General features: G+C 68.7%; 220 protein-coding genes, 1 tRNA gene and 1 riboswitch (1 of these 222 cut by a window edge). Of the genes, 128 read left to right on the forward strand and 93 right to left on the reverse strand.

Going from position 1 to position 222112, the window contains the following annotated elements:
- On the forward strand, window positions 1–234 hold a 234-nt coding region (locus G369_RS39225; RefSeq protein ID WP_208604386.1), incomplete at its 5' end, for a hypothetical protein.
- Window positions 235–418: 184 nt separating this feature from the next.
- Here G369_RS39225 and G369_RS0107995 read toward each other — a convergent pair.
- Window positions 419–961 carry a hypothetical protein gene (locus G369_RS0107995; RefSeq protein WP_020722991.1) on the reverse strand — a complete coding sequence of 181 codons (543 nt, stop codon included), beginning with the start codon at window positions 959–961 and terminating at the stop codon, window positions 419–421.
- Between the two features lie 121 nt (window positions 962–1082).
- Here G369_RS0107995 and G369_RS0108000 point away from each other — a divergent pair, with 121 nt between their 5' ends.
- Window positions 1083–2063 (forward strand): LysR family transcriptional regulator, encoded by a 981-nt coding sequence (locus tag G369_RS0108000; RefSeq protein ID WP_019653465.1) that lies wholly within the window; start codon window positions 1083–1085, stop codon window positions 2061–2063.
- Between the two features lie 21 nt (window positions 2064–2084).
- Here the strand turns inward: G369_RS0108000 and G369_RS35525 are convergent, their stop codons facing one another.
- On the reverse strand, window positions 2085–2258 hold the full coding sequence (locus tag G369_RS35525; RefSeq protein WP_019653466.1) for a hypothetical protein: 174 nt from the start codon (window positions 2256–2258) through the stop codon (window positions 2085–2087).
- Between the two features lie 125 nt (window positions 2259–2383).
- On the opposite strand from G369_RS35525, the gene G369_RS0108010 reads away from it, so the two are divergent.
- Complete coding sequence (locus G369_RS0108010; protein ID WP_019653467.1) at window positions 2384–3211, forward strand: metallophosphoesterase; 828 nt, start codon at window positions 2384–2386, stop codon at window positions 3209–3211.
- A gap of 73 nt (window positions 3212–3284) precedes the next feature.
- On the forward strand, window positions 3285–4793 hold the full coding sequence (locus tag G369_RS0108015; protein ID WP_019653468.1) for an amidase: 1509 nt from the start codon (window positions 3285–3287) through the stop codon (window positions 4791–4793).
- 36 nt (window positions 4794–4829) lie between these two features.
- Here the strand turns inward: G369_RS0108015 and G369_RS0108020 are convergent, their stop codons facing one another.
- On the reverse strand, window positions 4830–5567 hold the full coding sequence (locus G369_RS0108020; RefSeq protein ID WP_019653469.1) for a GntR family transcriptional regulator: 738 nt from the start codon (window positions 5565–5567) through the stop codon (window positions 4830–4832).
- Window positions 5568–5829: 262 nt separating this feature from the next.
- Here G369_RS0108020 and G369_RS0108025 point away from each other — a divergent pair, with 262 nt between their 5' ends.
- The 8 genes from G369_RS0108025 (at window position 5830) to G369_RS0108060 (ending at window position 13621) form a co-directional block, all read left to right on the forward strand.
- Window positions 5830–7167 (forward strand): aromatic ring-hydroxylating dioxygenase subunit alpha, encoded by a 1338-nt coding sequence (locus G369_RS0108025; protein ID WP_019653470.1) that lies wholly within the window; start codon window positions 5830–5832, stop codon window positions 7165–7167.
- A 25-nt stretch (window positions 7168–7192) separates the two neighbouring features.
- Window positions 7193–8641, forward strand: a complete 1449-nt coding sequence (locus G369_RS0108030; RefSeq protein ID WP_019653471.1) for a glutamine synthetase family protein — start codon at window positions 7193–7195, stop codon at window positions 8639–8641.
- Between the two features lie 5 nt (window positions 8642–8646).
- On the forward strand, window positions 8647–8970 hold the full coding sequence (locus tag G369_RS0108035) for a 2Fe-2S iron-sulfur cluster-binding protein (RefSeq protein ID WP_019653472.1): 324 nt from the start codon (window positions 8647–8649) through the stop codon (window positions 8968–8970).
- A 98-nt stretch (window positions 8971–9068) separates the two neighbouring features.
- On the forward strand, window positions 9069–10268 hold the full coding sequence (locus tag G369_RS0108040; protein WP_019653473.1) for an ABC transporter substrate-binding protein: 1200 nt from the start codon (window positions 9069–9071) through the stop codon (window positions 10266–10268).
- A gap of 57 nt (window positions 10269–10325) precedes the next feature.
- Window positions 10326–11186, forward strand: coding sequence for a branched-chain amino acid ABC transporter permease (locus tag G369_RS0108045; RefSeq protein ID WP_019653474.1), 861 nt, complete (start codon window positions 10326–10328; stop codon window positions 11184–11186).
- Window positions 11183–12145, forward strand: coding sequence for a branched-chain amino acid ABC transporter permease (locus G369_RS0108050; RefSeq protein WP_019653475.1), 963 nt, complete (start codon window positions 11183–11185; stop codon window positions 12143–12145). Before G369_RS0108045 ends, G369_RS0108050 begins: the two co-directional genes overlap by 4 nt.
- Window positions 12142–12924 (forward strand): ABC transporter ATP-binding protein, encoded by a 783-nt coding sequence (locus G369_RS0108055; protein WP_019653476.1) that lies wholly within the window; start codon window positions 12142–12144, stop codon window positions 12922–12924. The genes G369_RS0108050 and G369_RS0108055 overlap by 4 nt, the downstream gene beginning before the upstream one ends.
- Window positions 12917–13621 (forward strand): ABC transporter ATP-binding protein, encoded by a 705-nt coding sequence (locus G369_RS0108060; RefSeq protein ID WP_019653477.1) that lies wholly within the window; start codon window positions 12917–12919, stop codon window positions 13619–13621. Before G369_RS0108055 ends, G369_RS0108060 begins: the two co-directional genes overlap by 8 nt.
- Before the next feature lie 105 nt (window positions 13622–13726).
- Here G369_RS0108060 and G369_RS0108065 read toward each other — a convergent pair whose 3' ends face one another.
- The 4 genes from G369_RS0108065 to G369_RS0108080 all read right to left on the reverse strand — a co-directional run bounded on the left by G369_RS0108065 (window position 13727) and on the right by G369_RS0108080 (window position 19583).
- On the reverse strand, window positions 13727–14887 hold the full coding sequence (locus tag G369_RS0108065) for an ABC transporter substrate-binding protein (protein ID WP_019653478.1): 1161 nt from the start codon (window positions 14885–14887) through the stop codon (window positions 13727–13729).
- Between the two features lie 96 nt (window positions 14888–14983).
- Entirely contained in the window at window positions 14984–16303 is a 1320-nt protein-coding gene (locus G369_RS0108070; protein WP_019653479.1) for a cytochrome-c peroxidase, read from the reverse strand.
- A gap of 2 nt (window positions 16304–16305) precedes the next feature.
- Window positions 16306–17883 (reverse strand): metallophosphoesterase, encoded by a 1578-nt coding sequence (locus G369_RS0108075; protein ID WP_019653480.1) that lies wholly within the window; start codon window positions 17881–17883, stop codon window positions 16306–16308.
- 122 nt (window positions 17884–18005) lie between these two features.
- Entirely contained in the window at window positions 18006–19583 is a 1578-nt protein-coding gene (locus G369_RS0108080) for a phospholipase D family protein (RefSeq protein ID WP_019653481.1), read from the reverse strand.
- Between the two features lie 72 nt (window positions 19584–19655).
- Here G369_RS0108080 and G369_RS0108085 point away from each other — a divergent pair, with 72 nt between their 5' ends.
- Window positions 19656–20885 (forward strand): nucleoside recognition domain-containing protein, encoded by a 1230-nt coding sequence (locus G369_RS0108085; RefSeq protein WP_019653482.1) that lies wholly within the window; start codon window positions 19656–19658, stop codon window positions 20883–20885.
- Here the strand turns inward: G369_RS0108085 and G369_RS0108090 are convergent.
- The gene (locus G369_RS0108090) at window positions 20867–22888 is read right to left on the reverse strand and encodes an alkyl/aryl-sulfatase (protein ID WP_020722993.1); all 2022 of its coding nucleotides are present in this window, start codon (window positions 22886–22888) and stop codon (window positions 20867–20869) included. The genes G369_RS0108085 and G369_RS0108090 overlap by 19 nt on opposite strands.
- 73 nt (window positions 22889–22961) lie before the next feature.
- On the opposite strand from G369_RS0108090, the gene G369_RS0108095 reads away from it, so the two are divergent.
- From G369_RS0108095 to G369_RS0108105, 3 genes are read left to right on the forward strand one after another with little or no spacing between them, the layout of a single operon-like run.
- Window positions 22962–23891 (forward strand): LysR family transcriptional regulator, encoded by a 930-nt coding sequence (locus G369_RS0108095; RefSeq protein WP_019653484.1) that lies wholly within the window; start codon window positions 22962–22964, stop codon window positions 23889–23891.
- 6 nt (window positions 23892–23897) lie between these two features.
- Window positions 23898–24443 carry a flavin reductase family protein gene (locus tag G369_RS0108100; RefSeq protein WP_020722994.1) on the forward strand — a complete coding sequence of 182 codons (546 nt, stop codon included), beginning with the start codon at window positions 23898–23900 and terminating at the stop codon, window positions 24441–24443.
- Window positions 24440–24943, forward strand: coding sequence for a BON domain-containing protein (locus G369_RS0108105; RefSeq protein WP_019653486.1), 504 nt, complete (start codon window positions 24440–24442; stop codon window positions 24941–24943). Before G369_RS0108100 ends, G369_RS0108105 begins: the two co-directional genes overlap by 4 nt.
- Before the next feature lie 25 nt (window positions 24944–24968).
- On the opposite strand, the gene G369_RS0108110 is transcribed toward G369_RS0108105, so the two are convergent.
- From G369_RS0108110 to G369_RS0108125, 4 genes are read right to left on the reverse strand one after another with little or no spacing between them, the layout of a single operon-like run.
- Window positions 24969–25784, reverse strand: a complete 816-nt coding sequence (locus tag G369_RS0108110; protein WP_019653487.1) for an ABC transporter permease — start codon at window positions 25782–25784, stop codon at window positions 24969–24971.
- A 10-nt stretch (window positions 25785–25794) separates the two neighbouring features.
- Complete coding sequence (locus G369_RS0108115; protein ID WP_019653488.1) at window positions 25795–26562, reverse strand: ABC transporter ATP-binding protein; 768 nt, start codon at window positions 26560–26562, stop codon at window positions 25795–25797.
- Window positions 26559–27530: an ABC transporter substrate-binding protein gene (locus G369_RS0108120; protein ID WP_019653489.1), complete on the reverse strand. Its 972-nt coding sequence runs from the start codon at window positions 27528–27530 to the stop codon at window positions 26559–26561. The genes G369_RS0108115 and G369_RS0108120 overlap by 4 nt, the downstream gene beginning before the upstream one ends.
- Window positions 27527–28651, reverse strand: a complete 1125-nt coding sequence (locus tag G369_RS0108125) for an aryl-sulfate sulfotransferase (protein ID WP_019653490.1) — start codon at window positions 28649–28651, stop codon at window positions 27527–27529. Before G369_RS0108125 ends, G369_RS0108120 begins: the two co-directional genes overlap by 4 nt.
- 113 nt (window positions 28652–28764) lie before the next feature.
- Here G369_RS0108125 and G369_RS35530 point away from each other — a divergent pair, with 113 nt between their 5' ends.
- The 3 genes from G369_RS35530 (at window position 28765) to G369_RS0108140 (ending at window position 31661) form a co-directional block, all read left to right on the forward strand.
- Window positions 28765–29718, forward strand: a complete 954-nt coding sequence (locus tag G369_RS35530) for a LysR family transcriptional regulator (protein ID WP_019653491.1) — start codon at window positions 28765–28767, stop codon at window positions 29716–29718.
- 87 nt (window positions 29719–29805) lie between these two features.
- Complete coding sequence (locus tag G369_RS0108135; protein WP_019653492.1) at window positions 29806–30714, forward strand: DMT family transporter; 909 nt, start codon at window positions 29806–29808, stop codon at window positions 30712–30714.
- Complete coding sequence (locus G369_RS0108140; protein WP_019653493.1) at window positions 30711–31661, forward strand: glutaminase; 951 nt, start codon at window positions 30711–30713, stop codon at window positions 31659–31661. The genes G369_RS0108135 and G369_RS0108140 overlap by 4 nt, the downstream gene beginning before the upstream one ends.
- A gap of 17 nt (window positions 31662–31678) precedes the next feature.
- Here G369_RS0108140 and G369_RS0108145 read toward each other — a convergent pair whose 3' ends face one another.
- Window positions 31679–32662 (reverse strand): SDR family oxidoreductase, encoded by a 984-nt coding sequence (locus tag G369_RS0108145; RefSeq protein WP_019653494.1) that lies wholly within the window; start codon window positions 32660–32662, stop codon window positions 31679–31681.
- Between the two features lie 96 nt (window positions 32663–32758).
- On the opposite strand from G369_RS0108145, the gene G369_RS35535 reads away from it, so the two are divergent.
- The 5 genes from G369_RS35535 to G369_RS35540 all read left to right on the forward strand — a co-directional run bounded on the left by G369_RS35535 (window position 32759) and on the right by G369_RS35540 (window position 37843).
- Entirely contained in the window at window positions 32759–33697 is a 939-nt protein-coding gene (locus G369_RS35535) for a LysR family transcriptional regulator (protein WP_019653495.1), read from the forward strand.
- The gene (locus tag G369_RS0108155) at window positions 33694–34188 is read left to right on the forward strand and encodes a hypothetical protein (RefSeq protein ID WP_019653496.1); all 495 of its coding nucleotides are present in this window, start codon (window positions 33694–33696) and stop codon (window positions 34186–34188) included. The genes G369_RS35535 and G369_RS0108155 overlap by 4 nt, the downstream gene beginning before the upstream one ends.
- A 171-nt stretch (window positions 34189–34359) precedes the next feature.
- Entirely contained in the window at window positions 34360–35397 is a 1038-nt protein-coding gene (locus G369_RS0108160) for an aliphatic amidase (protein ID WP_026346272.1), read from the forward strand.
- A complete protein-coding gene (locus tag G369_RS0108165; RefSeq protein WP_019653498.1) occupies window positions 35394–36212 on the forward strand; it encodes a CbbQ/NirQ/NorQ/GpvN family protein in 819 nt (272 codons plus the stop codon). The genes G369_RS0108160 and G369_RS0108165 overlap by 4 nt, the downstream gene beginning before the upstream one ends.
- Window positions 36209–37843: a nitric oxide reductase activation protein NorD gene (locus G369_RS35540; RefSeq protein ID WP_019653499.1), complete on the forward strand. Its 1635-nt coding sequence runs from the start codon at window positions 36209–36211 to the stop codon at window positions 37841–37843. Before G369_RS0108165 ends, G369_RS35540 begins: the two co-directional genes overlap by 4 nt.
- Here the strand turns inward: G369_RS35540 and G369_RS0108175 are convergent.
- On the reverse strand, window positions 37830–38723 hold the full coding sequence (locus G369_RS0108175) for a LysR family transcriptional regulator (protein WP_019653500.1): 894 nt from the start codon (window positions 38721–38723) through the stop codon (window positions 37830–37832). The two genes, G369_RS35540 and G369_RS0108175, sit on opposite strands and share 14 nt — an antisense overlap.
- Window positions 38724–38829: 106 nt before the next feature.
- Between G369_RS0108175 and G369_RS0108180 the strand changes: the two genes are divergently transcribed.
- The 3 genes from G369_RS0108180 to G369_RS0108190 all read left to right on the forward strand — a co-directional run bounded on the left by G369_RS0108180 (window position 38830) and on the right by G369_RS0108190 (window position 41136).
- On the forward strand, window positions 38830–39024 hold the full coding sequence (locus G369_RS0108180) for a YjiS-like domain-containing protein (protein WP_026346273.1): 195 nt from the start codon (window positions 38830–38832) through the stop codon (window positions 39022–39024).
- Between the two features lie 62 nt (window positions 39025–39086).
- A complete protein-coding gene (locus G369_RS0108185) occupies window positions 39087–40778 on the forward strand; it encodes a hypothetical protein (protein WP_019653502.1) in 1692 nt (563 codons plus the stop codon).
- Between the two features lie 25 nt (window positions 40779–40803).
- A complete protein-coding gene (locus G369_RS0108190) occupies window positions 40804–41136 on the forward strand; it encodes a hypothetical protein (RefSeq protein WP_019653503.1) in 333 nt (110 codons plus the stop codon).
- Window positions 41137–41155: 19 nt separating this feature from the next.
- Here G369_RS0108190 and G369_RS0108195 read toward each other — a convergent pair whose 3' ends face one another.
- On the reverse strand, window positions 41156–42196 hold the full coding sequence (locus G369_RS0108195) for a LacI family DNA-binding transcriptional regulator (protein ID WP_019653504.1): 1041 nt from the start codon (window positions 42194–42196) through the stop codon (window positions 41156–41158).
- Between the two features lie 130 nt (window positions 42197–42326).
- Here G369_RS0108195 and G369_RS0108200 point away from each other — a divergent pair, with 130 nt between their 5' ends.
- The 7 genes from G369_RS0108200 (at window position 42327) to G369_RS0108230 (ending at window position 49117) form a co-directional block, all read left to right on the forward strand.
- Window positions 42327–43193, forward strand: a complete 867-nt coding sequence (locus G369_RS0108200; RefSeq protein ID WP_019653505.1) for a dioxygenase family protein — start codon at window positions 42327–42329, stop codon at window positions 43191–43193.
- A gap of 136 nt (window positions 43194–43329) precedes the next feature.
- Window positions 43330–44094: an SDR family NAD(P)-dependent oxidoreductase gene (locus G369_RS0108205; RefSeq protein ID WP_019653506.1), complete on the forward strand. Its 765-nt coding sequence runs from the start codon at window positions 43330–43332 to the stop codon at window positions 44092–44094.
- On the forward strand, window positions 44091–44981 hold the full coding sequence (locus G369_RS0108210; protein WP_019653507.1) for a beta-keto acid cleavage family enzyme: 891 nt from the start codon (window positions 44091–44093) through the stop codon (window positions 44979–44981). The genes G369_RS0108205 and G369_RS0108210 overlap by 4 nt, the downstream gene beginning before the upstream one ends.
- A gap of 3 nt (window positions 44982–44984) precedes the next feature.
- Window positions 44985–45992 carry a quinone oxidoreductase family protein gene (locus tag G369_RS0108215; RefSeq protein ID WP_019653508.1) on the forward strand — a complete coding sequence of 336 codons (1008 nt, stop codon included), beginning with the start codon at window positions 44985–44987 and terminating at the stop codon, window positions 45990–45992.
- Between the two features lie 29 nt (window positions 45993–46021).
- Window positions 46022–46378, forward strand: coding sequence for a cupin domain-containing protein (locus G369_RS0108220; RefSeq protein ID WP_019653509.1), 357 nt, complete (start codon window positions 46022–46024; stop codon window positions 46376–46378).
- A gap of 65 nt (window positions 46379–46443) precedes the next feature.
- Entirely contained in the window at window positions 46444–47433 is a 990-nt protein-coding gene (locus G369_RS0108225) for a tripartite tricarboxylate transporter substrate binding protein (protein ID WP_019653510.1), read from the forward strand.
- 1 nt (window position 47434) lies between these two features.
- Entirely contained in the window at window positions 47435–49117 is a 1683-nt protein-coding gene (locus G369_RS0108230) for an amidohydrolase (protein WP_019653511.1), read from the forward strand.
- A 13-nt stretch (window positions 49118–49130) separates the two neighbouring features.
- Here the strand turns inward: G369_RS0108230 and G369_RS0108235 are convergent, their stop codons facing one another.
- From G369_RS0108235 to G369_RS0108245, 3 genes are read right to left on the reverse strand one after another with little or no spacing between them, the layout of a single operon-like run.
- Window positions 49131–49754: a uracil-DNA glycosylase family protein gene (locus tag G369_RS0108235; protein ID WP_051127556.1), complete on the reverse strand. Its 624-nt coding sequence runs from the start codon at window positions 49752–49754 to the stop codon at window positions 49131–49133.
- On the reverse strand, window positions 49726–50553 hold the full coding sequence (locus tag G369_RS0108240; RefSeq protein ID WP_019653513.1) for an isocitrate lyase/PEP mutase family protein: 828 nt from the start codon (window positions 50551–50553) through the stop codon (window positions 49726–49728). Before G369_RS0108240 ends, G369_RS0108235 begins: the two co-directional genes overlap by 29 nt.
- Before the next feature lie 56 nt (window positions 50554–50609).
- Window positions 50610–51527 carry a LysR substrate-binding domain-containing protein gene (locus G369_RS0108245; RefSeq protein WP_019653514.1) on the reverse strand — a complete coding sequence of 306 codons (918 nt, stop codon included), beginning with the start codon at window positions 51525–51527 and terminating at the stop codon, window positions 50610–50612.
- A 137-nt stretch (window positions 51528–51664) separates the two neighbouring features.
- Here G369_RS0108245 and G369_RS0108250 point away from each other — a divergent pair, with 137 nt between their 5' ends.
- Both G369_RS0108250 and G369_RS0108255 read left to right on the forward strand, forming a co-directional pair.
- Window positions 51665–52537: a fumarylacetoacetate hydrolase family protein gene (locus G369_RS0108250; RefSeq protein ID WP_019653515.1), complete on the forward strand. Its 873-nt coding sequence runs from the start codon at window positions 51665–51667 to the stop codon at window positions 52535–52537.
- 35 nt (window positions 52538–52572) lie between these two features.
- Window positions 52573–53187, forward strand: coding sequence for a VOC family protein (locus G369_RS0108255; RefSeq protein ID WP_019653516.1), 615 nt, complete (start codon window positions 52573–52575; stop codon window positions 53185–53187).
- A gap of 12 nt (window positions 53188–53199) precedes the next feature.
- Here the strand turns inward: G369_RS0108255 and G369_RS0108260 are convergent, their stop codons facing one another.
- From G369_RS0108260 to G369_RS0108270, 3 genes are read right to left on the reverse strand one after another with little or no spacing between them, the layout of a single operon-like run.
- Window positions 53200–54585 carry an L-serine ammonia-lyase gene (locus G369_RS0108260; protein WP_026346274.1) on the reverse strand — a complete coding sequence of 462 codons (1386 nt, stop codon included), beginning with the start codon at window positions 54583–54585 and terminating at the stop codon, window positions 53200–53202.
- Entirely contained in the window at window positions 54582–55772 is a 1191-nt protein-coding gene (locus G369_RS0108265) for a M20 aminoacylase family protein (protein ID WP_019653518.1), read from the reverse strand. Before G369_RS0108265 ends, G369_RS0108260 begins: the two co-directional genes overlap by 4 nt.
- Before the next feature lie 25 nt (window positions 55773–55797).
- Entirely contained in the window at window positions 55798–57144 is a 1347-nt protein-coding gene (locus G369_RS0108270) for a DUF3100 domain-containing protein (protein WP_026346275.1), read from the reverse strand.
- Between the two features lie 131 nt (window positions 57145–57275).
- Here G369_RS0108270 and G369_RS0108275 point away from each other — a divergent pair, with 131 nt between their 5' ends.
- Together G369_RS0108275 and G369_RS0108280 are read left to right on the forward strand one after the other, a co-directional pair.
- Window positions 57276–58205, forward strand: a complete 930-nt coding sequence (locus tag G369_RS0108275; protein ID WP_019653520.1) for a LysR family transcriptional regulator — start codon at window positions 57276–57278, stop codon at window positions 58203–58205.
- Window positions 58202–58723: a CopD family protein gene (locus G369_RS0108280; protein ID WP_019653521.1), complete on the forward strand. Its 522-nt coding sequence runs from the start codon at window positions 58202–58204 to the stop codon at window positions 58721–58723. Before G369_RS0108275 ends, G369_RS0108280 begins: the two co-directional genes overlap by 4 nt.
- Here the strand turns inward: G369_RS0108280 and G369_RS35545 are convergent.
- The 5 genes from G369_RS35545 to G369_RS0108305 form a co-directional block, all read right to left on the reverse strand.
- On the reverse strand, window positions 58720–59127 hold the full coding sequence (locus G369_RS35545) for a hypothetical protein (protein WP_019653522.1): 408 nt from the start codon (window positions 59125–59127) through the stop codon (window positions 58720–58722). The genes G369_RS0108280 and G369_RS35545 overlap by 4 nt on opposite strands.
- Before the next feature lie 226 nt (window positions 59128–59353).
- On the reverse strand, window positions 59354–59767 hold the full coding sequence (locus G369_RS0108290) for an organic hydroperoxide resistance protein (RefSeq protein ID WP_019653523.1): 414 nt from the start codon (window positions 59765–59767) through the stop codon (window positions 59354–59356).
- A 222-nt stretch (window positions 59768–59989) separates the two neighbouring features.
- Window positions 59990–60421 (reverse strand): VOC family protein, encoded by a 432-nt coding sequence (locus tag G369_RS0108295; RefSeq protein ID WP_020722997.1) that lies wholly within the window; start codon window positions 60419–60421, stop codon window positions 59990–59992.
- 28 nt (window positions 60422–60449) lie between these two features.
- On the reverse strand, window positions 60450–61685 hold the full coding sequence (locus G369_RS0108300) for a CaiB/BaiF CoA transferase family protein (protein ID WP_019653525.1): 1236 nt from the start codon (window positions 61683–61685) through the stop codon (window positions 60450–60452).
- Window positions 61686–61690: 5 nt separating this feature from the next.
- The gene (locus G369_RS0108305) at window positions 61691–62890 is read right to left on the reverse strand and encodes an acyl-CoA dehydrogenase (protein WP_019653526.1); all 1200 of its coding nucleotides are present in this window, start codon (window positions 62888–62890) and stop codon (window positions 61691–61693) included.
- Window positions 62891–63076: 186 nt separating this feature from the next.
- Between G369_RS0108305 and G369_RS0108310 the strand changes: the two genes are divergently transcribed.
- Window positions 63077–64018, forward strand: coding sequence for a LysR substrate-binding domain-containing protein (locus tag G369_RS0108310; protein ID WP_019653527.1), 942 nt, complete (start codon window positions 63077–63079; stop codon window positions 64016–64018).
- Here the strand turns inward: G369_RS0108310 and G369_RS0108315 are convergent.
- Entirely contained in the window at window positions 63942–64760 is an 819-nt protein-coding gene (locus G369_RS0108315; RefSeq protein ID WP_019653528.1) for a zeta toxin family protein, read from the reverse strand. The genes G369_RS0108310 and G369_RS0108315 overlap by 77 nt on opposite strands.
- Window positions 64757–65104: a hypothetical protein gene (locus G369_RS0108320; RefSeq protein ID WP_019653529.1), complete on the reverse strand. Its 348-nt coding sequence runs from the start codon at window positions 65102–65104 to the stop codon at window positions 64757–64759. Before G369_RS0108320 ends, G369_RS0108315 begins: the two co-directional genes overlap by 4 nt.
- A gap of 129 nt (window positions 65105–65233) precedes the next feature.
- Here G369_RS0108320 and G369_RS0108325 point away from each other — a divergent pair, with 129 nt between their 5' ends.
- Window positions 65234–65950 carry a 2OG-Fe(II) oxygenase gene (locus G369_RS0108325; protein ID WP_026346277.1) on the forward strand — a complete coding sequence of 239 codons (717 nt, stop codon included), beginning with the start codon at window positions 65234–65236 and terminating at the stop codon, window positions 65948–65950.
- Window positions 65951–66178: 228 nt separating this feature from the next.
- A complete protein-coding gene (locus tag G369_RS0108330; RefSeq protein WP_019653531.1) occupies window positions 66179–68134 on the forward strand; it encodes an adenylate/guanylate cyclase domain-containing protein in 1956 nt (651 codons plus the stop codon).
- A 5-nt stretch (window positions 68135–68139) separates the two neighbouring features.
- Here the strand turns inward: G369_RS0108330 and G369_RS0108335 are convergent, their stop codons facing one another.
- Entirely contained in the window at window positions 68140–68583 is a 444-nt protein-coding gene (locus tag G369_RS0108335) for a YbaY family lipoprotein (protein WP_019653532.1), read from the reverse strand.
- 8 nt (window positions 68584–68591) lie between these two features.
- On the reverse strand, window positions 68592–70586 hold the full coding sequence (locus G369_RS0108340) for an acetoacetate--CoA ligase (protein ID WP_019653533.1): 1995 nt from the start codon (window positions 70584–70586) through the stop codon (window positions 68592–68594).
- Window positions 70587–70687: 101 nt separating this feature from the next.
- Between G369_RS0108340 and G369_RS0108345 the strand changes: the two genes are divergently transcribed.
- From G369_RS0108345 to G369_RS0108385, 9 genes are all read left to right on the forward strand, one after another.
- Complete coding sequence (locus G369_RS0108345; RefSeq protein WP_019653534.1) at window positions 70688–71440, forward strand: TetR/AcrR family transcriptional regulator; 753 nt, start codon at window positions 70688–70690, stop codon at window positions 71438–71440.
- Window positions 71437–72381, forward strand: coding sequence for an ABC transporter substrate-binding protein (locus G369_RS0108350; protein WP_019653535.1), 945 nt, complete (start codon window positions 71437–71439; stop codon window positions 72379–72381). Before G369_RS0108345 ends, G369_RS0108350 begins: the two co-directional genes overlap by 4 nt.
- Window positions 72378–73235, forward strand: a complete 858-nt coding sequence (locus G369_RS0108355; RefSeq protein WP_019653536.1) for an ABC transporter ATP-binding protein — start codon at window positions 72378–72380, stop codon at window positions 73233–73235. Before G369_RS0108350 ends, G369_RS0108355 begins: the two co-directional genes overlap by 4 nt.
- Entirely contained in the window at window positions 73228–73998 is a 771-nt protein-coding gene (locus G369_RS0108360) for an ABC transporter permease (protein WP_019653537.1), read from the forward strand. The genes G369_RS0108355 and G369_RS0108360 overlap by 8 nt, the downstream gene beginning before the upstream one ends.
- Window positions 73995–74780, forward strand: coding sequence for an ABC transporter permease (locus tag G369_RS0108365; protein ID WP_019653538.1), 786 nt, complete (start codon window positions 73995–73997; stop codon window positions 74778–74780). The genes G369_RS0108360 and G369_RS0108365 overlap by 4 nt, the downstream gene beginning before the upstream one ends.
- Before the next feature lie 153 nt (window positions 74781–74933).
- On the forward strand, window positions 74934–75740 hold the full coding sequence (locus tag G369_RS0108370) for a cyclase family protein (RefSeq protein ID WP_019653539.1): 807 nt from the start codon (window positions 74934–74936) through the stop codon (window positions 75738–75740).
- Between the two features lie 10 nt (window positions 75741–75750).
- Complete coding sequence (gene fahA, locus G369_RS0108375) at window positions 75751–77076, forward strand: fumarylacetoacetase (RefSeq protein WP_019653540.1); 1326 nt, start codon at window positions 75751–75753, stop codon at window positions 77074–77076.
- 101 nt (window positions 77077–77177) lie between these two features.
- The gene (locus G369_RS38485) at window positions 77178–77321 is read left to right on the forward strand and encodes a hypothetical protein (protein ID WP_019653541.1); all 144 of its coding nucleotides are present in this window, start codon (window positions 77178–77180) and stop codon (window positions 77319–77321) included.
- A 104-nt stretch (window positions 77322–77425) separates the two neighbouring features.
- Window positions 77426–78466, forward strand: coding sequence for an RNA ligase (ATP) (locus G369_RS0108385; RefSeq protein ID WP_019653542.1), 1041 nt, complete (start codon window positions 77426–77428; stop codon window positions 78464–78466).
- Window positions 78467–78518: 52 nt separating this feature from the next.
- Here G369_RS0108385 and G369_RS0108390 read toward each other — a convergent pair.
- The 3 genes from G369_RS0108390 to G369_RS0108400 form a co-directional block, all read right to left on the reverse strand.
- Window positions 78519–78594: transfer RNA gene (locus tag G369_RS0108390), tRNA-Gly, on the reverse strand.
- Between the two features lie 105 nt (window positions 78595–78699).
- Window positions 78700–79605 carry an NAD(P)/FAD-dependent oxidoreductase gene (locus G369_RS0108395; protein WP_019653543.1) on the reverse strand — a complete coding sequence of 302 codons (906 nt, stop codon included), beginning with the start codon at window positions 79603–79605 and terminating at the stop codon, window positions 78700–78702.
- A complete protein-coding gene (locus G369_RS0108400; protein WP_019653544.1) occupies window positions 79595–80056 on the reverse strand; it encodes an RrF2 family transcriptional regulator in 462 nt (153 codons plus the stop codon). The genes G369_RS0108395 and G369_RS0108400 overlap by 11 nt, the downstream gene beginning before the upstream one ends.
- Before the next feature lie 104 nt (window positions 80057–80160).
- On the opposite strand from G369_RS0108400, the gene G369_RS0108405 reads away from it, so the two are divergent.
- The 3 genes from G369_RS0108405 (at window position 80161) to G369_RS0108415 (ending at window position 83079) form a co-directional block, all read left to right on the forward strand.
- On the forward strand, window positions 80161–81306 hold the full coding sequence (locus G369_RS0108405) for an AraC family transcriptional regulator (protein WP_019653545.1): 1146 nt from the start codon (window positions 80161–80163) through the stop codon (window positions 81304–81306).
- A 93-nt stretch (window positions 81307–81399) separates the two neighbouring features.
- Window positions 81400–82437 (forward strand): alpha/beta hydrolase family protein, encoded by a 1038-nt coding sequence (locus G369_RS0108410; RefSeq protein ID WP_020723001.1) that lies wholly within the window; start codon window positions 81400–81402, stop codon window positions 82435–82437.
- Window positions 82438–82623: 186 nt separating this feature from the next.
- Window positions 82624–83079, forward strand: coding sequence for a hypothetical protein (locus tag G369_RS0108415; RefSeq protein ID WP_019653547.1), 456 nt, complete (start codon window positions 82624–82626; stop codon window positions 83077–83079).
- 70 nt (window positions 83080–83149) lie between these two features.
- Here G369_RS0108415 and G369_RS0108420 read toward each other — a convergent pair whose 3' ends face one another.
- The 5 genes from G369_RS0108420 to G369_RS0108440 all read right to left on the reverse strand — a co-directional run bounded on the left by G369_RS0108420 (window position 83150) and on the right by G369_RS0108440 (window position 89365).
- The gene (locus G369_RS0108420) at window positions 83150–83593 is read right to left on the reverse strand and encodes a MaoC family dehydratase (protein ID WP_019653548.1); all 444 of its coding nucleotides are present in this window, start codon (window positions 83591–83593) and stop codon (window positions 83150–83152) included.
- Window positions 83594–83603: 10 nt separating this feature from the next.
- Window positions 83604–84890, reverse strand: coding sequence for a benzoyl-CoA 2,3-epoxidase subunit BoxA (boxA, locus tag G369_RS0108425; protein ID WP_019653549.1), 1287 nt, complete (start codon window positions 84888–84890; stop codon window positions 83604–83606).
- 128 nt (window positions 84891–85018) lie between these two features.
- A complete protein-coding gene (gene boxB, locus G369_RS0108430; RefSeq protein ID WP_019653550.1) occupies window positions 85019–86446 on the reverse strand; it encodes a benzoyl-CoA 2,3-epoxidase subunit BoxB in 1428 nt (475 codons plus the stop codon).
- 135 nt (window positions 86447–86581) lie between these two features.
- A complete protein-coding gene (gene boxC / locus G369_RS0108435; protein ID WP_019653551.1) occupies window positions 86582–88258 on the reverse strand; it encodes a 2,3-epoxybenzoyl-CoA dihydrolase in 1677 nt (558 codons plus the stop codon).
- Window positions 88259–88420: 162 nt separating this feature from the next.
- Entirely contained in the window at window positions 88421–89365 is a 945-nt protein-coding gene (locus G369_RS0108440; protein ID WP_019653552.1) for a helix-turn-helix transcriptional regulator, read from the reverse strand.
- 163 nt (window positions 89366–89528) lie between these two features.
- Between G369_RS0108440 and G369_RS0108445 the strand changes: the two genes are divergently transcribed.
- The 9 genes from G369_RS0108445 (at window position 89529) to G369_RS0108485 (ending at window position 98928) form a co-directional block, all read left to right on the forward strand.
- On the forward strand, window positions 89529–90023 hold the full coding sequence (locus tag G369_RS0108445) for a 4-hydroxylaminobenzoate lyase (protein WP_019653553.1): 495 nt from the start codon (window positions 89529–89531) through the stop codon (window positions 90021–90023).
- Window positions 90020–91570 (forward strand): 3,4-dehydroadipyl-CoA semialdehyde dehydrogenase, encoded by a 1551-nt coding sequence (locus tag G369_RS0108450; protein WP_019653554.1) that lies wholly within the window; start codon window positions 90020–90022, stop codon window positions 91568–91570. The genes G369_RS0108445 and G369_RS0108450 overlap by 4 nt, the downstream gene beginning before the upstream one ends.
- 45 nt (window positions 91571–91615) lie before the next feature.
- A complete protein-coding gene (locus tag G369_RS0108455) occupies window positions 91616–93163 on the forward strand; it encodes a benzoate-CoA ligase family protein (protein ID WP_019653555.1) in 1548 nt (515 codons plus the stop codon).
- 154 nt (window positions 93164–93317) lie between these two features.
- Entirely contained in the window at window positions 93318–94121 is an 804-nt protein-coding gene (locus G369_RS0108460; protein ID WP_019653556.1) for an alpha/beta fold hydrolase, read from the forward strand.
- Entirely contained in the window at window positions 94118–95290 is a 1173-nt protein-coding gene (locus G369_RS0108465) for an ABC transporter substrate-binding protein (RefSeq protein ID WP_019653557.1), read from the forward strand. The genes G369_RS0108460 and G369_RS0108465 overlap by 4 nt, the downstream gene beginning before the upstream one ends.
- A gap of 149 nt (window positions 95291–95439) precedes the next feature.
- Complete coding sequence (locus G369_RS0108470) at window positions 95440–96312, forward strand: branched-chain amino acid ABC transporter permease (protein ID WP_019653558.1); 873 nt, start codon at window positions 95440–95442, stop codon at window positions 96310–96312.
- Window positions 96309–97268, forward strand: a complete 960-nt coding sequence (locus G369_RS0108475; protein ID WP_020723002.1) for a branched-chain amino acid ABC transporter permease — start codon at window positions 96309–96311, stop codon at window positions 97266–97268. Before G369_RS0108470 ends, G369_RS0108475 begins: the two co-directional genes overlap by 4 nt.
- Before the next feature lie 124 nt (window positions 97269–97392).
- Complete coding sequence (locus G369_RS0108480) at window positions 97393–98139, forward strand: ABC transporter ATP-binding protein (protein WP_019653560.1); 747 nt, start codon at window positions 97393–97395, stop codon at window positions 98137–98139.
- 87 nt (window positions 98140–98226) lie between these two features.
- Window positions 98227–98928 carry an ABC transporter ATP-binding protein gene (locus G369_RS0108485; protein WP_019653561.1) on the forward strand — a complete coding sequence of 234 codons (702 nt, stop codon included), beginning with the start codon at window positions 98227–98229 and terminating at the stop codon, window positions 98926–98928.
- A gap of 25 nt (window positions 98929–98953) precedes the next feature.
- On the opposite strand, the gene G369_RS0108490 is transcribed toward G369_RS0108485, so the two are convergent.
- On the reverse strand, window positions 98954–99349 hold the full coding sequence (locus tag G369_RS0108490) for a hypothetical protein (RefSeq protein WP_038114283.1): 396 nt from the start codon (window positions 99347–99349) through the stop codon (window positions 98954–98956).
- Between the two features lie 13 nt (window positions 99350–99362).
- Complete coding sequence (locus G369_RS37495) at window positions 99363–99776, reverse strand: hypothetical protein (RefSeq protein WP_080647822.1); 414 nt, start codon at window positions 99774–99776, stop codon at window positions 99363–99365.
- Between the two features lie 170 nt (window positions 99777–99946).
- Here G369_RS37495 and G369_RS0108500 point away from each other — a divergent pair, with 170 nt between their 5' ends.
- Window positions 99947–101929: a sigma-54-dependent Fis family transcriptional regulator gene (locus G369_RS0108500; RefSeq protein ID WP_019653564.1), complete on the forward strand. Its 1983-nt coding sequence runs from the start codon at window positions 99947–99949 to the stop codon at window positions 101927–101929.
- A gap of 186 nt (window positions 101930–102115) precedes the next feature.
- Window positions 102116–103918, forward strand: coding sequence for an NAD(P)/FAD-dependent oxidoreductase (locus G369_RS0108505; RefSeq protein WP_019653565.1), 1803 nt, complete (start codon window positions 102116–102118; stop codon window positions 103916–103918).
- 5 nt (window positions 103919–103923) lie between these two features.
- Here the strand turns inward: G369_RS0108505 and G369_RS0108510 are convergent, their stop codons facing one another.
- The gene (locus G369_RS0108510; RefSeq protein ID WP_019653566.1) at window positions 103924–104820 is read right to left on the reverse strand and encodes an alpha/beta hydrolase fold domain-containing protein; all 897 of its coding nucleotides are present in this window, start codon (window positions 104818–104820) and stop codon (window positions 103924–103926) included.
- 25 nt (window positions 104821–104845) lie between these two features.
- Complete coding sequence (locus G369_RS0108515; protein ID WP_019653567.1) at window positions 104846–105553, reverse strand: Crp/Fnr family transcriptional regulator; 708 nt, start codon at window positions 105551–105553, stop codon at window positions 104846–104848.
- Window positions 105554–105698: 145 nt separating this feature from the next.
- Between G369_RS0108515 and G369_RS0108520 the strand changes: the two genes are divergently transcribed.
- The 4 genes from G369_RS0108520 to G369_RS0108535 all read left to right on the forward strand — a co-directional run bounded on the left by G369_RS0108520 (window position 105699) and on the right by G369_RS0108535 (window position 110948).
- Complete coding sequence (locus G369_RS0108520) at window positions 105699–106619, forward strand: beta-keto acid cleavage family enzyme (protein WP_019653568.1); 921 nt, start codon at window positions 105699–105701, stop codon at window positions 106617–106619.
- 38 nt (window positions 106620–106657) lie between these two features.
- On the forward strand, window positions 106658–107872 hold the full coding sequence (locus tag G369_RS0108525; RefSeq protein WP_019653569.1) for an ABC transporter substrate-binding protein: 1215 nt from the start codon (window positions 106658–106660) through the stop codon (window positions 107870–107872).
- Complete coding sequence (locus tag G369_RS0108530) at window positions 107869–108816, forward strand: 3-hydroxyacyl-CoA dehydrogenase NAD-binding domain-containing protein (protein WP_038114285.1); 948 nt, start codon at window positions 107869–107871, stop codon at window positions 108814–108816. The genes G369_RS0108525 and G369_RS0108530 overlap by 4 nt, the downstream gene beginning before the upstream one ends.
- Window positions 108817–109136: 320 nt before the next feature.
- Window positions 109137–110948, forward strand: coding sequence for a feruloyl-CoA synthase (locus tag G369_RS0108535; protein WP_019653571.1), 1812 nt, complete (start codon window positions 109137–109139; stop codon window positions 110946–110948).
- A 13-nt stretch (window positions 110949–110961) separates the two neighbouring features.
- Here G369_RS0108535 and G369_RS0108540 read toward each other — a convergent pair whose 3' ends face one another.
- Window positions 110962–111768, reverse strand: a complete 807-nt coding sequence (locus tag G369_RS0108540; RefSeq protein ID WP_038114244.1) for a PaaX family transcriptional regulator — start codon at window positions 111766–111768, stop codon at window positions 110962–110964.
- A 78-nt stretch (window positions 111769–111846) separates the two neighbouring features.
- On the opposite strand from G369_RS0108540, the gene G369_RS0108545 reads away from it, so the two are divergent.
- Entirely contained in the window at window positions 111847–112632 is a 786-nt protein-coding gene (locus tag G369_RS0108545) for a crotonase/enoyl-CoA hydratase family protein (RefSeq protein WP_019653573.1), read from the forward strand.
- 18 nt (window positions 112633–112650) lie between these two features.
- Here G369_RS0108545 and G369_RS0108550 read toward each other — a convergent pair whose 3' ends face one another.
- Entirely contained in the window at window positions 112651–114021 is a 1371-nt protein-coding gene (locus G369_RS0108550) for an AsmA family protein (protein WP_019653574.1), read from the reverse strand.
- A gap of 97 nt (window positions 114022–114118) precedes the next feature.
- Here G369_RS0108550 and G369_RS0108555 point away from each other — a divergent pair, with 97 nt between their 5' ends.
- The 5 genes from G369_RS0108555 to minE all read left to right on the forward strand — a co-directional run bounded on the left by G369_RS0108555 (window position 114119) and on the right by minE (window position 118144).
- The gene (locus G369_RS0108555; RefSeq protein ID WP_019653575.1) at window positions 114119–114541 is read left to right on the forward strand and encodes a hotdog fold thioesterase; all 423 of its coding nucleotides are present in this window, start codon (window positions 114119–114121) and stop codon (window positions 114539–114541) included.
- Window positions 114542–114703: 162 nt separating this feature from the next.
- Window positions 114704–115987 carry a solute carrier family 23 protein gene (locus G369_RS0108560; protein WP_019653576.1) on the forward strand — a complete coding sequence of 428 codons (1284 nt, stop codon included), beginning with the start codon at window positions 114704–114706 and terminating at the stop codon, window positions 115985–115987.
- A 228-nt stretch (window positions 115988–116215) separates the two neighbouring features.
- A complete protein-coding gene (gene minC, locus G369_RS0108565; protein ID WP_019653577.1) occupies window positions 116216–116974 on the forward strand; it encodes a septum site-determining protein MinC in 759 nt (252 codons plus the stop codon).
- Between the two features lie 72 nt (window positions 116975–117046).
- Window positions 117047–117862 carry a septum site-determining protein MinD gene (gene minD / locus G369_RS0108570; protein WP_020723003.1) on the forward strand — a complete coding sequence of 272 codons (816 nt, stop codon included), beginning with the start codon at window positions 117047–117049 and terminating at the stop codon, window positions 117860–117862.
- Window positions 117863–117865: 3 nt separating this feature from the next.
- Entirely contained in the window at window positions 117866–118144 is a 279-nt protein-coding gene (minE, locus tag G369_RS0108575) for a cell division topological specificity factor MinE (protein ID WP_019653579.1), read from the forward strand.
- Here minE and G369_RS0108580 read toward each other — a convergent pair.
- Window positions 118101–119768 carry a rhodanese-like domain-containing protein gene (locus tag G369_RS0108580; RefSeq protein ID WP_019653580.1) on the reverse strand — a complete coding sequence of 556 codons (1668 nt, stop codon included), beginning with the start codon at window positions 119766–119768 and terminating at the stop codon, window positions 118101–118103. The two genes, minE and G369_RS0108580, sit on opposite strands and share 44 nt — an antisense overlap.
- 28 nt (window positions 119769–119796) lie before the next feature.
- Complete coding sequence (locus G369_RS0108585; RefSeq protein WP_019653581.1) at window positions 119797–120777, reverse strand: Bug family tripartite tricarboxylate transporter substrate binding protein; 981 nt, start codon at window positions 120775–120777, stop codon at window positions 119797–119799.
- A 183-nt stretch (window positions 120778–120960) separates the two neighbouring features.
- Between G369_RS0108585 and G369_RS0108590 the strand changes: the two genes are divergently transcribed.
- Entirely contained in the window at window positions 120961–121896 is a 936-nt protein-coding gene (locus G369_RS0108590) for a fatty acid desaturase (RefSeq protein WP_019653582.1), read from the forward strand.
- Window positions 121897–121916: 20 nt separating this feature from the next.
- On the opposite strand, the gene G369_RS0108595 is transcribed toward G369_RS0108590, so the two are convergent.
- Window positions 121917–122831, reverse strand: coding sequence for an alpha/beta fold hydrolase (locus G369_RS0108595; RefSeq protein ID WP_019653583.1), 915 nt, complete (start codon window positions 122829–122831; stop codon window positions 121917–121919).
- A gap of 224 nt (window positions 122832–123055) precedes the next feature.
- Window positions 123056–123658, reverse strand: coding sequence for a TetR/AcrR family transcriptional regulator (locus tag G369_RS0108605; protein WP_019653585.1), 603 nt, complete (start codon window positions 123656–123658; stop codon window positions 123056–123058).
- 180 nt (window positions 123659–123838) lie between these two features.
- Here G369_RS0108605 and G369_RS0108610 point away from each other — a divergent pair, with 180 nt between their 5' ends.
- Entirely contained in the window at window positions 123839–124783 is a 945-nt protein-coding gene (locus G369_RS0108610; RefSeq protein ID WP_019653586.1) for a CysB family HTH-type transcriptional regulator, read from the forward strand.
- A 235-nt stretch (window positions 124784–125018) separates the two neighbouring features.
- The gene (locus G369_RS39360; protein WP_244164295.1) at window positions 125019–125177 is read left to right on the forward strand and encodes a hypothetical protein; all 159 of its coding nucleotides are present in this window, start codon (window positions 125019–125021) and stop codon (window positions 125175–125177) included.
- Between the two features lie 73 nt (window positions 125178–125250).
- On the opposite strand, the gene G369_RS0108625 is transcribed toward G369_RS39360, so the two are convergent.
- Together G369_RS0108625 and G369_RS0108630 are read right to left on the reverse strand one after the other, a co-directional pair.
- Window positions 125251–125676, reverse strand: coding sequence for an RcnB family protein (locus tag G369_RS0108625; RefSeq protein WP_019653588.1), 426 nt, complete (start codon window positions 125674–125676; stop codon window positions 125251–125253).
- A 123-nt stretch (window positions 125677–125799) separates the two neighbouring features.
- Entirely contained in the window at window positions 125800–126396 is a 597-nt protein-coding gene (locus G369_RS0108630) for a dihydrofolate reductase family protein (RefSeq protein ID WP_080647823.1), read from the reverse strand.
- 141 nt (window positions 126397–126537) lie between these two features.
- On the opposite strand from G369_RS0108630, the gene G369_RS35550 reads away from it, so the two are divergent.
- Window positions 126538–126960, forward strand: a complete 423-nt coding sequence (locus G369_RS35550; RefSeq protein ID WP_019653590.1) for a winged helix-turn-helix transcriptional regulator — start codon at window positions 126538–126540, stop codon at window positions 126958–126960.
- Between the two features lie 58 nt (window positions 126961–127018).
- Here the strand turns inward: G369_RS35550 and G369_RS35555 are convergent, their stop codons facing one another.
- From G369_RS35555 to G369_RS0108665, 6 genes are all read right to left on the reverse strand, one after another.
- Complete coding sequence (locus G369_RS35555; RefSeq protein WP_080647828.1) at window positions 127019–127900, reverse strand: VOC family protein; 882 nt, start codon at window positions 127898–127900, stop codon at window positions 127019–127021.
- 28 nt (window positions 127901–127928) lie between these two features.
- Complete coding sequence (locus G369_RS0108645) at window positions 127929–128792, reverse strand: ABC transporter ATP-binding protein (protein WP_019653592.1); 864 nt, start codon at window positions 128790–128792, stop codon at window positions 127929–127931.
- Window positions 128789–129652, reverse strand: a complete 864-nt coding sequence (locus G369_RS0108650; RefSeq protein WP_019653593.1) for an ABC transporter ATP-binding protein — start codon at window positions 129650–129652, stop codon at window positions 128789–128791. The genes G369_RS0108645 and G369_RS0108650 overlap by 4 nt, the downstream gene beginning before the upstream one ends.
- Window positions 129636–130214, reverse strand: coding sequence for an OsmC family protein (locus tag G369_RS0108655; protein WP_019653594.1), 579 nt, complete (start codon window positions 130212–130214; stop codon window positions 129636–129638). The genes G369_RS0108650 and G369_RS0108655 overlap by 17 nt, the downstream gene beginning before the upstream one ends.
- Before the next feature lie 156 nt (window positions 130215–130370).
- Window positions 130371–132200 (reverse strand): ABC transporter permease, encoded by a 1830-nt coding sequence (locus G369_RS0108660; RefSeq protein WP_019653595.1) that lies wholly within the window; start codon window positions 132198–132200, stop codon window positions 130371–130373.
- Window positions 132201–132351: 151 nt separating this feature from the next.
- Complete coding sequence (locus G369_RS0108665) at window positions 132352–133536, reverse strand: ABC transporter substrate-binding protein (protein WP_019653596.1); 1185 nt, start codon at window positions 133534–133536, stop codon at window positions 132352–132354.
- Between the two features lie 164 nt (window positions 133537–133700).
- Here G369_RS0108665 and G369_RS0108670 point away from each other — a divergent pair, with 164 nt between their 5' ends.
- Complete coding sequence (locus G369_RS0108670; RefSeq protein ID WP_019653597.1) at window positions 133701–134339, forward strand: GDSL-type esterase/lipase family protein; 639 nt, start codon at window positions 133701–133703, stop codon at window positions 134337–134339.
- Here G369_RS0108670 and G369_RS0108675 read toward each other — a convergent pair.
- The 4 genes from G369_RS0108675 to G369_RS0108690 form a co-directional block, all read right to left on the reverse strand.
- On the reverse strand, window positions 134317–134844 hold the full coding sequence (locus G369_RS0108675) for a class IV adenylate cyclase (protein WP_019653598.1): 528 nt from the start codon (window positions 134842–134844) through the stop codon (window positions 134317–134319). The genes G369_RS0108670 and G369_RS0108675 overlap by 23 nt on opposite strands.
- Before the next feature lie 213 nt (window positions 134845–135057).
- Complete coding sequence (locus G369_RS0108680) at window positions 135058–135417, reverse strand: hypothetical protein (RefSeq protein WP_026346282.1); 360 nt, start codon at window positions 135415–135417, stop codon at window positions 135058–135060.
- Window positions 135414–136013 carry a cob(I)yrinic acid a,c-diamide adenosyltransferase gene (locus G369_RS0108685; protein WP_019653600.1) on the reverse strand — a complete coding sequence of 200 codons (600 nt, stop codon included), beginning with the start codon at window positions 136011–136013 and terminating at the stop codon, window positions 135414–135416. The genes G369_RS0108680 and G369_RS0108685 overlap by 4 nt, the downstream gene beginning before the upstream one ends.
- A 15-nt stretch (window positions 136014–136028) precedes the next feature.
- Window positions 136029–136529: a DinB family protein gene (locus G369_RS0108690; protein ID WP_019653601.1), complete on the reverse strand. Its 501-nt coding sequence runs from the start codon at window positions 136527–136529 to the stop codon at window positions 136029–136031.
- 72 nt (window positions 136530–136601) lie between these two features.
- On the opposite strand from G369_RS0108690, the gene G369_RS0108695 reads away from it, so the two are divergent.
- Window positions 136602–138026: an FAD-binding oxidoreductase gene (locus G369_RS0108695; protein WP_019653602.1), complete on the forward strand. Its 1425-nt coding sequence runs from the start codon at window positions 136602–136604 to the stop codon at window positions 138024–138026.
- Window positions 138027–138102: 76 nt separating this feature from the next.
- On the opposite strand, the gene G369_RS0108700 is transcribed toward G369_RS0108695, so the two are convergent.
- From G369_RS0108700 to G369_RS0108740, 9 genes are all read right to left on the reverse strand, one after another.
- Window positions 138103–139002 (reverse strand): CsgG/HfaB family protein, encoded by a 900-nt coding sequence (locus tag G369_RS0108700; RefSeq protein ID WP_019653603.1) that lies wholly within the window; start codon window positions 139000–139002, stop codon window positions 138103–138105.
- Window positions 139003–139119: 117 nt separating this feature from the next.
- Window positions 139120–140094, reverse strand: coding sequence for a ParB/RepB/Spo0J family partition protein (locus G369_RS0108705; protein ID WP_019653604.1), 975 nt, complete (start codon window positions 140092–140094; stop codon window positions 139120–139122).
- Window positions 140094–140639, reverse strand: coding sequence for an RBBP9/YdeN family alpha/beta hydrolase (locus tag G369_RS0108710; RefSeq protein ID WP_019653605.1), 546 nt, complete (start codon window positions 140637–140639; stop codon window positions 140094–140096). The genes G369_RS0108705 and G369_RS0108710 overlap by 1 nt, the downstream gene beginning before the upstream one ends.
- Window positions 140640–140685: 46 nt before the next feature.
- Complete coding sequence (locus G369_RS0108715) at window positions 140686–141606, reverse strand: ParA family protein (RefSeq protein WP_019653606.1); 921 nt, start codon at window positions 141604–141606, stop codon at window positions 140686–140688.
- Window positions 141607–141627: 21 nt separating this feature from the next.
- Window positions 141628–142242 carry a LysE family transporter gene (locus tag G369_RS0108720; RefSeq protein ID WP_019653607.1) on the reverse strand — a complete coding sequence of 205 codons (615 nt, stop codon included), beginning with the start codon at window positions 142240–142242 and terminating at the stop codon, window positions 141628–141630.
- A 148-nt stretch (window positions 142243–142390) separates the two neighbouring features.
- Window positions 142391–143032: a 16S rRNA (guanine(527)-N(7))-methyltransferase RsmG gene (gene rsmG / locus G369_RS0108725; RefSeq protein ID WP_019653608.1), complete on the reverse strand. Its 642-nt coding sequence runs from the start codon at window positions 143030–143032 to the stop codon at window positions 142391–142393.
- Window positions 143029–144984 carry a tRNA uridine-5-carboxymethylaminomethyl(34) synthesis enzyme MnmG gene (mnmG, locus tag G369_RS0108730; protein WP_019653609.1) on the reverse strand — a complete coding sequence of 652 codons (1956 nt, stop codon included), beginning with the start codon at window positions 144982–144984 and terminating at the stop codon, window positions 143029–143031. The genes rsmG and mnmG overlap by 4 nt, the downstream gene beginning before the upstream one ends.
- A gap of 172 nt (window positions 144985–145156) precedes the next feature.
- The gene (locus G369_RS0108735) at window positions 145157–146044 is read right to left on the reverse strand and encodes a transglutaminase-like domain-containing protein (RefSeq protein WP_019653610.1); all 888 of its coding nucleotides are present in this window, start codon (window positions 146042–146044) and stop codon (window positions 145157–145159) included.
- Window positions 146044–146229 (reverse strand): DUF1328 family protein, encoded by a 186-nt coding sequence (locus G369_RS0108740; protein ID WP_019653611.1) that lies wholly within the window; start codon window positions 146227–146229, stop codon window positions 146044–146046. Before G369_RS0108740 ends, G369_RS0108735 begins: the two co-directional genes overlap by 1 nt.
- A gap of 185 nt (window positions 146230–146414) precedes the next feature.
- Here G369_RS0108740 and gstA point away from each other — a divergent pair, with 185 nt between their 5' ends.
- The 7 genes from gstA to gloA2 all read left to right on the forward strand — a co-directional run bounded on the left by gstA (window position 146415) and on the right by gloA2 (window position 153063).
- Window positions 146415–147023, forward strand: a complete 609-nt coding sequence (gene gstA / locus G369_RS0108745; RefSeq protein ID WP_019653612.1) for a glutathione transferase GstA — start codon at window positions 146415–146417, stop codon at window positions 147021–147023.
- A 167-nt stretch (window positions 147024–147190) separates the two neighbouring features.
- Entirely contained in the window at window positions 147191–147973 is a 783-nt protein-coding gene (locus G369_RS0108750; RefSeq protein WP_019653613.1) for an enoyl-CoA hydratase/isomerase family protein, read from the forward strand.
- A complete protein-coding gene (locus G369_RS0108755) occupies window positions 147970–149826 on the forward strand; it encodes an acyclic terpene utilization AtuA family protein (RefSeq protein ID WP_019653614.1) in 1857 nt (618 codons plus the stop codon). The genes G369_RS0108750 and G369_RS0108755 overlap by 4 nt, the downstream gene beginning before the upstream one ends.
- A 352-nt stretch (window positions 149827–150178) precedes the next feature.
- A complete protein-coding gene (locus G369_RS0108760) occupies window positions 150179–151282 on the forward strand; it encodes an alkene reductase (RefSeq protein WP_019653615.1) in 1104 nt (367 codons plus the stop codon).
- A gap of 73 nt (window positions 151283–151355) precedes the next feature.
- Entirely contained in the window at window positions 151356–151841 is a 486-nt protein-coding gene (locus tag G369_RS0108765; protein ID WP_019653616.1) for a RidA family protein, read from the forward strand.
- On the forward strand, window positions 151838–152305 hold the full coding sequence (locus G369_RS0108770; RefSeq protein ID WP_019653617.1) for a GNAT family N-acetyltransferase: 468 nt from the start codon (window positions 151838–151840) through the stop codon (window positions 152303–152305). The genes G369_RS0108765 and G369_RS0108770 overlap by 4 nt, the downstream gene beginning before the upstream one ends.
- Complete coding sequence (gloA2, locus tag G369_RS0108775) at window positions 152302–153063, forward strand: SMU1112c/YaeR family gloxylase I-like metalloprotein (protein WP_019653618.1); 762 nt, start codon at window positions 152302–152304, stop codon at window positions 153061–153063. Before G369_RS0108770 ends, gloA2 begins: the two co-directional genes overlap by 4 nt.
- A 10-nt stretch (window positions 153064–153073) precedes the next feature.
- Here the strand turns inward: gloA2 and G369_RS0108780 are convergent, their stop codons facing one another.
- Together G369_RS0108780 and G369_RS0108785 are read right to left on the reverse strand one after the other, a co-directional pair.
- Window positions 153074–154456 carry a sensor histidine kinase gene (locus G369_RS0108780; RefSeq protein ID WP_026346283.1) on the reverse strand — a complete coding sequence of 461 codons (1383 nt, stop codon included), beginning with the start codon at window positions 154454–154456 and terminating at the stop codon, window positions 153074–153076.
- Between the two features lie 41 nt (window positions 154457–154497).
- Window positions 154498–155187 carry a response regulator transcription factor gene (locus tag G369_RS0108785; RefSeq protein WP_019653620.1) on the reverse strand — a complete coding sequence of 230 codons (690 nt, stop codon included), beginning with the start codon at window positions 155185–155187 and terminating at the stop codon, window positions 154498–154500.
- A gap of 137 nt (window positions 155188–155324) precedes the next feature.
- On the opposite strand from G369_RS0108785, the gene G369_RS0108790 reads away from it, so the two are divergent.
- The 5 genes from G369_RS0108790 to G369_RS0108810 are packed head-to-tail and all read left to right on the forward strand — an operon-like array spanning window position 155325 to window position 159502.
- Complete coding sequence (locus G369_RS0108790) at window positions 155325–156185, forward strand: alpha/beta hydrolase (protein WP_019653621.1); 861 nt, start codon at window positions 155325–155327, stop codon at window positions 156183–156185.
- A gap of 34 nt (window positions 156186–156219) precedes the next feature.
- Window positions 156220–156516, forward strand: coding sequence for an acyl carrier protein (locus tag G369_RS35560; RefSeq protein ID WP_019653622.1), 297 nt, complete (start codon window positions 156220–156222; stop codon window positions 156514–156516).
- A complete protein-coding gene (locus G369_RS0108800; RefSeq protein ID WP_019653623.1) occupies window positions 156513–157796 on the forward strand; it encodes a beta-ketoacyl-[acyl-carrier-protein] synthase family protein in 1284 nt (427 codons plus the stop codon). The genes G369_RS35560 and G369_RS0108800 overlap by 4 nt, the downstream gene beginning before the upstream one ends.
- A gap of 33 nt (window positions 157797–157829) precedes the next feature.
- A complete protein-coding gene (locus G369_RS0108805; protein ID WP_019653624.1) occupies window positions 157830–158960 on the forward strand; it encodes a sterol desaturase family protein in 1131 nt (376 codons plus the stop codon).
- A gap of 23 nt (window positions 158961–158983) precedes the next feature.
- A complete protein-coding gene (locus G369_RS0108810) occupies window positions 158984–159502 on the forward strand; it encodes a GNAT family N-acetyltransferase (RefSeq protein ID WP_020723006.1) in 519 nt (172 codons plus the stop codon).
- A 24-nt stretch (window positions 159503–159526) separates the two neighbouring features.
- On the opposite strand, the gene G369_RS0108815 is transcribed toward G369_RS0108810, so the two are convergent.
- Window positions 159527–161779, reverse strand: coding sequence for a heavy metal translocating P-type ATPase (locus G369_RS0108815; protein ID WP_019653626.1), 2253 nt, complete (start codon window positions 161777–161779; stop codon window positions 159527–159529).
- Between the two features lie 174 nt (window positions 161780–161953).
- On the opposite strand from G369_RS0108815, the gene G369_RS0108820 reads away from it, so the two are divergent.
- Window positions 161954–162148 (forward strand): heavy-metal-associated domain-containing protein, encoded by a 195-nt coding sequence (locus G369_RS0108820; protein ID WP_019653627.1) that lies wholly within the window; start codon window positions 161954–161956, stop codon window positions 162146–162148.
- Window positions 162145–162546 (forward strand): Cu(I)-responsive transcriptional regulator, encoded by a 402-nt coding sequence (cueR, locus tag G369_RS0108825; RefSeq protein WP_019653628.1) that lies wholly within the window; start codon window positions 162145–162147, stop codon window positions 162544–162546. Before G369_RS0108820 ends, cueR begins: the two co-directional genes overlap by 4 nt.
- A 300-nt stretch (window positions 162547–162846) precedes the next feature.
- Here the strand turns inward: cueR and G369_RS0108830 are convergent, their stop codons facing one another.
- A complete protein-coding gene (locus G369_RS0108830; RefSeq protein WP_019653629.1) occupies window positions 162847–163806 on the reverse strand; it encodes a YcjF family protein in 960 nt (319 codons plus the stop codon).
- Window positions 163807–164372: 566 nt separating this feature from the next.
- Here G369_RS0108830 and creB point away from each other — a divergent pair.
- Window positions 164373–165164 (forward strand): two-component system response regulator CreB, encoded by a 792-nt coding sequence (gene creB, locus G369_RS0108835; protein WP_019653630.1) that lies wholly within the window; start codon window positions 164373–164375, stop codon window positions 165162–165164.
- 112 nt (window positions 165165–165276) lie between these two features.
- Window positions 165277–166716: a two-component system sensor histidine kinase CreC gene (gene creC / locus G369_RS0108840; RefSeq protein WP_019653631.1), complete on the forward strand. Its 1440-nt coding sequence runs from the start codon at window positions 165277–165279 to the stop codon at window positions 166714–166716.
- Here creC and G369_RS0108845 read toward each other — a convergent pair.
- The 5 genes from G369_RS0108845 to creD form a co-directional block, all read right to left on the reverse strand.
- Complete coding sequence (locus G369_RS0108845; protein WP_244164296.1) at window positions 166710–167669, reverse strand: acyl-CoA desaturase; 960 nt, start codon at window positions 167667–167669, stop codon at window positions 166710–166712. The two genes, creC and G369_RS0108845, sit on opposite strands and share 7 nt — an antisense overlap.
- A complete protein-coding gene (locus G369_RS0108850) occupies window positions 167638–168243 on the reverse strand; it encodes a hypothetical protein (protein WP_019653633.1) in 606 nt (201 codons plus the stop codon). Before G369_RS0108850 ends, G369_RS0108845 begins: the two co-directional genes overlap by 32 nt.
- Window positions 168244–168340: 97 nt before the next feature.
- A complete protein-coding gene (locus tag G369_RS0108855) occupies window positions 168341–170743 on the reverse strand; it encodes a penicillin-binding protein 1A (protein WP_019653634.1) in 2403 nt (800 codons plus the stop codon).
- Between the two features lie 17 nt (window positions 170744–170760).
- Window positions 170761–172053 (reverse strand): glycoside hydrolase family 3 N-terminal domain-containing protein, encoded by a 1293-nt coding sequence (locus G369_RS0108860; protein ID WP_019653635.1) that lies wholly within the window; start codon window positions 172051–172053, stop codon window positions 170761–170763.
- Window positions 172050–173549 carry a cell envelope integrity protein CreD gene (gene creD / locus G369_RS0108865; RefSeq protein ID WP_019653636.1) on the reverse strand — a complete coding sequence of 500 codons (1500 nt, stop codon included), beginning with the start codon at window positions 173547–173549 and terminating at the stop codon, window positions 172050–172052. Before creD ends, G369_RS0108860 begins: the two co-directional genes overlap by 4 nt.
- A gap of 205 nt (window positions 173550–173754) precedes the next feature.
- On the opposite strand from creD, the gene G369_RS0108870 reads away from it, so the two are divergent.
- The 8 genes from G369_RS0108870 (at window position 173755) to G369_RS0108905 (ending at window position 182243) form a co-directional block, all read left to right on the forward strand.
- On the forward strand, window positions 173755–175815 hold the full coding sequence (locus G369_RS0108870) for a VIT and vWA domain-containing protein (protein ID WP_019653637.1): 2061 nt from the start codon (window positions 173755–173757) through the stop codon (window positions 175813–175815).
- Between the two features lie 22 nt (window positions 175816–175837).
- Complete coding sequence (xrtQa, locus tag G369_RS0108875) at window positions 175838–176767, forward strand: exosortase Q (protein WP_019653638.1); 930 nt, start codon at window positions 175838–175840, stop codon at window positions 176765–176767.
- Window positions 176748–177320, forward strand: coding sequence for an exosortase Q subunit 2 (xrtQb, locus tag G369_RS0108880; protein WP_019653639.1), 573 nt, complete (start codon window positions 176748–176750; stop codon window positions 177318–177320). Before xrtQa ends, xrtQb begins: the two co-directional genes overlap by 20 nt.
- An 11-nt stretch (window positions 177321–177331) precedes the next feature.
- Window positions 177332–178600 carry a biosynthetic peptidoglycan transglycosylase gene (locus tag G369_RS0108885; RefSeq protein WP_019653640.1) on the forward strand — a complete coding sequence of 423 codons (1269 nt, stop codon included), beginning with the start codon at window positions 177332–177334 and terminating at the stop codon, window positions 178598–178600.
- Window positions 178597–179367 (forward strand): GNAT family N-acetyltransferase, encoded by a 771-nt coding sequence (locus G369_RS0108890; protein ID WP_019653641.1) that lies wholly within the window; start codon window positions 178597–178599, stop codon window positions 179365–179367. Before G369_RS0108885 ends, G369_RS0108890 begins: the two co-directional genes overlap by 4 nt.
- 77 nt (window positions 179368–179444) lie before the next feature.
- On the forward strand, window positions 179445–180341 hold the full coding sequence (locus G369_RS0108895) for a pirin family protein (protein ID WP_019653642.1): 897 nt from the start codon (window positions 179445–179447) through the stop codon (window positions 180339–180341).
- Between the two features lie 96 nt (window positions 180342–180437).
- Window positions 180438–181511, forward strand: a complete 1074-nt coding sequence (locus G369_RS0108900; protein ID WP_019653643.1) for a flavodoxin family protein — start codon at window positions 180438–180440, stop codon at window positions 181509–181511.
- A gap of 165 nt (window positions 181512–181676) precedes the next feature.
- The gene (locus G369_RS0108905; protein ID WP_019653644.1) at window positions 181677–182243 is read left to right on the forward strand and encodes a Spy/CpxP family protein refolding chaperone; all 567 of its coding nucleotides are present in this window, start codon (window positions 181677–181679) and stop codon (window positions 182241–182243) included.
- A 101-nt stretch (window positions 182244–182344) separates the two neighbouring features.
- Here G369_RS0108905 and G369_RS0108910 read toward each other — a convergent pair whose 3' ends face one another.
- A complete protein-coding gene (locus G369_RS0108910; RefSeq protein ID WP_019653645.1) occupies window positions 182345–182779 on the reverse strand; it encodes a hypothetical protein in 435 nt (144 codons plus the stop codon).
- A 258-nt stretch (window positions 182780–183037) separates the two neighbouring features.
- On the opposite strand from G369_RS0108910, the gene G369_RS0108915 reads away from it, so the two are divergent.
- The 3 genes from G369_RS0108915 to G369_RS0108925 are packed head-to-tail and all read left to right on the forward strand — an operon-like array spanning window position 183038 to window position 186140.
- Window positions 183038–183868, forward strand: a complete 831-nt coding sequence (locus tag G369_RS0108915) for an endonuclease/exonuclease/phosphatase family protein (RefSeq protein ID WP_019653646.1) — start codon at window positions 183038–183040, stop codon at window positions 183866–183868.
- Window positions 183869–183879: 11 nt separating this feature from the next.
- A complete protein-coding gene (gene clsB / locus G369_RS0108920) occupies window positions 183880–185163 on the forward strand; it encodes a cardiolipin synthase ClsB (protein ID WP_019653647.1) in 1284 nt (427 codons plus the stop codon).
- A 23-nt stretch (window positions 185164–185186) separates the two neighbouring features.
- A complete protein-coding gene (locus G369_RS0108925) occupies window positions 185187–186140 on the forward strand; it encodes a lysylphosphatidylglycerol synthase domain-containing protein (protein WP_019653648.1) in 954 nt (317 codons plus the stop codon).
- Window positions 186141–186146: 6 nt separating this feature from the next.
- Here the strand turns inward: G369_RS0108925 and G369_RS0108930 are convergent, their stop codons facing one another.
- Complete coding sequence (locus tag G369_RS0108930) at window positions 186147–186725, reverse strand: acyloxyacyl hydrolase (RefSeq protein WP_019653649.1); 579 nt, start codon at window positions 186723–186725, stop codon at window positions 186147–186149.
- A gap of 204 nt (window positions 186726–186929) precedes the next feature.
- Between G369_RS0108930 and G369_RS0108935 the strand changes: the two genes are divergently transcribed.
- On the forward strand, window positions 186930–187439 hold the full coding sequence (locus G369_RS0108935) for a polyhydroxyalkanoate granule-associated phasin (protein WP_019653650.1): 510 nt from the start codon (window positions 186930–186932) through the stop codon (window positions 187437–187439).
- 6 nt (window positions 187440–187445) lie between these two features.
- Here G369_RS0108935 and G369_RS0108940 read toward each other — a convergent pair whose 3' ends face one another.
- From G369_RS0108940 to G369_RS0108950, 3 genes are all read right to left on the reverse strand, one after another.
- Entirely contained in the window at window positions 187446–188696 is a 1251-nt protein-coding gene (locus tag G369_RS0108940) for a metallophosphoesterase (protein WP_019653651.1), read from the reverse strand.
- Window positions 188697–188830: 134 nt separating this feature from the next.
- Complete coding sequence (locus tag G369_RS0108945) at window positions 188831–189325, reverse strand: peptidase associated/transthyretin-like domain-containing protein (protein WP_020723008.1); 495 nt, start codon at window positions 189323–189325, stop codon at window positions 188831–188833.
- A gap of 118 nt (window positions 189326–189443) precedes the next feature.
- Window positions 189444–189965 carry a hypothetical protein gene (locus G369_RS0108950; protein WP_019653653.1) on the reverse strand — a complete coding sequence of 174 codons (522 nt, stop codon included), beginning with the start codon at window positions 189963–189965 and terminating at the stop codon, window positions 189444–189446.
- 304 nt (window positions 189966–190269) lie between these two features.
- Here G369_RS0108950 and G369_RS35565 point away from each other — a divergent pair, with 304 nt between their 5' ends.
- Window positions 190270–190575 (forward strand): hypothetical protein, encoded by a 306-nt coding sequence (locus G369_RS35565; RefSeq protein WP_019653654.1) that lies wholly within the window; start codon window positions 190270–190272, stop codon window positions 190573–190575.
- A gap of 190 nt (window positions 190576–190765) precedes the next feature.
- Window positions 190766–191659 (forward strand): DMT family transporter, encoded by an 894-nt coding sequence (locus tag G369_RS0108960; RefSeq protein WP_019653655.1) that lies wholly within the window; start codon window positions 190766–190768, stop codon window positions 191657–191659.
- Window positions 191660–191663: 4 nt separating this feature from the next.
- Here the strand turns inward: G369_RS0108960 and G369_RS0108965 are convergent, their stop codons facing one another.
- From G369_RS0108965 to G369_RS0108985, 5 genes are all read right to left on the reverse strand, one after another.
- Window positions 191664–192350 carry a GntR family transcriptional regulator gene (locus tag G369_RS0108965; RefSeq protein ID WP_019653656.1) on the reverse strand — a complete coding sequence of 229 codons (687 nt, stop codon included), beginning with the start codon at window positions 192348–192350 and terminating at the stop codon, window positions 191664–191666.
- Window positions 192351–192422: 72 nt separating this feature from the next.
- Window positions 192423–193877 (reverse strand): dihydropyrimidinase, encoded by a 1455-nt coding sequence (hydA, locus tag G369_RS0108970; RefSeq protein ID WP_019653657.1) that lies wholly within the window; start codon window positions 193875–193877, stop codon window positions 192423–192425.
- Between the two features lie 36 nt (window positions 193878–193913).
- Window positions 193914–194636 carry an amino acid ABC transporter permease gene (locus G369_RS0108975; protein ID WP_019653658.1) on the reverse strand — a complete coding sequence of 241 codons (723 nt, stop codon included), beginning with the start codon at window positions 194634–194636 and terminating at the stop codon, window positions 193914–193916.
- Between the two features lie 52 nt (window positions 194637–194688).
- On the reverse strand, window positions 194689–195522 hold the full coding sequence (locus tag G369_RS0108980; protein ID WP_019653659.1) for an ABC transporter substrate-binding protein: 834 nt from the start codon (window positions 195520–195522) through the stop codon (window positions 194689–194691).
- A 76-nt stretch (window positions 195523–195598) separates the two neighbouring features.
- The gene (locus G369_RS0108985; protein ID WP_019653660.1) at window positions 195599–196495 is read right to left on the reverse strand and encodes a dihydrodipicolinate synthase family protein; all 897 of its coding nucleotides are present in this window, start codon (window positions 196493–196495) and stop codon (window positions 195599–195601) included.
- Between the two features lie 108 nt (window positions 196496–196603).
- Here G369_RS0108985 and G369_RS0108990 point away from each other — a divergent pair, with 108 nt between their 5' ends.
- From G369_RS0108990 to G369_RS0109000, 3 genes are read left to right on the forward strand one after another with little or no spacing between them, the layout of a single operon-like run.
- Complete coding sequence (locus G369_RS0108990; RefSeq protein WP_019653661.1) at window positions 196604–199552, forward strand: FAD-dependent oxidoreductase; 2949 nt, start codon at window positions 196604–196606, stop codon at window positions 199550–199552.
- A 5-nt stretch (window positions 199553–199557) separates the two neighbouring features.
- Window positions 199558–200805 (forward strand): M20/M25/M40 family metallo-hydrolase, encoded by a 1248-nt coding sequence (locus G369_RS0108995; RefSeq protein WP_019653662.1) that lies wholly within the window; start codon window positions 199558–199560, stop codon window positions 200803–200805.
- Between the two features lie 23 nt (window positions 200806–200828).
- Window positions 200829–201563 carry an amino acid ABC transporter ATP-binding protein gene (locus G369_RS0109000; RefSeq protein WP_019653663.1) on the forward strand — a complete coding sequence of 245 codons (735 nt, stop codon included), beginning with the start codon at window positions 200829–200831 and terminating at the stop codon, window positions 201561–201563.
- Window positions 201564–201608: 45 nt separating this feature from the next.
- Here G369_RS0109000 and gyrB read toward each other — a convergent pair whose 3' ends face one another.
- From gyrB to dnaA, 3 genes are all read right to left on the reverse strand, one after another.
- Window positions 201609–204215, reverse strand: a complete 2607-nt coding sequence (gene gyrB, locus G369_RS0109005; protein ID WP_019653664.1) for a DNA topoisomerase (ATP-hydrolyzing) subunit B — start codon at window positions 204213–204215, stop codon at window positions 201609–201611.
- Window positions 204216–204350: 135 nt separating this feature from the next.
- The gene (gene dnaN, locus G369_RS0109010; RefSeq protein WP_019653665.1) at window positions 204351–205457 is read right to left on the reverse strand and encodes a DNA polymerase III subunit beta; all 1107 of its coding nucleotides are present in this window, start codon (window positions 205455–205457) and stop codon (window positions 204351–204353) included.
- 96 nt (window positions 205458–205553) lie between these two features.
- Window positions 205554–206933 (reverse strand): chromosomal replication initiator protein DnaA, encoded by a 1380-nt coding sequence (dnaA, locus tag G369_RS0109015; RefSeq protein ID WP_019653666.1) that lies wholly within the window; start codon window positions 206931–206933, stop codon window positions 205554–205556.
- Window positions 206934–207250: 317 nt separating this feature from the next.
- Between dnaA and rpmH the strand changes: the two genes are divergently transcribed.
- From rpmH to G369_RS0109050, 7 genes are all read left to right on the forward strand, one after another.
- A complete protein-coding gene (gene rpmH / locus G369_RS0109020) occupies window positions 207251–207385 on the forward strand; it encodes a 50S ribosomal protein L34 (RefSeq protein ID WP_019653667.1) in 135 nt (44 codons plus the stop codon).
- Between the two features lie 101 nt (window positions 207386–207486).
- Window positions 207487–207915 (forward strand): ribonuclease P protein component, encoded by a 429-nt coding sequence (locus tag G369_RS0109025; protein ID WP_019653668.1) that lies wholly within the window; start codon window positions 207487–207489, stop codon window positions 207913–207915.
- Window positions 207912–208199, forward strand: coding sequence for a membrane protein insertion efficiency factor YidD (gene yidD, locus G369_RS0109030; RefSeq protein WP_019653669.1), 288 nt, complete (start codon window positions 207912–207914; stop codon window positions 208197–208199). The genes G369_RS0109025 and yidD overlap by 4 nt, the downstream gene beginning before the upstream one ends.
- Complete coding sequence (yidC, locus tag G369_RS0109035; RefSeq protein WP_019653670.1) at window positions 208196–209893, forward strand: membrane protein insertase YidC; 1698 nt, start codon at window positions 208196–208198, stop codon at window positions 209891–209893. The genes yidD and yidC overlap by 4 nt, the downstream gene beginning before the upstream one ends.
- Window positions 209894–209977: 84 nt before the next feature.
- Window positions 209978–211384 (forward strand): tRNA uridine-5-carboxymethylaminomethyl(34) synthesis GTPase MnmE, encoded by a 1407-nt coding sequence (mnmE, locus tag G369_RS0109040; protein ID WP_019653671.1) that lies wholly within the window; start codon window positions 209978–209980, stop codon window positions 211382–211384.
- A gap of 102 nt (window positions 211385–211486) precedes the next feature.
- The gene (locus tag G369_RS0109045; RefSeq protein ID WP_019653672.1) at window positions 211487–211948 is read left to right on the forward strand and encodes a Crp/Fnr family transcriptional regulator; all 462 of its coding nucleotides are present in this window, start codon (window positions 211487–211489) and stop codon (window positions 211946–211948) included.
- Between the two features lie 106 nt (window positions 211949–212054).
- On the forward strand, window positions 212055–213038 hold the full coding sequence (locus tag G369_RS0109050) for a zinc ribbon domain-containing protein (protein WP_026346285.1): 984 nt from the start codon (window positions 212055–212057) through the stop codon (window positions 213036–213038).
- A 37-nt stretch (window positions 213039–213075) separates the two neighbouring features.
- Here the strand turns inward: G369_RS0109050 and G369_RS0109055 are convergent, their stop codons facing one another.
- Window positions 213076–215061, reverse strand: coding sequence for a monovalent cation:proton antiporter family protein (locus tag G369_RS0109055; protein WP_019653673.1), 1986 nt, complete (start codon window positions 215059–215061; stop codon window positions 213076–213078).
- Between the two features lie 142 nt (window positions 215062–215203).
- Here G369_RS0109055 and G369_RS0109060 point away from each other — a divergent pair, with 142 nt between their 5' ends.
- The 4 genes from G369_RS0109060 to G369_RS0109075 are packed head-to-tail and all read left to right on the forward strand — an operon-like array spanning window position 215204 to window position 218218.
- Window positions 215204–216205, forward strand: a complete 1002-nt coding sequence (locus G369_RS0109060) for a KpsF/GutQ family sugar-phosphate isomerase (RefSeq protein ID WP_019653674.1) — start codon at window positions 215204–215206, stop codon at window positions 216203–216205.
- Window positions 216205–216753, forward strand: coding sequence for a KdsC family phosphatase (locus G369_RS0109065; RefSeq protein ID WP_019653675.1), 549 nt, complete (start codon window positions 216205–216207; stop codon window positions 216751–216753). The genes G369_RS0109060 and G369_RS0109065 overlap by 1 nt, the downstream gene beginning before the upstream one ends.
- The gene (lptC, locus tag G369_RS0109070; RefSeq protein WP_019653676.1) at window positions 216750–217415 is read left to right on the forward strand and encodes an LPS export ABC transporter periplasmic protein LptC; all 666 of its coding nucleotides are present in this window, start codon (window positions 216750–216752) and stop codon (window positions 217413–217415) included. Before G369_RS0109065 ends, lptC begins: the two co-directional genes overlap by 4 nt.
- Window positions 217416–217429: 14 nt before the next feature.
- The gene (locus G369_RS0109075; protein WP_019653677.1) at window positions 217430–218218 is read left to right on the forward strand and encodes an SDR family oxidoreductase; all 789 of its coding nucleotides are present in this window, start codon (window positions 217430–217432) and stop codon (window positions 218216–218218) included.
- Between the two features lie 143 nt (window positions 218219–218361).
- Here G369_RS0109075 and rbp read toward each other — a convergent pair whose 3' ends face one another.
- Window positions 218362–218877 (reverse strand): RNA-binding regulator, encoded by a 516-nt coding sequence (rbp, locus tag G369_RS0109080; RefSeq protein ID WP_019653678.1) that lies wholly within the window; start codon window positions 218875–218877, stop codon window positions 218362–218364.
- Between the two features lie 272 nt (window positions 218878–219149).
- Window positions 219150–219328: riboswitch (yybP-ykoY riboswitch) on the forward strand.
- Window positions 219329–219345: 17 nt separating this feature from the next.
- Here rbp and G369_RS0109085 point away from each other — a divergent pair.
- The 4 genes from G369_RS0109085 to G369_RS0109100 all read left to right on the forward strand — a co-directional run.
- Window positions 219346–219909 carry a TMEM165/GDT1 family protein gene (locus G369_RS0109085; RefSeq protein WP_019653679.1) on the forward strand — a complete coding sequence of 188 codons (564 nt, stop codon included), beginning with the start codon at window positions 219346–219348 and terminating at the stop codon, window positions 219907–219909.
- A 229-nt stretch (window positions 219910–220138) separates the two neighbouring features.
- Window positions 220139–221302, forward strand: coding sequence for a homoserine O-succinyltransferase MetX (gene metX, locus G369_RS0109090; protein ID WP_019653680.1), 1164 nt, complete (start codon window positions 220139–220141; stop codon window positions 221300–221302).
- Window positions 221299–221889, forward strand: coding sequence for a methionine biosynthesis protein MetW (gene metW / locus G369_RS0109095; RefSeq protein ID WP_019653681.1), 591 nt, complete (start codon window positions 221299–221301; stop codon window positions 221887–221889). Before metX ends, metW begins: the two co-directional genes overlap by 4 nt.
- Window positions 221890–221896: 7 nt before the next feature.
- Window positions 221897–222112, forward strand: partial view of an IMPACT family protein gene (locus G369_RS0109100; RefSeq protein ID WP_019653682.1) — the start only. It continues 372 nt past the right edge of the window; 216 of the gene's 588 nt are visible here — the first part of the coding sequence; the start codon lies at window positions 221897–221899; its stop codon lies beyond the right edge, outside the window.

Consider the following 222112-nt stretch of genomic DNA (forward strand, 5'->3'; position numbering starts at 1 on the left):
GTCATTTCAGCGGAGCCTTGTAGTCTAGCACGATTTTTTCAAATCAACCAAACTATTTTGGCTTTTCGCATCTGCCAACCTCTTCTTTCGCAACCCGCAGTCTTCACCGCAAGCCGCCGAATCAGTCGTTTCAGCGAAGCCTTCGATTATGCACCGTTTTTTAAGAAGCGGTCAACTTTTTCGAAGACTTTCTTCACCACACACAACCAGCATCCCAGGACACCAGCCGCTTAAACAACACAAGGCCGTCAGTAGCGAAGCCCTCGAGTATATGACAGATTTCCTCGGTCCGTCAACTTCTGCACGATTCTTTTTGATCGGTCCTTACGCCAGACCAAGACAAGCCTTAGAAGTGGGCCAAAAAAGAAAGCCGCCCCTAGGGCGGCTTTCTTCATCCAGCGCTTCGCTTCTCTACTTATTAGTAGTAGCGCGAGCTGTTCATACGGCGCATCGCTTCGTACAGCGTGGGCATGCGCACTTCCTGCGAACGGACATTCATGCGGGCCAGCGCATCGATCTTTGCTGCCTCGGTTGCCGACACGGTGCCTTCCGACTGCTGGCGCCACATGGCGGCCTGCAGCTCCTGCATCACGCGCGGGTCGCTCTGCGCAGTGGCGAGGAAGCGGGCATCCGCATGCGCGGCGGCACGGCGTTGAGCAGCGGAGCGCCATGCCGAGGCAAGGCGGCCCTGGCGGATCGAGCCTGCGAACAGTGCGAACAAGGCGATGGCTGCAATGCAGAACACCGCCCAGGCAGCGAGCAGGCCGCCTTCGTTCCAGTTGGAAACGAGCGACTCGGTCACCACCAGCACCGCCGCCGCGATCGCGACGATCAGCAGTGCGATGAGCGGGCGGGCGCCGTTGGCACCGGCGCGGGCGGCCTGGATCTGGCCGAACAGGACTTCGGCGCGACGCACGCCGGGGTGGACAGTAGGTTGGTCAACGTGAACGAAGCTGGTCATGATGCATCCCTCCTGGGACATTGGTAATCAGTGGTGGCGAACAAGGCCGATGGGGTGATATTAGGGATTACCCCAGTGTTTATCCACTTTATCTTTCTGATGTTTATCATTCACACCACTGATGGACGTCAACTTTCGCACGCTCGACCTCAACCTCCTCCGCGTCTTCGACGAGGTGATGGCAGAGCGCAACCTCACGCGCGCGGCCCGGAACCTGTCCATCACCCAGCCGGCGGTGAGCAACGCGCTCCGGCGCCTGCGGGAAGTGCTGGGGGACGAGCTGGTGCGCCGCTCCGGCGCAGGCGTCGAACCCACCCCTCGTGCGCTCGCCCTGTGGCCGACCGTGCGCGATGCCCTTCGCCAGCTGCAGCACACGCTCGCGCCCGGGGAGTTCGACGCGGGCACGGCCGACACCACCTTCCTGCTGGCCATGGCGGACGCAACCGCGGCCGAGCTCATACCAGGCCTGGTGCAGATTGCGGAAAAGGAAGCCCCGGCCATTTCGCTGCGCGTGCTGCCGCTGACCACGCGCGACCCGCGCCGCATGCTCGAGCAGGAAGAAGTGGACATGGCCGTCGGCTACTTCCCGGCGGTGATCGCCAGCCTCGCTGCGCGCGGCCAGTCGGGCGTGGGAGTCCCGTTCGAGACCCAGCGGCTCTACCTGGGCCAATATGTATGTGTGATGCGGCGCGGCCATCCGCTGGCGAAAGCGCCGCTGACGCTCGATGACTACTGCGCGGCGCGGCATCTGCTGGTGAGTTTTTCCGGCCGTCCCTACGGTTTCATCGACCAGACGCTGGGCGCGATGGGGCGTGAGCGGCGCATCGTGGTGACGGTGAACCAGTTCTTCACCGCGGGCCGGGTGGTGGCCAATTCCGATCTGCTGACCGTGCTGCCCCGTCACTTCGTGACCGTGACCGGCATCGACGACCAGCTCGTGCTGCGCGACCTGCCCTTCGACCAGCCGCCGGTGCACGTGGACGCCATCTGGCACCGGCGCGCCCAGCACGGGCACTCTCACGAGTGGCTGCGTAATGCGCTGCTGCGCTCTGCAGCCGCGGCTTTCGCCGGGTCGGTCCTCGGACAGAAGGTGCCCGACTGACCTTGCTTGTCAGTTGGTGGATCAGCGGACGACGCTGAGCCAGGCGCTGGCGGCGGCGCGCAGTTCCTGGGCGTGGCGGGCGCCACGGCCGGCGCGGATGTCGGCGCTTTCCATCAGGGCGGCGGCGTGGCTGGCCGGCGCATTGGCGCTTGAAGAACGGAAGAAACGGGCCACTTGGGCGAGAAGGCTGAACATGATGGTGCGCGGCTTGTGGCTGCGCTGGAGTGGTTGATGTTTCAAGAATAAGGGTTAACCCTATAAATTCAAGCCAAACCTTATGCGCGTCATGCATGGGGCAATTCACCTAGACTGGCCCGACGATGAAGCTGCAACTGCTTTCCGACCTGCACCTGGAGTCCCACCCGCACTTCCGGGCCGAGCCGCTTCCCGGTGCCGACATGCTGGTCCTGGCGGGTGATATCGGGTCCTATCAGCAGGACTCCCGCCTGATCGACCCCGATTTCGGCCTGGGCCGCTTCTCGCCCCGCAACGGATGGCCGGTGCCGGTGATCTACGTGCCGGGCAACCACGAATACGACAACGTCGACTTCGACGAGACCCACGAGCGCCTGCGCGCGCTCTGCGACGAGCTCGAGATCATCTGGCTGGAGCGCGAATCCCGCGTGATCGAAGGCGTCCGCTTCGTCGGCACCACGCTCTGGGCCGATTTCGACGCGCTCGCCGAGCCGACCGACAGCCTCGCCGAAGCGCTCAAGAAGCGGGGCAAGGCGATGCGCGCGGCCGATTTCTATCTTGAAAAAGCGGCCACCATGCGTAACGGCGAACTCTTCCTCGCCGCGCAGCTGCGGGAGCAGGCGCTCGCCTGCCAGGAGTGGCTCACGCAGGCGCTGGCCGAGCCTTTCGACGGCACCACGGTGGTCGTCACGCACTTCGCGCCCAGCCTGGAGAGCGGAGACCCGCGCTACGGCCTGACACCCGGCACCGCGGGTTTCTGCAACGCGCTCGACGCGCTGCTGCCCCACGCGCAGCTCTGGCTGCACGGCCATCTGCACTGTCCGTCCGACTACGTGAAGAACGGCTGCCGCGTGGTCGCCAATCCGCTGGGCTACGCGCGCAACGGCGAGCAGGAAGGCTACAGGCCGCAACTGCTGATCGAGGTGCCCGACACCCGGCAACCGCAGCGGTAACGGCCGGCAACGCCTCCGCAGCCTCGGCTGTGTAGACTGGCCCGATTCCATCCGAACGACGGGGGAGCGCGCCATGACGCAGCAGCAGAAACAACAAGGACGTCGCCACTTCCTGCAGCAGGCCGCCGGCGCCGCCGCGACCACCGGCGTGCTCTCGTTCTGGCCGCAAGCCTTCGCCCAGAAACCGCCTGAGGCGACCACCGGCCGAGCCCTGGGACAGCTCTCGATGGCGGAGATGTCGCGCCGCCTCGCCGCCGGAAGCCTCAGCAGCAGCCAGCTGGTGGAAGAAGCGCTGGCCGCCATCCAGAACCCCGCCGGCGAAGGCGCCCGCACCTTCATCCGCGTGCATGCCGATTCGGCCCGTGCCACCGCCGCGCGGCTCGACGCCGAGCGCAAGAGCGGCCGACCCGCCGCGTCGCCCATCGCAGGCATCCCGATCTCGCTGAAGGACCTGTTCGACGAAGCCGGCGTCACCACGCTGGGGGGCTCCACGGTGCTGGCCGGCCAGCCACCGGCCGCGCGCGATGCCATCGTGGTCGAGCGGCTGCGGCGTGCCGGCGCGATCATCATAGGGCGCTCCAACACGGTCGAGTTCGCCTACACCGGCCTGGGCATCAACCCGCACTACGGCACGCCGAAGAACGCCTACGACCGCGCGACGGGCCGCATCCCCGGAGGCTCGACTTCGGGCGGCGCGATCTCGCTGACCGACGGCATGGCGGCCGGCGCGATCGGCACCGACACCGGCGGATCGCTGCGCATCCCGGCGGCCCTCAACGGACTGGTGGGCTTCAAGCCGACGCAGCGGCGCGTTCCGCTCGACGGCGTGCTGCCGCTGTCGACCTCCTTCGACTCCGCCGGGCCCATGGCCTGGACGGTGGAAGACTGCGCCCTGCTCGATGCCGTGCTCGCCGCCGAGCTGCCGCGTCCGCTGCGGGTGCTGCCGATGCGCGGCCTGCGCTTCGCGGTGCCCGGGACCTTCTTCCTCGACGAGCTCTCGCCGCCGGTGGCCGCGGCCTTCGCGTCGGCACTGGCCAAGCTCTCTGCCGCGGGCGCGACGGTCACCGAGCTGCCGATGGCCGAGTTCGCGAGGGCGCCGAACATCAACCCGCGCGGCATGATCACCGCCGCCGAGGCCTTCACCTGGCACCGCGAGTTCATCAAGACCGGCGCCGCCAGGTACGACCCTCGCGTGCTGGCCCGCATCAGGACCGGCGAGACGATCACCGCGCCCGACTACCTGCAGCTCCAGGCGCTGCGCCGCCAGTTCATCCGCTCGATCAACACCGCGGCCGCAAGCTACGACGCGATGCTGATGCCCACCACGCCCGACATCGCTCCGCCCATCGCCGAGGTGCTGAAGGACGACGAAACCTACTACCGGATCAACGGCCGCATGCTGCGCAACCCCTCGGTGGTGAACCTGTTCGACGGCTGTGCGCTCTCGGTGCCCTGCCATGACGCGGGCACCGCGCCGGTGGGGCTGATGGTGGCCGGCATCGGCAACACCGATCACCGGCTGCTGGCGGTCGGCGCGGCGGTGGAGGCGGTGGTGACGCCGCGGCGCGCCCTCAGCAGCTGAGCGCCGCACCGCCAGGCGGCCGCCGGCGCCCGGGATTCAGGCGCCGCCGCGACCCTTCGCCACCAGCTTGATGCCCGGCATGAGCTCGGCCGCGAGTTCGGGCCGCTCCAGCGCGTAGTCGAGGTTCATGCGCGCGATCTCGACGTGCTCCTCGCCCAGCGCCTGCGCGCGCGAGCCCTGCCCGCGCTCGATGGCCTGCACCATCGCATGGTGGGTGCGGTGCGCCTGGCGCATCCACTGCTGGCCCTCTTCCATCGACGACTGCATCGGCAGCATCGCGCTCGGGGCGGCGAAGGGCTGGCCGCCGAGCATGTCCATCACCCGCTTGAGCGCGAGGTTGCCGCAGCCTTCGATGATCAGCTTGTGGAAGCGGTCGTTCATCTCGACGTAGGCGGCGTAGTCGTCGAGCTCCATGCTGGGCTTGTTCACGGCGCGGTCGCCGTCTTCCAGGCAGTCCTTCAGGTCGCGCAGCAGCTGGCGCGAGGCGCCGTCCTCGGCCAGCAGGCGCGCGGCGAAGCCTTCGATCACGCCGCGCACGCGGATGGCGTCGGCCACCTCCTGCGAGGTGAAGCGGCGCATCTGGTAGCCGCCACTGGGCGACTGCTCGATCAGCCCTTCGTGCTCCAGGCTGGCCAGCGCCAGCCGCACCGGGGTGCGCGAAGCCTCGAGCTTCTCGGCCAGCGGGATCTCGGCCAGCCGCTCTCCGGGCACGAATTCGCCCTTGAGGATCATGTCGCGCAGTTGCACGAGCACGCGGGATTGTTGGGAGTCCATGGACGAATTCTAGGAGACGGGCCCCGCATTGCACGCAGCGTATTTACTCTGGCTCGGTTGTTGCATGCATTGCTTCACAAGCAGTGTCAAAAACTGACGATACGCTCAGCGTTTACCCTGATTTTGGCGTTCGAAGGCCCCAGATTGGGGCAATTTTGCAGATGAAAGTTTGACCGGGATCGAGGATCACCAAGACAATGCATACAGTTGCATGCAATGGCTGCAAGCCTCTTTCCACAGTCCCCACGATGGAGCCCGCACGATGATCAGCGCAGAGCAGAACGATTTCATCACCCGCGTCGGACCCGGCGCCCCCGCCGGCAAGCTGCTGCGCCGCTACTGGCAGCCGGTGGCCCTGGCCGACGAACTGGCGGGTCCGCGCCCGGTCAAGCCGGTGAAGCTCATGGGGCAGGACTTCGTCCTGTTTCGCGACGAGAGCGGCCAGCTCGGCATGCTCGACCGCGACTGCCCGCACCGCGGCGCCGACCTCGCCTTCGGCCGGCTCGAGAACGGCGGCCTGCGCTGCGCCTTCCACGGCTGGCTGTTCGACGCCAAGGGCAACTGCCTCGAGACCCCGGCCGAGCCCGCCACCAGCAAGCTGTGCACCCGCATCAAGCAGTCGGCCTATCCGGTGGTCGAGAAGAGCGGCGTGGTCTTCGCCTACATCGGCGAGGGCGAGCCCCCGGCCTTCCCCGAGTTCGACTGCTTCGTCGCGCCCGACAGCCACACCTTCGCGTTCAAGGGCCTGTTCGAGTGCAACTGGCTGCAGGCGCTCGAGGTGGGCATCGACCCGGCACATGCCTCGTACCTGCACCGCTTCTTCGAGGACGAGGACACCTCCGAGAGCTACGGCAAGCAGTTCCGCGGCGCCTCGGCCGACTCCGACATGCCGATCACCAAGGTGCTGCGCGAGTACGACAGGCCCGACATCAGCGTCGAGCCCACCGACTACGGCTTCCGACTGAAGGCGCTGCGCAAGCTGTCGGAAGACACCACCCACGTGCGCGTGACCAACCTCGTGTTCCCGCAGGCCTTCGTGATCCCGATGAGCTCCGAGATGACCATCTCGCAGTGGCACGTGCCGGTGGACGACACGCACTGCTACTGGTACGCCATCTTCACGAGCTTCACCGGCCCGGTCGACAAGCAGCAGATGCGCGAACAGCGCCTGAAGCTCTACGAGCTGCCCGACTACACCTCGCGCAAGAACAAGCGCAACAACTACGGCTACAGCGTCGAGGAACAGCTCACCGAGACCTACACCGGCATGGGCGACGACATCAACGTGCACGACCAGTGGGCGGTGGAGTCGCAGGGCCCGATTCAAGACCGCACGCGTGAGCACCTGGGCAGCACCGACAAGGGGATCATTGCCTACCGCCGCGTGCTGGTGAAGGCGATCGAGGCCACGCTCGCCGGCGAAGGCGCACCGATGGTCATCGACGCCGCGCAGGCCAGCGCCATGACCGGGCCGCCCTCCATCGACGGCATCGGCCGCAACGTCGCCGACGAGGCCGCCACCGAGGCCTACTGGCAGGACGCCGACCGCGCCCGGCGACTGAAGTCGGACTGGGCCTCCGCACGCCTGGCCGCCGCCTGAGCCCCGCTCACAGGACACAAGCGCCATGAGCAGCCACACATTCGTCGACCGCTTCGGCCTCTGGAGCGAAGACCAGCACGCGCAGGCCAGGGAACTGGTGCGCCGCATCGACGGCGGCGAGGTCGACCTCGTCCGCTTCGCCTGGCCGGACCAGCACGGCATCCTGCGCGGCAAGACGCTGGTCGCGGCCGAGGCGCGCTCGGCCCTCTGGGAGGGCGTCAACCTCACCTCGACCCTGCTGGCCAAGGACACGTCGCACAAGACCGTGTTCCCGGTATTCACCCAGGGCGGCGGCTTCGCGGTCGAGGGCCTGCAGGGCGGTGCCGACTTCACCATCGTGGCCGACCCCGCCACCTTCAAGGTCCTGCCGTGGTCGCCGCGCACCGGCTGGGTGATGTGCGACGCCTACATGGCCGACGGCAAGCCCTGCCCCTTCGCCACGCGGCAGATCCTGCAGCGCGCGGTGCGCCAGCTCGACGAGCTGGGGCTGGACCTCATCGCCGGCCTCGAGGTGGAGTTCCATGTCTTCAAGCTCGACGACGCGCGCATGGGGCTGGCCGACTCGGGCCAGCCCGGCGAGCCGCCGCGCGTGTCGCTGCTCTCGCACGGCCACCAGTACCTCACCGAGCTGCGCTACGACCGCGTCGACGGGCTGATGGAGCTGCTGCGCTCGCAGCTCATGGCGCTGGGCCTTCCGCTGCGCTCGCTCGAGATCGAATTCGGCCCCAGCCAGTTCGAGCTGACCTTCGGTCCCACGGCCGGCGTCATGCCCGCCGACACCATGGTGCTGCTGCGCAGCGCCATCAAGCAGGTCTGCCAGCGAAACGGACTGCATGCCACCTTCATGTGCCGGCCGAAGATCCCGAACGTGATGTCCAGCGGCTGGCACCTGCACCAGTCGCTGCGCCGCAAAGGCGACGGGGTCAATGCCTTCATGCCGGAAGCCGCGGGCGGGCAGCCGCTGAGCGAGACCGGCATGCACTACCTCGGCGGCCTCAAGGCGCACGCCTGCGGCGCCGCGGCGCTGGCGAGCCCCACCATCAACGGCTACCGGCGCTACCGCCCCTTCTCGCTCGCGCCCGACCGCGCGATCTGGGCCAAGGACAACCGCGGCGCGATGCTGCGCGTGCTCGGCGGCCCGGGCCAGTCGGCCACCCGCATCGAGAACCGCGTGGGCGAGCCGACGGCCAACCCGTACCTGTACCTGGCGTCGCAGCTGTTCTCGGGCCTCGACGGCATCCGCAACCGGATCGACCCCGGCCCCTCCGCCGACGCGCCCTACGAGACGCCGGCCGAGCAGCTGCCCCGTTCACTGGGCGACGCCCTCGCCTGCCTGCGCCGCGACGAGATGCTCAACGCGCAGATGGGCAAGACCTTCGTCGACTACCTCTGCCACATCAAGGAAGCGGAGATCGCCCGCTTCAACCTCGAAGTCAGCGAGTGGGAACACCGCGAGTACTTCGACATGTTCTAAACCCCATGCCCACGATCCACTACATCCTCAAGGACGGCACCACGCGCGAGGTCGACGCCAAGGTCGGCGCCAGCGTGATGGAGACCGCCATCCGCGGCAACGTGCGCGGCATCGATGCCGAGTGCGGCGGCTGCTGCTCCTGCGCCACCTGCCACGTCTACGTGGACGACGCCTTCATCGACCTGCTGCCGCCGCCCGACGACATGGAGAGCGCGCTGCTCGACGTCGTGGCGTCGGAGCGCCGGCCCGGTTCGCGGCTGAGCTGCCAGCTCAGCATCACCGCGGCCTTCGATGGCCTCACTGTGCGCGTGCCCGATACGCAGGTCTGACGCCTGGCTCGGGCATCATCGCGCGCTTCGCTTGCACCCGGTTACACGAAAGCAGCGCCCCGTCGGGCGCATCCACTCCACCTGAAAGGTCCTTTTCCATGACGATGACCAAGAGAACCCTCCTCTCGACCCTGCTTCTGGCCGGCCTCGGCCTTGCGGGCGCCACGGCGCATGCGGCCGACGAGCCGCTGCGCATCGGCCTCATCGCCACCTACTCGGGCCCGTACGCCGACTACGGCCGCCAGTTCGACGCCGGCATCGCGCTCTACCTGAAGGAGCACGGCGGCAAGGTGGGCGGCCGCACCGTCGAGATCATCAAGAAGGACACTGCCGGCCCCGCGCCCGACGCCGCCAAGCGCATCGCGCAGGAGCTCATCGTGCGCGACAAGGTGAACGTGCTCACCGGCCTGGACTTCAGCCCCAACGCCTACGCCGTGGGCGCCATCGCCACGCAGGCGAAGATCCCGACCATCGTGATGAACGCGGCCTCGTCGGCCATCACCACCAGCTCGCCCTACGTGGCGCGCCTGTCGTTCACCGTGCAGCAGGTCACCGACCCGATGGCGCGCTACATGCTCAAGGAAGGCATCAAGGACGCCTACACCGTGGTCGCCGACTACGCCTCGGGCGTCGACGCGGAAACCGCCTTCAAGAAGACCTTCACCGCCGGCGGCGGCAAGGTCTCGGGCGAGGTGCGCACGCCGATGAACAACCCCGACTTCTCCGCCTACGTGCAGCGCATCAAGGACGCCAAGCCCCAGGCCGTGTTCTTCTTCTTCCCCTCGGGCGTGATGCCGCCGGCCTTCCTGAAGGTCTGGAAGGAGCGCGGCATGGAGCAGGCCGGCATCAAGCTCTTCGCGACCGGCGAAGCCACCGACGACAGCTACCTCGACGCCACCGGCGACGTGGCGCTGGGCCTGGTCACCAGCCACCACTACTCCTTCGCGCACCCGTCGCCGAAGAACCAGAAGTTCGTGAAGGACTTCGCCGCCGACAACGGCACCAAGCTGCGCCCGAGCTACTTCGCCGTGACTGCCTACGACGCCATGGCCGCCATCGACCTCGCGCTGGCCAAGACCAAGGGCGACACCTCCGGCGACAAGTTCATGGACGCGCTCAAGGGCCTGAGCTTCGAGAGCCCGCGCGGCCCGGTGGAGATCGACCCGGTCACGCGCGACATCGTGCAGACCGTCTACATCCGCAAGACCGAGCGCGTGAACGGCCAGCTGGTGAACGTGGAGTTCGACAAGTTCGAGCGCGTGAAGGACCCGGCGAAGGAAGGCACGGCCGCCAAGTAGGCGCGCTGCATCCGATCGTTCAGTCAATCAGCCAGCGAGTCAGCCAGCGGGAAATTCATGGGCATCGTGATCTTCGACGGAGTGGCCTACGGCATGCTCCTCTTCCTCATCGGCGTGGGCCTGTCCATCACGATGGGGCTCATGAATTTCGTCAACCTCGCGCACGGCAGCTTCGCGATGGTGGGCGGCTATGCCGCGAGCGTGCTGATGAGCCGGTTCGGCGTGGGCTTCGGCCTCTCGCTCGCCGCCGCCTTCGTGGCGGCGGCCGTGCTGGGCGCGGTGCTGGAGTTCGTGTTCTACCGGCGCCTGTACCGCGCGCATCCGCTGGACCAGGTGCTGCTGTCGATCGGCGTGGTGTTCGTGTCGATCGCAGCCTTCACCTACTTCTTCGGCCCGACGATGCAGCCCTTCGCGCTGCCGCCGGCGCTCGATGGGCAGGTGTCGCTGGCGGGCCTGGAAGTGGGCCGCTACCGGCTCTTCCTGATCGTCTGCGGCGTGGTCGTGCTGGCCGCGCTGCTGCTGGGCCTGGGCAAGACGCGCTACGGCGCGATGGTGCGCGCGGCGGTCGACAACCAGCGCGTGGCCGGCGGCACCGGCATCCACGTGCAGCGGCTCTTCTTCCTGACCTTCTCGCTGGGCTGCGGCCTCGCGGGCCTGGGCGGCGCGCTGAGCCTGGGGATGCTGGGGCTGGAGCCCTCGTTTCCGCTCAAGTACCTCGTCTACTTCCTGATGGTGGTCTGCGTCGGCGGCGCGGGCACCGTCACGGGGCCCTTCATCGCGGCGCTGCTGGTCGGCATCGTCGACGTGGCGGGCAAGTACTACCTGCCGGAGACCGGCGCATTCCTCATCTACGTCTTCATGATCGTCATGCTGCTGGTGCGGCCGAATGGCATCGTCGCGAAGAAGGGGCTCGCATGAAAGCCCTGAACCTTTCCCCCGCGCAGCTGCGCATCGCCGAAGCGGCCTTCTGGCTCGCGCTGGCGTCGAGTTTCTTCCTGCTGCCCGACAAGCTCACGCTGATGAGCCAGGTGCTGATCTTCGGCCTGTTCGCGGTGTCGCTCGACATGGCGCTGGGCTACGCGGGCATCCTCACCGTGGGCCATGCGGCCTTCTTCGGCGCCGGCGCCTATGCGGCGGGCCTGCTGGCCAGGTACGGCTGGAGCGAGCCCTTCAGCGGACTCGTGTTCGCGCTCGCTGTGTGCGGCGCGCTGGGCTATGCGCTGAGCTACCTGGTGGTGCGCGGCGCCGATCTCACGCGGCTGATGATCACCATCGGCGTGTGCGTGCTGCTCTACGAACTGGCCAACCGGCTCTCGGGCATCACCGGCGGCACCGACGGGCTGCAGGGCGTGGTCATCGCGCCGGTGCTCGGCTTCTTCGAATTCGACCTCTACGGCAAGACGGCGTTCGGCTACGCCTTCGGCGTGGTGCTCGCGATGTTCCTGCTGGTGCGGCTGGTGCTGCGCTCGCCCTTCGGGCTGGCGCTGCGCGGCATCCACGACAGCCGCAAGCGCATGACGGCCATCGGCTCGCCGGTGGAGGCGCGGCTGCGCATGGCCTACGCCTTTTCGGCGGCGGTGGCCGGCGTGGCGGGCGCGCTGCTGGCGCAGACCACGCAGTTCGTCGGCATCGAATCGATCGGCTTCAACCGCTCGGCCGAAGTGCTCATCATCCTGGTGCTCGGCGGCACGGGGCGGCTCTATGGCGGGATGATCGGCGCCATCGTCTACATGCTGGTGCACGACTGGTTCGCCGACATGAACCCGCAGTACTGGATGTTCTGGCTCGGCGTCTTCCTGATCGCCGCCGTCATGCTGGGACGCGGCGGCATCATGGGCGCGCTCTCGCGCCTCGTTCGCACGGGGAAGGCGCGATGACGAACGCCACGCACACCCTGCGCACGCAGGACCTCGGCGTGCGCTTCGGCGCCTTCCAGGCCGTGGCCGAGGTGAACCTCTCGCTCGAACCCGGCGCGCGGCAGGCGCTGATCGGCCCCAACGGCGCCGGCAAGACCACGCTCATCAACCTGCTGACCGGCGTGCTCAGGCCCACCAGCGGCAGCATCCACATGGGCGCGGCGAATATCACGCGACTCTCCGGCGACAAACGTGCGCGAATGGGTCTGGCGCGCACCTTCCAGATCAACACGCTCTTTCCCAGCCTCACGCCGCTGTTGTCGGTGGTGCTGGCGATCAGCGAGCGCGAAGGGCTGGGCGCCACCTGGTGGCGGCCGCTGAAGGGCTGCACCGCGGTGTTCGACGAAGCCCATGCGCTGCTTCGCACGCTGAAGCTCGACAGCCTCGCCGACGTGCCCGTGGCCGAGCTGGCCTACGGCAAGCAGCGGCTGCTCGAGATCGCGCTCGCGCTGGCGGCGAAGCCCCGCATCCTGCTGCTCGACGAGCCGGCCGCCGGCGTGCCGGAGGACGAGAGCGGCGAGCTGTTCGAGGCCATCGCGGCGCTGCCCGCGGACATCAGCGTGCTCTTCATCGAGCACGACATGAAGCTGGTCTTCCGCTTCGCCCGCCGCATCTCGGTGCTGGTGGGTGGACGCATCCTCACCGAGGGCACGCCTTCGGAAATCGGCGCCGACCCGCGCGTGCGCGAGGTCTACCTGGGCAGCTCGCACCTCCACCACCACCCACACCCACATGCCTGAAGCACTCGCCTTCGACAACGTCACCGCCGGCTATGGCAACGCCGTGGTGCTCGACCGGCTCGACTTCTCCCTGCAGCAGGGCGAGAGCCTCGCCATCCTCGGGCGCAACGGCGTGGGCAAGACCACGCTGCTCGAGACGCTGATGGGCAACACCCGCGTGATGCAGGGCGCGATCCGCTGGCAGGGCACGGACATCGTGCGCTGGCCCTCGCACCAGCGCGTGCGCGCGGGGCTGGGCTGGGTGCCGCAGGAACGCGAGGTGTTCCCCTCGCTCACCGTCGAGGAGAACCTCACCGTGATCTCGCGCCTGGGCGGCTGGAACCTCAAGCGCGTCTACGACTTCTTCCCGCGCCTGCGCGAGCGGCGCAGCAACTACGGCAACCAGCTCTCGGGCGGCGAGCAGCAGATGCTCGCCATCGGCCGCGCCCTCATGACCAACCCGAAGCTGCTGCTGCTCGACGAGCCCATGGAAGGCCTCGCGCCGATCATCGTGGAGGAACTGGCGGCGGCGATCCGCCGGCTGTGCGAATCGGAGGGGCTCGCGTCGATCGTGGTGGAGCAGCACCCGGTGCTGGCGCTGGAGATGACGCACAAGGCCATCGTGCTGGAGCGCGGCACGGTGGTGCATGCGGGGCCCAGCGCGGAACTGGCGGCCGACCAGGAGCTGCTGGAAGGCTTGCTGGGCGTCGGGGTTTGATTGCAGCCCCCCGCGGAACCGGCTTTGCCGGGCCGCAGGCGTCGCCCCCGGTAAGGAGGCTGGCGAAGCTATACGAAGCGCGCGAAGCCTGGGGCAGTACCTGGCCTAGCTCAGCATCTGTCCGCGGCTGCCGATGACGGCCACGTCCACGAACTGGCCGCCTTCGCGGTTGGTGCGTCCGTAGTTGATCTTCACGCCGCCGAGGTCGAAGTTCTCGATGCTGGCGAGGCCCGACATCACCGAGGCGCGCGTGAGCGTGCCGCCCGCGCGGCGCATGCCTTCGGCGAGCACGGCCGCGTTCAGATAGCCCTCCAGGCTGGTGAGCGAGAAATCCTTGACGCCGTTGGCCACCATGTCGGCCTGGTAGCGGCGCACGACCTCGAACCTGGTCGCGTATGGCGAGGGCACGACGATCACGAAGCCCAGGCCCTTGGCCAGGTCGCCCATGGCCGACAGCGCGCTGGCCGTGATGGACAGGCCGTAGGCCGAGCTGCTGTTGCCCGCCTCGCGCAGCGCCTTCAGGAACACCGGCGCCGTGCCGGCCAGCCCGACCACCACCACCTGCGGCTTGGCCTTGGCGATGGCTGCTGCGGCGGGGCCCACTTCCATGCTGGTGGTGTTGGGCGTGGTCGCGATGACCGCGGGCTCCAGCTTGGCCTTGGCCAGCGCGCTCTTGAAGGCCGCCAGCACCGACTGGCCCAGCGGGTCTTCCGAATGCACGAGGCCGATACGGCTCTGGCCCAGCACGGCGGCGGTGCTCACCAGTTTCTCGACCTCCTGGTCGTAGTTGGCGCGCACCCAGAAGGTGTTGGGCGCATTCTTCTTGCGCAGCGAGATCGTGCCGGTGATGGGCCCCACCACGGCCATGCCGGGCACCGCATCCATCACCTCGGCCGTCTGGCGCGTGCCCAGGGGGTGCACCAGCGCGAGCACCGAGCTGTCCTTCTCGAAGGCCAGGGCATTGGCCTTGGCCACGTCGGGCTTGAAGGTGTCGTCGGCCATCACGAGCTCGACCTTGGTGCCGTTGATGCCGCCGGCCTTGTTCAGCGCGTTGAAGAAGGCGCTGGAGCCCTGGTAGAGGCCCTGGCCGTTGGCCTTCTCGACGCTGCTGTTGTCGAAGGTCGTTCCCACGCGCACCGGCCGGTTCTGCGCGAGCGCCGGAAAGCCGAGGCCGGCGGCGGCAGTGGCGGCGGCCAGGCCGGTCAGCGCACGCCGACGGCTGGAGGAAAGCGGCGCAATCGACTCGCGCGGCATGGGAACGGTCATGGTCGAAGTCTCCGGAAGTGAATGCGTCTGTGACAAAAGTTCACACTCTTTCGAGGAATGTAACGCACCTTCCCGCCCGAAAGATGACCTTGGCGGCTACTTCTTGGCCGGCTTCGGCATGGCCGCCACATAAGGGGCGTCGGTCAGCGTGCCGAGGAAGGCGCTGATCTCGTCGATCTCCTCCTCCGTCAGTGCGGGTGTTGTGCCGGGGCGACGGTTCATCGGGGTGGAGTTGACGTTGATGTTGCCCCGGTAGGCGGCGGGCACGTCGTCGAATGTCGGCTTGCCGTGGTACCACTTGGCGGGATCGGTGGAACGTGTGGCGTAGAACGCGACCGCCTCGCGCAGGGTGGTGAACACGCCGTTGTGCATGAAGCTCTGGCGCACCGCCACGTTGCGCAGTCCCGGCGTGCGGAAGTAGCCGCACCACTGGTTCGGCTCCGGCCAGCGCAGCCGGGCCGCCGTGCGGCACAGGCCGTTGTCGAAGCGGCGCGCATCGCGGTTGGCCGGCAGCGCGAGGTTGCGCGGCACGGCGATGGCGTCGTAGCCGAAGTCGGTGAAGAGCGAGCGCTCCGGCCGGCTCGCCGTGTCCGACAGCGTGTGGCACGACATGCAGTTGCCCTTGTCGGGGTTCTTGAACAGCGCGAGGCCGCGCATCTCCTGCAGGCTCAGCGGCGCTCGCTTGCGCAGGTAGTCGTCGAAGCGGGAGCTGAAGGGCGCCATCTCGTCGCTCTGCAGGTATGCCTGCAGCGCCTGGCCGATGCCCTTCACCGCCTGTTCGGGGTCGCGCAGCACGCGCGGCCCGAAGGCCAGCGACATCGCGGGAGCCAGGTCGGTGCCGCGCAGCTTGCGCAGCAGGCTCTGCGGCGAGGCGTTGTTCATCTCGTCGGGGTCGAACAGCGGGCCGCGCGCCTGCTCGGCAAGCGTGTCGGCGCGGCCGTCGGCGAAGAGGCCGCCGAAGGGCGAGGCGAAGGGCGCGTCGTCGTCCTGGTAGAAGTGCCGCCGCGGCACGTAGCGCACGTACAGCAGCGAGGGCGCCGTGCGTGCGCTGAAACGGCCCGGCCGGCTGCCCTGCGGCGTGCGCGGGCCCGACAGCGAGGCCGCGTTGAGCGTCGAGGTGAAGGCGCGCAGCGGATCGTGGCAGCTCGCGCACGAGGTGCCCTGCGGCTGCGAGAGGCGCGTGTCGAAGAAGATGCGCCTGCCCAGCGCGGCGAGCGCCGGGTCGGGCCTGAACGTGGCCTCGGTGGGATCGATGCGCGCGGAGACCTTGGGCGTGGCGCCGATGCGTTCGACGACCACGCTCGGCGGGCCGCCCGGGTTGATCTCCACGGTAGTGGTCGCGGCAAGGGCGACGGCGGCCGCACCCGCCCAGACTACGCAGGCAGCCGCCATCGCCATCGCCGGCGCGGCGCGCATCGTCACGGCGTCAGGAAGCCGGTCTTGTCGCAGGCCAGCGTGCGGCCGGTCTGCTGGCAGGTGGCGAGCAGCTTGCCCGCCACCGTGTAGGCCTTGAAAGTCCAGCCCACGGCGGGCGAAGCCTTGCGCTCCATCAGCATGAAGCCGAAGCTGCTGTGGTGCGTGATGCGGTCGACCGTCACGTCGGGCGCGGGCGCCGTGCCGGCGGGCAGCGGATCGGGCAGCGCCACGTCGAGGTTGTCCCCGCCGTTGCCGGACACCACCGTAGCGGGATGGTCGGTGGCGAAGTTCAGCGCCTGGAAGTCGTGCACGTGGCCGTGCAGCGCGATGTGCACGCCGCTCGGGTAGTAGGCCTTGGGGTTGAGGTTGCCCATCACAGACTGCAGCGCGAGGTTGCCCGAGGCCGGGGTCTGGCCCGCGACCGGCGCGAAGGCCAGGATGGGATGGTGGTTGGTGAACATCGTGGTCGTGATGCCGGGCTTGGCGGCCAGCGTCGCGACGGTCTGGAACTGCTTCTGGTAGGCGATGAACTGCGGATCATTGGTCGCCAGCGCCGCCTTGCCGGCCTTGGCCGAGTCGAACACGATGACCTGCGACCCCGTGCCCAGCTGCACCGCGTAGGGCTCGGAGTAGTTGCCGGTGCTGTCGTTGGCCGGGTCGTTGCACGAGCGCTTGTCGGCATACGGGCGCGGATCGAGGAAGCGCATCCAGCCCTGGCCGCCGCGTGCGCATTCCTCGTGGTTGCCGCGCACCACGATCCACGGTGCCTTGGCCAGCAGCGGAGCAGCCGGCTTGAAGAAGTCGGCCTGCCAGGTGTCCCAGCCGTAGCCCCAGGGGCTGTCCTTGCAGCCGGCGATGTCGTCGGGGCAGACGTTCTCGCGGTAGTGGTAGTCGCCGATGTGCAGCACCAGGTCGGGGTTGAATCCGGCGCCGGTGGCTGCGATCGGCGCGAAGGGCCATACCGTGCTGTCGTTGCAGGGCTGGTAGGCCTTGTCGGCCTTCTTCAGGCGGCAGCCGGTGTCGGCGAGCACCAGCACGCGCTGCGGCTCGGCCTTGGGCAGTGGCAGGGTGCGGGTGCCGATGGCGGCCTGCTTCGCGTCGGCCGGCAGCGTGGTCTCGCAGGCCGACACGGGAAAGGCGGAGGGTTTGGAATCGGCCGGGTCGCTGGCGGTGGTGCGCAGCGCCATCGTGCCGGCGGCCACGCGCAGGGTCATGCGCGTCGTCTTGCCGTCCACCGTGATCTGCGGGCACACGGCATTGGCGTCGGCCGTGGTGGCCGAGGCCGGCGCGGTGTAGCTTGTGATGGCGCGCGCAATGGCGGCGTTGTTGTCGCCGATCTCCACCCACGTGGCCTGCAGGTTGGCGTCGGCCGAGGCGGCGTCGGACTGCGGGGCGGGCGCGGGAGCCGGCGCAGGCGCCGGAGCGGGCGCTGGGGCCGCCGGCGGCCCCAGGACGATCGACTGGCCGTTGTCGCCGCCGTTGCAGCCCTGCAGCAGGATGGCGGTGCAGGCCAGGCCGGCAAGCCAGCGCAGGTCGGGCATGGCGCGCGGCGCGGGGGCCGCGGTGGGGGTGGTGCGCATCGGGGAATCCCTCTGGTTGTTGTGTCGTGGGACGCCGCAATCTAGAGGGCCAGTGTGCAATCCGTATTACACGGCCACGGTGCGCCAGGGGGGCGCGGAGAGCGCAGGAGGCAAAAGAACGGCTACAGCAGCTCTTCGCCCACGATGGGCAGAAGCAGCCAGTTCTTGAAGCGCAGCCAGAGGAACTCGCCCGGTTCGTCCTCGTGGACGATGTCGCCGCCGGCGTCGTCGTACTCCAGCCACTGGACGCGCCGGCCGTCGGGGCCCAGGCGCAGGCGGTAGCCGAGGTTCACGCGCTCGCCGCTCATGAGCCGGTCGTAGTCCTTCACCAGTTCGGGGCTGTCGATGACCAGCCCGATCTCGGTGTTGACCGCGGCCGAGCGGTGGTCGAGGTTCATCGAGCCGATGAAGAAGCGCTCGTCGTCGACGATCGCCAGCTTGGCGTGCAGCCGGCTGATCGACTTGCCGAAGTCGCCGAAGCGCCCCGAGCGCCCGGTGAGCGTGGGCGCGATCTCGTAGATAGTGACGCCGATCTTCAGCATGTCGGCGCGGTAGCGCTCGTAGCCCGCATAGGCCAGCGGCTCGTCGGTGGCGCCCAGCGAGTTCGTCACCACCGTGATGCGGCCGCCGCGGTCGATGGCCTTCTTCATCATCGCCATGCCGCGCGCGCCCGGAATGAAGTACGGCGAGCCGATCTTCACCTCGCGCTCGGCCGAATTGATGACGCTGAGCGCGCCCTCCGTCACGCTGCCGGCGTAGGCGGCGTCGGCCTTGCGCGTGATCTTCTCGGGGTCGTCCACGAACAGCGTCGACGGCGCCCAGTAGCGCTCCACGTTGCCCGCGATGAGCTGCTGCCCCACGGGCGACTTGTCGAGCACGTCGCGCTGGTGCATGGCCACGTCGGGCACCGCGGTGCGCGCGATCTCGTCGAAGCGCTTCTGCGCCTGCTCCGCGGGCATGCGCAGCGGCGCGATCTGCTCGATGGGGCGCACGTGCTCGCTGTTCCAGTAGCGGTCGAAGCCCTCGGACATCTGGCGCACCACCGGGCCGCTGGAGAGCACGTCCATGTCGATGAAGTTCGCCGCCGTGCTGCGCATGAAGTATTCGTTGGCGATGTTGCGCCCGCCCGAGACCGCGAAGCTGTTGTCGGCCACAAGCAGCTTGTTGTGCATGCGGTGGTTGATGCGGCCGAAGTCGCTCAGCGAGAACAGCAGCCGCGTCGCTAGCGAATCGGCGCGCGAGGGCAGCGGGTTGAACAGCCGCACCTCGATGTTCGGGAAGGCCGACAGCGTGCTGAACACCTCGTCCTCGCCGCCGGTGTAGAGGTCGTCCACCAGCAGCCGCACGCGCACGCCGCGCGCTGCGGCCTCGCGCAGCTCCTTGAGGAACAGCAGGCCGACGTCGTCCTTCTGGATCAGGTAGTACTGCACGTCGAGCGACTTCTCGGCGTGCCGCGCGAGCGAGATGCGCGCGTCGAACGCGAAGGCTGCCTCCGGCAGCAGCCTGAAGCCCGAGAGCGAGGTCGACCCGCCGGGCGTCCCCTTGGCGGCGAGCTGTCCGAGCTCGGTCTGCGCCACGTCGGTGAAGGCCGTGACCACCGGGCGCGGCTGCGGCGGCGGCAGGCTCGCGCAGCCCGCCAGCCAGAGGGCGGCGGCGCCTAGGGCGAAGGCGGCGAATCGGCGGACGGTGGAGGCGCGCATGGGCCGAACTGTAGCTCGCGGCGGCCCCCGATGGCGGGCCTATCATCGAAGCGAAACAAAAGGAAAAGAAGCGTGCTCAACGGCTTGTGGCTGGGTTTCTTCGGGGTGGCGACGCTGGCGGCGCTGGGCCGGTGGCTCGTGGGCGGCGACCCGACGGTGTTCGCGGCGCTGGTCGAGGCGCTGTTCGCGATGGCGCGCCTGGCGGTCGAGGTGATGGTGCTGCTGTTCGGCACGCTGACGCTGTGGCTGGGCTTCCTGCGCATCGCCGAGGCGGCGGGGCTGGTCGGCTGGCTCGCGCGGCTGCTGGGGCCGCTCTTCCGGAGGCTCATGCCGGGCGTGCCCGCGGGGCACCCGGCGCTGGGGCTCATCACCATGAACTTCGCGGCCAACGCGCTCGGGCTGGACAACGCGGCCACGCCCATCGGCCTGAAGGCGATGCGCGAGCTGCAGCGGCTGAACCCCGACCCTGTGACGGCCACCAACGCGCAGATCCTCTTTCTCGTGCTCAATGCCTCGTCGCTGACGCTGCTGCCGGTCACCATCTTCATGTACCGGGCCCAGCAGGGCGCGGGCGACCCGACGCTGGTGTTTCTGCCGATCCTGCTGGCCACCAGCGCCTCCACGCTGGTCGGGCTGCTGTCGGTGGCGGTGGCGCAGCGGCTGCGGCTGTGGGACCCGGTGGTGCTGGCCTACCTGTTGCCGGGCGCGCTGCTGCTGGGCGGCTTCATGACCCTGCTGGGCACGCTCTCGGCGGCGGCCATCGCCTCGCTGTCGTCGCTGCTGGGCAACCTCACGCTGTTCGGCGTGATCGTCGTGTTCCTGCTGGCGGGCGCCATCCGCCGCATCAAGGTGTACGAATGCTTCATCGAGGGCGCGAAGGAAGGATTCGACATCGCAAAGAACCTGCTGCCCTACCTGGTGGCGATGCTGTGCGCCATCGGCGTGCTGCGCGCCTCGGGCGCGCTCGACTTCGCGCTCGGCGGCCTGCGCTGGCTGGTGACGGCGGCGGGGCTCGACGCACGCTTCGTCGACGCCATGCCCACCGCGCTGGTCAAGCCCTTCTCGGGCAGCGCGGCGCGCGCGATGCTGATCGAGACCATGAAGAGCCACGGCGTCGACAGCTTCCCTGCCCTGGTGGCCGCCACCATCCAGGGCAGCACCGAGACCACCTTCTACGTGCTGGCGGTGTACTTCGGCGCGGTCGGCATCCAGCGCACGCGGCACGCGGTGTCGTGCGCGCTGCTGGCCGAGCTGGCGGGCGTGGTGGCTGCCGTCGCGGTCTGCTACTGGTTCTTCGGCTGAGCCTTCGGCTCGACGATCGGGAACATCGGCTCGAAGGTATCGAGCATCGACATCAGCTCCGCCAGCTTCGCGCGGTCGCCGTCGATCTTCACCTTGCCCGCAAGCACCGCCGCCGGGAAGCTCGTTTCCTTCAGCGTGATCGCGTCGAGCGTGGCGCGGTTCAGCGTCACCGTGGCGTCGGCGTCGGCGTCGGCGTCGGGCTGGCGGCCGGCGATGTGCGTGAGCGCGGAGTTCTCCAGCGTCAGCACGAACTGCTCGTTGGAATCGGTGAAGTTCCAGTTGATGGCCATCTTCCTTCCCTCGGCCTTGGCGGCATTCAGCCGCACGCCCAGGAAGTCGAAGAACAGGTCGTTGCTCACGGCCTTGAGCGAATCGGCATTGGCGCTGTTGCCGCCCGCGATCTTCGGCACGCCGTTGCGCAGCTCCATCGCGCCCACCAGGTAGGCGCTGCGCCAGGTACCGGCTTCCGACTGGTAGCCCATCTGCTCGAGCGCATCGGCGCCCAGCTCGCGGGCCGCGCGGTTGGTCGGGTCGGCGTACACGACCTGGCTCATCGCGCTGGCCACCCAGCGGAACTCGCCCTTGCCGAAGTCTTCACGGGCGCGCGCCAGCACCGCATCGGCGCCGCCCATGTACTCGACGGTCTTCTTCGCATAGGCCACCGGCGGCAGCGGGTTCAGGTTGGCGGGGTTGGCGTCGTACCAGCCCAGGTACTTTTGGTAGACGGCCCTGGCGTTGTGCCGCAGCGTGCCGTAGTAGCCGCGCGCGGACCACTCCTGCTCCAGGCTCGCTGGCATGCGCAGCGTCTCGGCGATGTCGGCCGCGGTGTAGCCCTGGTTGAGCAGGCGCAGCGACTGGTCGTTGATGAACTTGTACATGTCGCGCTGCTTCTTCAGCAGGTCGACGATCCGGTCCTGCCCGAAGGTCGGCCAGTGGTGCTGGGCGATCAGCACTTCGGCCTTGCCGCCGAAGGCCACGCGGGCCTCGTCGATGTACTTCGACCACAGGTTGCCGTCGCGCACCTCCGCGCCGCGGATGGTGTAGAGGTTGTGCATGTTGTGCGTCACGTCCTCCGCCATGTTGAGCACGCGGAACTGCGGCAGGTACATGAGCATTTCCGAAGGCGCCTCGGAGCCCGGCACCAGCCTGAAGACGAACTGCACGCCGTCGATGGTGCGCTCCTCCGTCGGCTTGTCGATGGTGGAGGTGGGCGCGATCAGCGACATGGTGCCGCGCGCCAGCGCCTTGCCCAGGCCGGTGTCGACCTGCCCGCGCGGACCCGGCGGCAGCAGCGTGCCGAACTGGTACTGCGAGCGCCGGCTCATCGCGTTGCCTGCGAGGATGTTCTCGGCCACGGCCGTTTCCATGAAGCCCGAGGGCGCGAGCACCTGCACCTTGCCTGCCTTCACGTCGGCCTCGTCGACGACGCCCTTCACGCCGCCGAAGTGGTCGGCGTGGCCGTGCGTGTAGATCACCGTGCCCACGGGCTTGCGCGGGCGGTGCTGGTAGTAGAGCTCGAGCGCGGCGCGCGCGGTCTCGGCGGCCAGCAGCGGATCGATGACGATCAGCGCGCTGTCGCCTTCCACGATGGTCATGTTGGCGATGTCGAAGCCGCGCACCTGGTAGACGCGCTCGGTCACCTTGAACAGGCCGTGGATCGCATTGAGCTGCGCCTGCCGCCACAGGCTGGGGTTGACGGTGTCGGCCGGCGCGTCCGCCTTGAGGAAGTCGTAGGGCTTCATGCTCCAGACGGGGCGCACGCCGGCGCCCGGCACCAGCGCGTCGGGCACGGTGCCGACGAAGCCGTGCATCGCGTCCTCGAAGTCCTGCCGGTTGGCGAACGGCAGCGTCTTCGCCATCTCGGCATTGGCCTTGAGCGTGGAGGGCTCGGGCGCCTTGGGCGCGGCCTGCGCGAAGGTGGCGGACGGTGCGGCCAGCGCGCATGCAAGGGCGACGAGCGCGGCGGAGAAGGACGAAGGAGAAGCTGGCAAGGAAGAAGTCATCCGGCGATTCTGCGAAGCGACCGAATCACTGGCAAATGCAAAATATGCGCGTTCTTTTTAAGTAAAACGCAAAATGCAGCTACGCCAGCTCCAGCATCTCGTCGCCCTCGCCGACCAGGGCAGCTTCGGCCGCGCGGCCCAGGCGGTGCATCTTTCGCAGCCCGCCCTCTCGCGCAGCATCGAGAGCCTGGAGGAAAGCCTGCAGGCCCGCCTGGTCGACCGCGCCTACGGCAGTGTGCGCTTCACCCAGGCCGGCGAGCTGGTGCTGGCACGCGCGCGCGAGCTGCTGGCCGACGCGCAGCAGATCGCGCGCGACGTGCTGCAGCTCGAAGGGTTGGCCATCGGCAGCCTCGCGGTCGGCTTCGGCCCCTTTGCCGCCGGCACGCTGGGCCGCGCCGCGCTGTCGCTCATGACGCAGCGCCATCCACAGCTGCAGATGCGCATGGAGGTGGCCGACACCGCCACGCTGTGCGAGCGCCTGCACCGCCGCGAACTCGACCTGTTCGTGGCCGACACGCGCGACCTGACGAAGCAGCAGCCCGGCCTGAAGCTCGCGCGGCTGCCCAACCTGCCGGTGTCCTTCTTCGTGCGGCCGAAGCACCCGCTGCTCAAGCTCAGGCCGCAGCCCGTGCGCCTCGAAAAGCTCATGGACCATCCCGTCGCCGGCCCGCGCCTGCCGGCCGAGGTGGCGCTGCAGTTCGACCGGCTCGCCCCGCGCGGCGACCGCGGCGTTTTCAACGTGACCTGCGACGACACCGGCACGCTGCGGCACCTGGCACTCACCGCCGGCGCGGTGATCCTCGCGCCGGTCGCGCCTGTCCCCAGCCATCCGGGCCACGACACCGACACGCTGGTTCCCCTGCCGGTGGCGGGCCTGGAGCGCATGCAGACGCACTACAGCCTCGTCACGTTGGCGGCGCGCACGCCCTCCCCGGCCGCAGCCGCCTATACCCGGCTGGTGACCGAGTTGATGAGCACCGGCGGGCAGGCCGGCGGGCACTGAGCCAAAATGGGCCTCCCGCATCCGGCCTTTGCTTCTTTTTCCGTGACCACTCCCCGCCGGGCCCAGCCGCCCTCCTTTTCGTCCGACGAGTTCCGTGAAGCCCTCGGCATGTTCGCCACCGGCGTCACCGTCGTGACCGCGCGCGCGGCGAACGGCACGCTGGTCGGCCTCACTGCCAACTCCTTCAATTCGGTCTCGCTGACCCCGCCGCTGGTGCTGTGGAGCCTGTCTCGCGCGGCCGGCTCGATGCCCGCGCTGAGCGCCGGCTCGCACTACACGGTGAACATCCTCGCGGCCAACCAGAAGGCGCTGGCCGAGCGCTTCGCCGCGAAGAACATCGACCGCTGGGCCGACGTGGCCTACACCGAAGGCCTGGGCGGCGCGCCGGTGCTCGTGGGCGCTGCGGCCAGCTTCGAGTGCTTCAACCGCAGCCGCTACGACGAAGGCGACCACGTGATCTTCGTGGGCGAGGTGGAGCGCTGCTCGCACGACGCAGGCGCCTCGCCGCTGCTCTTCCACGGCGGGCGCTTCTACACGGAGCATCCCTTGTGACGCTTCGCCCTGCGCTCCTGCTTGTCCTGCTGCTCGCCGCGCAGGCCGGTGCGGCGCAGGAAGCGAACGGGCCGGTCAAGCAGAACTGGTTCGACGACCCGTTCTTCCAGATCTCCTCGGGCCTGCCGGCCTGCGCCGTGCCCGAGGGCCCGTTCTATACGACCGAGGAGCGCCGCCTGCAGACCCACTCGCGGCTGGAGCGCGGCACCACCTGCTGGCTGGCCGGCAAGTGCGCCGACAGCAACGCCTACCGCTACGACAAGCCGCTCGCGCCCAAGGTGCGCGCCGCGCTGCTGGCCGTACCTGGGGTGAGGAAGGGCAGCGTCTGGGTGGTCATCCAGCGCCGCTGGGTCTACCTGCAGGGCTGCGTGCCGGACGCGGCGCTCGCCAGGAAGCTGGAACGCGCCGCGCGCGCGGTGCCCGACGTGGAGACGGTGGTGCCCGACCTGATGACGGGCACGCGGGGCAAGCCGCCCTATCCGGTGGCATCCGCCAGATAGAGGCAGAGAAAGGCGGCGAGGCTGGCTAGCTCCCCAGCGCCGATTCGTGCCAGTGCCGCAGCAGCAGCCGGCCGATCGCGCTCACCACCAGGAAGAAGAGAAAGCCCAGCAGCGTCGCCGCGATCACCTCGGCGAACAGCAGCGCGGTGTACATGCGCCCCTGCGCGAACACGATCTGCACGCCGAGCCCGCCTTCGGCATTGCCCGAGCCGATGATGAATTCGCCCACGATGGCGCCGATCACCGACAGCCCCGCCGAGATGCGCAGCCCCGCGAAGATGTGCGGCAGCGCGCCCGGCAGCCGCAGCTTCCAGAACGACACCAGCCCGCCCGCGCGGTGCAGCGCGAACAGCTCCGCGAGATTGCGCGAGGTGGAGCGCAGGCCCAGCATCGTGTTGTTGATGATCGGGAAGAGCGACATGATGAAGCTCACGATCACCACCGACAGCTCGTTGTAGCCGAACCAGAGCACGATGAGTGGCGCGATCGCGACCACCGGCACGGTCTGCAGCAGCACCGCGTACGGATACAGGCTGCGCTCCAGCAGCCGCGACTGCGCCAGCACCGCCGCGCCCGCGATGCCGACGACGATGGCCAGCGCGTAGCCCAGCAGCGCCTCCTTCAGCGTGGAGAGCGTCGCACCCGCGAGCGTTGCGGCGTTCTCCACGGTGGCGGCTGCGACCTCCTGCGGCGATGGCAGCAGGTAGCCCTTGCCCTGGTAGACGGTGGCGCTCAGCAGCCACCAGAAGCCGACGGCGAGCAGCGCGACCACCAGCACGGGGGCGGCGTTGCGTGCGAAGGCCAGGGCAGGCGAGGAAGAAGATGAGGAAGAACGCGTCATCGTGTTTTCCTCAGGCGACCGCCTGCGCATGATGCTGCGCGCGCAGCACCGCCGTCACCTGTCCGGTGAGCGCCGCGAAGTCCGCGCTGGCGCGCAGCTCGGGCGCACGCGGGAATGCGAAGGGCACGTCGATCACGTCGAGGATGCGTCCCGGCCGCGGCGACATCACCACCACCCGGTTCGAGAGATACACCGCCTCGTGCACGTTGTGCGTCACCAGCACGCCGGTGAAGCCGGCCTGCCGCCACAGCGACGAGAGCTCCTCCTGCAACACGTCGCGCGTGAGTTCGTCGACGGCCGCCAGAGGCTCGTCGAGCAGCAGCAGCCCGGGGCGCAGCGCCAGTGCGCGTGCCAGCGACAGCCGCATGCGCATGCCGCCAGAGAGCTGGTGCGGATACGACTTCTCGAAGCCCGCGAGCCCCACCAGCTTCAGTGCCTCGGCCGCGCGCGGGCGATAGCTTTGGGGCGGGTGGCCTTCGAGCTCCATCAGCAACTGCGCGTTGCGCTCCACGTTGCGCCAAGGCAGCAGCGCGGCCTCCTGGAACACGAAGGCGGTCTCGATGCCGTCGGGCCGCGTGCAGCGCCCGGTGCTCGGCGCGACCAGCCCCGCCATGATGCGCAGCAGGGTCGACTTGCCGCAGCCCGAGGGCCCGACGATGGAGACGAACTCTCCCGGGCGCAGCGCGAAGTCGACCGTGTCCAGCGCCAGCAGCCCGCCATCCTTGCGCGTGTCGAAGCGCTTCGACACGCCCTCCAGCCCGACGGCCGCGCCGCTCATGGGTTGCAGCCCGGCACCAGCGTGCGGTCGTAGCCCTGCTTCGCGTCGAAGCCAGCGGGCAGGAAGCCGACGCTGCGCAACTGGCCCGCGAGTTCGCTCCAGCGCGCATCCGTCATGCAGCCGATACGGCCGAGGTCGTGCGAGATCAGCGTCTCGATCATTTCCTTGTTGGCCGCGTCGTAGACCTCGGGCGTCATCTGCTTGTTCATGCCGGTGATGAGGGGCTTGAGCCCCTGGGGGTTGCGCACGTAGTTGGCCCAGCCCTTCTGCACCGCGGCGATGGTGGCCTTCACCAGCGCGGGGTTCTTGCGGATCATGTCGTCGGTGGTGAAGAGCACGTCGTAGGGCCGGTAGCCCAGCGAGGCCAGCGTGATCTGCTGCACCTGCACGCCGGCCGCGGCCATGCGCGCGGGCAGGAAGAGCGAATAGCCCTGCTGCACCATCTTCGGATCGTTGCGGAACAGGCCGAGGTCGCCGCTCACCGGGATCTCGCGCGTGCCCGCGAGCTTGTACTGCTTCTTCGTCCACTCCCAGTAGGCATTGCCGATGTTCACCGCGAAGGTGCGGCCCTGCAGGTCGGCGATGGACTTCACGGCCGGGTCGGCGTGGTAGACCAGCGTGTAGGGCACGTAGTCGAGGTGCGCGAACACCGCGCGCACCGGCGCGCCGCGCAGGCGGGCCAGCAGCACGTCGTCGGCGTTGCCGATGCCGAACTCGGCCTGGCCCGAGGCCACCTGCGGGATGGTCTGGATCTTCGGGCCGCCCTGCAGCACGCTGATCTCGATGCCGGCTTCGCGGCCGAGCTTGTCCTGCTGGGCCTGCCAGTAGCCGGCCTGGTCGGGCTGGGCGAACCAGTTGCTGAGGATGCGCACCGGCTTGGGCGCGTCGGCGGCCTGCGCCGCGAAGGGCAGCGCCGCAGCCAGCGCGAGCAGGAGGCGGCGAAGCGAGAAGGAAGAAGACGTCGTCATGCGGAAACCTTGAGCCAGGGAAGTTGCGCCGCGGTGTAGCGGAAAGTCTGGAACACGCTGTTCTGGCGGCCGGGCACGTACTTGCGCGCGGCCTCGTCGGGGTATTCGGCGAACCAGGGGATCACGTACTCCCACACCACCTCGCCGGCCGGCGTGACCTCGAACAGGCGCCCCGTTGCCGACTCGGTGACGTGCGTGTTGCCGTTGGGCAGGCGCTGCGCGCTGCCCATGTAGGCGGTGTAGAAGGCGTTGACCAGCTCGTCCGCGTACTGCCACACGACCTCGTTGGAGGCCGGGTCGATTTCGAGAACGCGCGAGAACGCCACATGTTTGCCGGTGCGGAAGTTGCCGTTGTCGAAAGCAAGAATGTTGCCGTTGTCCAGCGCGACGGGCGCATGCTGGTGCGACAGCACCGACGGCGGGATGTGCAGCTTCACGCCGCCGGTGGCGCGGTCGATGCCGACGATGCCCGAGGTCGTGCGCAGGCTCATGAGCACCAGCCCCTCGGCCGTCACGTCGAGCCCGTTCACCAGCGGCCAGTGGGTGCGGCCGAAGCCGGGGTGGATGGGGAAGTCTTCCGGCGCCAGATGCTCCCAGGCCTTCCATTCCCACACGAGCCTGCCGTCGCGGTCGACTTCGCGGATCACGTCGCCGTACATGGTTTCGTCCGGACCGTGGGCGGTGCCGCCGGGCACCCGCTCGGCGAAGCCGGCCGGCACGGGCGCGCAGCCGGCGTACAGCAGGTGGCCGTTGGCCAGCCAGCGGGCGTCGTGGTGATGGGTCGGGTCCTGGAAGCGCCAGACGATCTCGCCCTCGGGCGTGGCCTCGTAGAAATCGCCGCCGTGCCACAGCGACCAGGCCGGGTAGATCTCGGGCGAATCGGCGTGGTTGCCGTTGTAGCCGAGGTTGCCGTTGGGAAGGATCACGGCCGCGCGGCCCGGGCGCACCGGCATCTTCCACTGATGGACGACACGGCCTTCGATGTCGACCAGGTAGACGTTGCCGTCGTCGGTCTGCGGCGCGATCAGGGTGTAGCCGCCGGCGCTCAGCGCCGGGTCGTGGGCGATCAGGCCGGTGCCGCGGCGGCGCTGGGTGATCTGGTCGACGGTGGTGGTGGTCACGGGAACGAACCTCGGAATATTGGATGACGGTGCGAATCTAGGCCGCATCGCCCGTCAGGAAAATCTGTTTGTTTCGTACGGTGCGTATAGAAAATCCATACACTCCCGGCACCATGCGCGCCATCTCCCAGACCTTCCGCTGTTTCGACGAAGTGGCCCGCCGCGGCTCGGTGCGCAAGGCGGCAGAAGCGCTGCACCTCACGGCCGCCGCGGTCCACCAGCAGGTGCTCAACCTCGAGGAGCAGGTGGGCACGCCCCTTTTCGACCGGCTGCCGCGCGGCATGCAGCTGACCACGGCCGGCGAGATCATGGTGGCCGCCGTGCGGCGCGGGCAGCGCGACTTCGACAACGCGCTGGCGCAGGTGGAAGACCTGCGCTCGCTGCGGCGCGGCCACATCAACCTGGCGGTGCCGCATTCCTCGGCCGAGCAGCTGGTGCCCGAGGTCATCGAGACGGCCATGAAGAACTACCCCGGCGTGACCTACGGCGTGCGCTCGGGCAGCGGCGAGAACATCCTGAAGTGGGTGGCCAACGGCGAATCGGACATCGGCTTCTGCCTGCGCCGCAAGCCGCCGCCGGGCGTGGAGGAGATCCGCAGCTTTCCGCAGCACCTGGGGCTGGTCACGCCGCCGGGCCACCCGCTGGCGGCGCTGGGGAAGCTGCCGCGGCTGCGCGACTGCCTGGACCACCCGCTGATCCTCATGACGCCCGACACCGAGCTGCGCGCCATGGTCGACCAGATCGACCACCGCGAGCACCGCAAGGTGCGCCCGCTGGTGGAAACCAGCTCGGTCGCGATGGTGCGGCGCCTCGTGGCGGGAGGCACCGGCATCGGCTTCCTCATTCCCGAGAACGTGGCCGAGGACGTGGAGCGCGGCACGCTGATGTGGACCGGCCTGGCCGACGCGGGCGCGCGCTCGTTCAGCTGCCTCTACCAGCGCTCGGGCCAGACGACCTCGGTGGCCATGGGCATGTTCCTGCAGTTCCTGGAGGCCGCGCTGCAGGCCATCGGCCAGCGCTTCGAGCGGCAGGCGCCGCTGCCCGCGCTGGATGCATTTGCCCAGTGAGCCCACGCGGGTTGCCCGGACACGATACGATCATCGGATGAATTCGGCGGCCCTCCGCCGCCACCCCGTTTCGAGCGACCGCCCCGAATGATCCAGCGCAAGACCCATCTCGACGGCCTCGCCGTCGGCCTTCTCATCGCCTGCTGCGCCTTCTGGGGCCTGCAGCAGATCCTCATCAAGACCACCGTGACCGAGGTGCCGCCGATGTGGCAGGCCTCCATCCGCATGGTCGGCGCGACGGCGCTCCTGTGGCTGTGGTGCGTGTGGCGGCGCGTGCCGCTCTTCGAGCGCGACGGCACGCTGTGGCCGGGGCTTCTGGCCGGGCTGCTGTTCTCTGGCGAATTCGCCGGCATCTACCTGGGGCTGCAGCACACCAGCGCCTCGCGGCTCACGGTGTTCCTCTACACGGCGCCCTTCTGGGTCTCGCTGCTGCTGCCGCGCTGGGTGCCGGCCGAGCGGCTGCGCGGCTTCCAGTGGCTGGGGCTCTTCATCGCCTTCTCGGGCGTGGTGCTGGCCTTCAGCGAGGGCTTCGCCCACATGAGTTCGTCGCAGCTCATCGGCGACGGCATGGCGCTGGCGGCCGGCATGCTCTGGGGCCTGACCACGCTCACGCTGCGCACCACGCGCCTGGCCACGGCCAGCGCGGAGAAGACGCTGTTCTATCAGGTCGCCGTCACGGCGGCCGCATGCCCGGTGCTCTCGCTGGTGCTGGGCGAGCACTGGGGCTTCTCGTATTCCGCCTGGGCCTGGACTTCCATCGGGCTGCAGACGGTGGTGGGCGCCTTCGCGAGTTATCTCGCGTGGATGTGGCTGCTGCGGCACTACCCGGCCACGCAGATGTCGTCCTTCACCTTTCTCACGCCGCTGTTCGCGCTGGTGTTCGGCGTGGCGCTGCTGAAGGAGCCGCTCACGGCGCAGCTGATCGTGGCGCTGGTCGGCGTGGCGCTGGGCATCGTGCTGGTCAACCGGCGGCCTACGGTACAACGCAGCGCATGAGCAGCAGCAACACCGCCACCTGGTTTCAGCCCGTCCTCGACGAGATCGTCGCCACCCTGCGCCCACAGCTCGGCCAGGGCGGCAAGGTCGCCAGCTACATTCCGGCGCTCGCGCGCGTCGATGCGCGGCAGTTCGGCATCGCGCTGCGCACCTGCGAGGGCGAGGAAGCCGGCGCGGGCGACTTCGAGACGCCCTTCTCCATCCAGAGCGTGTCGAAGCTCTTCACGCTCACGCTCGCCATGCAGCGCATGGACGACGCGCTGTGGGAGCGCATCGGCCGCGAGCCCTCGGGCAACCCGTTCAACTCGCTGGTGCAACTGGAGAACGAACAGGGCAAGCCGCGCAACCCCTTCATCAATGCAGGCGCCATCGCGGTCGCCGACCGGCTGGTGAGCCAGGCCAGGGCCGCGGGCGGCAGCGCCAAGGCCGACATCCTCGCGCTCATGTCGAGCCTGTGCGGCGAACCCGTCGCCTTCGACGACGAGGTGGCGCAGTCGGAGGCCGATACCGGCTTTCGCAACATCGCGCTGGCCAACTTCATGAAGAGCTTCGGCAAGATCGACAACGACGTCGAGACCGTGCTGGACACCTACTTCCACCAGTGCGCGCTGCGCATGAGCTGCCGCCAGCTCGCGCGCGCCGCCGCCTTCCTGTGCCGCGACGGTGCGCATCCCCTCGACGGAGAGCCCGAGGTCACCGGCGAGCGGCAGACGCGCCGCATCAACGCGCTGATGCTCACCTGCGGCACCTACGACGCGGCGGGCGACGTGGCCTTCTCCATCGGCCTGCCCTGCAAGAGCGGCGTGGGCGGCGGCATCGTCGCGGTGGTGCCCGACAGGCTCACGCTGTGCGTGTGGTCGCCCGCGCTCGACGCCACCGGCAATTCGCTGCTGGGAATGAAGGCGCTCGAACTCTTCGTGGCGCGCACGGGGCTCTCGGTCTTCTGAGCCGTTGCCCCAGGCGATCAAGCGGCCGCAGCCACCGGTGCTGCAGCCAGGCAGCCCATGCCGTCGAGCGCCGTTTCCACGGCTTCCTCCAGCGGCGTGTGCGGCTCGCGGCCGAGGAAGGCCACCAGCTTCGCGTTGTCCATCGCCACCGGCGTGCGCCACAGGTAGCGCATCTCGCGCATTTCCCGGAAGGTGACGACGAAGGGCGAAGCCAGCGTCAGCAGCCACCACGGGAAGGCCGACACGCCGACCCTGGCACCGGTACGGCGCGCCACCACCTTGCGGATGGCATCGCTCATGCGCGTGCCGTCCGCGTCCCAGTGGCCGGCCATGTGGAAGCGGGCGAAGGGCTCCAGCCGGTCGCGCCGCGAGAGCAGCTCGACCATGGTGCGCGCCACGTCGGGCAGGTACGACCACTGGTGGCCGACGCCGGGGCTGCCGGGATAGCTCACGGCCCGCACGGGCTGCCCCACCTTCACCAGCCCCTGCGAGAACCAGTTGTTGCCCGCCTTCGGGCCGAAGAAGTCGCCGGCACGCACGATCAGCACGCGCGCGCCCTGGCGGCTGGCCTCTTCCAGGCGCCGCTCCATCTCGACGCGGATCGCGCCCTTGCGGGTGAGCGGGCGCTGCGGCGAGTCCTCGGCCAGCAGCGGGAAGGCGTCGGGACCGAAGTTGTAGACCGTGCCCGGCAGCACGATGATCGCGCCTTCGGCCTTGGCGGCGGCGATGGTGTTGTCGAGCATCGGCAGCACCAGCTGCGACCAGTTGCGGTAGCCCGGCGGGTTGACCGCATGCACGATGACCGAGCAGCCACGGGCGACGCGGCGCACCGCCTGTTCGTCCATCGCGTCGCCGGCCAGCCAGGTGATGCCTTCGCGCTTTCCTTCCTGCGCGTCGCGCTTCAGCGCGCGTACCTGCCAGCCTGCATCGCGCAGCTGGCGGGCCACTTCGCCGCCGATGCCGCCCGTTGCGCCGAGAACCAGGACCGTGTCGTTTGCCATGGAATGCTCCAGAAGTTGTTGCCGATGGAAGAATTCTGGAACCGCGCCGGCTCCATTGGAATTGCCGAACATGAGCTATCAGCCATACATTTATGTATGACTTCGAACATCGGCTGGGAGCTCTACCGCACTTTCCTGAGCGTGCTGCGCGAGGGCTCGCTCTCGGGCGCTGCACGCGCCCTCGGCATCACCCAGCCCACGGTCGGGCGCCACGTGGCGGCGCTCGAGGAGGCGCTGGGCACCGTGCTCTTCACGCGTTCGCAGACGGGGCTGCTGCCCACCGAGGTGGCGCTGGCGCTGCGCACGCATGCGGAGGCCATGGAAAGCACGGCCGCCTCGCTGGAGCGCGCCGCCAGCAGCCAGGGCGAAGGCGTGCGTGGTGTGGTGCGCGTGTCGGCCAGCGAGGTCGTCTGCGCGGAAGTGCTGCCGACCATCGTCGCGAGGCTGCGCGAGACGCACCCTGCGCTGAAGGTCGAGCTGGTGTCGACCAACCGCGTGCAGGACCTGCTGCGGCGCGAGGCCGACATCGCCGTGCGCATGGTGCGCCCCAGGCAGGAGCAGCTGGTGGCGCGCCGCATCGGCAACATCGAGCTGGGCTTCCACGCGCATCGCGACTATCTCGCGCGCCATGGCGCGCCGCGCAAGCTCGAAGAGCTGGCCGCCCACTCGCTGATCGGGTACGACCAGCCCACGGCCTTCGTGCGCAACGCGGGCAAGTCGCTCAAGGGCTTCACGCGCGACACCTTCTCTGTGCGCACCGACAGCGACCTCACGCAACTGGCGCTGATACGCGCCGGTGCCGGCATCGGCATCTGCCAGGTGGCGCTGGCCAGCCGAGAACCCGGGCTGGTCCGCCTGATGCCGCGCGCCTTCTCGCTGCAGCTCGACACCTGGGTCACGATGCACGAGGACCTGCGCGGCAGCCCGCGCTGCCGCGTCGCCTTCGATGCGCTGGCCGAAGGCCTCGCGCGCCACATCGGAGGCCCCGCTGCCGAGGCGAAAATGCCCCGCGCCAGAACGACAGCAACCGAATGACCGAACCGACCACAGACTCCGACACCCTCCCCCTGCAGGAAGACCGCCTCTGGCGCGACGACCGCTGGACCGCCCGCATCATCAAGAACGAGGAAGACGACGGCTGGGCCGTAGAGATGACGCGCCACGGCGACCCCGAGCCCGCCCTCGTCGGCCCCTGGACCATGGGCCGCGACAAGAAGAACCCCAAGCCGCTCGACGGCCCCGCCTTCTCCACGCTGGTGAAGACCGCCGCCGAAGTGATCCGCCGCCACGAGCAGCAGCTGCACGCCGCGCTCAACAAGAGCGTGACCGTCACCGCGCGCGACGACCGGCGCGTGCGCGTGGCGCTTGCCATCGTTCCCGACGAGGACAACCCCACGGCCACGCTCACGGCCTACGACGACGCCGACGACAGCGAACTCGCCAGCGTGAGCGTGTCGCCCGCCTTCAGGCTCACCGCCACCAGCGCCGGCGCGTGGATCGAGTCCGGCTACGCGCGCCCGCGCTGAGCGCATTGCCGCCGCAATCAGCGAAATGACGTATGTGCAGCTCGCGATGAGTTGAGAACAATCGGCTCCGACGACACGAACCCATTGCTCCACCGGAAGGCCCGGATCGGTTGAACGCCGATCCGGGCCTTCTTGTTTTCTTTCTTCATCAACCACTTCAGGAGCAGCATCATGAGACACGGTGATATTTCGAGCAGCAACGATTGCGTGGGCGTCGCGGTCGTCAACTACAAGATGCCCCGCCTGCACACCAAGGCCGAGGTGCTGGACAACGCGCGCAAGATCGGCGAGATGCTGGTCGGCATGAAGAAGGGCCTGCCGGGCATGGACCTGGTGGTGTTCCCCGAGTACTCCACGCACGGGATCATGTACGACGCCAAGGAGATGTACGACACGGCCGCCACCGTGCCCGGCGAGGAGACGGCCATCTTCGCCGACGCCTGCCGCCGCGCCAACGTGTGGGGCGTGTTCTCGCTGACCGGCGAGCGCCACGAGGAGCACCCGAACAAGGCGCCCTACAACACGCTGATCCTCATGAACAACAAGGGCGAGATCGTCCAGAAGTACCGCAAGATCATGCCGTGGGTGCCCATCGAGGGCTGGTATCCGGGCGACTGCACCTACGTGAGCGAAGGCCCCAAGGGCATGAAGATCAGCCTGATCATCTGCGACGACGGCAACTACCCCGAGATCTGGCGCGACTGCGCGATGCGCGGCGCCGAGCTCATCATCCGCTGCCAGGGCTACATGTACCCCGCCAAGGAGCAGCAAATCATGGTGTCGAAGGCCATGGCATTCATGAACAACACCTACGTGGCGGTGGCCAACGCGGCGGGCTTCGACGGCGTCTACTCGTACTTCGGCCACTCGGCGCTCATCGGCTTCGACGGCCGCACGCTGGGCGAATGCGGCGAGGAGGAGATGGGCATCAACTACGCCGAACTCTCCATGGGCCTGATCCGCGACGCGCGCAAGAACGGCCAGTCGCAGAACCACCTTTTCAAGCTGGTGCACCGCGGCTACACCGGCACCATCAACTCGGGCGACGGCGACAAGGGCGTGGCGGCCTGCCCGTACAACTTCTACACGAAGTGGATCAACGACCCCGAGGGCACGCGCGAGATGGTGGAGTCGTTCACGCGAAGCACTGTGGGCACGCCCGAATGCCCGATCGAGGGCCTTCCGAACGAGCCGGCGCAACACCGATGAACGCGGCGGTTGCCGATCCGCTGGCCGCCTACCGCATCGAGACCGAGCCTTTCTACCGGCCCGCGGGCAACGAGGTGGCGCTGTACCGGCAGGCGTACAGCCACCGCATGCCGCTGATCCTGAAAGGCCCCACCGGCTGCGGCAAGACGCGCTTCGTGGAGCACATGGCGTGGTCGCTGGGCCGGCCGCTGGTCACGCTGGCCTGCAACGAGGACATGACGGCCTCCGACCTTGTCGGCCGCTACCTGCTCGACGCCGACGGCACGGCCTGGCACGACGGCCCGTTGACGCTGGCGGTGCGGCACGGCGGCATCTGCTACCTCGACGAAGTGGTGGAGGCGCGGCAGGACACGACGGTGGTGATCCACCCGCTGACGGACGCGCGGCGCGTCCTTCCGCTGGACAAGAAGGGCGAGCTGGTGCGTGCGCATCCGGACTTTCAGCTCGTGGTGTCGTACAACCCCGGCTACCAGAGCAGCGCCAAGGACATGAAGCCTTCGACCCGCCAGCGCTTCGCGGCACTGGAGTTCGACTACCCCGACAGCACACTCGAAGCCGAGATCGTGTCGCACGAGGCGCAGGTGGGCCTCGACCTCGCGGCAAGGCTGGTGGCCATCGCGCGTTGCTCTCGCGAGCTGAAGCAGCGGGGGCTCGACGAAGGCGTGTCGACGCGCATGCTGATCTACGCGGGCGTGCTGATCCGCGACGGCGTGACGCCGCGCGAGAGCTGCGAGATGACGATGACGCGCGCACTGACGGACGACCCCGACATGGCCAGCGCGCTGCGGGGCTTTGTCGAAGCGCAGTTCGGATGAATGCCGCCTTGTCGCTGCTGGCCCGCGGTCTCGCCGGCATCGACGTGGAAGTGCAGGCCATGGCCGGCGCACGCGCCGTGCTCGTCGGCAAGCGCCTGCTGCTGCCCGGAGGCGCGGCTGCGGAAAGCCTGCGCCGGGCCATGGCCGCGCATGCGGTCGCGCACTTGCGCTACTCAACGCCCGCGCGACCGGCGCGCGGGCTCAAGCCCATGGTCATCGCGGTTGCCTCCGCGATCGAGGACGCGCGCGTCGAGCAACTGCTGTGCCGCGATTTCCCCGGCCTGCGCGGCTGGTTCGCCGGATCGCAGGCGCCCGCGCCCGATCCGAAGGACCTCGGCTTCGCTGCGCTCATCGCACGCATGGACCGCATGCTGGCGCTGCCTGCATGGCAGGACGACAACCACTGGGTCAACAAGGCTCGCCGCCTGTTCGACGAAGCCGCGGCGCGCGCGGGCCTGGAAGACTACGACGCCTTCCGCGCCATCGCCTCCATCCTCGCCAACGATCTCGGCCAGATGCGCGTGCGCTTCGAGCCGCGGGACTACGCCGTGCCCGCGCCCTACCGCGACGACAACAGCTACCTCTGGGATTTCGGCGATGCCGATACGCCGCCGGACGAGGCCATCGCGCTCCAGCAATCGGGCGCACGGCCGTCACCGCCAACGGATGCGCGCAACGCAGGCAGCGACGACCGGCCACCCGAGGGCATCGACGAGATGACGGAACTGGGCCGCTTCACCTATCCCGAATGGGACCGCAGGCTGGAGCGCCTGCGCACCGACTGGTGCACGGTGATCGAGAAGCTGCCCGCCTGGCAAGGCCTTCGCGCGCCGCGGGAGCAGGCCATGGCCGGCGGAGAACGCATCCCGCCGCTAGCCCCGCTCCGCGCCCGCCATCTCGACCGCACGCACCGGCTGCGCCGCCAGTGGGAAGGCGACGACGTCGACCTGGACGCCGCCATCGAAGTCATGATCGATCGCCGCGCGCGCCTGCGGCCCGATCCGCGTCTGTTCATGCGCGCGGGCAAGGGTCCGCGCCCGTCGAGCCTGCTGGTGCTGCTCGACCTGTCGGCGTCGGCGAACGATCCGGGTCCGCACGGCCTCTCGCTGCTGGACATCGAGAAGCAGGCTGCCCTGCTGCTCGCGGCATCGAAGGCGGCGCACGGCATCGACCGCCTCGCGATCCACGGCTTCTCGTCAAACACGCGCGCAGAGGTCTACTACTACCGCCTGCTCGACTTCGGCCAGCCGCCCGGCGCCGCATTGCACGCCACCCTCGCGGCCGTGCAAGGCCGCTACTCCACGCGCATGGGCGCGGCGCTGCGCCATGCCGCCTCGCACCTGCGCGACGAGCCCAACGACCGGCGAGCGATCCTGGTCGTGACCGACGGCGCGCCCTCCGACATCGACGTGCACGACCCCGCGTATCTGATCGAAGATGCCCGCCAGGCCGTGGCCGAGGCACGCTCAACCGGCGTGCGCGTCGCCTGCATGGCGGTGGATGGCGCGGCCGATGCCTATGTGCGCCGCATCTTCGGCTGGCGCGACCACGGCATCGCCGACGATGTGCGAAAGCTCCCCCTGCGCCTAGCGCACATGGGTGCGCGGCTCGGAATGCTCAGGCCTGGCTGAAGCTCTTGAGCACCTCGAGCACGCTCAGCGTCGCGCCGTCGAGCAGCGCATGCTGGCGGTGCGCGATGCCCACGCGGCGCGTGAGCTTCGGGCTCACGGGCAGGATCTGCATGCGATCGTTGCCGGGCACGAGGTCGGTCGACTGCTGCAGCGGCAGCAGCGCCGCGCCGTAGCCGGCGGACACCAGGCTGCGCATGGCGGCGTCGTAGTTGAGCTCGATGCGCGCACGCGGCGCGAAGCCGGCGGCGGCGAACCACTCCATCGTGAGGCGGTACATGTGCGTGGTCGCCTCGTTGAAGATCAGCGGCTGCGCCGCGAGCCATGCGGGCGTCACGCGCTTCGGCGCCTTCCAGCGGCGCGGCACGAAGGCCATCATCGGCTGCTCGCACCAGGGCGTGACGACGATGCCGCGCAGCGGCGGCTGCGGAATGGCGACCAGGCCGATGTCGAGCGTGCCCGCGGCCAGCCGCTCCATGGCCTCGAAGGAGCCGCGGATGCTCACCTCCACGTCGATGCCCGAGTGCTCCGCGCCCAGCGCCTCCAGCACCTGCGGCAGCAGGTCGACCAGCACGCCGGTGGAGGTGCCCAGCCGCACGCGGCCCACCCGCCCCTCGGCCTGCCGCTTGACCGCCTCCACCGCGTCGTCGGTGTCGCGCAGCAGCTTGCGCCCGCGCTCCACCAGCGCGGCGCCCGCCGCCGTAGGCGTGATGCGCCGGTTGCCCCGCAGCACCAGCGGTGCGCCCAGGCGCGCTTCGAGCTCGCTGATGTGCAGGCTCACCGTGGGCTGTGCGAGGTGCAGCGCCTTGGCGGCGGCCGAGAAGGTACCGAGGTCGACGATCGCGATGAGGGTGCGCAGTTGGTCGAGGTTGAGCTGTCGCATCGGGAAATGGCTGCTATCAGGAAGACTGATTGAGAGTCTCAGGATTCTCAACTTCCACAATAGCATGCCCGGCGGGAAGATGGGCCCACCAACCAAGGAGCCCATCGTGACCGCGCCGAAGCCAACGTCCTTTCACCAACGCCTGATCCATGCCCTGCGCGGCTGGCGCCGCCGCGTGGTGAATCGCCGCCGCGCGCGCCTCGACTCGCGGCAGCTCGCCGGCATGAGCGAGCACGAGCTTCGCGACCTGGGCATCGGGCGCAGCGAGGTGCCGCGGCTGCTGGACGAGCACAGGTACTGAGGCCACGCGCCGCGCGGCATCTTCTTCCGTGGCGCCCCTGTTTTGAGGTTCAAATCGGGGGCGTGCCCAAGTCAGCTCCACACGCCAACCAGGTCTTCATCGAACTCACCTCGCCGCAGTCGGTGAACGGCCGCCGCGCGGCCTTCCAGTCGCTGTGGCTGCTGGTGCGCATGCAGCATGCCCACGAGGCCGGAGCCGGCGTGGTTCGGCTGGCCGACCTGCGCGGCGAGGTGTCCGACGCCAGCACGCTGCGCATGGTGGTGAGCCGTGCATTCCGCGACTTCAAGGCCTGGGGCATCGATGCCGGCTGGGGCGAGGACACGCAGCGCGAGCCCCGCTTCCTCAACGCCGAGCGGCGCAGCCAGGGCCCCTTCTGGCTGCCTGCCGCCGAGGCGAAGCGCGTGCGCGTGCTGGTGGAAGGCCGCGCGGCCACCGCTGCCGAGATCGCCTCGTTCCTCGGACTGCGCTCCCGCAGCCATCGGCAGGCCGCCGGTTCGCCGCCGCCCGACGCGGTGCACCTGCAGGACGCCGCCTTCTGGAAGCAGCTCGTCGCCTCGCAGCAGGCGGCGCGGCAGGGGCGGCTGATGGCACCCGTGGCGGGCGAGAAGGCCGGCGAGAACGCGGGCGGCAGCGCGCTCGAATCGATCCGCCTGGCCGGCACGCTCGCCGCCACCGACTTCCAGCGCGCGCTGGTCACGCTCAACGAGGCGATGCTGTGGCGCCGCCTCGGCGACAACGAGCAGGCGCGGCGCCGGCTGCAGGCGCTCAAGAAGCAGCGGCTCGCGCACCACGTGGCGGGCAACGACTACCTGGGTGCGATGGAGTGCATCGTCTCCGCATGGTGCGCCTACACCGCGCGCGACCTGCCGCTGGCGCAGTCGCTGTTGAGCGGCATGGCCGAGGACGCGGTGCGCGCCCTGGTTCTGCGCCACCACCCCGACGTGCGATTCGAGTGGTGCAACCTGTGGGCGCTGGCCTGCCGCTCGCGTGCGCTGGCGCTCGCGGCCGACGACAAGCCCGCCGCCGCCGCGCTGGCGGAGGAGTCGCTGCAGCGCTTCGGCGAGGCGCTGGCGGCGGCGTTCGAGTCGCACTCCTTCGACGCGGCGCAGCACGTGGCGGCCAACATGGGCATGGCCGCGTGGCTCTTCGACCGCGTGGGCCTCGCCGACCTGCCCGCGCTGGCGCACGACGGCAACACCGACACCACCCGCCGCGCGGTGCAGTGGATCGCCTTCAGCGAATGGCTCTGCGGCCACACCGACGGCCAGGGCCGCTCGGCATGGAACGCGATCTACCTGATGCGCATCGCGCGCGGCCACTGCCGGCCGGAGCGGCAGCCCACGCTCGCGCAGTTCCGCGCGCAGAAGCCGCTGGACCCGGCCGCCATCTCGAGGCTCGCCGGCCCGCTGGCCGATGCCTTCGATTCCACCCACTGGCCCGCGCGCTGGGTGCAGGTGGCGCAGGCGCGGCTGGCCGACCACCAGGCCGGGCGCCGACGCTACCCGGGCCTGCAGCACTGCAGCCTGCTGTTCGAGCACGCCTGGTACGCGGCGCATGCGGGCGAGCTGAAGGCCGCCGAGCAATCGCTGGCGCTGCTGCGCGAGGCGCTGCCGCAGCTGGTGCCCAGCGACCGCGCCTACTTCACCGAGTCGTGGAACGACCAGCTGCCGGCCGAGCTGGTGCTGGAAGCAAAGCCGCCGCGCCGTCCCGCCGCCCGCAGGAAACCCACGCAGCGCGCGGCTGTGGCACGCTAGCCGGATACGTCGTTCTCATCCGAGCATGTCCGACAAGCCCAACGACCCCATCGACCTCGCTGCGCACCGCGAACGCCGCGCGCGGCTGCAGCAGCAGCGCCTGCGGGACGGGCGGCGCGACGCCGACCCGTCGCCGCCGGAGCCCGGTCCCGACGAGGTGCCCTGCGCACGGTGCGGGGAGCTCATCTACGGCAAGGTGCGGCAATGCCCGCATTGCGGCGTGCACTTTCTCGGCGGCGCCGCAGTCTTCGCGCCGAAGCCGAAGATGTCGCTGCGCACCAAGTGCATCGTCGTGCTGGTCACGCTGCTGCTGCTCTACATGGGCCTGAGCGACGACATCGCCCGCTGGTGGTGGTAGCGGCAGCGGGGGCGAGGGCTCAGCGCGTGCCGGCCGGCGCGGCGGTCGACTGGCGCACCACCAGCTCGGGGCGCAGCACCACGGTCGATGCCGACATCGAATGGCCATCGATCTCCTCGAACAGCATCTCGGCCGCGCGCCAGCCCAGCTCGCGGTGCGGCAGGCGGATGGTGGTGAGCGGCGGGGCGACCATGTCGACCAGCGGCATGTCGTTGTGGCCGGTGACCGAGATGTCCTGCGGCACGCGCAGGCCCGCCTCGCGCAGCGCGTCGTAGGCGCCCAGCGCGACCAGGTCGTTGCAGCACACCACGGCCTGGGGCGCGGCGCCGGCCGCGAGCATCTGCTTCATCGCCTCGGCGCCGGCCTCGCGGCTGTAGCTCGCGCACTCCACCACGCGGAAAGGCTTCATGCGGTGGTCGCGCAGCGCCTGCTCCACGCCCAGGCGCCGGCCCACGCCGGTGGGAATGGTCTGCGGGCCCGCGAGGTGCGCGATGCGCTTGTGGCCCAGGCCCACGAGGTGGTCGACCGCGAGCTTCATCGCGAGCCGGTCGTCGCTGACGACCGCCGGCAGGCGGCCGGTCTCGTCGGCGCGGTTGACCAGCACGGCCGTCATGCCGGCCCTGGTGACGAAGTCGACCAGCGGATCGTCGCGCGTGGCGGTGGCCATGACCACGCCGTCGACGCGCTGCGCCAGCATGCGCTCCAGCACCGGCCGCGCGAGTGAGTGGTCGACCACGTTGGTGACGAACACGAAGTAGCCGCGCGCGGCGGCGCTGGCCTCGATGCCCTGCAGGATCGGCGGGAACACCGCGTTGGTGATGTCGGGCACCAGCACGCCGATGGTGTGGGTGCGCCCCGTGCGCAGCGCCGAGGCCGCGCGGTTGGGCCGATAGCCCAGGCGCTGCGCCGCCTCCTCGACCACGCGCAGCACCTCCTCGCTGATCAGCGAGCGCTTCTCGGGACTCAGCGCGCGCGAGACGGTGGACACGTGCACGCCGGCGGCGCGGGCGACGTCGCGGATGGTGACGGGCGAAGACGGGGCGGATGGGTTGGCGGCCATTGGTGCAAACGATTGTCGCAGGGGGCATCGGCTCAGGTCGGCTTTCTGCCATTTGAAGACCCCGGATCACCTCCATTTTACTTTTCGGCGATATGGACTAATATCGTGCAAACGATTGCAAAGACTTGCCATGAACATCGCCACCTCCCCCCGCTCGGTGCTGGGCCATGTGCTCGACGCCATGAGACACACGCCCGACCCCAGGCTGCGCACCGTGATGGAAGCGGTCACCCGCCACCTGCACGCGCTGGTGCAGGAAGTGAAGCTGACGGAAGAGGAGTTCGAGCAGGCGCTCGAATTCATCGTCGCCATCGGCCAGGCCACCGGCGAGACCAAGAACGAGGTGGTGCTGGCGGCGGACATCCTGGGCGTGTCGACCGTGGTCGCGCTGCAGAACAACCAGGACCCGCAGGGCGAGTCGCCGGCCGCGCTGCTCGGCCCCTTCTGGCGCGCGAACGCGCCGGCCTGCGTCCAGGGCGAGAACATCGCCCGCTCGGGCACGCCGGGCACCCCGCTGGAGGTGACGGGCACGGTGCGCGACCACGAGGGCCGGCCGGTGGAAGGCGCCACGGTCGATGTGTGGCAAGCCTCGCCCGTCGGCCTTTACGAGAACCAGGACCCGTCGCAGGAGAACATGAACCTGCGCGGGCGCTTTGCCACCGATGCCGAGGGCCGCTTCCACTTCCGCAGCGTGCGCCCGGCCGGCTACCCGGTGCCGACCGACGGCCCCTGCGGCGTGCTGCTGCGCGCGCAGAAGCGCCACCCCAACCGGCCCGCGCACCTGCACTTCATGGTGAGCAAGCCGGGCCACAAGGTGCTGATCACGCAGGTGTTCGCCGACGACGACGAGAACCTCGAGAGCGACCCGACCTTCGGCGTGACGCGCCGGCTGATCGGCCGCTTCGCGCTCGCACCCGACGGAAAGAGCGCCTCGCTGCACCACGACTTCGAGCTCGAACCCGGCGAGATGAAGTTCCCCCGTCCACCGATACCTTGACCACCCCCAGGCTCCGCGCATTTCGTGTCGCTTCGCCAACCCCCTTCGAGGGGGCAACACCGGCGGCCCGGCAAAGCCGGTTCCGCGGTGTTCCGCGAAAAGAAACCGTACCGCCCCATCCACTCTTCTCATCCCTATGACTTTCGACCCAGTCTCCAGACTCGACGGCAAGGTTGCCGTCATCACCGGCGGCCTCGGCGCCATCGGCTATGCCACCGCCAGGCGCCTTGCCGCGCTGGGCGCCACCTGCGTGCTGCTGCACCGCAAGGGCGACGATGCCGCGGCCCGCGCGGCCGCCCTGCCCTCGGCCGCCGGCCAGCGCCATGCGGCGATCCGCGCCGACATCGTCGATACGCCCAGCCTCGTGGCCGCCGCCGCCGAGGTGAAGGCCACACTCGGGCGCTGCGACATCCTGGTCAACAGCGCGGGCCACACCAAGCCGGTGCCGGCCGGCGACCTCGACGCGCTCACGGATGAGCTGATCGACGACATCGTGCGCTCCAACTTCCGCGGCGTGTTCGCCACCATCCGCGCCTTCGCGCCGCTGCTGAAGGCGAGCGGCGACGGCCTCGTGGCCAACATCTCGTCGATCGCGGGCTTCACCGGCGTGGGCAGCAACCTCGCCTACGTGGCGGCCAAGGCCGGGCTCGACGTTGTGGGCGATGCGCTGGCCAAGGTGCTGGCGCCCGCGGTGCGCGTGGTGTCGGTGTCGCCGGGCGCGGTGGAGTCGGGCTTCGTGCCCGGGCGCGGCGCGGAGTTCGCCAGCAAGATGGCCAGCACCACGCCGCTGGGCCGCATCGGCCAGCCGGAAGACGTGGCCGCCACGGTCGAGGCGCTGGCAACCACCATGCGCTTCGTGACCGGCACGCGCATCGTGGTCGACGGAGGGCGCCACCTGTGAGCAACGCCAAGACCCTCATCACCTGCGCCGTCACGGGCAACCTCGTGAAGCCGGAGCAGACGCCGCACCTGCCGATCACGCCGGTGCAGATCGCCGACGAATGCCTGGCCGCCGCCGAGGCCGGCGCGAGCCAGGTGCACATCCACGTGCGCAACCCGGAGACCGGCAAGCCCTCAATGGAAGTCGAGCTGTACCGCGAGGTGGTGGACCGCATCCGCCGCGGCAACCGCGAGCTGATCGTCAATCTCACGACCGGCCCCGGCGGGCGCTTCATTCCCAGCGAGGACGACCCGAAGATCGCCGCGCCCGGCACCACGCTGCTGCCGCCCGAGAAGCGCGTGGAGCACATCGCGCTCATCAGGCCCGACGTGTGCTCGCTCGACCTGAACACCATGAACTCCGGGCCCGACGTGGTCATCAACACGCCGCGCAACGTGCGGCGCATGGCCAAGGTGATGCGCGAGGCGGGCGTGAAGCCCGAGCTGGAGATCTTCGACTCGGGCGACATCAACCTCGCGCTCGACCTCATCGCCGACGGCACGCTCGAGGGGCCCGCCATGTGGACCTTCGTGCTCGGCGTGAAGTACGGCTTCGCGCCCACGCCCGAGACGCTGCTCTACGCACGCAACATGCTGCCGCGCGGCGCCTTCTGGAGCGCCTTCGGCATCGGCCGCATGGAGTTCCCGATGGTCGCGCAGGCCTGGCTGCTGGGCGGCCACGTGCGCGTGGGGATGGAAGACAACATCTACCTGGAGAAGGGCGTGCTCGCCGAGAGCAACGCGCAGCTGGTGGCGAAGGCGCGCGACATCCTCGTGAGCCTGGGCGGTGAAGTCGCCAACCCGCGCGAGGCCCGCGCGATGCTGGGCCTGCCCGATGCGAGGAGCTGAACGATGAGCGCAGCAGCCATGCACACCGCCCACAGCCCGCGCGCACTGCGCGTGAACGGGAAAGCCGCCGACCTCGACGCATTGCGGCTCGAAGCGGCACCGCAAGCCGAGCCGGTGCCGCCGCCCGGCCATGCCGTGGTGCGCATCGCCGCCGCGGCGGTGAACCCCAGCGACGTGAAGGCCACGCTGGGCCTCATGCCGCAGGCCGTGTGGCCGCGCACCCCGGGCCGCGACTTCGCGGGCACCGTGGTGAACGGCCCTTCGGAGTGGATCGGCCGCGAGGTCTACGGCTCCGGCGGCGACGTCGGCATCACGCGCGACGGCTCTCATGCGCGCTACCTGGTGCTGCCCGAGCAGGCGCTGCGCGCCAAGCCGCGCGGCATCTCGATGGACGAGGCCGGCGCGGTGGGCGTGCCCTTCGTCACCGCCTACGAAGGCTTCCGCCGCAGCGGCATGCCGCAGGCCGGCCAGACGGTGCTGGTGCTGGGCGCCAACGGCAAGGTCGGGCAGGCTGCGGTGCAGCTCGCCTCGCAGGCCGGCGCGCGCGTGATCGCGGTGCAGCGCCGCGCCGGGCCGTTCGAGGGCTTCGCGAGCGGCCCGGTGGACACGATCGACGCGCGCCACCATGCCGACGTGGGCGCGCGGGTGCGCGAGCTCACCGACGGACGCGGCGCGAACATCGTCTACAACACCGTGGGCAGCGCCTACTTCGAGGCGGCCAACAAGGCGATGGCCAAGGGCGCGACGCAGATCTTCATCGCCACGCACGACCGCGCGGTGCCCTTCGACATCTTCGCGTTCTACCGCGGCATGCACACCTACGTGGGCATCGACTCGCTGGCGATGGACTGCGTCGCCAGCACCGCCCAGCTCGACGCGATGCGCGAGGGCTTCGAGCGCGGCACGCTCAAGCCCTTCCCGGTGGCGCGCCACTTCACGCTCGACGAGGCGCACGAGGCCTACCGGCTGGTGCTCTCGGGCAGCACCGACCGCGTCGTGCTGCGGCCCTGAAGGCCCTGAACACTTTCCGGAGCACACCCATGCACGTCACCCGCTTCGCCGAGGCGCCGCACTACGAGGCGCCCAACCATTTCGACATGCGCTGCCTGCGCCTGCAGGGCAAGGAAGCCGGCCCGTCCACGCAGATGTGGATGGGCATGAGCCAGATCCTGCCCGGCGGCCGCACCGGCCTGGACGGCTCGCCGATGGAAAAGCTCTACCTCGTGCTCGAAGGACAGCTGCACATGGTCGGCGAGATCGACGGCACCCGCCAGGAAGAAGTGCTCGGCCCCTACGACAGCTGCCGCTTCGCGCCCGGCGAGAAACGCCAGCTGGAGAACCGCGGCAACCGCCCCGTGCTGGTGGCGCTCGTGATGCCGAACGCGCCGCCGGCATAGCGCCCCTTCCCTCTCTTTCCCGGTCATTCATCGCTCAACCAAATAGATCAACGGAGACAAGACGCATGAAGAAGACTTTCAACTGGAGCCGGCGGCAGACGCTTGCCGCGGCGGCGGCCCTCGCGGCCTGCGCGCTCACCGGCGCCCACGCGCAGGGGCCGTGGCCCGGCACGCAGGCGGTGAGGCTGGTCGTGCCCTTCACCGCCGGCAGCGGCACCGACATCGTCGCGCGCCTGGTGGCCGAGAAGCTAGGGCCCGCGCTGGGCACCAGCGTGATCGTGGACAACAAGCCCGGTGCTGGCGGCACGCTGGGCGCGGCCATCGTGGCCAAGGCGCCGGCCGACGGCTACACGCTGCTGGTGCACTCCGCCGGCCATCTCGTGAACCCGTGGATCTACAAGGGCCTGTCGTACGACACCATCAAGGACTTCACCGGCATCACGCCGATGGCCAGCCTGCCCAACGTGCTGGTGACTGCGCCCTCGCACTTCGCCGACGTGAAGGACCTCGTCGCCAAGGCGAAGGCCAAGCCCGGCGGCTTCAACTACGGCTCCGCCGGCAACGGCTCGGCCACGCACATGAACGCCGAGGTGTTCCGCCTCGCGGCCGGCGTCGACGCGCAGCACGTGCCCTTCCGCGGCACGCCCGAGGCCATGACCGAGGTGATGGCCGGGCGCGTCGACTGGTTCTTCGCGCCCATGGTGTCGGCTCTGCCGCTGATCCAGACCGGCAGGCTGCAGGCGCTGGCCGTGGGCACCGGCAAGCGCTCGTCGGCGCTGCCCAGTGCGCCCACCACGGTGGAAGCCGGCGTGCCGGGCTCGGAGTACCTGTTCTGGGTCGGCCTGTTCGCGCCGGCGAAGACGCCGCAGCCGGTGGTCGACCGCCTGCAGGCCGAGGTCGCGAAGATCATGACTTCGCCCGAGCTGAAGGAGCGCCTGGAGAAGCTGGGCGCCGAACCGTTCACGATGCCTTCGGCGCAGTTCAACAAGTTCATCGTCGATGAGACGGCGAAGGCACAACAGGTCGTGAAGGCCGCCAGCATCAAGGTCGACTGACATGGCACCACGCAAACTCCTCTCGGCAGCGGCCATCGCCGCCAGCCTGCTGCTGACCGTCGCCGCACAGGCGCAACCGGCCGACCTCGTCGTCACGAACGCGAAGATCGCCACGCTCGATGCCGCCGGCACCATGGCGCAGGCGATCGCGGTGCGCGACGGCCGCATCGTGGCCGTCGGCAGCGCCGCGCAGATGGGCGCCTTCACGAGCCCCGCGACGCGCACCGTCGATGCGGGCGGCCGCACGGTCGTTCCGGGCCTGATCGACTCGCACATGCACGCGGTGCGCGCGGCGCTGAGCTACTCCACCGAGGTGAACTGGATCGGCGCCGGCACCATCGCCGAAGCGATGGCGCGCATCCGCACCGCGGCCGCCAATGCGCGCCCCGGCGGATGGCTGATCGTGGCCGGCGGCTGGACCGAGCAGCAGTTCGCCGAGCGCCGCCGCCCCACGCTGGCCGAGCTGCAGGAAGCGGCGCCGAACAACCCGGTGTACGTACAGCTCTTCTACGAAGCGGTGGTGATGACGCCCAAGGCGCTGGAGGCTCTCGGCGTCGCGCCCGGCACGCTGCCCGCCGGCATGAAGCCCACGCCAGACGGCGCGCCGGGGTGGATGAGCGGCGACATCGTCGGCATCTCCGCGCTCTTCGACAAGCTGCCCAAGCCCACCTACGACGACAACATCGCCGGCACGCGCGCCTTCTTCACCGAGCTCAACCGCCTGGGCATCACCGGCCTGGTGGACCCGGGCGGCTTCAGCATCGCGCCTTCGCAGTACGCCGCGCTCTTCCAGCTGTGGCGCGAGAAGGCGCTGACGCTGCGCGTGGCCTACAGCGTGTTCGCGCAGAAGCCCGGCGCGGAGCTGCAGGAGTTCCGCGACCTCACGCAGATGCTGCCGATGGGCTTCGGCGACGACATGCTCAAGTTCAACGGCCTGGGCGAACGCGTGACGCTCGCGATGTACAACAACAACTTCCCCGACGACGCCGCGAAGGCGAAGTTCTACGAGCTCGTGAAGTGGGCCGCCATGAAGAAGATGGCCGTCACCATCCACTGGCAGGAGAACGGCTCGGTCGACCATCTGCTGGGGCTGTACGAGAAGCTGAACGCCGAGGTGCCGATCAGGGACCTTCGCTGGTCCATCGCCCACCTCGACGACGCCTCGCCCGAGACGCTCGCACGCATGAAGGCGCTGGGCATCGGCTGGACCATGCAGGACGCGATGTACTTCCAGGGCGACCGCGCGCTGGCCGTCCGCGGCGAGGCGGCGCGGCGCATGCCGCCCATCGGCACCGCGCTGCGCGCCGGCGTGAACATCGGCGCCGGCACCGACGCGCACCGCGTGGCCTCGTACAACCCCTTCGTCGCGCTGCAGTGGATGCTCGACGGCAAGACGGTGAGCGGCAAGGCCATGCGCGGCGCCGACGAGACGCCCACGCGCGAGCAGGCGCTGCGCCTGTACACGCAGGGCAGCGCGTGGTTCAGCTTCGACGAAGGCAGGCGCGGCACGCTCGAAGTGGGCAAGCTCGCCGACTTCGCCGTGCTCGACCAGGACTTCTTCAGCGTGCCGCTGGAACGCATCGGCAAGACCACGTCGCTGATGACGGTGGTGGGCGGGCGCGTGGTGTATGCGGCGCGGCCCTTCGCGGCTGCGGCAGGCGCCTCGGTGGCCTCTGCGCCCTGAGCTCCGCCTTCGCTCAGGTCCCGAGCGCGTGCCGCACCCGCTCGCGCAGCACGGGCAGCACGTCGCTCTCGAACCACGGGTGGTGCTTGAGCCAGCCCGTGTTGCGCGGCGACGGATGCGGCAGCGGGACGAAGCGCGGCGCGTAGTCGGCGAAGGCCTGCACGGTCTCGGTGACGCCCGCGTGCGCCTTCCTGCCGAGGAAGTGGCGCTGCGCGTACTGGCCGATGAGCAGCGTCAGCTCGACCTGCTTCATCTGCGCGAACAGCTTCTCGTGCCACAGCTGCGCGCATTCCCTGCGCGGCGGCAGGTCGCCGCTCCTGCCGCGGCCGGGATAGCAGTAGCCCATCGGCACGATCGCCACGCGCGAGGCGTCATAGAACACCTCGCGCCCGATGCCGAGCCAGCGGCGCAGCTGGTCGCCGCTGCGGTCGTTCCACGGCACGCCCGTCTGGTGCACCGTGAGGCTGGGCGCCTGCCCGACGATCAGCAGCCTGGCGCCCGCGCCGGCCTGCACCACGGGCCGCGGGCCCAGCGGCAGGTGCAGCGCGCACGCGCGGCAGGCACGCACCTCGGCGAGCAGCGCGTCCAGGGCATCGGCGCGAAAGATCTCAATCGGCAAAGGGCTTGAAGAAGGCATTGAGCTCTGCGCCCGCCGCGGCGTCGGCGAAACCGTCGAAGCGGCCCTCGGCCAGCGTGCGCGCGGCGCGGATGAAGCCGCCCCAGGCCGCCCGCGCCAGCCCGCCGCCCACGCTGACGCGGCGCACGCCGAGTTCGGCGATGTCCTTCATCGTGAGTTCGCTCGGCGCGCCTACCAGCAGGTTGACCGGCTTGCCTCCGGCGGCGGCCACCACGGCGGCGATCTGCTCGCGCGTCTTGATGCCCGGCGCGTAGAGGCAGTCGGCCCCCGCGTTCGCGTAGGCCTTGAGCCGCGCGATGGCATCGTCGAGGTCGGGGCGGCCGGCGAAGAAGTTCTCGGCGCGGCCGACCAGCAGCACGTCGGCGCCCGATGCGTCGATGGCCTTGCGCGCGGCACGCAGGCGCTCCACCGCCACGTCGAGCGGAAAGAGCGGATCGGCGGCGTTGCCCGTCGAATCCTCGATGGACAGGCCCGCCACGCCCATCTCGATGGCGAGGCTCACGCTCTCGGCCACGCCCTTCGCATCGGCGGCGAAGCCGTTCTCGAAGTCGGCGTTCACCGGCAGGTCGGTGGCTTCGACGAGCTCGCGCAGGTGCGCGAGGATGTGCTCGCGCGACATCGCGCCGTCGGCGCGTCCCTGCGACCAGGCGAAGCCCGAACTGGTGGTGGCCAGCGCCTTGAAACCCAGGCCTTCGAGAAAGCGCGCGCTGCCCGTGTCCCAGGGGTTCGGAATGACGAAGCAGCCTTGTTCATGGAGGGCACGGAAGTCGGCGCGTTTCTGGTCGATGGTGCGGGTCATGGCGTGGGTCGGCTTTCTTTCTGTTGTTGCGCGGGGGGTGGATGCAGGAAGGGCGGTCAGGATACGCCGGCCTTCGCATCCGCAGCACCCGGCGGGTTTTGCAGCAGGTGGTCGATGAAGGCGCGCACCGCCGGCAGCATGCCGCGGCGCGATGCGAAGGCTGCCTGGATCTCGCTGGCCGCGCAGGCCCATTCGCCGCACAGGCGCACCAGGCGGCCGTCGGCAAGGGCGTCGCGGCACATGATCTCGGGCAGCAGCGCGAGCCCCATGCCCTGCTCGGCCAGGTGCCTCAGCGCGAACATGTCGTCGGTCACGACGTGCGGCGTGAAGGCGAAATCGTGCGACTCGCTGCCGCGCTCCAGAGCCCAGCGGTAGCGCTCGTTGTCCGCGGGCAGCGACAGCACCGGCCATGCGGCCAGGTCGCCGAGCGAGCGCGGCATGCCCAGCCGCTCCACCAGCGCGGAGCTCGCAAGCAGCACGTCGACTGTGCTGCCCAGCGGGCGCGCGACCAGGCTCGAATCCTCGAAGGGCGGGCGGCGCACGCGCAGCACCACGTCGATGTTCTCCTGCAGCGGATCGACGCGGCGGTTGCTCACCTCCAGCTGCAGCCGCACACCCGGAAAGGCGCGCATGAACGACGGGATCAGCGGCGTGAGCCAGAACTGCGCGAGCGTGAACGGGCAGCTCACGCGCAGCAGGCCCTGCGGCTGCGCGGTGGCCTGCCGAGCCACGTCGAAGGCTTCCTCGCCGGCCGCCACGGTCGCCTGGCAGCGCTCGTAGAACTGCCGGCCCACGCTGGTGAGCAGCAGCCGTCGCGAACTGCGCTGCAGCAGGCGCACGCCGATGCGCTCCTCGAGCAGCGAGACGCGCCGGCTCAGGCGCGACTTGGGAATGCCGAGGTGCCGGCTCGCGGCGCTGAAGCCCTGCTGCTCCACCACGTGGGCGAAGAGGGCGAGGTCGTTGAAATCTTCCATGTTGTCTCGTCGGGTCTTTCTCGTTCTTCTGGCGGAACGATCCGTTCTTTTCAGGCCGATTGCTCGGCGTTCGTTCCATCAGCATCATCGATTGCTCTCCACCGGTCAACCGCCAACTTCACACCCGCACGCACGCCATGAAACTTGCCAGCTTCCACCATCGCGACAGGCTTCGCTTCGGCGTGGTCCGAAGCGACGATGCAGTCGCGGACCTGAGCGGGCAGCCCGGCGCGCCGGCGGGGCTGCTCGAACTGATCGCGCGTGGTGACGAGGGCATGGCCTGGCTGCAGGCGGTGCTGGCCGATGCGCCGCGCGTGGCCTTGTCGGACGTGCGGCTGGCGGCGCCGATTCCCGCGCCGCGCAAGTTCCTCGGGCTCGGCGGCAACTACGCCTCGCACCTCGAGGAAGCCGCGAAGCTCGGCCTGGTGCGGCCGCCGGGGCAGGTGTGGTTCAACAAGCAGGTGTCGTGCGTGGCCGGCCCTTTCGATGCGGTGCACAAGCCCCGCGTGTCCGACCAGTTCGACTACGAGGGCGAGCTGGGCCTGGTGATCGGCCGGCGCTGCCGCCACGTCCGCGCGGAGGACGCGATGGCGATGGTGGCCGGCTACGTGGTGGTCAACGACATGAGCGTGCGCGACTGGCAGATGCGCGCGCCGACGCACACGCTGGGCAAGTCCTTCGACACGCACGGCCCCTTCGGGCCCTGGCTGGTGACGCGCGACGAGATCGCCGATCCGCATGCGCTGCGGCTGCGCACCTGGGTCAACGGCGAGCTGCGGCAGGACGGCAACACGGCGCAGATGATCCACCGCATCGAGGCGATGCTGGTGGAACTGAGCACCGCCTTCACGCTGGAGCCCGGCGACGTGCTGAGCACCGGCAGCCCCGCCGGCGTCGGCGGCCTGATGGACCCGCCGCGCTACCTGGTGCCGGGCGACGTGGTGCGGGTGGAGATCGAGGGCATCGGCCACATCGAGAACCGCGTGGTGGCCGAGCCCGGCGCCACCTGAGCGCACCGCCCTTCGAAGAAGAAAAGGAGACAGCCATGAACGACGAACCCGCCCTGCCCGCACGCCGCCCCCTGCCCGACTTCGCGCACACCGCACTGCGCCCGGTCAAGCTCGCGCACGTCGTGCTGCGCGTGGGCGATCTCGCCCGCTCGCGCGGCTGGTACATCGAAGTGCTGCAGGCACGCGTGGCCTTCGAGAACGACATGCTGTGCTTCCTGAGCTACGACGACGAGCACCACCGCATCGGCCTGGTCGCGCCGCCCGGGCTGAAGCACGAGGCCGACGCGAGCACGGGGCTGGAGCACATCGCCTTCACCTACGGTTCGCTCGGCGAGCTGCTGGCCAACCACCGGCGGCTGGCGGCGCGCGGCATCCGGCCCTACTGGTGCATCAACCACGGGCCGACGATCTCGATGTACTACCGCGACCCCGACGGCCACCGACTGGAGCTGCAGCACGACGTGTTCGAGACGGCCGCGGAAGTCGACGCCTTCTTCGCGGGCGGCGCCTATGCCGAGAACTTCATGGGCGTGGTGTTCGACCCCGACGCGCTGGCCGCACGCTACGAGGCCGGCGAGCCGCTGGCTTCGCTCACCGCGCGGCCCAGGCTGCCGCAGGGCAAGGGGCCGTGGGACATGTTCGTGCCCTGAATTACAGGGCGCTCAGCACTCCACGACGTTCACCGCGAGGCCGCCGAGCGAGGTCTCCTTGTAGGTCGCCTTCATGTCCTCGCCGGTCTGCTTCATGGTGCGGATCACCGCGTCGAGCGACACGTAGTGGCTGCCGTCGCCGCGCAGCGCCATGCGCGCCGCGTTGATGGCCTTCACCGCGCCCATCGCGTTGCGCTCCACGCAGGGAATCTGCACCATGCCGCCGACCGGGTCGCAGGTGAGTCCGAGGTTGTGCTCCATGCCGATCTCGGCCGCGTTCTCGACCTGCGCCGGCGTCGCACCGAGCACCGCTGCCAGCGCACCGGCCGCCATCGAGCAGGCCACGCCCACCTCGCCCTGGCAGCCGACCTCGGCGCCCGAGATGGAGGCATTGGTCTTGTAAAGCATGCCGATGGCCGCGGCGGTGAGCAGGAAGTCGACGATGCCCTCGTCGCTCGCCTGCGGCACGAAGCGCTGGTAGTAGTGCATCACGGCGGGCACCACGCCGGCCGCGCCGTTGGTGGGCGCGGTGACCACGCGGCCGCCGGCGGCGTTCTCCTCGTTCACCGCCATCGCGAAGGCGTTGACCCAGTCCATCGCTGCGAGCGGATCGGCGGCTCCGGCCTGCGCGAGCAGTTCGCGGTGCAGCTCCGGCGCGCGGCGGCGCATGCGCAGCGGGCCGGGCAGCGATTGCGCGGCCAGCGGGTTGTCGATGCCGAAACCGCGCTGCACGCACTGCTGCATCACCTGCCAGACGCGCAGCAGCCCCGCGCGCACTTCGGCTTCGGGACGCCACGTGCATTCGTTGCGCATGACGAGCGCGGCCACGGAGAGGCCGTTCTCGCGGCACTGCGCCATCAGCTCGTCCCCGGTGGCGAAGGGATGCGGCACGGCGGCCGCCGCAGCCACCGTCTGCGCCACGGCCTGCCCGCCCTCGACGACGAAGCCGCCGCCGACCGAGAAGTACGTGCCCTCGGCCAGCGCGGCGCCATCGGCCGCGAAGGCGGTGAAGCGCATCGCGTTGGGATGTTCGGGCAGCGACTCCTCGCCGCGAAAGGCGATGTCTCTCACGCGGTCGAAGTCGATGGGCGTGGAGCCCAGCAGCTCGAGACGACCGGTGCGGCGCAGCGCCTCCAGCCGGGGCTGCACGGTCTCGGGCCGCACGGTGTCGGGTGCGTCGCCGAAGAGGCCGAGGATCACCCCCTGGTCGGTCGCGTGCCCGTGGCCGGTGGCGCCGAGCGAGCCGAACAGGTCGACCTGCAGCCGCGCCACCTGCGCGAGCAGGCCGCGCCGCTCGAGCGACTGCGCGAACATCAGCGCCGCGCGCATCGGCCCCACGGTGTGCGAGCTGGAGGGGCCGATGCCGATCTTGAAGATGTCGAAGGCGGAGAGCATCAGCGCATCATGCCCTCATCTGCCGATGCGGGAAGCTGCTGCTTGACCAGTGCCACCCAGTAGGCGGCGCCCAGCGGCAGGATGTTGTCGTTGAAGTCGTAGTACGGGTTGTGCACGTTCGGATCGTTCGGGCCCTCGCCCGCGCCGATGCCGATGTAGGCGCCGGGGCGCTTCTGCAGCATGAAGGCGAAGTCTTCCGAGCCCATGGCGGGCGGGATGTCGGTGTGCACCTGGGCAAGCTCCACCAGGCTGGCGGCCGCGGCGATGGCGGCGTCGGTCTCGGCGGGCGTGTTGACCACGCCGGGGTAGCCGCGGCGGTAGTCGAGCGCCACCTTCGCGCCGTGCGTGGCGGCCACGCCGTCGCAGATCTGCTGCATGGCGGCGTGGGTCTTGTCCTGGATCTCCGGATCGAGGGTGCGCACGGTGCCGCGCAGCACCACGGTCTCGGGGATCACGTTCCAGGTGTCGCCGCCATGGATCTGCGTGACGCTCACCACGGCCGAGTCGGTCGCGCCGGTGCGGCGGCTCACGATGGTCTGCAATGCGTTGACGAGCTGCGCCGAGACCACCACCGAGTCGATGCCGGTCTCGGGCATGGCGCCGTGGCTGCCCTTGCCGGTGACGACGATCTCGAAGGTGTCGAGAAAAGCCGTCATCGTGCCCTTGCGGATCGCGAACTGGCCGCGCGGCAGGCCGGGGAAGTTGTGCATGCCGTAGACGGCATCGGCCGGGAACTGCTCGAACAGGCCCTCGTCCACCATCACGCGGCCGCCGCCTTCGTTCTCCTCGGCGGGCTGGAACACGAAGTGCACCGTGCCCTTGAAGGGCTTGTGGCGCGAGAGATGCTCGGCCGCGCCCAGCAGCATCGCGGTGTGGCCGTCGTGGCCGCAGGCGTGCATCTTGCCGGCGCACTTGGAGGCGTGCGGCTGCGTGCCGAGCTCCTGCATGTTGAGCGCGTCGAGGTCGGCGCGCAGCGCGATGCTCGGGCCCTCGCCGTTCTTCAGCGTGCCGACCACGCCGGTGCCGGCCAGGCCGCGGTGCACAGGCAGGCCCATCAGCATCAGCGCGTTGGCGACGACGTTGGCCGTGCGGTGCTCCTCGAAGGCGGTCTCGGGATTGGCGTGGATGTCGCGGCGCCAGGCCAGCATGCGGGCACGGGTGTCTTCGGCGATTTCGGGGTCGCGGTACATGGTGTTGATCTCTCGTGGGACGGGGTCAATGGAAGAATTCGGCAATCACGGTGGCGCCGAGGAAAGTGCCTGCGGTAGCGGTAAGAGACACCACCAAGATGCGCCAGCCCAGCTGGCGGAACACCGGCATGTCCTTCGCGACCGAGAAGCCGGCCAGCGCGAGCACCGGCGTGGTGAAGGCCAGGAAGTTGAGCTTGGCGGTGATCGCGATCAGCGCGTCAGAGAACGGGAACAGCCCCGGGATGCCAGCCACCGTGGCCACCACCGACAGCACCAGCACCATCGGCAGGCGCGGCACCAGGCGCTTGATGCCCTCGACGATCAGCGCGATCAACGCGACAGCCGCCAGGCCTTCGAGCGACACCAGCACCGGCACCTTGTAGGTCAGCGAGTTGCCGATGAGCACGCCGCCGCTGACCACCGCCCAGGCGATGAGCGTGTCGCGCAGCGGCAGCGCCCCGCCGTGGCCGACGCTGACCTGCGACACGGCACCCGTGCCGGCGTCCTGCGCGCCGCGCTTCGAGAAGCGGCCCAGAACCGGCTCCAGCTTGCCGTAGAGCCACGAGCACAGCGGCAGCGACAGGAACAGCGTGAAATAGAAGCCCACCACCGTCGTCAGCAGGTTCGACGCGGCGGCGATGGCGGTGAGCTGCGGCAGCATCTCGGCCGGCTGCTGCGCCGCGATGGCGCCCAGCGCCGCCGCCATCAGGCTGCCGGAGCCCACGCCGGCGCCCATGGCCAGCGAGCGCGGATCGAAGATGTGCAGGCTGGCGACGAAGCCCGCCAGCACTGCGATGAAGAGCGCGCCCAGCACGGTGCCGGTGATGTACTCGGCCAGCACGCCGCGGCCCTCGGGTGAGGCCATGCCGTACTTCTCGCCGATGATCACGAGGTTGCCCTCGCGGCCCACAGAGAAGGTGGCGCCCACCGCCTCGCGCTTGATGCCCAGCAGCAGCGCCAGCGGCAGGCCCAGCGCCAGGGTGCCGAGTGCATGGCCGAACTCCTGGAACAGCAGCGCCCAGCCGGCCTGCTTCACCTGCGGCAGCGCGGCGCCGACCGTGAGGCCCAGCTTCACCACGAACAGCAGCAGGCCCGCGTTCAGCAGGCCGCCAGCGAATGACTGCTCGGCCGTTGCCACCCGCACCACGACCGGCACGCGACGATGCGCGATGCCCCACGCGGCCGCGATCAGCAGCGCCCACAGCATCGGCAGCAGCGCCACCTTGCCCGGGCCGACGCTGAACTGCACCGGGCCGATGAGCTCGGCCGCCGCCACGACGGCCAGGGTGACGAGCGCGAGCCGGAGTTTTCCGGAAGCCGACGACGAAGCGCCGGGAGCGAGCGAAGTGGGGGTGGAAGCAGCGGATGTCATCGGTTGGGGCATCGTGTGGCGCAGCGGCGGCTGCGGGCTGCCGGGAAGTTTCGGATCGCCTGCCTCTTGCATCAATGGCCGCGAATCGGGATATTCGTTGCATTGAATGCAACACTCAGGAGACGAAGGCCATGGACGACAGGCTCGACACGCGCCGCGTGCGCTACTTCATGCAGGTGCTGGAGAGCGGCTCCGTGCGCGGCGCCGCCGAGGTGCTCGACATGGACCCCTCGGCCGTGAGCCGCGCCATCGGCATCCTCGAACAGGAGTGCGGCCTGCCGCTGCTGGAGCGCCACGGTCGCGGCGTGGTGCCCACGGACGCGGGCCAGATGCTGGCCGGCTACGTGCGCCGCCAGAACAGCCAGAAGCAGCACCTGATGGCGCAGCTCGACAGCATCCGCAAGATCGAGCGCGGCCACATCGACATCGTGGCCGGCGAGGGCTACGTGGACTGGCTCATGCGCCACAGCCTGCGCGACTTCATGACCTCGCACCCGAAGATCACCATCGACCTCGACGTGGCCAGCACCGACGAGATCGTGCAGCGGGTGGTGGAGGAGCGCGCCCACGTCGGCCTGCTGTTCCAGCCGCCCAAGGACGATCGGCTGACCTCGCACCAGTCGCACCCGCAGCCGATCCAGGCCATGGTGCTGCGCTCGCACCCGCTGGCGCAGCTCGACCGGCCGCTGACGCTCGCCGACCTGCAGCCCCACCCGGGCGCCACGCTGCACCGCAACTTCGGCGTGCGCCAGCACATCGAGGCCGCCGAGATCAGCGAGGGCGTGCGCCTGCCCTCGCTGCTGACCACCACCTCGTTCAGCGCGCTGGGGCATTTCGTCTCGGCGGGCCTGGGCTATGCGCTGGGCACGCGCATCTCGCTCACGCCGAACGCGAGCAACCCCGATCTGGTGGAACTGCCGATGAAGAACCCGCTGCTGTCGCAGGGCCGCTCGCACATCGTGTCGCGCCACGGACGCATGCTCTCGCCCGCCGCGTCGGAGCTGCTGCGGCAGGTGGTGGCGGACATGCGGCGCTTCGCGGAGACCAAGCCTTCCGAATGACGATGAAGGGCTTCGTTTGCGCGCCGGGGCCCTTCGGTGTTCTGATCGGGCCCAACATGCTCTACGTCACCGCCCTCTTCGTCCACCTGCTGTGCGCCGCCTTCTGGGTCGGCGGCATGGCGACCATGCACTTCGCCGTGCGCCCCTCGGCCGTCGCCACGCTCGAACAGCCGCCGCAGCGCCTGCGCATGATGGCCGCGACGCTGCGGCGCTTCTTCGTGGGGGTGGACGCCTCGGTCACGCTGCTCTTCGCGACCGGCGTGGCGATGATCCTTGCCGGCGGCGGCTTCCGCGGCCTGCACTGGCGCATCGAGGCGATGATGAGCATCGCGATCGTGATGGCCGCCATCTACACCTACATCCGCGCCTTCGTGTTCAGGGCGATGCGCCGCGCGGTGGATGAAAGCGCCTGGCCGGTGGCTGCCGCGCGGCTGAACACGGTGCGCAAGCTGGTGACGGTGAACCTCGTGCTGGGAGTCGTGGTGTTCGGCGTGGCGACTATCGGGCGGGCGGCCTAGCTTTTGCGGTACTCCGGCTCAATCCGCGGCTCACCGATGCAAAGAACGGAGACGCATTCGGCCACGCTGGTGACTAGGTATTCACGGACATCGCCATAGAACAATCCGATGCAACTGCCAGGGCGAGTGGACTCCTGTGACAGCCACCCACCAGATTGAATTGAGAACACCGAGCAGCTCGGAGAAGAGCAGGCTGGCCAGTATTCAGCAAGATCGCGCTCATCCATGACCCTGTAGGCCACGACGTGGTCGAATCTGATACTGATCAACGTATTGCTCTTGGGAGCCTGCGCGACGACTGTGAGCTTTCGCGCTGCATAGTCGATACGCACGATCTCACTGACACCGTAGTCGTCGACCGCGACAGGCAACGCAACCGCCTCGACCTTTGTCGGCTGAGTCATGGCACGGCCCGCTCCAACACGATGTGCATCGCATAAGAACGTTCAGACATCGAAATCTCCCCAAGGACCGTTCTGCGCAATATGGCGTTCACCGATTCTCCGCCAAGCTTTCAATGCCTATAGCACCATCTTCAGCTCACCAAACAGGGAAGCCGCTTGAGTTGCAGGGAGGCGCAATCCGTGCGCGAGCCCGCGTGGCGCCACCGGCGCCGGTAGGCCGCACCGCTCAGACCAGGTTGAGCTCCACGTCGATGTTGCCGCGCGTGAGCTTCGAGTAGGGGCAGGTCTGGTGCGCGGTGTCGACCACGGCGCGCGCGATCTCGCGGTCCAGGCCGGGCAGGCTCACGTTCAGGCGCGCCTGCAGGAAGTACTGGCCCTCTTCGAGCACGAGGTCGACCTCGGCATCCACCGACAGGTCGGCCGGCAGCTTGACCTTCAGCGTGCCCGCGGCCTTGCCCATCGCGCCGATGAAGCACGCCGACCAGCCCGCCGCGAACAGCTGCTCGGGGTTGGTGCCGGTGCCGTTGCCGCCGGGGGGCGAGAGCTGGATGTCCAGGTGGCCGTCGCTGCTGCGCGATGCGCCGAGGCGGCCGCCGGTGGTGTGGGTCTTGCCGGTGTAGAGGACTTGCTTGTCGGTCATGGTGGTTCCTTGGATGGAAGGTGATTCGGAATGAGGCCCGGTTGTCGAAGGCCCCGTCGCTTCGTGCGATGTGCGTCGGAAGCGATGCAGGAATTACATCGGCGGGCTGTATCCGCGATGTGTCGAACCACCTGCCGATTTGCATGCCCGTGTGTCCGCAGCGCCGTGCAGACACAGTGGCGTACAAATCTGCGGACGGAGGGAATCAGGAAGAAGGAAGGCTCAGGCCGCCGGGCCCTTGAGCTCGACGGTGTTGCCGTCGGGGTCGGCGACGTAGATCGAGGGCCCGTTGCCCTCCGCGCCGAAGTTGTTCTGCACCTCGCCGTTCACCGCGACGCCATGCTCGGCCATCAGCGTGCGGATGACGGCTTCGTCGAAGGGCTCGATGCGCAGGCAGACGTGATCGACGTTGCGGCCTTCCGCACCGGCGAGCGCCCCGCCCTGCCGGCCCAGCGGGCCGTCGTGCGTGACGAGGTCGATCAGGCTGGTGCCCGCGCGCAGGTGCACGAGCCCCAGGTCGTCGCGGCGCTTCTCGACGGCGCAGCCCAGCACGCCGCGATAGAAGGCGATGGAACGCTCGGCATCCTTCACGCGCAGCACGACGTGGTCGATGCGCAGCACCGAGAAAGCGGGCATGGGCATCGGGCTGACCATGGCCTCTTCCTTCTTTTCTCTTTCGTCTTCAGACCACGCCGGCCGACCGCAAGGCCTCGAAGCGGGCCGTGTCGATGCCCATCTCCGCCAGCACCTCCTGCGTGTGCTGGCCCAGCGCCGGCGGTGCATGGCGCAGCACAGGCGGCGTTGCCGAAAGGCGCAGCGGGCTCGCCACGCCGGTGATGCTGGCGATGCCGTCACCCGCATCGCGCGGCAGCGTGACCGCGAGGCCGCGCGCCTTGACCTGCGCGTCGTCGAAGGCCTGCGCGATGTCGTTGATCGGGCCGCAGGGCACGGCCTTGTCCTCGAGCAGCGTGACCCACGCGGCGGTGGTGCGGGTGCGCGTGAGCTCTTCCATCATCGGGATCAGCACGCCGCGGTGCTTCACGCGCAGCGTGTTGGTGGCGAAGCGCGCGTCGGTCGCCCACTCGGGGTGGCCGCCGGCCTCGCAGAAGCGCGCGAACTGGCCGTTGTTGCCGATGGCCAGCAGCATCGCGCCGTCCTGCGTCGGGAAGTCCTGGTAGGGCGCCAGGCTGGGGTGCGTGTTGCCCTGGCGCCCGGGCGCCTTGCCGGTGTTGAGGAAGGCGCTCGCCTGGTTGGCGAGGATGGCCATGCCCACGTCGAGCAGCGCCATGTCGATGTGCTGGCCCTCGCCGGTGCGCTCGCGCACCTGCAGCGCGGCCAGGATGGCGGTGCTGGCGTAGACGCCGGTGAACAGGTCGGTCAGCGCCACGCCCACGCGCAGCGGGCCGCCGCCGGGCACGTCGTCGGGGCGGCCGGTGATGCTCATCATGCCGGTCATGGCCTGGATCATCAGGTCGTAGCCCGCGCGCTCGGCGTACGGGCCGTCGTGGCCGAAGCCGGTCACGCTGCAGTAGATGAGGCGTGGGTTGGCCGCGCGCAGGCTTTCATGGTCGAGGCCGTACTGCCTGAGGCCGCCGGTCTTGAAGTTCTCCACCACGATGTCGGCCTGCGCCGCCATCTGCTTCAGAAGCGCCTGCCCGTCGGGCATGGCCATGTCGACCGTGACCGAACGCTTGTTCCGGTTGCAGGCGGTGAAGTAGCTGGCCTGGTCGGTGTCGTTGCCGTTCGCGTCCTTGACGAAGGGCGGGCCCCAGGTGCGCGTGTCGTCCCCGACGCCGGGGCGCTCGATCTTGACGACGTCGGCGCCCAGGTCCGCAAGGATCTGCGTGCACCACGGGCCCGCGAGCACGCGGGACAGATCGAGGACCTTGATGCCGTCGAGTGCTGCGGGCTTGGTCATGCGGCTCAGTTGGCGAAAGCTGCGATGCCGGTGATGGCACGGCCCAGGATGAGCGCGTGGATGTCGTGCGTGCCTTCGTAGGTATTGACCACTTCGAGGTTCACCAGGTGGCGGGCCACGCCGAACTCGTCGCTGATGCCGTTGCCGCCCATCATGTCGCGCGCCATGCGGGCGATGTCGAGCGACTTGCCGCAGTTGTTGCGCTTCATGATCGAGGTGATCTCGACCGCGGCGATGCCTTCGTCCTTCATGCGGCCCAGGCGCAGGCTGCCCTGCAGGCCCAGCGTGATCTCGGTCTGCATGTCGGCCAGCTTCTTCTGGATGAGCTGGTTGGCGGCCAGCGGGCGGCCGAACTGCTTGCGGTCCAGCGTGTACTGGCGGGCGCGGTGCCAGCAGTCTTCGGCGGCGCCGAGCGCGCCCCACGAGATGCCGTAGCGGGCGCTGTTGAGGCAGGTGAAGGGACCCTTCAGGCCCTGCACTTCGGGGAAGGCGTTCTCCTCGGGGCAGAACACGCCGTCCATCACGATCTCGCCGGTGATGCTGGCGCGCAGGCCGACCTTGCCGTGGATGGCGGGGGCGCTCAGGCCCTTCATGCCCTTCTCGAGCACGAAGCCGCGGATCGGGCCGACGGCGCCGCTCTCGCTGACTTCCTTGGCCCACACCACGAACACGTCGGCGATGGGCGAGTTGCTGATCCACATCTTGGAGCCGGTGAGCGAGTAGCCGCCGGGAACCTTCTTGGCGCGCGTGGCCATGCTGCCGGGGTCGGAGCCGTGGTCGGGCTCGGTCAGGCCGAAGCAGCCGATCCATTCGCCGGTGGCGAGCTTGGGCAGGAACTTCTGCTTCTGCGCCTCGGAGCCGAACTCGAAGATCGGCACCATCACCAGCGAGCTCTGCACGCTGGCCATCGAGCGGTAGCCCGAGTCGACGCGCTCGACTTCGCGGGCGATCAGGCCGTAGGCCACGTAGTTGAGGCCGGGGCCGCCGTACTGCTCGGGGATGGTCGGGCCCAGCAGGCCGAGGGCGCCCATCTCGCGGAAGATGGCCGGATCGGTCTCGCCGGTGCGGAAGCCTTCGAGCACGCGGGGAGCCAGGCGCTCCTGGCAGTAGGCATTGGCCGCGTCGCGGATCATGCGTTCTTCATCGGTCAGCTGCTGGTCGAGAAGAAGGGGGTCGTCCCAGTGGAATTGCGCTTTGGCGGCCATGTGGCTGTCTCCGGAAAAGGGGGAGGAAAAGGAAAAGAGGGGAATCAGGCGATGCTAGCCACGCACCGGCCATGACGCAAACGAGGATTCCGCACCCAGATATGCGTTCGTAGAATGTCTTGCAAGATGTTCGGGCGGCTCCTCCATTGACGAGCCGTCGGGTCCATACATACAGCCGAGGCATACATGCGCCGCAAGATCCCGCCCCTGCAGACCCTGGTGTGCTTCGACGCCGCCGCGCGCCACGAGAGCTACACGCGCGCCGCGCAGGAACTCGCCCTCACACAGAGCGCGGTGTCGCGCCAGATCGGCACGCTCGAAGGCTTCCTGGGCGTGGCGCTCTTTCGTCGCACGCGGCACGGCGTGGCGCTCACGGCCAGCGGCGCGGCCTATGCGCGGCAGATCAGCAAGCGGCTCGAAGCGATGGAGCGCGACACGCTCGACGCCATGGCGCACCAGGGCGAAGGCGGCTCGCTCTCGCTGGCGGCCGTGCCCACTTTCGCCACCCGCTGGCTGATGCCGCGCCTGAAGGGCTTCGCGGCGCTGCAGCCCGACGTGGTGGTGCACATCGAGACGCGCACCCGCCCATTTCTCTTCGCCGACGCGGAGTTCGACGCCGCGCTCTATGCCGGCACGCCCGCGCAGGTCGAGAACTGGGCCGGCACGCGCGCGCTGCTGCTGATGCACGAGGACGTGGTGCCGGTGTGCAGCCCCGCGCTGCTGCCGCGCGGCAAGGCCGTGACGCCCGCCGCCATCGCCAGGATGCCGCTGCTGCAGCAGAGCACGCGCCCCGACGGCTGGCGCCAGTGGTTCGATGCGCAGCGCGTGGACGCGCCCAACGCGCGCGGCGGCCCGCGCTACGAGCTCTTCTCCATCCTGGCCGCGGCAGCCTCGCACGGCCTCGGCGTGGCGCTGATGCCGACGATGCTGGTGGCCGACGAACTCGCGCGCGGCGAGCTGGTGGTGGCCTGCGCGCGGCCGCTCTCGGGCGAGCGCAACTACTACCTCGTGACGCCCGAGCGTGCCGACCAGCGGCCGCTCTTGAAGTTCTTCAGCGACTGGCTGCTGGAGCAGGCGCGGCAGCCGGGGGCGACGCCTTCTTCGGCTGCGAGACGCGCTGCGGCCTGAACGGCCCCGCGACCTTCTCCAGCCATGGGTCGCAGACGGCACGCAGTTCCGGATCGACGTCGAACTGCGGATCGCGCGCGTCGAACAGCACCGACTTCTTGGCCTGCGCTCGCACCAGCGAGAAGGCGTCCTTCTGCGATCGGCTGTTGTCGAACATCAGCGTCATGTTGGCGATCTGCGCAGCATGGCCGACCGCCGCCTGCGTGCGGGGAAAACGCTCGATGAGCTTCCTGCGGTCCACGTCGTGGCCGCCCTGCTGCTTGCGCGTGCTCACGCGGAAGACCGACATGTCCACCGACACCAGCCCCACGAAGAGCAGCACGACGAAGTAGCCCGCCTCCTGCATCGCGCGGATGTCGTCGGCCTTCGACTCGTGGCCGCCGCCGGGCAGCGGCTTCCAGTGCGAGAACACGGTCTCGAAGGCGAAAGGCATGCGCTGGTCCATCACCAGGCTCTTGAAGGCGCGCACGCCCTTCTGCGAGAGGATCTGCCAGCGCTCGTCGTCGTCGCGCAGGCGCTGGGCCCACGGCGGGATGTGTCCGGTGGAAGGGTCGGCGTCGGGCAGGATGGACATCATCATCCGGTCGGCGTTGACCAGCGGCAGGCGCAGCGAGGGCGCCAGGCGCGAATACCAGAGCGTCGATTTGCCGGAGCCGTTGTGGCCGGCCAGCACGAAGGCCACCGGACGCGGGCCCTGGGTCTGCTCCAGCAGCTTCTCGAGCTTCGGCGGCCGGCTGCTCACGCCTTGCTCGCGCGGAACCTGCCGTCGACCATGCGGCCGATCACCTTGGTGCCGTCGGCCGCCTCGCGCACGATCTTGCTCGGGTCGGGCGGATAGGCCGAGTACGCATACACCTTGGCCGCGTTGGGCCCGCGGAAGACCACCGACCTGTCGATGCCCGGCTTGCCCAGTGCACGGGCCGCCTTCTTCATGAGCACGGTGGTGTTGTCCTCGGGCCGCACCTGCGGACGCGGTGTCTTGCCGACCTTGACCAGCGCCATGCCGCGCCCGAGCACGGCCACCGGTCGGCCCTGCACCAGTTGCTCCGGAGAGCTGTCGCGCGCAGCGGTTTTTTGTCTTGCCATGGGGGGATGATCGCTCAAAACCTGCGCCTGCCTGCGCCCTGCCCTGCAAAGCCCGCGATGCCAGCCGGTGCGAAAAGCCGCGTCCGGAAACGGCGAGCCTTGATGCGCGGAAGCGGCAACACTGCAGGCATGACAGCAACTCCCGCCTCGCTGGTCGAACAGCTCGACTGGCCCCGCATCGAAGCCGACATCGCCGCGCGCGGCTGCGCCGCCACCGGCACCGCGCTCTTCACCCCGACCGAATGCGCGGCGCTCGTGGCCATGTACGACCGGCCCCGCCATTTCCGCAGCCGCGTGGTGATGCAGCGCCACGGCTTCGGCCAGGGCGAGTACCAGTACTTCGCCTATCCGCTGCCGCCGAAGCTGGCAGCCTGGCGCAGCGCGCTTTACGAGCGCCTCGCGCCGCTGGCCAACGCCTGGGCGGCGGCGATGGGCCAGCCTGCCGACTATCCGGCGCAGCACGATGCCTACCTCGCGCGCTGCCATGCGGCAGGCCAGGAGCGCCCCACCCCGCTGCTGCTGCGCTACGGCGAAGGCGACTACAACTGCCTGCACCAGGACCTGTACGGCGACCTGCAGTTCCCGCTCCAGCTCACGGTGCTGCTGAGCGAGCCGGGGCGCGACTTCGCCGGCGGCGAGTTCGTGCTGACCGAGCAGCGCCCGCGCATGCAGTCGCGCGCGGAGGTGGTGTCGCTCACGCAGGGCGAGGCGGTGATCTTCGCGGTCAACCAGAGGCCCGTGGCCGGCACGCGCGGCAGCTATCGCGTGACGATGCGCCACGGCGTGAGCCGCGTGCGGTCGGGACGCCGGCACACGCTGGGCATCATCTTCCACGACGCGCGCTGACGCGCCGTCCTCCTGCAGCTTTCCCGGCAGTTCTCCTGCACCGGTCTATACAGGGCCGTGCCATCCTGGGACTGGGCAGTCCCGCACGGCAGGCCGAAGTGGAGCGAAAATCACGGCCGTTTCCGCGCAGCCACGGACTCCGGCACCACGATCGGGGCCATGGGCCTGGCGGAAGCCGGCCCGCAGCCTCGGTGCTGCGGGTGCGTCGAGTGGTCGCCAGGGAGCTGTATGAACAAGAACTCGTCCGGGAATCCGGAAGCGACGGGAAAGCCGTCGATCGAATCCGCCAGGGGCGCGTCGCCGCCCGCGGCCGCGCTCGTCACACCCGCGGGGCGCTCGCGGCGCTTCAGGGTCGACGTGGGCACCATCGTGAGCGCAGTGGCGCTGGCGCAGTCGCTGCTGCTGGTGTCGCTGGGCTACTGGGGCTCGCAGAGGCTGGTCTCGCGCATCGGCGTGTCGGCGCACAAGTCCAACCACGACCGTACCGAAGACAAGGTGCTGGCCTTCCTGCACAAGGCAGAGTCGGTCATCAACGCGGTGGGCACCGCCCCCAGCCTGCAGCCGGCGGGCGAGCAATCGGAACGAACGGCGGAGCTGCTCTGGACGCTGCTGCAGCAGTCGCCCGAGCTCGACAGCATCTACGTGAGCAACGAGAAGGGCCGGATGCTGATGGCCCTGCGCTACCCGGTGCCGGCCATGCGCCACATCGAGCTCGGCGACGGCTTCACCACCGAGACCTGGCAATACAAGCTGCCGCTGGACGCCGAGGCCGACGCCCAGCAGCGCTACGCCACGCAGCACATCGCCTCCCGGCGCACCGACTACAACCCGACGCAGCGCGGCTGGTTCCTGCAAGCACGCAAGGCGGGCGGGCCGGTCTGGACGCAGCCCTACGTGTTCGCCGCGGCGCAGGAGCTCGGCGTGACCTACGCGCTGCCGAGCCAGCGCCGTTATCCGGACAACAGCCCGCAGGCGCTGGTGGTCGCGGGCGACGTGTCGCTCGGGCGGCTCTCGGAGTTCGTGCGCCAGTTCAGCAGCGACGGCTACGGCGACAGCGCACTGCTGAGCGCCGACTTCAACGTGCTCGCGCGCAGCGACCTGCCCGGCGTGCTGCACAAGCTGGAGCCGCCCAGCGGCGTGCTCGGCGCACTGCATGCGCACATGGTGACGGCCGGCACCGCGGGCGGCGGCAACGACACCGCGTTCTCCTTCACCTACGAAGGCCGCCGCTACCTCGTGCAGACATCGCGCATTCCGAGCACCGGCTGGCAGCTCGTGAGCTGGGTGCCCGAGGACATGCTGCTCGGCGACCTGCATCGCGCGGTGCTGTGGAGCCTGGGGCTGGCGGTGGCCTTTCTCGCGGTCGCGCTGTTCATGTCGCTGAAGCTCTCGAAGCTGGTGACCGCGCCGGTGGAGAACCTCTCGCACATCGCACGGCGAATCGGCCTGCTGGAGCTCGACAACCTGCCGCGCGAGCCGAGCCGCGTGCTCGAGATCCAGCACCTCGACCAGGCACTCGACGACTCGGCGCGCAGCCTCAAGGCCTTCAGCAAGTTCGTGCCGGTGGACATCATCAACCAGTTGATCGACGAAGGCCACGCGCTCGGTCCTTCAGGTTCGCCGCGGCGCGTGACGGTGATGTTCACCGACGTGGAGGGCTTCACCTCGATCTCGGAATCGCTGGACGCCGACGTGCTGGTGGGCATGCTCACCGAATACTTCAACCTCGCGACCGGCGTGTTCGCGCGGCACGGCGGCGTGGTCGACAAGTTCATCGGCGACGGCATCATGGTGCTGTGGGGCGCCCCTTCGGACCTGAAGGACGCGGAATACAAGGCCTGCCTGGCCGCGCTCGAACTGCACGTGGAGATGGACGAGCTCAACCGCAGGTGGGCCGAACGCGGCCTGCCCGAGTTCCGCACCCGCATGGGCATCCACACGGGCACGGTGATCGCCGGGGTGCTGGGCTCGAACGACCGGCTCTCATACACCGCGTTCGGCGATGCGATCAACGTGGCGAGCCGCATCGAGGGCATCAACAAGCAGCTGGGCACGCTGGCGCTGATGTCCGAGACCACCTACGCCGGCCTCGAAGGCCGGCTGCATACGCGGCGCATCGAGGAGCAGATCGAGCTGCGCGGCCGGCAGACGCGCATGGTGCTCTACGAGCTGGTGATGTCCTGAGGCGCCTAGCGCGGCGCCTGGGCGATGCGCACCAGCACGAGGTCGGCGCTGGTGGCGCCGCCCTGCGTGAGCACCGGGTACTGCGTGTCGTTGATGAAGAGGAGCTGCTCGCCGCGCGTGATGCGCGCCGACACCGCATAGCGCATGCGCGGATCGATGCGCGCGGCGTCCACCTTCAGCTCGTAGGCGAAGGGCACCTGTTTGCCATTCGCCTTGATGCGCTGCTCGGCGAGCACCTTCGAAGGCGCATCCATGAGCGATACGTCGAGCAGCTGCACCACGATGTCGGCTGCAGGGTCGAGCGCGATGCGTTCGCGGTAGGTGACCGTGCCGGTCACGCGCAGCTGCGCGGTGCCGCCGGCTGCCGGCGACGAGGGCACTGCGCAGGCGCTCAGCAGCGAGGCGCCCGCGATGGCGGAGAACATGAGGAGGCTGGTGCGTCTTTTCATCCGACGCATTATGCGGAGGCACGCTGCGCGGCGAAGGCCACGTACCAATCGAGACTCCCGGGGTTCGCCATTGCTTCACGGTTGACAACCTTTTCGATCGGCTGGCCCAGCAGCAGCTTCTTGATCGGCAGCTCCTGCTTCTTGCCCGAGAGCGTGCGCGGTATCTCGGCCACCTGGAAGATATCGTTGGGCACGAAGCGCGGCGACAGCGATGTCTTGATGGCGCTGTCGATCTTCGCGCGCATGGCATCGTCGAGCGCCACGCCGGGGCGCAGCACCACGAACAGCGGCATGTAGCTGTCGCGGCCCAGGTATTCGAGGTCGACCACCATCGAGTCGAGCACCTCGGGCAGGCCCTCGACGGCGCTGTAGATCTCGCTGGTGCCCATGCGCAGGCCCTGGCGGTTGATGGTGGCGTCGCTGCGGCCGTAGATGATGCAGCCGCCGTCCTCGCCGATCCTGATCCAGTCGCCGTGGCGCCAGACCCCGGGGTAGGTGTCGAAGTAGCTCGACACGTAGCGCGCGTTGCCCTCGTCACCCCAGAAATACAGCGGCATCGACGGAATGGCCTTGGTGCAGACCAACTCGCCGACCTCGCCGATCACAGGCTGCCCCTGCTCGTTCCAGGCCTCGACCGAATGGCCAAGCTCGCGGCACTGCATTTGTCCGGGCACCTCGGGCAGGTCGCGGTTGCCGCCGACGAAGGCGCCGCAGAAATCGGTGCCGCCGGAGATGTTGCACCACCACACCTCCTTCGAGCCCGCATCGAGGATCTGCCTCGAGCCCCAGCGCTGCACTTCCTCGGGCAGCGGCGAGCCGGTGCTGCCCAGGGCACGCACGCGCGAGAGATCGCCGCACTCCTTCGCGACGAGCCCGGCCTTCATGCAGTTGGTGAAATAGGCCGCGCCCGCGCCGAAGAAGGTGACCTTGTGGCGCGCCACGAAGCGCCACAGCACGCCCCAGTCGGGCTTCTCCTTGCTGCCCGCCGGATTGCCGTCGTAGATGCAGATGGTGGCGCCGAAGGCCATGCCCGACAGCTGCGAGTTCCACATGACCCAGCCGGTGGAGCTGAACCAGTGGTAGCGCTCGCCGAAGTTGTTGGCGCCGTAGCTCGCCCCCACGTCGTTGTGCAGCCCGCAGGCGTGCATCGTGAGGATGATGCCGCCCTGCCCGTGCACGATGGGCTTGGGCAGGCCGGTGGTACCGCTCGAATAGACGATCCAGATCGGGTGGTCGAACGGCAGCCACTCGGGCTCGAAGGCGGCGACCTCGGCGTCGTCGCGCGCGATGGCCTGCGTCCATTCGACATCGTGCGGCACCGCATCGGCCGCATAGGGCGACTTCACGAGCAGCAGCTTCTGCACGCTGGGCAGCTGGCCGCGCAACTCCCGAAGCACCGCGCTGCGGTCCAGCGGCTTGCCACCGTAGTGCACGCCGTCGACGGCGATCAGCACCTTCGGCTCGATCTGCCTGAAGCGGTCGGCCACGGCGGCCGTGCCCATGTCGGGCGCACACACGCTCCAGATCGCGCCGATGCTGGAGCATGCGAGAAAGGCCACCATGGTCTCGGGCACGTTGGGCATGTAGGCCGCGACGCGGTCGCCGCGCTTCACGCCCAGCGACTTCAGCGTGAGCGCCACCGAAGCCACCTGCCGGCGCATCTCGGGCCAGGACATCTCGCGCACCTGGCCAAGTTCGTTGTCGCTCACGATGGCGGGCATGCCTGCCGCATGGGCCGCATCGACGTGGCGCAGCACCTCGCGTGCGTAGTTGACCTGTGCGCCGGGGAACCAGCGTGCACCGGGCATGCGCGATTCGGCGAGCACCGCGGTGTGCGGCGTGGGCGATTCGATGCGGGCGTAGTCCCAGATGCTCTGCCAGAAGGCGTCGAGCTCGGTGACGGACCAGCGCCAGAGGGCGTCGTAGCTGTCGAATGCGAGGCCGCGCGTCTCGCGCAGCCAGTCCTGGTAGAGGCGGATCTGGGGGATGTTGGGAGCGGGCATTGCACGAGCGTAGCGCCGCGAACGACCGTGCTCAATGAGGGTTGACCTCAGGGTTTGTACGCGTGTTCAATGTTTTTGTACAAGCGTTCAATACGCCCCCGATGAGCACCCGCACACCCACCGCAAAGCGCCAGGTCTCGCGCGCACCGGCACAGGCCGCCGCCGTAGTCGCCATCGAGACTGCACGGCCCGACCGCAAGCAGGCGATCCTGCTGGCGGCCGAGAAGCTCTTTTCGCAGCACGGCTACCACGTGGTGACGATCCGCCAGATCGCCGAGGAGGCCGGCGTGCCGCTGGCGCTGGTGGGCTACTACTACGGCCAGAAGCACGAACTCTTCCACGCGATCTTCGAGCACTGGGGACACTCCATCGAGGCCCGGCTGGCGGGCCTGGCCGCGGTGGACATCGACCCCGACGACGCGCGCACGCTGCCGCGCATCATCGACGCCTTCACCGCGCCCGTGCTGGCGCTGCGCGCGAGCGCCGAGGGCGAGTACTACGCGCTGCTGGTGGCGCGCGAGCTCTACCACGCCACCGAGGAAGCCGACCGCGTGCTGCGCGCCTACTTCGACCCGCTGGCCGAGGCCTACATCGACGCGCTGCACCTCGCGATGCCGCACGCCACGCGCAGCCAGGCCGCCTGGGGCTACCAGTTCGCGCTGGGTTCGCTGCTGCACCACCTGAACGACAGCCGCATCGAACGGCTCTCGCGCGGCGAGAACACGCGCGCCGACCCGGCGGTGGCCCCGATGCTGGTGAACTTCATCGTCGGCGGACTGCGTGCGGCGCTGCCGCGTCCGAAGACCGCCAAGCCGTCGCAGAAGAAAACCATACCCAGGAGACAGAAGACATGATGAAACGACGCACCCTGCTGTCGGCGCTCGCCGCAGCGTCGGCTGCCGCGGCGCTGCCTTCGCGCGCGCAGTCCACCACGAAGATCGTGTTCGGCTACACGGCCGTGACCGACTTCGCATCGGTGTTCGTGGCCGCCGAGGAGGGCTACTTCAAGAAGCGCAGCCTCGACGTGGAGCTGAAGTTCATTCCGCTGAACTCGACCATCCCGGCGGCGCTGCAGTCCGATTCGCTGCAGATCGGCGGGCCCACGCCCTCGGTGTTCCTGCAGGCGGTGGACGGCGGCCTCGACCTGGTGCTCGTGGCCGGCGGCGGCCTCACCTCGAAGACCATCACCGGCTTCGGCCTGGTGGCGCGCGCGGGCTCGGGCATCAAGAGCGCGCAGGACTGCGTGGGCAAGAAGATCGGCGTGCCAGGCCTGGGCGCCTTCCTGCACGTGACCTTCCGCGCATGGCTGAAGGACAGCGGCGTGGACTACCGCAAGGTCAACTTCGTCGAGGCCGCGTTCCCGCAGCATGCCGACCTGCTGCGCGGCGGCTCGGTCGACGCGGTGGTGTCGGCCGATCCGTTCATGAGCCGCATCACGGAGAGCGGCGCCGGCTACGTGGCCTCGTATTACTCGACCTTCCTGCCCGAGAACAACCAGACGATCGTGCACGCTGCCAAGCGCGAGTGGGTGGCGAAGAACCCGGCGGCGGCGCGCGCCTTCCGCGAGGCGCTGGTGGAAGCCGCCGCGTTCATGCAGCAGCCGAAGAACGACGCCAAGGTGCGCGCATCCATCGGCAAGTACATCAAGCTGCCGCCCGACGTGCTCGCCAAGGTGCAGGTCTCGCCGCCCGGCCCCGTGGTGACCGACAAGCAGCTTTCCTACTGGACCGGGCTGATGAAGGAGCAGGAGATGCTCAAGACGAACATCGACGTCGCGAAGCTGGTGGCGAAGTGATCGCAACGCCCGCCCCGCTCACCGCGCGCGCTGCGTTGCAGCCGGGCACCTTCCACGCGCCGGCCGGCACCGCGGCGCAGGCCGTGCCCTTCCTGCGCTTCGACGGCGTGACCATCCGCCTCGGCGGGCGCGAGATCCTTTCGCCGACATCCTTCGACGTGGCGCGCGGCGAGTTCGTCTGCATCGTCGGCCCCAGCGGCTGCGGCAAGACCACGCTGCTGCGCGCGGCCAGCGGACTGGTCACGGCCAGCGCGGGCGAGGTGCGGCGCAACGGCGTGAAGATGACTGAGCCCTCGCGCGAAGTGGCCTTCGTGTTCCAGGACTACGGCCGCGCCCTGCTGCCCTGGCGCACGGTGGAAGGCAACGTGAGCCTTGCGCTGGAAGCGGCCGGCGTGCCTGCCGCGCAGCGCGCACCGCGCATCGCCGACGTGCTCGGCAAGGTCGGTCTCGCGAAGCACGCGCACAAGTTCCCGGTGCAGCTGTCGGGCGGCATGCAGCAGCGCGCGCAGATCGCCCGCTGCCTCGCGCAGAGGCCCGAACTGATGATGATGGACGAGCCCTTCGGCGCGCTCGACGCGCTCACGCGCCAGAGCCTGCAGGACGAGCTCGCGCGGCTGGTGCGCGAGGACGGGCTCACCGTGCTCTTCGTCACGCACGACCTGGAGGAAGCCATCTACCTCGGCGACCGCGTGATCGCGCTGCAGGCCAACCCGGGGCCGGGCCGGCCCAGCCTCGCGCGGATGATCGACGTGAAGATTCCGCGCCCGCGCGACCAGCTCTCGACCAAGGAGCATCCGGAATACCTGCACCTGCGCCGCGAGCTCTTCGCTTTCATCGAGCAGGGCCATGACTGAGAGCCGCCTCTTGCGCTGGCTGCGGCCGTGGGTGTTTCCCGTGGTGCTCGTCGGCGCCTTCGAGTGGTATGCGCGGCGCGCGGCGGCTCTCGGCAGCGACGCGCTCGCGCCGCCCACCGCCGCGGCGAAGGCTTTCGCCGGCGCCGCCATGGACGGCTCGCTCTGGACGGCCACCGGCTTCACGCTCGGCACCGCCGCGCTCGGCCTGCTGCTGGGCGCAATGCTCGGCATCGCGCTGGGCGTGGTGCTCGGGCTCTCGCGCCGCGCGGCGCAGCTCGGCTCGGTCTCCATCGAAGTGCTTCGGCCCGTGCCTTCGGTCGCGCTGATTCCGCTGGCAATGCTGGGCTTCGGATTCGGCGTGCGCATGGAGCTGGCCATCGTCGCGTTCGCCACCTTCTGGCCGCTGCTGGTGCTGGTGCAGGCGGCGGTGCAGCAGGTGGAGCCGCGCCTGCTCGAGGTCAGCCGCGTGCTGGGGCTTTCGGCGCGCGAGCGTGCCTTCAAGATCGTGCTGCCGGCCATCGTGCCGCGCCTGTTCGTCGCGCTGCGCCTGGGCGTGGCGGTCGCGCTGGTGGTGGCGGTGACGGTGGAGATCGCGGCCAACCCCAACGGCATGGGCTACGCGATGATGATCGCGCAGCAGAGCTTCGACCCGGCGCTGATGCTGGCCTGGCTGGGCTGGATCGGCATCGTGGGCTTCGTGGTCAACGCCAGCATGCTGATGCTGCAGCGCGCGGTGTCGCGGCGCATGGGGGTGCTGTCATGAGCGACAGCCGCATCGGCCTCTACAGGGTCGGCTCGCTGGGCGTGCTGCTCGTGCTCGTCGCGCTGTGGTGGATCGCGAGCAACGCCGGCTGGGTGAGCCGCGTGTTCCTGCCGACCCCGCAGGCCACCTTCGCGAGCCTGCTCGAAGGGCTGAATCTCTCGGGAAGCGGCAATGGCAGCGGCGAGCTGCTCGGCTTCACGCGGGCCACGGTGGGCCGGATGATCGAAGGCTGGCTGCTGGCTTCGCTCTTCGGCGTGCTGCTCGGCGCGGCCATCGGCGTGTCGCCGTCGGTGCGCGCATGGGTGCAGCCCACGCTCGAGTTCATCCGCCCCCTGCCCGCCTCCGCGCTGCTGCCGCTGGCCATCTCCATCTTCGGGCTGAACCCGGGCATGGTGCTTTTCGTGGTCGCCTTCGGTGCGATGTGGCCGGTGCTGCTGGCCACGGTGCACGGCTTCGCAGCGGTGGAGCCACGCCTTTCGGAAGTGGCGCGCTGCCTGCAGATGTCGCGCGCGGCGTACATCTGGAAGATGGGCCTGCCCAACGCGATGCCAGACATCCTCGCGGGCATGCGGCTCGCGCTGACCATCGCGCTGATCGTCGCGGTGGTGGGCGAAATGATCGCCTCGCAAAGCGGCCTGGGCCAGGCCATCCTGCTGGCCGCGCGCGCCTTCCGTGCGAGCGACCTGTTCGCCGGCATCGTGCTGCTGGGGCTGATCGGCTTCGCCAGCAATGCGCTGCTGGCCTTTGCAGAACGGCGGTTGCTGCGGTGGCAGCGGCCTTAGGAGCGGGAACTCCGAGCTTCCGGACGCGGAGGGCGCGAAAGGAAGACCGGGATTCCCTTTGAATTTTTCTTTTGGATTTTTTGCGCTCTTCGCGAAGCCTTCGCGCCCCCTGCGTCCTGCCCCGGCATTCACACACCCACAAAAGGAGCCCCCATGCCACGCAAATTCGTCGACCTCTCGATCTTTCTCGAAAACGACGTGCTTTCGGACCCGCCCGCCTTCGCGCCGAAGATCCAGTACTTCACGCACGAGCAGACCTACGAGCAGATCGAGCCCTTCTTTCCCGGCCTGAAGAAGGAAGACCTGCCCGACGGCGAGGGCTGGGCGGTGGAACTGGTGCAGCTGTCGACGCACAACGGCACCCACCTCGACGCGCCCTATCACTTCCACTCGACCATGGACAAGGCGCTGGGCGAGAAGAAGCCCGCCATCGCCATCCACGACGTGCCGCTCGAGTGGTGCTTCCAGCCCGGGGTGAAGCTCGACTTCCGCCACTTCGCCGATGGCTACGTGGTGACCGCCGCGGACGTCGAGGCCGAACTCAAGCGCATCGGCCACACGCTGAGCCCGCTGGAGATCGTGGTGGTCAACACCCGCGCCGGCTCCCGCTACGGCAACCCCGACTACGTATCGGCCGGCGCGGGCATGGGCTACGAGGCGACGATGTACCTGCTGGAGCGCGGCGTGCGCCTCACGGGCACCGACGCATGGAGCTGGGACGCACCCTTCGTGCACACCGCGAAGAAGTACGGCGAGACGCATGACGCCTCGCTGATCTGGGAAGGCCACAAGGCCGGCCGCGACATCGGCTACTGCCACATCGAGAAGCTGCACAACCTGGAGTCCCTGCCGCCCACGGGCTTCTACATCAGCTGCTTCCCGCACAAGATCCGCGGCGCGTCGGCCGGCTGGACGCGCGCGGTCGCGATCTTCGACGACGCGCTGATGGCCTCGGCGTGAGGGCGGCTTCATGAGCATCGCACTCAACCACACGCACGACACTCACGCGCGCAGCTGGGTCGAATCGGCCAATGCGCCGGACAGCAACTTCCCGATCCAGAACCTGCCCCATGCGGTGTTCCGCCGCGCCGGGAGCGCCGAGGCATTCCGCGGCGGTGTCGCGATCGGCGACCGGGTTCTGGACCTGGCCGCGCTGGTCACGAAGCAGCAGCTCGACGGCCTCGCGCTCGACGCCGCGAACGCAGCCGCGCTGCCGGCGCTCAACGACCTCTTCGCACTCGGCCACGGCGCATGGCAGGCGCTGCGCCACGCGCTCTTCGACCTGCTGAAGAACGACTCGCCCGTCGCGGCGGTGCAGGCCGTGCGCGAATGCCTCGTGCCGCAGGCCGACGTCGAGTACACCGTGCCCGCACGCATCGGCGACTACACCGACTTCTACACCTCGATCGACCACGCGCTGAACATCAGCCGCCTGATGAATCCCGATGGCGACGTGACGCCCAACTTCCGCTGGATTCCGATCGCGTACCACGGGCGCGTGTCGACCATCGGCGTGAGCGGCCAGCGCTTCCACCGCCCGATGGGACAGGCCATGACCCCGGGCGCGAAGGCGCCCACCTACCAGGCCTGCGCGCGGCTCGACTACGAGCTGGAGCTCGGCGTGTGGATCGGCAAGGGCAACGCGCAGGGCGATGCGATTCCGCTCGAACGCGCGCAGGAACACATCTTCGGCATCTGCCTGCTCAACGACTGGTCGGCGCGCGACATCCAGTTCTGGGAGATGGCGCCGCTCGGGCCTTTCCTCGCAAAGAACTTCGCCACCACCATCTCACCGTGGATCGTGACCATGGAAGCGCTCGCACCCTACCGGCAGGCATGGACGCGCCCATCGGACGAGCCCCAGCCGCTGGCCTACCTGGAGCATGCGGCCAACCGCGACAGCGGCGCGATCGACATCCGGCTGGAGGTGTGGCTCGAAAGCGAGAAGGCCCGCAAGGAAAAGACCGGACCGTCACGGCTTTCATCGACCAGCTTCAGGCACCAGTACTGGACCGTCGCGCAGATGGTGACGCACCACACCATGGGCGGGTGCAGCCTGAACCCCGGCGACCTGTTCGGCAGCGGCACGATCTCCGGCCCAGGCGAGGGCGAGGCCGGCGCGATCATCGAGCTGACGCGCGCTGGTCAAAGCCCGGTGGCGCTGGCCAACGGCGAGCAGCGCGGCTTCCTGGAAGACGGCGACGCGGTGCTGCTGCGCGGCTGGTGCGAGAAGCCGGGCCATGCGCGCATCGGGTTCGGGGAGAGCCGGGGGACGGTGCTGGCGGCAAGGGGTTGACGTTCCAGTAAACACTATTTACAGTCCGACTCCTTTTGCGGATGAGCCGCAAAGATTCTCGACAACACGACGAGCACTCCACTCTCACACCGAGTCATTTCGTGAACACCACGCCGGTCATTGCCAAGAACGTCTGCGACAACGCGAGTCCGACATCGGTGCGCGCGTTCGAACACGGCATGGCCTTTGAGATGGGCCAGCCGCAAACGCCCAACGAGGCTTCACCGGGCGAAGCCGGCGCATAGCGCGCACCTCTTCAGCACTCTTTTCAAGGAGGCCCGGACACCGAATGGTTCCGGGCCTCTTTTCTTTTTGCGTCACCATCATCAACCACAGGGAGAAAACAACCATGCGCAAACTGGTCACCGTCCGCACTGTCGATGCGATCCGCCCCATCCCGGGAGCGGATGCCATCGAATGCGCCATCGTCGAAGGCTGGACCGTCGTGATCAAGAAGGGCGAGTTCGCCGTCGGCGACCGCTGCGTCTTCTTCGAGATCGATTCATTCCTGCCGCTTGACGATCCGCGCTTTACCTTCCTGGAGAAGGCCGCGATCACCTGGAACGAACAGCGCGGCGTGCGGCTTCGCACGATGAAGCTGCGCGGCCAGATTTCGCAGGGGCTGATCCTGCCACTGTTGCAGTTCTCGGAAATCGACGCGCTCGCGCTGGCTGATCCGGCGCTGCGCCAGCGTGACTGGGCGCAGCTGCTCGGCATCGACAAGTGGGAGCCGGTGGTTCCGGCCTGCCTGTCGGGCGAGGTGGAGGGTGCATTCCCTTCGTTCATTGCCAAGACCGACCAGGAGCGCATCCAGAACCTCCCGGAGGTTCTGGCGGGGAACGACGGACACGCGTTCGAAGTCACGGTCAAACTCGACGGATCGAGCATGACCGCCTTCCACAACGCGGGAGCCGTCGGCGTCTGCGGGCGCAACTGGCAGCTGCGTGAAAGCCCGGGCAACAGCCTTTGGCGCGTGGCCCGGGAAGATCGCCTGCTGGAAGCTCTCGCGGCACTGGGCCGCAACGTGGCGCTCCAGGGGGAAATCATCGGCGAAGGCATCCAGGGCAACCCGGAGAAGCTGCGCGGCCAGCAATTCCACGTCTTCGATGTGTTCGACATCGATCGCGGCGGCTATTGCGGAATGGAGGAGCGCGGCGCCGTCGTCGACTCGCTGCGCGCGCTGGGAGCCACCGTGCGCACCGTGCCTTTGCTCGAAGTGACCGCGCTCGACCGCTTCGGCGGATCGATCGCCGAGGTGCTGGCGTATGCCGAGGGGCCGTCGCTGAATCGGGAGACTTCTCGCGAAGGACTCGTGTTCAAGCGGCTGGACGGCAGGCTGTCGTTCAAGGCAATCTCGAACAGCTACCTGCTGAAGCACTCGGACCGCTGAGTTGGAGCACAAATGAAAAAGGCCACCGATGAGGTGGCCTTTTTCTGCGATTTGGAGCGGGAAAAGAGTCTCGAACTCTCGACCTCAACCTTGGCAAGGTTGCGCTCTACCAACTGAGCTATTCCCGCGTTAGCCTCAGATTATAGGGTGGAATCGGGCGGATTTTTCCGAATCCCTGAAAAAAGTTCATTTTTCTTCCTGGCGAGGGCGCGGAGAGCCGGGGCAAGAGGTCATCAGGCGTCGAACACCATCGAGCGGTGCATCGACACGCCGGCCATCAGCCCGTCCGCGGACGCCAGCGTGGCGTTGGAGAACATCATCGCGAGATCGCCCGCGCCATAGACGCCGGGCACGGTCGTCATCTTCATCGCATCGACGCGCAGAACCTTGCCCAGCGGGCCGTCGTCGAAGGCGCAGCCCAGCCGTTCGGCCAGAGGGCTGGCGGGACGTGTGCGCGGCGTCACGTAGAGCGCGTCGATGGGCACCAGCCTGCCGTCGTCGATGCGCACCCCGGCGAGGTCGGCCGCATCGCCTTCCAGGCCGGCGACGCGGCCGGGCTCGATGGCGACGCCGCGCGCCTGCAGCCTCGCGCGCGCCTCGGCATCCGGCCCTTCGCCGCCGTTGAGGAAGAGCGTGGTCGGGCCCCATTCGGCGATCAGGAGCGCATGGTCCTGCGGCTGCACGCCGTGGTGATAGAGCACGCCCAGCCGGCGCCCGCCGAACTCGTAGCCGTGGCAATAAGGACAGTGCAGCACGCTCGCACCCCAGCGTTCGCCCAGGCCCGGAATCTCCGGCAGGCCGTCCTGCACGCCGTGGGACAGCAGCAGCCTGTCGGCCGAACGGTGCTCGCCGCTGCTCAGCGACACAGTGAAACCACCTGCCTCGTCAGCGCCCGCATCGACGACCGCGGCCTCGACGAATTCGACTGTCGGGTACGCGAGCAGCTTCTCGCGCGCGTCCCCGATCATCTTCAACGGCGGCACGCCGTCCTGTCCGAAGAAGCCGTGCGACGCGGCGGCGAAGCGGTTGCGCGGCGCTCCGGTGTCGACGACGCAGACCTTGCGTCTCGCCCGGGCAAGCTGCATGGCAGCGGAAAGGCCGGCAAAGCTGCCGCCCACGATCAGAGCGTCATGGCGCATGTTCGATGTCCTTCGATGTGAAGCCGCCGCCTGTCATGCGGCGATGAAAGTCCCTGGAGAGATCGGCCAGCGTGATGCTGTTGAAGCGCCTGAGCAGCAGCGCCTCAGCCTCGTCGCACACGCCGTCGAGCGCCGCGTTCACCGCCTGCTCGACGATGCAGCCGGGGCTCTCGGTGCGGTTGCCCAAGGCCAGCAGCGCGGGCGCGCCCACCGCGTTGTGGATGTCGCCCAGCGTCACTGCCGACAAGGTGCAAGACAGCACCCAGCCGCCGCCATGCCCCTTGGCCGAACTCACGAACCCCGCCTGCCGGAGGCCGGCCATGAGTCGGCGCACGACCACCGGATTGGTCTGCATCGCCACCGCGAGCGACTCGGAGGTGACGGGCGCCTTCATCTCGGCCATGTGCAGCAGCACGTGGAGGACGGCGGAAAGCTTGCTGTCGCGTTTCATGCAACATTATGAGTTGCATGTGTTTGACATGGCACGGTGCAGGGTCTTGTGCAATCGCTCGCCCATCGGCGGCCACGGAGCCGGGGTGAGAATCGGGCCCGACCATGACACCCGCCCCGACCACCCTGCTCGACGCCGCGCTGCGCGGCATGCTGCTTGCCCTGTTGCTCGTGCTCGTGCTGGTCCTCGGCCGCGACCGTCCTCGCCTGCTGGCGGCTCGGGCGGGTCTGCTGCTCGCCCTCGGCCTGTGCATCCAGGTGATCGGCTCTATGCCACTGTTCGAAGCGACGGTGCCTCGGGCGTGGCAATCGCCCTTCGTCGCGATCTCGGTCGGCAACGCGGTGCTGTTCTGGGTGTTCGTGCGAGCACTCTTCGACGACGACTTCGCGCTGCGGCCGCTTCACATCGCTTCATGGCTGGCAGTGGCGGTATTGGCGGCGTTCAACTGCGCGATGGTCGCGGGCAGCGCCTCGGTGGTCGCGCCGATCACCGTGGGTATCCAGCGCGCCGTGCCGCTGGTGTTCGCGGTGCTTGCGGCGATGGCTGCGGCTTCGCAGTGGCGGGCCGATCTGGTGGAAGGCCGGCGCCGGCTGCGCGTGTTCATCGTGGTGACAGGCGTCGGCTACAGCATCGGGATGCTGGTGGTGCGGCTGGCCTCCCCGCGCGGACAGCTGTCGGGCCCTTCCGCCACGGCCGACGCAGCGATGCTGCTGCTGATCGTGGCGGTGGTGACATGGCAGATGGTGCGGCTGGCGGGGTCGGAGTTCTTCCCGGCGGCACAGGCACCGGCCGTGATTCCGCCGGTGATGCCGGGCGGGCCGGCCCAGTCCGCCGAAGAGTCCTCCAATCCCCGACCCGCCGAGCCGGGGCCCGCTGCCGAACCAGCCTCCGACCCCGCCGAAGACCGCCTCGCCGCATCCCTGCAGCACGCCATGGCGGTCGAGCACACCTACCGCAGCGAAGACCTCAGCATCGCCACCCTCGCCGCCCGACTTTCGGTGCCCGAGTACCGCCTGCGGCGCCTCATCAATCAGCGGCTGGGCCACCGCAATTTCAACGCCTTCGTCAACGGCTTCCGGCTGGCCGAGGCCACGGCGGCGCTGGCCGATTCCTCCAAACGCGAGTTGCCAGTGCTGACCATTGCACTGACTGCGGGCTTCCAGTCGATCGGTCCCTTCAACCGCGCCTTCAAGGCCGCCACGGGCCTGACTCCCACCGAGTTCCGCAGGAAGAAGCTGGCCGAATCCTGAAATCTCTGGCCGAAAACCGGCGCTTGCGGCTTTCGGCAAGACCGGGCGGCAGCACCCCGGCATCGTGCGGGCTCCAAAGGCAAGGAACCAACGATGCGACGCTCTTCTTCTTCTTTCTTCTTCCTGTTTCTCGCGTTTTTCTGCAGCTGGGCACAGGCCTCGATGGGCCTGGCGGAGCTTCCCGCCGCCCCCGGGGACGGCCCGGTCACGGTGTTCTACCCATCGTCCGATGCTGCCCAGCCGACCCGCCGCGCCCGGTTCACGCTCGAAGTGGCGGCTGAGGGCACACCAGTGCCCGGCAACGGCCGGCTGGTGGTCATCTCGCACGGCTCGGGCGGCGCGCCGTGGGTGCACGCCGACATCGCGCGCAGCCTGGTCGAGACTGGCTTCGTCGTCGCCATGCCGGAACACAAGGCCGACAACTACAAGGACGACAGCGATCCCGGGCCCGACAGCTGGACCATTCGGCCGGCCGAGGTGTCGCGTGCCATCGACGCGGTGGTTCGCGACCCGCGCTTCGCGCCGCTGCTTCGGCTGGACAAGGTCGGCATGTACGGCATGTCGGCGGGCGGGCACACCGCACTGAGCCTCGCGGGCGGGCGCTGGTCTCCGGCCGCGTTCGCCCGGCACTGCGAGGCAAACCTGGTGAACGACTTCCAGTCCTGCGTCGGCCTCGTCACGCGGCTGACCGGCAGCCCGCTGGACGACATCAAGAAATGGACAGCGCTTTTCGTGATCCGCCGCCGCTTCGGCGACGACGCCGTGGCGCGCGAGCACACCGACCCGCGCATCGCGGCCATCGTGGCAGGTGTGCCCTCGTCGGCCGATTTCGACATGGGCTCGCTGGCCGATCCGCGCGTGCCGCTGGGCCTCATCACCGCCCGGCAAGACCGCTGGCTGATTCCGCGCTTCCACAGCGACCGCGTGCTCGCGGCCTGCCTGCCACGCTGTGAGCTGATCGCCGAAATGCCTACCGGCGGCCACGGTGCTCTGCTGTCGCCGCCCCCGCCAGGGCTGTCAGGCCTCATCGGCGACATGCTCGATGACCCGCCGGGCTTTGACCGCCCGAATGTGTTGCAAGACGTGAACAAGAAGACAACGGCCTTCTTCCGCACTCATCTGCTGCCTTGATGGACGGAACGTTGATCTGGCGCCCTAACGCACGACCCCCCATTTCCGCCGACGGCCGGTTCCCACGCGCGCAGGCGAACCTGGCGCACATGGCGACAGATCCCGGCGCGGCGATGGTTGCACCCGGATCGATCGAACCCGGTCGGTCCGTGAAACGTGACCATGCAACGAAAGGAACAGTCACCCATGAAGCAACAGCATCAACACAAGCGCATCGTCCTCGGCACCCTGCTCGCAGGCCTGCTGGCCGTCGGCGGCGTCGCCCAGGCGCAAGGCGTCGGGGTCGGCGTCGGGGTCAATGCCGACGTGAATGCCTCGGGCTCCACCGCAGGCACACGCGGCGGTGCGGGTGCGGCAACCGGCGCCAATGCCGGGGCCAGCGCGAACACGAATGCAGGCAGCGCGGCGAGCGGCGCCACGGGTGCCGTCGGAAATACGGTCGGCGGCGTGCTGGGCGGCGCCACCGGTGCCGTCGGCGGAGCGACGAATGCCGTGGGCGGCGTGACCAACACGGTGGGCGGCACGCTCCAGGGCGCGACCGGTGCGGTCGGATCGGCCGGCGGCGCGGTGAAGGCGCCTGCCGTGGGCGCCAAGGCCCAGGGTCGGGCACAGGGCTCGGGCGCGGTCGACATCAAGAAGTAACCGCGACTTCAGCCCGATGAGAAAGGCCCGCGGTGCCGGAGCGCCGCGGGCCTTTTTCACGTCGCCTCGATCAGCAGGCAGGCTGGAGCTTGAACAGGCTCGTGACCTCGGCGTCGAGCACCATCAGTTCGCGCTGGTTGAAGAGCCGCCAGCGCCAGCGCAGGATACCGAGCGTCGGCCGCTTCTCGGAGCGGCGCACCTCGATCACGTCGGCCACCAGCCGCAATGCGTCGCCGGGGCGTACCGGGTTGGGCCAGCGCACATGCTCCAGGCCCGGCGACGCGAAGGATTCCGAACCGGCGAGCGCAGCCTCCACCACCAGCTTCATGGCGATGGAGCAGGTATGCCACCCGCTCGCGATGAGCCCGCCGAAGGGGCTTTCCGCGGCGGCTTGCGCATCGACATGGAACCACTGCGGATCGTAGGCCTGCGCGAACTGCAGGAGTTCGGCCTCGGAGAGCACATAGGGCCCGGCCTCGATGACCTGGCCCGCGTGGAAGTCGGCGAACTTCATTCGCCGCGGCTCAGTAGGTCTCGAGGTGCAGGCGGCCTTCGCGCTTCAGCGCGGCGCCCACCGTGTCCCAGTCGAGCCCGGCGTCCTTCGCCACGTCGCGCAGTGCGAGCACCACGCCTTCTTCCATGCTCTTGAGGCCGCACACGTAGAAGTGGCTGGCGCCGTCCTTCAGCAGCGCGGCCAGGTCGGCGGCGCGCTCGCGCATCAGGTCCTGCACGTAGCGCTTGGGTTGCCCGGGCGTGCGCGAGAACGCGAGGTTGATGTCGATGAAGTCCTTGGGCAGCGACTGCAGCGGGCCGAAGTACGGCAGCTCCTGCTGCGTGCGCGCGCCGAAGAACAGCAGCAGCTTGCCGCCCTCGAACTTGCCGCTCTTGCGCAGCCGGCGGCGCCACTCGGTCATGGCGCGCATGGGCGCGCTGCCGGTACCGGTGCAGATCATCACGATGTGCGACTTGGGGTGGTTCGGCATCAGGAACGAGGAGCCGAAGGGCCCCACCACCTGCACCGTGTCGCCCACCTTCAGGTCGCACACGTAGTTCGAGCACACGCCGCGCACGGGCGTGCCGTCGTGGTCTTCGGTGACGCGCTTCACGGTGAGCGAGACGTTGTTGTAGCCGGGCCGCTCGCCGTTGCGCGGGCTGGCCACCGAGTACTGGCGTGCATGGTGGCGCTTGCCCGTGGCGTCGGTGCCTGGCGGCACGATGCCGATCGACTGGCCCTCGAGCACCGGGAAAGGCACCACGCCGAAGTCGAGCACGATGTGGTGCGTCTCGCTGTCGAAGCCGGCCTCGGTGCAGTTGAAGTTGCCCACCACGGTGGCGGTGGTCGGCGTCTTCGGCGGAAAGAGGTTGGTGTAGGCGTGCGCGGCCGACCAGGGCGGCACGGTGGCGCCGTACTGCGCGGAATTGAAGGCCGGCTCTATCGTTTCGACCGCGGCCTGGGCCTGGGCCTGCGCCTGTGTCTGCGCGGGCACGGCAGCTTCGGCACCCGCCGCGACGCCGGCCGCTTCGAGTTCCTCCGGCGAGAGCTCTGCGGGCAGCGACTCCCACGTGAACTGCTCCTCGATGGAATACGCGCGTACCAGCGGCATGGTGCGCCAGTTGTCGATCGAGCCCGTGGGGCACGGCGAGATGCAGGCCATGCAGCCGTTGCAGACGTCGGCACGCACGACGTAGTTGTTGTCGTCGTGCGTGATCGCGTTGACGGGGCAGGTGGCCTCGCAGGTGTTGCAGCGGATGCAGATCTCGGGGTCGATCAGGTGCTGCTTGATGACTCCGGCTTCGACGGCCATGTCCATGTTGTTCTCCTAGAGCCCTCCCCCTCCGGGGGAGAGTTGGGTGGGGGCACGCGGCGTTGTCGTGGTCGCGCTGCTTGCCCCCATCCCTGCCTTCCCCAGAGGGGGAAGGAGCGATACCCAGATACCAATCAGCCGAAGCGGACGTACTCGAAATCCACCGGCTGGCGGTTGATGCCCATCACCGGCGGCGAGATCCAGCCGGCGAACTTGCCCGGTTCCACCACGCGGCCCATCAACGATGCCACGAAAGCGAAGTCTTCGGCACTGGGCAACCACTCGTCGCGCTTGGCGGCCCATTCCATGTCGTTCACCACGCGGCCTTCCGGCGACATCTTGATGCCGGCGAGCGCGCCGATCTGGCGGTTGAACGCCTTGTGCGGCACCACCAGGCGCGTCGGGATGCCGGCCTTCTCCAGCACCTTGTTCCAGCGGCCCACGCCGGCCACCGAGTCCTTGATGAAGTCGTCGCGCAGCACTTCGTTGAGCGCGTTGAGCATCGGCACGTCCTTCTCGACGAGCTGGCCGTTCTGCACCTCGAGCACCTTGTAGGTCTGGCCCTTGAGAACGTGGTCGTCGGTGCGCTTGCCCTCTTCGTAGCGGCCCTTCAGGCCCGAACTGTAGAAGGTGGCGGCGTTGCTCGACTGGTCGGCGCCGAACAGGTCGATGGTCACGCTGTAGTGGAAGTTCAGGTAGCGCTGGATGGTCCCCAGGTCGATGGCGCCGGCGGCACGCACCTTCTGCGGGTCGTCGGTCTTGAGCTCGTTCATGACCTGCGCGGTGCGCGCGATGACGCGCGACACGCCGCTCTCGCCCACGAACATGTGATGCGCTTCCTCGGTCAGCATGAACTTCGTGGTGCGCGCCAGCGGGTCGAAGGCGCTCTCGGCCAGCGCCGACAGCTGGAACTTGCCGTCGCGGTCGGTGAAGTACGTGAACATGAAGAACGCGAGCCAGTCGGGCGTGCGCTCGTTGAATGCGCCCAGGATGCGCGGGTTGTTCTCGTCGCCCGAGGTGCGCTGCAGGAGGGCCTCGGCCTCTTCGCGGCCGTCGCGGCCGAAGTGCTTGTGCAGCAGGTAGACCATGGCCCACAGGTGGCGGCCCTCTTCCACGTTGATCTGAAACAGGTTGCGCAGGTCGTACATGCTGGGCGCGGTCAGGCCCAGGTGGCGCTGCTGCTCCACCGACGCGGGCTCGGTGTCGCCCTGAGTCACGATGATGCGGCGCAGGTTGGCGCGGTGCTCGCCCGGCACGTCCTGCCAGGCCTTCTCGCCCTTGTGGTCGCCGAAGTGGATCTCGCGGTTGGAATCGCCGGGGTTCAGGAAGATGCCCCAGCGGTAGTCGCGCATCTTCACGTGGCCGAACTGGGCCCAGCCCTGCGGATCGACGCTCACGGCCGTGCGCAGATAGACCTCGTGGTTGGTGGAGCCCTCGGGGCCCACGTCGTCCCACCAGTTGATGAAGTTCGGCTGCCAGCCTTCGAGCGCGCGCTGCAGCGTGCGGTCTTCGCCGAGGTTGACGTTGTTGGGGATCTTCTCGCTGTAGTTGATCGTGCTCATGGCGAAACCTTTATCGAGTGGTTGCTGGAGAGATGTCTGTTCAAGAAACGCTGCGGAACCGGCTTTGCCGGACCGCTAGCGTTGCCCCCTGGAAGGGGGTTGGCGAAGCGACACGAAGTGCGCGAAGCCTGGGGGTCATACCCGATTCAGGTCGAAGCCGGCCTTCTGCCCGGTGCCGTAGACCTTCAGCGCACCCTTCTCGCCGACGGCGTTGGGGCGGTTGAAGATCCAGTTCTGCCAGGCCGAGAGGCGGCCGAAGATGCGGGTGACCATGTTCTCCTTGCTCGCGAAGCGCAGGTTGGCTTCAAGGCCGGTGAGCGAGTCGGGCGACATCGCGGCGCGTTCCTCGATGGCGATGCGGATCTCGTCGTCCCAGTCGATGTCGTCGGGGGCGGCGGTCACAAGGCCCAGCTTCAGGGCCTCGTCGGCGTCGAGCGGCTTGCCCGCGGCGGCACGCGCTGCTTCCAGCGGCGCGGCTTCCTCATAGAAGCGGCGCTGCAGTCGGCTCTGGTCGTTCACCATCGGGAAGAAGCCGAAGTTGAATTCGTCCAGCGTGAGCTTCGGCGCGCGTTCGGCATCGTCGGGCAGCGCGAGCATGTAGGCGCGGTCGGCCGCGAAGGCCAGCTCGGCCAGCGTGCCGGCGAAGCACGAGCCGGCTTCGATCAGCGCGAACAGGCTGCGCGAGGAAACATCCAGGCGGCCCAGCGTGCGGCGCAGCGCGCCGATGGTCTCGCGCACCAGCCAGTGGTCCTTGTTGGCGAGCATCACCGCGTCCGACGCGAGCACGGCGGCGGCATCGCCTTCCGTCTTGAGCAGCCAGGTGCCGATGTCGAGCTCGTTGGTGCGCAGGTTCAGGATGGCGTCGTCGAGCTCACGGCACATCGCGAGCGGCCACCACGCGGCGCCGGCCGCCTCGATGGCGGCGATGTCCGAGGGCTGCGCGCCGGTGGGCGCCTTCACGGTGATGGTGGCGGTGCGCTTGCTGCGGTCGATCTGCACATTGACGTTCGCGTACGAGATGCCGTCGGCGCTGTCGGTGCGCTCGATGCGCGTGAGCGCCACGCCCTTGGCATTCGCGGGGCGGTCGCTGCCGGCGGCCAGTTGCGAGGCGCGTTCCTGCACGGCGGCGGCGAACTGCGCGGGCTTGGCGACCGCGTCGACCAGGCGCCACTCGACCGCGCGCTGGCCGCGCACGCCTTCGACGCTGGTGCAGAAGATGTCGGCGAGGTCATGGCGCACGTGGCGCTTGTCGGTCACTCGGGTCAGGCCGCCGGTGCCGGGCAGCACGCCCAGGAGCGGCACTTCGGGCAGCGACACGGCGGAGGAGCGGTCGTCCACCAGCAGGATCTCGTCGCAGGCCAGCGCCAGCTCGTAGCCGCCGCCCGCGCAGGCGCCGTTGACGGCCGCGAGGAACTTCAGGCCCGAGTGCTTCGAGGAGTCTTCGATGCCGTTGCGCGTCTCGTTGGTGAACTTGCAGAAGTTCACCTTCCATGCGTGGCTGGAGACGCCGAGCATGAAGATGTTGGCGCCCGAGCAGAAGATGCGGTCCTTGCCGCTGGTGACGATCACGCTGCGCACCTCGGGGTGCTCGAAGCGCACGCGGTTGAGCGCGTCGTTGAGTTCCACGTCCACGCCCAGGTCGTAGCTGTTGAGCTTGAGCTTGTAGCCGGGGCGGATGCCGCCGTCTTCCGCGATGTCGAGCACGAGGCGCGCGATGGCGCCGTCGAAGCTCAGCGACCAGTGGCGGTACTGGCTCGGATCGGTGCGGTAGTCGACGCGCTGGGGCGCCTGGGGCGTGGTGGTGTCGGTCATGCAGAAGTCTCCTGTGGGGGCAGCTGTGGGGCAGTATTCGGAAACCGGGAACAGGAAAAATAATGCACTTTCTTGTTCCGATGACATGCATCATGCTGCATGCACACAGGCAAGTCAATGCCTGCTGCACTTTTTTTCAGATTTTGGAAGCCCCGAGGGCGACTAGACCAGTCCCATGGACTGGCGTACGGCCGCGCGCAGGGCCTGGAAGCTCTGCGGCAGCGTCTTGCCGCTGGTGTCCACCGACAGGTCTGCCTTCGAATAGAAGGCGGCGCGGCCATTGAGGATGCGGCGCAGGTCCTCCATCGCCTCCTTGCTGGCGGCCATCGGGCGGGTGTCGCCCTGCGCGGCCACGCGGCCCATGTGCTCCTCGGGCGCGGCCTGGAGCCACACGGTGGTGCAGTGCGCGAGCAGCTCGTTGAAGGTGGCCGGGTCGGAGACGATGCCACCGGGCGTGGCGATCACCACCTCGCTGTAGATCTGCACCGCCTCTTCCAGCGCGCGGCGCTCGTAGCGGCGGTAGGCATTGGTGCCGTACAGGTCATGGATCTCGCGCACGCTGCAGCCGGCGAGCTTCTCGATCTCGCGGCTGAGCTCGATGAAGGGAATCTCCAGGTCTTCCGCCAGCATCTGGCCCAGCGTGGACTTGCCCGCCCCGCGCAGGCCCACGAGTGCGATGCGGCGGTGCCGCGCCGGATCGACAGAGGCGGTGCCCAGCAGCTCGCCGATCGCCACGCGCACGCGGCGCAGGTCGGCCTCGCTGCGGTGCTCGAGCAGCTCGCGGATCAGCAGCCACTCGGGCGAACTGGTCGTGACGTCGCCCACCAGTTCGGCCAGCGAGCAGTGCAGCGCGCCGGCCACCTGCTGCAGCACCAGGATCGACGCGTTGCCGATGCCGTATTCGAGATTGGCCAGGTGGCGCTCAGACACGTCGGCCGCGATGGCCACCGCCTTGCGGGTGAGGCCGCGCTGCGCGCGCAGGTTGCGCACGCGGTCGCCAAGCGCCGACAGCAGCGGATTCTTCGCCTCCCCGGCGACGGCCTGGCCCGGCGCGCTGTCGCCGCCTTCAGCCGCGGCGGCCAGCGCCGCGTCTACGTGCTCGTTCATGCAATTCCTCGTTCTTCGCCGGGATTGTGCTCGCTCAGGGTAAACACCATAGATGCACTATATTGCTTGACACCCTTTGTCTCGCTGCTTATCGTTCGGCCACACGCAAGATACTGCACGCGCAGTGATCCTGCAAGGTAGTTCCAAAGTTCGAGGCCCCACGATGTCCGACACCAGCAGCACTCCCGCCACCGGCAAGGAAGCATTCCACCAGCTGATCGCCGGCCTGACCGCCCAGATCGCCGGTAAGCCGCTCGACGGCGAGCTCGACCGGTGGCTCAACGCCCACCACGGCGCCGGCAGCGCCAGCTTCGAGCAGCTGCGCCAGGCCTGCATCGGCGGCGTCGCCGAAGGCTGGCTCTGCGAGCGCGAGGGCGGCGGCATCAGGTACGGCCGCGTCTTCAAGGCCGAAGACGCCCTGCACCGCTTCTCGGTCGACGTGGTCGACATGCAGGACATCGCCGGTCCTCACCACACGCATCCCAACGGCGAGATCGACCTGATCATGCCGCTCGACGACCACCCGGCCACCTTCGACGGACGGCCCGCGGGCTGGTGCGTCTACGGGCCCGGCACCGCGCACAGCCCGACCGTGGCCAGCGGCCGCGCGCTCGTCCTTTATCTACTGCCCGAGGGGCAGATCAAGTTCACCCAATGACGGAGCTTCTTTCCAACTACGTCGCCGGCCGCTGGCAAAGCGGATCGGGCGTCGGCACGCCGCTGTTCGACCCGGTGCTGGGCACCGAGCTCGCGCGCGTCGATGCCACCGGCCTCGACCTGCCCGCCGCATTCGCCTTTGCACGCGAACAAGGCGGCAATGCGCTGCGCGCCCTCACCTACCGCCAGCGGGCCACATTGCTCGCGGCCATCGTGAAGGTGCTGCAGGCCAACCGCGAGGCCTACTACGAGATCGCCACCGCCAACTCGGGCACGGTGAAGAACGACTCGGCCGTGGACATCGACGGCGCGATCTTCACGCTGGGCCAGTACGCGAAGTGGGGCGATGCGCTCGGCGACGTGCGCGCGCTGCGCGACGGCGATGCGGTCAAGCTCGGCAAGGAGCCGGTGTTCCAGTCGCAGCACCTGCAGGTGCCGACGCAGGGTGTGGCGCTCTTCATCAACGCCTTCAACTTCCCCTCGTGGGGCCTGTGGGAGAAGGCCGCGCCCGCGCTGCTGTCGGGCGTGCCGGTGATCGTGAAGCCGGCCACCGCCACCGCCTGGCTCACGCAGCGCATGGTGAAGGACGTGGTCGATGCGGGCGTGCTGCCAGCCGGCGCGCTTTCCATCGTCTGCGGCAGCTCGGCCGGTTTGATGGATGCGCTGCAGCCCTTCGACGTGGCCTCCTTCACCGGCTCGGCCGAGACCGCCGCGGTGATCCGCTCGCACCCGGCGGTGGCGCAGCGCTCGGTGCGCGTGAACATCGAGGCCGACAGCCTCAACAGCGCCCTGCTGCTGCCCGGGGCCGCTGCCGGCAGCGACGCCTTCAACCTGCTCGTGCGCGAAGTGGTGCGCGAGATGACGGTGAAGTCGGGCCAGAAGTGCACCGCCATCCGCCGCATCCTGGTGCCGGCGGAGTCGTACGACGCAGTGGCCGAGGCCATCGGCGCGAAGCTCGCGGGCACCACGGTCGGCAATCCGCGCAACGAGAGCGTACGAATGGGCTCGCTCGTGAGCCGCGCCCAGCTGGACGCGGTGCGCGAAGGCCTCGACACACTGGCCACGCAGACTACCTTGCTGCACGACGGCCGCAACAAGCCTCTGGTCGACGCCGACCCGGCCGTCGCCGCCTGCATCGGCCCCGTGCTGCTGGGCGCACGCGATGCCGACGCGGCGCAGCTGGTGCACGACGTGGAAGTGTTCGGACCCGTCGCCACGCTGCTGCCCTACCGCGACCTCGCGCACGGCATCGCGCTCGCGCATCGCGGCCAGGGCTCGCTCGTCACCTCCATCTATGGCAGCGACGACGCGGCGCTGGCGCAGGCCGCGCTGGCCGTCGCGCCGAGCCACGGCCGCGTGCACGTCATCACGCCCGAGGTGGCGCAGGCCCACACCGGCCACGGCAACGTGATGCCGATGTCGCTGCACGGCGGCCCCGGCCGCGCAGGCGGCGGCGCCGAGCTGGGCGGGCTGCGTGCGCTCGATTTCTATCACCGCCGCGCGGCGGTACAGGCAAGCCCCGGCGTCCTCGCCGCACTCGGCCTCTAGAAGAAGAAAAAAACAAGAACACGCAAGGCTGAAGGAGACAAGACCATGACCCTGCCCCCACGATTCAACTTCGCCGGACACCTGTTCGAGCTCAACCGCGAACGCGCTGCGCGCACCGCCTACATCGACGACCGCGGCACCATGAGCTACGGCCAGCTCGAGGAACGTTCGCGCCGCCTGGCCGCCGCGCTGCGGGCGGCCGGCATCCGGCGCGAGGAGCGGGTGCTGCTGCTGATGCTCGACGGCAACGACTGGCCCGTGAGCTTCCTCGGCAGCCTCTATGCCGGCGTGGTGCCGGTGGCAGTGAACACGCTGCTCACGCCCGACGACTACGCCTACATGCTCGACCACAGCCGCGCTCAAGCGGTGCTGGTCTCGGGCGCGCTGCTGCCGACGCTGCAGGAGGCGATGTCGCGCGGCGGGCACGAGGTGCGCGCTCTCTTCGTCTCGCAACCCACCGGCGCCCTGCCCGAAGGCGCGCAGGAGTTCGACGCCGCACTCGCCGCCGTCGAACCGCTGGCATCGCCCGTGACCACCGCATCGGACGACCCGGGCTTCTGGCTGTATTCCTCCGGCTCCACCGGCAAGCCCAAGGGCACGGTCCACACGCACGCCAACCTGTGGTGGACGGCCGAGCTCTATGGCAAGCCGGTGCTCGGCCTCACCGAAGACGACGTCTGCTTCTCCGCCGCCAAGATGTACTTCGCGTACGGGCTGGGCAATGCGCTGACCTTCCCGCTCTCGGTGGGCGCCACCGTGGTGCTGATGGCCGAGCGCCCCACGCCCGATGCCACCTTCCGCCGCTGGACGGAGCACAGACCGACCGTGTTCTTCGGCGCGCCAACGGGCTTTGCCGGCATGCTCGCGTCGCCGAAGCTGCCCGCGCGCGAAGCGGTGGCGCTGCGCATGTGTTCATCGGCCGGCGAGGCGCTGCCCGGCGAGATCGCGCAACGCTTCAAGACGCACTTCGGCTGCGAGATCATCGACGGCATCGGCTCGACGGAGATGCTGCACATCTTCATCTCCAACCGCCCCGGCGACGTGCGCTACGGCACCACCGGCCGGCCGGTGGAAGGCTACGAGGTCGAGCTGCGCGGCGAGGACGGCCGCCCCGTGCCCGACGGCGAGGTGGGCGACCTCTACATCCGCGGCCCGAGCTCGGCGCTGATGTACTGGGCCAACCGCGAGAAGTCGCGCGAGACCTTCCAGGGCGGCTGGACCAAGAGCGGCGACAAGTACACCCGTGACGCCGACGGCTACTACACCTACGCCGGGCGCAGCGACGACATGCTCAAGGTCAGCGGCATCTACGTCTCGCCCTTCGAGGTCGAGGCCACGCTGATGCAGCACCCGGCCGTGCTCGAGGCGGCGGTGATCGGCAAGGAAGACGCCGACGGCCTGACCAAGACCAAGGCCTTCGTCGTGCTGAAGGACGGCGGCGCGGCAACCGAGGACGAGCTCAAGGCCTTCGTCAAGGAGCGGCTGGCACCCTACAAGTACCCGCGCTTCCTGGAGTTCGTGGCCGAGCTGCCGAAGACGGCGACCGGGAAGATCCAGCGGTTCAGGTTGCGTGAGAAGGAAAGGCAATCGTGATGCGCGCGCCGTCTCCGTCTTTCCCCCTCCCCCGCTGGGGGAGGGCCGGGGTGGGGGCATCGGCCTCCACGCAGACACGGCCCCTGCGAGCGCCGCTTGCCCCCATCCCAGCCTTCCCCCAGAGGGGGAAGGAGCAACAGCCGGCAGCGACCTCATGAGCACGGAGTTCGCAGACATCATCTGGCGCAACCGCGAGGTGCGCATCGAATGCCAGTGGATCGCCCCCGAGCGCACCGACGCCCCGCTCGTCGTCTTCCTGCACGAAGGCCTGGGCTCCGTCGCGATGTGGAAGGACTTCCCCGCGCGGCTGTGCGAAGCCGCCGGCGTGAGCGGCCTCGTGTTCTCGCGCCCCGGCTACGGCCGTTCGACGCCGCGCGCGGACGACGAGATCTGGGACGTCGACTTCATGCACCGCCAGGCGCACGAGGTGCTGCCCGCGCTCTTCGCCGCGCTCGGCCTCGGCGACCGCAAGCCCTGGCTCTTCGGCCACAGCGACGGCGGTTCGATCTCGCTGCTGTACGCCTCGCGCTTTCCGGACAAGGTGGCGGGCCTCGTGGTGCTGGCGCCGCACATCTTCGTGGAGGACGTGACGGTGGCGAACATCGAGAACGCGCGCACCGCCTACCTCGACACCGACCTGCCGCAGAAGCTGGGCCGCTACCACGACAGCGCCGACTCGGCCTTCTGGGGCTGGAACCGCATCTGGCTGCATCCGCCATTTCGCGACTGGAACATCGAGCGCGAACTCGACACCATCCGCTGCCCCGTGCTCGCCGTGCAGGGCATCGACGACGAGTACGGCACCCTCGCGCAGATCCGCGGCATCGTCGCGCGCGTCGGTGGTTGCGAGCTGCTCGAAATCCCTGAATGCGGGCATTCCCCGCATCGCGATCAGCCGGATCGTGTCATCGTCGCGGCCACTTCCTTCATCACCAAAAACAGGAGACAGACACCATGACAATCCGTACCGCCCGCATGGCCCTCACGGCCATCGCCTTCGCCGCGCTCGCGTCGGCTGCAGGCGCCCAAGGCACAGGCAAGCTCAAGGTCGGCCTGATGCTGCCCTACAGCGGCACCTACACCGCACTGGGCGTGGCCATCGAGAACGGCTTCAAGCTCTACGTCGACGAGCAGGGCGGCAAGCTCGCCGGCCGCGAGATCGAGTACTTCAAGGTCGACGACGAATCCGACCCGGCCAAGGCCACCGACAACGTCAACAAGCTCATCAAGCGCGACAACGTCGACGTGATCGTCGGCACGGTGCATTCGGGCGTAGCCATGGCCATGGCCAAGGCCGCCAAGGAAAGCGGCACCGTGCTGATCGTGCCCAACGCCGGCGCCGACGCCGTCACCGGCCCGATGTGCGCGCCCAACATCTTCCGCAGCTCGTTCAGCAACTGGCAGCCGGCCTACGCCATGGGCGAGGTGGCGGCCAAGCAGCAGGGCAAGAAGAAGGCGATGACCATCACCTGGAAGTACGCGGCGGGCGACGAGTCGGTCAACGGCTTCAAGGAAGGCTTCGAGAAGAACGGCGGCAAGGTCGAGAAGCAGCTCACCCTGCCCTTCCCCAACGTGGAGTTCCAGGCGCTGCTGACCGAGATCGCGGCGGCCAAGCCCGATGCGGTGTACGCCTTCTTCGCCGGCGGCGGCGCGGTGAAGTTCGTCAAGGACTATCAGGCCGCGGGCCTGAACAAGACCATTCCGTTGTACGGCCCCGGCTTCCTGACCGACGGCACGCTCGACGCGCAGGGCGAATCGGCCCAGGGCATGCTCACCACGCTGCACTACGCCGACGGCCTGAACACCGCACGCGACAACGCCTTCCGCGTGGCGTACGCCAAGTCGTTCAAGCTGCAGCCCGACGTGTACGCGGTGCAGGGCTACGACGCGGCGCAGATGCTGGGCGTGGGCCTGAACGCGACCAAGGGCGACATCTCGAAGAAGGCCGAGTTCGCGGCCGCCGTCGAGAAGGCGAAGATCGACAGCCCGCGCGGCACCTTCACCGTGAGCAAGGCCCACAACCCGGTGCAGGACATCTATCTGCGCAAGGTGGAGGGCAAGGAGAACAAGCTGGTGAGCACCGCGATCAAGGGCCTGGCCGACCCCGCTCGCGGCTGCAGGATGTAGATAGGTACACCCCCAGGCTTCGCTCACTTCGTGTGCTGCGCCAACCTCTTTGCAGGGGGCGACACCTGCGGCCCGGCGAAGCCGGTTCCGCGGTGTCCCGCGCAGTGCACTCCCATTGAACAACGATCCCGCCCAGAGAGAACCTCCTCGTGGATTTCGGAACCTTCCTGGTCCAGTGCCTGAACTCGGTTCAGTACGGACTGCTTCTCTTCCTCGTGGCCTCGGGGCTGACGCTGATCTTCGGGATCATGGGCGTCATCAACCTTGCCCACGGGAGCTTCTACATGATCGGCGCGTACATGGCGTTCTCGCTCGCGCCGCTGTTCGGCGACCAGTTCTTGCTGATGCTGGTGGCCGGCGTGGTGCTGGCGGCCGTGTTCGGCTACCTGCTCGAATGGGCCTTCTTCAGCTACCTCTACCAGCGCGACCACCTGCAGCAGGTGCTGATGACCTACGGGCTGATCCTGGTGTTCGAGGAGCTGCGCTCCATCCTGGTGGGCAACGACGTGCACGGCGTGAAGGTGCCCGCGTGGCTCGACGGCAGCTTCGCGCTGGGCAGCGTGATGAGCTATCCGTGGTACCGACTCTTCGCATCGGCCGCCTGCATCGTGCTGGCCGTGGGCCTGTACTGGGTGGTGAACCGCACGCGGCTGGGCATGATGATCCGCGCCGGCGCGAGCAACCGCGACATGGTGCGCGGCCTGGGCATCGACGTGAAGCGGCTCTACCGCATCGTGTTCGCCGCCGGCGTGGCGCTCGCGGCGCTGGCCGGCATGATCGCCGCGCCGATGTCTTCCGTGTATCCCAACATGGGCGCGAGCGTGCTCATCATCTGCTTCGTGCTGGTGGTGATCGGCGGCATCGGCTCGATCACCGGTGCGCTGGTGGCCTCGCTGCTGGTGGGCTTCGTCGACACCTTCGGCAAGGTGTTCTTCGCCGACCTCGCCGGCATCGGCATCTACCTGCTGATGGCCATCGTGCTGATCTGGAAGCCCGAGGGGCTGATGGGGAGGCGGCCATGACAGCCATGAAGCGCGGCGCATTCCTGCTGCCCGTGGCCTGCGCGGTCGCCATCGGCGTCGCCGGCCCGTTCATGGGCAACTACGCATCGGATTTCATCGTGAAGGTGATGATCCTCTCGATCTTCGCGCTGAGCCTGGAGCTGCTGGTGGGCATGACCGGCCTCGTGAGCCTGGGCCACGCGGCGTTCTACGGCATCGGCGCATACGTCACCGTGCTGGCCTCGGGCAACGAAGGCGGCAACTTCGCGCTGCTGCTGCCGCTGTCCATGGGCGCGGCCGCGCTCTACGCGCTTTTCGTCGGCGCGTTGAGCCTGCGCACGCGCGGCGTGTACTTCATCATGGTGACGCTGGCCTTCGCGCAGATGGCCTTCTTCGTCTTCCACGACACCAAGGTCGGCGGCGGCAGCGACGGCATCTACATGTATGTGCGGCCCGCCATCGGCGCGCTCGACATGGAGAACCGCACGGTGCTGTTCTACGTGGTGCTGGCGTCGCTGGTGTTCACCTACGCGCTGCTGGCGCTCATCCGGCGCTCGCGCTTCGGCGCGGCGCTCGCGGGCATCCGCGTGAACGAGCAGCGCATGCGCGCCGCCGGCTTCGCGGTGTACGGCTACAAGCTCGCGGCCTTCGTGCTGGCCGGCGCATTGGCCGGGCTCGCGGGCTTCCTGCTGGCCTCGCGCGACGGCGTGGTCAACCCGGAGCTGATGGCCTGGCACAACTCGGGCGAGGTGCTGCTGATGGTGATCCTGGGCGGCCTGGGACACCTGCGCGGCGCGGTGATCGGCGCGGTGGCGTTCACGCTGCTCAAGGAGATCTTCTCCACGCACGCGGTGATGGGCCCGCTGGCCGACCACTGGCAGCTGACGCTGGGGCTCACGATCATCGTGTTCGTGGCGCTGCTGCCCAAGGGCCTGATCGGTCTCGTCCAACGCCTGTCGCCGAAGGGGGCTGCATGACTTGCACGCCGACTTCCTCCCTCCCCCGCTGGGGGAGGGCCGGGGTGGGGGCACGCGGCGCCTCCATCGAGCGCCCTGCCTGCCCCCATCCCCACCTTCCCCAAAAGTGGGAAGGAGCAAGACCATGACCGCACTTCTCTCCGTCGACAAGCTCACCCGTCGCTTCGGCGGCCTTACCGCGGTCAACGCCGTCACGCTCGACCTGCACGTGGGCGAGGTGCACGCCGTGATCGGCACCAACGGCGCCGGCAAGTCGACGCTGATCAATATGCTCTCGGGCGAGATCGAGGCGAGCGAAGGCCGCATCGCGCTCGACGGCGTGGACATCACCGGCCGCGCGCAATGGAAGCGCGCGCGCGACGGCGTGGGGCGCAGCTACCAGCGCACGACCATCTTCCCGGAGTTCAGCGTGCACGAGAACTGCCGGCTGGCCGCACAGGCCGCGACGCCCAGGCCCTGGGCCTTCTGGCAGTCGTCGCGCGGCTGCGCCACCAGCAGCGCATCGGCTGACGCGGCGCTCGAAGCCGCCGGCCTCGCGCACGAGGCACAGCGCATCGCCGGCACCATGAGCCACGGCGCGCAGCGACAGCTCGAGGTGGCGATGTGCCTGGCCACCAATCCGCGCGTGCTGCTGCTGGACGAGCCGCTCGCCGGCATGGGTGCCGAGGAAACCGATCGCATGCTCACGCTGCTCGCACGGCTGAAGGCCACGCACGCGATCCTGCTGGTGGAGCACGACATGGACGCAGTCTTCCGCATCGCCGACCGCATCACGGTGATGGTGAACGGCACCGTCATCGCGACCGGCAACCCGGCGGAGATCCGCGAGAACCCCGAAGTCCGCACCGCCTACCTCGGAGAAGACCACTGATGCCCCCACGTCCATCACTTCGTGTATTCGCTGCCCTCCAAGGGGGCGCCGGCCTCCCTTGGGGCGGCCCGGCGGGAGGCCACTGACATGCTCATCGTCCGAGACCTCAACACCTACTACGGCAACAGCCACATCCTGCGCGGCGTGCATGCGGGCGTTCCGGCGGCCACCTCGGTCGGCCTGCTCGGGCGCAACGGCATGGGCAAGACCACGCTGATCCGCACCATGATGGGCTACGTGCGCCCCGCGTCGGGCGAAGTGCAGGTCGACGGCCGCACCGTCACCGGCCTGCCACCCGAGAAGATGGCGCGCCTGGGCATCGGCTACGTGCCCGAGGGGCGCGGCATCTTCCCGAACCTGTCAGTGCGCGAGAACCTCGTGATGAGCGAGCGAGCCGGCATCGACGGCCGTCGCGAATGGACCTTCGACCGCGTGATGGCGACCTTCCCGCGCCTGTCCGAACGCCTGTCGAACGGCGGCCAGCAACTCTCGGGCGGCGAGCAGCAGATGCTCTCGATCGGCCGCGCGCTCATGACCAACCCGCGCCTGCTGATCCTCGACGAGGCCACCGAAGGCCTCGCACCGCTGATCGTGGCCGAGATCTGGCGCGTGATCGGCGAGATCCGCGCGACGGGCATCGCCACGCTGATCGTCGACCGCGACTACCGCAAGGTGCTCGCGAACACCGATCTCGCGGTGGTGATGGAGAAGGGCCAGATCGTGCGGCACGGTGCCTCGGCGGACCTGCTGGCCGAGCCGCATGCGCTGGAGGAACTGCTCGGCGTCTGAGAATCGATACCGGGATGCTCGGGACTCAGTCGTCGTCTCGTTTCGAAAGCCTTCGAATCTCGCCTTCCGCAATTTCGCGGTGATGCGCTGACTCTTCGAGCGACAGGTACTCCTGGTACTTCTCGATCGCCCGTCCGAACTCCCCGGCATCTTCGAGCTGGCACGCCTCGAACATGAAGCGCGTCAGCAGCTTGTTGGACTCCGGGTATGGCGAGGCCGCGTTCAGGTAGGGCGGCTTCAGCTCGGGTCGGAGCAGGTATATCTTCTGCTCGATCTCGAATATCCGGGCAAGAATCTCGCCGATCCGCTCGACGTTTCCGCGAACGGGTTCGAGCCTGGCGTCCCGTATCTCCGACGCTGCACTGTCTAGCAATCTGGCCGCCACGGTCAAAAGCCGGTGGATGGATTCGGGTGTTGCCACATCGACTATCCGGTCAATGGACGGCTTGCGCCGCCGCGTCAACCGGCGCTCGCAGCCAATAGCACTCCCCTGTTCCCGGAATGCTGCGAACGACGAAGCCGCGTCTTTCCAGAACACGCCGAAGCTTGAGGTTGGGATTTGCGCAATGCACTGCATGAACCCGCCACTCGACGAACGCCAGACCTTCACGCCGGGCATAACGGTTGGCCAACGACGCGACACTCGGCAACGCTCCCTCGCCGCCGCCGTCGATGTGCGCGAGTTCCATCACCAGCGCATCGTCATCCACCTTGAATCGGCCGAGCATGTTGGCGCTGCCGGCCTTGAACACGAGCGGCTCGTCCCTCAGAACGATCGCCTGGAGTTCTTCATTCGGCAACTGAAGAACTTCGTCTACGGTGTAGCCCTCCAGCAGGACCTGTGACATGCGCAAACCTCCTCGACAACGAAAGAGCAATCGTCAGGAAGCGTAACCGAAGGGGTTCTCCACCGGGTTTCACCTCTGTCCTGCGACAGCGCGACAGCCGAATGATGGAAGGCTGCACGGCCCCGGCCTGGCCGTGCGCACCCCATTCCCCTCCACTCGCGAGGCTGCGCATGACGTCCCTGCAATCGCGCCACATCGACAACGTCTACTCCGTCGCCACCGGCACTGCGCTCGTGGCCGATCCGACGCAGAGCCTGGTCCACAAGTCGTGGGCGCGCTGCGTGCGCGACCATGGGCTCGATCCGTCGAAGCCGACGCCGGCGCGCATCCTGCCGGCGCAGGAGGTGCGTGCTCACCAGCAGCAGCTGGAGCACTTCCTGCGCGCCGCGCGCGCGGGCATGGAAGACATCTACCGCCGCGTGGCCGACCTGGGCTACATGGTGCTGCTGACGGACGCCGAAGGCATCACCGTCGACTACATCGGCAACCCCGCGTGGGACGACCAGCTGCGCAAGGCCGGCCTCTACCTGGGCGCGGACTGGAACGAGGCGCATGCGGGCACCTGCGGCGTGGGCACCTGCCTGGTGGAGCGCCAGCCGATGACCTGCCACCAGACCGAGCACTTCGACGCCACGCACATCGCGCTGACCTGTACCACCGCGCCGCTGTTCGACCACAGCGGCAAGCTCACGGCGATCCTCGACGTGTCGGCGCTGCGCTCGCCGGAGGCCAGGGAGAGCCAGCATCTCGTGCGGCACCTGGTGGCCATCTACGCACGGATGATCGAGGACGCCGACTTCCTGCGCAGCTTCCGCGGCCACTGGATCCTGCGGCTGGGCAGCGCCTTCGGCCTCGTCGATGTGGCGGGCGAGGTGATGCTGGCCTTCGACGAGGGCGACACCGTGGTGGGCGCGAACGGCGGCGCGCGGCAGGCCTTTGCCGGACGCGCGCTGGGCGGTGCGATATCCGAATGGCTGCACATGCCGATGGATGCCATCTGGCGCATCGGCAACGGCGGCGCGTCGGCCATGCCCTTCGCGCACACGGTGCTGCTGCCGGGCGGCGGCGAGTACCACGCGTCGCTGCTGGCGCCGCGGGTGCGCAGGCCGGCGGCGACGGCCGCAGCGGCTGTCGCGCCGGCATCGCCGTCGGCACGTCCGGGCGATCGGCTGCCGCCGCTGGAACGCATCGCGGGCGACGATCCGCAGATGCAGAAGCTGCTCGCGCAGGCACGCCGGCTGGTGGACCGCGGCATCCACGTGCTGGTCGAGGGCGAGACCGGCAGCGGCAAAGAGGTACTGGCCCGCGCGCTGCACGGCGCGAGCAGCCGCGCGGCGATGCCCTTCGTGGCGGTGAACTGCGCGGCCATCCCCGATTCGCTCATCGAGAGCGAGCTGTTCGGCTACACGCCCGGCAGTTTCACCGGCGGCCGCGCCAAGGGCATGAAGGGCCTGATCGCGCAGGCCGACCGGGGCACGCTGTTCCTCGACGAGATCGGCGACATGCCGATGGCGCTGCAGACGCGGCTGCTGCGCGTGCTGTCCGAAGGCGAGGTGCTGCCGCTGGGCGCAGAGTCGCCGCAGCGGGTCGACATTGCGGTGGTGGCAGCCACGCACCGGCACCTGCCCGGGCTGGTGGCCTCGGGGCGTTTTCGCGAGGACCTCTACTACCGCCTGTGCGGCGCGGTGTTGAAGCTGCCGCCGCTGCGCGAGCGCGGCGACATGCGCTACCTGATCGAGGGCATGTTCAACGAGGAGGCCGCGGCGATGTCTTCACCGGCACGGCTGTCGGAAGAGGCGATGCGGAGACTGCTGGCGCATGACTGGCCGGGGAATCTGCGGGAGCTGCGCAATGTGTTGCGGCTGGCGTTGGCGCTGTGCAGCGACGGCCGGGTCGGCGTGGAAGACATCCAGCTCCAGCTGCCCGCACGGTCGGGCAACGTCGCCCCGGCCACCGTGGCGCATGTTGCAGCCTCTTCGCCCGACGACGCAGATGGCATCCCCGCCGCCGAGCTGATCGAACTGCTCAAGCGCCACAGATGGCACGTGGCACGCGCGGCCGACGAGCTTGGCTTGAGCCGTGCCACGGTTTACCGGCACATGAAGCGCCACGGCATCGCGCCGCCGCGCAGCCGGCCGTTGGCGGACGACTGAGGCGCGCTGCGACAGTTGTCTCGCCTTCGTCGCATGCGGCGTGCGACAAACGCTTCCGCTGCGACAAAAGCCCGCGCAAGTCATTGATCCATCGTCGCCCCGCGCGCGGCACGAAAGCTGCGCAACGCATGCCGCGCCGCCCCCAAAGACGCCGCGCATCCATCAACGACGCAACGGAGACACGCAATGACAGACCCCACCACCGCCCCCACCCGGGCCGCGGCCCAATGGCTCGCCGACTTCGCCGCCGCGCTTGCACGCAACGACATCGACGCGGCCGTCTCGCTGTTCGAGGCCGACAGCTTCTGGCGCGACCTCGTCGCCTTCACCTGGAACATCCGCACGCAGGAAGGCCCCGATGCCATCCGCGCGATGCTGCAGGCGCGGCTGGCCGACGTGCAGCCCACGGCCTTCGCGGTGGAAGGCGAGGCGACCGAGGCCGACGGCGTGGTCGACGCGTGGTTCACCTTCGAGACGCGCGTGGCGCGCGGCCGGGGCCATCTGCGGCTGCGCAACGGCAAGGCCTGGACGCTTCTCACCACCATGACCGAGCTGAAGGGCTTCGAGGAGAAGACGGGCGAGAACCGCATCAAGGGCGCGGAGCACGGCGTGCACAAGGGCCGCAAGACCTGGCTGGAGAGGCGCCGCGATGAGGAGTCCACGCTGGGCTACACCGAGCAGCCCGAGGTGGTGATCATCGGCGGCGGCCAGGGCGGCATCGCGCTGGGTGCGCGGCTGCGGCGGCTGGGCGTGCCGGCGATCATCGTGGAGCGCAATGCGAAGGCCGGGGACTCCTGGCGCAGGCGCTACAAGTCGCTGTGCCTGCACGACCCGGTCTGGTACGACCACCTGCCCTACATGCCCTTCCCCGACGACTGGCCGGTGTTCGCACCCAAGGACAAGATCGGCGACTGGCTGGAGATCTACACGAAGATCATGGAGCTCAACTACTGGAGCTCCACCACCGCGAAGAAGGCGCGCTTCGACGAGGCCTCGCAGCGCTGGGAGGTGACGGTGGAGCGCGAGGGCAACCCGGTGGTGCTGCGGCCGAGGCAGCTGGTGTTCGCGCTGGGCGTGTCGGGCTACCCCAACGTGCCGAAGATCGCGGGCGCGGAGAACTTCAAGGGCGAGCAGCACCACTCCAGCCAGCACCCCGGGCCCGAGGCCTATGCCGGCAAGAAGTGCGTGGTGCTGGGCTCCAACAACTCGGCGCACGACATCTGCGCCGCCCTGTGGGAGCACGGCGCCGACGTGACGATGATCCAGCGCTCGTCGACGCACATCGCGCCCTCGCAGTCGCTGATGGAACTGGCGCTGGGCGGGCTCTACTCCGAGCAGGCGGTGAAGAACGGCATCGACCACCACAAGGCCGACCTGATCTTCGCGTCGGTGCCCTACAAGATCATGCACACCTTCCACATCCCGGTGTACGAGGAGATGAAGAAGCGCGACGCCGACCTGTACGCGCGGCTGGAGAAGGCGGGCTTCATGCTCGACTTCGGCGCCGACGGCTCGGGCCTCTTCATGAAGTACCTGCGGCGCGGGTCGGGCTACTACATCGACGTGGGCGCCTCGGAGCTGGTGGCCAACGGCAGCATCCACCTGAAGAGCGGAGTGAACATCGAGCGGGTGAACGAGCGCTCGGTCACGCTGACCGACGGCACCGAGCTGCCCGCCGACCTGCTGGTCTATGCCACCGGCTACGGCTCGATGAACGGCTGGCTCGCCGACCTGATCTCGCCGGAGATCGCCGACAAGGTCGGCAAGTGCTGGGGGCTGGGCTCCGAGACACCGAAGGATCCGGGGCCCTGGGAAGGCGAGCTGCGCAACATGTGGAAGCCGACGCAGGTCGACAACCTCTGGTTCCACGGCGGCAACCTGCACCAGTCGCGGCACTACTCGCAGTTTCTCGCGCTGCAGCTGAAGGCGCGCATGGAAGGCATCGACACGCCGGTGTACGAGCGGGCGCCGTCGCACCACGTGCGCTGACCGGGTCAGTCCCGGCCCCGCACGATCCCCGCGATAGCGGCGCGCGCCGCCATCGCCTGCCTCACCGGCAGCAGCGGCCAGACATGGACCATGCCGGGAGCCTCGTGCATCTCGACATGCACGCCCTGCGCCGCGGCCCGATCGCGCAGCGCCCGGCAATCCGCCAGCAGCAGGTCGCGCGTTCCGATGAACACGGTGAGCCTGCCCAGCCCCTGCAGCGGACCGTGCACGGGGCTCAGGTGCGGCAGGCCCGGATCTTCGCCGCCGGCCCACCACCGCCCCGCTTCCTCCAGTCCGGGGCGGGCCAGCCACGGATCGTCGGCTTCGAATGCCGGAATCGCGGGGTTCGACACCGTGAGGTCGAGCCAGGGCGAAATCAGCACGATGTCGCGCGGCTGCGGCAGGCCCAGCGCGGCAAAGCCTTGAGCCAGCGCGAGCGCGAGGCCGCCGCCCGCCGAATCGCCCATCAGCACCAGCTGCCGGGGGTCATGCGCGGCAGCCAGCCCACGGTAGATCTCGTTCACCATCGCGTAGGCAGGCCGGTAGGTGTGCTCGGGCGCGAGCGGAAAGATCGGCACGTGCGCGACACAGCCCGTGGTCTCGGCGAATTCCGCCAGCAGGCGCCAGTGGAACGGCGAGATCTCGGCCACGTGCGCACCGCCGTGCAGGTAAAGGAGCTGCACCGGTCCCGCGCCGGAAAGCGGCGCGAGGGTGTAGCAATCATGGCCGCCCACATGGCGCCTGCCGATCGCGCAGCGCTTGCGCACCGACGCCGGCGGCTCGGCGCTCGCGGTCTTGCGGTCGCGCTCCACGGCCGCGCGCAGCCCTTCGATGCTCTCGAAGCGGCGACGGCGGCCCAGGAGCTTCAGCAGCAGGAGAAACAGGGGCCAAGGCATGGTCATGAAAGCTCCTCCTGCATTTCGTTCCTTACTCGATGAACCGCCGCAGCCCTTCGAGGTCGATCACGGTGATTCCCCCGTATTCGATGCGAAGGAAGCCCGCTTCCTTCAGCCGGTTCAGCGCCGCATTGCAGCGCTGGCGCGAGACGCCCGAGAGGTTCGCGATCTCTTCCTGCGAGGTCTGCAGGTGCGGCTCGCTGCCCGGGTGCAGCCACGGGTGGAACAGCCCCGCCAGCGCGCGGGCGACCTGGCTGTCGGCGTCGAGCAGGCGGTGCGCCGCGTAGTTGCCCATGAACCAGTGCAGCCGCTCGTTGATCTGCTGCAGCAGGAAGTGGTCGAAGCCGCGCTGCGTGCGGTGCAGCCATTCGAAGGTTTCCAGAGGCAGCGCCGCCACCCGGCTGGGCCGCAGCGCGATGATGTCGGCCGAGCGCGGCAGCGCGCGCAGCAGCGTGCCTTCGCCGAACCAGCTGCCGACCGAGAGGCCGCCGAAGGTCACGGAGCGACCGTCGCTCGACGTGATCGACCACTTGAGAAGGCCCTCGAGCGTGCCGTACCAGTGCAGAGGCGTGTCGCCGCGCCGGCACAGCGCGGCACCGGGCGCCACCTCGACCTCGCGCATCTCGTCGAGCACGCGTTCGCCCGCGCTCACGTCGAGCAGGGGGAACCAGGCCGAGCTCTGCAGCAGCTGGGCAATCGTGAGCGAGGCCGCCTTGGGGGCCGGCTTGTTCGTGGGCATGGGACGGAAGGCAGATGGCGCTGGGGCGACTTTAGCCGGTGGCGCAGCGTAAACCCTGAGCCCGAATGTCGTCGCGATGACTGAGTGGGGACGCTGCTCAAAAAAATAATTGCGCGCCCATGACAGACACCAGGAGCCCCCGAGCATGTCGAAGCGCAAAGTGATCGTGACCATCGCCCCCACCGGCGGCATGGCGCACAAGTCGCAGAACCCCCACCTCCCCACCCAGCCCGCAGAGATCGCGGCCGACGTGCTGCGCTGCTGGAACGCCGGCGCCAGCGTGGTCGCCATCCACGCACGCCGGCCCGACGACGGCGCCACCTGCGACGCCGAGGTGTACCGCGACATCAACAGCCGCATCCGCGCGGGCGGCAGCGACATCGTCATCAACAACTCCACCGGCGGCGGCGTGCACGGCGACATGGTGAAGCCGCTGGCCGGCGACCGCTGGGAGATCGCGTGGGAGGAGCGCATCAAGGGCATGGACGCCGGCGCCGAGATGTGCACGCTCGACGCGACCACGCTCAACCTGAGCTTCGAGGGCAAGCAGATCCTGATGGACACGCCCATCACGCGCGGGCGCGAGCTGGCCGCCGGCATGAAGGCGCGCGGCATCAAGCCCGAGTGGGAGGTCTTCAGCCCCACGCACATCCTGCAGGACACGACCACGCTGATCGGCGAGGGCCACGACGACGAGCCCTACTTCATCAACCTGGTGATGAACGTGCACCGCAACTTCCAGAACGCGATGCCGTATTCGCCGCGCTTCCTGCAGATGATGGTCGACACGCTGCCCAGGGGCAGCATCTTCTGCGTGAGCGGCATCGGCCCCTCGCAGCTGGAGGCCAACGTGGCGGCGCTGCTGCTGGGCGGCCATGCGCGCGTGGGCCTGGAAGACAACCTCTACTTCCGCCACGGCGAGCTGGCCACCAACGTGCAGCTCACCGAGCGCATCGTGCGCGTGATCCGCGAGCTCGACATGGAAGTGGCCACGCCCGCCGAGGCGCGGCAGATGATGGGCCTGCCGCGGGTGGGCACGCCGAGGCCCGAGTTCGCACTGGGCTGAAGGCGGGCGACAAACAGAAGAGAGACGGAGACGGATACATGAGCAAGCTTTCCCGCAGCGCCCTCGCAGCGGCGCTCGGTGCGGCCTTCACGGCGACGGGCGCCTCGGCGCAGGTGTCGGACGACGTGATCCGCATCGGCTTCATCAGCGACATGTCGGGCATCTACCGCGACTACGACGGGCCGGCCGGCGCGGAGGCCATCCGCATGGCCATTGCCGACATGGGCGGCGCCATCGACGGCAGGAAGATCGAGCTGGTCACGGCCGATCACCAGAACAAGCCCGACATCGCCGCTGCCAAGGCACGCGAGTGGTTCGACGTGCAGAAGGTCGACATGCTGATCGGCGGCGTCAACTCGGGTGCGGCCATCGCCATGGCGGGCGTGGCGGCCGACAAGAAGAAGCCCTACTTCGTGGTGGGCTCGGGCGCCTCGGGCCTCACCAACGAATACTGCTCGCCGTACACGGTGCACTACGCCTACGACACGGTGGCCATGGCGCGCGGCACCGCGAGCGCGGTGGCCAAGGCCGGCGGCAAGAGCTGGTACTTCGTGACGGCCGACTACGCCTTCGGCGCGGCGCTGCAGGCCGACGCCACGAAGACGGTGCAGGCTGCCGGCGGCACGGTGGCGGGCTCGGTGAAGCACCCGCTGGGCGCGAGCGATTTCTCGTCGTTCATGCTGCAGGCGCAGGGCTCGAAGGCCCAGGTGCTGGCGCTGGCCAACGCGGGCGGCGACACGGTCAACGCGATCAAGTCGGCGGCGGAGTTCGGCATCGGCAGGAACATGAAGCTGGCCGGCATGATCATCACCATCAACGACGTTCACGCGCTGGGCCTGAAGGCATCGCAGGGCATGTACCTCACCGACAGCTGGTACTGGAACCAGAGCCCCGAGTCGCGCGAATGGGCACGCCGCTTCTTCGACAGGCACAAGCGCATGCCCTCCTCCTTCCATGCCGGCGACTACTCGGCCGCGCTGCAGTACCTGCAGGCGGTGAAGGCCGCGGGCAGCGACGACGCCGACAAGGTGATGGCCCAGCTGCGCAAGACGAAGTTCAACGACATGTTCGTCAAGGGCGGCTGGCTGCGCGAAGACGGGCTGATGGTGCACGACATGCACCTGATGCAGGTGAAGACGCCGGCCGAGTCGAAGGAGCCCTGGGACTACTACAAGGTGGTCGAGCCGATCCGCGGCGAGGCCGCATGGACGACGAAGGCAGAGAGCCGCTGCGCGCGGTGGAAATCGACATGAGCACATCCACGGACATCCAACGCGTGGCGGTGGTCGGCACCGGCGTGATCGGCGCGAGCTGGGTCGCGCACTTCCTCGCGCACGGTCTCGACGTGAACGCGACCGACCCCTCGCCCGGCGCGGAAGAACGGCTGCGCGAAGCCGTGGCGCGGCACTGGCCCACGCTGGAGCGCTTTGGCCTCGCAGCAGGTGCCTCCATCGAGCGCCTGCGCTTCCACGACAGCCTGGAAGACGCCGTCTCGGTGGCCGACTTCGTCCAGGAGAACGGCCCCGAGCGCATGGGCTTCAAGATCGACCTGTTCCGCCGCATGGACGCGGCCGCGCCGCCGGAGACGATCCTCGCATCGAGCTCCTCCGGCCTCGCGATCAGCGGCGTGCAGTCGGGCTGCGCGCATCCGCAGCGCGTGGTGCTGGGGCATCCGTTCAACCCGCCGCACCTGATCCCGCTGGTGGAGGTGATCGGCGGCGAGCAGACCTCGGCCGAGGCCATCGAGCGCACCATGGCCTTCTATGCGGCCATCGGCAAGCGGCCGATCCACGTGAAGCGCGAGGTGAAGGGCCACATCGCGAACCGGCTGCAGGCGGCGCTGTGGCGCGAGGCCTTCCACCTCGTCGACCAGGGCGTGGCCAGCGTGGCCGACATCGACACAGCCATCGCGCACGGGCCCGGCCTCCGCTGGGCGGTGATGGGGCCGTTCATGAATCTGCACCTGTCGGGCGGCGCGGGCGGCATCGAGCATGTGCTGGCGCACCTGGGCGGGCCGATCGAGGACTGGTGGAAAGACCTGAGGGCGCCGTCGATGACAGAAGAACTCAAGCAGAAGGTGGCGCAAGGCGTGTCGCAGGAGCTGGGTGCGCGCCGACCTGGCGATCTCGAATCGGCCCGCGACACCCTGCTGTTAAACCTGATTCGCGCGAAGGCCGATACCGGCAAGCTCGATTAGATGGAGTGCTGCTTTTCCATTCGTCTCGTTGTGCGTTGGGCGCTTCGTTCGGGATGCGATGACGCCGACGGGGTACCTTGCTCCGCGAATGTCCCCCGGCCTGCGGCCTCCTCCTTTATTTCGCTGCGCAAGGCACCCCATCGACGTCATCGATGGGCGCAGCGCCTCTGCGGCCGGCACTACGACCGCACTCATGTGCGAATGGCACGGGGTGCTCCCCGCAGCGAAATAAAGGAGGACGGGCGCAGCCCTGGGGGACATTCGCGGAGGGGAGTACCCCGTGTCATTCGCACACGCCCTGAAAACCCCGGAACACTGAAATGACCGACTTCCTCCACGACGAAACCCTGATCGCCCCACCCCGCACGGTGCGCATCGACTTCGACGACGGCTCCTTCGCACTGCGTTCGCCGATGACGTTGAAGCCGTATGCGCGCTGCATCGGCGAATGGATCGAACGCTGGGCGAGCGAGACGCCCGATGCGCTGGCGTTCGCGGAGCGCGACGAGAGCGGCGATGGCTGGCGAAGGCTCGACTACCGCGCGCTGCGCCAGGCTGTGGGCTCTGTGGCGCAGGCACTGCTCGACCTGGACCTGCCGCCCGACCAGCCGGTGGTGATCCTGTCGGACAACGCCATCGACCACGCGGTGCTGATGCTCGCGGCCATGCACGTCGGTCGCACCGCGTGCTCGCTCTCCAGCGCCTACTCGCGCATGGCGAAGGACCCGTCGCGGCTGCACGGCATGCTGCAGGCGCTGAAGCCCGCGCTGATCTATGCGTCCGACGCCAGGGTGTACGGCGACTCGCTCGCAGGCTGCGGCGTCGAGGCGGTCACGGTGTTCAGCCGCAACGCCGATGCACATCCGGGGGCGCTGGCCTTCGACAGCCTGCTCGCGGCGAAGGAGACGCCCGCCGTCATGCAGGCCTTCGCCAACGTGCTGCCCGACACGCACGCCAAGTACCTGCTGACCTCCGGCTCCACCGGCAAGCCCAAGGTCGTCATCAACACGCACCGCATGCTGTGCGCCAATCAGCAGATGATGGCGCAGACCTGGCGCTTCCTTTCGCAGGAGAAGCCGGTGCTGGTCGACTGGCTGCCCTGGAGCCACACCTTCGGCGCCAACCACAACTTGCACATGGTGCTGTGCCATGGCGGCGCCCTCTACATCGACGAGGGCCGGCCCGCGCCCGGGCTGATCGAGAAGACGGTGCGCAACCTGCGCGAGGTGAAGCCCACGCTGCTGTTCAACGTGCCGCGCGGCTTCGACATGCTGCTGCCGTTCCTGGAGGCCGACGATGCGCTGGCGGCCGAGGTGTTCTCGCGGCTGCGCCTCGCCTTCTATGCGGCGGCGGCGCTCGCGCCCTCCACCTGGCAGAGGCTCGAGGCGGTGGCCCGGCGCGTGCGCCCCGAACGGCCTCTGTGGCTGACCACCTCGTGGGGCGCGACAGAGACATCGCCCGCCATCACCTCCGCGCACTGGAAGCTCGACGGCGCCGGCTGCATCGGCGCACCGCTGCCGGGCCTGGAGCTGAAGTTCGTGCCCAACGGCGAGAAGCTGGAGATGCGCGTCAAGGGCGTGTCCGTGTTTCCCGGCTACCGCGACGCACCGCGCGAAACGGCGCAGGCCTTCGACGAAGAGGGCTACTACCGCATCGGCGATGCCGGCTTCCTGGCCGAGCCTTCGCAGCCCGCGCAGGGCGTGATCTTCAACGGGCGCGTGGCGGAAGACTTCAAGCTCTCCACCGGCACCTGGGTGTCGGTGGGCACGCTGCGCGTGAAGCTGGTGTCGATGCTCGCGCCACACGTGCAGGACATCGTGCTCACCGGCCACGACCGCGACGAGATCGGCATGCTGGTCTTCGCGAGCCCCCAGGGCGCCGCGCTTGCACCGCAGGCACTGGGCGAGCGCATCGCCGCCGTGATGCGATCGCTGCGCGACGAGGGCGCGGGCTCTTCGCAGTGCCCCGCCTGCGCGCTGGTGCTGTCGGAGCCGCCGAGCCTCGACGCAGGCGAGATCACCGACAAGGGCTACATCAACCAGCGCGCCGTGCTCGCGCGGCGCGCGGCGGAGGTCGAGCGGCTGCACGCGCGCTCGCCGGGCGACGTAGAGGTGGTGCGGCCGAAGAACTGAAGCCCGCGCGCAGCTACGGCTGCGCCAGCCACTTGCGCCACAGCAACAGCGCCTTGTCCTGGTAGCGCCGGGTGGCGGCGAGCAGCGCGGCGCGCGGCTTGGGCGACATGAGCTCGGCCGGCAGCAGCGGATCGCGGATGAGGTGGCCGATCACGGCGCGGCCCAGCAGCAGCGACTCGCGCGTCGCGGTCTCCAGCTTCTGGGTGGCGAGCCGCTTTCCGCTGCGCTCCACGCCGGCCTGCAGGCGGCGGTAGTCGGCCTCCATGGCGCGCACGTTCCAGAGCTTGCGCGCCGCTGCCTGCGCCGCGCCGTCGAGGTCGGCGATGCGGAACACCAGCGCATCGGAAGACAGGCCGAGCGCCGCCAGCTGCTTGCGCTCGGCCGCGAGACCGCCCGAGAGGTTGTCGGGCCGCACGTGCAGGCCCGGGTGCAGCGCGGCGAACCCGCGCAGCGACAGCGCGAGCGCATGGTGGCGCCACGCGGTCTTGTCGGCACGCGGCACGCCGGCGTCGTGCACCGCGAGCCAGTCGCCCTTCCATGCCACGGTCTGCGCCTGCCGGCTGTGCCAGGCGTCGACGGTGCGCGACAGCGCCGCGCCCTTGCGGTCGAGCATGTAGCTGCCGCGCTCGCCGCGCGCGATCTTGCCCTCGGCCGTGAGCCGGGTCAGGCCCACGCGCAGCGTCGATTCGCCGATGCCCATGAGTGCGCCCGCGCGGCACAGCGCCTGGGCGCTCAGCGTGCCGCCGTCGGCCACCAGCAGGTCGAGGATCAGGTCGGGCGCGCTGGGTACGGCGACCGGCACATTACATACTTTGTCCATGTTTGCGGGCGAGAGAAATATTTCCTACGATCATCGTGGGCGATCGAACATGTAATTTTGCCCCGGAAGGATGCGCGCATGGCCATGCAGTACGTGAGCTACGACACAGATGGCGCCGTCTGCACCATCACCCTGAACCGGCCCGACAAGCGCAATGCGGTCGATGGCCTGGTGGCGGCCGAACTTCGGGAGGCCTTCGGCCGCTTCGAGGCCGAAGATGCGTTGCGCGTCGCGGTGCTGACCGGCGCCGGCGGCCACTTCTGCGCGGGCGCCGACCTCTCCGCCGTGGGCGACCCGGCCCGCCGCAACGAGCTCGACCCCGAGGGCGGCGGCAGTGGTCCGATGGGGCCGACGCGCATGGCGCTGTCGAAGCCGCTGATCGCGGCGGTGAACGGCTTCGCGGTGGCCGGCGGCCTCGAGCTCGCGCTGCTGGCCGACCTGCGCGTGGCCGACGAGGACGCCGTCTTCGGCGTGTTCTGCCGCCGCTGGGGCGTGCCGCTGATCGACGGCGGCACGGTGCGGCTGCCGCGCATCGTGGGCATGGGGCGCGCGCTCGACATGATCCTCACGGGCCGCGCGGTGGGCGCGCCCGAGGCGCTGGCGATGGGCCTGGTCAACCGCGTGACGCCGCCTGGCGGCGCACTGGCCGCCGCACAGCAATTGGCACGCGAACTCGCTGCCTTCCCGCAGCGATGCATGCTGGCCGATCGCCGCTCCGCCTACGAGCAGTGGGGCATGCCGCTGGCCGAGGCCCTGCGCCGCGAGGGCTCGCTGGGCGTGCCGGTGGTCTTCGCCGAGGGCCAGGCCGGCGCGGCGCGCTTTGCCGGCGGCGCGGGGCGCCACGGCGAGTTCGGCAGGTCCTGAAGAGGAGTGCCGCCTTCGTCAATGCCGCGGCGCGACCTGCTTCGGTCCGGCGGCGGGCTCAGTCGGCTTCATGGGCTTTGTGGGTTTCGCTTTCGGCTTGTCGGTACCGAACAGCTTTTCGACCTGCTGGCCCACGCGCGCGCCGATGGCCGTGCCGACACCCGGCAGCACCGCGCTGCCGATGGCCGCGCCGGTGAGCGCAGCGCCGGTCAGCGAGAGCTCGGGGTCGCTCATGGTGCCGCCCAGCTTCAGCGGCACGCCGACCACGCCGTCGACGAGGTCGACCGCGATCTCGCCGTCGAGCCTGCGGTTGAACACCTTGAGGTTGCCGCTGGCCGTGAGCACGCCCGAGCGGGCCTTGAGGTTGCTGTACTGCATGACCACGCCGTCCTCGGTGCCCTGGGTGTCGAGGGTGCCGGTGAGCTCGTCCAGCCTGGTGGTGCCGCCGCGGCTGATGCCGGCGGTGGTGACGGCCTTGGCCACGTCCAGCTTCGTGAGCATGGCGGGCTGCACCGAGAAGGTGGTGCGGGTGTGCAGGCTGCGGACCAGCGCGCCCAGTTCCTCGGCGCTTGCGGCCTCCGCCGAGAGCGTGGTCGTGCCCGAGAACCTGCCGGCCACCGAGGTGCGACGGCCGAAGGCCTGCACCAGGCTCTCGATGTCGATCTGGCGCGGCTCCAGGTCGGCCGAGAGCTGCAGCTTGCCGTCGGGCAGCGTCTCCAGGCGGGAGACGCCGTTCCAGGTGCCGCCGCCCACGTCGATGCGGGTGCGCCAGCGGTCCTGCCCGGCCTGGCGGTCCAGCCGCAGGCGCACGGGCGAAGGGGTGCCGGCGCGCTCGATGCGGGCCTGGCGCGGGCGCCAGCCGGGGTCGAAGCGGATGTCGCCGTCGTAGGCCAGCGCGATGTCGCGCCGGTCGATCCAGCTCACGTCGCGCCAGCGCACCTGTTCCACGGGAACGGGCGCGAGCGTCCACGGCGCCGGCAGCGCGATGACGCCCGCCCCGCCCTCCTGCGGCCTGGGCCCCTTGCCCCTGAACGCCCGTACCGAGGCGCGCGGAAGCACCAGGCCGTCGACCTCGATCTCGTCCACGGCGATCACGCGCCGCAGCAAGGGCGTGAGCTGCAGCTGCGCGCTGACGCGGCGCAGGGTGATGGGCTTGGGCTGGTCGGTGGCGATGTCGGTCAGCACCAGCATGGGCACCGGGAACAGTTCCCAGTGGGCGCCGCCCACCTTCAGGGCCACGCCGAAGCGCTTCTCGAAGGTGTCGGCGATCCTCGCGGCCACCTCGTCGTCGGTGGGCAGGCGCGTGCTCACCACCCACACCAGCGCACCCGCGCCCAGCAGCAATGCGGCAGCGATGCCGAGGAGCCAGCGGCGCAGGGGGAGTTTCATCGGCGCAAGGTAGCACGCAAAGGCGACTCGGTTTGTCAGCCGCCATCGCTATAGTTTTGGCCACTGTTACAGGCCGGAAGAAAGAAAGAGGCATCGAATGCGTATCTGGAAGAAGGAGGTCTCCGTCGAGACCCTGACGAGCAACCACGTGGGCACCGTCGTGTCGGCGCTGGGCATCGAGTTCCTGGAGGTGGGCGACGACTTCATCCGCGCCCGCTGCCCAGTGGACGAGCGCACCCGCCAGCCCTACGGCATCCTGCACGGCGGCGTGTCGGTGGTGCTGGCCGAGACGCTGGGCTCCTGCGGCGCCCACTACTCCGCCCCCGAAGGCGACCGGGCCGTGGGCCTGGACATCAACGCCAACCACATCCGCTCCGTCACCAGCGGCTGGGTCATCGGCACCGCGCGGCCGGTGCACCGGGGCCGCACCACGCAGGTCTGGCAGATCGATCTGACCAACGAGGCTGGCGAGCTGACCTGCGTGTCGCGCATCACGATGGCGGTGCTGCAGCCGCGCTGAGCGCGGCGGCTCTGCCGCCCTCGCACCCTTTCCTTCTTTCTCCGGCACAGGGTGCGTGCCGGTGTTCAGTGCGGTTTTCATCGCCCACAATCACGCCCCGGGAAAAGCCGGAGCGTTCCGGGCCCCCGCGCACAACACACCCCAACAAGAGGAGATAGAAGAATGTTCAACTGGACTGAACGGCCCGCGTCCGCGCTGGCCAACGGCGCGGTCATCGCGCCCGACGAACGGCTGCCCTGGCTGCAGACCGGCGCCATGGGCGTACAGCACGTCATCGCGATGTTCGGCGCCACGGTGCTGGCGCCGATCCTGATGGGCTTCAACCCCAACATCGCGATCCTGATGAGCGGCATCGGCACGCTGATCTTCTATTTCGTCACCGGCGGCAAGGTGCCCAGCTACCTGGGCTCGAGCTTCGCCTTCATCGGCGTGGTGATCGCGGCCAGCGGCTATGCGGGCAAGGGCCCCAACGCCAACATCGCGGTGGCGCTGGGCGGCATCGTGGCCTGCGGGGTGGTCTACATCCTGATCGGGGCCATCGTGCAGGCGGTCGGCACAGGCTGGATCGAGCGCTTCATGCCGCCGGTGGTCACCGGCGCGGTGGTGGCGGTGATCGGGCTCAACCTGGCGAGCGTGCCGGTCAAGAACATGGCGGCCGGCAACTTCGACGCCTGGATGCAGGCCGTGACCTTCCTCTGCGTGGGCCTGGTGGCGGTGTTCACGCGCGGCATGCTGCAGCGCCTGCTGATCCTGGTGGGTCTGATCCTGGCCACGCTGGTCTACGCGGCGCTGACCAACGGGCTGGGCATGGGCAAGCCGGTGGACTTGAGCGGCATCGCCAACGCGGCCTGGTTCGGCCTGCCGACCTTCACCGCGCCGGTGTTCACGGCCAACGCGATGCTGTTGATCGCGCCGGTGGCGATCATCCTGGTGGCGGAGAACCTCGGCCACCTGAAGGCGGTGACGGCCATGACCGGCCGCAACCTCGACCCGTACATGGGCCGCGCCTTCATCGGCGACGGCATCGCCACGGTGGTGAGCGGCGCCGCGGGCGGCACGGGCGTGACCACCTACGCCGAGAACATCGGCGTGATGGCGGCCACGCGCATCTATTCCACCGCCGTGTTCGTGGTGGCTGCCGTCATCGCGCTGGTGCTGGGCTTCAGCCCGAAGTTCGGCGCGCTGATCCAGGCCATTCCGCTGCCGGTGATGGGCGGCGTGAGCATCGTGGTGTTCGGCCTGATCGCCATTGCCGGCGCCAAGATCTGGGTCGACAACAAGGTCGACTTCTCGCAGAACAGAAACCTGATCGTCGCGGCCATCACGCTGATCGTCGGCACGGGCGACTTCACGCTGAAGTTCGGCGACTTCGCCCTCGGCGGCATCGGCTGCGCGACCTTCGGGGCCATCATTCTCTACGCGCTGCTGGGCCGCTCGAAGAACTGAGCCGAGGGCGAACCTCCCAGGGATACCGTGGAACCGGCTTTGCCGGGCCACCGGTATCGCCCCCTGCGAGGGGGTTGGCGAAGCGGTGCGAAGTACCGCCAAGCCTGGGGGTTGGCTTGGTAACCTCATGAAAGAAGTGTTCTCCGGAGGGCCTGAAGCCGGGGGCCTTCACCGGCCTTTGGCCCGCGCCCGTTAGACTCCAACGCTTTTCGCACCGACGTTTTCCCAATGGCCGATGTCTCCGCCGCGCGCACCAAGGCGGTTTTCGAATTCAAGAGCGCCACGCTGCCGCTGATCGCAGTGATCCTCAAGACGTCCGACCTGGACGTGCTGGCCGAGGCACTCGACGCCCAGCTTGCGGATTCGCCCGACTTCTTCGAGCAGGAGCCGGTGGTGATCGACCTCTCGCTGCTGCAGGAGGCGCAGGACGACGGCGACATCGACTTCGCCGCCCTGCGCGGCCTGCTGGCGCGCCACCAGACGCAGCCCATCGCGGTGCGCGGCGGCAACGACGCCCAGCACGCCGCCGCGCGCGCGGCCGGCCTCTCGGTGGCGGCCATGCCAGCGGCCCCGGCGCCCCGCGCCCCGGCCCCGCCGGCCGAGCCCCCCGCCTCCGAAGCCCCGCAGATCGTGCGCGAGGTGCCGGTGCCGGCCAACGGCACGCTGCTGATCGACAAGCCGCTGCGTTCTGGCCAGCAGGTGTACGCACGCGGCGGCGACGTGGTGGTGACGGCCGTGGTGAGCTTCGGCGCCGAGGTCATCGCCGACGGCAACGTGCACGTGTACGCACCGCTGCGCGGCAAGGCGATCGCCGGGGCGCGCGGCAACACCGAGGCGCGGATCTTCTCGACCTGCATGGAAGCGCAGCTGGTGGCCGTGGCCGGCATCTACCGGACCAACGAGGTGCCGCTGCCCGACACGGTGCTGGGCAAGCCGGCCCAAGTGCGCCTGGACGGCAAGAAAATCTCGATCGATCCCATTCCCTGACCGGACGAACCCGATCACGGAATGCGGCGACCCTGACAAGCAACAACTGAATCGAAACAAGAAGGAATGGCCATGGCCAAAATTGTGGTGGTGACTTCGGGCAAGGGCGGCGTCGGCAAGACGACGACGAGCGCCAGCTTCGCGTCGGGCCTCGCGCTCGCGGGCAAGAAGACGGCTGTGATCGACTTCGACGTGGGCCTGCGCAACCTCGACCTGATCATGGGCTGCGAACGCCGCGTGGTGTACGACCTGATCAACGTCATCCAGGGCGAGGCCAACCTGAGCCAGGCGCTCATCAAGGACAAGCAGTGCGACAACCTGTTCGTGCTGGCCGCCTCGCAGACGCGCGACAAGGAAGCGCTCACGCAGGAAGGCGTCGAGAAGGTGCTGGCCGACCTCGCCGCGATGGACTTCGAATACATCGTCTGCGACTCGCCCGCGGGCATCGAGACCGGCGCGATGATGGCCATGCACTTCGCCGACGAGGCGCTGGTGGTGACCAACCCCGAGGTCTCCTCGGTGCGCGACTCCGACCGCATCCTGGGCATGCTCAGCAGCAAGACCAAGCGCGCCAAGGAAGGCGGGGAGCCGATCAAGGAGCACCTGCTGATCACCCGCTACAACCCGAACCGGGTGGCGGGCGGCCAGATGCTGTCGCTGGAGGACATCCAGGACATCCTGCGCATCAAGCTGATCGGCGTGATCCCCGAGTCGGAGAGCGTGCTGCACGCCTCCAACCAGGGCGTGCCGGCGATCCACGACAAGGAGACCGACGTGGCGCAGGCCTACACCGACGTGGTGGCCCGCTTCCTCGGCGAGGAACGGCCGATGCGCTTCGTCGAGGCGGAGAAGCCGGGCTTCTTCAAGCGAATCTTCGGGAGCAAGTAGCCCATGTCCTTCCTCTCGTTCCTGCTGGGCGAAAAGAAGAAGACTGCCAGCGTCGCGAAAGAGCGGCTGCAGATCATCCTCGCCCACGAGCGCTCGAGCCTCAGCGGCAAGAAGCGGCCCGACTACCTGCCCGAACTCCAGCGCGAGCTGGTGGCGGTGATTTCCAAGTACGTGTCGATCAACGCGGACGACATCAAGGTCAACCTGGAGACCCAGGACAACCTCGAAGTGCTCGACATCAAGATCGAGCTGCCCGACCCGGCTCCGACGCCGGCGCGCTGAGCGCGAAGAACCTGAAGCGCACGGACGGGTCCTGCAGGACCCGTTGCGACAGTGCGCGCTCCCACGCGAGGTAGTCGGCCCAGGCCGCATCGCGACGCGGACCGAAGACGCGCATCACCGAGCCCCAGTCGTCGTCGAAGGGGGTGAGCAGCTGGGCCGGCGCGCAAGCCGCGGTCAGCGGCCTGCCCGAAGCCCTCCAGCCCTGCGTTCCGCCCCGGAGCCAGCTGAACTCCGCACCCGAATCCGGCCACCGCCTCTGCGCATCGCGCGCCACGCGGGCGGCCGCCGTGCCGTCGGGCGAGGTGAAGACCAGCTTGCGGCCGGCCGCGGCGTGCGGAGCCAGCGGCGCGAGCGAGGCCGGCAGCATGTAGAGCGCGCCCGGCAGGTGGCCGCGCTCGTAGTCGAGGCTGGGGCCCACGTCGATCACGGTGACGGCGCCGTCGCTGTGCAATTGCGCGAGGGCGTCGGCATCCAGCGGCGGCGGTGCGCCGTCGATGGCGGCCGAGGGGTCCGGCGGGGCCTGCTGCGGGGTGAACTCGCCGTCGTACACGTAGACCTCGGCCTGGCCCAGTTGCGTGAGCCAGAAAGCGGTGATGGCCGCACGCAGGCGATGGGCCGGATCGTCGACCAGCACGATACGCGCGCCTCGCGTGCCCACGAGGTTCTCGAAGTGCATCAGCAGCTGGCCGCCCGGCACCTGGCGCAGGCCGGTGCCCGCGAAGGCCGGATCGGGTTCGGGCCGCACGTCGAAGAGGTAGAGGGTGCGCCCGCGATCGTCGCGCCAGGCGGCGAGCCGGGCCGCGTCGGCCACGGGCAGCGCGAAGCGCGCGAGCAGCTCGTCGGCGAGGCCGCGCAGCACCTGCGGGGATTCGGGCGGCAGCTCGTCGTCGGGCGCCGCGTTCTGCACGGTGGGCGCGCCGTGCAGGCCCCAGTCCATGACGCCGTCCTCGACGAACACCGCTTCGCTCGCGCGGCCCAGCAGCCGCAGCGTGGTCGCGCCGACGATGCCGCGCGTGCGGCTGAAGCAGTTGATGGCCCACAGGTGGTCCGGTCCGCCGGCCTCGGGCGGCTCGAAGCGGCGCAGCGCCAGCTCGGTGCCCGGATGGTTGCGTGCGCCGGACAGCGAGAGGAATTCGAACTCCGCGCGCGGCCGCGCATCGACCAGCGTGGTCGGGCGGCCCTCACGCAGGCGGGCGCGCAGCGCCTCCACGGGCAGGCCCGGCGTGCCGTAGTGAAGCCGTGCGCGGTCGCCGAAGGCCTTCACCAGCGTGCCGTAGCCATCGATGGCGGGCAGGCCCTCGCTCACCCAGCGCAGCAGGCCGCCGTCGAGCGTTCGCACATCGCCGTAGCCCAGGCGCGCGAGCACGGCCGATGCCGCCTGCGCGGCGCCGCCGGGCGCGTCATCGTCGTCGTAGAGCACCACCGGCGTGGAACGGCGCGGCACCAGCGCGCCGATCTGCAGTTCGAGCCCGCTGAGGGGCGCGTTGCGCGCGAGGTTCAGGTGTCGCTGCACGAACCAGCGCGTCTCGCGCACGTCGAGCAGGGCCAGCTCGGCCGCGGGCTCCGCCAGCAGCAGGGCCCACAGTTCGGCCGGCGCGACGGTGTTCTTCGGGGGCGTGCTCATGCGCGCATTCTCCGGGGCCCGTCGCTCATCAATTGGGCTGAATGCCGGCCTGCTTCACCACCGCGGTCCACTTGACGGTCTCCGACTGGATGAAGCGCGCGAAGTCTTCGGGCGAGCTGCCCACGGTGAAGGCGCCGATGTCGTCGTAGCGCTTCCTGAACTCGGCCGTCTGCACGATGTCGCGCAGCTCGCGCGACAGGCGCTGCACCAGCGGCGCGGGCGTACCGCTGCGCACCACCACGCCGTACCACGAGGTGACCTCGAAATCGGGCAGGCCGGCTTCTGCAGTGGTGGGCACATCGGGCAGCCAGGGTGCGCGCGTGCGGTAGGCCACGGCCAGCGGCTTGAGCGTGCCGGCCTTCACGAAGGGGATGGCGGTGACCACCTCGTTGAAGATGAACTGCGTCTGCCCCGCGAGCAGGTCGTTGAGGGCCGGGGCGCTGCCCTGGTAGGGAATGGCGGTGAAGTCGGCGCCGGTCTGCGTCTTCAGCAGCTCGCCCGCGAGGTGGGAGTACGCGCCCACGCTGATGCCGTAGTTGACCTTGCCGGGGTTCTTCTTCGAATAGTCGATCAGCTCGCGCGGGCTGGCCACCGGCAGCTTCGGATTCACCAGCAGCACCTGCGGCGTCTGCACGAGCAGCGACACGGGCGTGAAGTCGCGCGAGAGGTCGTAGCTCAGTTGCCTGAACAGCGCGGGCTGCACCGTGAGGTTGGACGCCGGCGCGAGCAGCAGCGTGTAGCCGTCGGCCGGCTGTCGCGCGACGTACTCGAAGCCGATGTTGCCTGCGGCGCCGCTGCGGTTCTCGACCACCACCGCCTGCCTGAGCCGCTGCTGGAGCTGCTCGGCGACCTCGCGGGCGATCTTGTCGGCGATGCCGCCGGCCGGATAGGGCACGACGAGGCGGATGGTCCTGGCCGGATAGTCGTCCAGCGTGGCGGCCTGGATCTGCACGTCGACGGACAGCGCGGCGAGCAGCGCCAGGGCGATGCGGGTGAGGAGTTTCTTCATGGGGCGAAGCGAAAGGGCCGGCACGCGGCTGCCGTGAAGGCGCACCCTGCGGGCGCGCAGCAAAGCCGTGGAGCGTAGGCCTCGCCCCGCGCCTGCCGAACTAAGTTTCGCGCCGATGCTTATGCGAAAAGCGCGCATGCAAGCGCCCGCTTGCTACCTAGCATCGCAGTCCGGTCCATCGCCATGACATCGACTGCCCTGCCCCTCCACCGCAACGCACCTGCGCGCCGCCACTGGTGGTGGCACTTCGAGGTACCCACGCTTCTGCTGGCCGCCCTGCTCTACGCCGCATGGGGTGCGCTGGTGTGGTGGCACGCGCTGCTTCCCGGCTGGGCGCTGTTCATCGTGGGCGGCTTTCTCGCTCAGCTGCATTTCTCGCTGCAGCACGAGAGCATCCATGCGATGCGCCACCTGCCGAAGTGGCTGCGCCACGCGTTGGTGTGGCCGCCGCTGAACCTCTGGCTGCCGTACCCCTTCTACAACCGCGGCCACAGCTCGCACCACGTCAATTTCCATCTCACGCATCCGGAGCGCGACAACGAGAGCGCCTACCACTCCGCGCCGGCATGGCAGAGCTATGGGCCCGTGTGGCGATGGATCTACATGGCCAACCAGACGATTGCGTTCCGCGTGGTGCTGGGGCCGTTCCTGCGGCTGTGGAAGCTGGTGCGCTTCGAGGCCGGGCGCGTGCTCGCGGGCGACTTCTCGCGGCTGCCGACGTGGTTCTGGCACGCGTTGAGCGTGGTGCCGGTGCTGTACTACGTGGTCGAGGTCTGCGGCATGGGCTTCGGCGAGTACCTTCTGTACTTCGTCTATCCCGGGATGATGCTGGGCTCGCTGCGCACCTTCACCGAGCACCGCTGGGCCGACACGCCGCACGAGCGCGTGGCCATCGTGGAATCGAACCTCGTGTTCGGGCTGCTGTACCTCTTCAACAACCTGCACCACGTGCATCACCGTGCGCCGACCATGCCGTGGTACGAGATCCCGGTGTACTTCCGCAGGCACCGCGCGGCGGTGCTGGAGGCGAACGGCAACTTCTACTACCGGGGCTATGGGGAGATCGTGCGCCGGCACCTGTTCAAGCCGGTGTTCACCCCGGTCCATCCCAACTGGTAGAGACTTGATCGCGGACGGCGTCAGTCCGCCGTCACGAAGCGCGCCACCTGCTCCAGCACCTCGGCTTCCTTGAGGATGCGGCGATGCCCCCAGCCCTGCGTAGCGACGAGGCGTGCTCCGGCGATCGCGTCGCGGTAGGCCTCCGCGTCTGCGAAGCGGTTCACGCGGTCGTCGCGGTCATGCACGATCAGCGTCGGCTGCGCGATGCGCGGCCCCACCGCCGCCGGCTCGAGCTGCTGCATCAGCACGCCCTCGCGCGATTCGAACAGCCGCTGCATCGCCAGCCGCGTGGCTTCGCTGAGGCCGAAGGTGTGCGCGAAATAGCGCGTGTAGTCGCGCGGCGAAGCCGGCGGCGCGAGCAGCACGATGCGTTCGGCCGGCAGACCGCGCGCAGCGGCCAGCGCAAGCCCGTTGGCACCCAGCGAGTGTGCGACAGCGGCGCGCAGCGCATGGCCGTCCGCCGCGAGCCGCGCCGCGACATACGCGATGGCGCGTGCGAACTGCGGCGAGTTGCTCATCACCCCGGCGCTGCGGCCATGCGCCGGCAGTTCGAGCAGCACCGGCCGCAGACCCGCGGCCGCCACCGCCTGCGCAAGCGGCAGCATCTGGCCCGCATGCCCGCCCCAGCCGTGCACCAGCAGCACCACAGGCGCCGATTCGGCACCCGAGTCCTGCGCGGCGAGGTGGTAGATGCCCACGCCCGCGTCCTCGAAGGCCCAGTTCTCGCGCCACCACTCGGCACCGGGGCCCTGGCCGCGATAGAGCCACTTGGGCGGCAGCGGCGTGCCGAAGACGCGGTAGGCGGCTCGCACCGCCAGCGCGGGCCACAGGCGCTGCGAGGCTGTGAGCCCGAAGCGCAGTGCGCGCATCGTGCGACTGGGCCGGTAGTAGTTCGACTGCGCGGCGTGGCCGGCGGAGGAAGAAGTGCTGGTCATGGGCAGGTGTTCCTTGCGGGTGTTCAGTACCAGACCCAGTCGTTGTTGCTCGCGGGCAGGCCGCGCAGCGTGTCGCGAAGGCCCCTGAGGCCGAGGACGGCCGCGTACGCGGCGAGGAAGAGGGCGATGATCAGCATGGTGCTTCTCCTTTTTATCGCACGACTGTGCGAAATCTTGGCAAATCGATGCGCGGGAAATCCGCCTGCTTCGTGAAGGGGGCTCGCTCAGGCGAGGTAGCTGGACAGGAGCCGCTGCCAGGTCTGCGTGGCGCGGTCGGCGGCCTGCGGGTCGCGCAGGAAGCGCGCGTCGTGCAGCTGGGTCATGGTCAGGCCGTTGATCTCGCTCACGAGCTGGGCCGGGTCGGTGTCTGCCCTGAGCTCGCCGGTCTCGATGGCCTGCAGCACGGTGCGGCGCAGCGCGGCGCGCCAGCGGGTGATCTCGCCCAGCAGCATCTCGCGCAGCTCGCCTTCGCGGTCGTCGAACTCGAAGGCACCGGCGGTATAGAGACAGCCGGTGTGCATCTCGACGTCGCGCATGCGGGCGATCCACCGCGCCACGATCTCGTTGAGCCGGGCCAGGCCCTTGGGCTTCTGCATGGCGGGCACGAACACGTCGGCCAGGAAGCCGCGGCCGTACTCCTCGATGACGGCCTTCTGCAGCGCCTCGCGCGAGCCCACGCGCGAGAACACGCCGCTCTTGGACAGGCCCAGCCTGCTGGCCACGGCCTGCAGCGTGATGGCCTCCAGGCCTTCGGCCAGCGCGAGGTTCATCGCCGCGCCGACGATGGCGGCGCGGGTGAGTTCGCTTTTCTGGGTCTTGGCGTCCATGCGGCGAACTTTAGCACGTGCGTGCGAAATTGCAAGGGACGGGGTCACGGACTCCGCAGGAGCGGCTCAAAGATGTTTTGCTCATGTGAAACCAACAAACGCATCGTTCCCCGAATAAGCGCTTCTGCCGAGAATCGCCGGTCGGCCCCATCCGGGGCTTCGATGACTCCTCCGCGCCAGATGAACTTCCAACAACTGCGCTCGGTACGCGAGGCCGTTCGTTGCGGCTTCAACCTGACCGAGGTCGCCCATACGCTTCACACCTCCCAGCCCGGCGTGAGCCGGCAGATCCGCGAGCTCGAGGAAGAGCTCGGCATCGAACTCTTCGTGCGTGCCGGCAAGCGCCTCACGGGGCTCACCGAGCCCGGCGGGCACGTGCTGCCGATCATCGAGCGCATGCTGATGGAAAGCAGCAACCTCAAGCACGCGGGCCAGGAGTTCGTCGCGCAGCAAAGCGGCCTGCTCTCGGTGGCGGCCACGCACTCGCAGGCGCGCTACGCGATGCCCGTGGCGGTGCAGGAATTCCGGGCGCAGTTCCCGAACGTGAAGCTGCACCTGCACCAGGGCTCGCCCAAGCAGATCGCGCAGATGCTGCTCGACGGCGAGGCCGACGTGGGCATCGCGACCGAGGCGCTGGGCGACTATCCGCAGCTGGTGGCCCTGCCCTGCTACCGCTGGACGCACTCGGTGATCGTGCCGCCGGAGCACCCGCTGCTCGACGCGCCGCTCACGCTGGAGGCGCTCGCGCGCTACCCGCTCATCACCTACGACACGGGCTTCACCGGCCGCTCGCGCATCGACGAGGCCTTCGAGCAGCGCGGGGTGCAGCCCAACATCGTGCTCGCCGCGATGGATGCCGACGTGATCAAGACCTACGTGCAGCTGGGCCTGGGCATCGGCATCGTGGCCGGCGTGGCCTACGAGGCCGAGCGCGACACGCAGCTGCGTGCGATCGACGCGGGGCGGCTGTTCGGCATCAACCTCACCAAGCTGGCCGTGCGCAGGGGCACCTACCTGCGCAAATACGTCTATGCCTTCATCGAATCCTTCGCCCCCACGCTGACGCGCGCTGTCGTCGAAGGGGCTCTGGGAGACCAGGAAAAGGCCTCCCACTACGAAATCTAGGCTTTGTCCAGAAGCTGCAGGGGGGTGTGTACCGGGGACGACAGAGTGGTTAAAAAAGAAGTCTGAAGCTTCACACAGGCGGCGTACATTCGGGTTAATTCCTTGGCTTCCTGGAAATGGATCAGCAATGGCATCGTCGACCTCGCAGCAGCAGCAACAGCAAACAAGGGCCTCCCAGAGGGCGGCCGATGCAGCGGAGCGGCGAGAACGCCTGAGACGGAGCCTCCCCGCCACGGTGGAACTGCTGCAGAACCGGCAGGCCGATCGCATCGACGATGCCGACATCGACGCCTACGTGAGCCTCAACTGGCTCGAGTGGCACGGCGGCGGCCTGCGCCTGACCATCACGGGCCGCAACGTCTGCGCCCAGTCGATACCCACTGCCCTGGCCTGAGGGTCATCGTTGCCTCGAATGAAAAAGCCGCCGCAGTGTCCTGCGGCGGCTTCGTGGCGCTTGCCGGTTGCCTTTACTGGCCGGCGATGATGTTCGCGATCACGCCCGTGGCGATGGCCGCGAGCACGAAGTCGCCGCCCACGCCCACCCACTGATAGCCGCGGGGCGGCTGCTGCAGCCTGTAGGCGCGCCAGTCCTGCACCACATAGTTGCGGCCGCGGTATTCCGGCGGCACGCGGCCGCCGCGACGCCAGTCGGCATGCGGCTGCGGGAAGCCGCGGCGGTCGAACTGGCGGCCATCGCGGAAGTCCTGGTTGCCGCGGTAGTGGTCGCCGTGCGGGCCGCGGCGATCGAAATTGCGGTCGCGCTGCTCGTAGCGGCCGTCGCCGGGGCGGCCATGGTTGTCGAAGCGGCGGTCCTGCGCAAAGGCGCTTCCCGCGGCCATGCACATCGCGAGTGCCGCGGCTCCCACGGCCATGATCTTCGAGTTGGTTTTCATCGGAACTCCTTCATGCGTTGATGACGAGTTCATTGTGTGCCGCGCATGTGTCCGCTTCGGACCGTTCAGGTCGCGGTCAGGTGAAATCAGGTAAGCGCTGGTATCCGCGCGGCGCCTTGTCCTTCATGCCGCCGGGGCATAGCGGTTGACCACCATGCCGCACTCGTAGGCCGTCGAGCCCAGCAGCCTCAGCCTGTGGCCCTTGTGCGTGTCGTGGAACACAGAGCGCCCCGCGCCCACGGCCGTGGGGTTCACGAAGAACTGGAACTCGTCGACCAGGCCGGCCGCCACCAGCGCCGACGCGAAGCCCACGCCACCGATGGTGATGATGTCCTTGCCCGTCTCGCGCTTCAGCGCGTTCACCTCGTCCGCCATGCCGCCCCGCGCGATGACGGTGCGCTCCCATCGCGAGGACTCGAGCTTGTCGGTGAGCACGACCTTGCGCGCGTCGACGATCTTCTGCGCGAAGGCGTAGTGCGGATTCGCGGGAAATCTCTTGGCGGCACGGCCCCAGTGGTCGAGGTAGCCCTCCTGTGCGACGAGCCGGCTCAGCAGGATGGTGTCGATGCCGTCGAAGACGGCATTGAAGTCGCGCTTCAGCTTGTCGTCCCAGCCCCAGCGATCGCCCCAGCCCCAGAGCTGCCAGTCGAGGTTGCCATCCGCCGGCGACACGTGGCCGTCGACCGACATCTGCATTTGGAGAATGAGCTTTCTGGTCATGCGCACTCCTTTGGTTTCGTTGCCGGCAAGCTGGCGCTGCTCTCGGTGAGATACGAAGACTGCTTGCCAAATGCAAGCGGTTGCAGTGTCGATCAACCGATATCAAAATGCAAGCAGTTTTTAAAAGAGATCGGAAGAACCATGGCCTCCAGCGAAAAGTCGGCGTGCCCTATCAACCTCGCGCTCGAAGTCTTCGGCGACCGGTGGAGCCTGCTGATCGTTCGCGACATGATGTTCGCGGACAAGCGCCACTTCCGCGAGTTCCTGCAGTCGGAGGAAGGCATCTCCTCCAACATCCTCGCGGAGCGGCTGAACAAGCTGGTCGAGTACGGCGTGCTCTCGAAGGCCGATGACCCCAGCCACAAGCAGAAGGCCGTCTACAGCCTCACGCCGACGGGCATCGACCTGCTGCCGGTGGTCACGCAGATCGGCATCTGGGGCCGCAAGTACCGGCCTGTGACCAAGGAGAGCGCAGCGCCTTCGGTGGCCCTCGAAAAAGGCGGCGCCGCCCTGCAGAAGAAGATGCGGGCCGAGTTGGGCAAGGCGCATCTCGGCACGCACTAGAAAGCGAGACGCGGCGGCCGAGGGGCCGGCATGCGGCCCTGGCTGGCGGAGCGAAGACTCAGCCGCCGACCGTGTTGTGGGCCTGGTGCACGCGCGAGCCGCTGCCGTTCCTCGGATCGCGGTCCACCGGCGGCAGGTCGAGCTCGATCAATGCACCGTGCGCCTTTGCCAGGTCGAAGCTGCCCGTGGACTGCGGCCTGTCGGTGTGCAGCACGAGCGCATAGGGGCCTTCGCCGCGCGCCGCGAGGCGCTGGCCGAGCCTTCCGCCGCCGTTCTCTCGGGGCGAGGAGAGCACCAGCACGCTGCGTCCCAGCGCGATGACGGCCATGCGCACGTTGCTGCCGGGCACCGCCACGGGCTCGCCGACGTGGGTGTCGGCATCGTCGGCGATGCTGCTGCCGAGCAGGGCGCGGTAGCGCGCCAGCGTCGCGTCGAGGTCGGCGACAGCCACCGCCAGGCTCGCGACGCCCAGCACGCCGTTGGCATGCACGCGCACGTCGCCTTCCGGCACGCGCAAGGCGCGCGGCGTGAGGTCGCCGCACAGGAAGGGCAGGTCTGCAGAAAGCGGGCGTGCCGTCTGCCAGCGCAGGCGTTCGCCATCCGGCCGCACGCGGCCACCGTCGAGCGGGCCTTCGAGCACGAGCCCCCGCGCCTTCGCGTCGTCCACGGTGGCGGCGGTGTCGCGCGGCAGCAATGCGAAGTCGACGATGCCCTCTCCATGCTTGTGCAGCAGCTGCCACCAGCGCTCGCCGGGCGAGGGCTCGCGCCATGCGATCAGCTCCAGGTAGCTGCCGTCGGCGAACACCACCAGTGCGTTGTGCGTGGCGCGGCCCGGATGGTCGCCGCCGCGCAGCACATGGAATCCGAGCGCGCCGTAGTCGGCGATGGTGCGTTCGAGGTCGTGAACCGCGATGACGATGTGGTCGAGCCTGAGTGCCATGAATGCGTTCTCCGTGAATGTTCCGAGTTCAGGATGCAGTGCGCGCCGCGCCATCGCCGCCAAGATAGGCGTCGCGGATGCGCGCATCGGCCAGCAGCTCGCGCGCCGGGCCCGACAGCACGATGCGCCCCGTCTGCAGCACGTAGCCGTGGTGCGCGATCTGCAGCGCGAGGCTCGCGTTCTGCTCGACCATGAACACCGACACGCCCTGCGCGTTGATGCGCGCGATGAGCTCCAGCACCTTGTCGACGTAAAGCGGCGACAGGCCCATGGTCGGCTCGTCCATGCAGATGAGCTGCGGCCGGCCCATGAGCGCGCGCGCCATCGCCACCATCTGCTGCTCGCCGCCCGAGAGCGTGCCGGCCTGGAACTCGATACGCTCGGCCACGCGCGGAAACAGCTCCAGCATGCGCTCGAGGTCTTCGGCCACGGCCTTGCGGTCGCTGCGCGCATAGGCGCCCATCAGCAGGTTCTCGCGCACCGTCATCGCGGGAAACAGGCGGCGCGCCTCGGGCACCGAGCCGATGCCCCTGCGCACGATCTGCGGCGTGCTCAGCCCGAGCGTCGATTCGCCGTTGAAGAGCACCTCGCCCGAACGCGGCTTGAGCAGCCCGAGCACGATCTTCATCGTGGTCGACTTGCCGCTGGCGTTGCCGCCGAGCAGGCTGACGATCTGGCCCCTGCGCACCTCGATGTCGAGATCGAAGTGCGCCTGCACGGGACCGTAGAAGCTGTTGATCTTGCGCAGCTGCAGCAGCGGCTGTTGCTGCTGTTGTGGCTGCCGTTCATCGGAGGCAGGCGCAGTGCTGCGTTCGGGCAGCTCCCCCTCTCCCCTGCCCTCTCCCCAGAGGGGCGCGGGAGCGAGGCCGGTGCGGGCGGCGGTGGCGATCATGCGGGCACCGCCTCTTTCTCTTCGTGCGGCACATCCGCCGAACCCACCTGGCGATGGCCGAGATACGCCTCGATCACCGCCGGGTCATGGCGCACCTCGCCGGGCAGCCCTTCGGCGATCTTGCGGCCGTCGTCGAGCACGGCCACGCGGTCCGACAGCTGCATCACCAGGTCGAGCTTGTGCTCGATCAGCAGGATCGCCTGGCCGCGCGCCTTCAGGCCGCGGATGATCTCCAGCATCTCGGCCGTCTCGCTCTCGTTCATGCCGGCAGTGGGCTCGTCCAGCAGCAGCAGGCGCGGCTTCAGCGCGAGCGCGCGGGCGATCTCCACGCGGCGGCGGTTGGCGTACGAGAGGCTGTAGGCCGGGTGGTCGATGCGCGGCGCGAGGCGCTGGCCGAAGAGCGCGATGATTTCTCGCGCCTCCTCGCGCAGCGCCTCTTCCTCGCGGCGCACCGCGCCGGGCTGCACCAGCGCGAGCGCCAGCTCGGCGATGGCGCCCAGCCCGGGCACGCCGCCCAGGCGGGGGTTCACGGCGCGCAGCCGCGTGTGGGCGCCGACCAGCACGTTGTCGAGCACCGAGAGATTCGCGAACACGCGCCCATGCTGGAAGGTGCGCGCGAGCCCGCGCTGCGCGAGCTGCTGCGCAGGCAGGCCGGTGATGTCGCTCCCGTCGAACAGCACCTGTCCTTCGTCGGGCCTGTCGAGGCCGGTGACGAGGTTGAACAGCGTGGTCTTGCCCGCACCGTTCGGCCCGATCACGCTCAGCAGCTCGCCCTCGCCCACGTGCAGGTCGACCGCGTTGACGGCCGTGAGCCCGCCGAAGCGGCGCACGAGGCCGCGTATCTCAAGCAGCGACGGCATCGTCCTCTGTCCGCGACGCGTTGGCAGCCCCGGCCTTCGAGTCGACCAGCTTCACCTCCGCGCGGATGGTCTGCGGATTGCGCAGCAGGTTGAGGATGGGGCAGTTGCGCTCCACCGCCTCGAACAGCGCGTCGATCTCCTCGCGGCTCGCGGGCGAGTCGATGTGCACCGTGTAGCCGATCTCGTGCGGCCAGATGGGCGTCTTCTCATGCCCCGGCTTGCCGCCGCGCGGATCGATGATGCCCGTGACCTCCACCTCGAGGCTCTCTAGCGGAACCTGTCGCTCGGCCGCCTGGATCAGGAAGATGTGCGTGACGCAGGTGCCCAGCACGCCCAGCTGCAGCTCGGGGGAGCTGGGCCCGAGGTCGTAGCCCGCGAAATCCGGCGGGCTGTCGCTGATGACCTGGTGCTCGCGGATGCGCAGCCTGCGCACGCCGCTGCGGCCTTCGGCGCGCACGTTGGCCTTCAGCTGCACGGGCTTCGCAGCGCCCGCTTCGACGGCGGCGTTGCGCGCCAGCACCGCGGCGCGCTTCTCGGCGAGGTATTCGTTGAGGTGGCTCATGGTCTTCTATCTCTCGGTGATGGATGCACAACGGACATCGGGTTCGGGATCGATCCTTCGGGGGACAACGCGGAGCAGGCTCAGCCGAGCCGCAGGTATCGACCCCGGACGGGGGTTGGCGAAGCGACAAAGAGTGCGCGAAGCCTGGGGGGAAACTCATACCGTGCCCAACAACCCCTGCGGCCGGAACCGGATCAACAGTAGCAGCGCCACCCCGTAGATCAGCATCCGGTACTCCGCCGTCACGCGGAACAGCTCCGGCAGGCTCACGAGCGCGACCGCGCCCAGCAGCGCGCCGCTGATGTTCCCGAGACCGCCGAGGATCACCATCGTCAGTGCGAGGATCGAGATCTGCGAGCCGAAGGTCTCATGGTTGATGTACGAGTACATGTGCGCGGTGAAGGCGCCGCTCACGCCGGCCGCGAAGCCGCCGAAGCCGAAGGCCAGCGCCTTGTAGCGGTCGGGGCTCACGCCGTAGGCGCGCGCGGCCACCTCGTCCTCGCGCACCGCGCGGAAGGTGCGGCCCAGGTGCGAGCGCAGAAGGCGCCACTGCAGCAGCGATAGCAGCACCATCGCGCCGAACGAAGCCCAGTAGAGCGCCTCGTTCGACGACGCGTCGCGCCCGAACAGCGACAGCGGCGGAATGCCCGACACGCCGATGGGCCCGTGCGTGAGGCTTTCCCAGTTGAGGATGGTGAGCGCCACGATCTCGCCGATGCCCAGCGTGGCGATCGACACGTAGTGGCCGCGCAGCCTGAAGGCCGGGAAGATCAGCGCGGTGCCGATCAGCGACGTGAGAAACCCCGCGAGCACGATGCCCGTGCCCACCGGCAGGCGAAGATCGAGCACCAGCAGCGACGACGCATAGGCCCCGATGGCCAGCAGCCCCGCGTGGCCCAGCGAGATCTGCCCGATGGTGCCCGCCACCAGCGTGAGGCTCAGCGCGAGCGCGCCGTAGAGCCATGCATTGGTGAGCGTCTGCAACAGGTAAGGCGACGGGTCGAACAGAGGCAGCGCCACCGCCGCTGCGAACAGCGCGAGCAGCAGGCTGCGCGGCACGTGCCACGGCTTGCTCGGCGCGATGAAGGTGCCCGTGAGCGGCTCGGGCGGCAATGCGCGCTTGCGCCCGAACAACCCGTTGGGCTTCCACAGCAGGATCACGAGCAGCAGCGCGAAGGCGAAGAGGTTGCGATACGGCGTGCCGAGGATCGCCACGCCATAGCTCTCGATCAGCCCCAGCAGCAGGCTGCCGGCGATGGCGCCCGGTACGTTGCCCACGCCGCCGACCACGGTGGCCACCACGCCCTTGAGCGTGGCCTGGAAGCTCATCGCGGGGCTGATGTTGTTGTAGTACATGCCCACCAGCAGGCCCGAGAGGCCGCCCAGCGCGGCGGCGATGGCGAACACGGTCTGGTTCACGCGATCGACGTCCACGCCCATCTGCTGCGCGGCATCGCGGTCCTGTGCGGTGGCGCGCACGGCCCAGCCCAGCTTCGTGAAACGCAGGAAGCCGAAGAGCACCGCCGCGCTCGCGAGGCCGATGCCGGCGATGAGGATGTCGAGCGCGCCGATGGTGCCGGTGCCGATCTGCAGCCGCCAGTCGGGCAGCTGCGTGGGCAGCGAGCGCGGGTCGGGGCTGAACACCAGCTGCACCAGGATGTCGAGCACGAAGCTGATGCCGATGGTGGCCAGCAGCGGCGCGATGCGCGCGGAGCCCTGCAGCGGCCGCAGGCCCACGCGCTCGATCAGCATGCCCAGCGCACCCGAGCCGATCACCACCAGCGCGATGGTCACGGGCAGCGGCGTGTGCAGCCAGGTGATCGACGCCCAGCCGATGTACGCGCCCACCGTGTACACCGAACCATGCGCGAAGTTGATGAGGTGCGAGACGCCGAAGATCAGCGCGAGCCCCACCGCCAGCAGCGCATAGATGTTGCCGATGATCAGGCCGTTGACGGTGTAGTCGAAGAAGGAGATGAAGCTCATGGCATGCCGGCTTTGCTCCCTCTCCCGCGTGCGGGAGAGGGTTGGGCTGAGGGTGCAGCGGCCGATGCGAGGGACTGCTGATTTGCGAAGGCCCCTGCCCTCACCCTGGACCTCTCCCGCAGGCGGGAGAGGGAACAACGCGGAAGACGGCTCACTTGGAAGCGGCCACCGCCGCTTTCTCGTCCAGCTGCGCCCACTTGCCATCCTTGACGACGAGATTGACGCTCTTCACGCCGATGATCCGCCTCGTCTGCGGATCGAAGCTGGCCTTGCCGAAGATCACGCTGGGCACGTCCTTGATCTTGTAGAACGCATCGCGCACCGCCTTGCGGTCGGCGCTGGGGCCGGCCTGGCGCAGCGCTGCGGCTGCGTACACCACCGCGTCGTAGGCGTAGGCGTTGAATGCGTCGGGCTCCTTGCCGTACTTCGCGCGGAAGCTCTTCACGAAGTCCTGCACCTCGGCGCGCGGCTCGTCGGGATAGAAGGCGGTGTTGGTGTAGATGCCGTTCACCGCCGCGCCCCCGAGCTCGATGAACTTCGGCGAATACACCGAGCCCACCGCGGCGATGGGCTGCTTCAGCCCCACGCTGCGCACCTGGCCTGCGATGAGCGCGCCGTCGGGGTAGTAGGAGATGAGCACCAGCCCGTCGGGGTTGGCATCGCGCACGCGCACCAGGGTCGAGCGGAAGTCCTTCTCGTCGGGCTGGTAGCCCTCGGCGATGGCGACCTGCGCGCCGCGCTCCTGGGCGGCCTTCACGAGCACGTCCTTGCTGGTGCGGCCCCAGTCGGTGTTGAGATACAGCACGGCGAGGCGCTTGAAGCCCAGCGTCTTCACCGCGAGCTCGGCCAGCAGGGGCTGCGCGTCGGCCTGGCTGATGGAGGGGCTCCAGATGTAGTCACCGCCCTTGGTGAAGTCGGGGTGCGAGTTGGTGAAGCCCAGCTGCACGAGGCCCGCACGCTGGTAGATCGGCGATGCGGCCATCGAGGCCGGGCTGGAGAAGTCGCCGAGCTCGATGAGCACGCGCTTGTCGTTCACCAGCTTCTGCGCGATGGCCACTGACTGGCGCGGGTCGCTCTGGCTGTCCTCGAAGTTGTAGGCCAGCGGACGGCCGTGGATGCCGCCCTGCGCGTTGATGTGCTCCAGCGCGAGGTCGAAGCCGGCCTTCCACTGCGCGCCGTACTGCGCGTTCTGCCCGGTGACGGGCCCGCTCACGCCGAACCACACCGGCTCGCCGGTGGCAGGCGCTGCCAGCGCGGCGAAAGGCGCAGCCAGCAGGGCCACGGAGAGTGCGGCCACATGACGCAGGAAACGGTGGCGGTTCAAGAGCAGCGGCATGGTGTCGTTCCGGTCCGGTGATGGAGTGAGAGGTGCAGGGAGCCAGTCATTCTTCGCCCGCGCTCCACGCCGTGGAACGAACAAAAACGGAGAGGCTTATGCGCTTTCCGAGCAAAGGGACAAGCCCTCGCCGGCCATCGCGCTGCGATTAAGCTGCGCGCCACATGAAGCGACGACACCTCCTCCATCTGCTGGCGGGCCTGCCTGCCGCGGGCCTGCTGGCAGCCTGCGGCAGGCGCAAGCCATCGGCCGCGGCACTGAAGCCCGGTGCGCACGTGCTGGCCCTGGGCGACAGCCTCACCTTCGGCTACGGCGCGCCGCCCGAGGCCTCATGGCCCATGAAGCTGGGCGAGCTCACGGGCTGGCAGGTGGAGAACGCAGGCGTCAACGGCGACACCTCCGCAGGCGCGCTGCAGCGCCTGCCCGGGCTGCTGAGCGGCGCGAGCTACGACGCGATCCTGATCGGCATCGGCGGCAACGACATGCTGCGCGGCGTGTCGGCCGCGTCCACGCGCGACAACCTCGTGGAACTCGTCACCCAGGCGCGCGCGCACACGCCCTACGTGGCCGTGCTGGCGACACCCGCGCCCGACGCGATGCGCGCAGCGGTGGGCTCCCTGAGCGATGCGCCGTTCTACGAGGAGGTGGCGAAGTCGCAGCAGGCGCTGCTTGTCGCGAACGTGTACTCGAGCGTGCTCTCCGACTCGTCGCTGCGGTCCGACCGCATCCATGCGAACGCGCGGGGCTACGAGAAGGTCGCGCAGCTCCTGGCGGAGCAGTTCAAGTCCGCCGGCTGGTGTTGAGCAGGTCGACGTAGGCGCCCTGCACCAGCTGGTCGGCACCCACGCCGAGCCGCGCCATGAGCGCATGCGCCTCGGCGATGCCGGCTTCGGCCGGCTCGCCCTCCGCCAGCACCACTTCGAGCTCGAGGAACTCGCCGAGCCCTTCCACGCGATCGAGGTGGATGCGCGTGCGGCCCGCGAGGAAGAGCCGGCGCTGCTTGCGCACGCGGCCCGCCTGCCCCCACGCGAGCGTGAGCGATTCGCGCAACACGTCGGGCGTGGCGCAGGGCGTGATCAGGTAGAACGATTCCTTCGGGCCGGTGCTGTCCGCGCGGCGGTAGAAGATCAGCTCCGCGCGGTCGGGTGCGAAGGTTCGCAGCTTGAGGCGATCCGAGCTGTCGATGCAGCGGAAGAAGGTGTCGTCCTGCGCGATCTCGACGGGGCCCTTGTCGGCCAGTGTCGTGGCGATGGCTGCGACACGTTCGATGCTGTCGATGCAGGCTTTGATCTCTACATTTCGTGCCATGTGATCCTTGGAGAGATGTTCCGGGATGCGTGCGAATGACACCGGGTACTCCCCTCCGCGAATGTCCCCCGCCTTCGGCTCCTCCTTTATTTCGCTGCGGGGAGTACCCGGTGCCATTCGCACACAATTGCTCTGCTTATGCCGGCCGCACGAGCGCTGCGTCCATCGATCACACCGTCGGCGTGATCGCGCCCCGAACAGCGGCGTTCGATATCAGGGCGCGCTGCCTTGCGGGCCCACGGACGGCGGTGCAGCACGTCCGCTCGATCCCGGCGAGAGCTTGCGCCCGAAGGCTTCGCCCACCCTGCGCACGGGCCGGCTGGCCTTTTCCGACACGTTGTTGACGCCGCGTCGCGTGGCAGAGTCGGCGCGGTCGATGCTGCGGCCGGCGGCATTGGTGCCGCGCTGCACGCTGCCCACCACCTTGCCGCCGCGCGAGGGCGACTTGAGCGTGTGTGCGCGCTGCGCCTTCGGCGGGTTGTCGGCACTCTGGGCCTGCGCGAGACCGGGCAGGCACAGCATGGCGGACATCGCCACAGCAAGCGACGCGTGGAGAGGGACGGAAAGTTTCATGGAGCCTCCTTGGTGTCTGTTTCTTCCGCTGCCACAGCGGCAGCGCGAGCCATGCGCTCGCTCTTCCAGTAGACGTCATCGCCGCCGTCCACGCGGTTGAGCACTCGCGCGAGCACGAAGAGCAGGTCGCTGAGCCGGTTGAGGTATTGCCGCAGCGCGTCGTTGAGCTGCTCGGCGGCGCCCAGCGCCACCACGGCGCGCTCGGCCCTGCGCGCAACGGTGCGGCACACATGCGCGAGCGAGGCCGCGCGCGTGCCTGCGGGCAGGATGAATTCGGCCAGGCGCGGCAGCGCGGCGTTGTGCTCGGCCAGTGCGTTGTCCAGCTGCAGCAGGGCCTCGGGCTTCAGCAGCGTGAAGCCCGGCATCGACAGCTCTCCACCGAGGTTGAAGAGCTGGTGCTGCACGTCGACCAGTAGCTCGTGGACGGGCTCCGGCATGGGCTCGCACAGCAGCACGCCGATGTGCGAGTTGAGTTCGTCTACGTCGCCCATCGCGTGCACGCGCAGGTTGTCCTTCGACACGCGCGTGTTGTCGCCGAGGCCGGTGGTGCCGTCGTCGCCGGTGCGGGTGGCGATCTGGGAAAGTCGGTTGCCCATGGGCGCTCCTGCTTCTTATTGCGCGACGGTCGATGCGTCGATCTTGCCCGCCAGCCATTGCAGCCCGGCGAGGTGCTGCTGGTCGTGGCTGCAGAGGTAGTGGATGAGACTGCGCATCGTGAGCGGGCCGTAGCCCTCGAACACGGCGGTGCGCGCGAGCTGCGCATCGTTCAGGCCGGAGATGATCTCCATCGTCTGCGCGCGCGCCGTGCGGAAATCGGCCAGCACCTGGGCCGCATCGGCCGCGCCGTAGTTGCGCTCGATGGCCAGCGGTTCGCTGTCGATGGAGGCGAGCGTCGGGTGGGCTTCGGTCAGCGTGCGGCGCAAGCGCACGTGGTAGCCCTCGATCTCGATGTCGCGCACGTGGCAGAGCTGCTCGATGGCGGTGAAAGCCTCGCTGGGCACGCCTTCCCACGAAGGCGGCGCCCAGTGCCTGAAGGCGAAGGGAATGGCCGCGTAGTGGGCCTCCAGCTGCGAGGGAAAGGCCGCAAGGGCGTTGAGTGTGGTGGGGTTCATGTTTTTCCGAAGCGCATTATGGTGCTCGCTCCGTAGAATGGCCGATCCCCCTCACCCGCCAGGAGACGCCCGATGAATGCCCCGACCCAAACCTCGCACCTGCTGCCGGAGCTTCATCTGCGCGAAGTGCCCGAGAGCCTGATCGAGGCGCTGAAGGCGCGCTTCGGCGCCAACTGCTCCACGGCGATGGCGGTGCGCACGCAGCACGGCCGCGACGAGTCTTCCTTCGACGCGCCGCCGCCCTCCGCGGTGGTGTTCGCCGAGAGCACGCAGGATGTTGCAGACGCGGTGAAGCTCGCAAGCGAGCACAGCGTGCCGGTCATCCCCTTCGGCGTGGGCTCCTCGCTCGAAGGTCACCTGCTGGCGGTGCAAGGCGGCATCAGCATCGACGTGTCGCGCATGAACAAGGTGCTGTCCGTCAATGCCGACGACCTCACGGTGACGGTGCAGCCCGGCGTCACGCGCAAGCAGCTCAACGAAGAGATCAAGAGCACGGGCCTGTTCTTCCCCATCGACCCGGGCGCCGACGCCTCCATCGGCGGCATGACGGCCACGCGCGCGAGCGGCACGAACGCGGTGCGCTACGGCACGATGCGCGAGAACGTGCTGGCGCTCGAGGTGGTGACGGCGGCGGGCGACATCATTCGCACCGGCACGCGCGCGAAGAAGTCGTCGGCCGGCTACGACCTCACGCGCCTCATGGTGGGCAGCGAGGGCACGCTGGGCGTGGTCACCGAGATCACGCTGCGCATCTACCCGCTGCCCGAGGCCGTGTCCGCCGCGATCTGTTCCTTCCCGAGCATCGAGGCCGCGGTGCGCACCACCATCGAGACCATCCAGCTCGGCGTGCCGATCGCACGCGTGGAACTGATCGACGTGAACACGGTGCGCATGGTGAACGCCTACGCCAAGCTGAACCTGCGCGAGGAACCGATGCTGCTGATGGAGTTCCACGGCTCGCCGGCCGGCGTGAAGGAGCAGGCCGAGACGGTGCAGGAAATCGCGAGCGGCCACGGCGGCAATGCCTTCGAGTGGGCCAGCACGCCGGAAGAACGCACGCGCCTGTGGACGGCGCGGCACAACAGCTACTTCGCGGCGGTGCAGTCGCGTCCCGGCTGCCGCGTGATCTCCACCGACACCTGCGTGCCTATCTCGCGCCTGGCCGACTGCCTGCTCGACTCGGTGGCCGAGGCCGATGCCAGCGGCATCCCCTACTTCCTCGTCGGCCACGTGGGCGACGGCAACTTCCACTTCGGCTACCTGCTCGACCCGAACCTCCCCGAGGAGCGCGTGAAGGCCGAGGAGCTGAACCATGCGCTGGTGAGCCGCGCGCTGGCGCTCGAAGGCACCTGCACCGGCGAGCACGGCGTGGGGCTGCACAAGATGGAGTTCCTGGTGAACGAGGCAGGCGCGGGCGCGATCGACATGATGCGCACGATCAAGCGGGCGCTCGATCCGAAGAACATCATGAATCCGGGGAAGATCTTCAGCCTCTGATCCGGAGGCGTCCAACGAACAAAAGCCCGGCGGCTCGCGAGAGCCCCGGGCTTTTTGCCGTGTGGTGACCGGCAGATCAGTTGGTGCGGCGGCGCGCCGGGGGAGCCTTCTCCGCCGGCACGTAGGTCTGCGATGGTGCAGCGCCGCCATCCACGCCCAGCCGGCCGCCGCCGCCGAGGCCCTGGCCGCGCACGGTCTGCGCCTTGTAGTTGCGCAGCGAGCGGACCATCTGGTTGAAGGCGTCCATGAAGGCCGCGGCAATGACCTTGCCCTGTGCCGTGTTGGTGTAGCCGCCGAGGCCGCCGCCCGCGCTGCGGCCGGCCAGCGCACCGAAGGCGCCGAAGTCGGTCTTGGAGGCGCTGCCTTCGGAGGCCGCGACCTGCACGCCCGAGCGGTTGTCGATCAGCGTCAGCAGCGCGCTGGCTTCCTTGGTCTGCATGTTGCCGCCGATGGCTGCGAGCGCACGGCCACGGCCGCCGCCCACCAGCCCGCCGAGCGCGCCGCCGATGCCGCCGGCATCGCTGTTGCTGAACACGATCTCGGGCGACAGGCCGTAATCGGAGGCGACCATCTGGCCGCGGCCGAAGTTGCTGCCGCCGCGCATCTCGCCCGACTGCTGCAGCGCGCGTTCGCGCGTCATCGCGTTCATGCCGGCGGCGCCGCGCTCGACCACGATGAAGCAGTTCGATTGCTGCACCAGCAGGCGCAGCAGGTTGGCGGTGGGAGGCAGGCGGTATTCGCCGGTGAGGATGGTGTACCAGCCCGCGCTCTGGTTCTCGATCAGCGAGACGGTGCCGAGCGGCGACTCGCAGCGTTCGAGCTGGCTGCTGGCGTTGTCGGTGGCACTGCCTGCGGCACTGCCGGTGGCCATGGTCTTGGCCGACTGGCTGCCCATCTGCATGTCGGTCGCGGCGCAACCGGTGAGAAGAATTGCGCCAGCGGCGATGGCCGCCAGCGGGAACCTGGTGAGTTGCATGGTGGACTACTCCCTCTGTTGTTCAGAGAACTGGGGTTGGAAAAACCAGCGGTCGAGGATACGCGCAAAGGATTGCAGGAATCAATCAAACGAATGCCGGAGCCCCGATTCGCAACACTAGGCCGTTCGGCGGATGCGTTCGATCAATCCGTTGAGCGCCTCGATGGAGCCGAAGTGGATCGCGAGCTCGCCGCTTTCCTCGACGCGGCCACCGCGCTTGGTGCGCTTCTTGATGCGGACCTCGACCTCGGCGGTGAGCAGGTCGGCCAGTTCTTCTTCCACGCGCAGCAGGTCGCGCGACTTCTCGCCGTCGTTGCTGCGGCGCGAAGGCGTGAGCGTGAACTCGGCCGCGAGCTTCTTCACCAGCGACTCGGCCTCGCGCACCGACATCTTCTTGGCCGCGATCTGGTTGGCGGCCGTGATCTGCGTGCCCCGGTCGAGCGACAGCAGCGCACGGGCGTGGCCCATGTCGATGTCTCCGGCCATCAGCATCTGCTGCGCGGGCTCGGCCAGGTTCAGCAGGCGCAGCAGGTTGCTGGCCGCGCTGCGCGAGCGGCCCACGGCCTGGGCCGCCTGCTCGTGAGTGAGCCCAAACTCGGTCACCAGGCGTTGCAGGCCCTGGGCCTCTTCGAGCGGGTTGAGGTCCTCGCGCTGGATGTTCTCGATGAGCGACATCGCGGCGGCCGCCTCGTTCGGCACGTCGCGCACCAGCACCGGCACGCTGTCGAGGCCGGCGAGCTTCGCGGCACGGAAGCGCCGTTCGCCCGCGATGATTTCGTACTCGGCGTTCTTGGCTGCGGCCGATTCGGGATCGAGCCGCCGCACCAGGATCGGCTGCATGATGCCCTGCACCTTGATGCTCTCGGCCAGCTCGTAGAGCGCACCCTCGTCCATGCGCGTGCGCGGCTGGTAGACGCCGGCGACCATCTGGTCGAGCATCAGCGTGCTCGGGTTGCGCTGGGCGCCGCCCTCCTCCGAGCCGGCCGCGCCGCCATGGCCGCCGCTGTTGCCGCTGTCGGCGGAAGGAGCAGCCGCCGGCCCCAGCAGCGCTTCGAGGCCGCGGCCCAGTCCCTTGGGTTTCTTGGTCGCCATCAGTTCTTTTCTTTCGAGATTTCGTTCAGGAGTTTCCGACCCTCGGGCCAGTCGCCCAGGCCCGATTCGGCATTCAGGTGGCCGCGCGCGCCCGCGTCGACGAAGCGCGCACCCCAGTCGGCGGCGAGCTGTCGCGAGCGCGAGGCTTCGCAGTACGGGTCGTCATTGGCTGCGATCAGCACCGCCTGGAACGGCAGCGGCTTGCGCACGATGGGCGCCCAGCCCGGGATGAGCTGGCGCAGGCTGTCGCTCTCGACGTCGCCCGGCGCCACCAGCAGCGCGCCGCGGACCTTGTGCGTGTTGCGCGAATGCGCGGCCCAGGCGGCGACCAGGATGCAGCCGAGGCTGTGCGCCGCAAAGACCACCTGGCCGGGCGAGGCCAGCACTTCTTCCTCGAGCCGCGCGGACCAGTCGCCGCGCAGCGGACGCATCCACTCATGCTGCTCGACGCGATGGTCGCCATGGAGAGATTCCCAGCGTGTCTGCCAATGGCCGGGGCCGCTGTTCTGCCAGCCGGGCAGCAGCAGGATGCGTGGCTCTGTCATTTGCTACGAATTTAATAGCAGCTCGCTTGCGGGTCGCAAGAAGCCCTCAGGCGTTGTTCTCGCTGGTCGAGTCGGCGGCCGGCGAAGCGGCGGGTGCCAACACGTCCTCGGGGATGGGCAGGTCGGGCGTGATGCGCGAGACCGGCGCGATGGGCGGGGCAACCGCACCGGAGGCGAAGGCGCTCGCAGGCGGCATCTTCTCGACCAGCTCCTGCGCGAAGGCGATGAAGGCCTGGCTGCCGCGGGCGGCCGGATCGAACACGACGCCCGGCAGCCCGTAGCTCGGCGCCTCGGCCAGGCGCACGTTGCGCGGGATCACGGTATCGAACACCTTGTCGCCGAAGTGGGACTTGAGCTGCTCGCTCACCTGCTGCTGCAGCGTGATGCGCGGATCGAACATCACGCGCAGCAGGCCGATGATCTGCAGGTTCTTGTTGAGGTTGGCGTGAACCTGCTTGATGGTGTTGACCAGGTCGGTCAGGCCTTCGAGCGCGAAGTACTCACACTGCATGGGCACGATCACGCCGTGGGCGGCGCACAGGCCGTTCAGCGTCAGCAGGCTCAGGCTGGGCGGGCAGTCGATCAGGATGAAGTCGTACTCGGCACCGACGGCCGCGAGCGCAGTGCGTAGGCGCTTCTCGCGGCGGTCGAGCGCGACCATCTCGACTTCGGCGCCCGCCAGTTCGCGGTTGGCACCCAGCACGTCGTAGCCGCAGCCGCCCTCCACCAGCTTGTCGGCCTTGACCCGGGCCTCGGCCACCGAGGCCGATTCGAGCAGCACGTCGTACACCGTCAACTCCAGCTCGCGCTTGTCGATGCCCGAGCCCATGGTGGCGTTGCCCTGAGGGTCGAGGTCGATCATCAGCACGCGCTGGCCGACCTTCGCCAGGCCGGCGGCGAGATTGACGGTGGTGGTGGTCTTGCCGACGCCGCCCTTCTGGTTTGCGATGCAGAAAATCTTGGCCATGTGAGTACCGGGAGCGATCGATCAGCGCGAGATTGCGAGCTTGACGCCGAAGGCGACCAGGAAGGTGCCTGCGAGCTTTTCGAGCGTGGTGGAAATACGGGGATTCGCGCGGATGCGCTCGGCCAGGAAATGCGTGAGCAGCGTCGAGGTCAGGCCGTACAGGAAGGTCAGTGCGGCGATGGTCACGGCCATTGCGCCGAAGGTGATCAGGCCCTGATGCTGGGCCGGGTCCACGAACAGCGGGAAAAAGGCCATGTAGAAAACGATCGCCTTCGGGTTCAGCAGCGTGATGGTGAAGGCCTGGCGCATGAAGTGGCTGGGCTTGATATTGAGGATGGGGGCCGAGCCCGGCTTCGCCATCAGCATCTTGATGCCCATCCAGCCGAGGTAGGCGGCGCCCAGCCACTGCACGGCCTTGAACGCCGCCGGGTAGGCGGCCATGACGGCCGACACGCCGGCCACCGCTGCCCAGAGAAGGAACTGGTCGCCGACGATCACCCCCGCCGTCGCGGCGAGGCCGCCACGGATGCCGCCCTTGCTGGTCGAGGTGATCAGCGCCAGATTGCCCGGACCGGGAATCAGGAGGAAGAGGACGATGGCGGCGACGAATGCGCCGTAGTCAGCAATGCCGAACATGGGGTTGCCTCGAAAAAGCGAGCCAGGGAAGAGACCAGAGGGAGGCATCGAGTCTAAGCGAGCACACCGCCGCGAAGATCGTTCGGACACCGGCTTTTACCTGTGTCGCGCCCTCTTTTGTGAATCAGGTGCCGATCTAAGCGGCAACCTACGCGGCAACCTTGCGAGCCCAGACGATGCAGCGCTCCGCATCCAGGCCAGGAACCGTCAGTTGTTCCACGTGAAACACAGACACGCCCTCGGGCACGGCAGCCAGTTCATCGGTCGGCACCTTGCCCTTCATCGCGAGCCACACACCGCCTGGCGCAAGCAGGTTCATCGAGCCGTTGAAGAAATCCGGCAGGGATGCAAAGGCGCGCGAGCTGATGACTTCGTAGCTTCCCGCCAGCGATTCGACTCGAGCGTGCAGCCCACGAAGATTCGGCAGCTCCAGTTCGGCTGCAACCTGTTGAACGAATGCCGCCTTCTTGGCAACCGCATCAAGGCAGCTCACTTCCAGATCAGGCCGCATGATCGCGATCACCACGCCGGGCAGTCCACCGCCGGACCCGACGTCCAGCAGCTTGCCCTTCCCTGCCCACTCGCGCTGCAGTGGCGCAACAGCCGCCAGGCTGTCGAGCAGGTGGTGCGTGAGCACGCTGGCGGGATCACGCAACGCCGTCAGGTTGTAGACCTTGTTCCACTTGAGCATCAGCGTGCCGTAGGCCAGCAGCTGTTCTCCCTGGGCATCGGACAGCGCCACGCCCATGGTGGCTGCGCCAGCGCGCAGCGTATCGATCGGCGCCGTCATTCGGCGGCGGCTTCCGTGGCGGCAGCTTCGGTAGCGCCCGGGGTGAATGCCTTGTGACCGCCCTTGCGCAGATGGATCATCAGCAAGGAAATGGCTGCCGGCGTCACGCCCGAGATGCGCGAGGCAAGTCCCAGCGTCTCGGGACGGTGCTTGTTCAGCTTCTGCCGGACCTCGAAGCTCAGGGCCTTGACCTGGCTGTAGTCGAAATCCGCAGGCAGCTTCAGATTCTCGAAATGCGCCGCCCGCTCCACTTCGTCGTGCTGGCGCTCGATGTAGCCGGAGTACTTGGCCGAGATCTCGATCTGCTCGATCTCGGTTTCGCTCAGCGGAGCCTGGGCGCTGTACTTGCCGCCATCGAGCGTCATCAGCGTCTCGTAGCTCACATCGGGCCGGCGCAGTAGATCAGCCAGGTTGTATTCGTGGTCGATGGCCTTGCCCAGTACACGCTCCGATTCCGATGCCGGCAGATTGCGCGGGTTCACCCAGATCGACTTGAGCCGCTCTGTTTCACGTGAAACAGCATCGCGCTTGCGGCTGAAGGCATCCCAGCGTTCGTCGTCCACCAGGCCCAGCTTTCGCCCGATCTCGGTCAGGCGCATGTCGGCGTTGTCCTCGCGCAGCTGCAACCGGAACTCGGCGCGGCTGGTGAACATGCGGTACGGCTCGGTTACACCCTTGGTAATGAGGTCGTCGACCAGCACGCCCAGGTAGGCCTCGTCACGGCGCGGCAGCCAGGCATCTTCCCCGCGGCATTGCAGTGCGGCATTGATGCCGGCGAACAGCCCCTGGGCGGCCGCCTCTTCATACCCGGTCGTGCCGTTGATCTGCCCGGCGAAGAACAGGCCCTTGATCGAGCGCGTCTCGAAGCTGCTCTTGAGTTCACGCGGATCGAAGTAGTCGTATTCGATGGCGTAGCCGGGGCGCAGGATGTGCGCGTTCTCCAGGCCCGGCATCGAGCGCACCAGCTGGTACTGGATGTCGAAGGGCAGGCTGGTCGAGATCCCGTTCGGGTAGTACTCGTTGGTCGTCAGGCCTTCGGGTTCCAGGAAGATCTGGTGGCTTTCCTTGTCGGCGAAGCGGTTGATCTTGTCTTCCACGCTCGGGCAGTAGCGCGGGCCCACGCCGTCGATCTTGCCGGTGAACATCGGGCTGCGGTCGAAGCCCGAGCGGATGATCTCGTGCGTGCGCGCGTTGGTGTGCGTGATCCAGCAGGGCATCTGCTGCGGGTGCATGTCGGCGCGACCCATGAAGCTGAATACAGGCATCGGCCCTGCCCCGCCGGGCATGCCGTCGCCCGGCTGCTCGGTGCACTTCGAGAAATCGATGCTGCGACCGTCGAGCCGCGGCGGTGTACCGGTCTTGAGCCGGCCCTGCGGCAGCTTCAGTTCCTTGAGCCGCGCAGACAGGCTGACCGCCGGCGGATCGCCCGCGCGCCCCGCCTGGTAGTTGTCGAGTCCGACGTGGATGCGGCCATCGAGGAAAGTGCCCGCCGTCAGAACCACGGTCCGCGCACGAAAAGCGATGCCCACCTGCGTGACGGCGCCGACCACGCGATCGCCCTCCACCATCAGGTCGTCGACCGCCTGCTGGAACAGGCTCAGGTTCGGCTGGTTCTCGAGGCGGCGGCGGATGGCGGCCTTGTACAGGACGCGGTCCGCCTGGGCGCGGGTCGCGCGCACGGCCGGGCCCTTGCTCGAGTTGAGGATGCGGAACTGGATGCCGGCCTCGTCGGTCGCGATGGCCATCGCACCGCCGAGCGCGTCGACCTCCTTCACCAGGTGGCCCTTGCCGATGCCGCCGATCGACGGATTGCAGCTCATCTGCCCCAGCGTCTCGATGTTGTGGGAGAGCAGCAGCGTCTTGGCGCCCATGCGCGCGGCGGCGAGCGCGGCCTCGGTGCCGGCATGGCCACCGCCGACGACGATCACGTCGAATTCTTCGGGGTACAGCATTTGGAGTGGGAGCGCACAACTGACGCGTGCGCGGCGCAAAAGGGGCACCGATTTTAATCGGCCGCACCCTCTTGCGTCCCCTGTGTGGATAAGCTTGGAGAGCGACGCCTAAGGCCTGCCTCCATGACTGCCGCTGAATAGTTTGCTATTATTTTTATAGCAAACAAGCCAGTCAGGCCGCCGCTTCGTCCACCTGTCCCAGGGGCACGGGCTTTTCGATGCCCATCACCTCGCCGGTGGGCGAAGGCGGCATCGAGGGCTGCAGGCTCTCGTCCTGCAGTTCGCGCACGACGAGCTTCTTCCCCGTCATGCGCACGTCGCCGAAGATCGTGCAGAAGGCCACGTCCTTCGCATCGCGTCCGGTGCCCACGCGCACCAGCCGGTCGACCGGCGCCATGCGGGTCGGATCGAACAGCACCCACCGACCGCCGAGCCACGCCTCGAACACGGCATGGAAATCCTGCGGCGGCTCGTCGAACCACACGTAGCCGACCACCAGCCGCGCCGGAATGTTCAGCGCGCGGCAGAAGGTGATGCCCAGGTGCGCGAAGTCGCGGCATACGCCCGCGCGTTCCACGAACACTTCGCGTGCGGTCGTCGTCGAGTCGCTGCTGCCCGGCTCGTAGGTGATGCTGTCATGAATCCAGTCGACGATCGCCTGCACCCTGCCGATGCCGGGCGGCAGATCGCCGAAGAGCTGCTGGGCACAGCGCGACATCAGGTCCGACTCGCAATAGCGCGTCGGCATCATGTAGTGCAGCACCTCGTCGGGCACCTCGGTCACCGGCATCTCGGCCAGGTCGTTCGGCACCACCACGTGGGCGCGCCGCACGCTGGCCTTGTAGACGATCTTCAGAGGCCCCGGTTTCGCATCGAAACGGACGAAGCGGTTGCCGCTTCCCTCGTCGCAGAAAAGCCGCAAAGGCGTCGGCGGCTCCACGACCAGTTCCTCCCCGATCACGCTCTGCATGCCCGAACGCGCTGCCTCGATGTTCAGCAGCATGTGCGCAGGGGCGGCAACTTCGTAGTCGAGCTGCGCCTCGATGTGCGAGAGGTGCATCAGTCGATCGCTTTTTTAACCGCGCCCACGCCCAGCACGGCCAGCACCACGAACAGCAGAGCCAGCACCAGGAACAGGCCGAACAGCAGCTTGGCGATGCCGGCTGCACCCGCGGCGATACCGCCAAAGCCGAGCAGCGCGGCCACGAGCGAGATGACTGCAAAAATGATGGCGTACTTCAACATTCGTTTCTCCTTGCAGCAGGCCCTGCCTGCCGTGGAACGGAGCTTAGGAAACGCCGTCTTCAGGCCCGATAGTCGCCCTGCGCGTGAGGCCGTAGGACAAAAACGCGACGCCCCCAAACCCGCTAGCATCCGCTGCGGTTTACCCAAAAAATCCAACCAACCTCGACATTCACTGGAGTTCTCGAATGAAGCTGTACTACTCGCCCGGCGCCTGCTCGCTCTCCCCCCACATCGCGCTGCATGAAGCGGGCATCGCCGCCGAACCCGTGCTGGCCAGCACCAAGAGCCACAAGCTCCAGGACGGCACCGACTACTACGGCATCAACCCGCTGGGCTACGTGCCGATGCTCGAACTCGACGACGGCACCCGCCTGCGCGAAGGCCCCGCCATCCTCCAGTACATCGCCGACCTCGCTCCCACCAAGAACCTGGCGCCGGCCGCCGGCACCATGCAGCGCTACCGCCTGCAGGAATGGCTGACCTTCATCGGCACCGAAGTGCACAAGGGCTTCAGCCCGCTTTTCAACCCGAACATGCCCGAGGAAGCCAAGGCCATCTTCAAGGACAAGCTCAAGTCGCGCTTCCAGTGGCTCGACGGCGAACTCGCCAGCAAGGAATACCTGATGGGCGAACACTTCAGCGTGGCCGACGGCTACCTGTTCACCGTGACCAACTGGACCAAGCCGACCGGCGTGGACATCTCCGGCTTCCCCAACCTGCAGGCCTGGCATGCCCGCGTCGGCGCCCGCCCCGCCGTGCAGGAAGCGATGAAGGCCGAAGGTCTTCTGAAGTAAGCCGAAGCACGCAAAAGCGTGCAGACGCCACAAGCGGATCGGATCTTCTTCAGGGAAAACCCGAACCGCTTCAGCCACAAGCCGCACGATGCGGCTTTTTTTTCGGGCCACGCTACGGGGCAGGAGAGAAACAAATCTCCGGACACCGAAGCACAAGGACCCGCGCCATGCCCGAAACACCCCCGTCCACCGAACTGCGCGAAGAGATGCGCGGGCCCGTCATGTGGCTCACCATCGACCGCGAGGAGCGCCGCAACGCCATCAGCCCTGCCGTGCTCGCGGGCCTGGGCGACGCGATCGCGCGCGCCAACAGCGACAACGCGGTGCGCGCCGTGGTCATCACCGGCGCCGGCACGCGCGCCTTCTGCGCGGGCGCCGACCTGCACAGCGGCTCCTCGTTCAAGTTCGACTACGCAGCGCCCTACCAGGGCTTCGCCAACCTCTTCCGCCAGGCCCGGCAATCGACCGTGCCGCTGATCGCGCGCGTCAACGGCGCCTGCATGGCCGGCGGCATGGGCCTCATGGCGATGTGCGACATGGCCGTGGCCGGCAGCCAGGCGGTGTTCGGGCTGCCCGAGGTGAAGGTCGGCCTCTTTCCCGCGCAGGTGCTCAGCGTGCTCGGCGGCCTGCTCCCGCGCCGCGTGCTGGCCGAGATGTGCATCACCGGCGAGCCCATCGACGCGGCGCAGGCGCTGCAACTGAATCTCGTCAACCGCGTGAGCGACGACGTCGACGAGAGCGTCGACTGGCTGCTCGGGCGCATGCTCGACAAGTCGCCCGCCGCCATCCGTCGCGGCCTCTACACCATGAAGAAGATCGAGGCCATGGCCTTCGAGGAATCGATGGCCTTCACCGAAAGCCAGATCGGCCTGTTCGCGCTCACCGAGGACGCGGCCGAAGGACAGCTCGCCTTCCGCGAGAAGCGCAGGCCGCAATGGAGCGGACGATGAGCGCCAGGAACGACGAACGCATCGTCCGCATCGGCGGCGCCTCCGGCTTCTGGGGCGACAGCAGTGTGGGCGCGCCGCAGCTGGTGGACAGCGGCCGGATCGACTACCTCGTGTTCGACTACCTCGCAGAGCTCACCATGTCGATCCTCGCGGGCGCGCGGCTCAAGAAGCCCGAGCTCGGCTACGCCACCGACTTCGTGTCGGTGGCGATGAGGGCGGTGCTGAAAGACGTCGTGGAACAGGGCATCCGCGTCGTGAGCAACGCCGGCGGCGTCAACCCGCAAGGCTGCGCCGATGCGCTCGCGGCGCTCGCCGCCGAACAGGGCATCGCACTGAAGATCGCCGTGGTGAGCGGCGACGACGTGTCCCCGCTGCTGCCCGAGCTGCGCAAGTCGCAATCGCCCGTGCGCGAATTGCAGAGCGGTGCCGCGCTGCCCGAGCGCGTGCTCACCGCCAACGCCTACCTCGGCGCGCAGCCCATCCGGGCCGCGCTCGACGCGGGCGCGCAGGTCGTCATCACCGGACGCTGTGTCGACTCCGCCGTCACGCTCGGCGTGCTCATGCATGAATTCGAGTGGCAGCCGAACGACCTCGACCTGCTCGCCGCGGGCAGCCTCGCGGGCCACATCATCGAATGCGGCTGCCAGGCCACCGGCGGCCTGCACACCGACTGGGACACGGTGCCCGACTGGCCGAACATCGGCTACCCCATCGTCGAATGCAGCGCCGACGGCAGCTTCGTCGTCACCAAGCCCGCAGGCACCGGTGGCAAGGTCACGCCCGCTGTGGTGGCCGAACAGATGCTCTACGAGATCGGCGACCCCGCCGCCTACCTGCTGCCCGACGTGGTGGCCGACTTCACGCAGGTGCGCATCGAGCAGGCCGGCGAGCACCGCGTGCGCGTGCACGGCGCGCGCGGCCATGCGCCCACCGCGAGCTACAAGGTCAGCGCCACCCATGTCGAGGGCTTCAAGACGGCGGCGCAGCTCACCATCGTGGGCTTCGACGCGGTGGCCAAGGCGAAGCGAACGGGCGAGGCCATCCTCGCGCGCACCAGTGCGCTCTTCTCGCAATACGGCTTCGGCCCCTACAGCGGCACGCAGATCGAAGTGCTGGGCGCGGAGTCCTGCTACGGCCCGCATGCGCGCGAATCGCAGACACGCGAAGCGGTGCTGCGGCTCGCGGCGACGCACCCGCGCAAGGAGGCACTGGAGCTGTTCGCACGCGAGGTCGCTCCTGCAGGCACCTCCTGGGCCCCGGGCACCACCGGCGCGGGGGGCGGGCGCGCGTCCGTGTCGCCTTCGATCCGGCAATACGCCTTCCTGCTCGACAAGTCGCTGGTCGAGGCATCAGTGACCATCGATGGAGAGCGCATCGCCATTCCTCGCAGCGAACCATCGACAGCGGCAGGAGCGTCCGGGGCCGTCCCTTCGCCTGCCAGAGCCGCCCGGACGGAGATCGCCTCGGCATTCTCGCACTCGACTTCGCCTTCGTCTTCTTCCGTGGCAGACCGCATCGAAGTGCCCCTGCTGCGCCTGGCCTGGGCCCGCAGCGGCGACAAGGGCGACACCTCGAACATCGGTGTCATCGCGCGCCACCCTGCCCTGCTGCCGCTGCTGCGCGAACAGCTCACCGAAGCGCGCGTGGCCGATTGGCTCGCCCACCTGGTCAAGGGCCGCGTCACGCGCTACGAGGTGCCCGGCATCGACGCCTTCAACTTCGTCTGCGAGCAGGCGCTGGGCGGCGGCGGCATGGCCTCGCTGCGCAACGATCCGCTGGGCAAGGGCATGGGGCAGATCCTGCTGGCCATGCCGGTGCACGTGAGCCCCGCGCTGCTGGTGCTGCTCGGCTAGGGCCTGTTCACACTATTTCCGGGGTCGCGAAGGGCAGCCAGGGCGGGCCAGTCAAGGCGCGGGACGACGCGTGTGCGCATGCACACGCTAGGAGCGCAACGCCGAGTGGCCCGCCCTGGCTGCCCTTCCCGCAGGGTTGGTGCTCCAAGGGGCCGTCTGCGGCGTTGCCCGCGCTTGCAAGGCGAAAGCCTTGCTGCGCACGGGCGCCTTGCATCCAGCCCCTTGGAGCACCAACGCGACCCCGGAAATAGTGTGAACAGGCCCTAGCACCAATCCGTCAACCGTGCGACAGCAGGGTTGAGGCTGCGCGCTTAGCCTTGCGCCCCGTATCAACTCTGCTTTCGATCGCACGATGTCCACTCTTTTCGATCCCGTACAGGCCGGCGACCTGAAGCTCGCCAACCGCATCGTCATGGCGCCGCTCACGCGCAACCGCTCGCCGAACGCCATTCCGCCCGACATCGCCGCCACCTACTACGCCCAGCGCGCCAGCGCCGGCCTGCTCATCACCGAAGCCACCGCCATCAGCCACCAGGGCCAGGGCTACTCCGACGTGCCCGGCCTCTACGGCACCGAGCAGCTCGACAGCTGGAAGCGCGTGACCGAAGCCGTGCACGCCAAGGGCGGCAAGATCGTGGTGCAGCTGTGGCATGTGGGCCGCGTCTCGCACAACGAACTGCAACCCGATGGCGGAAAGCCCGTCGCCCCCTCGGCCATCACCGCCAAGACGAAGACCGTGCTCATCAAGGACGGCGTGCCCACCTTCGTCGACACCTCCGAGCCGCGAGCGCTCGATGCCGGCGAACTGCCGGGCATCGTCCATTCCTACGCCGTCGCCGCCCGCAGCGCGGTGGAGACCGCCGGCTTCGACGGCGTGGAGATCCACGGCGCCAACGGCTACCTGCTCGACCAGTTCCTCAAGGACGGCAGCAACAAGCGCACCGACGACTACGGCGGCAGCATCGAGAACCGCGCCCGCCTGCTGCTCGAAGTCACGCGTGCCGTGGTCGACGCCGTGGGCGGCGGCAAGACCGGCATCCGCCTATCGCCCGTCACGCCCGCCAACGACGCCTACGACAGCGACCCGCAGCCCCTCTTCACCTACGTGGTGAAGCAGCTCGCGACGCTCGACCTGGCCTACATCCACATCATCGAAGGCGCCACCGGCGGCCCGCGTGAGATCGAGGACCGCCCCTTCGACTACGAAGCCCTCAAGGCCGCATACCGCGAGGCCGGCGGCAAGGCCGCTTGGATGGTCAACAACGGCTACGACCGTCCGCTCGCCGAAGAGGCACTGAAGGAAGGCGACGACCTCGTGGCCTTCGGCAAGCCCTTCATCTCCAACCCCGACCTCGTGCGCCGCCTGCGCGAGAACGCACCGCTGAACCCGCTCGACAAGGCCACGATGTACGGCGGCGGCGCGAAGGGCTACACGGACTATCCGACGCTGGCCTGAGCCCGAAGCCGCAGCGAGGGCCATGGCAAGATGGCGGACGCTTCGTGTCCGCCATCCCAAGGAGAGAAATACCATGGCCCGCATCGAGCAACGACTGGCCGCGCTCGGCCTCGTTCTTCCGCCCGCAGTGACGCCGCCTTCCGGCGTCTTGCTGCCCTTCCAGTTCGTGCGCGTCGTCGGCAGGCGCGCACTCATCTCGGGCCACGGCCCGCTCAACGCCGACGGCACCATCGCCGCGCCGCTGGGCAAGCTGGGCCGCGAGTTGAGCGTGGAACAGGGCTACACCGCCGCGCGTCTCACCGCGCTTGCGATGCTCGGCAGCCTGCAGCGCGCGCTCGGCGACCTCGACCGCATCACCGCGTGGACGCGGGTGTTCGGCATGGTCGCGAGCGCTCCGGGCTTCGACAGGCAGCCGGCCGTCATCAACGGCTTCTCCGATCTCATCCTCGAAATCTTCGGGCCTGATGTCGGCGCGCATTCGCGCAGCGCGGTGGGCATGGCGGAGCTGCCTTTCAACATCCCCGTGGAGATCGAAGGCGAGGTGGAGTTCGACGCATGAGCGCCGTGCCATGGACCTTGCGGCGCGCGGACATCACCGATGCCCCGGCCATCGGCGAATGCGCTGTGGAAGCCTTTCGCCACTACATTCCGCGCCTCGGCCTCACGCCTATTCCGATGACGAAGGACTACGGCGCGGCGATCGCCAACGCGCAGGTCTGGGTCGCGCAGCAGCATGAGCGAATCGTCGCCGCGCTGGTGCTCGACGTCACCGACGAAGGCTTCCTGATCGACGTGATCGCGGTGCGCCCCGCGCAGCAGGGCACCGGCGTGGGCCGCGCGTTGCTCGAGCTCGCGGAGCACGAAGCGCTGCGGCAGGGCCACGACTCGGTCTACCTCTTCACCAACGAGAAGATGACCGAGAACCGCGCACTGTACGAACGCATCGGCTACGTCGAGTACAAGCGACTCGCCTTCGCCGAGCGCACGCGCGTCTTTCTTCGCAAGCAACTGAGAAAGCGATGACCACGATGCAGCTCGAACGCATCCATCACGTCGCCGTCATCTGTTCAAACTACGCGATATCGAAGCGCTTCTACACCGAGGTGCTGGGGCTGCGAGTGATCGCGGAAAACTACCGTGCAGCCCGCGATTCCTACAAGCTCGACCTCGCCCTGCCCGACGGCTCGCAGATCGAACTCTTCTCCTTCCCCGACGCACCCGCGCGGCCGACCCGGCCCGAGGCGCAGGGCCTGCGGCATCTGTCCTTCGAAGTGCACGACGTGCAGGCCGCCGCCGCCGAACTCGCGGCGCAGGGCATCGCCGTGGAGCCCTTGCGCATCGACGAATACACGGGCCGGCGCTTCACCTTCTTCGCCGACCCCGACGGCCTGCCGCTCGAACTCTACGAAGCCGCACCAGGCAAGGACCTCGAGGCGCTGCTGCTGGAGCTAGAGAGCGCGCTGCTCCTGCGCGAGGTGCGTGCGAGCGCCGCCCGGCTTGAGGAACTGCTCGACGACGACTTCCACGAGCTCGGCGTCTCGGGCACGGTGTGGACGCGTGCCGCCATCGTAGAGGCGCTGCGCGACGAAGCGTTTTCCGAACGCACGATCTCGGACTTCCGCGTGAAGCGCATGGCATCCGACGTGGCGCTGGTCACCTACCGCGCGCATCGCGAAGCCATTCCCGAGCGTCCTGCTGCGGACTCGCTTCGCAGCTCGCTGTGGAAACTGCGCGCCGGCCGCTGGCGCATGGCCTTCCACCAGGGCACGCCGCTGGCCTGAGCGCCGCAGTTCAGGCCACTTCGCCGAACGCCACGCTGACACGCAGCCCCGTGGGCTCGGCGGCTTCGAGCCGCAGCTCCGCGCCCAGCAGTTCGGCGTAGCGCGAGACGATCGACAGGCCAAGCCCGGAGCCCTGCCCCAGCTTCTCTCCCGCCGGGCCTTGCGCCCACCGCTGCATCAGGTCGCGCTGTGCTTCCAGCGGAATGCCCGGGCCGTCGTCGATCACGCTCAGCGTATGGCCAGCGAGTTCGACCGTGATGGTGCGCCCGCCGTAGCGCAGCGCGTTGTCGATCAGGTTGTCGAGGATGCCTTCGACCAGCGCCTCGTTGGCGTTCACGATCACGCCGTCGTCGAGGCCGCGCGCGCCCAGGTCGACACCGCGCGCATCGGCACGCGCCAGGTGCCGCAGCACCGTCTGCTCGGCCAGCACGTCGAGGCGCACCGGCACGCGCTTGAGCTCTGTGCGCGCCTCCTCGGCCAGTGCGAGCGCCAGCAGCTGGTCGATGAGGTGGCTGGCGCGCGCCTGGCGCTCCGAAACGCGCTCGAGCTGCTCGCGCCATACCTTGGTGTCGTGCTGGGCCAGGCCGTATTCGGCCAGCGCGCGGATGCCCGCCAGCGGCGTGCGCAGCTCATGCGCCACGTTGCCCACGAACTCGCGCTGCGCCTGCACGCTGTTGCCCAGCCGCTCGAACAGCGAATTGACCGCATTGCCCAGGCGCTGGATCTCGCGCGAGGTCTGCACCACCGGCACCGGGGAAAGATCGCGCACGTCGCGCCGGTCGAGCGCGCGCTGCAGGTCGCCCAGGGGCCGCAGGTCGCTGCGGATGCCATGCCAGAGCCACACCGCGAGCAGGATCAGCAGCACGATCTGCGGCGCGAGCGCATAGCCCAGCAGCTGCCGCACCAGCGCGGTTCGGCTCAGCGTGGTCTGCGCGATGATCACGCGGTAGGGCATGCTGATGTCGGGCTCGGCGTCGTGCTCGAGCACCACCGCACGCAGCGTGCTGCCTTCGTAGTTCACGTCGGAGAAGCGATAGCGCGAGCCGTCCACCGGCAGCGGCGCCTGCAGGCCCGCCTGGCCCGAGATCAGCGAGCCGTCGAGCCGCTGCACCGCGAAGTACACCTTGTCGACCTGGTCGAAGAGCACGGTGGCCACCTCGCGCGGAGAGAGCATCAGCTCGATGCCGCGCTCGCCGGCCTGCACGTTGGCCGACAGCGCATAGGCGTCGTCGAGCATGCCGCGGTCGAAGGCCTGTTCGGAGAAGTAGTTGGCGATGACCAGCGCGATGACCGCGCCGACCATCCACGTGAGCGCCAGCGGCACCAGCACGTTGCGCAGCACGCGCTGCGTGAGCGACGGCGCGCGCACCGCAGCCGTCTGCGATTCGGTGATGGTCTGTTGCTGCTGCCCGTTCACGCGCGGACCGGCGTCGATCACACCTCGGCTTCGAGCAGGTAGCCGATGCCGCGCAGCGTACGGATGCTCGCGCCCGTGCCCTGCAGCTTCTTGCGCAGGCGGGAGATGAAGGCCTCCAGCGCGTTGTCGCCGAGCGATTCGTCGAAGCTCGAGAGCTTGTCGGACAGCGCACGCTTGCTCACCGTGCGCCCCGGCGGGCTCATGAGCTCCCACAGCACCTCGAACTCGCGCGCGGGCAGGTCGAGCGGGCCGTTCGCAGTGGAGAAGCGACGCGCCTTGCGGTCGAGCTTGAGCTGGCCCAGCAGCACGATGTCTTCCGTGCCCTTGGCGCGGCGCACCAGCGCGCGCAGGCGGGCTTCGACCTCGGCCAGGTCGAAGGGCTTGCCGAGGTAGTCGTCGGCGCCTGCGTCGAGGCCGGCGATGCGTTCCTCGGTTCGCCCGCGCGCCGTGAGCACGAGCACCGGTGTGCGGTCGCCGCGCGCACGCGCCTGCCGCAGCGCCGTGAGGCCGCTTGCAAGGCCGCTGGTGGGGCTCGCGGTGGCGGGCAGGTTGAGGTCGAGCAGCACTGCGTCGAAGGGCTGCACGCGCCACAGGTGATCGGCGTCTTCGACGTTGGTGGAAACGTCGACGCGATGGCCTGCATCGGCAAGGCTGCGCACCATCACATCGCGCAGAACGGTGTCGTCTTCGACAAGCAGAATTCGCATGGTCTCTGAATGGTTGGGGGTAATCTGCCTTGCGAACGACGGGTCAGCGGCCGGTCAGTCGCTCCAAGCGATAAACGCAGCATGAGCATACGACAGCACGATGAATCACGGGCCATTTTCATGGCCCGAACCACACGATGAGTGCGCGCGAACCCTCCGATCTGCTGAGCCTGGTTCCTCCCGAGGTGCAAGGCACCGCGGTGGTCCTGCTGCATGGTTTATGCAGCACGCCTGACGAGTTGCTGACCGTGCAGTCGGCGCTGCGCAGCCGGGGCTATCCGGTCTATCCGCTTTCGATCGAGGGCTACTCGTTCGACCCCGGCGCACCGCTGCAGCACGCGGCGCCCTACGAACGCTGGCTCGACACGATCCAGGCGCAGGTGAAGTCGCTGCGCGAGCGCCACGACCGCGTGATGCTCATCGGCATCTCGGCCGGCTCCTCGCTGGCCCTGGGCGCAGCCATCCGCTGCGGCAGCGACGTCGACGCGCTGGTGCTCATGTCGACCACGCTGCGGTTCGACGGCTGGGCCATTCCGCGCACGCAGTTCCTGCTGCCGCTGGCCTTCTACACGCCGCTGGGCCGGCTCTGGCAATACCGCGAGCGCCCGCCCTACGGCGTCAAGAACGAACGCGTGCGCGCCTGGATCGAGCGCGAGTTGCGCCACCGCAAGATCTCGCGCGCTGGCAGCTCGGTCATCGGGGTGGGCCACCTGCGCGAGCACGACCGGCTCATCCGCCACGTGCGCCGCAACCTCGAGCGCGTGCAGTGCCACAACGTGCTCGCGCTGCATGCCCAGCAGGACGAGGTGGCCAGCGTGGCCAACCTGGGCATCCTCGCGCGCGGCCTTCGCTGCCGTGCATTCCGTGCCGTCGTGGTGGCCAACAGCTACCACATGATCACGATCGACAACGATCGTCAACAGGTCGTGAGCGAAACAGTGTCATTCGTCGAAGCGGTGGCGCATGGCACGATGCCCGAGCATCCGCTGTACGCCTGACAACCCCGATCACGCCCGAAAGGAAAGCATCTCCATGTCTTCTTCCGATCTCTTCTCGCCCACCTTCAACACCATCGCCGCGATCCTGCGCGACGACTTCCGCGTCGACCCCGCGGCCGTCTCGCCGGCCACCGCGCTGACCGACCTCGGCCTCGACTCGCTCGCGCTGATGGAGTTCGTCTTCGCGGTCGAGGACGCCTTCCATCTGCGCATTCCCGAAGAGCGCCTCGATCCGCGCGAAGCCGGCATCACGCTGCAGCGCCTGTGCGAAGTGATCGACGCGGAGAGCGCGGGCGACGTCGCGGCGCAGCCCGCCGAAGCAACGGCATGAGCAGCGGCGCAGCGCATTCCGTGCTCGCGGCCTCGGCCGCGCGCGCCGCATCGGCCCCCGTGCGCGTGAGCGGCATCGGCTTCGTCACGCCCATCGGCCGCACCGTGGAGGCCTTTGACGAAGCGCTCTTCGCGGGCCGCTCGGCCGTGCGCGCGCAGACGCTGGAGATCAAGGGCATGGACCCGATGTCGCTGGCCGTCGCGGCCTGCGACTTCGACTCGAACGGCATTCGCAGCACCTCTCGCCTGCCGCTGGACCGCGGCACCGCGATGGCGCTCACCGCCGCCCAGGACGCCGCCGCCGAAGCGAAGCTCGACCTCGAATCCATCGACCGCGACCGCCTCGGCATCTTCTGGGGCTGCGGCCTCGCGGGAGCCGGCAGCTTCGACAACACCACCAGCGCGCTCTACGGCGAGCAGCGCCGCATGCGCCCGACCACCGTGCTCACCGTGATGCCCAACGCCGCCGTGGCGGAGCTCGCGCTGCACTTCGGCGCGCGCGGCTCGGCCATCGCCTACGCCTGTGCCTGCGCCTCCTCGGCGGTGGCCATCGGCGAGGCGATGCGCGCCATCCGCGGCGGCTGGATCGACGTCGCCATCGTCGGCGGCCACGACGCCATGCTCACGCCCGGCGTGATGGCCAGCTGGCACGCCATGCGCGTGATGGCGCCGCCGCCGGCCGATGCGCCGTCGACCGCCTGCCGCCCCTTCTCGGGCGACCGCGCGGGCTTCGCCATCGGCGAGGGCGCGGCCGCGCTGGTGCTCGAATCGGAAGCGCACGCGGCTGCGCGCGGCGCGGAGGCCGCGCCCTTCGTGCTCGCGGGCTACGCCACCAACTGCGACGGCACGCACATCACCAATCCCGACACCGCAGGCCAGGTGCGCGTGATGCGCGCCGCGCTGCGCGACGCGGGCATTGAGGCTTCCGAGATTGGCCACATCAACGCGCACGGCACGGCCACCTCGGCCGGCGATGCCGCCGAGGCCGCATCGATCCGCGAGGTGTTCGGCAAGACCGTGCCGGTGAGCGCGACCAAGGCCATCCACGGCCACGTGCTCGGCGGCGGCGGTGCGATCGAGCTCGTCGCGGCGCTGCGCGCGCTGGCGCGCGAGACGCTGCCGCCCATCGCCAACCTGCAGACGCCCGATGCGGCGTTCGATCTCGACTTCGTGCAGGGCGAGGCCCGCGAAGCCAAGGGCATGCGCTATGCGCTGTCGAATTCCTTCGCCTTTGGCGGCACCAACGCAGTCATCGTGGCCGGCCGCGCGGCCGATCGCTGAAGATTCGCTGAACGCTTCCTGAAAAATCGCGCGGTGCATCGGCTGGTCGTTTTCGTGGTGCCGGTGTTCGCGCTGCTCATGGCGTGCGAGTTCGCCTGGGGCTGGCTGAAGCGGCGCAACACCTACCGCTTCGGCGACACCATCGGCAGCCTGAGCCAGGGCCTGCTGAGCCAGGCTCTCGCGGTGTGCACGCAGCTGTTCCAGATCGGCCTGTACGCCATGGCCTATCCGATGGTCGCGATCTGGACGCGGCCCGCCTTCTGGGACAGCGCCATGGGCTGGATCGCCGCGGTGCTGCTGTTCGACTTCTTCGACTACTGGCTGCATCGCGCTGGGCACAGGTCGGCCGTGTTCTGGGCCGCACACTCGGTGCACCACCAGAGCCAGCACTTCAACTTCTCCACCGCGCTGCGGCAGGAAAGCACGGTCGCATTCCTAGGCTGGGCCTTCTACCTGCCGATGGCCGTCATCGGCGTGCCGCCGGAGCAGTTCGGCCTCGCGGGGCTGATCGTGCTGGTCTACCAGTTCTGGATCCACACCGAGCACATCGGCAAGCTGGGCTGGTTCGACCGCGTGTTCTCCTCGCCTTCGAACCATCGCGTGCATCACGCGGTGAACGACCGCTACATCGACCGCAACTACGGCGGCATGCTGGTGGTGTGGGACCGCATGTTCGGCACCTTCGCCGAAGAGACCGAACGCTGCGTCTACGGCACGCGCAAGGCGCTCGCGAGCTTCGACCCGATGCGCGCGATCCTCGGTCCCTACGTGCCGCTGCTGCGCGATGCCTGGCACACGAAACGCTGGCGGGACAAGATCGCCGTGTGGTTCAAGCCGCCGGGCTGGCGGCCGGCCGACGTGGCGGCGCGCTTCCCTGAAGCCGCGTTCTCGTTGGAAGAAGCGATGCACATCCACGCTCCCGCGCTCACGCGCGCGCAGGTCGCCTCGGCCGCCCTCCACTTCGCATGCTGGGTCGGCGTGACGCTGGCCTTTCTCTGGCGCGCGGACGATCTCGCATTCCACACCGGGCTGACGCTTCTCGCGCTCTCGGTCGGCGGCTTCTGGTCCATCGGCGCGGTGCTCGATTCGCGACTTCGCCTGCGATGGGCCTGGTGCGCGCAGGCGATGCTTCTGGCGGTCTCGGCGGTGCTGCTCGCCGGCTGAACGGCATCGCGGCGGCGCCCGCTATGCTCGGCGCCTTCATCGTTGCGGGGCATCCCATCATGCGCAGGCCGGCCACTCCCGAAGACATCGACACCGTCTTCGCCCTCTACATGCACGAGAAGGTCGTGCCCTACCTGGGCTACGACCCGATGCCGCTGGAAGACTTCAGGCCGATCTACAGGCAACTGCTCGACGGCGGCGACTTCTTCATCTACGAACGCCACGGCCGCATCGCCGGCTTCTACCGCGCATCGCGCTACACGGGCCGCGTGCGGCACGTGGCCGGACTCGGCACGCTCGCGGTCGACCCCGCGCTGCATGGCCAGGGCATCGCGATGGCGATGGTCACGGACGCGATCGCGCGGCTCAAGTCGGAGGGCGTCAAGCGCATCGAGCTCATCGTCGAGAGCGACAACGCACCTGCGCTGCGCTTCTACGAAAAGCTCGGCTTCGAACGCGAGGGCACGCTGCGCAGTTTCTACAAGCGCGCCTCGGATGCACAGGCCATCGACGACCACATCATGGCGCTGCTGTTCGACTGAGCGTGAACGCCGGGCGCGACAAGCTCAGGGCTTCCAGCGCCGCAGCAGCAGCGCATTGGCCATCACGCTGACGCTCGACAGCGCCATCGCCGCACCGGCCACCACCGGGCTCAGCAGCCCGAAGGCGGCGAGCGGAATGCCGGCCACGTTGTAGGCGAAGGCCCAGAACAGGTTCTGGCGGATCTTCGCCACCGTGCGGCCCGAGAGTTCGAAGGCCTGCGCGACCAGCGCGAGATCGCCGCGCATCAGCGTGATGCCCGCGGCTTCCATCGCCACGTCGGTACCGCCGCCCGAAGGCGCCATCGCGATACCGACGTCGGCCGCCGCGAGCGCGGGCGCGTCGTTGGCTCCGTCGCCGACCATCGCGACCACGTGTCCGTTGCTTCGAAGAGCGCTGACCTGCGCGGCCTTGTCGGCCGGCAGCACGTCGGCGCGGACGTCTTCCGCCGCGATGCCCAGCCTTGCCGCCATCGCCTGCGCCGCACGCAGGTTGTCGCCGGAAATCATCACCACGCGCAGCCCGCGCGCACGCAGCGTGCGAATGGCTTCGGCCGCCTGCGGCTTGGGTTCGTCGGCGAATGCAAGCAGGGCCTGCACATGCGCGGCGCCGGCTTCGTCGAAGCGCAGCAGTGCGGAGACGGTCGCGCCCTGGGATTGCAGGCGCTCGACTTCCGCGCCGTCGGGCATCGCGTCGAGCTCGCGGCACCAGCGCAGGCTGGCGATGGCCCATTGGACGCCCTCGACCTCGCCGCGCACGCCGCGTCCCGGCGATGCCTGCATCGCGCCCAGCGCGGGCACCTGCAGGTTGCGCTGCGCTGCTGCTGAAAGCACGGCCTTCGCCAGCGGATGCTCGCTGCCACCTTGCAGGCTCGCGGCAGTGGCCAGCAGTCTGTCTTGCGAGGCCGCAGCGCCGGCCACGGGAACCAGCGCGGTGAGCACGGGGCGGCCGATGGTCAGCGTGCCGGTCTTGTCGAAGGCGACAGTGTCGACGCGGTGCGCGATCTCGAGCGCGCGCGCATCCTTGATGAGCACGCCATGCCGCGCCGCCACACCGGTCCCCGCCATCACCGCAACCGGCGTCGCGAGGCCCAGCGCACACGGGCAGGCGATGACGAGCACGGCCACCGCATGGATCAGCGCCGTCTCGATGCCCGCGCCCGACACCATCCAGCCCGCGAAGGTGGCCAGCGCGATCAGCAGAACCACCGGCACGAACACGGCGGCGACCTTGTCCACCAGCCGCTGGATCGGCGCCTTCGCGGCCTGCGCGTCTTCCACCAGGCGGATGATGCGCGCCAGCACGCTTTCGGCGCCGACCGCGCGCACCTCGACGACCATGCGGCCGTCGCCGTTCACCGCGCCGCCGGTGAGCGCATCGCCCGGGCCCTTGGCCACCGGCAGCGGTTCGCCTGTGAGCATCGATTCGTCGACTTCGGAATGCCCCTCGACCACCTTCGCATCGGCAGGTACGCGCTCGCCGGGCCGTACCGCGAGGCGGTCGCCCACCATCACCTCGGCCAGCGGCACATCGCTTTCCTTGCCGCGGGCGTCGAGCAGATGCGCCACCTCGGGCCGCAGTTGCTGCAGCGCGCGGATCGCCGACGTGGCCTGGCGCTTGGCGCGCGCCTCCAGCCACTTGCCCAGCAGCACCAGCGTGATCACCACCGCCGAGGCCTCGAAGTACAGGTGCGGCACCATGCCGTGGCCGGCATGCTCGCCGCCGACGGCGCGCCACCAGAGCCACAGCGAGAGCCCGAAGGCCGCGCTGGTACCGAGCGCCACCAGCAGGTCCATGTTGCCGGTGCGCGCCTTCAGCGCATGCCAGCCCGCGCGGTAGAACCGCGCACCCAGCCAGAACTGCACTGGCGCGGCGAGCAGCAACTGGAGCCACGGCGGCAGCATCCAGTCGAGCCCGAAGAGATCGCCCAGCATCGGCGCCATCAGCGGAATCGACAGCGCGAGGCCGATCGCCACGGGCGCGAAGCCGGCCCAGGGAGAAAGCGTCGCCTCGTCGGCAGCACTGTCCGGGGTACGGGGCTCATAACCGGCGGCACGCACTGCGCGGCGCAGTCGGGCGTCCATGCCCTCGATGCCCTCCCCGCCGCCAGTCACCACGCGGGCGGATTCGGTCGCCAGATTCACGCTCACGTCCTGCACGCCGGGCACGTTCTTCAGTGCACGCTCGACGCGCATCACGCACGAGGCGCAGGTCATGCCGCCGACGGACAGGTCGAGCGTGGCGGTGGGGATCTGCGGGAGATGCTGAACTTTTTCCATGGCCCGAGGCTAAGGCCTCACACCATGTCAAGGTCAAGGGTGGAGTTCCAGAACCCATTCCCTGGACATTGACATCGTGGGAAGGTTCAAACTTCGGGTCGTGCGGCCGCCTGATCGGTCGGATGGCCGCTTTCCTTCGTCATCATCATCAATCACCCTCAAAGGAGCAACACGATGAGCCAGAAATTCCAGGTCACGGGCATGAGCTGCGGCCACTGCGTGAACGCAGTGCAGAACGCGGTACAGACGGTGGATCCCGAGGCGCAGGTCACGGTCGATCTGGAAACGGGCCATGTCGACGTGCTGAGCGAACAGCCGCGCAAGGACATCGTGGCCGCCATCGAGAACGCGGGGTACGCGGTTCAATGACGACGGGCCCGGTCAGCATCGGCGAAGCGGCGCAGCGATCGGGCGTGTCGGCCCGCATGGTCCGCCACTACGAGAGCCTGGGCCTGCTGCCGGCGGTGGCGCGCACCGAGAGCGGCTACCGCCAGTACGGAGAGGCCGACATCCACACGCTGCGCTTCATCAAGCGCTCGCGCGACCTGGGCTTCTCGATGGAAGAGATCGCCGAGCTGGTCGGCCTGTGGAACAACCGGCGCCGGGCCAGCTCGAGCGTGAAGCGCATAGCCGAGAAGCACCTGGGCGAGCTGGAGCAGCGCATCGCCGACATGCAGTCCATGCGCAGCACGCTGGCGCACCTGGTGCACTGCTGCCACGGCGACTCGCGGCCCGAATGCCCGATCCTGGACGACTTGGCGAACTAGGGCCTGCTCACACTGTTTCCGGGATCGCGAAGGGCAGCCAGGGCGGGCCAATCAAGGCGCGCGACGACGCGTGTGCATGCGCACACGCTAGGAGTGCAACGCCGAGTGGCGCGACCTGGCTGCCCTTCCCGCAGGGTTGGTGCCCCAAGGGGCACCAACGCGACCCCGGAAACAGTGTGAGCAGGCCCTCAGTACTCCCCCAGGCTTCGCGCACTTCGTGTCGCTTCGCCTACCCCCTCGCCGGGGGCACCACCTGCGGCCCGGCGAAGCCGGTTCCGCGGTGTTCCTGGAATAAGTACTTCAAGCGCCGCGGACTAGCGAGAGCACCTTGCCCGCATCCAGCGTGCGGGCCTTCTCCTGGATGGCGGGCAGGTACTGCGTCTGCAGGTTCTTGCCTTCCTTCACCACGCCCGAGAAGGCGTCCTTCAGCGTCTGCGCCGAGAGCGTGCGGCCGCCGGCGTAGTAGCGCTTGGCCACATGGCCCAGGGCGTAGGTCGAGGCGAAGCTCATGCCCGAACTCACGGCCTGGTTGCCCAGCCCGCGCAGCAGTCCGCCGCCGACCTTGCCTAGCAGGCCGCCGAGCAGCTTGCGCCCGGCCTGCTCCAGGTACTGCGAGGTCAGGCCCACGCCGACCGTCGCCAGGAAATCCTTGATGTGGCCGCTGTCGAGCTCGTATCCATACGACTTGCCGATGCGGTAGACCAGCTTCATCTGCAGCGGAATGATCGCCATCGTCGAGAGCGTCTCGGGCAGCAGCTCGAGCGCTCCGTTGAGGATGGAGGCGTTGAGGATCGACTTGTCCAGTTCCGCCGTGTCGGGGTTCTTCGGTGCAACGGGCACCGATGCCGGCACCGACGCCGCGGCTGCCGCTGCGGTGGCCGCCACGGGCACGGCGGCGATCTCCTCGGCCTTCTGCGAGAAAGCGGCCGCCGAGGCGTCCAGGCCCAGTGAGGTGCGCACGTCCGCCAGGAACATTCGCTCCGCCTCCGACTGCGTGCCGTCCGCATCGCAGACGCACACCGCCATCTCGTAGGCGAGCTGCCTCGCTTCCGTGCTCCTGAGCTCGCCCGCCACCGAGGCCAGCGACACCCGCTTCATCAGCACATCCTGGTAGAGCGTCGGCAGGTTCAACCCGTCGGCCTGCGACAGGCCTTCCGCGATGCGCTTGATCTCGGCGCGCTCGCGCTCGTGCTTCTCGCCGTCGACGAAGGCGGCCAGCAGGCTCAGGGTAACGATCGACTTTGTTTCAGAAGGTGACATGTTCGATATTTCCTCGATTTCGACGATTCGGTGGGGTCGCGGCTGCGGCCCGAAGGTTCCTTCGGCCTTTCTCCCCACAAAACTTGGGCAACTCTGTGGATAACGTCGGCACTTCTGTGTAGGGGTCTTGCAACTCATTGATTTCATTGAGGAATCCTTGGTTTGCCCAAATTTTCAGCAATGAATTTCTCCGGACGAAAACCGCCTTTCGCAGATTTCGGAAGGGCCGTCAAAGGACAAGTCTGGGGACATTTCTGGAACAAGGCCTGGTTTATCCACAGGCCCGAAGGGTTACCCAATGTTGTCCATGTGGCGGGTACAAACCGGAAGCGCGGCTGCGCACAGTGACGGCGGTATGACAAGTGCTTGTCGCATAACGAAAAAACCGGCATGTCCACAGCAGGGTGCGACCCTTATCTACTACTACTAATTTGAATAAGAAGAACAAGAGATAGGGGACAGGAAAAGCTGCGCCCGAAAAAAAAGCCGCGAAAGGCCGCGCTGGTCGCGCATGCAGGGGCCGGAACCGGTCCTCCCGGCGCTTCTCCCCTCGCTAACATTCGCGGATGAGCTTCAAACCCCGGATCCTGATCGCCGAAGACGAGTCGGGCATCGCCGACACGCTGCAATACGTCCTGAAGAGCGACGGATTCGTCCCCGTGTGGTGCGCCACCGCCGAGGAAGCCATCGCCCAGTTCGCGCAGGAACCACCCGCCTTGGCCATCCTGGACATCGGACTGCCCGATCTCAACGGTTTCGAGCTCTTCAAGCGCCTGCAGGCGCTGAATCAGTCCATGGGGGGCCCCGAGGTACCCATGGTGTTCCTGACGGCCCGCAGCGACGAGATAGACCGCGTGGTCGGCCTCGAACTGGGCGCCGACGACTACATCGCCAAGCCCTTTTCCCCCAGAGAGCTGGTCGCCCGCGTGCGGACCATCCTGCGCCGCAGCGCCAGAAACGGCTCAGGAGCCTCCCAGGGCGCCGCAGCACCGAACCATGTGGGGGGGCGGCAAATTCCGGCAAACGGCGCTCCTGCGGCCTCCCAGACCCCCGCATCGCCCTTCGCGCTCGACACCGAGCGCATGCAGATCCGCTACTACAGCAGGCTGCTCGAACTCTCGCGCTACGAATACGGCCTGCTGCGGCTGCTCGTGCAGCGCCCGGGCCGCGTCTTCACGCGCGACGAACTGCTCGAACTGGTCTGGGACGACGCCAGCGACAGCTTCGACCGCACCGTCGACGCGCACATCAAGACCCTGCGCGCCAAGCTCAAGGCGATCGCGCCGGACGTGGAGCCGATCCGCACACTGCGCGGCACCGGCTATGCGCTGAACGAAGAACTGCCATCAAGGGCATGACGCCGGACCTGGCCCGCCTTTTCGCGGAATCCCGCGGGACCGGCTTTGCCCGGCCGCAGGTGCCGCCCCCCGCAAGGGGGTGGGCGGCCCAAGCCTGGGGGAGAGCCAGGCCTTGACACGGCGCACCCGGATATTCATCGGCATCCTGCTGATCTACACGGCAGGCATCGCCTTCCTTCTCTATCGCGTCGTCTCCGACATCGACCCGCGCTACCGCGAATCGGCCGAGGAATCGCTGGTCGAAACTTCGCAGCTGGTGGCCAGCCTGGTCGAGCAGGACGTGATCGCCGGTGCCATCAACACTGCGCGGCTCGAACCCCTGTTCCGCACGCTCTATGCGCGCGAGTTCTCGGCGCAGATCTACAACCTGCACAAGAGCCGCGTCGAACTGCGCGTGTACGTCACCGACCGCAACGGCCGCGTGATGTTCGATTCGCTAGGCAGGCACCTCGGCGCCGACTATTCGAAATGGAGCGACGTGAGCCGCACTCTGGCCGGCGTGTACGGCGCACGTACCACGCGCGACGTCGACGGCGACCCGCGCACCTCGGTCATGTACGTGGGTGCGCCGATCCGCTGGAACAACGAGATCGTCGGCATGGTCAGCGTCGGCAAGCCGGTGCAGAGCTTCGGCCAGTTCGTCGAAGACGCGCGCGGGCGCACCATCTGGGTCGGCGTGGGTTCGGCGCTGGCGCTGCTGCTGCTCACCTTGATCGTCTCGGTCTGGCTGGTGCGGCCCTTCGGCCTGATCCGCGACTACTGGACCTGGGTGCGCGCCCAGCGCACCCTGAGCCTCTCGCGCATGGCGCGCCGCGCGGTCGACGGCGTGCGCACCGGCTTCAGCGAGATGCGCGACGCACTCACCGGGCGCAACTACGTCGCCGACTACGTGCAGACCTTCACGCACGAGGTGAAGAGCCCGCTCTCGGCCATCCGCGGCGCGGCCGAGCTGCTGCAGGAGCCGTCGATGCCGCACCCCGAGCGCGAACGCTTCCTGAAGAACATCGAGCGGGAGACACAGCGCATCCAGGAAATCGTCGATCGCATGATGGAGCTCACCGCGCTGGAAACCCGGCGCGCGCTCGACCGCACCGAAGCCGTGTCGCTGGCCGCGCTGATCGAAGACATCGCCGCGAGCGCGCAGCCCGCGGCTGCGAAGCGCAACATCAGGCTGCTCGTGAACATCCGCAACGAAGCCCGCACCGAAGGCGACCCGTTCCTGCTGCGTCGCGCCATCAGCAACCTGCTCGACAACGCCATCGATTTCTCGCCGCCGGACAGCGAGGTGCTGCTCACCCTGGAAACCACTTCCAAGCTCGCCCGCGTGAGCGTGCGCGACCACGGCCCCGGCATTCCGGACTACGCGCAGGAAAAGGTCTTCCAGAAGTTCTATTCGCTCGCGAGGCCGCACAGCCAGAAGAAGAGCACGGGCCTGGGCCTGGCGTTCGTCAAGGAGATCGCGGCCCTGCACCACGGCCGCATCGACCTGGGCAATGCGTCGCGCGGCGGAGCAGTGGCAACGCTGACGCTGCCGCTGTCATCGCATCACTGAGCCACCGATCGGATTTCGACGAGCTCGGGGCGCGGCGGCAGCGACTCCGGTTGACGCAGTTCCCAGGCGAGCCCACAGCGTTCGAACAGCCGGAGCATCCACCAGCCCGGGTCCCATTCGCCGGGCGCGAGTCCCAGCCGGGCCGAGCCCGGATAGGCATGGTGGTTGTTGTGCCAGCTTTCACCCATGGTCAGCAGCGAGGTCCATGGAATGTTGCGTCCCTGCACGGCGGCGCCGCGCACTTCGTAGTTCATCTCGCCGTGGTTGTGGGCGAACCAGCCGATCAGCCAATGGCCCAGCACACCGGCGGTGACGCGCGCGCACACCCCCCAGAAGACGAAAGCCCATCCGCCCCAGAGATGGAAGAGCACGGCGATGGGCAGTTGCTGCAGCATCCAGGTTCTTTCCAGCCAGTACAGGAACCGGTCATTGGCGACAAACGGCTCGATCCGGATGCCGGGCTGATGCGCGAGATGGAGGTTGCAGTGAAGCTGCCACCACGCATCTGTCCAGAAACCGCGGCCGTGTCTCAGGTAGTCGTGACAGTCTGGCAGACGTTGCGCATAGTCGCGCAACTCATGTTGGCGAAGGATGCCCAGCGGACCGGCCAGGCCGACGAGGACGCCGCAATAGATCAAGGCGCAGCGCAGCCATCGCGGACATTGGAAGCTGTGGTGAATCAGCTGGCGATGGCTTCCGAGCGAATGGCCGAACAGCAGCACGAACGCGGTGCTGGCGACGAAAAGCGCGAATGCATCCCACCGGAAACAGAAAAAGCCGCCCACCGCCGCGGAGGCTGCCATGCCGGAGAACCAGAGCGACTTGACTGGCGAATACAGAACCTCGCCTTCGCAGGCGAAATCGGCCTGCCCTGCGTGAACCCGATGGTGATCGAGACCCGTGGGCAGCATCGCGAAAGGCTCAGCGCCCGACCAGCGCGCGATAGGCTTCACGCGTCTGCGGGCTCGCCGCGCCCAGCGCCTGCAGATACTGCGTCTGGTGCTGGCCGATCATGCGGGCCGAGGCCACCGTCTTCGAGCGGCAATACCAGTGGCAGGTGTGCTGCAGCAGGAACAGCTCGGCCGACATCATGTAGGCCTTCGACTTCGGTGTACGGCCTTCTTCGTTGCGCATCACGCCGGCGATGCCGCGTGCATGGATGAGCAACGCCTGGCGCATGTCGAAGGTCGCCGACGGAAAGAACTGGGTGAAGAGGGGAATGGCCACCGGCAGCTTGCTCACGCGGGTGACGGGTTCGGGCATGCGCGAGAACTCGGCTGCGAAGCCGTCGATCTGGCCGGAGAGCTTTTCCTCGGTGCTGTCCAGGATCTGCCAGATCTGGCGGCGGCGCTCGGCGTCGTCCTCGCCGAGGCAGCGCATGTAGCCGGAGGTGAGGCTTTCCATCAGCTTCTCGATCTGATAGCGGCCGAGGTGGCTGGCCAGCAGGGCGATGCGCAGGCGTTGTTCCCTGGACTTGAGGATGTAGAAGCCGGCGGCGACGAGTGCCACCAGGGTGAGGATTTCCATGGATGCGGGAGAAGGAGAAAAAGGAAAAGGCGGGAGGCGGTACCGAGTGTAGGCACCGCGAACCCGCCTTCGCTTCCGGCTCCCTGAAGAAGCCCGGCTACCGGAAGAAATCGAGGATCCGGTTGCGTTCCTCCGGCGGGGGCGGCGCACCGACGGGAGCGCCGGTGAGCTGCTCGACCGGCGGCGGCGTGTCGCTGCTCTCCAGGCCCAGGCTCGCCACGTTGTGGCCCGGCGTGAAGTCGTCGAAGTACCACTCGCCGTCGATGCTCACCACGCCCTCGGGCTGGGCCGGATGCGTCACCGGCACGCCCTGCAGCGCGGTCTGCATGTAGCCGGTCCAGATCGGCAGGCTCAGGCTGCCGCCGGTCTCGCCACGCACGCCGAGCTGGCGCGGCGTGTCGTAGCCGACCCACGCGATGCCCACCATGGTCGGCTGGAAGCCTGCGAACCAGGTGTCGAAGGAATCGTTGGTGGTGCCGGTCTTGCCGAAGAGGTCGTCGCGCTTGAGCGTCTGGTAGGCCTTGAAACCGGTGCCGTTGCGCACCACGCTCTGCAGCAGCGAATCCATGATGAAGGCGTTGCGCTGCGGGATCGCGCGGCGCGTCTCGTCGAGCACCGGCGGCTCGGTTTCCATGATGACCTTGTCGCGCAGGTCGGTGACGCGCGTGACCAGGTACGGATTGACGCGGTAGCCGCCGTTGGCGAACACCGAGTAGCCCACCGCCATCTGCATCGGCGTGACCGAGCCGGCGCCCAGGCCCATCGGCAGGTTGGCGGGATGCTTGTCCTTGTCGAAGCCGAACTTCGTGATCCAGTCCTGCGCATAGGGCGCGCCGATCGACTGCAGCACGCGCAGCGTGACCAGGTTCTTCGACTTCATCAGCGCGGTGCGCAGCGGCATCGGGCCCTCGTAGGTGCCCTCGAAGTTCTTCGGCTCCCAGGGCTGGCCGCCGTTGGCGCTGGCGTCGAAGTACAGCGGCGCGTCGTTCACCACGGTGGCGGGCGTGAAGCCCTTCTCGAGCGCGGCCGAGTAGATGAAGGGCTTGAAGCTCGAACCCGGCTGGCGCCAGGCCTGCGTCACGTGGTTGAACTTGTTCTTGCCGTAGTCGAAGCCGCCCACCAGCGCCTTGATGGCGCCGCTGCGCGGGTCCATGCCGATGAAGGCGCCCTCCACCTCGGGCAGCTGGGTGATCTCCCAGGTGTTCTTCGGCGTTCTCGCCACGCGGATGACCGCGCCGCGGCGGATCTTGATGTTGGGCGGCGCCTTTGCGGCAAGGCCCGACTGCGCGGGCTTGAGGCCCTCGCCGGTGACCTGGATGGTTTCGCCGTTCGCGCGCACCGCGCTGATTTCCTTCGCGCTCGCTTCTAGCACCACGGCCGCGATCACGTCGCCGTTGTCGGGATGCTCGGCCAGTGCGTCGTCCACCGCTTCGTCGATCTCCTTCTGCTCGGTCGGCAGGTCGACGAACTTCTCGGGGCCGCGGTAGGGCTGGCGGCGTTCGTAGTCCATGATGCCCTTGCGCAGCGACCTGTAGGCAGCCGCCTGGTCGGCCGCCACGATCGAGGTGTAGACCTTCATGCCGCTGGTGTAGATGCTATCGCCGTACTGCGCGTACATCATCTGGCGCACCGTCTCGGCGACGTATTCGGCATGCAGGCGGTTGGGGTCGGCCGCATCGCGCAGGTGCAGTTCCTCCTTCTTCGCGGCGGCCGCCTGCTCGGCGGTGATGAACCCCGTTTCCTGCATGCGGTCGATCACGTACAGCTGGCGCGCACGCGCGCGGCGCGGGTTGGCCACCGGGTTGTTCGCGCCCGGTGCCTTCGGCAGGCCCGCGAGCATCGCGGCCTCGGCGATGGTGATGTTCTGCAGCGGCTTGCCGAAGTAGGTCTCGGCCGCGGCGGCGAAACCGTAGGCGCGGTTTCCGAGGTAGATCTGGTTCAGGTAGATCTCGAGGATCTGGTCCTTCGTGAGCTGCTGCTCGAGCCGCATCGCCAGCAGGATCTCGTAGGTCTTGCGGCTCATGGTCCGCTCGGAGCTCAGGTACACGTTGCGCGCCACCTGCATCGTGATGGTCGACGCGCCCTGCTTGCGTCCGCCCTTCAGGCTGGCCACGGCGGCACGCACGAAGCCCTTGTAGTCGACGCCGCCGTGGTCGTAGAAGCGGGCGTCCTCCACGGCCAGCACCGCGTCCTTCATCACCTTGGGGATGTTGGCGAAGGGCGTGAGGTTGCGGCGCTCTTCACCGAACTCGCCGATCAGCTGGCCTTCCGTCGAATACACGCGCAGCGGCAGCTTGGGGCGGTAGTCGGAAAGCTCCGAGACGTCGGGCAGTTTTGGATAGATGGTCACCACCGCGACGATGGCCGCGACCAGCACCACCAGCGCGCCGGAGCCGACACCGATGGCGCCCCAGCCGGCGATGCGCTTCCAGTCGAAGCGGGAGCCGGGCGGCGCCGCGCCGTCGTCGCCGGGGGCCTTGGAGTTTGAGCGTTTGAACATGGGAAATGCCTGTTTGGCTAGCGAAAGGATTGGAGCCGCCGCACGCTGCCGCGTTCCGGCGTCCGGAGCTCGAGCGTGCCTTGCTGCGCAGCACGCTGCGCGCAATGCATGGCATCGAAGTACTTGTCGTGGTCGAAGGCGATAAGCAGAAGATCCACCCCGGCGTCGAGCGCACGGACGGTGGCGTCGCAGAGACCGCGGTTGTAGGCCGCGCCCATCGTGAGATCGTCCGTGACGAGCAGGCCCTGGTAGCCCCACTCGCCGCGGATCACCCGTTGCACGATTTTGCGCGAGAAAGAGACCGGATAAGCGGCGTCAAGTTCCGCGAGGATGACATGGCCGAGCATGATGGCCGCATCCGAATGTTTCGATACGTCTTGAAACGGCTTCCAGTCGCGGGCCGAGAGCCGGGCGACCGGCGTGCGCAGTTCGGCGGCGAAATGGTGGGTGTCCTCGGCCACGTCCGCCAGGCCGGGAAAGTGCTTGAGCGTGCCTCGCACCCCAGCCGCTTCCAGGCCAAGCTCGTAAGCGAGCGCCACCTGCGCAGTGACCGCCGGGTCGGCCGAGATGGCGCGTTCGTCGATGCGGGTATGGAAGTCCCACCGGCCTGGCGCGCGGCCGGTGCGCAGGTCGACCACGGGGCTGAAGTTGAGCGTGATGCCCAGCGCGGCGAGCGCCCTGCCCTGCTGCGAGCCGTAGGCGTGGGCGCGCCGGGCGAGTTCATCGTCGGGCAGGTCGGCTTCGAGCAGCGAGGCGAGCGAGGGCTGGCGCTCGACCAGCGGCGACAGGCGGGAGACGGCGCCACCTTCCTGGTCGGTGGCGACGATCAGCGGCGCAAGACCGGCCGAACTGCGCAAGGCCTGCAGGCCCGCGATCTCGTCGCGCAGCGACTCGGCTGTTCGGCCCTGGACGTTGCGGCTGGTGACGAAGATGCCGCCGATCAATCCCTTGCGGGCCAGGTCGCGCAGTTCCCTGGCGTCGTCGTAGCCGACGATGAAATGCGCGCCCACGGCCTGCGCGAGCGGGCCCTCCATGGCGTTCACCTCGGTGCGGTGCTGGCGCGACATCGCTTCCTGGCAGATCGCCGTGAGCAGCGCTGCGAATGCCAGTCCCAGCGCCACGGGCCGCAGCCTGCCTCTTGCAAAACGCCACGCGATCGCGATGCCCCCGAGCAGCAACGCCGACAAAAGCGGCAGTTCCCACGCGCGCATGAAGCGCAGGTGCGGATCCTTCAGGTGCCAGGCCCAGAACCACAGCACGGCCAGCGCCAGCCAGCCCGATGCACCCGCGACGATCCGCAGCAGCTTCATGCGGCGGTCTGCGTTTCGGGTACCGCCATGGGTGCCACGGGCGTCGCCTCGCCGCGGCGCGAGAGCGCATACCAGTCGACCTTGCGCGTCACCAGCATCAGCGTGGCCAGCATGCCGAAGATCAGCAGCGCACCCAGCAGCAGCGCGTTGCTTTCCGAAGCCAGCAGGCCATAGAGTGCGCCGTACAGCAGCGCCACGAACGCGCCGAACGACATGCCGCGCCGCCAGCCGCCGAGCACGGCGCTGAAGTACACCGCCAGCAGCGCGACGCTTGCCGAAGCCGCGCCGGCATAGGCCCACCGGAAGGCGAACTTCTCCGACAGCGCCAGCAGCAGGAGGAAGAAGAGCGCGATCGACAAGCCCACCAGCCCGTACTGGACCGGATGCAGGCGCAGCTTGCGGAACAGCTCGAACATGAAGGCCGCCATCAGCACCAGGCCGATGAAGAGCACGCCGTACTTGCCGGCGCGCGTGCTCATCGAATAGACGTTGATGGGCTGGGCGAGCGACACGTCGAAGGTCTGCAAAGGACCCAGGTTGCGGCGCGGCGCGACGGCTGGGGCAGCCGAAGCCGCCACGTCGGCACTGCTGGCCACGTCCACTGCGCCGCCGCGGCCCGAAAGGCCTGCGCGCACCTGTTCGCGTGCCGAGGTCACGAGCGAGGATACGCGCCAGCGGGCGTCGAAGCCCTGTGCCGTCACGCTGCGTTCTGCCGCAAGGAAGCGGCCGCCGAAGCTGGGATGCGCCCAGGGCGAGCTCAGGTGCGCGGTGGTTTCCTCGGCGATGGGCGCGATGGCGAGCGTGTCCTGCCCCACCAGGCCCAGTTTCATCTCGAAGGGGATCGGCGTGCCGGCCTGCCAGGCCGCGAGCGCCGCGCCGGTGACCGGGGCATGGATGCCGTTGGCGAACCAGGCGTCGTCGTCCAGGCCCGGCACACGCTGCTTGAAGCGCAGGGCCTCGCCGCCCATGGTCATGCCCGGCGAGCCATCGAGGCCGCGCAGGTCGCTCACGTTGAAGGCGATCAGCGGTGCCTTGAACTCGATCTTCGAATCGGCCTCGCTGTGCGTCACGGCCTTGGGATCGAAGGCCGCGAAGCCGCCGGTGAGCGTGGCGTCGAGCGTGTAGAAGGGGATCTTGAAGATGCCGCGATAGCGTTCCTGCGGTGCCATCGTGCCCTCGATGTGCAGCTTGTCGGGGAACACCACGTGGGCCATCTCCTTGCTGCGCGGCTCCTGGCCGATCACCTTGCCCTGCGCATTGCGCAGCGGCTCCATCCAGCGTTCCACGTACGGCACCAGCAGCAGCGGCCCCACCATGGTCTGGCGCCCCGCGTAGGTGGCGGCGAGCTCGCTGGCCGCCTCTCGCTGGCTCTCGCCGCGTGCGCGGTTGATCGAATCGATCTCCCCCAGCGGAATGCAAAGGAGCAGCAGCAGGAAGAGCAGGCCGGCGACCTTGGCCAGCATGGAACTCATCACGACCCTGAGCAGCTGAAGCATGTTTTTCTCTCCTCGTCTGTAGCGATGGCCGCGATGCTCGCCGCGCGAGCCGAAGGCCGTGTGAAGAGCCCGGGCCGTCTCGCTTCACACAGACTTCACACAGCGGATGCGGGTGGCCGTCGACTTCAAGAGGCCTTCCAACTGGCTTCTCGCGCGGTGGAGAAAGTTGCGGCCGTGCAAGTTCGCACGGACAAGGACCCCCGCCATGGATGCCCAAACCACCCCACGTCCCGGCCGCTGGCTCTGGCTCGCCACCGTGAGCCTGGCGACCGCGGGCTTCATCGCCATGGGCGTGCGCCCGGTGCACGCGCAGGAAGCGCCCGCCGGCCCGCGCCAGAAGACCGAGAGCCCCTATTTCTTCGTGAAGAGCGACGATCCCTCGGTCGACCGCCTGCCGCTGAAGGGCACGGAGGTTTCGGTGAAGATCTCGGGCGTGATCGCCGACGTGACGGTCACGCAGACCTACCGCAACGAAGGCCAGCGCGCCATCGAGGCGAAGTACGTTTTCCCCGGCTCGACCAAGGCCGCGGTGAGCGGCCTCAACGTGCGGCTGGCCGACCGGCTCATCACCGCGCAGATCCGCGAGAAGCAGCAGGCACAGATCGAGTACGACACGGCCAAGAAGGAAGGCAAGACCGCCGCGCTGCTGGAGCAGCAGCTGCCCAACGTGTTCCAGATGAACGTCGCCAACATCCTGCCGGGCGACGATGTGAAGGTGGAGCTTCGCTACACCGAACTTCTGGTGCCGCAGTCGGGCAACTACCAGTTCGTGTTCCCGACCGTGGTCGGCCCGCGCTACAACTCTCCGCAGTCAGAGAACGCGCAGGCCAGGTGGGTCGCGCAGCCCACGCTGGCCGCCGGCGCTGCCGCCGCAACAAGCTTCAGGCTCAAGGCCACCATCGACACGCCGATGGGCATCAAGGAGATCCGCTCGGCCACGCACGCCATCGACGTGAAGAAGAGCGACGAGGACCAGCACGCCGATGTGGTGCTCGCAGCGGACGGCCGCCCCGCCGACAACCGCGACTTCGTGCTCGACTACCGCCTTGCCGGCGAGAAGATCGAATCGGGCCTGATGCTCTACAAGGGCCAGGGCAACAACGCGGAGAACTTCTTCCTCGCCATGGTCGAGCCGCCCAAAGCCGTGGCCGCCAGCGCGATCTCGCCGCGCGACTACATCTTCGTGGTCGACATCTCGGGCTCGATGCACGGCTTTCCGCTCGATACCGCGAAGACGGTGCTGGAGCGCCTGATCGGTGGGCTGCGCCCGAGCGACACCTTCAACGTGCTGCTGTTCTCGGGCAGCAACAGGATGCTCTCGCCCAAGTCGGTGCCGGCCACGCGCGCCAACATCGAGCAGGCACTGGCCACCATCAAGAACTACAGCGGCAGCGGCAGTACCGAGCTCATCCCGGCGCTCAAGCGCGTATATGCAGAGCCGAAGGAAGAGAACGTGTCGCGCACCGTGGTGGTGGTGACCGACGGCTACGTGACGGTGGAGCGCGAGGCCTTCGAGCTGGTGCGCAACAACCTGTCGAAGGCCAACGTGTTCGCCTTCGGCATCGGTTCCTCGGTCAACCGCAGCCTGATGGAAGGCATCGCCCGCGCCGGCATGGGCGAGCCCTTCATCATCACCGACCCGATCCAGGCCCCAGAGCAGGCCGCGCGCTTTCGCCGCATGGTGGAGTCGCCGGTGCTCACGAACGTGAAGGCCACCTTCGGCGGCCTCGACGTGTACGACGTGGAACCGCAGGCGCTGCCCGACGTGCTGGGCGAAAGACCGGTGATCGTGTTCGGCAAGTGGCGCGGCGAGGCCAGGGGCCGCGTGATCATCGAAGGCCAGGGCGCGAGCGGCCCCTATCGCCAGGAAGTACGCATCGACGGCAGCACCCGCCAGGACACGGCCGCGCTGCGCACGCTGTGGGCGCGCCACCGCATCCAGAGCCTGAGCGACCAGGAGACGCTGGAAGGCGGCACGGCCCTGAAGGACCGCATCACCGAGCTCGGCCTGAAGTACAGCCTGCTCACGCAATACACGAGCTTCATCGCCGTCGACAAGGTGGTGCGCAACGTCGCGCCGCAGGACAGCGTGGGCGTGGACCAGCCGCTGCCGCTGCCGCAAGGCGTGAGCGAGCTGGCGCTCGGCGCGGAGGTGCCGAGTACGCCCGAGCCCGAGTCGCTGGGCGCCATCGCCGTCGTGCTGTCGATGCTCGCCATGCTGCGCCGCCGCGCGCGCCGCAACGACGCGCGCCGCTTCACCGCCTGACCCGTCCGTAAGAAAGAAAAGAATGTCACTGGCAATGCTTGCCCACCGCCATCCGCGCATCGTGGACTGGGGCATCCACATCGACCGCACGCCGGCCGCCGGCTGGATAGGCCTGCAGTTCGTCGCGCTGATGCCCACCTGGGTGTGGATGGCCCAGCGCATGCGCGACGGCTCCGACGATCCGCTGGGCCTGCTGGCGCTGGTCGCGCTCGCGGCGCTGGCCTGGAGCCGCCGGCGCGAGCTGCGCGCATCGCCGCGCCTGGGCTGGCTGGCGCTGGCCGGTGCGGGCACGGTGCTCGCGACGCTGATGCGCACGGGGCTCGGCTTCGTGCCCGCGCTGCCGCCGCTCGCGGCCGGGTTGGTCGCGGTGCTGGCGCTGGCCTGCGGGCTGCTGGCCTTCCTGCCGCGCAAGGTGGCGGCGCTGCCGGTGGCCGGCCTCGCGGTGCTTGCGCTGCCGCTGCTCTCGTCGCTGCAGTTCTATGCCGGCTATCCGCTGCGCGTGGTGACGGCCGAGGTCAGCCGCTGGCTGCTGTCGCCCGGCTTCGAGGTGGCGCGCGAAGGCGCCACCCTGGCGGTCGACGGCCGGCTGGTCATCGTCGATGCGCCCTGCTCCGGCGTGCAGATGGTGTGGTTGGGCTATTTCACGGCCTGCGCGGTCGCGCTGTGGGCTTCGCGCAGCGGCCGCGACTTCATGGCGCGGCTGCCGATGGTCGGCCTGCTGGTGCTTGCCGGGAACATCGTGCGCAACAGCGTGCTGATCGCCTTCGAGGGCGCCGGCCATCCGCTCGCGCCGTGGGCGCACAACGCGCTGGGCCTGGTGCTGCTGGCCGCGGTGTGCGGCGCCATCGCCCGGCTGATGGTGCCGGCCCGCCCCGCGCCCGAAGCCGCCGAACTGCCCATTCCGGGCCTGATCACTACCCAAGGAGCCCGCCATGTCGACACCGTTCTTTGAACGCTGGTTCGCGAACCATTTCATCAACCGCATCGGCCACAAGACGGCTTTCGCGCTGGCGATGCTGATGTGCATGCTGTGGTCGGCCACGGCCGCCCTGCGCACCCCGGCCGAACCGATGGCGCCTGCCGTCGCCTCGCACGAGTGGCCGAGCGAGTGGGACGGCGTAGCGCTGCGCCCGCTGGCGCTGAGCGACGTGGAGCAGCGTTTTGCCGACCGCTTCCCCGGCGCCATCGGCCGCATGACCGACGGCACCCGGACGCTGGTGATGCGCGAGGTCAGCCAGCCCACGCGCATGTTGCACCCGGCCGCGGACTGCTACCGCGCGCTGGGCTACCGCGTCGAGCAGGCGCGGCTGGAGCGCGACGCCCAGGAGCGCATGTGGCGCTGTTTTGTTGCGCAACGGCACGGAGCGCAAAAAATCCGCGTCTGCGAGCGCATCGTCGACGCCCAAGGCACGGCTTTCACAGACACTTCAAGCTGGTACTGGGCAGCCGCCAGCGGCCAATCGCATGGGCCGTGGCAAGCTGTCACCGTAGCGAGACCGATCTGAGAAACCTGCCTGTGAAGAAGACCCTGCGATTTGTGCTCTATGGCCTGCTGGCCCTGGTCATTACGGCCTGTGTAGCTATCTTTTTGATAGTCAAGCTGGCGCTCGCGCCGGCTGCCGGCGAATGGAGCACCACGGTGAAGGCGGGGCCGCTGAATTTCGAGATCGGCGTGCCGACGGCGGTGCGCGTGGCCACCTCGACATGGTTCGCGCCTTACCTCGACGGCCATTCGTTCGACACCCGCTTCGGCACCGTGCGCTTCGCCTGGAAGCCGGCCGGCGAGATGCTGGAAATGCAGTGCGCGCCGTGCAGCGCCGACGTGCCGGCGCTGGGCACCCAGCCGATCCGCGTCGAACGTCTTGTCGCCACCGTCAGGCGCGACGGCAACACGCTCGCCGGCACCTTCGAGGCCACGCCGCAGAGCAACGACACGAGCCAGCTGCATGGCAACTGGGACGGCAGGCTCATGCCCAGGAACATCCACCTCAACGCCAGCGTGCAGGACGCGCCCATCGCCCGCTGGTACGCCGTGCTTGTGCCCGCGCTGCCCGAACTCCAGCGCGCCCGCATCGGCGGCACGCTCGCGCTGCGCGGCCAGCTGGTGCTGCCCGAGGCCACCTTCGCGGTGCAGCCCACCATCAGCCAGTTCACCGTGGAAGGACTGGGCACCGAGGCCATGCTGGGCGCGCGCACCAGCTGCGGCCCGTCGGCGAAGCTGGCCAATGACAGCTGGCTGGCGCGCGCCGTCATCGCCGCCGAAGACCAGCGTTTCTTCACCCACGGCGGCTACGACCTGACCGAGATCCTCGCTTCCATCGACAACAACCAGAAGCCTGGCCAGACGCGGCGCGGCGGCAGCACGCTGACGCAGCAGCTCGCCAAGCTGCTGGTGACGGGCAGCGACCGAACCGCCGAGCGCAAGCTGCGCGAGCTGCTCTACGCAGTCGAGATGGAGCAGACGCTGGGCAAGGCCCGCATCCTGCAGCTGTACCTGGACAACGCGCCATGGGGCGGCAACATCTGCGGCGCCGAGGCGGCGGCGAAGCGCTACTTCAAGCGCAGCGCGCGCACGCTCGAGCCGGCGCAGGCCGTGTGGCTCGCCGCCATGCTGCACAAGCCGCAGGCCGTGCTCGAGCAATGGCGGCGCGACGGCCAGGTCGACCCCGAGCGCATCAAGTGGATCGCCGAAGGCATCCGCGGGATCAGCCGCAACCAGCGCGAAGCCCTGCTCAAGAGCGTGGCCGCGGCGAAGTTCACGGCGCCGGAGGCCGTCACGCAATGAGCATGCTCCAACTGTCCGCGGCCGAGATCGAGGCCATCGAGCGGGCCACCATCGCGGCGGTTTCGCCCGACGTGACGGAAGAAATCGACGGCTGGCTCCTGCCCTTCGCGAGTGGCACCGTCAAGCGCGCGAAGTCGGCCGTACCGCTGCACCGCGATGCGGTCGAGGCCGCGACGCTCGACCGCATCGAGGACCGCTACGACAGCCACCAGGCGGCGCCCGCGCTGCGGCTGGCCGACGCACCGTGTTTCGACAGCCTGCGTGCCGAGCTGGAACGCAGGCACTACGTCGCCGACAGTCCCACCTGCGTGCAGATCGCCTCGGTACGGCGCATGCGGCAGGTGGCGGGGCCGGGCGCGGCATTGGCCGACGTCGACGGCGCACCAGACAGCGAGTGGTCGGCGCTGTTCCTCGGCGAGGGCTTCGACCCGGTGGACGGCGCCCATCGCGTGCGGATGCTCTCGCGCGCCAAGGGCACCCTCTACGCCAGCGTGCGCGAGAACGGGCGGACGCTGGCCGCCGGCGCCATGGCCTTCGGCCACGGCTGGGCCAGCGTGCACGGCATGCGGACCGACCAGGCGCAGCGCGGCCGCGGCCTGGCGGGCCGCGTGCTGGCCGGGCTGGCGCAGGCCGCCTCGGAGCGCGGCTTCGAGCGGGTGTTCCTGCAGGTCGATGCGGGCAACCAGGCGGCGCGCTCCCTGTATCGGCGCGCCGGTTTCGAGACGCACTGGAAATACAGCTACTGGCAGCGCCAGCAGTGGCCCTGACGCGACAGCCCGTACGCGCTGCCGGCTGAGACAGCGCACGGGTGGCGCGGCGGGGGAGTTAGTGCCACCATGGGCGCATGACGAACGCCAACCACCACGCCAACCACCCCACCGATCCCGTCGCCACGCCGCGCGGCATCGACCACATCGTGGCCGGTGTCTCCACCAGCGATGGTGACGGCGTGAAGCTCACCCGCGTGCTGCAGCAGCCGCTGCAGAAGCGGCTCGACCCGTATCTCATGCTCGATGCCTTCGGCAGCGACAACCCGGGCGACTACATCGGCGGCTTCCCGAGCCATCCGCACCGCGGCTTCGAGACCGTCACCTACATGATCGCGGGGCGCATGCGGCACCGCGACAGTGCCGGCCACGAAGGGCTGCTCGAGAACGGCGGCGTTCAGTGGATGACCGCAGGCCGCGGCCTCGTGCACAGCGAACTTCCCGAGCAGGAGGAAGGCTTGATGGAAGGCTTCCAGCTCTGGCTCAACCTGCCGGCAAAGGACAAGATGCGCGAGCCCTGGTATCGCGACATCCAGAGCGAGGAGATTCCCGAATTCACCACCTCCGGCGGCGTGCGCGTGCGCGTGATCGCTGGCGCAAGCCACGGCATCGAAGGCGCCGTGCGGCGCGCCCACACCGAGCCGCTCTACCTCGACATCGAGCTGCAGCCGGGCGCCGAATTCGCGCAGCCGCTGCCGCACGACCACAACGCGCTGGTGTACGTGTTCCGCGAATCGCTGTGGATCGCCGGCAGCGAGATTCCCACGCGGCGCATGGCCATCCTCGCCAACGAGCCCCACAGCGACGGCGTGGTGCTGCGCGCCGGCGCGACCAACCACAGCCCGGCGCGCGCCCTGCTCATCGCCGGCAAGCCGCTCAACGAACCCATCGCGCAGTACGGGCCCTTCGTGATGAACACGCCCGAGCAGGTCAGGCAGGCAGTGCACGACTTCCAGAGCGGAAAGCTCGGCTGAACGCTTGTTGCGGGCAAGGCATGTAGTCGCCCGCCTACCGGAAATCGGCATCGCGCACACGCACCGGCTGCGCGCCGCGCAGCCTAGATTGCGCGCATGCCCCCCACGATCCGGAAAGGACAGGCGCCCGAGACGCTGCAGCGCGCCGAGTTCCACGAACGCTTCATGCAGCCTTTTCAAGACCCGGCCTTCCGCGCCGAGGCCGACTCGCTGCGGCGCATCGAGCTCATCGCATGGCAGGCCTACGAGGAGGGCCGCAAGGCGCCCGTCACCCGCAAGGCCGGGCCGGGCTATGCCGATCCCGGGTACGAACTCTCTGTCGACTGGCTGGAGGCCAAGGCGCGCCTCGACGCCGCGCAGGCAGCGTGGAGCCAGCCCCAGACCCCCTCGCGCGTGCTGCTGGTGAACGGCTCGCCGCGCAACGACGGCACCTGCCCCGGCGAAGTCTCCAAGACCTGGCGACTCGCGCAGCTCGCGCGCGAGGTGCTGGAGGGCAGCGGCATCGAGACAGACCTGCTCGACCTGAGCCTGCTCACCTCCGAATACGGCCGGCAGATCCATCCCTGCAAGGGCTGCGTCTCCACCGCCATGCCGTTGTGCCACTGGCCCTGCAGCTGCTACCCCAACCATTCGCTGCGCCAGACCGGCGACTGGATGAACGAGATCTACGAGCGCTGGGTGTCCGCACACGGGGTGATCCTGCTGACGCCCACGCACTGGTACCAGGCCACGAGCCCGCTGAAGCTGATGATCGACCGGCTGGTCTGTGCCGACGGCGGGAATCCCGATCCCACGAGCACGCACGGCAAGAAACCCGAGGAGGCCAAGGCGCTGGAGCTGGAAGGCTGGGGCTATCCCAAGCACCTCGACGGCCGTGTCTACGGCGTGGTGGTGCACGGCGACGTGGCCGGCGTGGAGGGCCTGCGCCGCAACCTCTGCGACTGGCTCGACTGGATGGGCCTGATCGACGCCGGCACGCAGGCCCGATTGGACCGCTACATCGGCTACTACGAGCCGTACGCCACCAGCCACGACACGCTGGATGCCGACGCCGACGTGCAGGAGGAGGTGCGCCAGGTGGCCCGCGCCGTCGCCAGGGGTGTCGCCGAGCTGCGTGCGGGAAGGCTTCAGCCGCCGGACCGCGGGCTGAAGCGGCCGCGGCCCAAGTGATGCAGCGCCCGCACGCGGCGGGCAGCCTGCGCAGGGCCCGACGGCCTGTTCATCATTCTTTACGCAAGCTCACGCCGGGCTAACGGATGCGATACAGAGGGCTTCCACACTTCGTCTCACCTGCTGCCCATCGGTGGCAGGCTTCTTCGAAAGGAAGCACTTCTCATGATTTCTCTTCGCCAACGCATCGTCTGGGCCAGCCTGCTGGGTTCGGCCGCCCTCGCCTCCTCGGGCGCCTTCGCTCAAGCGCCGGCAGCCGCTCCGTCCGCAGCCGCGCCCACCGCGGCGGTGGCCCAGGCCGACAACGCCGCCGCGCCCAAGGCGCAGCACAAGCGCATGGATCCGGCCCAGCGCATGGAGCGCATGAAGGAACACCGCGCCAAGCGCCTCGCAGCGCTGAAGGAAAAGCTCAAGCTCACCTCGGCGCAGGAAGGCGCATGGAGCACCTACACGAGCGCGACGCAGCCGCCGGCCGGTCCGCGTCCGCACATGGACCGCGCCGAGTTCGCCAAGCTGACCACGCCCGAACGCCTGGAACGCATGCAGGCCCGCCAGGCCGAGCGCAGCGCGATGTTCGCCAAGCGCGCCGAAGCCACGAAGACCTTCTACGCCGCGCTGACGCCCGAGCAGCAGAAGACCTTCGACACTGAGACCGCGCACTTCGGCCATCGCGGCCACCGCGGCCATGACGGCGGCAACCACGGTGCACCTGCGGCCCCTGCCAAGAGCTGATCGAGCGCCGCCCGGAGGCATCCAAAGAAAAAGCCCGCAACGCGAAAGCGCTGCGGGCTTTTTCATCGGCCATCAGGCAATCGCGCCCTGGCCCGTCGTGACTACTTCGGCGTGCCGGTCTTGTCGGTCGGGTTCGTCACCACGTCCGGGCGTTCGCCCTTCTCGCCGAAGCGCGGCGTCACCTTGCGGCCGGTCTGACTGACCTCCGCGCGGGACATCTCGCCGGTCGGCTGCGGCATGGCGTTGGGCTGGTGGTTGACGGTGGTCGTCACCTCGCCCTTGGGCACCGGGTTGTTGGCGTTGTTGCGGTTGTGGGCGCGCGCCTCTGCCTTCACGGAATCGCGCGACATCGGCGCCGAGTTGTCGGGGCGCTGCGGCGGGTTGGCGACGCCGGCCGGCGTCATGGTGCTGGCCTCACCGCCCACCGACGGGTCGGGCTGGGCTGGAATGGAAGTCGTCTGCGCCATGGCGAAGCCTGCGGTGGCGAGCAACGCGGCCAGGACGGTGGCGCGGAGGGAAGCTGCTTGATGTCTCATGGGTAATCTCCTTGTGGCTGAATCCATTTGTTCATTCCGCATGAAGGAGCAACGGGGCCTTTACTCCTACTCCTTGCTTTCTTTGCGGACCGTGAAGTCACCGTAGGAGCCTCGAAATTCCGCCCGTGTGGGGGTGCGGCAGGCATGCCTGTAGGAGCCGGCCGCCCGGGTACGAAGGCGGCGGCAGGATGGCGGCGGGAAGAAGTTGGCGCGTTCCTACAGTCGGCCAGGGCTGGGCCACGTACAACCTGTACGACGATGTCTTCCTCGCCCATCATTCCCGACGCCACCGCGCCCGACGCCGAGACAGCCCAGCCTGCAGGGGCTGCGGCGCAGGTCGCGCCGACCTCGCTGAAGGTGATGACGGTGAACACCCACAAGGGGTTCACCGCGCTCAACCGCAAGTTCATCCTGCCGGAGCTGCGCGACGCCGTGCGCACCGTGGGCGCCGACGTGGTGTTCCTGCAGGAGGTGCTGGGCACCCATTCGCGCCATTCGCGCCGCGTGAGCAACTGGCCCGAGGCGCCGCACTACGAATTCCTGGCCGACACCATCTGGCCGCAGTTCGCCTACGGCCGCAACGCGGTGTATCCCAAGGGGCATCACGGCAACGCGGTGCTGTCGAAATTCCCGATCGTGCATTTCCGCAACCACGACGTGTCGGTGAGCGGGCCCGAGAAGCGCGGCCTGCTGCACTGCGTGCTGCGCCTGCCCGGCCGGGTGGTCGACGTGCACGTGATCTGCACCCACCTCGGCCTGGCCGAGGCGCACCGGCAGCAGCAGCTGGAGCTGCTGTGCCACATCGTGCGCGACGAGGTGCCCTCCGACGCACCGCTGATCGTGGCGGGCGACTTCAACGACTGGCGCGGCCGCGCGCACGACATCCTCGAAAGGGGCGCCTCGCTGCGCGAGGTCTTCGTGCACGCCACCGGCCGAGCGGCGCGGACCTTTCCTGCGCGATTCCCGGTGCTGTCGCTCGACCGCATCTACGTGCGCAATGCAGGCGCGCACGCGCCCGTGGTGCTGCCGCGCCGTCCGTGGTCGCACCTGTCGGACCACGCGCCGCTGGTGGCGGAGATCGATCTGTGAACGGGCCCGACATGAACAACGGCAACGGCGCAAGCAACCACTGGATCCCGGGCAACAGCATCGAGCTGCTGGAAAACGGCGAGGAGTTCTTCCCGCGCGTGTTCGAGGTCATCCGCCAGGCACGACGGGAGGTGATCGTCGAGACCTTCATCCTGTTCGAGGACAAGGTCGGCCTGCAGCTGCACGCCGCCATGCGCGAGGCGGCACTGCGCGGGGTGAAGGTCGACCTGATGATCGACGGCTTCGGCTCGCCCGATCTCTCGCGCGAGTTCATCGAGGGGCTGACCTCGGCCGGCGTGAAGGTGCGCGTGTTCGATCCGGGCCGCCGCTTCATGGGACAGCGGCTCAACGTGTTCAGGCGCATGCACCGCAAGATCGTGGTGGTCGACGGCGAGCGCGCCTTCGTCGGCGGCATCAACTATTCGGCCGACCACATGCTCGACTACGGCCCCATGGCCAAGCAGGACTACGCAGTGGAGCTGCAGGGCCCGATCGTGGGCGAGATCCACCAGTTCGTGCTGCGCGCCATCGCGCTGGGCGGCAAGGGCGCGGGCTGGTTCCGCCGCAGGCTGCGCCAGGCGCCGGGTGTCGCGCACATGCCGCATGCAGGCACTGCCGACGCCATGTTCGTCACGCGCGACAACCGGCGCCACACCAACGACATCGAGCGGCAGTACCGCGCGGCCATCCGCGCCGCGCGCGAGCGCATCGTGATCGCCAATGCGTATTTCTTTCCGGGCTACCGGCTCATCAAGGAACTGCGGCGCGCGGCGCGGCGCGGCGTGGACGTGCGGCTCATCCTGCAGGGCGAGCCCGACATGCCGATCGTGAAGACCGCCGCCAGCATGCTCTACCACCACCTGCTTCACGCGGGCGTGCGCATCTACGAGTACTGCGACCGCCCGCTGCACGGCAAGGTCGCGCTCATGGACGGCAAATGGAGCACCGTGGGTTCGAGCAACCTCGATCCGCTGAGCCTCTCGCTCAACCTGGAGGCCAACGTGGTCGTGCGCGACGAGGCCTTCAACAGCGTGCTGGCCGAGCGCCTCGACAAGCTGATGCAGTGCAGCTGCAAGCAGGTGGAGGCCGCAGACCTCGCCAGCGAATGGAGCGGCTGGCGGCTGGTGCGCAGCTTCTTCGTCTTCCACATCCTGCGCTGGTATCCGGCCCTGCTGGGCCGCCTGCCGCGCCACGTGCCGCGCCTGACGCCGGCGGAGGCCACCGACCTGGCGAGCCGGCGCGACACCGGCCTCAGCAATCCGACCGGCGGCGCCACGCAGACGGAAGCGGCCTGAGCCGAAGCAGGAGCCGCCCCCTCATGAGCACCATGGCCCTCTCGCGCCAAAGCTGGTGGCCCTGGGCGCGCCGCGTGGCGGTGTGGGGCTTCTTCGCACTGATCGCGTGGCTGATCGTGCGGCAGGCGCTCGTCGTCGAGTGGGAGGACGTGTTCGACGCGATCCGCGCGCTGCCCGCCGCATCGCTGCTCGCGGCCGGTGCACTGGCGGCCGGCAGCTTCGCCCTCTACAGCACCTACGACCTGCTGGGCCGGCACCTCACTCGGCACAAGCTCGGCACGCCCACGGTGATGGGCGTGACCTTCATCAGCTACGCCTTCAACCTCAACCTCGGCTCGCTGGTGGGCGGCGTGGCCTTCCGCTACCGGCTGTACTCGCGGCTGGGGCTTTCAAACGACACGATCACGCGCGTGCTCGGCTTCAGCATGCTGACGAACTGGCTGGGCTACCTCGTGGTGGCCGGCGCGGCCTTCTGCTTCTGGCCGATGGCGCTGCCGCCCGAGTGGAAGATCGGCAGCGAGGGGCTGCGCATCCTCGGTGCGGCGCTGCTGGCGGTCGCGCTGGCCTACGTGGCAGTGTGCATCTTTGCGCGCGGACGCGTGCTGCGGGTGCGCGGCCATGGCCTCAAGGTGCCGGGGCTTGCGATGGCGGCGCTGCAGCTGGCGATGTCGTGCGCCAACTGGTCGCTGATCGGGGGCGTGATCTGGTTCCTGCTGCAGGGACAGGTGGCGTACGTGCAGGTGCTCGCGGTGCTGCTGGTGGCGGCGGTGGCCGGCGTCGTCACTCACGTGCCGGCGGGCCTCGGCGTGCTGGAGGCCGTGTTCGTCGCGCTGCTGTCGCACGAGGTGCCGCAGGCGCAACTGCTCGGCGCGCTGCTGGCGTACAGGGGCCTCTACTACCTGCTGCCCCTGGCGGTGGCCGCGCTGGCCTACCTGTTCACCGAGGCGCGGGCCCGGCGGCTGCGCGGCAGGCGCTAGGCGTACCTAGAAGTGATACGTGTAGCGCAGCCGCACGAAGTTCTCGCCCGGGTTGGGCTTCTTGATGCCGGCGTTGGAGAAGTGCTGCAGCCGCAGCGCAAGTTCGTGCGCGCCGTGCTCGCCGAAGCTGCGTCCGATGCCGATCGCCTCGGTGAACTGGAAGGCGGTGCTGAAGCTGCGATCGGGCGTGCGGTAGACGTGGTCCATCACCGTGGCACCGACGCCGCCTTCGGCGAACCAGGGAGAGCTGCCGTGGTCGAAACGGTAGCGCCAGGTGTAGATCGCACCGACCTGCGCGTAGTCGTGCGGACCGTCGGCCAGCGCCGGTGCATGCCAGTTGCTCAGGAAGAGATCCCAGTAGGTGGTGAGCGCACCCTCCTGAACCGGCTGCCGCGGCGACCACGGAATGGTCATGCCCACCGTTGCCGAATTGGTGCTGCCCTTTTCACCGTGCGCCGCTCGGCCGCCTTCGACGTAGAAGCCGCGCTCCTTGTCTTCGAAGGCATGGGCACTGGGGCCCGCCAGACCGAGAAGACCCGCGACCAGAGCGGTTGCGGCGGCAGGCAGGCGGATGTGAAATCTCATGATGTGGCTGGCGAGTGCACTGGATGGAATCGAGAGGCCATCTTCAATCTCCGCTGCTGTTCGCACCCGAGCGGCACGTAATTTCCACATCGGAAAGTAGGACTCGATCAACAAAAATGCAGAACCGCCGTTCTTGTGCACCAACCGCTTGCGCCGGCTCGCGCCTATAGTGGCCTCGACTTCCTCTAAGGCCCTTTCCACAACATGTCGTCTTCTTCTTCAAGTCCAGTCGCTCGCCTTCAGGCACCGCTCACGCAGCAGTGGCTCGACCTGGCGCTCAAGACCCACGAGCTGCTGCTGTCCTCCGGCCTCGTGATCGGCATGCGCACCGGACGCATGGCCCGTGCTGGGCTCGCCCCCAGCGCGGACGATCTCGCCGAGTTCCAGCTCATGGGGCAGGAGAAGCTCGAGGCCGCGAGCGAGTCGGGCATCGCGATGGCGCGGCAGTGGCACAGCAGCCATTTCTCGCTTGCCAACCGGGTGCTGCAGCAGTGGCTGCAGAGCACGACGGCCTTCTTCTCGCTCGCAGGCAGCGTCACGCCGGCGCAGGCGGCCGCGCACGGCGACGCCTTCGTGCAATCGGCGGCGGACACGGTCGATGCGGCGAGCGAGCTGCCCGCGATCGCGGCGGACATCGCAAGGCAGGGCCTCACGCCGATCCACGCCGCCGCCACTTCCAACGCGCGGCGGCTGTCGGGGCTCGAAGAGTCCTGAGCCTTTTCAGGCCTTCGCCGGCACCAGCGTCAGCAGTGTGATCTCGGAAGGCGCGCCGAAGCGCTTGGGCGGGCCCCAGTAGCCGGTGCCCCGGCTCACGTAGACCCACATGTCGTGCAGCCGGTGCAGGCCGGCCGTGAAGGGCTGCTGCATCGGCACGAACAGGTTCCACGGAAAGAACTGGCCGCCGTGCGTATGGCCCGACAGCTGCAGCTGGTAGCCGGCCGCGGCCGCCAGCGGCGCGCTGCGCGGCTGGTGCGCGAGCAGCACGCGCGTGTGCACCAGCGGCGGCGCGTCGTGCAGCGCCAGGTGCGGGTCGCTGGCATGTGCTGCGTCGAAATGGCCGGCGGTGAAGTCGGTCACGCCCGCGAGCACCAGCGCGCTTTCGAAGAGCTCTTCGTCGGTCTGCGCGCCGCGCACGTTGCGCGTCTGCAGCACCACGTGCTCGTTGAGCAGCACCTTCAGGCCCAGGCGGCGCAGTTCGTCGATCCAGGCATGCGCGCCCGCGTAGTACTCGTGGTTGCCGGTGACCACGAAGGTGCCGTGCCGCGCGCGCAGCCCGGCCAGCGGGGCGATGTGCTCGCGCAGTTCGGGCACGCTGCCGTCCACCAGGTCGCCCGTGATCGCGATGGCGTCCGCGCCCAGGCGGTTCACCGCGTCGACGATGCGCTGGATGTAGCTGTTGCGGATCGTCGGCCCCACGTGGATGTCGCTGAGCTGCGCGATGGTGAAGCCCTCGAGCGCCTGCGGCAGGCCGCGGATCGGCACCTCCACCCGCTTCACGCCGGCCGTGCGGCGCGCGTTCAGGAAGCCGACCACCGACGTGGCGGTGGCCACCACGAGCACTGCGAGTGCGCTCCAGGGCAGCAGCGCATTCCACGGCACCTGCAGGCCGCCCGCCGCGCCCGCGAGCCAGGCCAGCAGCAGTCCGGCGTCGCGCACCAGCGTCAGCACGAACATCGAGGAGAACCAGCCCATGCTGATCAGGCCGGTCCACTTGAGCAGGTCGCTGTTGCCGGCACCTTCGCGGCGGCCGCGGCGCGAGACGAAAGGCAGGGGAATCGTCACCGCCGACACCACCAGCGCGGCGAGCGCCAGCGGCCAGGCGGGAGTGAGCACGGCCAGCGCCGGCAGCAGGCGCAGCGCGATATAGACGTGCAACAGCGCGGTGAGCGCGCTCAGGGGACGGATCGGCATCGGGGCAATGGGGTCGGGCACTGCCCGGGACAGGCCATCTGCAAGGCGCATGCCGCGCATTCAAGACACCGCGAGGCGCCCTGGGTCGCTATTTTTTCTATAGCTGTCGATGCCCGGATAGCAAGCCTTGCGGCCGGCGAATCCATGATTGTGCGCCAGATCCGGAGCCGCGTCCGGCGCCCCGGAGCCTCGTGCTACTGCACCGCGCGCGTGCCGGCCGAGGCCATGTCGGTGCCGGCCGGCCAGACGAACGTCGCCTTGGCCGTCGCACCCTCCGGCACGCGAAGCTGCTGCTTCAGCACCTGGCCGCCCAGCCGGGCCTCGACTTCATAGCTGCCCGGCTCGAGCCGCGCCACCATGAAGGGGCCGCCCGAGACCACGTTGTCGAGCAGCGCCGTGCCGCTGCTGTCGCGCACCGTCACGTGCACGTTGGAGGCGAAGTCGGCGCCCTTGCTGTCCTTGACCGCGAATTCGAAGGTGGCGGGCCAGCGTGGAGAAACCGTCTCCATCAGCCTGGCCTCGTCGCTGCCGATGCCGCCGCTCATGTACTCGACGCCGTGCGACATGTAGATCGGCGGATTCATCGCGGCCTGCGCGGGCGAGAGCGCGCCGAACAGGACGGCGCCGCAGAACATCGCGGCCGCCAGCGGCCGCAGCGCGCGCAGCGAGGATGGGAAACGGGAGTTCATTCTCAGGTCCTTTCTTTCCTTGGTCGTCATGGCAACAGGCCACGAAGCCACTGTGCGGCGCACGGCTTAGGAAAGTCTGACCTGGGGGCCTGCTCCCGCCCGCCTTGGCGGGCCGGGCTCAGCGGACGCTGGCGGAGGACTGCGCGAGCGTCTGCGCCTGCGGCGGCGTCACCGAGGCCATATCGAAGTTCGATGGCCACGCGAAGGAGGCGCGCGCCGGCACGCCCGCGATCACGACCATCGTCTGCGTCAGCGTGAGGCCTCCGAGCGTCACGTTCACGTCGTAGGCGCCCGGATTCAGGCGCGCGAGCATGTAGGGGCTCTGCGATTCCACGCTCATAACCGGCTGGCCGGTGTATTTCTGGCGGATCTCCACCGAGGCCTTGGCCGGGAAGCCCGGCTGCAGCGCGCCCTTGCCGTCACTGATGCCCAGCTCGATGGTGGCGGCCCAGCGCGGCGAGACCATTTCCATGAACGCGGCCTCGTCCCTGGCGGCGCCGCCGCACATGTATTCGATGCCCTGCGCCATCTGGATGGGCGGGTTAGTGAACGCATGGGCCGTGCTCACGGCCCCGAGGAATGCTGCTGTGCCGCCCAATACCAGCGCGGCCAGCGGCCGGCGGAGACGCTTAGGGTTCATTGCTGTGTGGTCCTCGATCTTGCGTGACGTGAAATCCGTCGGGGATTTTGCTTAGCAAGAGTCGGGCTAGATATAGCGTTTACGAGGAACGATCTGCGGATTGGAACTGAATGCTATTGTTTTCATAGCTGATGACGGCCATGTGACGTGGCCGTGGCCCGATTCGCGGGACCACGATCAGGAAAACCCTGATCGGCACCTTTGCGGCGCGTTCGCCGATGCGGGCATGGCGAACGCCTACAACGGTGCATGGCGCCCCGGGCTAAGAACGACGGCTGGAAACTGCAACGAAGGAGCTTCAGCCATGTCTTTGGAATCCACGATCAACGAATTCAGGCGCGTCGACGCGCAGCGCGAGGACTACCCCGGCGAGCATCTGGTGGTGCTGGGCGTGGGCGTCCTGCTGCTGCTGGCGGCCGGGCGCAGCCGCTCGCTCGCGGCGCGGCTGGCTGCCGGCGCGGCCGGCGGCGCGCTGATCGGGCGCGCAGCGAGCGGCACCGGCGGGATCGCCAGGCTGACGCGGCAGATGCAGCGCGTGCTGGAGAGGCAGTTCAACCTCGGCTGCGCCCGCAGCGGCAACCGTGAAGGCAACGGCGCTGGCGCCACGTGATCTGACGTGATGTGACGGATCTCGCCTCCCGATGGCGGCTGCCATGCGCAGCCCCATCGACGAGCGCGGGCGTGTTCCGCATCCACGAGCCGCGTCGCCGCACGGCAGCAGGGATGTTCGCGGGGCCCTATGCTCGGCGGTCTAGAACAACAATCCCCGTCCCGGCCGCTGCCGCGCGACGATCCCATCCATGCAACCGACCGGAACCCTGCGCGGCATCGTGGCGATGCTGCTGGCCTGCGCCTTCTTCGCCTGCATGGACGCCATGCTCAAGACCCTGGCCGGCCATTACCCGCCGCTGCAGGTGACGGCGCTGCGCGGCCTTACCGCCCTGCCCCTGGTGTGCCTGTATATCGCCTGGCGGCGCGAAGCGGGCGGCGTCTTCAACCGCCGGCTGCGCTGGCGCCTGCACCTGCTGCGCGCCACGCTCAACATGGCGATGCTCGTGCTTTTCGTGTACGGCCTGAGGACGCTGGGCCTGGCCGAGGCCTACACGCTCACCTTCATCGCGCCGCTGCTGATGGTGCTCATCGCGGTGCCGTTGCTGGGCGAATCGATCCTGCCGCGGCACTGGGTGGCCATCGGGCTGGGCTTCGCAGGCGTGGTGATCGCGCTGCGGCCCGAGCAGGACGCCTTTCTCTCGCCCGGCGCGCTGGCGATCCTGGTGGCGGCGGTCTGCTATGCGCTGTCGAACATGCTGGGCCGGCTCATCAGCCGCACCGAGCCGAGCGCCGCGTTGGTCTTCTGGACCACCGCCGGCATGGCCCTGGGCGGCAGCCTGCTGGCTGCGCCGCAATGGGTGCCCATCCAGCCGCAGCACGCCTGGGTGCTCGCGGGCCTGGCCCTGAGCGGCTTCCTGGGCCAGCTCGCCATCGCGGAGGCTTTCCGCCACGGGCAGGCCGCAGCCATCGCGCCGTTCGAGTACAGCGCCCTGGCCTGGGGGCTCTTGATCGACTGGCTGTTCTGGAACGCCGCGCCCGATGCCTGGACGCTGGGCGGCGGTGCGCTGATCATCGCCAGCGGGCTTTGGCTGGCGCGAAGCGAGGCGCCGAGGTCGAAGAAGCCGCAGGAGCGCGCTGCCTGAGCCGTCACTCGATCAGCGCGCGCTTCACGTCTTCCTGCAGGCTGCGCAGGTGGTCGCGCATGGCGGAGCGTGCGCGCTCGGCGTCACGCTCGCGCAGCGCACGGACGATCTCTCCGTGCTCGTCGTGGTTCTCCGAATGCCTGTGCAGCGGGCTGTGCAGACGGAAGAGCCGCGCGTTGACGCGAAGCTCCTCCACCAGCCGCGGGAACACGACATTGCCGCTGGCCGTGGCGATCAGCAGGTGGAAGCGGTCGTCGAAGTGCCAGTGCTCGGTCTCGCTGTGCTCGCCGCCGCCCAGCGTGGCGATGTCGGCCTCCAGCGCGTCGATCTCCGCATCGGTGATCTTGCCCACTGCCAGTGCGATCGCCTCGCACTCGATGACTTCGCGCGCGCGCATGCAGTCGAAGTACTCCTTGGTGCCGAGCGCGCGCACGGCATAGGAGCGCGCGTCGCGCCGCACCAGCAGGCCCTCGCCCGCCAGCCGCACCAGCGCCTCGCGCATGGGCGTGCGGGAGATGCGCAGGTCTTCCGCCAGCCGTGCCTCCTGCAGCGGGCTGCCGGCCGAGATCTGCCGATCGAGGATCAGCGTGCGCAGCCGGTCGTAGGCCTGTTCGGCCAGGCTGGCGGAGCGCACCTCAAGGGGGGCGATCGTGATGGTGGCGGGCTGCGTGGGGCTGGGAAGGCTGGGCATGCGGGAACGGGCGAAAGCCACGAGGGCGGGTGAGCTTAGCAGGGCCGGCCGGGCGGCCTCAGCGCCATTCTTTCAGAGCCATTTGTCCAGCGGATTGCCGTCGTTGGGCGCGCGCGGCCGCAGGCAAGGCAGGAACTGGCCGGAACCGGGCTCGGCCTGGAACACGCCGTCCTGCCACACGATGCGCCCGCGCGAGACGGTCATGCCGGGCCAGGCGCGCAGCCGCATGCCCTCGTAGGGCGTGTAGTCGGCATCGTGGTGGAGCATGTCGTTGGTCAGCAGCTTCTCCTGCCCTTCGGGGAACATGTCCCACACCACGAAGTCGGCGTCGCTGCCCACGGCGATGGTGCCCTTGCGCGGGTACAGGCCGTACAGGCGCGCCGGGTTGGTGGCGGTGAGCTCGACGAAGCGGTGGATGTCGATGCGCCCCTTGAGCACGCCTTCGCTCATGAGCAGCGGCAGGCGGGTCTCCACGCCGGGAATGCCGTTGGGGATGCGGTCGAAGGAAGCGTTGTCGCCGGCCACGCGCTTGCCGTCGCTGCCGTTCATGTTGAAGGGGGCGTGATCGGACGAGACGATGGTGAAGAGCCCGCTGGACAGGCCGTTCCAGATGAACTGCTGGTTCGCCTTGTCGCGCGGCGGCGGGCTGCAGATGCAGCGTGCGCCGTGCATCGGGTCGTCGGGGTCGATGCCCAGGTCCTCGGCGCTCAGGAACAGGTACTGCGGGCAGGTCTCGGCGTGGATCGGCAGCCCGCGCCCGCGCGCCCAGTGGATCTGCTCGACGGCCTCGCGGCCCGAGACGTGGACGATCAGGATCGGCGTGTCGACCAGTTCCGCCAGCGCGATGGCGCGGTGCGTGGCCTCGCGCTCCACCGCCATCGGCCGCGAGCTGGAGTGGTAGCGCGGCGCGGTGAGGCCCGCGTCGAGCAGCTGCTCGGTGAGCCAGGCGATGCAGTCGCTGTTCTCGGCGTGGATCATCGTCATCGCGCCGTGGCGGCGCGCGGTGGCGAGCACCTCGATGATCTGGCGGTCGTCCAGCTTCAGGTCGTCGTAGGTCATGTAGATCTTGAAGGAGGTGTAGCCCTTCTCGATCAAGGCGGGCAGCTCGCGCTGCGTCACGTCGCGCGTGGCGTCGGCCACGATGAGGTGGAAGGCGTAGTCGATCACCGCCTTGCCCTCGGCGCGGCGGTGGTAGTCGTCCACGGCCTCCTGCACGCTGCGGCCCTTCTGCTGCGCGGCGAAGGGCAGCACTGTGGTGGTGCCGCCGCATGCGGCCGAGCGCGTGCCGGAGAGGAAGTCGTCGGCGAAGCGCGAGCCGTCGCTGGTGGGCTGGTCGAAGTGGCAGTGGCCGTCGACGCCGCCGGGCGTGACCAGCCGGCCTCGCGCGTCGATCTCGCGCGCGGCGCTCGCGTCGAGCCCCTGCGCGATGGCGCAGATGCGCCCGTCGCGCACGCCGATGTCGGCGGTGTAGCGGTCGCCGGCGGTGGCGATGTCCGCGTTGCGCAGGATCAGGTCGTAGGTGCTCATGGGCTTTCGTTCCTTCCGCTTTCTTTCAGGTTCTTCCTAGCGTTGCTCGAGCGCGGGTTCCGCAGGCACCACCGGCGCCGCGGAGGCATTGCCGTAGGCGCGGCCGTAGTGGCGCTCGATGCGTCGCTGGATGAAGTCCCAGGCGGTGGTCATGAGCAGGTAGTAGATGGCCGCGACGATGAAGAGCTCCAGCACCATGAACTTCTCCTGCATCAGCACCTGCGTGCGGCGCAGCAGCTCCTCCATCGAGATCACCGAGGTGATGGAGGTGGTCTTGAGCAGTCCGTTGATGCTGTTGCCCAGCGTGGGCACGATCAGGCGCATGGCCTGCGGCAGCACGATGTAGCGCATGGTCTGCGCGCTGCTGAAGCCCACGGCGCGCGCGGCGTTGGTCTGCCCCGCGGGAATCGACTGGATGCCGCCGCGCACGATCTCGGCGAGGTAGGCCGCCTCGTTGAGGATGAGGCCCAGCAGCGCCGACTCGATCACCGAGAGCTTCAGCCCCAGCTGGGGCAGCCCCGTGAAGATGATGATGAGCTGCACCAGGAGCGGCGTGCCGCGGAACACCCAGATGTAGAAGTGCGCCGGCGCCGCCAGCCACCGGTGGCTGGACAGCCGTGCCAGGGCCAGCGCGCAGCCCACCACCAGCCCGCCCGCGATCGCCGCGAGCGTGAGCCACAGCGTGGTCACCGCGCCGCTGAGGATGTAAGGATTGAACAGGTAGTCGAAGAAGCCCGACCAGCTCCAGCCTTGTCCCATGGAAGTTTCCTTCGCTTGCTTGCTCTATGGCGATGCGGACGGCGGCGCGCCCTCAGCTCGCCGGGCCCTTGACCGTCACGGCGCCGTCGGCGGCCTTGACGCCGTACTGGTCGAACAGCTTCTGGAAGCTGCCGTCGGCCTTCATGTCGTTCATGACCTTGGCCATCGCGGCGGCCAGCTCCTTGTTGCGCGCGGCCAGCGCGACCGGCGTGGGGAACAGGCCGTTGAGCACGCGCTCGAAGTCGCCGCGCTTCTGGTATTCGGCGCCGGTCGAGTCGATGGACAGCGCCACCTCGACCTGGCCCGCGCGCAGCGCCTGGAAGGCCATCGCGAAGTTCTCGAAGGTGCGGATGGTCATGCCCTTCATGCCCTTGTCGGTGAGCTGCTTGTCGAGCTCGCGCGCCTTGCGCTCCTCGAAGCCGCCGATCTCCACGCCGATGCTCTTGCCCGAGAGGTCGTCGGGCTTGGCGATCTTCAGCGGGTTGCCCTTGGCGGCGCTGATGCTGATGGCCTGGTCTTCGTAGACGAGCATCTGCATCAGCTTGGCGCGCTCCTCGGTGAAGAAGATGCCGGTGTTGATGACGTCCCAGCGGCCGGCCTGCAGGCCGGGGATCATGGCCGAGAACTCGATGCGCACGTATTCGGGCGTGAGGCACAGGCGCTTGGCGATCTGCTCGCCCAGTTCCACGCGCATGCCCTTGAGCGCGCCGGTCTGGTCGACGAACTGCATCGGCGGCAGCGTCGGGTTGACCGACATGGTCAGCGTGCCCTTCTTGACGAGCGCCGAATCGGGCACCGGCGACTTGCAGGCCTGCTGCGCGTTCGCGGCGCCAGCGAAGGAGATGAGGAGTGCCGTTGCCGACGCGAGAGCGGGAAGCAGTTTCATGGTGTGGTCCTTGAGGAAGGGATCGAGGCGACGAGGTGGGAAGTCAGGGAGAGATGGAAACGAGTTGCCGGCTGCCTCAGGCGCGGATCGAGTCCAGCAGTTCGAGGCGCGCGAGCTCGCGGCGCAGATCGGCGGCATCGGCATCGGGCAGCGGCAGGCGCGGGGCGCGGGGCTTGCCGACCGGCAGGCCCATCATCGACAGGCCGTCCTTGGAGGCCGCGACGTAGCGGTGGCCGCCGACCCAGCGCACGATCGGCAGCATCTTCTTGTAGAGCGCGAGCGCGGCGGGCATGTCGCGCTCGTCGGCCACCAGCTCGAACAGGCGCGCCGACATCTTCGGGATGAGGTTGGAGCACACGGCCACCCAGCCCTGCGCGCCGAGCCAGAACGACTCGTAGCCCAGGATGCCCGCGAACACCGTCATGCGGTCGCCGCACAGCTCGATGATGTCGCGCACGCGGGTGACCTCGAGCGTCGACTCCTTGATGTACTTGCAGTTGTCGATGCGCGAGAGGCGCGCCACCAGCTCGGGCTTGAGGTCGACGTTGGCGGTGGCCGGGTTGTTGTAGACCATGATCGGAATGCCGATCGCCTCGCCCACCTTGCGGTAGTGCTCGAACAGCTCGTCGTCGGTGGGCGTGCTGTAGAAGGGCGGAATGATCATGACGCCGTCGGCGCCCATGCTCTCGGCCTCGCGGCTCAGCCGCACGCACTCGTCGGTCCACTCCGCGCCGGTGCCGATCAGCACCGGCACGCGTTTTGCAGCGGTGCTCACACAGGTTTCGATCACCAGCTGGCGTTCGTCGGGCGTCAGCGAGAGGAACTCACCGGTGCTTCCCAGGGGGATCAGCCCGTGGATGCCTTCCTCGATTTGCCAATCGACCAGCTTCTTCAGCGCAGGCACGTCCACGTGCTTGCCGTCGGCGGTCATGGGGGTGATGAGCACCGTATAGGTGCCGCGGAACGCTGTCATGGGCAGTCCTTGGAAAGAATTCGGGCAGTTCGGTATATGTATACGTTGAGTATACGTATACAATTTGGCGCGTCAATCGTAAGTTGACGTTCTTCCTTCGCACTGCCCATGAGCGCCAGACTGACCCACCCTTCCATCACCCCGGCCGGGCGCCCCGTGCGCTTCTGGTACGACGGGCAGCCCGTCGAGGGCCTGGAGGGCGAGACCATCGCCGCGGCGCTGGCGGCCGGCGGCATCAAGGCGATGCGCCATACCCGCGGCGGCGAGCGCCGGGGTCTCTATTGCGGCATGGGCGCGTGTTTCGACTGTCTCGTCACCGTCGACGGCCAGGCCAGCCAGCGCGCCTGCCTCACGAAAGTGGCGGACGGCCAGCAGGTGCGTTCGACCCAGCCCGCCGGCACGCCCGACGACCCGCTGCAGCCGCTCACTCCGCAGGCCGGCGCCGAACCCGATCGCCGGCAGGTCGACGTGCTCGTCATCGGCGCGGGCCCGGCCGGCCTTTCGGCCGCGCTCGCCGCGCGCCGTGCGGGTGCCGACGTGCTCGTGCTCGACGAGCGCCCGCAGTCCGGCGGCCAGTTCTACAAGCCGCTCGCGCCCTCGCATGCGGCGCCCTCCCCCGCGGACCGCCAGTTCGCGCAGGGCCTCGCGCTGGAAAGCGAAGTCCGCGCCGCCGGCGTCGCCATCGCCCAGGGCGCGCAGGTCTGGGCGGCCTTCTCTGCACACGAAGTCGCCGCACTCATCGACGGGCGAGCCTGCGTGATCGGCTGCCGGCAGCTCGTGATCGCACCCGGCGCGTACGAGCGGCCGGTGCCCTTTCCCGGCTGGACCCTCCCCGGCGTGATGACCACCGGCGCCGGCCAGACGCTCGCACGCGCCTACCGCGTAGCGCCCGGACGCCGCGTGGTGATCGCCGGCAACGGGCCGCTGAACCTGCAGCTCGCCGCGGAGCTTCTCGCGGGCGGCGCCGATGTCGTCGCCGTGCTGGAGTCGGCCCCGCGCCCTTCGCCGCGGCAATGGCGCCACTTGCTGAGCGCGGCGCGCACCGCCCCCGACCTGCTGCTCGACGGCTGGCGCTACCTGCGCAAGCTGCGCGCCCACAAGGTGCCCGTGCTGTGGGAACACGCCGTCGTTTCCGCGGAAGGCCCGACCGGATTGAGCTCGGTGCAGGTCGCCCGGATCGACGCGCAGGGCCATGCCGTGCCCTCCACGCTGCGCCGCCTCGAAGCCGACACCCTCTGCCTCGGCTACGGCTTCATCCCCTCCACCGAACTCGCGCGCATGCTGGGCTGTGAGCACCGCCTCGCGCCCCGCCATCTCGGCTACCTGGCAACCGTCACGCAGGAAGACGGCGCCACCAGCCTGCCCGGCGTGTATGTCGTGGGCGATGGCGCCGATCTGGGCGGCTCCCGCGTCGCGCTCGCGCGCGGCACGCTGGCGGGTGCCGCAGTCGCGCGCAACCTCGGCCTGAAGGCCCCCGAGCCGGACGAGGCCGTTGAAAAGCTGCATCGCGCCGAATGCTTCCAGCAGGCGCTGTGGTCGATCTACGCGCCGCCGCCCGTCACCCTCGCGGAGGTGCCCGACGAAACCCTGCTGTGCCGTTGCGAGGAAATCACCTTCGGCTCGGTGCGCGAGCAGATCCGCGCCGGCAGCGACACGCTGGCCGCGCTCAAGCGCAACACCCGCCTGGGCATGGGCCGCTGCCAGGCGCGCTACTGCGGCGTCACCGCGGGCCGGTTGCTGGCCGAGATGACCGGCAGGCCGCCGCAGGTCGAGCAGTACTTCGCACCGCGTCCGCCCGCCAAGCCGGCGCCGGCCGGCGCGCTCGGCTTCGAGAAACCCGAGTGGGGCGGCCACAAGCCCGCCATCACGCCCAATCTCGCGCGTCCGGTGGAGCAGCCACCCTTCGAGGGCACGCTGCGCACCGACGTGCTCGTGATCGGCGCCGGCGTGCTCGGCTCCTGCCTCGGCTACTACCTGTCGAAGGCCGGCCAGGACGTGACGGTGGTCGACCGCGACGACATCAACCTGCAGGCCTCGGGCGCCAATGCCGGCAGCCTGCACGTGCAGCTGCTGTCCTTCGACTTCGGCGCCAAGGCGCAGGAAGGCGGCGGGCCGGCCGCGGCCACGCTGCCGCTCGGGCCGATGTCGGTGCGCCTGTGGCAGGAGATCGAGGCCGACTGCGGCGAAGACCTCGAGATCAAGATCACCGGCGGCCTCATGGTGGCCGACAGCGAGGCCGGCATGCGTTTTCTAGAAGCCAAGGCCGCGCTGGAGCGCAGCCACGGCATCGACGCGCAGGTGATCGACGGCGCCGAACTGCGCCGCCTCTCGCCTGCCCTGTCCGACGAGCTGCTGGGCGCGGAACTCTGCCCCATGGAAGGCAAGATCAACCCGCTGCGCGCCACCTACGCCGTCGCCCGGCGCGCGCAGCAGCATGGCGCGCGCATGCTGCGCGGCTGCGACGTGCAGTCCATCGAGGCGCTGCCGGGCGAAGGCGCCGGCTTCATGGTGCGCACCTCTCGCGGCGCCATCCACGCGGGGCGCGTCGTGAACGCGAGCGGCGCCTGGTCGAGCGCCGTCGGCCGCATGCTGGGCGTGAACATCCCCGTCAAGGGCGCGCCGCTGCAGATGATCGTGACCGAGCCCGCGCCGCCGCTGGTCAACCACCTGATCGCGCATGCCGACCGGCACCTGAGCCTGAAGCAGGCGGCCAGCGGCGGCCTGATCATCGGCGGCGGCTGGACCGCCGCCTTCAACGAAGGCATGCGCCTCAACCGCGCCGAGCGCGAGAGCATCGAAGGCAACCTCTGGGTGGCGGGCCATGTGCTGCCGGCCGTGCGCGGGCTGCACATGGTGCGCTGCTGGGCCGGCATGAACGTGAACATCGACGGCGCGCCCATCCTCGGCGAAGTGCCCGGCCGCCCCGGCTTCTACAACGCCGTGACCTCCAACGGCTACACGCTCGCCCCCGTCACCGCGCGGCTGGTCACCGACCTCATCGTGCGCGGCCGAGCCGACATCGACATCAGCCCCTTCCTCATCGACCGCTTCCTCTGACCGCCATGACCGAAAACGCCTCCCCGCGCGACACGCTGCGCGACTACATCGACGCGCACTTCGACGAGCAGGTCCGCGCGCTCACCGAACTCGTGCGCTGCCCCTCGGACAACCCGCCGGGCGACTGCGCCCCGCACGCCGAACTCACCGCCCGGCTGCTCGAAGCCATGGGCTTCACGGTCGAGCGCCACGAAGTGCCTGCCGAATTCGCGGCCGCGCACGGCATGCGCAGCGTGACCAACCTGATCGTGCGCGAACGATTCGGCGACGGCCCGGTGGTGGCGCTCAATGCGCACGGCGACGTGGTGCCGCCCGGCGCGGGCTGGAGCGTCGACCCCTACGGCGGCGAGGTGCGCGACGGCTGGCTCTACGGGCGCGGCGCCGCCGTGTCGAAGTCGGACTTCACCACCTACGCCTTCGCGATGCGCGCGCTCAAGCACCTTGCGGCCTCGGGCACGCCCCTGGCCGGCAGCGTCGAGCTGCACCTGACCTACGACGAGGAAACCGGCGGCATGACGGGCCCCGACTGGATCCTCTCCAAGGGCCTGAGCAAGCCCGACTTCGTGCTCTCCGCCGCGTTCTCGCACCACGTCGTGGTGGCGCACAACGGCTGCCTGCATCTCGAGGTCGTCGTGCGCGGCACCTCGGCGCATGCTGCACGGCCCGACACCGGCCACGACGCGATCGAGGCCGCGGCCACCCTGCTGCCCGCGCTCTACCGCTACCGCGACAGCCTCGCCGATCGCCCGTCGCTCACGCCGGGCATCACCCACCCCACGATGGTCGTGGGCCTGATCGACGGCGGCATCAACACCAACGTGGTGTCCGACGTGCTGACCCTGCGCATCGACAGGCGCATCGTTCCCGAAGAATCGCCCGAGGCCGTCGAGGCCGAACTGCGCGAGGTGATCGAGTCGGCCTGCCGTCCGCTGCCCGGCATCTCGGCCGAGATCCGCCAGATACTGCTGGCCCGTCCCTTCGCACCCGCGCCCGGCGCAGACGAGTTCGCGGCGCTCGTGTGCCGCGAGGCCAGCGAAGTCATGGGCAAACCGGTCACACCGATCGGCGTGCCGCTGTACACCGACGCGCGCCTCTACAGCGAGGCCGGCATTCCCACCGTGATGTACGGCGCCGGCCCCGAGTCGCTGCTCGAAGCCAACGGCCACCGCGCCGACGAGCGCGTGCCGCTGGACGAGTTGCGCAAGGCCACGCGCGTGGTCGCCAACACGCTGCACCGGCTGCTGTCGCGCTGAACCTCATCTCACCGGGACACGACATGATCGAAATCAGCCACGTCGACAAGAGCTACGGCGCCTTCCAGGTGCTGACCGACTGCACCACCCAGGTCCGCAAGGGCGAGGTCGTGGTGGTCTGCGGGCCCTCGGGCTCAGGCAAGTCCACGCTCATCAAGTGCGTCAACGCGCTCGAGCCCTTCCAGCGCGGCCGCATCACCGTCGACGGCGTGTCGGTGGGCGAGCCGAAGACCGATCTCAACAAGCTTCGCGCCCGCGTGGGCATGGTGTTCCAGCACTTCGAGCTGTTTCCGCACCTCTCGATCGAGGACAACCTGTCGATCGCGCAGGTCAAGGTGCTCAAGCGCCCGGCTTCGGAAGCCCGCACCGCATCGATGGCTCTGCTGCAGCGCGTGGGCATGCGCGCCCACGCGCACAAGTTTCCGAGCCAGCTCTCCGGAGGCCAGCAGCAGCGCGTGGCCATCGCCCGCGCGTTGGCGATGAACCCGGTCGCCATGCTGTTCGACGAGCCCACCTCCGCGCTCGACCCCGAGATGGTCAACGAGGTGCTCGACGTGATGGTCGAACTCGCCCGCGAAGGCATGACCATGATGTGCGTCACCCACGAGATGGGCTTCGCCCGCAAGGTCGCGAACCGCGTGATCTTCATGGACCGCGGCCGCATCGTCGAAGACTGCGCGAAGGAGGAGTTCTTCGGCAACCCCGCGGGGCGGTCGGATCGGGCGCGGCAGTTTCTTTCGAAGATCCTGCAGCACTGAGGCTGGGCGCTCCGGTGGAGCGCGGCCCCAGGGCAGGGAGAAGAATCACACGTCGATATTCGCCGCCCGCAGCGCGTTCTGCTCGATGAACTCCCGGCGGGGCTCAACTTCGTCGCCCATCAGCATCGTGAACACGCGGTCGGCCTCGATCGCGTCGTCGATCTGCACCTTCAGGAGGCGGCGCACGTTCGGGTCCATGGTGGTTTCCCACAGCTGCTCGGGGTTCATCTCGCCTAGGCCCTTGTAGCGCTGGCGCGAGGTGGCGCGTTCGGCTTCGCCGATGAGCCACTTCATGGCCTGGCGGAAGTCGTCGACCTTTTCTTCCTTGGTGCGGTCGCCCTCGCCGCGCTTGACCACCGCGCCTTCGGGGCTCAGCAGGCCGCGGAAGGTGTTGGCGGCCTCGGCGAGCGCGGCGTAGTCGGCGCCGTGCACGAAGTCCTGGGTGAGCACGCTGCTCTTGATGTTGCCGTGGTGGCGGCGGCTGATGCGCAGCAGCGGCTTGTCGGTGCGGGCGTCGAACTCGCTGCTCACCTCGGCCGGCACGCCGGTCGTGTTGAGCTCGCGCAGCTTGGCCTGCAGCGCGACGGCCGAGGCCTCGGCGGCGGGCGTGGTGTCGAGGTCGAGTGCCACGCCGTCGGCGATGGCGCGCAGCGCTTCGGCGTCCATGAAGTTGCGCAGGCGCGCGATTACGGCTTCGGCCACCTGGTGCTTGCGCGCCAGTTCGGCCAGGGTGTCGCCGCTGAGCGTGGTCGAGCTGGCGCCGCCGGTCTCGATGCGCGCGTCCTTCAGCGCCACCTTCAGCAGGAAGGCGTCGAGCGCGGGGCCGTCCTTCAGGTACTGCTCTTCCTTGCCGACCTTGACCTTGTACAGCGGCGGCTGCGCGATGTAGATGTGGCCGCGCTCGACCAGCTCCGGCATCTGCCGGTAGAAGAAGGTCAGCAGCAGGGTGCGGATGTGGGCGCCGTCGACGTCGGCGTCGGTCATGATGATGATGCGGTGGTAGCGCAGCTTGGCGACGTTGAAGTCGTCGGCGCCGCCGCCCGGCGTGCTCGCGCCGGCGCGGCCGATGCCGGTGCCCAGGGCGGTGATCATCGTCAGGATTTCGTTGCTGGTCAGCAGCTTCTCGTAGCGTGCCTTCTCGACGTTCAGGATCTTGCCGCGCAGCGGCAGGATGGCCTGGAACTTCCGGTCGCGGCCCTGCTTGGCGGAGCCGCCTGCGGAGTCGCCCTCCACCAGGTAGACCTCGCACAGCGCCGGATCCTTCTCCTGGCAGTCGGCCAGCTTGCCTGGCAGGCCCATGCCGTCGAGCACGCCCTTGCGGCGCGTCATTTCGCGGGCCTTGCGTGCGGCTTCGCGGGCCTTGGCGGCCTCGATGATCTTGCCGCAGATGATCTTGGCGTCGTTCGGGCGTTCCTGCAGGTAGTCGGTCAGCAGGCGGCCGACGATGTCTTCCACCGGCGCGCGCACTTCGCTGGACACCAGCTTGTCCTTGGTCTGGCTGGAGAACTTGGGCTCGGGCACCTTCACGCTCAGCACGCAGCAAAGGCCTTCGCGCATGTCGTCGCCGGTGACTTCGACCTTGGCCTTCTTGGCCAGCTCGTTCTCCTCGATGTACTTGTTGATGACGCGCGTCATCGCCGCGCGCAGGCCGGTGAGGTGGGTGCCGCCGTCGCGCTGCGGGATGTTGTTGGTGAAGCACAGCACCTGCTCGTTGTAGCCGCTGTTCCACTGCATCGCCACTTCGACGCCGATGTGCGTGCCGGGAATGCCGCCGTAGGTGTCGGCCGGGCGCTCGCCCTCGGCGTAGAACGAATTCGGGTGCAGGACGGTCTTGCCCTTGTTGATGAACTCGACGAAGCCGCGCACGCCGCCGGCGCCGGAGAAGTCGTCTTCCTTGCCGGTGCGCTCGTCCTTCAGGCGGATGCGCACGCCGTTGTTCAGGAAGCTCAGTTCGCGCAGGCGCTTGCTGAGGATCTCGTAGTGGAAGTCCGAGTTCTCCTTGAAGATCTCGGTGTCGGGCAGGAAGTGCACCTCGGTGCCGCGCTTGTCGGTGTCGCCGATGATCTTCATGGGCGAGACCTCGACGCCGTTCACCGTCTCCAGCAGGCGGTTCTGCACGAAACCGCGGCTGAATTCGAGTTCGTGGATCTTGCCCTCGCGGCGCACCACCAGGCGCAGCATGGTGCTCAGCGCGTTCACGCAGCTCACGCCCACGCCGTGCAGGCCGCCCGAGACCTTGTAGCTGTTCTGGTTGAACTTGCCGCCCGCGTGCAGCTCGGTGAGCGCGATCTCGGCGGCCGAGCGCTTGGGCTCGTGCTTGTCGTCCATCTTCACGCCGGTGGGAATGCCGCGGCCGTTGTCGGTGACGGAGATCGAGTTGTCGGTGTGGATGGTCACGACGATGTCGTCGCAGTGGCCGGCCAGCGCTTCGTCGATGGAGTTGTCGACCACCTCGAAGACGAGGTGGTGCAGCCCGGTGCCGTCGGAGGTGTCGCCGATGTACATGCCGGGGCGCTTGCGCACGGCCTCAAGCCCTTCGAGGATCGTGATCGAGCCTTCGCCATAGCTGGTGTCGGCGGCCACGGTTTCGATCTCGGGGATGTAGACGGGCTCGGTGTGCGGCACGTCGGGCTTGTTTTCTTCAGCACTCATTCGGATATTCCTCTGTCTCTCACGCGTTTTCGCGTGATTTTTCGGGCTCTCAAAAGCTCAATTCGCCGCCTCTTGAAAGCGCAAACCCGCGGAGGGCCGCGGGTCGTGTGCGCAAGGCGCTGTGGTCTGTGTCTTTTAGATCCGCATCGGCATCACGACGTACTTGAAGGATGCGTTCTCGGGGATGGTCAGCAGCGCCGAACTGTTGGAGTCGGCAAGGTCGATCTTGACCATGTCCTGGTCCATGTTCGACAGCGCGTCGATCAGGTAGGTCACGTTGAAGCCGATCTCGATCGTGTCGCCGCCGTAGTCGATGTCGAGCTCGTCCTGGGCCTCTTCCTGCTCGGCGTTGTTCGACGCGATGCGCAGCGTGCCCGGCTCGATGTTCAGGCGAACGCCCTTGAACTTCTCGCTGGTCAGGATGGCGGTGCGCTGCAGGCTGGCCAGCAAAGGCGCGCGACCCAGCGTGACGGTGTTCTTGTGGTTCTTCGGGATGACGCGGTTGTAGTCGGGGAACTTGCCCTCGACCAGCTTGGTGACGAACTCCATGCCGCCGAAGCTGAACTTGGCCTGGTTGTTCGCGAACTGCATCTCGATGGCGCCTTCGGCGTCGGACAGCAGGCGCTGCATCTCGAGCACGGTCTTGCGCGGCAGGATCACTTCCTGGCGCGGCACTTCGACGTCGAGCGTGGCGGAAGAGAAGGCAAGGCGGTGGCCGTCGGTGGCGACCAGGCTCAGCTGCCTGCCCTCGGCCACGAACAGGATGCCGTTGAGGTAGTAGCGGATGTCGTGCACGGCCATCGCGAACGAGACCTGCGAGAGCAGGTCCTTCAGCGTCTTCTGCGGCACGCTGAAGACGGGGCCGAAGTTGGCGGCCTCCTGCACCAGCGGGAAGTCCTCGGCGGGCAGCGACTGCAGCGTGAAGCGGCTCTTGCCGCCCTTGAGCACCAGCTTGCTCGCGCTCGACTCGAGGCTCACGGTCTGGTCGGCCGGCATGGTGCGCAGGATGTCGATCAGCTTGCGCGCGCCGATGGTGGTGGTGAAGTTGCCGTCGTCGCCGCCCAGCTCGGCGGTGGTGCGGATCTGGATCTCGAGGTCGCTGGTGGTCAGCTGCAGCTGTCCGCCGGTCTTGCGGATCAGCACGTTCGCCAGGATCGGCAAGGTGTGACGCCGCTCCACGATGCCCGCCACCGACTGCAGCGCGGCGAGGACCTTGTCCTGGGTTGCCTTCAAAACGATCATGTCTTCTTCCTCTTCCTATCTCTTTGAATCAGCTTGCAGGGCGCCATTCTCCGCTGTCGCGGGGAGCTTCCTGGACGACATTCGATTTCTTTCCGGTCAGCCCTTGAGGGTCTGCTCGAGCACGTGAAGCTGCTGGTTGAGCTCGGTGAGCTGCTGGCGCTCGCCCGAGATCTTGCGCACCGCGTGCAGCACCGTCGTGTGATCGCGCCCGCCGAACAGCTCGCCGATTTCCGGCAGGCTCTTCTGCGTGAGCTCCTTGGCCAGGTACATCGCGATCTGCCGCGGCCGCGCGATGCTGGCCGGGCGTTTCTTGCTGTACATGTCGGCGACCTTGATCTTGTAATAGTCGGCCACCGTCTTCTGGATATTCTCGACGGAGATCTGCCGGTTCTGGATCGACAGCAGGTCGCGCAGCGCCTCGCGCGCCAGGGCGATCGAGATCTCCTTCTGGTTGAAGCGCGAGTAGGCGAGGATCTTGCGCAGTGCGCCTTCGAGCTCGCGCACGTTGGAGCGCACGTTCTTGGCGACGAAGAAGGCCACTTCTTCCGGCATCTCGGCCGATTCGGCGCGCGCCTTGTTGATCAGGATGGCCACGCGCATCTCGAGCTCGGGCGGCTCGATGGCGACCGTGAGACCGGAGTCGAAACGCGAGACCAGGCGCTCGTGGATGTCGGCCAGGCCCTTCGGATAGGTGTCGCTGGTCATCACGATGTGCGACTTCTTGGCCAGCAGGGCCTCGAACGCATTGAAGAATTCTTCCTGCGTCCGGTCCTTGTTGGCGAAGAACTGCACATCGTCGATCAGCAGCAGGTCGAGCGAGTGGTAGCGCTCCTTGAACTCATCGAAGGTCTTGCGCTGATAGGCTTTGACCACATCCGAGACGAACTGCTCGGCGTGGATGTAGAGAACTTTGGAGTCCGGCTTGTCGGCCAGCAGCCGGTTGCCCACAGCATGCATCAGGTGGGTCTTGCCCAGGCCGACGCCGCCGTAGATGAAAAGAGGGTTGTACAGATGGCCCGGCATGCCGGCCACGTGCATTGCCGCGGCGCGCGCCATGCGGTTGGCCGTGCCCTCGACCAGGGTGTCGAAGGTGAGGCCGGAATTCAGGCGGTTCTTGAAGCCGGCGGCGGCCGGCTCCTCGCCCGGGCCGGCCACGTCGCGCGGCACGTCCGTTTCGGTCATGACGGCCACGGGCGCAGAACGCACGGGCACTTCACGAGGAGCAAGCGCTAACTCGATGGCGACCGGCTGGCCGTACATCTTCTCCGCCATGGCGGCGATCTTGCCGGCGTACTGGGCCCGGATCCAGTCGAGCTTGAACCGGTTGGCGACGAACACGGTCATGCGCGACAGGTCGTCGGCGACCTGTGCGGTCAGGGGTTTGATCCAAGTGTTGAACTGCTGCTCGGACAGCTCCTGCGCGAGCTGGTCGACGCAGGCCTGCCAGAGGCTTTCGCCGATGCCGTCAGTCGACATGGGCGTAGGGAAAAGTGAAGGGACCCTCGGGCATTTTTTGGTATAGGTATTGTGGATATTCTCTGCTGGAAGGCGCCTGACATTCTAACTTGTCAAAACCTTATCCACACGCCGCCGAGTGTGTCGAAAGGCCCGCAAATCTGCTCGAAGATTGTTCAGGGGCCCAATGTTTGCGATAATTGCGGGTTTCCCTGAAAACCTCTTTGCGTCTTTCGGGGGTCATCCGAAACACGCTCGCCCGGCGCCCCGCAGGTACTTCAGGCTTTCGCACGCGAAAGCGCGAAGGGCCAGCGCGAACAGGGAAATAGGAAATCACCATGAAACGCACCTACCAAGCATCCAAAGCCCGCCGCGCCCGTACCCACGGCTTCCTGGTCCGCATGAAGACCCGCGGCGGCCGTGCCGTCATCAACGCACGCCGCGCCAAGGGCCGCAAGCGCCTGGCCGTCTGACGGCAGCCCACCTGCCGTTGCCAGCAGCCGGTTCGTCAGCGCCAACTCCAACAGCCAGCGTGGCTGGCCCGAACAGGCGCGACGCCAGCGGCCCGGCTCTCATGCAGCGGCTCAAGACCCGCGCGCAATTCCAGGCCGTCCTCGCAGGTGCCACCGTGGCGCGCACTGCTCATTTCGCATTGCATCGCTGTGCGCTCGATCTCGCATCGAGCGCACAGCCTTTGTTCGCGTCCGACGACGTCTGGCTGGGTGCCATGGTGCCCAAGCGCTGGGCGCGCCGCGCGGTCACGCGCAACGCCATCAAGCGCCAGATCTATTCCGTGAGCGCCGAGTCGGGCGCCGGCCTGCCGCGTGCGGCGCACGTGGTGCGCCTGCGCGCGGGCTTCGACCGCAAGGAGTTCGTGAGCGCCTCCTCGGACAAGCTCAAGGCCGCCGTGCGCGCCGAGCTCCGGCAATTGCTCGCACGGGCCGTGCGCACTCCCGCGGCGCAGGCTCCGGCCCCTTCTGCGGCACCCTCCTCCTCGCCATGAAACGCGTGCTGATCGGCATCGTGAAGGCCTACCGCCTGCTGCTGAGCCCCTGGCTCGGCCAGTCGTGCCGCTTCACGCCGACCTGCTCCGTGTATTCGATCGAGGCGCTGGAAGTGCATGGCGCGCTCAAGGGCAGCTATCTCACCCTGCACCGTATCGCGCGATGCCAGCCCTGGTGCCAGGGCGGCCACGATCCGGTCCCGCCGAAATCGCAGCGTCGCACTGAGCGGTCAGGATCGCTGTTTTCGTCTCTTCTCTCTTCCGACAAGAAGTCTTCGTCATGAACGATATCCGCCGCACGATACTGTGGGTGATTTTTGGTTTCTCGCTGGTGCTGCTGTGGGACCAATGGCAGGTCTTCAACGGCAACAAGCCGACCTTCCTGCCGTCGACCAAGCCGGCCGCCACGGCCGCCGCCCCCGCCAACGCCACCCCCGCGGCCAACAACGGCGTGCCGACCGCATCCGCCGCTGCCGGCGGCAACGCGGGCGCAGTGCCCACGCAGCCGGCCGCGGCCACGCCGCGCGAGCAGGTCAAGGTGACCACCGACCTGTTCAAGGCCACGATCGACAGCGAAGGCGCCACCGTCAACTACCTCGAGCTGCTGAAGTACGACGAGGCCGACCGCACCAAGCACGTGGTGCTGTTCGAAAATGGCTCGCCCGCCACCCGCTACGTCGCGCAGACCGGCCTGCTGAACCAGGTCGACACCGGTGAGCGCTACCCCAACCACCTGACGCAGATGACGCCCAAGCCCGGCCCGCGCGAGATGGCCGACGGCCAGAACACGCTGGAAGTGAGCTTCGAGAGCGCCCCCGTCGGCGGCCTGAAGTACGTCAAGACCTATGTGTTCCACCGCGGCGACTACGCCATCGGCGTGCGCCACGAAGTGGTCAACACCACAGACCAGCCGCGCGACGCGCAGCTCTACATGCAGCTGCTGCGCCACGGCACCGTGGCCGCCGGCACCATGTTCGGCACCAACACCTTCACCGGCCCGGCCGCGTACACCAACGAGAAGAAGTTCCACAAGCTCGACTTCAAGGACATCGCCAAGGGCAAGGTCGAGCCGCCGCCGCCGGCCAACGACGGCTGGATCGCCATGGTGCAGCACTACTTCGTGTCGGCCTGGCTGCTGCGCGGCGACCCCGCCAGCGAACAGCTGCGCCGCGAGTTCCGCGTGAAGGACCTGGGCGACAACCAGTTCTCCATCGCCATGGTGGCCACGCTGCCGAAGATCGCCCCCGGCGCCACGCAGGTCGTGAACAGCACGCTGTTCGCCGGCCCCGAGGAAGAGAAGAAGCTCGAAGCCATCGCCCCCGGCCTGGACCTGGTGAAGGACTACGGCATCTTCGCGATCATCTCCAAGCCGCTGTACTGGCTGCTGAACCAGCTGCACGGCCTGATCGGCAACTGGGGCTGGTCGATCGTCGCGCTGGTGGTGCTGCTGAAGGCGGCTTTCTACTGGCTCAACGCCAAGGCCTACGCCAGCATGGCCAAGATGAAGGCCATCAACCCCAAGATCATGGAAATGCGCGAGCGGCTGAAGGACAAGCCGCAGGAGATGCAGCAGGAGATGATGCGGATCTACAAGACCGAGAAGGTCAACCCGATGGGTGGCTGCTTCCCGATCCTGATCCAGATCCCGGTGTTCATCGCGCTCTACTGGGTGCTGCTGTCGTCGGTCGAGATGCGCCATGCGCCCTGGATCGGCTGGATCACCGACCTGTCGGCACCCGACCCCTGGTACATCCTGCCGATCGTGATGACGGCCACGTCGCTCTTCCAGACCTGGCTCAACCCGACGCCGCCCGATCCGATGCAGGCCAAGCTGATGTGGATCATGCCGCTTGCGTTCAGCGTGATGTTCATCTTCTTCCCGGCCGGCCTGGTGCTGTACTGGATCACGAACAACGTGCTGTCGATCGCGCAGCAGTGGTTCATCAACAAGCGGCTGGGCGTGCTCGGCACCAAGTGACGGCGGCAGTAGCCGCACGGCACTCCAGCCATCCTTCGAAGGGCCGCGTCAGCGGCCCTTTTTGCTGAAAGAATCCGCACCACCATGCTCGCCCGCACCTCCGATCCCATCGTCGCCATCGCCACCGCCTCGGGGCGCGGCGCGGTCGGCATCGTGCGCGTGTCGGGCGCGAGGCTGGCGCCGCTGGTCGACGCGATCTGCGGCCGCGCGCTCAAGCCGCGCGAGGCCACCTACCTGCCGTTCCGCGACGCCGAGGGCGAGCCCGTCGACCACGGCCTGGCCATCCACTTTCCCTCACCGCACTCCTTCACGGGCGAAGACGTGCTCGAACTGCAGGCCCACGGCGGATCGGTGGTGCTGCAGCTGTTGCTGGCGCGCTGCCTGGAGGCGGCGGCCGAGCCCGACCCGGTCACCGGCCGCCCCCGCCTGCCCGGCCTGCGCGTAGCGGAGCCCGGCGAATTCAGCCAGCGCGCCTTCCTCAACGGCAAGATCGACCTGGCGCAGGCCGAGGCCATCGCCGACCTGATCGACGCCAGCACCGAGGCGGCCGCGCGCAGCGCCGGGCGATCGCTCTCGGGCGCCTTCTCGCGCGAGATCCATACGCTGCGCGACGCGCTGATCCACCTGCGCATGCTGGTGGAGGCCACGCTCGACTTTCCCGAGGAGGAAATCGACTTCCTGCAGAAGGCCGACGCGGCCGGGCAGCTGGCGAAGCTGCAGTCGCAGCTTGCCGCCGTGCAGCAGCGCGCGCGCCAGGGCGCCCTGCTGCGCGAGGGCATCAAGGTCGTGATCGCGGGACAGCCCAATGCGGGCAAGAGCTCGCTGCTCAATGCGCTGGCCGGGGCGGAGCTGGCCATCGTGAGCGCGGTGGCGGGCACGACGCGCGACGTCGTCTCGCAGACCATCCAGATCCACGGCGTGCCGCTGCACGTGGCCGACACCGCCGGCCTGCGCGAGAGCAGCGATGAGGTCGAGCAGATCGGCGTGGCGCGCGCCTGGGGGCAGATCGAGAGCGCCGATGCGGTGCTGTTCCTGCACGACCTGACGCGCGCGGACCAGCCCGACTACGCCGCCGCCGACGCGGAGATCCTGGACGGCCTTCAGCGCAAGCTGCCCGCGAGCGTGCCGGTGCTCGACGTCTGGAACAAGCAGGACGCAGCGCCGGACACCCGGCCGGCGCAGGGCATCGCCCTCTCCGCCAAGACCGGCCTGGGCATCGAGGCCCTGCGCGAGCAGCTGCTGGCCATGGCGGGATGGCAGGCCGTGCCCGAGGGCGTGTACCTCGCGCGTGCGCGCCACGTGCAGGCGCTGGCGCGGGTCGAGACGCACCTGGCGCTGGCCGCCGACCACCTCGCGGCGCAGGCGCAACTGCTCGACCTGCTGGCCGAGGAGTTGCGCCTGGCGCAGAACGCCCTGAACGAGATCACCGGCGAGTTCGGCGCGGACGACCTCCTGGGCGTCATCTTTTCGCGCTTCTGCATTGGCAAATAGCCACAGACGGCCGCTGCCGGCCCCCAAAAAACGTAAACAGTTGTAGCGAAATAACATGGCCATGGCGGATACTTCAGCCCACATGCGGGGGCCGAGAAACACATGTCCATCCAGAACCTGAGCCGCGCCATCGCGGAGAACATCAACACCGACGCGTTCGCGTTGACGTTCAGCGTCCAGCAATGGGAAACGCTGGCGGGTTACCTGCAGCCGATCGACACCGGCGTCGGCGACGTGCTGATCGAACAGGGCACGCCCGACCGCTCGGTGTTCTTCGTCGAGAGCGGCGCCATCAGCGTGCACCGCGTCAGCAGCAAGGAACAGATGAAGCTGGCCGTGCTCACCGCGGGGTCGGTGGTCGGCGAAGGCTCGTTCTTCTCGCGGCAGCCGCATTCGGCCAACGTGGTGGTCACCGGCGCGGGCCGTGTCTGGCGGCTCACGGCGATCCGCTTCGGCGAACTGGGCAACCGCCAGCCCAACATGGCGCTGGAGATCGCGATGGCGCTGGGCGGCGTGATCGCCAAGCGCATGGCGCACCGTTCCAAGCGCGTCGCGGTGACCTGAGCAGGAAGCTTCATCTCCCGCCTGCCGCCGGATCGATCCTGCGGACGCGGGCCAGCCACCGCCGTCCAAGACCCCCGAAAAACAAGAAGTAGTCAGCAAGCAATCCATGGCCTCGATCTGTCCGGTCTGCAGCACGGAGAACCGTGACGGCGCGAATTTCTGCAGGAGCTGCGGCATCAAGCTGTCCGCCGCGGGAGACCGGATTCCTCCGCCGCCGACCCCCGAACGCGAATGGGCCACCACCGCACCCGCCCAGCTCCGCGCCCCGACCATTCCTGCGCCGCTCCAGGAGATCCCGCCGGCCCCGACGCCGGCCCGCCCGTCGTTCTTCAGCAGGTCGCCGGCCTCCGCGCCGCGGCATGACGACGACGAGCAGACCGTCCTCATGCTGCACGACGACGGCTCGCCGCGCGTGCCGGCACCGCCCGCGGCGCCGCAGGGGCTGGAATCGAGCTGGGCGCTGTCGCGCGAGAGATCGAAGAAGCCCCGCGTCAGGATCCGCAAGCCCGCTGCGGTCGACCGGGCGCCGCGCTGGCGGGCGATCCTGCTGTGGGTCGGCCTGCTGCTGGTGGCGGTGGCGATGATCGTGGCGGGCTGGTCCGGCTACGGAACGCGCAAGACAGCGCCGGCCGCCGAGGAAACCGCGCCGCCGGCCGCCGTGGCGCCTGCGCCCGTCGCCGCACCGCCCGCGGCCGAGCCGCCACAGCCGGCACCCGTGGAGCCCCCCGCAGCGGATGCGCAGGCTGCCGATCAGACGGCACCGGCGGCTCCCGCGGAAGCCGCGCCGACGGCATCTACGCCGCCGAAGCCCCCCGCCGCCAAGCAGGCGCGCAAGCAACCGGCCGCTGCTGCCGTGCCCCAGCCCGCCGCCGAGGCGCCGCCTCCCGTCGCAGCCCCTGCCCCGCCGCCCGCACCGGCGGCCCCGGCCGAGCCCGCAGCCATGTGCGGCGACCGCAATTTCATCGCCAGGGCCCAGTGCATGGCGGCGCAGTGCCTGAAGCCCGAGTTCAAGGCCCACGCGCAGTGCGAGGCGGTGCGCCGCCAGCAGCGCATCGAGGAAGAGAAGCGCAACCCGACGCTCATCAACTGAGCGCAGCGGCGAGAAGGCAGGGGCGGCGCGCCGCCGCTCAGCCCTTCTGCAGACGCTCGACGGCCATCGCCAGCGCGGCCGGCTTGCCGGACAGCACCAGGGTGTCGCCGTCCGACAGCACCGTGTCGTCGGCCACCGGGCGCGGCTGGCCGTCGTGGCGGCGCAGGCTTGCGATGCGCACACCCAGCGTATTCAGCCCGAGCCCCGACAGCGTCTGTCCGACGGCGCGCGCACGGGCGTCGAGCGTGAAGCTGTTGAGCCGCTCGTGGTCGATCTCGTCGGCGTTGTCGTCGTCGGCACCGTGGAAGTAGCCGCGCAGCAGGTTGTAGCGGGCGTCGCGCTGGTCCTGCACCACGCGGATCACGCGTCGCATCGGCACGCCGACGAGTGCCAGCGCATGGCTCGCAAGCATCAGCGAACCCTCGATGGCCTCGGGCACCACCTCGGTCGCTCCGGCGGCCTGCAGCTTCTCGAGGTCGTGGTCGTCCTGCGTGCGCACGATCACCGGCACGTGCGGCGCGTGGGCGCGCGTGTTGGCCAGCACCTTCATCGCGCCGGGCACGTCGAGGTAGGTCACGACCACCGCGCTGGCCCGCGCCAGGCCCGCGGCCATCAGCGCCTGCAGCCGCGCCGCGTCGCCGAACACCACCGAGTCGCCGGCGGCGGCGGCCTGCCGCACGCGGTCTGGGTCGAGGTCGAGCGCCATGTACGGGATGCCCTCGCGCTCCAGGATGCGCGCCAGGTTCTGGCCGCAGCGTCCGTAGCCGCAGATGATCACGTGCTGCGCCGTGTTGATGGTCTTGCGCGCGATGGTCGTCATCTGCAGCGACTGCTGCAGCCAGTCGCTGGCCACGAGCTTTCGCACGATGGCGTTGCTGTACATGATGATGAAGGGCGTCGCGAGCATCGACAGCACCATCGAGGCCAGCACCGGGTTGGCCAGCCATTGCGGCAGCAGGCTGCGCTCCTGGGCCAGCGTCAGCAGGACGAAGCCGAACTCGCCGGCCTGCGCGAGGTACAGGCCGGTGCGCAGCGACACGCCCGAGGTGGCGCCCAGCACCCGCGCCAGCACCGTCACCAGCGCCAGCTTGAAGGCCAGCGGCAACAGCAGCAGCACGCCCACCAGCACCCAGCGCTCCACCACGATGTGCCAGTCGAGCGACATGCCCACCGTGATGAAGAACAGCCCCAGCAGCACATCGTGGAAGGGGCGGATGTCGGTCTCGACCTGGTGCTTGTATTCGGTTTCCGATACCAGCATGCCCGCGATGAATGCGCCCAGCGCCAGGCTCAGGCCGGCCAGTTCGGTGAGCCAGGCCAGGCCCAGCGTGATCAGCAGCACGTTCAGGATGAAGAGCTCCTCGCTGCGGCGGCGCGCCACCAGCGTGAGCCACCAGCGCATCACGCGCGGGCCGCCGTACAGCAGCACGCCGATCAGGAAGCTCGCCTTCAGCAGCGCCAGGCCCAGCGCCTTGGCCAGCGCTTCCGGCGGCGCGCCCAGGGCGGGGATCAGCACCAGCAGGGGAACGACCGCCAGGTCCTGGAACAGCAGCACGCCCATCACGCGCTTGCCGTGCTCGCTCTCCAGTTCGAGCCGCTCGGCCATCAGCTTGACCACGATGGCGGTGCTGCTCATGGTGAGCGCGCCCGACAGCGCCAGCGCCGTCTGCCAGCCCAGGTGCCATGCGGGCGGCAGCAGCCGCGCCATCAGCAGCGCGCCGGCGGTGGCGAGTGCCATCGTCAGCAGGACCTGCAGCATGCCCAGGCCGAACACGTGCTTTCGCATCGCGCGCAGCTTGGGCAGGCTGAATTCCAGCCCGATCACGAACATCAGGAACACCACGCCGAACTCGCCGAGGTGCTGGATGCCCTCGGTGTTCTGGGCCAGCGCGAAGGCGTGCGGCCCGATCAGCACGCCGGCCGACAGATAGCCCAGCATCGGCGGCAGCTTGAGGGAGCGGCACGCCACCACGCCGATCACCGCGGCCAGCAAATACAACAGCGTGAGATCGAACGAAGACATAGACGCCGATGCTAGAGCAAGAGCCGTGCGCGCCGCCTCAGTGAGGACACCGGGCGCCGCGCGGCGCAGGCTGGCCGGCGTGCCCGTGCCGCAAGGGGCCCGCCGGGCGCGGGGGCAAGCCGCGGGCCCGTAAAATCCGGCGATGAGCTCCCGTCCCGCCCCGGCCCCCGTGGCCGATCCCGAGGCCATCCTGGCCCGGGCACGCCTCACCTTCGACATCGAAGCCGAAGCCGTTGCCGGCCTGAAGAGCCGCGTCGGCCCGAGCTTCGTCGAGGCCGTGCGCAAGATCCTCGAAGTGCGCGGCCGCGTGGTCGTGATGGGCATGGGCAAGAGCGGCCACGTCGGCCGCAAGATCGCCGCCACCCTCGCCTCCACCGGCACGCCGGCGATGTTCGTGCACCCGGCCGAGGCCAGCCACGGCGACCTGGGCATGATCAAGTCGGTCGACCTGGTGCTCGCCATCTCCAACAGCGGCGAGGTCGACGAGCTCACCGTCATCCTGCCGGTCGTCAAGCGCCAGGGCGTGCCCCTGATCGCCATGACCGGCCGCCCCGAATCCACCCTTGCCCGCCACGCCGACATCGTGATCGACGCCGGCGTGTCCAAGGAAGCGTGCCCGCTCAACCTCGCCCCCACCGCCAGCACCACCGCCCAGATGGCGATGGGCGACGCGCTGGCCGTGGCGCTGCTGGACGCACGCGGCTTCGGCTCGGAAGACTTCGCGCGCTCGCATCCGGGCGGCGCGCTCGGACGCAAGCTGCTCACCCACGTGAGCGACGTCATGCGCTCGGGCGACGACGTCCCGCGCGTGGCGCCCGACGCCAACATCAGCGAGCTGATGCGCGCCATGAGCAACAAGGGCTTCGGCGCCGCGGCCGTGGTGGAGCCCGACGGCCGTGCCTCGGGCATCTTCACCGATGGCGACCTGCGCCGGCTGATCGAGGCCGGCGCCGACCTGCGCAGCCCGAGGGCGGCCGAGGTCATGCACCGCAACCCGCGCACCATCCGGGTCGACGCGCTGGCGGTGGAGGCCGCCGAGCTCATGGAGCAGTGCGGCATCACGCGGCTGTTCGTGATCGACGGCGAAGGCGTGGTCGTCGGCGCGATCAACACCAACGACCTGATGCGGGCGAAAGTCATCTGATGCCGCTCGAGTTCCAGGCCGAGGCATTGCTCGCCGCGCAGGACGTGCGCATCGCCTTCTTCGACATCGACGGCGTCCTGACCGACGGCGGCGTGTACTTCACCGAGCACGGCGAGACGCTCAAGCGCTTCAGCATCCTCGACGGCTACGGCCTGAAGCTGCTGCGCAAGGCGGGCATCGTGCCGGCGGTGATCACCGGGCGCGATTCCAAGCCGCTGCGCGTGCGCCTGGAGGCGCTGGGCATCGAGCACGTGCGCTACGGCACCGAAGACAAGCTGCCCGCAGCGCAGGCGATGCTCGACCAGCTCGGCTTCGGCTGGGCGCAGGCCGCGGCCATCGGCGACGACTGGCCCGACCTGCCGGTGCTATCGCGCGTGGGCTTCCCGGCGGCGCCGGCCAATGCCCATGCGGAAGTGCGCGGCATCGCGCGCTACGTGACCAAGGCCCGCGGCGGCGAAGGCGCGGCGCGGGAGTTCTGCGACCTGCTGCTCACGGCCTGCGGCCAGTACCGCGTCATGCTCGACGCGGCCCGGGGGCCGATCGCATGAGCGGCGTGAAACGCGCATGGGGCATGGTGCGCGACGGCCTCGACCGCGCCACGATCTACCTGCCGATCATCCTGACGGCCGCCGTCGCGCTCGGCACCTACTGGCTGGTGCGCAACGCGCCCAAGCTGCTGGAGCCCACTCCCAAGGTCGCGCCCACGCACGAGCCCGACTACTTCATGCGCGACTTCGTCATCAAGAACTTCCTGCCCAACGGCGACCTGCGCAGCGAGCTGCACGGCGTCGAAGGCCGGCACTACCCCGACACCGACACCATCGAGATCGACAAAGTGCGCATGCGCTCGGTGTCCCCCGAGGGGCTCGTGACGCGCGGCAGCGCCGACCGCGGGCTGTCGAATTCCGACGGCAGCGAGATCCAGCTCTTCGGCAATGCGATCGTCATCCGCGACCCCTCCGTGGGACCGAACGGCAAGCCCACGCCGCAGCTGGAGTTCCGCGGCGATTTCCTGCATGCCTATGTCGACACCGAGCGCGTCACCTCGAACAAGCCGGTCACGCTCATCCGCGGCACCGACCAGTTCACCGGCGACACGCTCGACTACGACAACCTCAGCGGCGTGGCCAACCTGAACGGCCGGGTGCGCGGCGTGCTGATCCCGTCGGCGGCAGCTGCCGCGGCTCCCGCGCCGGCCAAGAAGCGCTGAGGAAGATTCGTCGCATGGCCAACGGCAGCTCCCCGCTCGTCTTCATCACCGGCGCTTCCAGCGGCATCGGCCAGGCACTGGCCGCGAGCTTCTACGACGCGGGCTACCGGCTGGCGCTGGTCGCGCGGCGCACGGGAGAGATCGAATCGTGGGCGAGCGCCCGCCGGCTGAGCCCCGACCGCTACCGGGTCTACGGTGCCGACGTCGCCCAGACCGACAGCATCGTCGCCGCCGGCAACGCGTGCATCGAACAGCAGGGCCTGCCCGACGTGGTGATCGCCAATGCGGGCATCAGCGTCGGCATCGACACGGGGGAGCGCGAGGACATCGACGTGATGGCGCGCACCTTCGCCACCAACAACGTGGGCCTGATGGCCACCTTCCATCCCTTCGTGCGGGCGATGGTCCGGCGCGGCAGCGGGCGGCTGGTTGGCATCGGCAGCGTGGCCTCCATCCGCGGACTGCCGGGGCACGGCGCCTACTGCGCCAGCAAGGCCGGCGTGGTGGCGTACTGCGAGAGCCTGCGCGGCGAACTGCACAAGAGCGGCGTCAAGGTCGTCACCCTGTGCCCGGGCTACATCGACACGCCGCTCACGCAGGGCAACCGCTATGGCATGCCCTTCCTCATGAAGGCGGAAGACTTCGCCGCCCAGGCGCTGCGTGCCATCGAGGCCGGCACCAGCTATCGCGTGATCCCTTGGCAGATGGGTGTGGTCGCGAAGATCATGCGCATGCTGCCGAACGCCGTGCTCGACCGGGTCGTGCAGGGGCGCGAGCGCAAGAAGCGAAGCGGCGAAGCCTGAAGAAACTCGGCGGCCTGATCGCATCCGGTCGGACCGAATCCACCGGCAGACACGCAAACAAGCAGATAAGTGGACAGGCAAAGAAAAAGGCTCCCGAGGGAGCCTTTTCAGTCTGAGTGTGCTTTGGAGGAGTGTCGCAGGGTTCAGTAGCCGCTGTTGCCGCCGCCGTAACCACCGCCACCGCCCGAGCGGCCGCCGCCACGGGGGCCTGCGCCGTAGGGGCTGCGGAAACCGCCATCGCCACCACCGCCGCCGCCACCACTGCGGCCACCGCCGCCGTAGCCGCCACCGCCGCCGGAGCGACCGCCACCACCGTAGCCGCCACCACCACCGCCGCCGTAGCCACCACCGCCGCCATAACCACCACCACCACCACCGCCGCCGTAGCCGCCGCTGCGCGGAGGACGGGCTTCCATCGGACGTGCTTCGTTGACGACGACGCTGCGGCCGCCCAGGGGCTGGCCGTTCATGCCGTTGATTGCGGCCTGTGCTTCCGCGTCACTGCCCATCTCGACGAAGCCGAAGCCCTTCGAGCGACCGGTGTCGCGTTCCATCATGACCTTGGCGCTGGTCACGGCGCCGAACTGCCCGAAGGCTTGTTCGAGATCTCCGTCGCGCACCGAGTAAGGCAGGTTGCCGACGTACAGTTTGTTGCCCATCAAGGGACTCCTATAAACACATCAAGAAAAGCGATGGAGTCCCGAAAGCATCACTCAAACGAGAGCGTCGAGTCGCGCGAAACTGACCGATCACCGAACTGCCTCCCGACCAAATTGAAGAGGGAGGCTCGTGCATTATGGGTGAAATATCCGAATTGCAAGCGGGAATTTGCTTCTTGAGGTAGCACCTGTCAAAACAATTCGGAAGTTTGCGCATACTCTCATGATGGAGCGAAGTCCTTCGCCCTACATCCGTGCCTGCATGTAGAATTCCGATCGTCATTGGGGAGTAGCCGCCTTCCGATCTGCGAGAAGGGCCCGCGTCAACAGACTTGTCCTGTCCCACCAGGATATGGCGCGTGCAGTGAAAAACACCTGGCGAGACCTTTGACCGTGCAACTTCGGGAATATGGCCGAAGGTGTTGCACGGTCAATTGCGTCCTTCGGCCCAAGGAACCCCACGTCATCATGGAAGCTTTTCTCGTAGCAACGGGCGTCGTCGCGCTCGCGGAAATGGGCGACAAGACCCAGCTCCTGGCCCTTCTCCTGGCCGCGCGTTTCAGGAAACCCTGGCCGATCGTCCTCGGCATCTTCGCCGCCACCGTCATCAACCACGCGCTCGCGGGCGCGGTCGGCAACTACCTCACTCGCTGGCTCGGACCCGAGGTGCTGCGCTGGATACTGGGCGGCTCGTTCATCGCGATGGCCGTCTGGATGCTGATTCCCGACAAGCTCGACGACGATGACGCCCCTGGCGCATCGAAGTTCGGCGTCTTCGGCACCACGGTCGTCGCGTTCTTCCTCGCCGAGATGGGCGACAAGACCCAGATCGCCACCGTCATGCTCGCCGCCCGCTTCACGCACGACTACTTCTGGGTGGTCGTGGGCACCACGCTGGGCATGATGCTGGCGAACGCGCCCGTGGTGTGGCTCGGCGAGAAGATCGTGCGGCGTGTGCCGATCAAGCTCGTGCACGGCATCTCGGCAGCGATCTTCCTGGTGCTCGGCGTTCTCATGATCGTCGGCATATAAAAAACACCGTCCCCCTCCCAGGAACACCGCGGAACCGGCCTTGCCGGGCCGCAGGTGTTGCCCCCTTCCCAAGGGGGCAGGCGAAGCGACACGCAGTGCGCGAAGCCTGGGGGATATACTCTCTCTGCGCCGATTTGCTTCAGCTTGCGGGCGCTTGATAAATGCAGCTAAAGACAGTCAGTTGGCGAACAACCCGGCTCGTTTTTGGCGAGGCCGGGTTTTTTCATTCATGTCTTCGTCGCCACCTTTGGTCGTCACTCCGCAGTCGATGCAGTTCGCAGGCCCGCTGGCCCTGCGCAGCGGCGCATCGATCAGCGACTACACGCTCGCCTACGAAACCTACGGCACCCTGAACGCCGATCGCAGCAACGCCGTGCTCGTGTGCCACGCGCTCAACGCATCGCACCACGTCGCCGGCGTCTACCAGGGGCAGGCCCGCTCCGAGGGCTGGTGGGACAACATGGTGGGTCCGGGCAAGCCGGTCGACACCGACCGCTTCTTCGTGATCGGCGTCAACAACCTCGGCTCCTGCTTCGGCTCGACCGGCCCCATGCACGTCAACCCCGCCACGGGCCGCGTCTACGGCGCCGACTTCCCCGTGGTGACGGTCGAGGACTGGGTCGACGCCCAGGCCGCGCTGCTCGACGCGCTCGGCATCGAGACGCTCGCCGCCGTGATGGGCGGCAGCCTCGGCGGCATGCAGGCCCTTTCGTGGACGCTGCAGTATCCCGAGCGCGTGCGCCACGCCGTGGTGGTGGCCAGCGCGCCCAACCTCACGGCCGAGAACATCGCGTTCAACGAAGTGGCACGCCGCGCCATCGTGACCGACCCCGATTTCCACGGCGGCCATTTCTACGAACACGGCGTGGTGCCCAAGCGCGGCCTGCGCATCGCGCGGATGATCGGCCACATCACCTACCTCAGCGACGACGTGATGAACGCCAAGTTCGGCCGCATCCTGCGCAGCGCGGTGGAAGGCGAGGCGGCAGGCGCGGACTACCGCTACTCCACGCAGGACGTCGAGTTCCAGATCGAGAGCTACCTGCGCTACCAGGGCGACAAGTTCAGCGAGTACTTCGACGCCAACACCTACCTTCTGATCACCCGCGCGCTCGACTACTTCGACCCCGCGCGCAACCACGGCGGCAAGCTCAGCGCCGCGCTGGCCCAGGCGCGCGCCAAGTTCCTGCTCGTGAGCTTCAAGACCGACTGGCGCTTCTCGCCCGCGCGCAGCCGCGAGATCGTCAAGGCGCTGCTCGACAACAGCCGCAACGTGAGCTACGCCGAGATCGATGCGCCGCATGGCCACGACGCCTTCCTGCTCGACGACGTGCGCTACATGGGCGTGGTGCGCTCCTACTTCGAGCGTGTCGCCAAGGAGTTCCAGCAATGAGCGACCTCGAACACCAAAGACTCATCGCGGAGCTCGTGCCGCAGGGCTCGCGCGTGCTTGACCTCGGCTGCGGCGACGGCGCCCTGCTCGACCTGCTGCAGCGCGAGCGCGGCTGCACCGGCTACGGCGTGGAGATCGCCGACGGCAACGTGCTGCAGTGCATCCGCCGCGGCGTCGACGTGATCCAGCTCAACCTCGACGAAGGCCTCGCGATGTTCGACGACGCCTCGTTCGACGTGGTGCTGCAGATCGACACGCTGCAGCACCTGCGCAATGCGGAGGTCATGCTGCGCGAGACAGCGCGCGTGGGCCGCATCGGCATCGTCGCCTTCCCCAACTTCGCGCATTGGCCCAACCGCCTGAGCGTGGCGCGCGGGCGCATGCCCGTCACGCGCCGCCTGCCCTACCAGTGGTACGACACGCCCAACATCCGCGTCGGCACCTTCAAGGACTTCGAGGTGCTGGCCGGCAAGAACAACCTTCGCATCCTCGACGCCTTCGGGCTGCAGAACGGCCGCGACGTGCGCTGGCTGCCCAACGCGCGCGCCAGCACGGCCGTCTTCAAGTTCGAGCGCGGCGGCGGCTGATCGCGCGATGAGCTTCACGCTCGCACAGCCGGTCCACAGCGAGCTCGTCATCAAGAAGAGCCGTTTCATCGGCTGCGTGCAGCCGGTGGCCGACCGCGCGGCGGCACTGGCCGTGGTCGCCTCGCTGCGTGCCGAGCATCCCGCGGCGGCGCACGTGTGCTGGGCCCTCATGGCGGGCGGGCAGTCGGCCGCGAACGACGACGGCGAGCCCGGCGGCACCGCA

The organism is Variovorax atrisoli 110B, from assembly GCF_000382045.1.
Lineage (GTDB): Bacteria > Pseudomonadota > Gammaproteobacteria > Burkholderiales > Burkholderiaceae_C > Variovorax > Variovorax atrisoli.

Bases quoted from the DNA above. Each gene is read 5' to 3' on its own strand.
- xrtQb (WP_019653639.1), top strand. From the start codon at position 176,748: ATGTCGACACCGTTCTTTGAACGCTGGTTCGCGAACCATTTCATCAAC.
- rsmG (WP_019653608.1), bottom strand. From the start codon at position 143,032: ATGACGGCGCCGATCGATACGCTGCGCGCTGGCGCAGCCACCATGGGC.
- G369_RS0108585 (WP_019653581.1), bottom strand. From the start codon at position 120,777: ATGAAGAAACTCCTCACCCGCATCGCCCTGGCGCTGCTCGCCGCGCTG.
- G369_RS0108995 (WP_019653662.1), top strand. From the start codon at position 199,558: ATGACCGAAAACGCCTCCCCGCGCGACACGCTGCGCGACTACATCGAC.
- G369_RS0108300 (WP_019653525.1), bottom strand. From the start codon at position 61,685: ATGACCAAGCCCGCAGCACTCGACGGCATCAAGGTCCTCGATCTGTCC.
- G369_RS0109065 (WP_019653675.1), top strand. From the start codon at position 216,205: ATGCCGCTCGAGTTCCAGGCCGAGGCATTGCTCGCCGCGCAGGACGTG.
- G369_RS37495 (WP_080647822.1), bottom strand. From the start codon at position 99,776: ATGTCACAGGTCCTGCTGGAGGGCTACACCGTAGACGAAGTTCTTCAG.
- G369_RS0108535 (WP_019653571.1), top strand. From the start codon at position 109,137: ATGACCGACTTCCTCCACGACGAAACCCTGATCGCCCCACCCCGCACG.
- G369_RS0108140 (WP_019653493.1), top strand. From the start codon at position 30,711: ATGAGCAGCAGCAACACCGCCACCTGGTTTCAGCCCGTCCTCGACGAG.
- G369_RS0108440 (WP_019653552.1), bottom strand. From the start codon at position 89,365: ATGAACGAGCACGTAGACGCGGCGCTGGCCGCCGCGGCTGAAGGCGGC.
- G369_RS0108625 (WP_019653588.1), bottom strand. From the start codon at position 125,676: ATGAAAACCAACTCGAAGATCATGGCCGTGGGAGCCGCGGCACTCGCG.
- G369_RS0108935 (WP_019653650.1), top strand. From the start codon at position 186,930: ATGTCGTCTTCTTCTTCAAGTCCAGTCGCTCGCCTTCAGGCACCGCTC.
- G369_RS0108700 (WP_019653603.1), bottom strand. From the start codon at position 139,002: ATGCAACTCACCAGGTTCCCGCTGGCGGCCATCGCCGCTGGCGCAATT.
- G369_RS0108000 (WP_019653465.1), top strand. From the start codon at position 1,083: ATGGACGTCAACTTTCGCACGCTCGACCTCAACCTCCTCCGCGTCTTC.
- G369_RS0107995 (WP_020722991.1), bottom strand. From the start codon at position 961: ATGACCAGCTTCGTTCACGTTGACCAACCTACTGTCCACCCCGGCGTG.
- G369_RS0108195 (WP_019653504.1), bottom strand. From the start codon at position 42,196: ATGGCCGCCAACCCATCCGCCCCGTCTTCGCCCGTCACCATCCGCGAC.
- rbp (WP_019653678.1), bottom strand. From the start codon at position 218,877: ATGGGCAACAAACTGTACGTCGGCAACCTGCCTTACTCGGTGCGCGAC.
- G369_RS0108410 (WP_020723001.1), top strand. From the start codon at position 81,400: ATGCGACGCTCTTCTTCTTCTTTCTTCTTCCTGTTTCTCGCGTTTTTC.
- G369_RS0108975 (WP_019653658.1), bottom strand. From the start codon at position 194,636: ATGGGACAAGGCTGGAGCTGGTCGGGCTTCTTCGACTACCTGTTCAAT.
- G369_RS0108810 (WP_020723006.1), top strand. From the start codon at position 158,984: ATGCTCGGCGCCTTCATCGTTGCGGGGCATCCCATCATGCGCAGGCCG.
- G369_RS0108460 (WP_019653556.1), top strand. From the start codon at position 93,318: ATGAGCACGGAGTTCGCAGACATCATCTGGCGCAACCGCGAGGTGCGC.
- G369_RS0108270 (WP_026346275.1), bottom strand. From the start codon at position 57,144: ATGACATCCGCTGCTTCCACCCCCACTTCGCTCGCTCCCGGCGCTTCG.
- G369_RS0108370 (WP_019653539.1), top strand. From the start codon at position 74,934: ATGCCACGCAAATTCGTCGACCTCTCGATCTTTCTCGAAAACGACGTG.
- G369_RS0108400 (WP_019653544.1), bottom strand. From the start codon at position 80,056: ATGAAACGCGACAGCAAGCTTTCCGCCGTCCTCCACGTGCTGCTGCAC.
- G369_RS0108705 (WP_019653604.1), bottom strand. From the start codon at position 140,094: ATGGCGACCAAGAAACCCAAGGGACTGGGCCGCGGCCTCGAAGCGCTG.
- G369_RS0108100 (WP_020722994.1), top strand. From the start codon at position 23,898: ATGGGCCTCCCGCATCCGGCCTTTGCTTCTTTTTCCGTGACCACTCCC.
- G369_RS0108965 (WP_019653656.1), bottom strand. From the start codon at position 192,350: ATGCCCAGCCTTCCCAGCCCCACGCAGCCCGCCACCATCACGATCGCC.
- G369_RS0108630 (WP_080647823.1), bottom strand. From the start codon at position 126,396: ATGACCAGAAAGCTCATTCTCCAAATGCAGATGTCGGTCGACGGCCAC.
- G369_RS0108475 (WP_020723002.1), top strand. From the start codon at position 96,309: ATGACAGCCATGAAGCGCGGCGCATTCCTGCTGCCCGTGGCCTGCGCG.
- G369_RS0108695 (WP_019653602.1), top strand. From the start codon at position 136,602: ATGAATGCCCCGACCCAAACCTCGCACCTGCTGCCGGAGCTTCATCTG.
- G369_RS0109075 (WP_019653677.1), top strand. From the start codon at position 217,430: ATGGCCAACGGCAGCTCCCCGCTCGTCTTCATCACCGGCGCTTCCAGC.
- G369_RS0108905 (WP_019653644.1), top strand. From the start codon at position 181,677: ATGATTTCTCTTCGCCAACGCATCGTCTGGGCCAGCCTGCTGGGTTCG.
- G369_RS0108525 (WP_019653569.1), top strand. From the start codon at position 106,658: ATGAGCAAGCTTTCCCGCAGCGCCCTCGCAGCGGCGCTCGGTGCGGCC.
- clsB (WP_019653647.1), top strand. From the start codon at position 183,880: ATGAACAACGGCAACGGCGCAAGCAACCACTGGATCCCGGGCAACAGC.
- G369_RS0108025 (WP_019653470.1), top strand. From the start codon at position 5,830: ATGATCAGCGCAGAGCAGAACGATTTCATCACCCGCGTCGGACCCGGC.
- G369_RS0108305 (WP_019653526.1), bottom strand. From the start codon at position 62,890: ATGGCCGCCAAAGCGCAATTCCACTGGGACGACCCCCTTCTTCTCGAC.
- G369_RS35540 (WP_019653499.1), top strand. From the start codon at position 36,209: ATGAATGCCGCCTTGTCGCTGCTGGCCCGCGGTCTCGCCGGCATCGAC.
- G369_RS0108800 (WP_019653623.1), top strand. From the start codon at position 156,513: ATGAGCAGCGGCGCAGCGCATTCCGTGCTCGCGGCCTCGGCCGCGCGC.
- G369_RS0108940 (WP_019653651.1), bottom strand. From the start codon at position 188,696: ATGCGCGGCATGCGCCTTGCAGATGGCCTGTCCCGGGCAGTGCCCGAC.
- G369_RS35535 (WP_019653495.1), top strand. From the start codon at position 32,759: ATGACTTCGAACATCGGCTGGGAGCTCTACCGCACTTTCCTGAGCGTG.
- G369_RS0108080 (WP_019653481.1), bottom strand. From the start codon at position 19,583: ATGCGCGCCTCCACCGTCCGCCGATTCGCCGCCTTCGCCCTAGGCGCC.
- mnmG (WP_019653609.1), bottom strand. From the start codon at position 144,984: ATGCTGTACCCCGAAGAATTCGACGTGATCGTCGTCGGCGGTGGCCAT.
- G369_RS0108925 (WP_019653648.1), top strand. From the start codon at position 185,187: ATGAGCACCATGGCCCTCTCGCGCCAAAGCTGGTGGCCCTGGGCGCGC.
- G369_RS35565 (WP_019653654.1), top strand. From the start codon at position 190,270: ATGTCTTTGGAATCCACGATCAACGAATTCAGGCGCGTCGACGCGCAG.
- G369_RS0108580 (WP_019653580.1), bottom strand. From the start codon at position 119,768: ATGAGCACGCCCCCGAAGAACACCGTCGCGCCGGCCGAACTGTGGGCC.
- G369_RS0108670 (WP_019653597.1), top strand. From the start codon at position 133,701: ATGAAGCGACGACACCTCCTCCATCTGCTGGCGGGCCTGCCTGCCGCG.
- G369_RS35560 (WP_019653622.1), top strand. From the start codon at position 156,220: ATGTCTTCTTCCGATCTCTTCTCGCCCACCTTCAACACCATCGCCGCG.
- G369_RS0108515 (WP_019653567.1), bottom strand. From the start codon at position 105,553: ATGCCCACGAACAAGCCGGCCCCCAAGGCGGCCTCGCTCACGATTGCC.
- G369_RS0108685 (WP_019653600.1), bottom strand. From the start codon at position 136,013: ATGGGCAACCGACTTTCCCAGATCGCCACCCGCACCGGCGACGACGGC.
- G369_RS0108090 (WP_020722993.1), bottom strand. From the start codon at position 22,888: ATGACTTCTTCCTTGCCAGCTTCTCCTTCGTCCTTCTCCGCCGCGCTC.
- G369_RS0108405 (WP_019653545.1), top strand. From the start codon at position 80,161: ATGACACCCGCCCCGACCACCCTGCTCGACGCCGCGCTGCGCGGCATG.
- G369_RS0108830 (WP_019653629.1), bottom strand. From the start codon at position 163,806: ATGTCACCTTCTGAAACAAAGTCGATCGTTACCCTGAGCCTGCTGGCC.
- G369_RS0108500 (WP_019653564.1), top strand. From the start codon at position 99,947: ATGACGTCCCTGCAATCGCGCCACATCGACAACGTCTACTCCGTCGCC.
- metX (WP_019653680.1), top strand. From the start codon at position 220,139: ATGTCTTCGTCGCCACCTTTGGTCGTCACTCCGCAGTCGATGCAGTTC.
- G369_RS0108555 (WP_019653575.1), top strand. From the start codon at position 114,119: ATGCGTATCTGGAAGAAGGAGGTCTCCGTCGAGACCCTGACGAGCAAC.
- G369_RS0108735 (WP_019653610.1), bottom strand. From the start codon at position 146,044: ATGCACCTCTCGCACATCGAGGCGCAGCTCGACTACGAAGTTGCCGCC.
- G369_RS0108505 (WP_019653565.1), top strand. From the start codon at position 102,116: ATGACAGACCCCACCACCGCCCCCACCCGGGCCGCGGCCCAATGGCTC.
- boxA (WP_019653549.1), bottom strand. From the start codon at position 84,890: ATGGACATGGCCGTCGAAGCCGGAGTCATCAAGCAGCACCTGATCGAC.
- G369_RS0108755 (WP_019653614.1), top strand. From the start codon at position 147,970: ATGAGCGCCAGGAACGACGAACGCATCGTCCGCATCGGCGGCGCCTCC.
- G369_RS0108750 (WP_019653613.1), top strand. From the start codon at position 147,191: ATGCCCGAAACACCCCCGTCCACCGAACTGCGCGAAGAGATGCGCGGG.
- G369_RS0108145 (WP_019653494.1), bottom strand. From the start codon at position 32,662: ATGGCAAACGACACGGTCCTGGTTCTCGGCGCAACGGGCGGCATCGGC.
- G369_RS0108650 (WP_019653593.1), bottom strand. From the start codon at position 129,652: ATGCCGTCGCTGCTTGAGATACGCGGCCTCGTGCGCCGCTTCGGCGGG.
- G369_RS0108320 (WP_019653529.1), bottom strand. From the start codon at position 65,104: ATGGCAAGACAAAAAACCGCTGCGCGCGACAGCTCTCCGGAGCAACTG.
- lptC (WP_019653676.1), top strand. From the start codon at position 216,750: ATGAGCGGCGTGAAACGCGCATGGGGCATGGTGCGCGACGGCCTCGAC.
- G369_RS0108465 (WP_019653557.1), top strand. From the start codon at position 94,118: ATGACAATCCGTACCGCCCGCATGGCCCTCACGGCCATCGCCTTCGCC.
- G369_RS0108450 (WP_019653554.1), top strand. From the start codon at position 90,020: ATGACGGAGCTTCTTTCCAACTACGTCGCCGGCCGCTGGCAAAGCGGA.
- boxC (WP_019653551.1), bottom strand. From the start codon at position 88,258: ATGACCGACACCACCACGCCCCAGGCGCCCCAGCGCGTCGACTACCGC.
- G369_RS0108280 (WP_019653521.1), top strand. From the start codon at position 58,202: ATGACGATGAAGGGCTTCGTTTGCGCGCCGGGGCCCTTCGGTGTTCTG.
- G369_RS0108790 (WP_019653621.1), top strand. From the start codon at position 155,325: ATGAGTGCGCGCGAACCCTCCGATCTGCTGAGCCTGGTTCCTCCCGAG.
- G369_RS0108350 (WP_019653535.1), top strand. From the start codon at position 71,437: ATGATGAAACGACGCACCCTGCTGTCGGCGCTCGCCGCAGCGTCGGCT.
- G369_RS0108135 (WP_019653492.1), top strand. From the start codon at position 29,806: ATGATCCAGCGCAAGACCCATCTCGACGGCCTCGCCGTCGGCCTTCTC.
- G369_RS0108445 (WP_019653553.1), top strand. From the start codon at position 89,529: ATGTCCGACACCAGCAGCACTCCCGCCACCGGCAAGGAAGCATTCCAC.
- G369_RS0108365 (WP_019653538.1), top strand. From the start codon at position 73,995: ATGAGCGACAGCCGCATCGGCCTCTACAGGGTCGGCTCGCTGGGCGTG.
- G369_RS0108985 (WP_019653660.1), bottom strand. From the start codon at position 196,495: ATGACAGCGTTCCGCGGCACCTATACGGTGCTCATCACCCCCATGACC.
- G369_RS0108395 (WP_019653543.1), bottom strand. From the start codon at position 79,605: ATGCGCCATGACGCTCTGATCGTGGGCGGCAGCTTTGCCGGCCTTTCC.
- minD (WP_020723003.1), top strand. From the start codon at position 117,047: ATGGCCAAAATTGTGGTGGTGACTTCGGGCAAGGGCGGCGTCGGCAAG.
- cueR (WP_019653628.1), top strand. From the start codon at position 162,145: ATGACGACGGGCCCGGTCAGCATCGGCGAAGCGGCGCAGCGATCGGGC.
- rpmH (WP_019653667.1), top strand. From the start codon at position 207,251: ATGAAACGCACCTACCAAGCATCCAAAGCCCGCCGCGCCCGTACCCAC.
- G369_RS0108245 (WP_019653514.1), bottom strand. From the start codon at position 51,527: ATGGAAGATTTCAACGACCTCGCCCTCTTCGCCCACGTGGTGGAGCAG.
- G369_RS0108335 (WP_019653532.1), bottom strand. From the start codon at position 68,583: ATGAAAAGACGCACCAGCCTCCTCATGTTCTCCGCCATCGCGGGCGCC.
- G369_RS0108035 (WP_019653472.1), top strand. From the start codon at position 8,647: ATGCCCACGATCCACTACATCCTCAAGGACGGCACCACGCGCGAGGTC.
- G369_RS0108895 (WP_019653642.1), top strand. From the start codon at position 179,445: ATGACGAACGCCAACCACCACGCCAACCACCCCACCGATCCCGTCGCC.
- G369_RS0108540 (WP_038114244.1), bottom strand. From the start codon at position 111,768: ATGGACAAAGTATGTAATGTGCCGGTCGCCGTACCCAGCGCGCCCGAC.
- G369_RS0108990 (WP_019653661.1), top strand. From the start codon at position 196,604: ATGAGCGCCAGACTGACCCACCCTTCCATCACCCCGGCCGGGCGCCCC.
- G369_RS0108065 (WP_019653478.1), bottom strand. From the start codon at position 14,887: ATGACCGTTCCCATGCCGCGCGAGTCGATTGCGCCGCTTTCCTCCAGC.
- G369_RS0108520 (WP_019653568.1), top strand. From the start codon at position 105,699: ATGTCGAAGCGCAAAGTGATCGTGACCATCGCCCCCACCGGCGGCATG.
- G369_RS0108950 (WP_019653653.1), bottom strand. From the start codon at position 189,965: ATGAACCCTAAGCGTCTCCGCCGGCCGCTGGCCGCGCTGGTATTGGGC.
- G369_RS0108215 (WP_019653508.1), top strand. From the start codon at position 44,985: ATGAGCGCAGCAGCCATGCACACCGCCCACAGCCCGCGCGCACTGCGC.
- G369_RS0108530 (WP_038114285.1), top strand. From the start codon at position 107,869: ATGAGCACATCCACGGACATCCAACGCGTGGCGGTGGTCGGCACCGGC.
- G369_RS0108160 (WP_026346272.1), top strand. From the start codon at position 34,360: ATGAGACACGGTGATATTTCGAGCAGCAACGATTGCGTGGGCGTCGCG.
- G369_RS0108230 (WP_019653511.1), top strand. From the start codon at position 47,435: ATGGCACCACGCAAACTCCTCTCGGCAGCGGCCATCGCCGCCAGCCTG.
- G369_RS0108480 (WP_019653560.1), top strand. From the start codon at position 97,393: ATGACCGCACTTCTCTCCGTCGACAAGCTCACCCGTCGCTTCGGCGGC.
- G369_RS0108680 (WP_026346282.1), bottom strand. From the start codon at position 135,417: ATGAAACTTTCCGTCCCTCTCCACGCGTCGCTTGCTGTGGCGATGTCC.
- mnmE (WP_019653671.1), top strand. From the start codon at position 209,978: ATGCTCGCCCGCACCTCCGATCCCATCGTCGCCATCGCCACCGCCTCG.
- G369_RS0108070 (WP_019653479.1), bottom strand. From the start codon at position 16,303: ATGCGCGCCGCGCCGGCGATGGCGATGGCGGCTGCCTGCGTAGTCTGG.
- G369_RS0108485 (WP_019653561.1), top strand. From the start codon at position 98,227: ATGCTCATCGTCCGAGACCTCAACACCTACTACGGCAACAGCCACATC.
- creD (WP_019653636.1), bottom strand. From the start codon at position 173,549: ATGCTTCAGCTGCTCAGGGTCGTGATGAGTTCCATGCTGGCCAAGGTC.
- G369_RS0108455 (WP_019653555.1), top strand. From the start codon at position 91,616: ATGACCCTGCCCCCACGATTCAACTTCGCCGGACACCTGTTCGAGCTC.
- G369_RS0108265 (WP_019653518.1), bottom strand. From the start codon at position 55,772: ATGTACCGCGACCCCGAAATCGCCGAAGACACCCGTGCCCGCATGCTG.
- G369_RS0108205 (WP_019653506.1), top strand. From the start codon at position 43,330: ATGACTTTCGACCCAGTCTCCAGACTCGACGGCAAGGTTGCCGTCATC.
- G369_RS0108770 (WP_019653617.1), top strand. From the start codon at position 151,838: ATGAGCGCCGTGCCATGGACCTTGCGGCGCGCGGACATCACCGATGCC.
- G369_RS0108255 (WP_019653516.1), top strand. From the start codon at position 52,573: ATGAACGACGAACCCGCCCTGCCCGCACGCCGCCCCCTGCCCGACTTC.
- G369_RS0108415 (WP_019653547.1), top strand. From the start codon at position 82,624: ATGAAGCAACAGCATCAACACAAGCGCATCGTCCTCGGCACCCTGCTC.
- G369_RS0108310 (WP_019653527.1), top strand. From the start codon at position 63,077: ATGCGCCGCAAGATCCCGCCCCTGCAGACCCTGGTGTGCTTCGACGCC.
- G369_RS0108345 (WP_019653534.1), top strand. From the start codon at position 70,688: ATGAGCACCCGCACACCCACCGCAAAGCGCCAGGTCTCGCGCGCACCG.
- G369_RS0108510 (WP_019653566.1), bottom strand. From the start codon at position 104,820: ATGACCATGCCTTGGCCCCTGTTTCTCCTGCTGCTGAAGCTCCTGGGC.
- G369_RS0108720 (WP_019653607.1), bottom strand. From the start codon at position 142,242: ATGTTCGGCATTGCTGACTACGGCGCATTCGTCGCCGCCATCGTCCTC.
- G369_RS0108900 (WP_019653643.1), top strand. From the start codon at position 180,438: ATGCCCCCCACGATCCGGAAAGGACAGGCGCCCGAGACGCTGCAGCGC.
- fahA (WP_019653540.1), top strand. From the start codon at position 75,751: ATGAGCATCGCACTCAACCACACGCACGACACTCACGCGCGCAGCTGG.
- G369_RS0108690 (WP_019653601.1), bottom strand. From the start codon at position 136,529: ATGAACCCCACCACACTCAACGCCCTTGCGGCCTTTCCCTCGCAGCTG.
- G369_RS35530 (WP_019653491.1), top strand. From the start codon at position 28,765: ATGCGCGCCATCTCCCAGACCTTCCGCTGTTTCGACGAAGTGGCCCGC.
- G369_RS0108675 (WP_019653598.1), bottom strand. From the start codon at position 134,844: ATGGCACGAAATGTAGAGATCAAAGCCTGCATCGACAGCATCGAACGT.
- gyrB (WP_019653664.1), bottom strand. From the start codon at position 204,215: ATGAGTGCTGAAGAAAACAAGCCCGACGTGCCGCACACCGAGCCCGTC.
- G369_RS0108040 (WP_019653473.1), top strand. From the start codon at position 9,069: ATGACGATGACCAAGAGAACCCTCCTCTCGACCCTGCTTCTGGCCGGC.
- G369_RS0108930 (WP_019653649.1), bottom strand. From the start codon at position 186,725: ATGAGATTTCACATCCGCCTGCCTGCCGCCGCAACCGCTCTGGTCGCG.
- minE (WP_019653579.1), top strand. From the start codon at position 117,866: ATGTCCTTCCTCTCGTTCCTGCTGGGCGAAAAGAAGAAGACTGCCAGC.
- G369_RS0108155 (WP_019653496.1), top strand. From the start codon at position 33,694: ATGACCGAACCGACCACAGACTCCGACACCCTCCCCCTGCAGGAAGAC.
- G369_RS0108785 (WP_019653620.1), bottom strand. From the start codon at position 155,187: ATGCGAATTCTGCTTGTCGAAGACGACACCGTTCTGCGCGATGTGATG.
- G369_RS0108115 (WP_019653488.1), bottom strand. From the start codon at position 26,562: ATGAGCGGCGCGGCCGTCGGGCTGGAGGGCGTGTCGAAGCGCTTCGAC.
- G369_RS0108420 (WP_019653548.1), bottom strand. From the start codon at position 83,593: ATGAAGTTCGCCGACTTCCACGCGGGCCAGGTCATCGAGGCCGGGCCC.
- G369_RS0108360 (WP_019653537.1), top strand. From the start codon at position 73,228: ATGACTGAGAGCCGCCTCTTGCGCTGGCTGCGGCCGTGGGTGTTTCCC.
- dnaA (WP_019653666.1), bottom strand. From the start codon at position 206,933: ATGTCGACTGACGGCATCGGCGAAAGCCTCTGGCAGGCCTGCGTCGAC.
- G369_RS0109045 (WP_019653672.1), top strand. From the start codon at position 211,487: ATGTCCATCCAGAACCTGAGCCGCGCCATCGCGGAGAACATCAACACC.
- G369_RS0108870 (WP_019653637.1), top strand. From the start codon at position 173,755: ATGGATGCCCAAACCACCCCACGTCCCGGCCGCTGGCTCTGGCTCGCC.
- G369_RS0109025 (WP_019653668.1), top strand. From the start codon at position 207,487: ATGCAGCGGCTCAAGACCCGCGCGCAATTCCAGGCCGTCCTCGCAGGT.
- G369_RS0108545 (WP_019653573.1), top strand. From the start codon at position 111,847: ATGGCCATGCAGTACGTGAGCTACGACACAGATGGCGCCGTCTGCACC.
- G369_RS0108235 (WP_051127556.1), bottom strand. From the start codon at position 49,754: ATGCCTTCTTCAAGCCCTTTGCCGATTGAGATCTTTCGCGCCGATGCC.
- G369_RS0109085 (WP_019653679.1), top strand. From the start codon at position 219,346: ATGGAAGCTTTTCTCGTAGCAACGGGCGTCGTCGCGCTCGCGGAAATG.
- G369_RS0108945 (WP_020723008.1), bottom strand. From the start codon at position 189,325: ATGAACTCCCGTTTCCCATCCTCGCTGCGCGCGCTGCGGCCGCTGGCG.
- G369_RS0108010 (WP_019653467.1), top strand. From the start codon at position 2,384: ATGAAGCTGCAACTGCTTTCCGACCTGCACCTGGAGTCCCACCCGCAC.
- gstA (WP_019653612.1), top strand. From the start codon at position 146,415: ATGAAGCTGTACTACTCGCCCGGCGCCTGCTCGCTCTCCCCCCACATC.
- G369_RS0108860 (WP_019653635.1), bottom strand. From the start codon at position 172,053: ATGAAGCTGCTGCGGATCGTCGCGGGTGCATCGGGCTGGCTGGCGCTG.
- G369_RS0108740 (WP_019653611.1), bottom strand. From the start codon at position 146,229: ATGTTGAAGTACGCCATCATTTTTGCAGTCATCTCGCTCGTGGCCGCG.
- G369_RS0108055 (WP_019653476.1), top strand. From the start codon at position 12,142: ATGACGAACGCCACGCACACCCTGCGCACGCAGGACCTCGGCGTGCGC.
- G369_RS35555 (WP_080647828.1), bottom strand. From the start codon at position 127,900: ATGGCACTCAGGCTCGACCACATCGTCATCGCGGTTCACGACCTCGAA.
- G369_RS0108330 (WP_019653531.1), top strand. From the start codon at position 66,179: ATGAACAAGAACTCGTCCGGGAATCCGGAAGCGACGGGAAAGCCGTCG.
- G369_RS0108015 (WP_019653468.1), top strand. From the start codon at position 3,285: ATGACGCAGCAGCAGAAACAACAAGGACGTCGCCACTTCCTGCAGCAG.
- G369_RS0108295 (WP_020722997.1), bottom strand. From the start codon at position 60,421: ATGGTCAGCCCGATGCCCATGCCCGCTTTCTCGGTGCTGCGCATCGAC.
- G369_RS0108645 (WP_019653592.1), bottom strand. From the start codon at position 128,792: ATGATCGCCACCGCCGCCCGCACCGGCCTCGCTCCCGCGCCCCTCTGG.
- G369_RS0108275 (WP_019653520.1), top strand. From the start codon at position 57,276: ATGGACGACAGGCTCGACACGCGCCGCGTGCGCTACTTCATGCAGGTG.
- G369_RS35550 (WP_019653590.1), top strand. From the start codon at position 126,538: ATGGCCTCCAGCGAAAAGTCGGCGTGCCCTATCAACCTCGCGCTCGAA.
- G369_RS0108660 (WP_019653595.1), bottom strand. From the start codon at position 132,200: ATGAGCTTCATCTCCTTCTTCGACTACACCGTCAACGGCCTGATCATC.
- G369_RS0108595 (WP_019653583.1), bottom strand. From the start codon at position 122,831: ATGACCAGCACTTCTTCCTCCGCCGGCCACGCCGCGCAGTCGAACTAC.
- yidD (WP_019653669.1), top strand. From the start codon at position 207,912: ATGAAACGCGTGCTGATCGGCATCGTGAAGGCCTACCGCCTGCTGCTG.
- G369_RS0108710 (WP_019653605.1), bottom strand. From the start codon at position 140,639: ATGACAGAGCCACGCATCCTGCTGCTGCCCGGCTGGCAGAACAGCGGC.
- G369_RS0108175 (WP_019653500.1), bottom strand. From the start codon at position 38,723: ATGCGACAGCTCAACCTCGACCAACTGCGCACCCTCATCGCGATCGTC.
- G369_RS0108850 (WP_019653633.1), bottom strand. From the start codon at position 168,243: ATGGAAATCCTCACCCTGGTGGCACTCGTCGCCGCCGGCTTCTACATC.
- G369_RS0109060 (WP_019653674.1), top strand. From the start codon at position 215,204: ATGAGCTCCCGTCCCGCCCCGGCCCCCGTGGCCGATCCCGAGGCCATC.
- G369_RS0108095 (WP_019653484.1), top strand. From the start codon at position 22,962: ATGCAGCTACGCCAGCTCCAGCATCTCGTCGCCCTCGCCGACCAGGGC.
- xrtQa (WP_019653638.1), top strand. From the start codon at position 175,838: ATGTCACTGGCAATGCTTGCCCACCGCCATCCGCGCATCGTGGACTGG.
- G369_RS0108820 (WP_019653627.1), top strand. From the start codon at position 161,954: ATGAGCCAGAAATTCCAGGTCACGGGCATGAGCTGCGGCCACTGCGTG.
- G369_RS0108855 (WP_019653634.1), bottom strand. From the start codon at position 170,743: ATGTTCAAACGCTCAAACTCCAAGGCCCCCGGCGACGACGGCGCGGCG.
- G369_RS0108610 (WP_019653586.1), top strand. From the start codon at position 123,839: ATGAACTTCCAACAACTGCGCTCGGTACGCGAGGCCGTTCGTTGCGGC.
- G369_RS0108110 (WP_019653487.1), bottom strand. From the start codon at position 25,784: ATGACGCGTTCTTCCTCATCTTCTTCCTCGCCTGCCCTGGCCTTCGCA.
- G369_RS0108060 (WP_019653477.1), top strand. From the start codon at position 12,917: ATGCCTGAAGCACTCGCCTTCGACAACGTCACCGCCGGCTATGGCAAC.
- G369_RS0108980 (WP_019653659.1), bottom strand. From the start codon at position 195,522: ATGAAACTGCTTCCCGCTCTCGCGTCGGCAACGGCACTCCTCATCTCC.
- G369_RS0108550 (WP_019653574.1), bottom strand. From the start codon at position 114,021: ATGAAACTCCCCCTGCGCCGCTGGCTCCTCGGCATCGCTGCCGCATTG.
- G369_RS0108190 (WP_019653503.1), top strand. From the start codon at position 40,804: ATGTCCGACAAGCCCAACGACCCCATCGACCTCGCTGCGCACCGCGAA.
- G369_RS0108715 (WP_019653606.1), bottom strand. From the start codon at position 141,606: ATGGCCAAGATTTTCTGCATCGCAAACCAGAAGGGCGGCGTCGGCAAG.
- G369_RS0108890 (WP_019653641.1), top strand. From the start codon at position 178,597: ATGAGCATGCTCCAACTGTCCGCGGCCGAGATCGAGGCCATCGAGCGG.
- boxB (WP_019653550.1), bottom strand. From the start codon at position 86,446: ATGAGCACGATCAACTACAGCGAGAAGATCCCCAACAACGTCAACCTC.
- gloA2 (WP_019653618.1), top strand. From the start codon at position 152,302: ATGACCACGATGCAGCTCGAACGCATCCATCACGTCGCCGTCATCTGT.
- G369_RS0108815 (WP_019653626.1), bottom strand. From the start codon at position 161,779: ATGGAAAAAGTTCAGCATCTCCCGCAGATCCCCACCGCCACGCTCGAC.
- G369_RS0108020 (WP_019653469.1), bottom strand. From the start codon at position 5,567: ATGGACTCCCAACAATCCCGCGTGCTCGTGCAACTGCGCGACATGATC.
- G369_RS0109050 (WP_026346285.1), top strand. From the start codon at position 212,055: ATGGCCTCGATCTGTCCGGTCTGCAGCACGGAGAACCGTGACGGCGCG.
- G369_RS0108200 (WP_019653505.1), top strand. From the start codon at position 42,327: ATGAACATCGCCACCTCCCCCCGCTCGGTGCTGGGCCATGTGCTCGAC.
- G369_RS0108590 (WP_019653582.1), top strand. From the start codon at position 120,961: ATGACATCGACTGCCCTGCCCCTCCACCGCAACGCACCTGCGCGCCGC.
- G369_RS35525 (WP_019653466.1), bottom strand. From the start codon at position 2,258: ATGTTCAGCCTTCTCGCCCAAGTGGCCCGTTTCTTCCGTTCTTCAAGC.
- creB (WP_019653630.1), top strand. From the start codon at position 164,373: ATGAGCTTCAAACCCCGGATCCTGATCGCCGAAGACGAGTCGGGCATC.
- G369_RS0108340 (WP_019653533.1), bottom strand. From the start codon at position 70,586: ATGCCCGCTCCCAACATCCCCCAGATCCGCCTCTACCAGGACTGGCTG.
- minC (WP_019653577.1), top strand. From the start codon at position 116,216: ATGGCCGATGTCTCCGCCGCGCGCACCAAGGCGGTTTTCGAATTCAAG.
- G369_RS0108910 (WP_019653645.1), bottom strand. From the start codon at position 182,779: ATGAGACATCAAGCAGCTTCCCTCCGCGCCACCGTCCTGGCCGCGTTG.
- G369_RS0108240 (WP_019653513.1), bottom strand. From the start codon at position 50,553: ATGACCCGCACCATCGACCAGAAACGCGCCGACTTCCGTGCCCTCCAT.
- yidC (WP_019653670.1), top strand. From the start codon at position 208,196: ATGAACGATATCCGCCGCACGATACTGTGGGTGATTTTTGGTTTCTCG.
- G369_RS0108030 (WP_019653471.1), top strand. From the start codon at position 7,193: ATGAGCAGCCACACATTCGTCGACCGCTTCGGCCTCTGGAGCGAAGAC.
- G369_RS0108075 (WP_019653480.1), bottom strand. From the start codon at position 17,883: ATGCGCACCACCCCCACCGCGGCCCCCGCGCCGCGCGCCATGCCCGAC.
- G369_RS0108915 (WP_019653646.1), top strand. From the start codon at position 183,038: ATGTCTTCCTCGCCCATCATTCCCGACGCCACCGCGCCCGACGCCGAG.
- G369_RS0108325 (WP_026346277.1), top strand. From the start codon at position 65,234: ATGACAGCAACTCCCGCCTCGCTGGTCGAACAGCTCGACTGGCCCCGC.
- G369_RS35545 (WP_019653522.1), bottom strand. From the start codon at position 59,127: ATGACTCAGCCGACAAAGGTCGAGGCGGTTGCGTTGCCTGTCGCGGTC.
- G369_RS0108765 (WP_019653616.1), top strand. From the start codon at position 151,356: ATGGCCCGCATCGAGCAACGACTGGCCGCGCTCGGCCTCGTTCTTCCG.
- G369_RS0108560 (WP_019653576.1), top strand. From the start codon at position 114,704: ATGTTCAACTGGACTGAACGGCCCGCGTCCGCGCTGGCCAACGGCGCG.
- hydA (WP_019653657.1), bottom strand. From the start codon at position 193,877: ATGAGCACCTACGACCTGATCCTGCGCAACGCGGACATCGCCACCGCC.
- G369_RS0108225 (WP_019653510.1), top strand. From the start codon at position 46,444: ATGAAGAAGACTTTCAACTGGAGCCGGCGGCAGACGCTTGCCGCGGCG.
- G369_RS0108050 (WP_019653475.1), top strand. From the start codon at position 11,183: ATGAAAGCCCTGAACCTTTCCCCCGCGCAGCTGCGCATCGCCGAAGCG.
- G369_RS0108120 (WP_019653489.1), bottom strand. From the start codon at position 27,530: ATGACGACGTCTTCTTCCTTCTCGCTTCGCCGCCTCCTGCTCGCGCTG.
- G369_RS0109000 (WP_019653663.1), top strand. From the start codon at position 200,829: ATGATCGAAATCAGCCACGTCGACAAGAGCTACGGCGCCTTCCAGGTG.
- G369_RS0108220 (WP_019653509.1), top strand. From the start codon at position 46,022: ATGCACGTCACCCGCTTCGCCGAGGCGCCGCACTACGAGGCGCCCAAC.
- metW (WP_019653681.1), top strand. From the start codon at position 221,299: ATGAGCGACCTCGAACACCAAAGACTCATCGCGGAGCTCGTGCCGCAG.
- G369_RS0108655 (WP_019653594.1), bottom strand. From the start codon at position 130,214: ATGAGCCACCTCAACGAATACCTCGCCGAGAAGCGCGCCGCGGTGCTG.
- G369_RS0108760 (WP_019653615.1), top strand. From the start codon at position 150,179: ATGTCCACTCTTTTCGATCCCGTACAGGCCGGCGACCTGAAGCTCGCC.
- G369_RS0108665 (WP_019653596.1), bottom strand. From the start codon at position 133,536: ATGCCGCTGCTCTTGAACCGCCACCGTTTCCTGCGTCATGTGGCCGCA.
- dnaN (WP_019653665.1), bottom strand. From the start codon at position 205,457: ATGATCGTTTTGAAGGCAACCCAGGACAAGGTCCTCGCCGCGCTGCAG.
- G369_RS0108250 (WP_019653515.1), top strand. From the start codon at position 51,665: ATGAAACTTGCCAGCTTCCACCATCGCGACAGGCTTCGCTTCGGCGTG.
- G369_RS0108960 (WP_019653655.1), top strand. From the start codon at position 190,766: ATGCAACCGACCGGAACCCTGCGCGGCATCGTGGCGATGCTGCTGGCC.
- G369_RS0108045 (WP_019653474.1), top strand. From the start codon at position 10,326: ATGGGCATCGTGATCTTCGACGGAGTGGCCTACGGCATGCTCCTCTTC.
- G369_RS0108290 (WP_019653523.1), bottom strand. From the start codon at position 59,767: ATGACCGACAAGCAAGTCCTCTACACCGGCAAGACCCACACCACCGGC.
- G369_RS0109055 (WP_019653673.1), bottom strand. From the start codon at position 215,061: ATGTCTTCGTTCGATCTCACGCTGTTGTATTTGCTGGCCGCGGTGATC.
- G369_RS0108165 (WP_019653498.1), top strand. From the start codon at position 35,394: ATGAACGCGGCGGTTGCCGATCCGCTGGCCGCCTACCGCATCGAGACC.
- G369_RS0108605 (WP_019653585.1), bottom strand. From the start codon at position 123,658: ATGGACGCCAAGACCCAGAAAAGCGAACTCACCCGCGCCGCCATCGTC.
- G369_RS0108385 (WP_019653542.1), top strand. From the start codon at position 77,426: ATGCGCAAACTGGTCACCGTCCGCACTGTCGATGCGATCCGCCCCATC.